At 42.7% G+C, this 230,686-nt stretch carries 229 protein-coding genes and 6 pseudogenes (2 of these 235 cut by a window edge); 63 read left to right on the top strand and 172 right to left on the bottom strand.

Going from position 1 to position 230,686, the window contains the following annotated elements; all coding sequences use genetic code 11:
* Both uvrB and ACQXR1_RS02025 read right to left on the bottom strand, forming a co-directional pair.
* Positions 1-1,116, bottom strand: partial view of an excinuclease ABC subunit UvrB gene (uvrB, locus tag ACQXR1_RS02030; RefSeq protein WP_430771643.1) — the 5' portion only. It extends 870 nt beyond the left edge of the window; 1,116 of the gene's 1,986 nt are visible here — the first part of the coding sequence; the start codon lies at positions 1,114-1,116; its stop codon lies beyond the left edge, outside the window.
* Between the two features lie 185 nt (positions 1,117-1,301).
* On the bottom strand, positions 1,302-1,532 hold the full coding sequence (locus ACQXR1_RS02025) for a CsbA family protein (RefSeq protein ID WP_003228053.1): 231 nt from the start codon (positions 1,530-1,532) through the stop codon (positions 1,302-1,304).
* A 428-nt stretch (positions 1,533-1,960) separates the two neighbouring features.
* Here ACQXR1_RS02025 and ACQXR1_RS02020 point away from each other — a divergent pair, with 428 nt between their 5' ends.
* From ACQXR1_RS02020 to ACQXR1_RS02010, 3 genes are all read left to right on the top strand, one after another.
* On the top strand, positions 1,961-4,456 hold the full coding sequence (locus tag ACQXR1_RS02020) for a PEP/pyruvate-binding domain-containing protein (protein WP_430771642.1): 2,496 nt from the start codon (positions 1,961-1,963) through the stop codon (positions 4,454-4,456).
* Positions 4,457-4,530: 74 nt separating this feature from the next.
* Positions 4,531-5,100 (top strand): TetR/AcrR family transcriptional regulator, encoded by a 570-nt coding sequence (locus ACQXR1_RS02015; RefSeq protein WP_014665534.1) that lies wholly within the window; start codon positions 4,531-4,533, stop codon positions 5,098-5,100.
* Between the two features lie 30 nt (positions 5,101-5,130).
* Entirely contained in the window at positions 5,131-6,465 is a 1,335-nt protein-coding gene (locus ACQXR1_RS02010) for an MFS transporter (RefSeq protein ID WP_227099281.1), read from the top strand.
* A gap of 47 nt (positions 6,466-6,512) precedes the next feature.
* On the opposite strand, the gene minJ is transcribed toward ACQXR1_RS02010, so the two are convergent.
* The 30 genes from minJ to degS form a co-directional block, all read right to left on the bottom strand.
* Positions 6,513-7,706: a cell division topological determinant MinJ gene (gene minJ / locus ACQXR1_RS02005; RefSeq protein ID WP_095431975.1), complete on the bottom strand. Its 1,194-nt coding sequence runs from the start codon at positions 7,704-7,706 to the stop codon at positions 6,513-6,515.
* A gap of 78 nt (positions 7,707-7,784) precedes the next feature.
* Positions 7,785-8,138, bottom strand: a complete 354-nt coding sequence (gene swrA / locus ACQXR1_RS02000) for a swarming motility protein SwrAA (RefSeq protein WP_015251121.1) — start codon at positions 8,136-8,138, stop codon at positions 7,785-7,787.
* 383 nt (positions 8,139-8,521) lie between these two features.
* Positions 8,522-9,964: a carboxy-terminal processing protease CtpB gene (ctpB, locus tag ACQXR1_RS01995; protein WP_071582339.1), complete on the bottom strand. Its 1,443-nt coding sequence runs from the start codon at positions 9,962-9,964 to the stop codon at positions 8,522-8,524.
* 140 nt (positions 9,965-10,104) lie between these two features.
* Entirely contained in the window at positions 10,105-10,995 is an 891-nt protein-coding gene (ftsX, locus tag ACQXR1_RS01990) for a permease-like cell division protein FtsX (RefSeq protein WP_015251119.1), read from the bottom strand.
* Positions 10,988-11,674 carry a cell division ATP-binding protein FtsE gene (gene ftsE, locus ACQXR1_RS01985; protein WP_014665539.1) on the bottom strand — a complete coding sequence of 229 codons (687 nt, stop codon included), beginning with the start codon at positions 11,672-11,674 and terminating at the stop codon, positions 10,988-10,990. Before ftsE ends, ftsX begins: the two co-directional genes overlap by 8 nt.
* Before the next feature lie 233 nt (positions 11,675-11,907).
* A complete protein-coding gene (cccB, locus tag ACQXR1_RS01980; RefSeq protein ID WP_014665540.1) occupies positions 11,908-12,246 on the bottom strand; it encodes a cytochrome c551 in 339 nt (112 codons plus the stop codon).
* A 48-nt stretch (positions 12,247-12,294) separates the two neighbouring features.
* Positions 12,295-13,140: a YitT family protein gene (locus ACQXR1_RS01975; RefSeq protein ID WP_040081675.1), complete on the bottom strand. Its 846-nt coding sequence runs from the start codon at positions 13,138-13,140 to the stop codon at positions 12,295-12,297.
* A gap of 166 nt (positions 13,141-13,306) precedes the next feature.
* A protein-coding gene (prfB, locus tag ACQXR1_RS01970) for a peptide chain release factor 2 (protein WP_101172229.1) occupies positions 13,307-14,408 on the bottom strand; the annotation gives its coding sequence in 2 pieces (ribosomal slippage) (positions 13,307-14,335 and positions 14,337-14,408; 1,101 coding nt in all).
* 69 nt (positions 14,409-14,477) lie between these two features.
* Positions 14,478-17,003 carry a preprotein translocase subunit SecA gene (gene secA / locus ACQXR1_RS01965; RefSeq protein WP_014665544.1) on the bottom strand — a complete coding sequence of 842 codons (2,526 nt, stop codon included), beginning with the start codon at positions 17,001-17,003 and terminating at the stop codon, positions 14,478-14,480.
* A gap of 167 nt (positions 17,004-17,170) precedes the next feature.
* Entirely contained in the window at positions 17,171-17,740 is a 570-nt protein-coding gene (hpf, locus tag ACQXR1_RS01960; protein ID WP_069150409.1) for a ribosome hibernation promotion factor, read from the bottom strand.
* Between the two features lie 188 nt (positions 17,741-17,928).
* Entirely contained in the window at positions 17,929-18,306 is a 378-nt protein-coding gene (locus ACQXR1_RS01955; protein ID WP_014665547.1) for a hypothetical protein, read from the bottom strand.
* A 9-nt stretch (positions 18,307-18,315) separates the two neighbouring features.
* A complete protein-coding gene (fliT, locus tag ACQXR1_RS01950; RefSeq protein WP_003242603.1) occupies positions 18,316-18,657 on the bottom strand; it encodes a flagella biosynthesis regulatory protein FliT in 342 nt (113 codons plus the stop codon).
* Positions 18,654-19,055, bottom strand: a complete 402-nt coding sequence (gene fliS, locus ACQXR1_RS01945; protein ID WP_014481041.1) for a flagellar export chaperone FliS — start codon at positions 19,053-19,055, stop codon at positions 18,654-18,656. The genes fliT and fliS overlap by 4 nt, the downstream gene beginning before the upstream one ends.
* A gap of 21 nt (positions 19,056-19,076) precedes the next feature.
* Positions 19,077-20,573, bottom strand: a complete 1,497-nt coding sequence (locus ACQXR1_RS01940) for a flagellar hook-associated protein 2 (protein WP_430771641.1) — start codon at positions 20,571-20,573, stop codon at positions 19,077-19,079.
* Between the two features lie 17 nt (positions 20,574-20,590).
* Positions 20,591-20,920 (bottom strand): flagellar protein FlaG, encoded by a 330-nt coding sequence (flaG, locus tag ACQXR1_RS01935; RefSeq protein WP_009968250.1) that lies wholly within the window; start codon positions 20,918-20,920, stop codon positions 20,591-20,593.
* 232 nt (positions 20,921-21,152) lie between these two features.
* Positions 21,153-22,067 carry a flagellin Hag gene (hag, locus tag ACQXR1_RS01930; protein WP_003228021.1) on the bottom strand — a complete coding sequence of 305 codons (915 nt, stop codon included), beginning with the start codon at positions 22,065-22,067 and terminating at the stop codon, positions 21,153-21,155.
* Between the two features lie 144 nt (positions 22,068-22,211).
* Positions 22,212-22,436, bottom strand: a complete 225-nt coding sequence (csrA, locus tag ACQXR1_RS01925; RefSeq protein WP_033884178.1) for a carbon storage regulator CsrA — start codon at positions 22,434-22,436, stop codon at positions 22,212-22,214.
* Entirely contained in the window at positions 22,430-22,861 is a 432-nt protein-coding gene (gene fliW, locus ACQXR1_RS01920) for a flagellar assembly protein FliW (protein WP_003228007.1), read from the bottom strand. Before fliW ends, csrA begins: the two co-directional genes overlap by 7 nt.
* 20 nt (positions 22,862-22,881) lie before the next feature.
* A complete protein-coding gene (locus tag ACQXR1_RS01915; protein WP_041850476.1) occupies positions 22,882-23,457 on the bottom strand; it encodes a DUF6470 family protein in 576 nt (191 codons plus the stop codon).
* Positions 23,458-23,503: 46 nt separating this feature from the next.
* Positions 23,504-24,400 carry a flagellar hook-associated protein FlgL gene (gene flgL / locus ACQXR1_RS01910; RefSeq protein WP_015714797.1) on the bottom strand — a complete coding sequence of 299 codons (897 nt, stop codon included), beginning with the start codon at positions 24,398-24,400 and terminating at the stop codon, positions 23,504-23,506.
* 10 nt (positions 24,401-24,410) lie between these two features.
* Entirely contained in the window at positions 24,411-25,934 is a 1,524-nt protein-coding gene (gene flgK, locus ACQXR1_RS01905) for a flagellar hook-associated protein FlgK (RefSeq protein WP_101501516.1), read from the bottom strand.
* 18 nt (positions 25,935-25,952) lie between these two features.
* Positions 25,953-26,435 (bottom strand): flagellar protein FlgN, encoded by a 483-nt coding sequence (flgN, locus tag ACQXR1_RS01900; RefSeq protein WP_172861528.1) that lies wholly within the window; start codon positions 26,433-26,435, stop codon positions 25,953-25,955.
* Positions 26,436-26,450: 15 nt separating this feature from the next.
* Positions 26,451-26,717: a flagellar biosynthesis anti-sigma factor FlgM gene (flgM, locus tag ACQXR1_RS01895; protein ID WP_014478128.1), complete on the bottom strand. Its 267-nt coding sequence runs from the start codon at positions 26,715-26,717 to the stop codon at positions 26,451-26,453.
* 80 nt (positions 26,718-26,797) lie between these two features.
* The gene (locus ACQXR1_RS01890) at positions 26,798-27,217 is read right to left on the bottom strand and encodes a TIGR03826 family flagellar region protein (RefSeq protein WP_014665558.1); all 420 of its coding nucleotides are present in this window, start codon (positions 27,215-27,217) and stop codon (positions 26,798-26,800) included.
* A gap of 73 nt (positions 27,218-27,290) precedes the next feature.
* A complete protein-coding gene (locus ACQXR1_RS01885; protein ID WP_430771640.1) occupies positions 27,291-28,013 on the bottom strand; it encodes a double zinc ribbon domain-containing protein in 723 nt (240 codons plus the stop codon).
* Positions 27,977-28,273 carry a late competence protein ComFB gene (gene comFB / locus ACQXR1_RS01880; RefSeq protein WP_014665560.1) on the bottom strand — a complete coding sequence of 99 codons (297 nt, stop codon included), beginning with the start codon at positions 28,271-28,273 and terminating at the stop codon, positions 27,977-27,979. The genes ACQXR1_RS01885 and comFB overlap by 37 nt, the downstream gene beginning before the upstream one ends.
* Positions 28,274-28,341: 68 nt before the next feature.
* Positions 28,342-29,724, bottom strand: coding sequence for an ATP-dependent helicase ComFA (comFA, locus tag ACQXR1_RS01875; RefSeq protein ID WP_430771639.1), 1,383 nt, complete (start codon positions 29,722-29,724; stop codon positions 28,342-28,344).
* Between the two features lie 106 nt (positions 29,725-29,830).
* Positions 29,831-30,676, bottom strand: coding sequence for a DegV family protein (locus tag ACQXR1_RS01870; RefSeq protein ID WP_014665562.1), 846 nt, complete (start codon positions 30,674-30,676; stop codon positions 29,831-29,833).
* 97 nt (positions 30,677-30,773) lie between these two features.
* Complete coding sequence (gene degU, locus ACQXR1_RS01865; protein ID WP_003219701.1) at positions 30,774-31,463, bottom strand: two-component system response regulator DegU; 690 nt, start codon at positions 31,461-31,463, stop codon at positions 30,774-30,776.
* Positions 31,464-31,545: 82 nt separating this feature from the next.
* Positions 31,546-32,703, bottom strand: coding sequence for a two-component sensor histidine kinase DegS (degS, locus tag ACQXR1_RS01860; protein WP_014665563.1), 1,158 nt, complete (start codon positions 32,701-32,703; stop codon positions 31,546-31,548).
* A gap of 216 nt (positions 32,704-32,919) precedes the next feature.
* Here degS and ACQXR1_RS01855 point away from each other — a divergent pair, with 216 nt between their 5' ends.
* The 9 genes from ACQXR1_RS01855 (at position 32,920) to ACQXR1_RS01815 (ending at position 40,351) form a co-directional block, all read left to right on the top strand.
* Complete coding sequence (locus tag ACQXR1_RS01855) at positions 32,920-33,573, top strand: YigZ family protein (protein WP_168781639.1); 654 nt, start codon at positions 32,920-32,922, stop codon at positions 33,571-33,573.
* The gene (locus ACQXR1_RS01850; RefSeq protein ID WP_430771638.1) at positions 33,573-34,565 is read left to right on the top strand and encodes an LCP family protein; all 993 of its coding nucleotides are present in this window, start codon (positions 33,573-33,575) and stop codon (positions 34,563-34,565) included. Before ACQXR1_RS01855 ends, ACQXR1_RS01850 begins: the two co-directional genes overlap by 1 nt.
* 644 nt (positions 34,566-35,209) lie before the next feature.
* Positions 35,210-35,665 (top strand): hypothetical protein, encoded by a 456-nt coding sequence (locus tag ACQXR1_RS01845; RefSeq protein ID WP_014481057.1) that lies wholly within the window; start codon positions 35,210-35,212, stop codon positions 35,663-35,665.
* Positions 35,666-35,713: 48 nt separating this feature from the next.
* Positions 35,714-36,169, top strand: a complete 456-nt coding sequence (locus ACQXR1_RS01840; RefSeq protein WP_014481057.1) for a hypothetical protein — start codon at positions 35,714-35,716, stop codon at positions 36,167-36,169.
* 49 nt (positions 36,170-36,218) lie between these two features.
* On the top strand, positions 36,219-36,671 hold the full coding sequence (locus ACQXR1_RS01835) for a hypothetical protein (protein WP_095010555.1): 453 nt from the start codon (positions 36,219-36,221) through the stop codon (positions 36,669-36,671).
* A gap of 75 nt (positions 36,672-36,746) precedes the next feature.
* Positions 36,747-37,526 (top strand): membrane-spanning protein, encoded by a 780-nt coding sequence (locus ACQXR1_RS01830; RefSeq protein ID WP_168781635.1) that lies wholly within the window; start codon positions 36,747-36,749, stop codon positions 37,524-37,526.
* The gene (locus ACQXR1_RS01825; protein WP_430771637.1) at positions 37,513-38,304 is read left to right on the top strand and encodes a hypothetical protein; all 792 of its coding nucleotides are present in this window, start codon (positions 37,513-37,515) and stop codon (positions 38,302-38,304) included. The genes ACQXR1_RS01830 and ACQXR1_RS01825 overlap by 14 nt, the downstream gene beginning before the upstream one ends.
* An 844-nt stretch (positions 38,305-39,148) precedes the next feature.
* Positions 39,149-39,808 (top strand): ATP-binding cassette domain-containing protein, encoded by a 660-nt coding sequence (locus ACQXR1_RS01820; RefSeq protein WP_168781633.1) that lies wholly within the window; start codon positions 39,149-39,151, stop codon positions 39,806-39,808.
* Between the two features lie 27 nt (positions 39,809-39,835).
* Positions 39,836-40,351 (top strand): hypothetical protein, encoded by a 516-nt coding sequence (locus tag ACQXR1_RS01815; RefSeq protein ID WP_168781632.1) that lies wholly within the window; start codon positions 39,836-39,838, stop codon positions 40,349-40,351.
* Between the two features lie 72 nt (positions 40,352-40,423).
* Here ACQXR1_RS01815 and ACQXR1_RS01810 read toward each other — a convergent pair whose 3' ends face one another.
* The 13 genes from ACQXR1_RS01810 to ACQXR1_RS01750 form a co-directional block, all read right to left on the bottom strand.
* Positions 40,424-41,500 carry an MraY family glycosyltransferase gene (locus tag ACQXR1_RS01810; protein ID WP_430771636.1) on the bottom strand — a complete coding sequence of 359 codons (1,077 nt, stop codon included), beginning with the start codon at positions 41,498-41,500 and terminating at the stop codon, positions 40,424-40,426.
* A 144-nt stretch (positions 41,501-41,644) separates the two neighbouring features.
* Entirely contained in the window at positions 41,645-42,838 is a 1,194-nt protein-coding gene (gene tuaH, locus ACQXR1_RS01805; RefSeq protein ID WP_430771779.1) for a teichuronic acid biosynthesis protein TuaH, read from the bottom strand.
* A gap of 28 nt (positions 42,839-42,866) precedes the next feature.
* Positions 42,867-43,625 carry a teichuronic acid biosynthesis protein TuaG gene (tuaG, locus tag ACQXR1_RS01800; protein WP_430771635.1) on the bottom strand — a complete coding sequence of 253 codons (759 nt, stop codon included), beginning with the start codon at positions 43,623-43,625 and terminating at the stop codon, positions 42,867-42,869.
* A 29-nt stretch (positions 43,626-43,654) separates the two neighbouring features.
* Positions 43,655-44,329 (bottom strand): teichuronic acid biosynthesis protein TuaF, encoded by a 675-nt coding sequence (locus tag ACQXR1_RS01795; RefSeq protein ID WP_430771634.1) that lies wholly within the window; start codon positions 44,327-44,329, stop codon positions 43,655-43,657.
* 41 nt (positions 44,330-44,370) lie between these two features.
* Positions 44,371-45,825, bottom strand: a complete 1,455-nt coding sequence (tuaE, locus tag ACQXR1_RS01790) for a teichuronic acid biosynthesis protein TuaE (protein ID WP_430771633.1) — start codon at positions 45,823-45,825, stop codon at positions 44,371-44,373.
* A gap of 594 nt (positions 45,826-46,419) precedes the next feature.
* Positions 46,420-46,677, bottom strand: a complete 258-nt coding sequence (locus tag ACQXR1_RS01785; RefSeq protein WP_430771632.1) for an NAD-dependent epimerase/dehydratase family protein — start codon at positions 46,675-46,677, stop codon at positions 46,420-46,422.
* Between the two features lie 42 nt (positions 46,678-46,719).
* On the bottom strand, positions 46,720-48,060 hold the full coding sequence (gene tuaD, locus ACQXR1_RS01780; RefSeq protein ID WP_430771631.1) for a UDP-glucose 6-dehydrogenase TuaD: 1,341 nt from the start codon (positions 48,058-48,060) through the stop codon (positions 46,720-46,722).
* 188 nt (positions 48,061-48,248) lie between these two features.
* A complete protein-coding gene (tuaC, locus tag ACQXR1_RS01775; RefSeq protein WP_430771630.1) occupies positions 48,249-49,424 on the bottom strand; it encodes a teichuronic acid biosynthesis protein TuaC in 1,176 nt (391 codons plus the stop codon).
* Between the two features lie 22 nt (positions 49,425-49,446).
* The gene (tuaB, locus tag ACQXR1_RS01770) at positions 49,447-50,886 is read right to left on the bottom strand and encodes a teichuronic acid biosynthesis protein TuaB (RefSeq protein WP_430771629.1); all 1,440 of its coding nucleotides are present in this window, start codon (positions 50,884-50,886) and stop codon (positions 49,447-49,449) included.
* Positions 50,887-50,909: 23 nt separating this feature from the next.
* The gene (locus ACQXR1_RS01765; protein ID WP_430771778.1) at positions 50,910-51,545 is read right to left on the bottom strand and encodes a sugar transferase; all 636 of its coding nucleotides are present in this window, start codon (positions 51,543-51,545) and stop codon (positions 50,910-50,912) included.
* A gap of 255 nt (positions 51,546-51,800) precedes the next feature.
* The gene (locus tag ACQXR1_RS01760) at positions 51,801-53,288 is read right to left on the bottom strand and encodes an N-acetylmuramoyl-L-alanine amidase (protein WP_168781623.1); all 1,488 of its coding nucleotides are present in this window, start codon (positions 53,286-53,288) and stop codon (positions 51,801-51,803) included.
* Between the two features lie 84 nt (positions 53,289-53,372).
* Positions 53,373-55,517: a SpoIID/LytB domain-containing protein gene (locus tag ACQXR1_RS01755; RefSeq protein WP_430771628.1), complete on the bottom strand. Its 2,145-nt coding sequence runs from the start codon at positions 55,515-55,517 to the stop codon at positions 53,373-53,375.
* A gap of 28 nt (positions 55,518-55,545) precedes the next feature.
* The gene (locus ACQXR1_RS01750; protein WP_430771626.1) at positions 55,546-55,866 is read right to left on the bottom strand and encodes a hypothetical protein; all 321 of its coding nucleotides are present in this window, start codon (positions 55,864-55,866) and stop codon (positions 55,546-55,548) included.
* Positions 55,867-56,058: 192 nt separating this feature from the next.
* Here ACQXR1_RS01750 and ACQXR1_RS01745 point away from each other — a divergent pair.
* Positions 56,059-56,945: pseudogene (locus tag ACQXR1_RS01745) on the top strand (LCP family protein).
* A gap of 26 nt (positions 56,946-56,971) precedes the next feature.
* On the opposite strand, the gene wecB reads toward ACQXR1_RS01745, so the two are convergent.
* Positions 56,972-58,114 carry a non-hydrolyzing UDP-N-acetylglucosamine 2-epimerase gene (wecB, locus tag ACQXR1_RS01740; protein WP_430771624.1) on the bottom strand — a complete coding sequence of 381 codons (1,143 nt, stop codon included), beginning with the start codon at positions 58,112-58,114 and terminating at the stop codon, positions 56,972-56,974.
* A 329-nt stretch (positions 58,115-58,443) separates the two neighbouring features.
* Between wecB and galU the strand changes: the two genes are divergently transcribed.
* Positions 58,444-59,322 (top strand): UTP--glucose-1-phosphate uridylyltransferase GalU, encoded by an 879-nt coding sequence (gene galU, locus ACQXR1_RS01735; RefSeq protein ID WP_014481080.1) that lies wholly within the window; start codon positions 58,444-58,446, stop codon positions 59,320-59,322.
* Positions 59,323-59,427: 105 nt separating this feature from the next.
* On the opposite strand, the pseudogene ACQXR1_RS01730 reads toward galU, so the two are convergent.
* The 3 genes and pseudogenes from ACQXR1_RS01730 to ACQXR1_RS01720 all read right to left on the bottom strand — a co-directional run bounded on the left by ACQXR1_RS01730 (position 59,428) and on the right by ACQXR1_RS01720 (position 62,257).
* Positions 59,428-60,357: pseudogene (locus ACQXR1_RS01730) on the bottom strand (IS3 family transposase).
* Between the two features lie 146 nt (positions 60,358-60,503).
* A pseudogene (gene tagH / locus ACQXR1_RS01725) lies at positions 60,504-61,409 on the bottom strand (teichoic acids export ABC transporter ATP-binding subunit TagH); the annotation flags it as partial.
* 20 nt (positions 61,410-61,429) lie between these two features.
* A complete protein-coding gene (locus ACQXR1_RS01720) occupies positions 61,430-62,257 on the bottom strand; it encodes an ABC transporter permease (protein WP_106295374.1) in 828 nt (275 codons plus the stop codon).
* A gap of 273 nt (positions 62,258-62,530) precedes the next feature.
* On the opposite strand from ACQXR1_RS01720, the gene ACQXR1_RS01715 reads away from it, so the two are divergent.
* Complete coding sequence (locus ACQXR1_RS01715) at positions 62,531-63,847, top strand: glycosyltransferase family 2 protein (protein WP_430771622.1); 1,317 nt, start codon at positions 62,531-62,533, stop codon at positions 63,845-63,847.
* A gap of 344 nt (positions 63,848-64,191) precedes the next feature.
* On the opposite strand, the gene ACQXR1_RS01710 is transcribed toward ACQXR1_RS01715, so the two are convergent.
* The 3 genes from ACQXR1_RS01710 to tagD all read right to left on the bottom strand — a co-directional run bounded on the left by ACQXR1_RS01710 (position 64,192) and on the right by tagD (position 69,742).
* Positions 64,192-66,768, bottom strand: a complete 2,577-nt coding sequence (locus ACQXR1_RS01710; protein ID WP_430771620.1) for a CDP-glycerol glycerophosphotransferase family protein — start codon at positions 66,766-66,768, stop codon at positions 64,192-64,194.
* 307 nt (positions 66,769-67,075) lie between these two features.
* Positions 67,076-69,211 (bottom strand): CDP-glycerol glycerophosphotransferase family protein, encoded by a 2,136-nt coding sequence (locus tag ACQXR1_RS01705; protein ID WP_430771618.1) that lies wholly within the window; start codon positions 69,209-69,211, stop codon positions 67,076-67,078.
* A gap of 141 nt (positions 69,212-69,352) precedes the next feature.
* On the bottom strand, positions 69,353-69,742 hold the full coding sequence (gene tagD, locus ACQXR1_RS01700) for a glycerol-3-phosphate cytidylyltransferase (RefSeq protein ID WP_116315785.1): 390 nt from the start codon (positions 69,740-69,742) through the stop codon (positions 69,353-69,355).
* 363 nt (positions 69,743-70,105) lie between these two features.
* Between tagD and ACQXR1_RS01695 the strand changes: the two genes are divergently transcribed.
* Both ACQXR1_RS01695 and ACQXR1_RS01690 read left to right on the top strand, forming a co-directional pair.
* Complete coding sequence (locus ACQXR1_RS01695) at positions 70,106-70,885, top strand: WecB/TagA/CpsF family glycosyltransferase (RefSeq protein ID WP_430771777.1); 780 nt, start codon at positions 70,106-70,108, stop codon at positions 70,883-70,885.
* Positions 70,886-70,904: 19 nt separating this feature from the next.
* Positions 70,905-72,068, top strand: a complete 1,164-nt coding sequence (locus ACQXR1_RS01690; protein WP_430771616.1) for a CDP-glycerol glycerophosphotransferase family protein — start codon at positions 70,905-70,907, stop codon at positions 72,066-72,068.
* Between the two features lie 28 nt (positions 72,069-72,096).
* Here ACQXR1_RS01690 and lytD read toward each other — a convergent pair whose 3' ends face one another.
* Together lytD and manA are read right to left on the bottom strand one after the other, a co-directional pair.
* Positions 72,097-74,739: a beta-N-acetylglucosaminidase LytD gene (gene lytD, locus ACQXR1_RS01685; protein WP_430771614.1), complete on the bottom strand. Its 2,643-nt coding sequence runs from the start codon at positions 74,737-74,739 to the stop codon at positions 72,097-72,099.
* Between the two features lie 129 nt (positions 74,740-74,868).
* Positions 74,869-75,819 (bottom strand): mannose-6-phosphate isomerase, class I, encoded by a 951-nt coding sequence (gene manA / locus ACQXR1_RS01680; protein WP_040081630.1) that lies wholly within the window; start codon positions 75,817-75,819, stop codon positions 74,869-74,871.
* Positions 75,820-76,083: 264 nt separating this feature from the next.
* On the opposite strand from manA, the gene gerBA reads away from it, so the two are divergent.
* From gerBA to ACQXR1_RS01665, 3 genes are read left to right on the top strand one after another with little or no spacing between them, the layout of a single operon-like run.
* Positions 76,084-77,535, top strand: coding sequence for a spore germination protein GerBA (gene gerBA, locus ACQXR1_RS01675; RefSeq protein ID WP_040081628.1), 1,452 nt, complete (start codon positions 76,084-76,086; stop codon positions 77,533-77,535).
* Positions 77,536-77,540: 5 nt separating this feature from the next.
* Positions 77,541-78,647: a spore germination protein GerBB gene (gene gerBB, locus ACQXR1_RS01670; RefSeq protein WP_430771612.1), complete on the top strand. Its 1,107-nt coding sequence runs from the start codon at positions 77,541-77,543 to the stop codon at positions 78,645-78,647.
* Positions 78,644-79,768: a Ger(x)C family spore germination protein gene (locus ACQXR1_RS01665; RefSeq protein WP_326274643.1), complete on the top strand. Its 1,125-nt coding sequence runs from the start codon at positions 78,644-78,646 to the stop codon at positions 79,766-79,768. The genes gerBB and ACQXR1_RS01665 overlap by 4 nt, the downstream gene beginning before the upstream one ends.
* A 36-nt stretch (positions 79,769-79,804) precedes the next feature.
* Here ACQXR1_RS01665 and ACQXR1_RS01660 read toward each other — a convergent pair whose 3' ends face one another.
* Positions 79,805-81,178, bottom strand: a complete 1,374-nt coding sequence (locus tag ACQXR1_RS01660) for a sugar porter family MFS transporter (RefSeq protein WP_040081624.1) — start codon at positions 81,176-81,178, stop codon at positions 79,805-79,807.
* 333 nt (positions 81,179-81,511) lie between these two features.
* Here ACQXR1_RS01660 and ACQXR1_RS01655 point away from each other — a divergent pair, with 333 nt between their 5' ends.
* The gene (locus ACQXR1_RS01655; RefSeq protein ID WP_168781613.1) at positions 81,512-82,498 is read left to right on the top strand and encodes an LCP family protein; all 987 of its coding nucleotides are present in this window, start codon (positions 81,512-81,514) and stop codon (positions 82,496-82,498) included.
* 148 nt (positions 82,499-82,646) lie between these two features.
* On the top strand, positions 82,647-83,507 hold the full coding sequence (gene ywtE / locus ACQXR1_RS01650; protein WP_243571577.1) for a 5-amino-6-(5-phospho-D-ribitylamino)uracil phosphatase YwtE: 861 nt from the start codon (positions 82,647-82,649) through the stop codon (positions 83,505-83,507).
* A 234-nt stretch (positions 83,508-83,741) separates the two neighbouring features.
* Here the strand turns inward: ywtE and pgdS are convergent, their stop codons facing one another.
* From pgdS to pgsB, 5 genes are all read right to left on the bottom strand, one after another.
* The gene (gene pgdS, locus ACQXR1_RS01645) at positions 83,742-84,983 is read right to left on the bottom strand and encodes a gamma-DL-glutamyl hydrolase (protein WP_430771610.1); all 1,242 of its coding nucleotides are present in this window, start codon (positions 84,981-84,983) and stop codon (positions 83,742-83,744) included.
* Positions 84,984-85,123: 140 nt separating this feature from the next.
* Entirely contained in the window at positions 85,124-85,291 is a 168-nt protein-coding gene (gene edmS / locus ACQXR1_RS01640; RefSeq protein WP_014665607.1) for an extrachromosomal elements maintenance protein EdmS, read from the bottom strand.
* 14 nt (positions 85,292-85,305) lie between these two features.
* On the bottom strand, positions 85,306-86,448 hold the full coding sequence (gene pgsA, locus ACQXR1_RS01635) for a capsular polyglutamate synthetase PgsA (RefSeq protein WP_069150442.1): 1,143 nt from the start codon (positions 86,446-86,448) through the stop codon (positions 85,306-85,308).
* Positions 86,449-86,466: 18 nt separating this feature from the next.
* A complete protein-coding gene (pgsC, locus tag ACQXR1_RS01630) occupies positions 86,467-86,916 on the bottom strand; it encodes a poly-gamma-glutamate biosynthesis protein PgsC (protein WP_003227889.1) in 450 nt (149 codons plus the stop codon).
* Positions 86,917-86,930: 14 nt separating this feature from the next.
* Positions 86,931-88,112, bottom strand: coding sequence for a poly-gamma-glutamate synthase PgsB (pgsB, locus tag ACQXR1_RS01625; RefSeq protein ID WP_003227883.1), 1,182 nt, complete (start codon positions 88,110-88,112; stop codon positions 86,931-86,933).
* Between the two features lie 783 nt (positions 88,113-88,895).
* Here pgsB and ACQXR1_RS01620 point away from each other — a divergent pair.
* The 8 genes from ACQXR1_RS01620 (at position 88,896) to ACQXR1_RS01585 (ending at position 95,618) form a co-directional block, all read left to right on the top strand.
* The gene (locus ACQXR1_RS01620; protein ID WP_430771608.1) at positions 88,896-89,885 is read left to right on the top strand and encodes a LacI family DNA-binding transcriptional regulator; all 990 of its coding nucleotides are present in this window, start codon (positions 88,896-88,898) and stop codon (positions 89,883-89,885) included.
* Positions 89,878-90,759 carry a ribokinase gene (gene rbsK, locus ACQXR1_RS01615; RefSeq protein ID WP_430771606.1) on the top strand — a complete coding sequence of 294 codons (882 nt, stop codon included), beginning with the start codon at positions 89,878-89,880 and terminating at the stop codon, positions 90,757-90,759. The genes ACQXR1_RS01620 and rbsK overlap by 8 nt, the downstream gene beginning before the upstream one ends.
* Positions 90,756-91,151: a D-ribose pyranase gene (gene rbsD, locus ACQXR1_RS01610; RefSeq protein WP_071581663.1), complete on the top strand. Its 396-nt coding sequence runs from the start codon at positions 90,756-90,758 to the stop codon at positions 91,149-91,151. The genes rbsK and rbsD overlap by 4 nt, the downstream gene beginning before the upstream one ends.
* Positions 91,152-91,166: 15 nt before the next feature.
* Complete coding sequence (gene rbsA / locus ACQXR1_RS01605; RefSeq protein ID WP_168781609.1) at positions 91,167-92,648, top strand: ribose ABC transporter ATP-binding protein RbsA; 1,482 nt, start codon at positions 91,167-91,169, stop codon at positions 92,646-92,648.
* 1 nt (position 92,649) lies between these two features.
* Positions 92,650-93,618 (top strand): ribose ABC transporter permease RbsC, encoded by a 969-nt coding sequence (rbsC, locus tag ACQXR1_RS01600; RefSeq protein WP_014665615.1) that lies wholly within the window; start codon positions 92,650-92,652, stop codon positions 93,616-93,618.
* A gap of 12 nt (positions 93,619-93,630) precedes the next feature.
* Complete coding sequence (gene rbsB / locus ACQXR1_RS01595; protein ID WP_430771604.1) at positions 93,631-94,548, top strand: ribose ABC transporter substrate-binding protein RbsB; 918 nt, start codon at positions 93,631-93,633, stop codon at positions 94,546-94,548.
* An 81-nt stretch (positions 94,549-94,629) separates the two neighbouring features.
* Positions 94,630-95,166 carry an SH3 domain-containing protein gene (locus ACQXR1_RS01590; protein ID WP_151257592.1) on the top strand — a complete coding sequence of 179 codons (537 nt, stop codon included), beginning with the start codon at positions 94,630-94,632 and terminating at the stop codon, positions 95,164-95,166.
* 155 nt (positions 95,167-95,321) lie between these two features.
* Positions 95,322-95,618: a DUF3892 domain-containing protein gene (locus tag ACQXR1_RS01585; RefSeq protein WP_014665619.1), complete on the top strand. Its 297-nt coding sequence runs from the start codon at positions 95,322-95,324 to the stop codon at positions 95,616-95,618.
* A gap of 39 nt (positions 95,619-95,657) precedes the next feature.
* Here ACQXR1_RS01585 and ACQXR1_RS01580 read toward each other — a convergent pair whose 3' ends face one another.
* From ACQXR1_RS01580 to alsS, 3 genes are all read right to left on the bottom strand, one after another.
* Complete coding sequence (locus ACQXR1_RS01580) at positions 95,658-96,185, bottom strand: NAD(P)H-dependent oxidoreductase (protein ID WP_069838579.1); 528 nt, start codon at positions 96,183-96,185, stop codon at positions 95,658-95,660.
* Positions 96,186-96,284: 99 nt separating this feature from the next.
* Entirely contained in the window at positions 96,285-97,052 is a 768-nt protein-coding gene (budA, locus tag ACQXR1_RS01575) for an acetolactate decarboxylase (protein WP_014665621.1), read from the bottom strand.
* Between the two features lie 61 nt (positions 97,053-97,113).
* Entirely contained in the window at positions 97,114-98,826 is a 1,713-nt protein-coding gene (gene alsS, locus ACQXR1_RS01570) for an acetolactate synthase AlsS (RefSeq protein ID WP_069838578.1), read from the bottom strand.
* 156 nt (positions 98,827-98,982) lie between these two features.
* Between alsS and alsR the strand changes: the two genes are divergently transcribed.
* Together alsR and ACQXR1_RS01560 are read left to right on the top strand one after the other, a co-directional pair.
* Complete coding sequence (gene alsR / locus ACQXR1_RS01565) at positions 98,983-99,891, top strand: acetoin biosynthesis transcriptional regulator AlsR (protein ID WP_306289417.1); 909 nt, start codon at positions 98,983-98,985, stop codon at positions 99,889-99,891.
* Positions 99,892-100,101: 210 nt separating this feature from the next.
* Positions 100,102-101,430, top strand: a complete 1,329-nt coding sequence (locus ACQXR1_RS01560; RefSeq protein WP_103749284.1) for an arsenic transporter — start codon at positions 100,102-100,104, stop codon at positions 101,428-101,430.
* A 56-nt stretch (positions 101,431-101,486) separates the two neighbouring features.
* On the opposite strand, the gene ACQXR1_RS01555 is transcribed toward ACQXR1_RS01560, so the two are convergent.
* From ACQXR1_RS01555 to cotH, 3 genes are all read right to left on the bottom strand, one after another.
* Complete coding sequence (locus ACQXR1_RS01555) at positions 101,487-102,164, bottom strand: DUF2642 domain-containing protein (protein ID WP_071581654.1); 678 nt, start codon at positions 102,162-102,164, stop codon at positions 101,487-101,489.
* 58 nt (positions 102,165-102,222) lie between these two features.
* A complete protein-coding gene (locus ACQXR1_RS01550; RefSeq protein ID WP_103031128.1) occupies positions 102,223-103,359 on the bottom strand; it encodes a spore coat protein CotH in 1,137 nt (378 codons plus the stop codon).
* A gap of 127 nt (positions 103,360-103,486) precedes the next feature.
* The gene (gene cotH / locus ACQXR1_RS01545) at positions 103,487-104,575 is read right to left on the bottom strand and encodes a spore coat protein CotH (protein WP_069150451.1); all 1,089 of its coding nucleotides are present in this window, start codon (positions 104,573-104,575) and stop codon (positions 103,487-103,489) included.
* A 141-nt stretch (positions 104,576-104,716) separates the two neighbouring features.
* On the opposite strand from cotH, the gene cotG reads away from it, so the two are divergent.
* The 3 genes from cotG to ACQXR1_RS01530 all read left to right on the top strand — a co-directional run bounded on the left by cotG (position 104,717) and on the right by ACQXR1_RS01530 (position 106,551).
* Positions 104,717-105,259, top strand: a complete 543-nt coding sequence (cotG, locus tag ACQXR1_RS01540; RefSeq protein ID WP_430771602.1) for a spore coat protein CotG — start codon at positions 104,717-104,719, stop codon at positions 105,257-105,259.
* Positions 105,260-105,432: 173 nt separating this feature from the next.
* On the top strand, positions 105,433-106,050 hold the full coding sequence (locus ACQXR1_RS01535) for a flavin reductase family protein (RefSeq protein ID WP_326274633.1): 618 nt from the start codon (positions 105,433-105,435) through the stop codon (positions 106,048-106,050).
* 156 nt (positions 106,051-106,206) lie between these two features.
* Positions 106,207-106,551 carry a DUF4181 domain-containing protein gene (locus tag ACQXR1_RS01530; RefSeq protein ID WP_326274632.1) on the top strand — a complete coding sequence of 115 codons (345 nt, stop codon included), beginning with the start codon at positions 106,207-106,209 and terminating at the stop codon, positions 106,549-106,551.
* A gap of 2 nt (positions 106,552-106,553) precedes the next feature.
* Here ACQXR1_RS01530 and ggt read toward each other — a convergent pair whose 3' ends face one another.
* On the bottom strand, positions 106,554-108,131 hold the full coding sequence (ggt, locus tag ACQXR1_RS01525; RefSeq protein ID WP_326274631.1) for a gamma-glutamyltransferase: 1,578 nt from the start codon (positions 108,129-108,131) through the stop codon (positions 106,554-106,556).
* A gap of 213 nt (positions 108,132-108,344) precedes the next feature.
* Between ggt and chrS the strand changes: the two genes are divergently transcribed.
* The 3 genes from chrS to chrA are packed head-to-tail and all read left to right on the top strand — an operon-like array spanning position 108,345 to position 109,956.
* The gene (gene chrS, locus ACQXR1_RS01520; protein WP_326274630.1) at positions 108,345-108,821 is read left to right on the top strand and encodes a chromate efflux transcriptional regulator ChrS; all 477 of its coding nucleotides are present in this window, start codon (positions 108,345-108,347) and stop codon (positions 108,819-108,821) included.
* A 14-nt stretch (positions 108,822-108,835) separates the two neighbouring features.
* Positions 108,836-109,423 (top strand): chromate efflux transporter subunit ChrB, encoded by a 588-nt coding sequence (gene chrB / locus ACQXR1_RS01515; RefSeq protein ID WP_040081602.1) that lies wholly within the window; start codon positions 108,836-108,838, stop codon positions 109,421-109,423.
* Entirely contained in the window at positions 109,420-109,956 is a 537-nt protein-coding gene (chrA, locus tag ACQXR1_RS01510) for a chromate resistance efflux protein ChrA (protein WP_147772623.1), read from the top strand. Before chrB ends, chrA begins: the two co-directional genes overlap by 4 nt.
* Positions 109,957-109,982: 26 nt before the next feature.
* On the opposite strand, the gene ACQXR1_RS01505 is transcribed toward chrA, so the two are convergent.
* Together ACQXR1_RS01505 and ACQXR1_RS01500 are read right to left on the bottom strand one after the other, a co-directional pair.
* Positions 109,983-110,204, bottom strand: a complete 222-nt coding sequence (locus tag ACQXR1_RS01505) for a hypothetical protein (RefSeq protein ID WP_014665635.1) — start codon at positions 110,202-110,204, stop codon at positions 109,983-109,985.
* Positions 110,201-110,746, bottom strand: a pseudogene (locus ACQXR1_RS01500) (flavodoxin family protein). Before ACQXR1_RS01500 ends, ACQXR1_RS01505 begins: the two are co-directional and overlap by 4 nt.
* 122 nt (positions 110,747-110,868) lie before the next feature.
* Between ACQXR1_RS01500 and ACQXR1_RS01495 the strand changes: the two are divergent.
* Positions 110,869-111,750 carry a LysR family transcriptional regulator gene (locus ACQXR1_RS01495; RefSeq protein WP_326274628.1) on the top strand — a complete coding sequence of 294 codons (882 nt, stop codon included), beginning with the start codon at positions 110,869-110,871 and terminating at the stop codon, positions 111,748-111,750.
* An 84-nt stretch (positions 111,751-111,834) separates the two neighbouring features.
* On the opposite strand, the gene ACQXR1_RS01490 is transcribed toward ACQXR1_RS01495, so the two are convergent.
* The 15 genes and pseudogenes from ACQXR1_RS01490 to ACQXR1_RS01420 form a co-directional block, all read right to left on the bottom strand.
* Positions 111,835-112,551: an endonuclease V gene (locus tag ACQXR1_RS01490; protein WP_326274627.1), complete on the bottom strand. Its 717-nt coding sequence runs from the start codon at positions 112,549-112,551 to the stop codon at positions 111,835-111,837.
* Between the two features lie 67 nt (positions 112,552-112,618).
* Complete coding sequence (locus tag ACQXR1_RS01485) at positions 112,619-113,113, bottom strand: hypothetical protein (RefSeq protein WP_134975021.1); 495 nt, start codon at positions 113,111-113,113, stop codon at positions 112,619-112,621.
* A gap of 116 nt (positions 113,114-113,229) precedes the next feature.
* Positions 113,230-113,883, bottom strand: coding sequence for a hypothetical protein (locus ACQXR1_RS01480; RefSeq protein ID WP_430771600.1), 654 nt, complete (start codon positions 113,881-113,883; stop codon positions 113,230-113,232).
* Positions 113,884-113,959: 76 nt separating this feature from the next.
* Positions 113,960-114,511: a hypothetical protein gene (locus ACQXR1_RS01475; RefSeq protein WP_243571592.1), complete on the bottom strand. Its 552-nt coding sequence runs from the start codon at positions 114,509-114,511 to the stop codon at positions 113,960-113,962.
* Positions 114,512-114,624: 113 nt separating this feature from the next.
* Positions 114,625-115,176, bottom strand: coding sequence for an SUKH-4 family immunity protein (locus tag ACQXR1_RS01470; RefSeq protein ID WP_014665641.1), 552 nt, complete (start codon positions 115,174-115,176; stop codon positions 114,625-114,627).
* Between the two features lie 4 nt (positions 115,177-115,180).
* Positions 115,181-117,082 carry a T7SS effector LXG polymorphic toxin gene (locus tag ACQXR1_RS01465; RefSeq protein ID WP_430771598.1) on the bottom strand — a complete coding sequence of 634 codons (1,902 nt, stop codon included), beginning with the start codon at positions 117,080-117,082 and terminating at the stop codon, positions 115,181-115,183.
* A gap of 18 nt (positions 117,083-117,100) precedes the next feature.
* Positions 117,101-117,361: a YwqI/YxiC family protein gene (locus ACQXR1_RS01460; protein ID WP_003227825.1), complete on the bottom strand. Its 261-nt coding sequence runs from the start codon at positions 117,359-117,361 to the stop codon at positions 117,101-117,103.
* Between the two features lie 8 nt (positions 117,362-117,369).
* Positions 117,370-117,792 (bottom strand): YwqH-like family protein, encoded by a 423-nt coding sequence (locus ACQXR1_RS01455; protein ID WP_040081594.1) that lies wholly within the window; start codon positions 117,790-117,792, stop codon positions 117,370-117,372.
* A gap of 219 nt (positions 117,793-118,011) precedes the next feature.
* A pseudogene (locus ACQXR1_RS01450) lies at positions 118,012-118,116 on the bottom strand (hypothetical protein); the annotation flags it as partial.
* A 58-nt stretch (positions 118,117-118,174) separates the two neighbouring features.
* On the bottom strand, positions 118,175-118,960 hold the full coding sequence (locus ACQXR1_RS01445) for a YwqG family protein (protein ID WP_069150460.1): 786 nt from the start codon (positions 118,958-118,960) through the stop codon (positions 118,175-118,177).
* A 213-nt stretch (positions 118,961-119,173) separates the two neighbouring features.
* Entirely contained in the window at positions 119,174-120,496 is a 1,323-nt protein-coding gene (gene uglF / locus ACQXR1_RS01440) for a UDP-glucose 6-dehydrogenase UglF (RefSeq protein ID WP_430771596.1), read from the bottom strand.
* 194 nt (positions 120,497-120,690) lie between these two features.
* The gene (locus ACQXR1_RS01435; RefSeq protein ID WP_069838562.1) at positions 120,691-121,455 is read right to left on the bottom strand and encodes a tyrosine-protein phosphatase; all 765 of its coding nucleotides are present in this window, start codon (positions 121,453-121,455) and stop codon (positions 120,691-120,693) included.
* Between the two features lie 47 nt (positions 121,456-121,502).
* Positions 121,503-122,219 (bottom strand): tyrosine-protein kinase PtkA, encoded by a 717-nt coding sequence (ptkA, locus tag ACQXR1_RS01430; protein WP_430771595.1) that lies wholly within the window; start codon positions 122,217-122,219, stop codon positions 121,503-121,505.
* The gene (tkmA, locus tag ACQXR1_RS01425; protein WP_014665652.1) at positions 122,209-122,955 is read right to left on the bottom strand and encodes a protein-tyrosine kinase activator TkmA; all 747 of its coding nucleotides are present in this window, start codon (positions 122,953-122,955) and stop codon (positions 122,209-122,211) included. Before tkmA ends, ptkA begins: the two co-directional genes overlap by 11 nt.
* 233 nt (positions 122,956-123,188) lie before the next feature.
* Positions 123,189-123,332 (bottom strand): hypothetical protein, encoded by a 144-nt coding sequence (locus tag ACQXR1_RS01420; protein ID WP_003242876.1) that lies wholly within the window; start codon positions 123,330-123,332, stop codon positions 123,189-123,191.
* Between the two features lie 202 nt (positions 123,333-123,534).
* On the opposite strand from ACQXR1_RS01420, the gene ACQXR1_RS01415 reads away from it, so the two are divergent.
* Both ACQXR1_RS01415 and ACQXR1_RS01410 read left to right on the top strand, forming a co-directional pair.
* On the top strand, positions 123,535-125,145 hold the full coding sequence (locus ACQXR1_RS01415; RefSeq protein WP_069838559.1) for an SWIM zinc finger family protein: 1,611 nt from the start codon (positions 123,535-123,537) through the stop codon (positions 125,143-125,145).
* Complete coding sequence (locus tag ACQXR1_RS01410) at positions 125,132-127,900, top strand: DEAD/DEAH box helicase (protein ID WP_430771594.1); 2,769 nt, start codon at positions 125,132-125,134, stop codon at positions 127,898-127,900. The genes ACQXR1_RS01415 and ACQXR1_RS01410 overlap by 14 nt, the downstream gene beginning before the upstream one ends.
* A 124-nt stretch (positions 127,901-128,024) precedes the next feature.
* Here ACQXR1_RS01410 and ywpJ read toward each other — a convergent pair whose 3' ends face one another.
* The 4 genes from ywpJ to ywpG form a co-directional block, all read right to left on the bottom strand.
* A complete protein-coding gene (ywpJ, locus tag ACQXR1_RS01405; RefSeq protein WP_014665655.1) occupies positions 128,025-128,882 on the bottom strand; it encodes a phosphatase YwpJ in 858 nt (285 codons plus the stop codon).
* 5 nt (positions 128,883-128,887) lie between these two features.
* Positions 128,888-129,664 (bottom strand): transcriptional regulator GlcR, encoded by a 777-nt coding sequence (gene glcR / locus ACQXR1_RS01400; protein ID WP_430771593.1) that lies wholly within the window; start codon positions 129,662-129,664, stop codon positions 128,888-128,890.
* Between the two features lie 222 nt (positions 129,665-129,886).
* Positions 129,887-130,228 (bottom strand): single-stranded DNA-binding protein SsbB, encoded by a 342-nt coding sequence (gene ssbB / locus ACQXR1_RS01395; protein ID WP_014665657.1) that lies wholly within the window; start codon positions 130,226-130,228, stop codon positions 129,887-129,889.
* 76 nt (positions 130,229-130,304) lie between these two features.
* Positions 130,305-130,688 (bottom strand): DynA interaction protein YwpG, encoded by a 384-nt coding sequence (ywpG, locus tag ACQXR1_RS01390; protein ID WP_014665658.1) that lies wholly within the window; start codon positions 130,686-130,688, stop codon positions 130,305-130,307.
* 174 nt (positions 130,689-130,862) lie between these two features.
* Between ywpG and ACQXR1_RS01385 the strand changes: the two genes are divergently transcribed.
* A complete protein-coding gene (locus ACQXR1_RS01385) occupies positions 130,863-131,273 on the top strand; it encodes a YwpF-like family protein (protein WP_014665659.1) in 411 nt (136 codons plus the stop codon).
* Positions 131,274-131,330: 57 nt separating this feature from the next.
* Here ACQXR1_RS01385 and ACQXR1_RS01380 read toward each other — a convergent pair whose 3' ends face one another.
* The 3 genes from ACQXR1_RS01380 to ACQXR1_RS01370 form a co-directional block, all read right to left on the bottom strand.
* Positions 131,331-131,969: a class A sortase gene (locus tag ACQXR1_RS01380; RefSeq protein ID WP_040081584.1), complete on the bottom strand. Its 639-nt coding sequence runs from the start codon at positions 131,967-131,969 to the stop codon at positions 131,331-131,333.
* 102 nt (positions 131,970-132,071) lie between these two features.
* Complete coding sequence (locus ACQXR1_RS01375) at positions 132,072-138,035, bottom strand: SpaA isopeptide-forming pilin-related protein (RefSeq protein ID WP_430771592.1); 5,964 nt, start codon at positions 138,033-138,035, stop codon at positions 132,072-132,074.
* A 320-nt stretch (positions 138,036-138,355) separates the two neighbouring features.
* Positions 138,356-139,432 (bottom strand): response regulator, encoded by a 1,077-nt coding sequence (locus ACQXR1_RS01370; protein WP_430771590.1) that lies wholly within the window; start codon positions 139,430-139,432, stop codon positions 138,356-138,358.
* Between the two features lie 187 nt (positions 139,433-139,619).
* Here ACQXR1_RS01370 and ACQXR1_RS01365 point away from each other — a divergent pair.
* Positions 139,620-141,557 (top strand): annotated as a pseudogene (locus ACQXR1_RS01365) (sensor histidine kinase); the annotation flags it as partial.
* 177 nt (positions 141,558-141,734) lie between these two features.
* Positions 141,735-142,697 (top strand): histidine kinase, encoded by a 963-nt coding sequence (locus tag ACQXR1_RS01360; protein WP_326274895.1) that lies wholly within the window; start codon positions 141,735-141,737, stop codon positions 142,695-142,697.
* 46 nt (positions 142,698-142,743) lie between these two features.
* Here the strand turns inward: ACQXR1_RS01360 and mscL are convergent, their stop codons facing one another.
* Both mscL and fabZ read right to left on the bottom strand, forming a co-directional pair.
* Positions 142,744-143,139, bottom strand: coding sequence for a large conductance mechanosensitive channel protein MscL (gene mscL / locus ACQXR1_RS01355; RefSeq protein ID WP_014665664.1), 396 nt, complete (start codon positions 143,137-143,139; stop codon positions 142,744-142,746).
* Between the two features lie 70 nt (positions 143,140-143,209).
* Positions 143,210-143,635 carry a 3-hydroxyacyl-ACP dehydratase FabZ gene (fabZ, locus tag ACQXR1_RS01350; RefSeq protein WP_003221796.1) on the bottom strand — a complete coding sequence of 142 codons (426 nt, stop codon included), beginning with the start codon at positions 143,633-143,635 and terminating at the stop codon, positions 143,210-143,212.
* A 192-nt stretch (positions 143,636-143,827) separates the two neighbouring features.
* Here fabZ and rapD point away from each other — a divergent pair, with 192 nt between their 5' ends.
* On the top strand, positions 143,828-144,892 hold the full coding sequence (rapD, locus tag ACQXR1_RS01345) for an aspartate phosphatase RapD (protein WP_430771588.1): 1,065 nt from the start codon (positions 143,828-143,830) through the stop codon (positions 144,890-144,892).
* Between the two features lie 21 nt (positions 144,893-144,913).
* Here the strand turns inward: rapD and flhP are convergent, their stop codons facing one another.
* The 5 genes from flhP to ACQXR1_RS01320 form a co-directional block, all read right to left on the bottom strand.
* Positions 144,914-145,723, bottom strand: a complete 810-nt coding sequence (gene flhP / locus ACQXR1_RS01340; protein WP_069150466.1) for a flagellar hook-basal body complex protein FlhP — start codon at positions 145,721-145,723, stop codon at positions 144,914-144,916.
* Between the two features lie 33 nt (positions 145,724-145,756).
* Positions 145,757-146,569, bottom strand: coding sequence for a flagellar hook-basal body complex protein FlhO (gene flhO / locus ACQXR1_RS01335; RefSeq protein WP_014665667.1), 813 nt, complete (start codon positions 146,567-146,569; stop codon positions 145,757-145,759).
* Between the two features lie 160 nt (positions 146,570-146,729).
* On the bottom strand, positions 146,730-147,731 hold the full coding sequence (gene mbl / locus ACQXR1_RS01330) for a cell shape-determining protein Mbl (RefSeq protein ID WP_014665668.1): 1,002 nt from the start codon (positions 147,729-147,731) through the stop codon (positions 146,730-146,732).
* Between the two features lie 165 nt (positions 147,732-147,896).
* Entirely contained in the window at positions 147,897-148,178 is a 282-nt protein-coding gene (spoIIID, locus tag ACQXR1_RS01325) for a sporulation transcriptional regulator SpoIIID (protein ID WP_003221804.1), read from the bottom strand.
* A 14-nt stretch (positions 148,179-148,192) separates the two neighbouring features.
* A complete protein-coding gene (locus ACQXR1_RS01320) occupies positions 148,193-148,303 on the bottom strand; it encodes a protein usd (protein WP_080478284.1) in 111 nt (36 codons plus the stop codon).
* Between the two features lie 224 nt (positions 148,304-148,527).
* Here ACQXR1_RS01320 and ACQXR1_RS01315 point away from each other — a divergent pair, with 224 nt between their 5' ends.
* A complete protein-coding gene (locus tag ACQXR1_RS01315) occupies positions 148,528-148,941 on the top strand; it encodes a MarR family winged helix-turn-helix transcriptional regulator (protein WP_003235672.1) in 414 nt (137 codons plus the stop codon).
* A 21-nt stretch (positions 148,942-148,962) separates the two neighbouring features.
* Positions 148,963-150,153, top strand: a complete 1,191-nt coding sequence (locus ACQXR1_RS01310) for an MFS transporter (RefSeq protein WP_206868681.1) — start codon at positions 148,963-148,965, stop codon at positions 150,151-150,153.
* A 92-nt stretch (positions 150,154-150,245) separates the two neighbouring features.
* On the opposite strand, the gene ACQXR1_RS01305 is transcribed toward ACQXR1_RS01310, so the two are convergent.
* From ACQXR1_RS01305 to ACQXR1_RS01285, 5 genes are all read right to left on the bottom strand, one after another.
* The gene (locus ACQXR1_RS01305) at positions 150,246-151,652 is read right to left on the bottom strand and encodes a right-handed parallel beta-helix repeat-containing protein (protein ID WP_326274614.1); all 1,407 of its coding nucleotides are present in this window, start codon (positions 151,650-151,652) and stop codon (positions 150,246-150,248) included.
* Between the two features lie 105 nt (positions 151,653-151,757).
* Positions 151,758-153,230, bottom strand: a complete 1,473-nt coding sequence (gene pucI / locus ACQXR1_RS01300; protein ID WP_430771587.1) for an allantoin permease — start codon at positions 153,228-153,230, stop codon at positions 151,758-151,760.
* A 181-nt stretch (positions 153,231-153,411) separates the two neighbouring features.
* Entirely contained in the window at positions 153,412-154,770 is a 1,359-nt protein-coding gene (locus ACQXR1_RS01295; RefSeq protein WP_430771776.1) for an MFS transporter, read from the bottom strand.
* Positions 154,770-155,339, bottom strand: coding sequence for a hydrolase (locus ACQXR1_RS01290; protein WP_243571607.1), 570 nt, complete (start codon positions 155,337-155,339; stop codon positions 154,770-154,772). Before ACQXR1_RS01290 ends, ACQXR1_RS01295 begins: the two co-directional genes overlap by 1 nt.
* 186 nt (positions 155,340-155,525) lie before the next feature.
* Positions 155,526-155,987, bottom strand: a complete 462-nt coding sequence (locus ACQXR1_RS01285) for a hypothetical protein (RefSeq protein WP_080488050.1) — start codon at positions 155,985-155,987, stop codon at positions 155,526-155,528.
* A 282-nt stretch (positions 155,988-156,269) separates the two neighbouring features.
* Here ACQXR1_RS01285 and amtB point away from each other — a divergent pair, with 282 nt between their 5' ends.
* The 3 genes from amtB to bcrC all read left to right on the top strand — a co-directional run bounded on the left by amtB (position 156,270) and on the right by bcrC (position 158,595).
* Positions 156,270-157,484 (top strand): ammonium transporter AmtB, encoded by a 1,215-nt coding sequence (amtB, locus tag ACQXR1_RS01280; RefSeq protein WP_014665677.1) that lies wholly within the window; start codon positions 156,270-156,272, stop codon positions 157,482-157,484.
* Between the two features lie 11 nt (positions 157,485-157,495).
* Positions 157,496-157,846 carry a P-II family nitrogen regulator gene (locus ACQXR1_RS01275; RefSeq protein WP_014665678.1) on the top strand — a complete coding sequence of 117 codons (351 nt, stop codon included), beginning with the start codon at positions 157,496-157,498 and terminating at the stop codon, positions 157,844-157,846.
* A gap of 167 nt (positions 157,847-158,013) precedes the next feature.
* Positions 158,014-158,595 (top strand): undecaprenyl-diphosphate phosphatase BcrC, encoded by a 582-nt coding sequence (bcrC, locus tag ACQXR1_RS01270; RefSeq protein WP_069838542.1) that lies wholly within the window; start codon positions 158,014-158,016, stop codon positions 158,593-158,595.
* A 39-nt stretch (positions 158,596-158,634) separates the two neighbouring features.
* On the opposite strand, the gene ACQXR1_RS01265 is transcribed toward bcrC, so the two are convergent.
* Together ACQXR1_RS01265 and spoIIQ are read right to left on the bottom strand one after the other, a co-directional pair.
* The gene (locus ACQXR1_RS01265; protein WP_069838541.1) at positions 158,635-159,057 is read right to left on the bottom strand and encodes a VanZ family protein; all 423 of its coding nucleotides are present in this window, start codon (positions 159,055-159,057) and stop codon (positions 158,635-158,637) included.
* Positions 159,058-159,166: 109 nt separating this feature from the next.
* Complete coding sequence (spoIIQ, locus tag ACQXR1_RS01260) at positions 159,167-160,039, bottom strand: stage II sporulation protein spoIIQ (protein WP_014481160.1); 873 nt, start codon at positions 160,037-160,039, stop codon at positions 159,167-159,169.
* Between the two features lie 142 nt (positions 160,040-160,181).
* On the opposite strand from spoIIQ, the gene ACQXR1_RS01255 reads away from it, so the two are divergent.
* From ACQXR1_RS01255 to ACQXR1_RS01245, 3 genes are all read left to right on the top strand, one after another.
* A complete protein-coding gene (locus tag ACQXR1_RS01255; RefSeq protein WP_080488051.1) occupies positions 160,182-160,673 on the top strand; it encodes a GNAT family N-acetyltransferase in 492 nt (163 codons plus the stop codon).
* Complete coding sequence (locus ACQXR1_RS01250; protein WP_430771586.1) at positions 160,670-161,188, top strand: DUF5362 family protein; 519 nt, start codon at positions 160,670-160,672, stop codon at positions 161,186-161,188. The genes ACQXR1_RS01255 and ACQXR1_RS01250 overlap by 4 nt, the downstream gene beginning before the upstream one ends.
* A gap of 206 nt (positions 161,189-161,394) precedes the next feature.
* Positions 161,395-163,182: an N-acetylneuraminate synthase family protein gene (locus tag ACQXR1_RS01245; RefSeq protein WP_430771585.1), complete on the top strand. Its 1,788-nt coding sequence runs from the start codon at positions 161,395-161,397 to the stop codon at positions 163,180-163,182.
* Between the two features lie 77 nt (positions 163,183-163,259).
* Here the strand turns inward: ACQXR1_RS01245 and ACQXR1_RS01240 are convergent, their stop codons facing one another.
* Positions 163,260-163,697, bottom strand: coding sequence for a DUF5392 family protein (locus tag ACQXR1_RS01240; protein ID WP_014665686.1), 438 nt, complete (start codon positions 163,695-163,697; stop codon positions 163,260-163,262).
* Between the two features lie 242 nt (positions 163,698-163,939).
* Between ACQXR1_RS01240 and cls (ACQXR1_RS01235) the strand changes: the two genes are divergently transcribed.
* A complete protein-coding gene (cls, locus tag ACQXR1_RS01235; protein WP_095432220.1) occupies positions 163,940-165,388 on the top strand; it encodes a cardiolipin synthase in 1,449 nt (482 codons plus the stop codon).
* Positions 165,389-165,410: 22 nt separating this feature from the next.
* Here the strand turns inward: cls (ACQXR1_RS01235) and mta are convergent, their stop codons facing one another.
* The gene (gene mta / locus ACQXR1_RS01230) at positions 165,411-166,184 is read right to left on the bottom strand and encodes a transcriptional activator Mta (protein ID WP_430771584.1); all 774 of its coding nucleotides are present in this window, start codon (positions 166,182-166,184) and stop codon (positions 165,411-165,413) included.
* A 144-nt stretch (positions 166,185-166,328) separates the two neighbouring features.
* On the opposite strand from mta, the gene ACQXR1_RS01225 reads away from it, so the two are divergent.
* Positions 166,329-166,712, top strand: coding sequence for a DUF5362 family protein (locus ACQXR1_RS01225; protein WP_040081566.1), 384 nt, complete (start codon positions 166,329-166,331; stop codon positions 166,710-166,712).
* A 34-nt stretch (positions 166,713-166,746) separates the two neighbouring features.
* On the opposite strand, the gene ACQXR1_RS01220 is transcribed toward ACQXR1_RS01225, so the two are convergent.
* The 22 genes from ACQXR1_RS01220 to ACQXR1_RS01115 all read right to left on the bottom strand — a co-directional run bounded on the left by ACQXR1_RS01220 (position 166,747) and on the right by ACQXR1_RS01115 (position 185,549).
* Positions 166,747-167,388 carry an NAD(P)-dependent oxidoreductase gene (locus ACQXR1_RS01220; protein WP_430771583.1) on the bottom strand — a complete coding sequence of 214 codons (642 nt, stop codon included), beginning with the start codon at positions 167,386-167,388 and terminating at the stop codon, positions 166,747-166,749.
* 67 nt (positions 167,389-167,455) lie between these two features.
* Positions 167,456-167,857: an Rrf2 family transcriptional regulator gene (locus ACQXR1_RS01215; RefSeq protein ID WP_014665691.1), complete on the bottom strand. Its 402-nt coding sequence runs from the start codon at positions 167,855-167,857 to the stop codon at positions 167,456-167,458.
* A 134-nt stretch (positions 167,858-167,991) separates the two neighbouring features.
* Entirely contained in the window at positions 167,992-169,701 is a 1,710-nt protein-coding gene (gene ureC / locus ACQXR1_RS01210) for an urease subunit alpha (RefSeq protein ID WP_014665692.1), read from the bottom strand.
* A complete protein-coding gene (ureB, locus tag ACQXR1_RS01205) occupies positions 169,698-170,072 on the bottom strand; it encodes an urease subunit beta (RefSeq protein ID WP_040081563.1) in 375 nt (124 codons plus the stop codon). The genes ureC and ureB overlap by 4 nt, the downstream gene beginning before the upstream one ends.
* Positions 170,069-170,386: an urease subunit gamma gene (gene ureA / locus ACQXR1_RS01200; RefSeq protein WP_003227724.1), complete on the bottom strand. Its 318-nt coding sequence runs from the start codon at positions 170,384-170,386 to the stop codon at positions 170,069-170,071. The genes ureB and ureA overlap by 4 nt, the downstream gene beginning before the upstream one ends.
* A gap of 99 nt (positions 170,387-170,485) precedes the next feature.
* Entirely contained in the window at positions 170,486-171,187 is a 702-nt protein-coding gene (gene urtE / locus ACQXR1_RS01195) for an urea ABC transporter ATP-binding subunit UrtE (protein ID WP_014665694.1), read from the bottom strand.
* Positions 171,184-171,933 carry an urea ABC transporter ATP-binding protein UrtD gene (gene urtD / locus ACQXR1_RS01190; RefSeq protein ID WP_430771582.1) on the bottom strand — a complete coding sequence of 250 codons (750 nt, stop codon included), beginning with the start codon at positions 171,931-171,933 and terminating at the stop codon, positions 171,184-171,186. Before urtD ends, urtE begins: the two co-directional genes overlap by 4 nt.
* Entirely contained in the window at positions 171,908-172,978 is a 1,071-nt protein-coding gene (gene urtC, locus ACQXR1_RS01185; RefSeq protein WP_041055814.1) for an urea ABC transporter permease subunit UrtC, read from the bottom strand. The genes urtD and urtC overlap by 26 nt, the downstream gene beginning before the upstream one ends.
* Before the next feature lie 11 nt (positions 172,979-172,989).
* The gene (gene urtB, locus ACQXR1_RS01180) at positions 172,990-173,892 is read right to left on the bottom strand and encodes an urea ABC transporter permease subunit UrtB (protein WP_430771581.1); all 903 of its coding nucleotides are present in this window, start codon (positions 173,890-173,892) and stop codon (positions 172,990-172,992) included.
* A 32-nt stretch (positions 173,893-173,924) separates the two neighbouring features.
* A complete protein-coding gene (gene urtA, locus ACQXR1_RS01175) occupies positions 173,925-175,181 on the bottom strand; it encodes an urea ABC transporter substrate-binding protein (protein WP_430771580.1) in 1,257 nt (418 codons plus the stop codon).
* A 205-nt stretch (positions 175,182-175,386) separates the two neighbouring features.
* Positions 175,387-175,575 (bottom strand): CsbD family protein, encoded by a 189-nt coding sequence (locus ACQXR1_RS01170; protein WP_014665700.1) that lies wholly within the window; start codon positions 175,573-175,575, stop codon positions 175,387-175,389.
* Between the two features lie 72 nt (positions 175,576-175,647).
* The gene (locus ACQXR1_RS01165) at positions 175,648-176,127 is read right to left on the bottom strand and encodes a hypothetical protein (protein WP_014665701.1); all 480 of its coding nucleotides are present in this window, start codon (positions 176,125-176,127) and stop codon (positions 175,648-175,650) included.
* Positions 176,128-176,289: 162 nt separating this feature from the next.
* On the bottom strand, positions 176,290-177,423 hold the full coding sequence (gene rapB, locus ACQXR1_RS01160; RefSeq protein ID WP_103031154.1) for a response regulator aspartate phosphatase RapB: 1,134 nt from the start codon (positions 177,421-177,423) through the stop codon (positions 176,290-176,292).
* A 191-nt stretch (positions 177,424-177,614) separates the two neighbouring features.
* Positions 177,615-178,640 carry a GTP 3',8-cyclase MoaA gene (gene moaA, locus ACQXR1_RS01155; protein WP_430771579.1) on the bottom strand — a complete coding sequence of 342 codons (1,026 nt, stop codon included), beginning with the start codon at positions 178,638-178,640 and terminating at the stop codon, positions 177,615-177,617.
* Positions 178,641-178,655: 15 nt separating this feature from the next.
* Complete coding sequence (gene fdhD / locus ACQXR1_RS01150) at positions 178,656-179,444, bottom strand: formate dehydrogenase accessory sulfurtransferase FdhD (protein WP_014665706.1); 789 nt, start codon at positions 179,442-179,444, stop codon at positions 178,656-178,658.
* 102 nt (positions 179,445-179,546) lie between these two features.
* Positions 179,547-179,708, bottom strand: coding sequence for a hypothetical protein (locus ACQXR1_RS01145; RefSeq protein WP_014665707.1), 162 nt, complete (start codon positions 179,706-179,708; stop codon positions 179,547-179,549).
* Positions 179,709-179,802: 94 nt separating this feature from the next.
* Entirely contained in the window at positions 179,803-180,480 is a 678-nt protein-coding gene (locus ACQXR1_RS01140; RefSeq protein ID WP_306646987.1) for a vWA domain-containing protein, read from the bottom strand.
* 323 nt (positions 180,481-180,803) lie between these two features.
* A complete protein-coding gene (locus tag ACQXR1_RS01135; protein ID WP_024571497.1) occupies positions 180,804-181,487 on the bottom strand; it encodes a vWA domain-containing protein in 684 nt (227 codons plus the stop codon).
* 384 nt (positions 181,488-181,871) lie between these two features.
* On the bottom strand, positions 181,872-182,903 hold the full coding sequence (spoIID, locus tag ACQXR1_RS01130; RefSeq protein ID WP_430771578.1) for a stage II sporulation protein D: 1,032 nt from the start codon (positions 182,901-182,903) through the stop codon (positions 181,872-181,874).
* Between the two features lie 195 nt (positions 182,904-183,098).
* Positions 183,099-184,409: a UDP-N-acetylglucosamine 1-carboxyvinyltransferase gene (murA, locus tag ACQXR1_RS01125; protein WP_014665712.1), complete on the bottom strand. Its 1,311-nt coding sequence runs from the start codon at positions 184,407-184,409 to the stop codon at positions 183,099-183,101.
* A gap of 33 nt (positions 184,410-184,442) precedes the next feature.
* The gene (locus tag ACQXR1_RS01120) at positions 184,443-185,183 is read right to left on the bottom strand and encodes a YwmB family TATA-box binding protein (RefSeq protein WP_040081554.1); all 741 of its coding nucleotides are present in this window, start codon (positions 185,181-185,183) and stop codon (positions 184,443-184,445) included.
* Positions 185,184-185,318: 135 nt separating this feature from the next.
* A complete protein-coding gene (locus tag ACQXR1_RS01115; protein ID WP_003227691.1) occupies positions 185,319-185,549 on the bottom strand; it encodes a DUF1146 family protein in 231 nt (76 codons plus the stop codon).
* Positions 185,550-185,718: 169 nt separating this feature from the next.
* On the opposite strand from ACQXR1_RS01115, the gene ACQXR1_RS01110 reads away from it, so the two are divergent.
* Complete coding sequence (locus tag ACQXR1_RS01110) at positions 185,719-186,192, top strand: hypothetical protein (protein WP_136653865.1); 474 nt, start codon at positions 185,719-185,721, stop codon at positions 186,190-186,192.
* A gap of 35 nt (positions 186,193-186,227) precedes the next feature.
* Here ACQXR1_RS01110 and ACQXR1_RS01105 read toward each other — a convergent pair whose 3' ends face one another.
* The 18 genes from ACQXR1_RS01105 to spoIIR all read right to left on the bottom strand — a co-directional run bounded on the left by ACQXR1_RS01105 (position 186,228) and on the right by spoIIR (position 200,512).
* Positions 186,228-186,626: a F0F1 ATP synthase subunit epsilon gene (locus tag ACQXR1_RS01105; protein WP_014478254.1), complete on the bottom strand. Its 399-nt coding sequence runs from the start codon at positions 186,624-186,626 to the stop codon at positions 186,228-186,230.
* Positions 186,627-186,649: 23 nt separating this feature from the next.
* Positions 186,650-188,071 (bottom strand): F0F1 ATP synthase subunit beta, encoded by a 1,422-nt coding sequence (gene atpD, locus ACQXR1_RS01100; RefSeq protein ID WP_003235764.1) that lies wholly within the window; start codon positions 188,069-188,071, stop codon positions 186,650-186,652.
* 25 nt (positions 188,072-188,096) lie between these two features.
* Positions 188,097-188,960: an ATP synthase F1 subunit gamma gene (gene atpG / locus ACQXR1_RS01095; protein WP_040081552.1), complete on the bottom strand. Its 864-nt coding sequence runs from the start codon at positions 188,958-188,960 to the stop codon at positions 188,097-188,099.
* Between the two features lie 76 nt (positions 188,961-189,036).
* Positions 189,037-190,545, bottom strand: a complete 1,509-nt coding sequence (atpA, locus tag ACQXR1_RS01090; protein WP_040081551.1) for a F0F1 ATP synthase subunit alpha — start codon at positions 190,543-190,545, stop codon at positions 189,037-189,039.
* 16 nt (positions 190,546-190,561) lie between these two features.
* Positions 190,562-191,107, bottom strand: a complete 546-nt coding sequence (locus ACQXR1_RS01085) for a F0F1 ATP synthase subunit delta (RefSeq protein ID WP_014665718.1) — start codon at positions 191,105-191,107, stop codon at positions 190,562-190,564.
* Positions 191,104-191,616, bottom strand: coding sequence for a F0F1 ATP synthase subunit B (gene atpF, locus ACQXR1_RS01080; protein ID WP_003244051.1), 513 nt, complete (start codon positions 191,614-191,616; stop codon positions 191,104-191,106). Before atpF ends, ACQXR1_RS01085 begins: the two co-directional genes overlap by 4 nt.
* A 162-nt stretch (positions 191,617-191,778) precedes the next feature.
* Complete coding sequence (gene atpE, locus ACQXR1_RS01075; protein WP_003151167.1) at positions 191,779-191,991, bottom strand: F0F1 ATP synthase subunit C; 213 nt, start codon at positions 191,989-191,991, stop codon at positions 191,779-191,781.
* A gap of 45 nt (positions 191,992-192,036) precedes the next feature.
* Positions 192,037-192,771: a F0F1 ATP synthase subunit A gene (atpB, locus tag ACQXR1_RS01070; protein ID WP_014665720.1), complete on the bottom strand. Its 735-nt coding sequence runs from the start codon at positions 192,769-192,771 to the stop codon at positions 192,037-192,039.
* Between the two features lie 7 nt (positions 192,772-192,778).
* Positions 192,779-193,162, bottom strand: a complete 384-nt coding sequence (gene atpI / locus ACQXR1_RS01065; RefSeq protein WP_003243159.1) for an ATP synthase subunit I — start codon at positions 193,160-193,162, stop codon at positions 192,779-192,781.
* Positions 193,163-193,586: 424 nt separating this feature from the next.
* Positions 193,587-194,216, bottom strand: coding sequence for a uracil phosphoribosyltransferase (upp, locus tag ACQXR1_RS01060; protein WP_003227670.1), 630 nt, complete (start codon positions 194,214-194,216; stop codon positions 193,587-193,589).
* Between the two features lie 136 nt (positions 194,217-194,352).
* Positions 194,353-195,600 carry a serine hydroxymethyltransferase gene (glyA, locus tag ACQXR1_RS01055; protein ID WP_014665721.1) on the bottom strand — a complete coding sequence of 416 codons (1,248 nt, stop codon included), beginning with the start codon at positions 195,598-195,600 and terminating at the stop codon, positions 194,353-194,355.
* A gap of 206 nt (positions 195,601-195,806) precedes the next feature.
* Positions 195,807-196,349: a TIGR01440 family protein gene (locus ACQXR1_RS01050; protein ID WP_147772645.1), complete on the bottom strand. Its 543-nt coding sequence runs from the start codon at positions 196,347-196,349 to the stop codon at positions 195,807-195,809.
* 12 nt (positions 196,350-196,361) lie between these two features.
* Positions 196,362-196,811 (bottom strand): ribose 5-phosphate isomerase B, encoded by a 450-nt coding sequence (gene rpiB, locus ACQXR1_RS01045; protein ID WP_416722521.1) that lies wholly within the window; start codon positions 196,809-196,811, stop codon positions 196,362-196,364.
* Between the two features lie 156 nt (positions 196,812-196,967).
* Complete coding sequence (prpB, locus tag ACQXR1_RS01040; RefSeq protein ID WP_040081549.1) at positions 196,968-197,420, bottom strand: protein arginine phosphatase PrpB; 453 nt, start codon at positions 197,418-197,420, stop codon at positions 196,968-196,970.
* A gap of 75 nt (positions 197,421-197,495) precedes the next feature.
* Positions 197,496-198,053 carry a manganese efflux pump MntP gene (locus tag ACQXR1_RS01035; RefSeq protein WP_069150488.1) on the bottom strand — a complete coding sequence of 186 codons (558 nt, stop codon included), beginning with the start codon at positions 198,051-198,053 and terminating at the stop codon, positions 197,496-197,498.
* A gap of 78 nt (positions 198,054-198,131) precedes the next feature.
* Positions 198,132-199,172, bottom strand: coding sequence for an L-threonylcarbamoyladenylate synthase (locus tag ACQXR1_RS01030; protein ID WP_430771577.1), 1,041 nt, complete (start codon positions 199,170-199,172; stop codon positions 198,132-198,134).
* Positions 199,173-199,328: 156 nt separating this feature from the next.
* Positions 199,329-199,772 (bottom strand): GNAT family N-acetyltransferase, encoded by a 444-nt coding sequence (locus ACQXR1_RS01025; protein WP_430771576.1) that lies wholly within the window; start codon positions 199,770-199,772, stop codon positions 199,329-199,331.
* A 65-nt stretch (positions 199,773-199,837) separates the two neighbouring features.
* Positions 199,838-200,512 (bottom strand): stage II sporulation protein R, encoded by a 675-nt coding sequence (gene spoIIR, locus ACQXR1_RS01020; protein WP_040081545.1) that lies wholly within the window; start codon positions 200,510-200,512, stop codon positions 199,838-199,840.
* Positions 200,513-200,652: 140 nt separating this feature from the next.
* On the opposite strand from spoIIR, the gene ACQXR1_RS01015 reads away from it, so the two are divergent.
* Positions 200,653-201,015, top strand: a complete 363-nt coding sequence (locus ACQXR1_RS01015) for a UPF0715 family protein (protein ID WP_014478265.1) — start codon at positions 200,653-200,655, stop codon at positions 201,013-201,015.
* A 16-nt stretch (positions 201,016-201,031) separates the two neighbouring features.
* Here ACQXR1_RS01015 and ACQXR1_RS01010 read toward each other — a convergent pair whose 3' ends face one another.
* Genes ACQXR1_RS01010 through prfA form a run of 3 tightly spaced genes read right to left on the bottom strand, consistent with a single transcriptional unit; the run spans position 201,032 to position 203,317 of the window.
* The gene (locus tag ACQXR1_RS01010; RefSeq protein WP_069150492.1) at positions 201,032-201,319 is read right to left on the bottom strand and encodes a DUF5316 family protein; all 288 of its coding nucleotides are present in this window, start codon (positions 201,317-201,319) and stop codon (positions 201,032-201,034) included.
* Between the two features lie 59 nt (positions 201,320-201,378).
* A complete protein-coding gene (gene prmC, locus ACQXR1_RS01005) occupies positions 201,379-202,245 on the bottom strand; it encodes a peptide chain release factor N(5)-glutamine methyltransferase (RefSeq protein ID WP_430771575.1) in 867 nt (288 codons plus the stop codon).
* Position 202,246: 1 nt separating this feature from the next.
* Positions 202,247-203,317: a peptide chain release factor 1 gene (gene prfA, locus ACQXR1_RS01000; protein ID WP_003227645.1), complete on the bottom strand. Its 1,071-nt coding sequence runs from the start codon at positions 203,315-203,317 to the stop codon at positions 202,247-202,249.
* Between the two features lie 125 nt (positions 203,318-203,442).
* On the opposite strand from prfA, the gene gloA2 reads away from it, so the two are divergent.
* Entirely contained in the window at positions 203,443-203,829 is a 387-nt protein-coding gene (gene gloA2 / locus ACQXR1_RS00995; protein WP_430771574.1) for an SMU1112c/YaeR family gloxylase I-like metalloprotein, read from the top strand.
* Between the two features lie 121 nt (positions 203,830-203,950).
* On the top strand, positions 203,951-204,505 hold the full coding sequence (racA, locus tag ACQXR1_RS00990; protein WP_069150493.1) for a chromosome-anchoring protein RacA: 555 nt from the start codon (positions 203,951-203,953) through the stop codon (positions 204,503-204,505).
* A 34-nt stretch (positions 204,506-204,539) separates the two neighbouring features.
* Here racA and ACQXR1_RS00985 read toward each other — a convergent pair whose 3' ends face one another.
* From ACQXR1_RS00985 to spo0F, 11 genes are all read right to left on the bottom strand, one after another.
* Positions 204,540-205,499, bottom strand: a complete 960-nt coding sequence (locus tag ACQXR1_RS00985) for an AEC family transporter (RefSeq protein ID WP_014478268.1) — start codon at positions 205,497-205,499, stop codon at positions 204,540-204,542.
* 81 nt (positions 205,500-205,580) lie between these two features.
* Positions 205,581-207,278: an oxaloacetate-decarboxylating malate dehydrogenase gene (gene malS, locus ACQXR1_RS00980; protein ID WP_040081540.1), complete on the bottom strand. Its 1,698-nt coding sequence runs from the start codon at positions 207,276-207,278 to the stop codon at positions 205,581-205,583.
* Positions 207,279-207,567: 289 nt separating this feature from the next.
* Entirely contained in the window at positions 207,568-208,155 is a 588-nt protein-coding gene (locus tag ACQXR1_RS00975) for a thymidine kinase (RefSeq protein WP_014478269.1), read from the bottom strand.
* 87 nt (positions 208,156-208,242) lie between these two features.
* The gene (gene rpmE / locus ACQXR1_RS00970) at positions 208,243-208,443 is read right to left on the bottom strand and encodes a 50S ribosomal protein L31 (protein ID WP_003151132.1); all 201 of its coding nucleotides are present in this window, start codon (positions 208,441-208,443) and stop codon (positions 208,243-208,245) included.
* 118 nt (positions 208,444-208,561) lie between these two features.
* Positions 208,562-209,845, bottom strand: a complete 1,284-nt coding sequence (rho, locus tag ACQXR1_RS00965) for a transcription termination factor Rho (RefSeq protein WP_003221939.1) — start codon at positions 209,843-209,845, stop codon at positions 208,562-208,564.
* Between the two features lie 30 nt (positions 209,846-209,875).
* Positions 209,876-210,037 carry a hypothetical protein gene (locus ACQXR1_RS00960; RefSeq protein ID WP_003227632.1) on the bottom strand — a complete coding sequence of 54 codons (162 nt, stop codon included), beginning with the start codon at positions 210,035-210,037 and terminating at the stop codon, positions 209,876-209,878.
* A gap of 214 nt (positions 210,038-210,251) precedes the next feature.
* A complete protein-coding gene (gene glpX / locus ACQXR1_RS00955) occupies positions 210,252-211,217 on the bottom strand; it encodes a class II fructose-bisphosphatase (RefSeq protein ID WP_071577675.1) in 966 nt (321 codons plus the stop codon).
* Between the two features lie 30 nt (positions 211,218-211,247).
* A complete protein-coding gene (locus ACQXR1_RS00950) occupies positions 211,248-212,537 on the bottom strand; it encodes a UDP-N-acetylglucosamine 1-carboxyvinyltransferase (protein WP_014665738.1) in 1,290 nt (429 codons plus the stop codon).
* A 378-nt stretch (positions 212,538-212,915) separates the two neighbouring features.
* Positions 212,916-213,554, bottom strand: coding sequence for a fructose-6-phosphate aldolase (gene fsa / locus ACQXR1_RS00945; protein WP_014665739.1), 639 nt, complete (start codon positions 213,552-213,554; stop codon positions 212,916-212,918).
* A 120-nt stretch (positions 213,555-213,674) separates the two neighbouring features.
* On the bottom strand, positions 213,675-214,532 hold the full coding sequence (locus ACQXR1_RS00940; RefSeq protein ID WP_003243339.1) for a class II fructose-bisphosphate aldolase: 858 nt from the start codon (positions 214,530-214,532) through the stop codon (positions 213,675-213,677).
* 180 nt (positions 214,533-214,712) lie between these two features.
* A complete protein-coding gene (gene spo0F / locus ACQXR1_RS00935; protein ID WP_003227621.1) occupies positions 214,713-215,087 on the bottom strand; it encodes a sporulation initiation phosphotransferase Spo0F in 375 nt (124 codons plus the stop codon).
* A gap of 165 nt (positions 215,088-215,252) precedes the next feature.
* Between spo0F and ACQXR1_RS00930 the strand changes: the two genes are divergently transcribed.
* Positions 215,253-215,774, top strand: coding sequence for a DUF2529 domain-containing protein (locus ACQXR1_RS00930; protein ID WP_024572667.1), 522 nt, complete (start codon positions 215,253-215,255; stop codon positions 215,772-215,774).
* Positions 215,775-215,856: 82 nt separating this feature from the next.
* On the opposite strand, the gene pyrG is transcribed toward ACQXR1_RS00930, so the two are convergent.
* From pyrG to ACQXR1_RS00910, 4 genes are all read right to left on the bottom strand, one after another.
* A complete protein-coding gene (gene pyrG / locus ACQXR1_RS00925; protein WP_014665741.1) occupies positions 215,857-217,464 on the bottom strand; it encodes a glutamine hydrolyzing CTP synthase in 1,608 nt (535 codons plus the stop codon).
* 241 nt (positions 217,465-217,705) lie between these two features.
* Positions 217,706-218,227, bottom strand: a complete 522-nt coding sequence (gene rpoE, locus ACQXR1_RS00920) for a DNA-directed RNA polymerase subunit delta (protein WP_069150494.1) — start codon at positions 218,225-218,227, stop codon at positions 217,706-217,708.
* Between the two features lie 182 nt (positions 218,228-218,409).
* Positions 218,410-219,549 (bottom strand): acyl-CoA dehydrogenase AcdA, encoded by a 1,140-nt coding sequence (acdA, locus tag ACQXR1_RS00915; RefSeq protein ID WP_430771573.1) that lies wholly within the window; start codon positions 219,547-219,549, stop codon positions 218,410-218,412.
* A complete protein-coding gene (locus tag ACQXR1_RS00910; RefSeq protein WP_430771572.1) occupies positions 219,546-221,663 on the bottom strand; it encodes a heterodisulfide reductase-related iron-sulfur binding cluster in 2,118 nt (705 codons plus the stop codon). The genes acdA and ACQXR1_RS00910 overlap by 4 nt, the downstream gene beginning before the upstream one ends.
* A 155-nt stretch (positions 221,664-221,818) precedes the next feature.
* Here ACQXR1_RS00910 and cls (ACQXR1_RS00905) point away from each other — a divergent pair, with 155 nt between their 5' ends.
* The 3 genes from cls (ACQXR1_RS00905) (at position 221,819) to ACQXR1_RS00895 (ending at position 224,343) form a co-directional block, all read left to right on the top strand.
* A complete protein-coding gene (cls, locus tag ACQXR1_RS00905; RefSeq protein WP_069838516.1) occupies positions 221,819-223,015 on the top strand; it encodes a cardiolipin synthase in 1,197 nt (398 codons plus the stop codon).
* A 12-nt stretch (positions 223,016-223,027) separates the two neighbouring features.
* Entirely contained in the window at positions 223,028-223,990 is a 963-nt protein-coding gene (gene uvsE, locus ACQXR1_RS00900; RefSeq protein WP_172640986.1) for a UV DNA damage repair endonuclease UvsE, read from the top strand.
* 80 nt (positions 223,991-224,070) lie between these two features.
* On the top strand, positions 224,071-224,343 hold the full coding sequence (locus ACQXR1_RS00895; RefSeq protein WP_014665748.1) for a hypothetical protein: 273 nt from the start codon (positions 224,071-224,073) through the stop codon (positions 224,341-224,343).
* Positions 224,344-224,385: 42 nt separating this feature from the next.
* Here ACQXR1_RS00895 and ACQXR1_RS00890 read toward each other — a convergent pair whose 3' ends face one another.
* The 7 genes from ACQXR1_RS00890 to narH form a co-directional block, all read right to left on the bottom strand.
* Complete coding sequence (locus ACQXR1_RS00890; RefSeq protein WP_430771571.1) at positions 224,386-224,910, bottom strand: dihydrofolate reductase family protein; 525 nt, start codon at positions 224,908-224,910, stop codon at positions 224,386-224,388.
* Positions 224,911-224,919: 9 nt separating this feature from the next.
* Positions 224,920-226,647 (bottom strand): ABC transporter ATP-binding protein, encoded by a 1,728-nt coding sequence (locus ACQXR1_RS00885; protein WP_040081533.1) that lies wholly within the window; start codon positions 226,645-226,647, stop codon positions 224,920-224,922.
* A gap of 88 nt (positions 226,648-226,735) precedes the next feature.
* Positions 226,736-228,238 carry a cardiolipin synthase gene (gene cls, locus ACQXR1_RS00880; protein WP_430771570.1) on the bottom strand — a complete coding sequence of 501 codons (1,503 nt, stop codon included), beginning with the start codon at positions 228,236-228,238 and terminating at the stop codon, positions 226,736-226,738.
* Positions 228,239-228,340: 102 nt separating this feature from the next.
* Positions 228,341-228,970, bottom strand: coding sequence for a YitT family protein (locus ACQXR1_RS00875; RefSeq protein ID WP_430771569.1), 630 nt, complete (start codon positions 228,968-228,970; stop codon positions 228,341-228,343).
* Positions 228,971-229,098: 128 nt separating this feature from the next.
* Positions 229,099-229,770 carry a respiratory nitrate reductase subunit gamma gene (gene narI / locus ACQXR1_RS00870; RefSeq protein ID WP_014665753.1) on the bottom strand — a complete coding sequence of 224 codons (672 nt, stop codon included), beginning with the start codon at positions 229,768-229,770 and terminating at the stop codon, positions 229,099-229,101.
* Positions 229,767-230,321: a nitrate reductase molybdenum cofactor assembly chaperone gene (narJ, locus tag ACQXR1_RS00865; RefSeq protein ID WP_014665754.1), complete on the bottom strand. Its 555-nt coding sequence runs from the start codon at positions 230,319-230,321 to the stop codon at positions 229,767-229,769. The genes narI and narJ overlap by 4 nt, the downstream gene beginning before the upstream one ends.
* A gap of 25 nt (positions 230,322-230,346) precedes the next feature.
* A protein-coding gene (narH, locus tag ACQXR1_RS00860) for a nitrate reductase subunit beta (protein WP_251198752.1) crosses the window boundary here: on the bottom strand, positions 230,347-230,686 show its end. Its footprint extends 1,124 nt past the window's final position; 340 of the gene's 1,464 nt are visible here — the last part of the coding sequence; its start codon lies off the right edge, out of view; the stop codon is at positions 230,347-230,349.

Raw genomic sequence — 230,686 nt, 5'->3', positions numbered from 1 at the left:
AAGCGCTGATGGAAGCCGGAAGCCGTGATCCACGAGCACCTGTTTCCGCGCCTGGTCTCCGTTAAACATGCCGCGCACCTGAGGAATGGTCACATGCGACTCATCCACTACGATCATAAAATCGTCTGGGAAATAATCAAGCAGCGTATAAGGCGTTGAACCTGGAGGCCGCAGCGTCAAATGTCTTGAATAGTTCTCGATACCCGAGCAGAAACCCATTTCACGCATCATTTCAAGATCATATCTTGTCCGCTGCTCTAAACGCTGCGCTTCAAGCAGCTTGCCGTTTTCGTGCATAACCTTCAGCTGTTCCTCAAGCTCTTTCTCGATATTTTGAATCGCTTTCTCCATTTTCTCGGCCCGCGTTACGAAGTGGGACGCCGGGAAAATCGCAACATGATCACGATCGCCGAGAATTTCTCCTGTCAGCGCATCCACTTCCCGAATCCGTTCAATTTCGTCACCGAAAAATTCAACTCTGATACAATGCTCATCACGGGATGCCGGGAAGATTTCCACTACATCCCCGCGCACACGAAATGTGCCGCGCTGAAAGTCGATATCGTTGCGGGCATATTGGATATCTACAAGTTTTCTGAGCAGCTCGTTGCGCTCAATTTCCATTTCACTCCGCAATGACACGACCATTTCCCGGTATTCCTCAGGCGAACCGAGACCGTATATACAAGATACACTCGCAATAATAATGACATCTCTACGCTCAAACAGAGATGATGTAGCGGAGTGTCTCAGTTTATCAATTTCATCATTAATACTAGCGTCTTTCTCTATAAATGTATCCGTTTGAGGCACATACGCCTCCGGCTGATAATAATCATAGTAACTGACAAAGTACTCGACAGCATTGTTCGGAAAAAATTCCTTGAACTCACTGTAAAGCTGTCCAGCAAGAGTTTTGTTATGGGCAATCACGAGAGTCGGCTTATTGACTTCTTTAATCAAATTGGACACCGTAAATGTTTTCCCAGTTCCTGTCGCACCCAGCAGAGTCTGATGCTTCTTGCCCTCCTGAATTCCTTTTACAAGCTTTTCAATGGCTTTCGGCTGATCTCCCTGGGGCTGATATTTCGAGACTAACTCAAAGCGATCTTTCACAAAAATAAGCCTCCGTTTCTTTAACGAAATCTTCCTATAGATATAGTAACACAATGGAAAGCAAAATCACTAAAAATACGAACTAAAGTTCGGTGGTTTTTTATTTCCATTTGTTTTTGTGTATAAAAAACCTGCTTTTTAAACGTAAAAGCAGGTATTCGGTCTTTATATTCATTATGTCCGATTTATTCTTCTTTTTTCTCTGCAGCTTTTTTGGCCATATACAGTCCGCCAGCCACAAGTGATACAACATCCAATCCTACAATAAAATACGTTTCTGTATAGCCTTTTAAATAAGAGGCAAACAGCAATGCAGCTGTTAGAGCGATCGCCACATAATGATTAAAAGTGACTCTAGTAAATAGAACGACAAGCATAAAAGGGAAAAACAATGCAAAAACGGCTTTTGTAATCAACAAAAACCCTCCTCAGGGATTCTTCATCTGATCTGATTATAGTAAAAAATGAAGAATCGGACAATCATGCATTCGCTCCCTCTCCTACACCATACCCCTTTTCACCCAAAATCAATCACCATATTTGCATTTTGGTGCCGGACATTGTGCTGCTGTTCCACACAGCGGCACTTTTTTTGTTACATCATCAAGTCCGCCGCCAGATTCCTAGAATAAAAGAAAATAGGTATACAGCACCAGTTCATCCGTATATTTCATGATAATATAACTAACTTAACTATTCATTTTATTTAGGACTTTCTGCGTTTGACAGCATTTTCCTGAAAACCTACAATGGAATGATAGTGTTTACTATCATTTTTAAACACAGGCTCCGCCATAAAAAGACTAGAGAGAAAAATAAAATGAAGGAGAGAGGGGTTTCAACTATGTATTCTGTTTTATTTCGCCAGGCAGAAGAGTCCAGCCAGCTGGCTGGAGCAAAAGGAATGAATTTGATTAAATTGACCAAACACGGTCTTCCTGTTCCGGACGGGTTTATTATTCAAACGAACGCGCTCGCACGTTTTATGGAGGACAACCAGCTTCAAGAGACTAGCAAGAGCGTCGAAAGCGGGATCATTTCCGGGACATTTTCGGAAGAGCTGAAAAATGAGCTGACTAGTTCTTTTTATCAGCTTAGAGAATCATATCGATCCGTAGCCGTGCGTTCTTCATCTGCTTCGGAAGATTTAGAAGGCGCCTCATTCGCGGGTCAGTATGAAACCTACTTAAATATCAAAACAGAGGAAGAGTTTCTGGCTAAAGTGAAAGAGTGCTGGGCCTCATTTTTTTCAGGGCGGGTCAGCAGTTATAAGAAAAAAATGAACAATCAAATCACAGAGCCGTTAATGGGAGTGGTCGTTCAGGGGCTGATTGATTCAGAAGTGTCAGGTGTTATTTTCAGCCGTAACCCTGTTACCCATGATGATAGAGAGCTTTTAATCAGCGCCAGCTACGGGCTGGGTGAAGCTGTCGTTTCAGGAAGTGTTACCCCAGACACGTTCATTGTTCATAAATCTTCGTTTAAGATTCAGAAAGAAATAGGGGCAAAGGAAATCTACATGGAGTCTGCGGCAGAAGGAATTGCTGAAAAGGAAACGAGTGAAGACATGCGCAGCCGTTTTTGCCTTACAGATGAACAAGTAATTGAATTGGCTGAAATCACAAAACAAACTGAAGAACTATACGGGTATCCTGTTGATATAGAATTTGGAATTGCTGATCATCAAGTATACCTTCTGCAAGCTCGCCCGATTACAACCATTGAACAGGACAAAAAGGCGGCAGAAGAAAAACGCAGCTTCATGATTACCGACGCTGATATGAATGACTTCTGGCTTAACATGGAGTCTAATATTGAAGGTCCGGTGAGTCCGTTATTTTCATCGTTCATCGTGCCGGCATTGGAATATGGCTTAAAGAAGAGCATGCAAAAGTTCCCGATTGGTGTAGTTGTTGATGAAGTAAAACTTTATCGCGGACATATTTATTCCAAAAATCAAGGAGGGCAGCAGCCTCCTTCTGAAGACTGTGGCAAAGAACTTTTCCCAATTTTATCGGAGCGTATGTATGACATCATCAATCACACCTATCTTCCTTTTTACCGGACACTGGACCAGCTCGCACAAACTGAGCATTCTGCAGAAAGCGCACTGGATGCTTTTCGACAACTAAAGGCCTTTTATCTCAAGGCTTATGAAGAGCACTTCAATATCGTTTTCCCGCAAATCCTTTTAACAAACAAACTGCAAGCGATGTATCAAGACATTCAAGGAGAGTCCGAAAACGCTCATTTTTACGAGATGCTGACAGGAAAAATGAACAAATCACTGGAAACTGACCGTTGCCTATGGCTTTTTTCCGTTGAAGTTCAGGAGAACCCGCACCTTCTGGCCATTTTTGAAAACAACAAACCTGAACAGCTCCAAGAGAAATTGGAACAAACAGATGAGGGAAGACGCTTCCTGAAGAATATCCATGAATTCTTGCATGAATACGGATGGAGATCTGTAAAAAGTCATGATCTGATTGAACAAATCTGGGCGGAAAATCCGTATTTTGCTCTAGCCAATATTCAAAATTATGTCCGTAATGGCTATCACTTTGACAATGAATTTCAGAAAACGAAAGAAAAACGAGAGAAATTATACAATGAATTCTTGGAAAACATAGAAGATCCCGATTTACGCACAGAATTTGACCGCCTTTATCAATGGACGCTGAACTCTGCAAATATAAAAGATGATCACCACTTTTATATTGACGCCATGCTGGATGCCAAGGCGAGAATCTTTCTGCTGAAGGTAGGTGAATTGCTGGCGGAAAACGGTGTTATTCAAGATCGTGAGGATCTTTGGTTCTTATATGACGACGAAGTGGAACACGCGCTTCTTCACCCTGTATCTCTGCAAGAAAAGGCTGAAAAACGCAGGCAGACCTTTCATGAGTATGAGCTGGCCCAAGCCCCTGCCTATCTCGGCACTCCGACAAAAGAACAGCTAAAAGCTGCTGAAGAAATTGTCGGCGCTGTGATAGAGGATGAAAAAAACACAGAGAATCATATTTTTGGCATTGCGGCGTCAAGCGGCATTGCGACAGGTCCGGTGAAGATCATTCGGGACGCCAATGAATTTTCTCAATTCGCGCCTGGGGACGTACTCGTTTGCAAGATGACCACACCGCTATGGACCAGCCTGTTTCAAGACGCCAAAGCGGTTATTACAGACACGGGCGGCATTTTGTCTCACGCTGCGATTATCGCCCGTGAATACGGCATTCCAGCCGTTCTCGGCACACGCACGGCAACAGAAAGACTGCGAGACGGAGACATCATCACGGTTGACGGAAGCAGCGGCAAAATCACAGTTGTCAGCCGGTCCTGATGCGTCCCCTCTTTCTTATACAAGCGGGGCGGGTGTATACTTGTCCTGCCAGTATATTCGTGAGGTGAAACGTATTGAGACCGACAAACAAGAGAATCCTTGACGCTGCCATGCAGCTGCTCGTCCAAAAAGGATATCGCGCAACGACTACAAAAGAAATTGCAGAAAAAGCAAACGTAAGTGAAGCGACGATTTTCAGAAACTTTAAAAACAAACAAGGACTAGTTGAGGCTTTGCTTTCTCAGCATTCTACAAACAGAAGCAGCATTTTGGAACAAACCGAAGGAGATTTGTACAAAGACCTGCTTCATATCGGAACCTGTCTCTTGGAGGAGCTCGAACATAGAAAAGATATCATTAAAATCAGCTTTCGTGAACCGGCCATGTTTCAGGATGTCATTAACCACGTCACTGAATATCCCCAATCTATGAAACAGCTATTGGTTGATTATCTCAAAACGATGGGTGAAAAAGGGGTTATTCAGACAGGAAATGAAGCGGAGCATGCCGACGTGTTCATGTCGATTATCTTCGGTTATTTCATTCACCGTCTCCATTTAGGAAATCGGGTCATATCAATGCCCCAGGAAAAAATGCTGGAGCACAGCACAGCTTTATTTGTCAAAGGAATTTCTGCTGATTAACTCCTTGGCATAATAAAAAGGAGGATCCTAATGAGCTCAAGAAAAGAATGGGCGCTGATCGTCTCGCTATTATTGGGGGCCATTCTGGTTCCCATTAACTCAACGATGATCGCGGTCGCGCTTTCATCTATTTCCCATACGTATAACGAATCCCTCGCAAGCATCACTTGGGTGGTTACCGTTTATTTAATCGTGATGGCAGTCACACAGCCGATTGCAGGAAAGCTCGGTGACATGTACGGCAATAAAACAATGTACTTATGGGGAGTCGGCCTATTTCTATTCGCATCCCTAGGCTGCGCTCTCTCACCAAGTCTGCTCCTGTTAATTGTCTTTCGGGCATTGCAGGCAGTCGGCGGGGCATTGCTTACGCCAAACAGCATTGCCATTATCCGGCATGTGATTTCTGAAAAACGCCTGCCGAAAGTGTTTGGATTTTTCGGACTGGGCGCGGGACTTGGTGCAGCACTCGGGCCTTTTATCGGCTCTATACTGATTGACAGCTTCAGCTGGCATTCGATTTTTTGGGTCAACATTCCGTTCCTCGCCATTGCTTTAATTACGGCATTAACGATGTTTCCTCAATATAAAGAAAATAAATCTGACGCGCCGCTGGATATCATCGGCTCTCTCTTGCTTGCAGGCAGCATCGTTTCCATTATCCTGCTGACGAAAAATGAGGCTTCGTGGGGTTATGCGGTATACAGTGTATTAATACTTCTTTTTGTTCCGCTTTTTTTCAGAAGAGAAAAACGTACACAGCATCCAATCATTGACTTTGCACTGTTTAAAAGCTCAACCTTTACAAATGCCAATCTATCAGTCTTGTTAAGCAATTTAATGATGTATGCCGTCTTATTGATCATGCCGTTGTTCATGACGAACCAATTTGGGCTTACTACGTCTAACAGCGGGATGGCGCTTTCCGTATTTTCGATCTTCATGTCAGCCAGCAACTGGGTGGGCGCACAGTTCCATCATAAGTGGGGAGCAAAAAAAATCATTTTTCTTTCATTTGCTATGATGGCTGGAGCGAATCTATTATTTTTGCTGTTAAGCAGCTCGCATTCCGTCTTGTTTCTCATGCTGTCTCTTATCCTTGGCGGACTTGCTTCCGGAGTCGGTCTGACCAGCATGCAGGTGTCATCCCTTGCCACAGTAGATCCTAGTATGTCAGGAGTGGCATCGGGCATTTTCTCGACCTTCCGTTATTTCGGAAGCATCATTTCATCAGCCTTAATCGGCCTGATTTCGGGATATCATACCCTATTTATGATTCTCTTTGCTGTATCCATTATCGGCGTTTTTGTTTCATTGGGCATCAAATCTGATGAAACGGCACGGATAGAAAAAAACTCAGCGTAATACAAAACAGCCCGGCACCGCATCTTCCTGCGGTGCCGGGCTGCCTTTTATGATCCCGAAGCGGCTGCTTCGTCTTCACGTTCATCCTTTACGAAGAGGATGCCCAATTCATGATGTTCTCCTTCATAAGAAGCTCGCTGGTCAAAACGAATTTCTCCATTCAAACCGATAATTTCAAGCTTCACATATGCACGGTTATGCTGGAGCGCCTCATAGAAATCGGAAACGTTCTTAACCGGTATCCCATTAACTTTTGTAATGATTTCTCCGATTTTCAATTCCAGATCCTCAGCCGGCGTATTGGGGATAATCCCAAGCACCATCAAGCCCTGATCCCGTTTCGAGAAATAAAACGGAGCCGCGTTATCATTCACCCTTTGCTTTATAGACAGAAAAATGCGTCCTAACAAAGCTGTACAGACGGCTGCACCCGCAAGCGGCGTCCAAAGCAAGCTCGCTGCACCAAGAACTGTGACGGCAAGGCCGAGAATACAAACGCGTTTCGCTGTGATCCTTATACTCGTTTCAGGCAGCGATCCCTGTACCCTTTGTCCGAATCCGACAAAGTAAGGAATCCATAGAAAATGGAATGAGCCGCCGGGAACAGTAAACACGGGCCACCAGCTAAGATGCGATTCTAAACCATTACCGGGCACGAGAAGGAACAGCGGCAAAAGCCAAACCCGGTTTGCCAGCTGCTGTCCGATCGGCAAACCGCGGCTGCTTACGACAAGCGCCGGTGATGTTCTCACATGAGCAGAACGATAAGCAACCGCTCCTTCAGTGATAATCAGCAAACCTAGAAACACAGCCACAGCCGGCCAAACAACTGCAAATCCTTGCGGAAATCTCTCCAGAAAGGGCTCAGCCTGATAGACTTGAAGTCCAAAACCTATCAGCATACTCACACTGACGATATATGCAGCAGACATCCAGTTTGCGCGAAGAGTGAACGCTGCCGCTGCAGTGATAACGGCAATAATCGCAAGTAAACCGAGAGGAATCGATATTCCGAGTCCACCTAAAACAACTGACAAAAGAAAACCAGGAATCAGTCCCTTTGTATATGTAAATTTCAGATCATCATAAATATCTGCTATTCTTGTATGAAAGGTTTTGCGTTCCCTTTTGATTCTTACATAGCCGAAAGCCAGAGTTATGATGATAAAAAACCAGAAAAGCGGGTGTAAGAAGAACAGGCCCGCGCTTTTTAACAGTTCAATTCCCCATTGAACAGACACTATCTCTCACCGCCTCAAGCCAAACATGTTACTCATATTCTATCAAATATTAAATGGCTTGGATATCCTCAGAAGAGTTTATCTCTCTTGCGTCATCCACAGCGTGACATTCGATAGTGAAAAATCCTTTAAATAGTGGTTTACGTCCACATCCAATAACCCGCTGATTAGATGCATCGACCTTTTTATATCTGTCAGATTAATTCCTAATCGCTTATGGTTTTTCATTAAGTAGTTAAAATAATGTTTGGCACATTCCTCATTAATGTCATTTACTGATTCGACATTGGTGTAATTGACCAAATATCTGCTGAACAGCATAAGAAGACTTAGTGCTTTTGTAGCTGAAAATGTTACGTCTTGTGTTCTGTCTTTTAATTGTTCCACTAATTCATAATATTTTTTCTCACGCACAATACTTGCCCTCTTCAATTGTGAACCCCCATTTTCTTTATCCAGATAAGCACGGGCCAGTATACGCAGCAGTACTGGAGTGCTAACAAGCATTCTCGCTAACGTTACTCTTTAAATACCTGTCGTTCAGCTGCCATAAACCTGATTACTGTTCTTTTTAGAACCTTCTTATATTGTATGAAGTAAACAAAGACTAGGCAACTTGCAAAAGTTTCATTTTAAATGCATATTAACTCGTTAGAAAGTCTCTCTCATATATTGATATCGGGTAATAACAGTCCTTTATAAATGTTTATTTGTGAAAATTTTTTTAATTTCTTGTCAAAAACTCATTTTTTATGTGACTTATGATCCATAATCTCTTTAAGCATAAAGAAACAGGAGATGGAATACCATCTCCTTTAATTGACAAATAATGATTTCAATGCTGTTTGAAGCTGCAAATCATTTTTTTCATCTGATTTTTTCTTTTCTATCTGCTGATTAAGTGCCTCTGCAGTGCGTGTGTCGATTACACCCGTTTTATTCAGCTTATTTTGATCCTGAAAGGCCATAACCGCTTTTTTCATGTCTTTGCTGAAATAGCCATCCTCACGTCCCGGATCAAAGCTGAGACCTTTTAACAATACCTGCGCATGCTTGACATCTTCATTGTTCATGTCCACTTTAAGCGGCTCTTTCAGCTGCAACGGCCCTGCGGAAAAATAATCGGGCTGCTTAATCGCAATGGTCGGCTCAATTCCTTTCTTATGAATCCAGTTTCCATTTGGCGTCAGCCACTTGTAGAGCGTTAATTTGATGTTGCTGCCGTCCCCCATTGGCACAGCCTGTTGAACCGTTCCCTTGCCAAAAGACGTATCGCCTACAACATCATAATGGCCAGCCTCCTTTAACGCGCCGGCAAGAATTTCTGATGCGGAGGCACTTCCTTTATCCGTAATCACGTTGACAGGGTACGCTTTTTTATGGGCCAATGTTGAGAAATAACGTTTTTTATCACCATTGCGTTCAGCAATCTGTATATACGGCTGATCCTTTGTAACGAAATGCTTAAGTATTTCTTCCACACTTTGAAGATATCCGCCCGGATTGCCGCGTACATCAATGACTAGTCCTTCTATTTCTTTTTTCTCAAGCTCTCTCAATGCTTTTGCAAAATCCTCTGCGGTATGCTCAGAAAAAGTAGAGATCGCGATATATCCGACAGAATGCCCCTGCACTTTTTTCTCTGATGCAAAAACTGTTTCGAGCGGAATCTCAGCTCTTTTGATCCGGAATGACAGTTGTTTCTTCGTTCCGGGCCGCTGAATCTTCATTGAAACACTGGACCCTTTCTTTCCTCTTATTTTTAACACAGCGTGGTTTAAATCCTTGCCGGCCATCGATTCTCCATTGATGCTGATAATTTCATCATTAGGCTTCAACCCGGCTTTTTCCGCTGGCGATTTCTTGAATGGGGAAACAATAATAATTTTGCCGTCTTCCATGCCAACCTCAGCCCCGATGCCTTCAAATGAGGAATCAAGAGAATCAGAAAATTGCTTAGCTGTCTGCTTGTCCATGTAAACAGAATAAGGATCATTTAGCGTAGACAGCATTCCCTGGATGGCTCCCTCGAGCAGCTTTTCTCTATCAACTTTTTCTACGTACTCATTCGAAATTAACTCATACGCTTTTTCGATTTTGTCCATAGCTTTATCCCGTTCAGAGTCAGCTTGTGCCGTCGCGGGAACTGCTGCAGTCTGGGGCTTATCCATCTCAAGCAGGTTGATTCCCGCATATACACCGGCGCCTCCAAACAGCATGCTCCCTGCTGCTATCACAGCCATTATTTTTTGATTCATCCTTTACTCCTCCTGTATGCCAGACTGTCTTTATCAAAACCTAGAGATAGTATATGTAAAGGATGGAGATTTCATGTAATCATAGAAGAAAAAGAAGGCAAATGAAAAAGCCGCCCCGAAAGCGGGACGGCTTTTTCACTTTATACTCGCAGAAACTTGCGGATGGAAGTCAGACTTCCCCATACTCCAATTACTGCACCGATTGCAATCAGCACTAACGAAACTTGGAATACAAATGGATTATAAGGAAGAAGAGAGACAAATGATCCTTGAACCTTTGGAACGACCCATCCGATCACGTATTGGTACGTGCTCAGCACCAATGCAATCGGGATCACAGAACCGAATACGCCTAGCAGCAACCCTTCAAGGAAAAACGGCCAGCGGATAAACCAGTTTGTCGCGCCGACAAGCTTCATGATTTCAATTTCTTTTCTTCTTGCGAAAATTGTAATTTTAATGGTGTTGGAAATTAAGAACATCGCCGTAAATACCAGGCCGATAATTAACGCGATTCCGATGTTGCGGGAAACGCCGACTACTTTAAACAAACGGCTGACCTCTTCTTTTCCGTAAGTGACTTTATAAACATGATCCATTTTCTCGATCTTTTTCGCCACGTTCGGCGTATCATGCGGATCTGTCGTTTTGACGACAAACGCATCATTAAGCGGGTTTTCCTGATCCTTCATCGTCAGGGATTTTCCGCTGTCGCCAAAGCTGTCAACCAGCTGGTCAAGCTCTTTTTCTTTAGATGAAAACGTGACACTCTGAATGCCCTTCAGTTCCTTAATATCGTTCTGAAGCTTGTCCTGCGCCTTCTGATCTGCAGTCAGATCAACCAACACTTTGATTTCGACTTGTTTCTCAGCATTCGTAGCCATGTTATTCAAATTCAGCATAATCACTAAAAACACGCCGACCAAAATCAGCGTAACGGTTACAGCACTAATGGATGCGAATGTCATCCATGTGTTTCTCCCGAGAGATTTAAAACTCTCACGCAAGTGGCGCCCGAGAATTTTAATCATATGAACCATACTCCCCTCTTGACTCATCACGCACAATGATACCATCTTCGATTGCAATGACACGTTTCTTCATGGTGTTTACGATTTCTTTATTATGTGTCGCCATCACGACTGTTGTCCCGCGGTTATTAATTTCCTCCAGCGTCTTCATGACTTCCCAAGACGTATCCGGATCAAGGTTTCCTGTCGGTTCATCAGCAATCACAACATCAGGGTTGTTCACAATTGATCTGGCAATAGATACACGCTGCTGCTCCCCGCCTGAAAGCTGGTCAGGAAATTGTCTCGCTTTATGCTTCAGCTGCACGAGATCAAGCACTTCAAGCACCCGTTTCTTAATGACAGACGGCTGTTCTCCAATTACTTCAAGGGCAAATGCCACATTTTCAAAAACAGTAAGTTTCGGCAAAAGCTTGAAATCCTGAAAGACAACGCCGATTTTACGGCGCACGAAAGGAATCTCTTTTTCTTTAATTGCTGCGAGATCTTTATGATTGATTAAAATTTGTCCTTTTGTCGGTTTTTCTTCTCTGTAAATCATTTTAATAAAAGTAGATTTACCCGCTCCGCTCGGACCGACAACATACACAAACTCGCCGGGATGAATGGCAACAGAAACCCCATTGAGCGCTTTTACGCCGTTCGGATAGGCTTTATATACTTCCTTCATTTCTATCATGAAATCACCTAATCTTTTATATCATTTTATCTATCACACGGTCATACTCTTCGAATGCATTCGACAATTTATGACCCATTCATTTGTAAAAAGATGAAAAATCTGAAAGTTTCCTTTTTCAATACACTTCATTATACGTCAATTTTAGACATAATACTATTACAGTTTCTTTTCATTCATATTGTTATGGTATAAAAAAATCCTTGCCAGCACTCGGCAAGGATTTTCTCATCTTACTTTTTTTCTGACAGCCATTTGGCAATAACAGCGGCTTCGTTATCATTTACAAGCCCCTTTGGCATATTGCCGCGGCCGTTTTTAATAATGCTTTCAATTTTGTGTTCGTCATATTTGCCTCCGACCTCTTGGAGATTAGGTCCTGACACACCTTCTAAATCCTTGCCGTGGCAGCCAACGCAGCTTTGCTGATATAATTCTTCCCCTTCAGATGCAGTGGCTTCCGTCTTGCTGCCGGTGTCTGTCTTCTCTTCTTTTGCATCGTTTGAACCGCAGGCAGCCAACAGAACAGAAAGCGCAAATCCAAGCATTAGTATCGATAACTTTGATTTCATGTTGAGAAGCACAACTCCTTTACGATCTCTTCCATATTATAACCTCGTTTAAGCGCGTTTGAAACCCTCGCCCAGCACCTCGCTCGCGTCTGCTACAATCACAAAAGCAGACTCATCAATCTGTTTGACGATTTGTTTCAATTTGGTGAATTCAGTTTGCCCCACCACGCACATTAAAATCGGACGGTCATCGTCGGTATATCCGCCAACTGCTGAAATTTTCGTCACGCCTCTGTCAATCTTCTGTAAGACAGCCTCCTTGACCGCCTGCTCCTGCTTTGTAATAATGAGCGCCATTTTGGAACGATTAAAGCCGACTTGCACAACATCAATGGTTTTGCTGGACACATAGACGCCAAGCATGGCATATAAGCCTTGCTCAATATTAAATACGATCATAGCGGTAATAACGATCATTCCGTCAATGATAGCAAGACACTTCCCCAATGACAGGCCGGAGTACTTATGAATGATCTGTGCAGCCAAGGCTGTTCCTCCTGTCGAACCTTTCCCTAAGTACACAATGCCAATTCCGACACCTATCCCGACACCGCCAAAAATTGCCGCTAAGAGTTCATGGTGAGTGGCTGGCTGAATATCCCTTGTCAAAAACACTACTAGCGGCAAAAAAACAGAACCTGCAAGCGTCTTTAGCCCAAATTTCCCGCCGAGCAAAATGACACCCGCAATAAATAAAGGAATATTAATAATCCACTGTACATACGCTGCTTCAAAACCGTATGATTGTAAAATCGTACTGATCCCGCTGACACCGCCGGCGGCAATCTTGTTCGGAAGCAAAAATACATTAAAGGACACGGCTGTAATCGCTGCTCCTATCAGTATGTATACATAATCCCGCAAAATCCATAATGTTTTATTCCGTACGTCCATCAAAATATCCTCCGTTTCTTCCAATGCTCTCCGATAGCATTTTAATCCTTCCCTGATTAGATGTAAATAACACCCAAATACAGTGGTAATATGCTAAAGCAGCAGTGAAATCAAGGATATGAGGAATAAAAAAACACACCCGTATGCATCAGGTGTGTTTTTCAGCTTAGGAAAGCTTAGAACGCAGGTAGGCATCAATAAATGTATCAATGTCACCATCCATTACAGCTTGAACGTTCCCCATTTCTGTATTAGTCCGATGGTCTTTTACCATGGAATACGGGTGGAATACATAAGAACGAATTTGGCTTCCCCAGCCGATTTCTTTTTGTTCACCGCGAATTTCATCCAGCTCTGCCTGCTGCTCTTCAATTCTGCGCTGATACAGCTTGGCCTTCAGCATTTTCATGGCTCTTTCACGGTTTTTAATCTGTGAGCGCTCCGTTTGGCATGTCACAACCACATTCGTTGGCAAGTGAGTAATCCGAACGGCTGAATCTGTCGTATTGACGTGCTGTCCGCCCGCTCCGCTAGCACGGTACGTATCAACTTTAATATCCTCCGTACGGATATCAATATCGATCTCATCGTTAAATTCAGGCATGACTTCACAGGACACGAAAGACGTGTGGCGGCGGCCTGATGAATCAAACGGTGAAATCCGCACGAGACGATGGACACCTTTTTCCGCTTTGAGATATCCGTAAGCGTTGTGTCCTTTGATTAGCAATGTCACTGACTTAATTCCCGCCTCGTCACCTGGAAGGTAATCGAGCGTTTCCACTTTAAAGCCGCGGCGCTCTCCCCATCTTGTATACATTCTAAGAAGCATAGAGCCCCAGTCCTGTGACTCTGTACCGCCAGCACCTGGGTGCAATTCTAAAATCGCATTATTTTTATCATACGGCTCGCTGAGAAGAAGCTGAAGCTCAAACTCATTGAACTCTTTTGTTAATGATTTTAGTTCTTTTTCAAGCTCAAGCTGGAGATCTGAGTCCGGCTCTTCTTTCAAAAGATCATGAGTCATTTGTAATTCTTCGTGGGATTCATTCAATTTTTTATACGAATTGACATAATCCTTTAAACCATTTGCTTCATTTATAACCGTTTGAGCTTTTTGCTGATCATTCCAGAATTCCGGGTCAGCCATTTGTTCATCTAGCTCAGCAATGCGGGCCTCCTTTGATTCGAGGTCAAAGAGACCCCCTAAAGTCCGCTAAACGAGAAGCCATATTTTCGAGCTCTGCTCTGATTTCTGATAATTCCATTTCATTCACCTCATTAAAAGATCCGCAGGCGCCTGCAGGCGCCGCGGTCAATAAACGTGCCGGAGCGAACTATTCAGTACGGCCGCAGCAATTTTTGTATTTTTTCCCGCTTCCGCAGTGGCATGGGGCATTTCGGCCGATATCAACCACTTTTCGAACCGGTGCTTTCTTTGCTTTTTTGTTATCGTCGCCTTCTTGCGGCTGATGGGCCGTGGTTTGGCCTTGTACAACCTCTTCACGCTCCAGATTGTTTTCAATCTCAGCTTTCATCACAAATTTTGCGACTTCATCCTCAATTGATTCAATCATATGCTCAAACATCGCAAAGCCTTCCATTTGATACTCACGCAGCGGATTCGTCTGCGCATAAGCACGAAGGTGAATCCCTTGGCGAAGCTGATCCATCGCATCGATATGATCCATCCATTTAGAATCAACGGCACGAAGAACGATAACTTTTTCGAATTCACGCATTTGCTCTGTGCCGAATTGCTCTTCCTTCGCATTATATTTCGTGATGATGCGATCCATAATGAGTTCAAGCATTTCATCCGGCTCTTTGCCGAAGATGTCGCTCTTCTCAAGTGCGCCTTCATCAAGATAAGTCGTGTTGATGAGCTCAACTAGACCGTCAAGCTTCCACTCCTCAGGAAGCTCTTCTCTTGGCGTGTAGGCTGCAATTGCGCGTTCGAGAGAAGACTTAATCATATTTTCAACGATTTCACGCAGGTTTTCAGAGTCAATGACTTCAAAGCGCTGCTTATAAATGACCTCACGCTGCTGGCGCAGAACATCATCATATTGCAGAAGCTGCTTACGCGAATCGAAGTTATTGCCTTCAACTCGTTTTTGAGACGATTCAACCGCGCGAGATACCATTTTGCTTTGAATTGGGGTAGAGTCGTCCATTCCGAAGCGGTCGAGCATTGCCATTGTCCGCTCAGCTCCGAATCTGCGCATCAATTCGTCTTCCATAGAAAGATAAAATTGAGTGATCCCCGGGTCTCCCTGACGTCCGGAACGTCCTCGAAGCTGATTGTCAATCCGGCGTGATTCATGTCGTTCTGTTCCGACAACAGCGAGTCCGCCAAGCTCTTTTACACCTTCGCCAAGCTTAATGTCCGTTCCGCGCCCCGCCATGTTAGTCGCGATCGTAACTGCGCCTTTTTGGCCGGCCTCTTCAATGATCTGCGCTTCACGTTCATGGTTTTTGGCATTTAACACTTGATGCGGGATTCCTTTGTTCTTAAGCAGCTTAGAAATCAACTCAGATGTTTCAACGGCAACCGTACCGACAAGAACTGGCTGTCCCGTCATGTAACGCTGTGCGACATCCTCCGCAACCGCCTTAAACTTTCCTTCCATCGTGCGGTAAATTAAATCCGGGCGGTCATCACGGACAACAGGCCTGTTGGTAGGGATCGTGACAACCTGCATGTTGTAGATATTGCGGAATTCTTCTTCCTCTGTCTTTGCCGTACCGGTCATACCGGCAAGTTTTTCGTACATACGGAAGTAGTTTTGGAACGTTATTGTCGCCAAGGTCATGCTTTCGTTTTGGATTTCAAGCCCTTCCTTCGCTTCAATTGCCTGGTGAAGCCCCTCACTGTAGCGGCGGCCTTTCATCAGACGTCCCGTAAAGGAATCAACAATAACAACCTGTCCGTCTTCCACTACATAGTCAACGTCCTTTTGCATCGCAACGTGAGCTTTTAAGGCCTGGTTGATATGGTGGTTGAGCGCGACATGCTTTACATCAAAGAGGTTATCGATGCCGAACGCTTTTTCCGCCTTCGTCATTCCTTCTTCAGTAAGCTGTACAGCTTTTGTTTTGATATCGTACGTGTAATCCTTCTCCGCTTTTAACGTACGGACAAAAGCATTTGCCTGTACATACAGCTTCGTGGATTTTGCAGCTTGTCCAGAAATGATAAGCGGTGTTCTCGCTTCATCAATTAAAATAGAGTCCACTTCATCTATTACCGCAAAATGAAGCGGGCGCTGAACCATCTGCTCTTTATAAAGAACCATATTGTCACGCAAATAGTCGAAGCCAAGCTCGTTGTTTGTGGAATAAGTGATGTCAGCGGCATAAGCTTCCCGTTTTTCGTCTTTTGACATTGAGTTTAAATTCAAACCGACAGTCAAACCGAGAAACTCGAAAATTTTACCCATCTGCTCAGCATCACGGCTTGCCAGGTATTCGTTGACAGTCACGATGTGTACACCTTTACCTGTTAGCGCATTTAAATAAACAGGCAGAGTTGACGTTAACGTTTTCCCTTCCCCTGTTTTCATTTCCGCGATATTTCCGTCATGAAGCGCAACGCCCCCCATGAGCTGGACTTTGAACGGGAACATGCCTGTTACGCGGCGCGAAGCTTCCCGAACAACAGCGAATGCTTCAACAAGAAGATCATCCGTTGTCGCCCCTTTTTCAAGGCGCTCTTTAAATTCAATCGTTTTATGTTTCAACGCGTCGTCAGAGAGATTTTCATAGTCTCCGCGAATCGCATCAATATCGTTAGCAATTTTTTCGTATCTATTCAGCGTACGTTTTGTTGGATCAAACATTTTATTTAAAATTCCAAGCATTTATAACGCTCCTCTATCATCACATGCCTATTTTAGAGGCATGTATAAATAATTTACTAGTCCATGTATACCTCTCATTATCATATCATACCTTTTGTTATTTCCAAAGAATTTGCAAATAAGAAAAACAAAAACCTTCCGCGGACATCACGGAAGGCTTCTCTTCATTATTCAGTCGGTTCAATTAAGCCATATTTCCCGTCATTTCTGCGGTACACGACATTTGTAAGGTTTGTTTCCGCATTTGTGAAAACAAAGAAATTATGGCCGAGCATATTCATTTGCAAGATCGCTTCTTCACTATCCATCGGCTTTAAATTAAAGCGTTTCTGACGGACGATGTCCAAGCTCTCCTCCTCTTCTATATCATCTTGAACCGCAATATCTGTATCAGAGCCAAGGCCGCTGGCCAATAAATATTTCGGAGAGCCCTGCTCACGGAATTTACGGTTTACTTTCGTTTTATGCTTACGGATTTGACGTTCCAGTTTGTTTGTTGCGAGATCAATTGCGTTGTACATATCCTCGTTATGCACCTCGGATCGAAGCGCCAGATCTGTCATCGGAATCGTAACCTCAACCTTAGACTCCTTGTCATTGTAAAACTTCAAGTTGACGTTCACATCGGCATTCACGCTATGGTCAAAATAACGCTCCAGCTTGCCGATTTTCTTTTCGACATGATCCTTTAACGCAGGTGTCACTTCAATATTTTCTCCTCTGATGTGATAGTTCATCAAAGAACGCCTCCCTTTTATTAAGGATATGTATCTATTTCTCTTTTACCCTTTACAATTCCTGCTGAAACATAAATCTTTTGTGAAAATTCAGTGAACTTTGTCGAATATTGTTTGTATTTGCTGCTAATGGCGGTTCGGAGGTATATGTATATGCTGATTGAACAAAACAAATACCTCACACACGCCTAATTGATTAAAAAGGGTTCCATACATTGATGAATAGACAGCATCCATTTTCTATAGTGAATCAGAAAATGTTCTTTTAAATACTCGCAGAACTCATGAGAGGGAAAAGAGAAAGAGACCAATTGATCAAACTCTGCAAAAATTTGGTCAAATGCTTTCACACAAATTTCAGCACATCGCGTATCCATAATGAAGAGAAGCGTTGAATGTGTTGAATCCAAATAAAAAAAGGCTTGGATCAGATCTTGATAGATCCGATCCCCTTCTGTTTTTGATAAATTCTCTTCAGCCTCTATCAAATAACATAACCCTTCTTCAATGGTAAAAAGAAGATGATAATAAGCTGATAAAAGCGTATAATCTTCAATGCTCTTCAAGGCACTCACCTATTTACGCTTGTCATAATATGTGCCGTCAATCGTAATGTTGTTATATGGATTTAAATACGTCGTATGCATCACACGTTTTCTTTTCATCTGCTGAAGTTCTGTTGCGATTGACTGCTTCAGTCTTTCCATTTCCTTCACAATCAGCTGATCCCATGTCAAGATAAGTTTCATCTGCTTTCGCTCTTCTTCTGAAAGCGGCAGAGATATCTCCTGAATCAGTTCAGACCGTGTAGCCACAAAGTCTTCAATTTGCTTTAAAAGTTCATCGCTTTCCGGCGTATTTTGTATGTGTGACAGCATACTCTTCGTCTCAGTGTATAGTTGATCTATGTTATTCATGCGATCCCGCCTGATCCGTGCCGGTCCTTCCGTTCACTTTGAATGGCTTGTTTCCAAGCATCGCGAAAATCTGTTACATAACCTTCAACCTCAGCCAGCATGCCCGTATCATTTTTGATATTTGCCTGTACCAATCTGCGATACATATAATCGTACATCGCACCCATAGAAGCGGAAAGCTCTATATTACGGTTAAGTGTAAAATTTAATTCCTGAATAATATTTTGCGCTTTAATCAGATTTTCATTTTTACGTTCCATATCATCATTCTCAATGGCCTGAGAGGCAAGTCTTATAAATTTCAAACAGCCATTATACAGCATAAGCGTCAGCTCACCGGGTGTAGCCGTATTCACTGAATTTTGCTGATAGGCTGTATAAGGATTTTGGATCGCCATGTGTCATCCTCCAAATTACATTTATTGTGCAAGAAGCTGTGATAAATAGGACGCTTGTTCGTTCATTTTTTGAATCGCAGAATCCATTGCACTGAATTTTGAATAATAGCGGTTTTCTATGGTATTCAATCTGTCCTGCATATCAGTTATTTCAGTACTTATCGAGTTTAAATTTTTTCCAATGGAATAGCTACTAGCTCCCATTGTCGAGTTCCCAGCTTTTGCTTCAATGCTTTTCACCGTACTTCTAAGTGTATTAGTAATCCGCTTCATAATACCTTTATCGCTATAGTTACTATCATTTGTTCCACTTGTAAAAAGATTAGCAACTCCTTGAGGATCTTCTGCTATTTTTGCTTTCAATTTCTCTTCGTTAATCTCTAAGTGCCCTCGCAGTTGGTAAGCACTTGAAGTTGTGATGCCAAATTCAGTTAATTGATAGGTTTTCCCATCAGCATTAACTTGAGTATAAAAGTCAGTCCGCATTTGGTTCGTGCCGGTGCTGATGCTGGAATCATTTCTAAGCAAACCGCTTTTCGCCTTCTCCTCCCATAGCTCTACCTCTTTATCGGACATGGCTTCTTTTTGTTCACTCGTGAGCGGCGTATAGTCTCGGTATTTTTCTTCTTTCAGCTTTTCATTCAGGCTGTCAACCAGTTCATTGTATTTATCTACAAACTCTTTGATTTGGTTATAAATTCCGTCAACATCAGTAGAAACAGATGTGGTAACAGGGCCTGTGGCTGCAGTTGTATTTTTAATCGAGTAGGTAACACCATTCACCGTGAAATTGTTTGTCAGCTTCTCCATTTCAAAGCCGTTGATTGTGACTTTGGCATTTGTGCCTTCTTTGTAAGCAGTGAGCTTATTATCAGCATCCAAAGAAAAACCAAGCTGACCGGACATAAAGTCCGCTGTAGCAGAGTCTGCCGCCTGTATACTGCCTCCTGCACCCGTTGCTTTAGAAGAAAACGCAATCGTTTCTACGTACTCTGTACCATTCCAAATTTTATCTTTAAATGCTGATACTCCTAGATCTGAGCTGTTAAGTTTAGAAATCACATTATCAATCGTATCGGCACTCGTCACACTAATGTTCACTGTTTTTGCCGTTGTTTCGCCAGGCACAACAACGTTAAATGCCAAATTGTGATCGCCTTGTGTGTATCCCGTATAATTGTTTGCCTTATACGTTGCTGCGGTTGCCAAGCTCGCCACTTCAACAGTAGACGAAGAATTCGGCGCACTTACGCTTCCTGTAGCAGTTAACACAGACTCATTAGAGCTTGTCACAGTTTTGCTCTGATACGTGCTCGGATATGTCAACGTATTTTTAGACATATAATCTTGCAATTCTTTTATTTTTGAGTTTACTTCACGATAGCTGTCACGCTGCCATTCAAGAGTCTGCTTTTTTTGTGTTAGCTTATCAAGCGGCGCTCTTTCTGTCTGCATCAGCTTTGATACGATATCATCTATATCCATTCCTGACGCCAGACCTGTTATTCTCGTGACCATTTCAAACCACTCCTATTCTACTTTTTTTCATCTACAAATAACCCAAGAAATTCAGTCATAGCCGCATAAAAATCAAGCCACCGTTTTGGTGGAATTTCGCGGATCACTTCATTTGTAGAGTCTTCTATTACCTTTACATAGTATTCATTTAACTTGTCATGAAGCTCGAACTTCAGATGAACTTGCGAAGGTTCCAAAAGCTTGTTCATTTCCCCCACCATTTCAGCAAGATTGGTATATGAAACTTGATGAACAGGAACCTCGTTATCATTATCTTTCTGATTATGTATTTGAGTATCATAACGATCCCAAACAGGTTGTAACGTAGTGAGCCTTTCAATGTTCAATTGATCATCCCCTATGCCCCAATCTATCGTTTATATCGACTAAGTCGAGATAAGATTACACATATTTTTGGAAAAAAACTGATCTGTTTTAGATTTCTTGTTCGGAAATATACTTAATAAATTTGCGGAGAATCCGATTATTATACCACGAGTTAGAGACAGCAAGGGGGAAGTATTCGGAGCTAGAAATATTAAATAAAAGACCTTGGCGTTGCCAAGGTCTTTTTTACAATTAACGTAATAATTGAAGTACGTTTTGCGGCTGTTGGTTTGCTTGAGCAAGCATAGCTTGAGAAGCCTGAGAAAGAATGTTGTTCTTTGTGAATTCGCTCATCTCTTTAGCCATGTCAACGTCACGGATACGAGACTCAGCAGCTGTCAAGTTTTCACCAGAAGCGCTTAAGTTGTTAATTGTGTGCTCTAGACGATTTTGTACCGCACCAAGCTTAGCGCGTTGAGAAGAAACTTGGTTGATAGCTTCATCAACAACTTTCAATTGAGCATCGAAACCGATATCAGCTGTATCTGCTGCATTATCTGCGAATTTTGTTACGTCAAGATCATTAACTGAATGAAGAGCTGCAATTGAACCATCAGCTTCTTTAATTCCAAGAGCGTCAGCACCCATATCCTCAATATTTACAGAGATTTGCTGTGTAGCATTTGCTCCGATTTGGAATACCAAGTTCTTTTGATTTGCAGGAGTAGCTGTGTCAACTTTGTAAGTGCCATCGAGCAATTTCTTACCATTGAATTCTGTACGATTTGAAATACCATCGATTTCATCTGTTAAAGCTGAAATTTCATCTTGAATAGATTGCAAATCAGTTGCTTTGTCCTGAGTTCCAGTGTTTCCAGCTTGAACAACTAGCTCACGAACACGTTGAAGGATCGCATGAGTTTCAGTTAATGCACCCTCAGCTGTTTGGATAAGAGAGATTCCGTCTTGAGAGTTTTTAGAAGCCATTTCAAGACCTCTGATTTGTCCTCTCATTTTTTCAGAGATCGCAAGACCAGCTGCGTCATCTCCCGCACGGTTGATACGAAGACCTGAAGAAAGTTTCTCCATGTTCTTTTGGCTCGCACTGTTGTTTGAAGACAAACGGTTTAGTGTGTTAAGTGCTGCGATATTGTGGTTAATTCTCATTGTTTTGTTCCTCCTTGAATATGTTGTTAAGGCACGTCCTTGTGCCCTTATTTTGTAACTGGCGGAGTCTTTTGCGCCTCCTCCCGGCTACATCATTAATATCGGATTGTCTCTGATTTTGTTAATACAAAAATAAAAAAATCCTCACTTTTTTTGTGAGGATAATGCCGAGATCACATCGCTGGATAACGCTGCTGCACGGTTATTTTCTTCCTGAATGGTCAAGTAAATTTCTTTCCTGTGAATATCAATATGCTTTGGGGCGTCAATTCCAAGCTTCACTTGATCCCCCTCAACCGCAATCACTTTTACTTCAATATCAGCACCTATTTGAATCGCTTCGCTTATTTTCCGCGATAAAACTAGCATGATTCTCCTCCAATCGGATGCTTTGTCGTATATGAGGAGTCGTGTAAAACGACTTGCTTAGCCATCATGTTCTTGCGATTCACAATAATGGGAGCCAATAAATTAGCAGTAGATTTTTCGAATGGCTCTGCCATGGTCAATATTGTCATGACTTCTACGTCTTGAATATTATCGATATCCAAAAGTTCAGCAGTTGATTCATCAAGGTCAAATTCATAATTCTTAAAAAAGATAAACGGACTTACAACGATGAACGCAAGATTTTCTGAAGTGACGGACTGCAGTGCCACGAATGGAGAGTCTTCTGAAAGCGGAAGTATGACAAATTGTTTTTCTTCTAAAAAGCCTGGAATCCCGCTTTCAAAAAGAATGATTTGTTCTTCTTTTATGTTCATTTGGCCATGGTACTTCGTATGAATGATCATTGTTCACGATCCTTTTCTTTTTACTTTTCGGGTGATTCTTTCGGGTATTCTACATCTATATTTAAATCAGGGTATTGGAGCATGTCAACCTTAACATTTCCTGGCGTATATTCAACAATTGGCTTATGCGGCTCAGCCTGAATAACAGGCTTTCGCGGCGTAATCTGAACGTCAAGCTGTGACGGAGTATATTGTATTTTCACCCTAGATAGAGAAGGAGCATAATTTTCACCTAATTGAATTTGGTGCATTTCAGAGTTCCTCCTTGCTTGTGAAGCGATTGGGTTCCCTTTAGTTTCAATTCTCATAAGCTCGTCGCCTTCTTCTGCAGTGCGCGCTATTCCCTCCATTACATCCTCATGCCCTTGTTGGGCGGCTTCTTCAATTCTCTTGAAAACATGCTTTCTGTCTAATTCTTCCCATGCTTGTGTCTGGTCAATCGTGAGTTTTCCAGGTGTCACCGATATTTCCATTTCCGCACTCGGCTGTTCGATCTCTAGATCAGCTTGAGGCTGCTCCATTTTTAAGCTGGCAGGCGTCGTTGTTAAACCAATTTTTCCTTGAACACTATGCATAATCAATCTGGGAATCTGCATCACTCTACCTCCTGAACTATAAAAAAAGCGAACTCCTAAGAGCCGCTTACTTTAAAAAGTCAATCAATGTAGGCTGAACAATTTGCGCATTAACGGCCAGAGTAGCCCTGTGCACACTTTGCTGCGCAATAAATTCAGTTATTACTTCTTCCAGTTCTACATCTTCATTGTCTGATAACACTTTGGTAGCTGTTTCTTCTTGCGCTGACAGTCTTGTATTAACCAGTTCAAGACGATTATATCTCGCTCCAAGATCAGATCGTTCAGCACTCATGCCGTCAGAAAAATGATCAATATCATCTAAAACACTGTCCATGCCATCTAGCGAACCAGAATTTAGTGCTTTCTCAAAAGAATCAAGCATTTCAAATACATTCTGCCCGCTTTCAGAAGTGCCTCCAAAAGCTGACTTTGGATCTGAATTCACTTTCAATGACATATTATTTGATATATTGACTACGACATCAGCTGTATCAGAAATTGTATAAGTTCCGTCTCCGTTATCTGTAACCGGAGGCTTATCTGAATTTGTGCCATTAAAGATATATCTGCCGTTCACTTGTGTATTCGCAATATTTAAAAGCTGTTCCTTTAACTGCTTTACCTCTACGCCAATCGCTTGCCGCTCCGACTCGCCGTTTGTATCATTTTGAGCTTCAACCGCTAATTCTCTGACCTTTGACAGGATGTCAATTCCTTCTGTAATGTTTGTTTCTGTGTTTTCGAGCCAGGTAAAGGCTTGAGAAGCATTGCTTTTGTACTGCTGCACTTGAGACAGTTGCGTATTATACTTTAAGCTTTTCATTGCTACTACAGGATCGTCGGAAGCTTTTGAGATTTTTTTCCCTGAAGAAATCTGCGACTGGAGTTTATCCAGCTTCGAGTAGCTCGAACCGATATATCTCAGTGAGTTTTGCTGTATCATGCCTTGTGTTACTCTCATGTGACTCTACCTACCTTCCTCCAACACCCATGCCGTTGATCACTTTATCAAGTAATTCGTCTTGTAAAGTCACCATTCTTGCAGCTGCATTGTATGCGTGTTGGAATTGAATCATATTCGTCATTTCTTCGTCTAAAGAAACTGCGCTCATTTGCTGACGGTTTATGTCAGCATCATTCAGCTGTGTTTCTGTATTAGACGCCAGTCGATTAGCCTCTTGAGCTTCGATCCCTAGCTCGCCAATCAGACCCGCATAATAATCTAAAACACTAGTTTCTTTACCGTTAATGGTTATTTTACCGGTTAAAACATTTGCTAATTTTGTAGCATTTGCGTTATCGTTGGCTGCACCAGTCAGTGAGAAAGCAATGTTTGCGCCTTTTGAATCTATTATGCTGTCAGCCACTTTGATCTTGCCCGCCGCGCCCTTGGCAGGTTCAGTTTCACCGCCAGTAAAATCAAAAAAGTCTCCGCCTTGTTCACCGCTCTTGGTCACACCATTTCTGTGCACTTCATTGAAAGCTTTCGCGAATTCAAGTGCCATATTGTCAAGATCAGAAAGCATTTCCGGGTATACGCCCTTTTCTTGGCCATCTGCTGTTATATACCCATAAGACTCTATAAATCCTAAAAGGGATCCCTTGCTGCTAAAGGACTCCGCCTGCACAGCTGTATCCCCGATTGAAATACTTGATACTAACCCAGTTTCATTATCATAGTTGGCTGCAAGTTCTGAAACCTCGTAATTTTTACCGTCCAAAACAGTTCCTAGCGACTGTTTATTTTTATCAAGGATTTCAATTGATACAGTTCCTTCAGCAGATGCAAGTGCATTCCCGCCTGATTTGTTGTAGCTAACTTTGATATCAACCATTGAGGATAATTTATCGATCAGCAAATCTCGCTGGTCATATAAGCCATTCGGAAGAAGCCCGACCGGCTCTACTTGTGCAATTTGCTTATTTAAACTGTTTAACTGAGAAAGCAGAGAATTGACATCCAACACAGTTGTATCTAGCTCTGCTTTTAAATTCGATTGGACATTTGTAAGTGATTCAGAAATATAATTAAACGTTTCAGCTACAGCTTGTCCTTTTCGAGCAACAACAGAACGTGCACTTTCTTCATTTGTATTATTCGATAATTCCTGCAGGGAATTCCAAAACGAATTGAGCACACTGTTCAAGCCGCTGTCATCCGTTTCATTTAAAACGCCTTCCATTTGGGACAGCGCTTTGGCCTTCGTGTCATAGTATCCGGCACTGTTGTTTTGAAGACGGTATTGGTAGTCAAGAAAGATATCTCTTATTCTCTCAACTGATTTTCCTTGAACGCCCGTACCCATTTGTCCCGCTGTTTTTTCTGCGTTTTTAGATACAGCAGGGAAATAGTCCGTTGCCTCCAATGAGACCCGCTGCCTTGTATAACCATCAGTATTGGCATTTGCCACGTTATTTGCAGTAGTGCTTAAAGCTGCCTGCTGAGCGCTTAACGCCCGCCTTGCAGTTTCAAGCCCCATAAAGGTAGATGTCATTTTCTGAATTCCTTTCTGCTAAGCTTTTGAATCAAACAATTTCATTTGGCTGCTTTTCGGCAGCTCAGCTTTAATTGATTTGCTGTAATTGATGTTATTTTCCTTAGGAACCAGCATATCGTACGAAATAGAGATGAATTGCAGCGCGTCTCTTGTCAGCTGCCTATTCATCTCATTAACTTTTTTCAGACGTCCGAGAACTTGAGAAAGAGATTCGTATAGTTGTTCCAGCTCTTCCTTTTCACTGCCTGAGGTTTTGGCGATACATGCGGAAATAGTATTATTTTCGCTATATCCGAGAAAGGCCGCAGTTGTTTTGATCCGGTCATCTTCTGTCTGCGTGATTGCTTGAATATATTTTTGCTCTTTTGTCAAAATGTTAGAAAGCTCTTTTGTTTTGCCGGCTTTGAGCGCTTCCGTCTTTTCTTCAGACAGCGTGAGCAAGTGCTCATGCAGAACGCAAAGTCGCTTCAATTGTTCAATAATTGCCTTCGCTGACATGGGCTTTCTCCTTTTTTATTGCTTTTTATAAAAATTAATCATATTTTTCGCGATATGATTTGCGTCTACTTTGTATGACCCGTTTTCAATTTGCGCTTTAAGCTGCGCAATTTTTTCCTGTCGTGAACCAGTGACTGCGTCGGATGCATGTTGCATTTCTTTAGCCTGTGATGAAATTTCAATTTTATCTTGAGGCTGTGCAGCAGTTTTTTGCACCGCTTGCTTATCATAATTTTTTTGATATGGATTAACGGATTGTGTTCCAAATTGATTGATTTTCATAGGATTCCTCTCGCTTTCCGTTGCAGTCTTTAAACAATCTTAACCCTTTTATCGACTGCGTTTTCAGTTAGTTTAGGGAATCAGCTGTTTTTGGTATTATAGGCATAGTATGTGTCTTTTTTACTATTTTCTTTCTCGATTTTCAGAGCGTCCTCGTGGTTCAAATGATCCATTTGAGCCTTGATATCGGACTGGCAAGCCTTGCAGAACTTGCCTTCTCGAATCGATGTTCCGCACCTTTCACAAGGGTATGCCAAATTAGGAAGATGAGTGATCTGAATTCGCTTCTGCCTGATGAATTTCAATATCAGCTCTTCTTCCACACCTGTTTCCTCAGTTATCCGGTTCAAAGTTGATTGCCGATTTTCCTGCTTTCTTAAAAACTTATAAACAGTCTCAAATGATTTTTCTTCTTCCTTAATACACGCCTGACATACGGTTTGCAGCTTTGTCTTTAAAAATAAAGTATTACATTTCGGACAATTCGCCAGTTCTCCCATCTTTTTTTCTCCTTATTCGATAATATGCCTGTGTCAATTTCTAGTGATTATATCGGCATAAAAACAGAATCATTTAGCTTCTGATTAAGGTAAAAGATGCCACTGAAGCGGCTTTTCCTTTTTCTATTAAGCAGCGCGCTGCAAAATGCAAAGTGGCGCCTGTTGTATAAAGATCGTCTATTAAAATGATATTCATACCTTCTGCTGAATTGTTTTTCGTATCAAAAATACGCGCGGAAAGCAGGCGTTCTGTTTTCTTTTTCTTAGACTGTTTCTCATTATTCAGGCGGATGAGGGGATGGTGGATGGGCCTGCCTAAACATTCTGCCAGGAGCTGTGACTGATTAAATCCGCGCTCCTCTTCCCGTTCCTTGCTTAGCGGAATAGGAACAAGAACAAAATGCTTATCGGGGTAAACCTTTGAAAAGGTTGAAGAAAAATCGCTTTTAAAAGCATTTATAATTTCTGCATCTCCTCTAAATTTAAAACGGGAGAGCGTTTCTTTCATCATATCATTATATGTGTAAACTGAACGATTTTGGCGGAGCAGCAAGCTGTGACTGATCCTTGATTTCCACGCCTCACAATCCCTGCATACCGCATAAACGGATTGAGGTCTGCCGCATATGGTGCAGATATGTCCTGTGATTTTTTTCAATTTACTTCTGCAGGAATGACAGACCTTTTCGTCAGGCTTTAATAAAAAAAGAGCTCTCCATGTAACAGCTTGAGAAAATTGCGAATCGCATAGCAGACAGATCAGTTTATGAATGCCTCCTCCTGCTTTGTTTGGCATAAATCGCTTGGACTCTCTGATACCACAGCTGCAGATTCAGCCAAAATGACAAGCATAGCCGTATTTTTTTGTTTATCTACCATCTCTGCTTTCGTATATGCGATCTTTTTAAGATCAGTAACGTAGGATGGTCTCACTTTGTTTAAAGAAAGTGCCAGTACATCGTTTTGGCATACTTGGCACGTGCAGGCCATGTGAAGCTGGTCCATATAACGGTCGAGCAGTTCTTTCATTACGATTTCTTTTGAATTGACAAGCATTTTTACAGCTCCTCATCATCGGTTATATGAGTATACTGTACCACGTTTTCAAATAATGGCTAGTCTGTTCATTCATTTTTTGCTGCCAAGCCGTTCATTTCTTTTATATGCTTTTTTGCATCGAGCATACTCTTTGTTTTGCCATAGTGAAAGAAAATGACATCGCCGTCTGCATATTCTTTATGCCGGCCGGTTCTTCCTGCAATTTGAACAAGTGCGCTTTCCGTAAAGATAGGCGATTCCGCTCCCAGTACACCTGTTTGCACCTTGGGAACCGTAACGCCTCTTTCCAGTATTGTTGTTGTGATTAATAGATCGAGCTGACCATCTCTGAATCGCTGCACTTTCTCCTTTCTATGCTTGTCTTCCGCATGCACAGTCGCGGTTCGGCAATTAACATCTTTAAAGCTCGCGGCAACCTTTTCTAGAATAGAAACGGAGGGAACAAATAAAAAAACAGGCCTGCCTTCTTTTATATGAAACTCTATCCATCTTTTCACCGCTGGCGGAATTTTATTTCGGTTTAATTTCTTCTTCCAGTTTCCACACCATACTAAGCGCGGTTCGGGTAAAGGTTTCCGGTGGTGTCTTGCGGGGATGCGAACTGAATGTAACTGTCCGTTCTGCGCTTTTCTTTTTAATTCTTTAGGAGGTGTTGCACTTAAATAAACGAGGGTGCTGTTTGTCTTTCTTGCTTTTTGAACAGCGAATTGAAGGGTTTGATCAGCAGAATACGGAAAAGCGTCAACCTCATCAACGATCATAATATCGAATGCATCTTTATATCGCAAAAGCTGATGCGTGGTGGAAATCATGAGCGGAGATAAACGACCTTTGTCATCGCTTCCTCCGAAAAGCGCGGAAATGTCAGCACCCTGAAAGGCAGCCTTGAGTCTTGGGGCAAGCTCTAATACAACATCGGTGCGAGGAGTTGCAATACATACATGCAGCCCTTGATTTAACGCTGATTCTATACCGGGAAACAGTATTTCTGTTTTACCAGCGCCACAAACCGCCCAGATGAGGAGATCTTCTTTTTTGGAGATTGCCTCCATTAAAACATTGGCGGCTTTTTGCTGTCCGCTTGAAAGCTTGCCATCCCATGTCAGCTTAACAGACTTCCAGTTTGGCTCATCCTCCTCTTTCCATGAATATAAAGGAACCTCCTCACTCACTCTGCCCATCATGATACAGGAACGGCAATACAGCTGATCTTTTCCAAATGAGTGATAAAAAGAATAATACCGCTTATCAGTTTGGCCGCACCTATTACATCTATAGCCCTGTTTATTTATTGATATAGAATTTTCAGCGGTGATATAGCCATTCTTGATATGCCATTCAATCATTTCATCGGAAAATGGGAGTTCAGTCCTGAGCAAATGACGGCTTTGAAGCGTCTGCTGCAATTCTCTAGAAAAGGAAATGTTCTTTTCAGTTGGCACCTTCACATAGCACCGCCTCCTTTCGAGACAGTATGCCTGAATGAATAGTTTCTGTCGAACAATCAAAATAGAAATATAAAAAAATCTCCGTTGCTAAAACGGAGATTTGGCCTTATTTAAAACACCAGCAAATTCCTAGCGCACCTTCACCCAAATGAGTGCCGATTACCGCGCCAAAATAGCTGTTATAAAATTCAACATGAGGATATTTTACAGAAAGCTCTTCAATGATTTTCGCTGCTTCTTCCTCGCGATTAGCATGGATAACAGCAGCGCGCATAGGCAACCCTTTGCTCGCATCTTCATCTAAAAGCTCATAAATTCGCGAAATTGCTTTTTTACGTGTGCGAATCTTCTCAAAAGGCACAATTACCTTATTGTCAAAATGAAGGATAGGCTTTACCTTTAGAAGACTTCCAATGAAGGCTTGGGCGCTGCTTAATCGCCCGCCGCGCTGAAGATGAGCTAAGTCGTCTACCATAAAATATGCTCGAACTGTTTTTTTCATTTCTTCCAGTTCTTTTATAATATCTTCCGGCGATGATGCTCCGTTTTTAATTAATTCAGCGGCTTTAAGAGCATAAAAGCCTTGGGCTAAACAGCTTATCTCTGAATCAAATGGATACACATCAATATTGTCGACCATTGAATCAGCCGTTGCCGCACTGCTGAATGTTCCGCTGATCCCGCTGGAAAGATGGATACTGATGACCGCATCATAAGATTTGCCAAGCTCTTCATACAACGCAATCAGCTCGCCGATTGGCGGCTGAGAAGTCGTCGGGAGCTCATTATGTTTTTTTACTTCTTCGTAAAAGCTTTTCCAGTCCAACTCAATTTCTTCACGGTAAGTCTCCTCCCCAAAAACAACCTGGAGAGGGATCATATGTATCTGATGTTGTTCACGCATTTCTTTCGGAATATATGCCGTGCTGTCTGTTACGACTGCAATATTCATAGCTTCGATACCTGCCTTATTGCTTTATAACTCTATTGTAAGGGAAACGGCAGCCTAAAAAAAGACCTGCCTAGAAAAAGGCAAGTCTCCTAATATACTATCTCATTTCTACCCAGCCATTTTTAATGGCGACCACAACGGCTTGCGTCCGGTCGTTCACATTCATTTTTTGTAAAATATTGCTCACATGGTTTTTAACGGTTTTCTCACTGATAAACAATGATTCACCAATTCCGCGGTTGCTTTTTCCGTCTGCAAGCATCTGCAGCACTTCACATTCCCGCCTAGTTAGAATATGTAATGGTCTGCGGATTTCAGGGTAAACCTCGTGTTGAGGATGTGCAGAAACTCCGCTTGTTGCAAGACGGCGGAATTCGTTAACGAGGTTATGCGTAACCTTCGGATGAAGGTAAGAGCCGCCCTCGGCAACTACTTTAACCGCTTCAATTAATGTATCAGCATCCATCTCTTTCAGCAGATAACCTCTAGCACCTGTTTTCAGGGCATGTGTTACATAATTTTCGTCATCGTGAATTGATAGAATAATTACTTTAGATTCAGGATACAGCTCAACAAGCTGTTTTGTAGCTTCCACACCATTTACGTTTGGCATATTGATATCCATGATCACAACATCAGGATGATAGTGCTCAACAATACGAGCCGCTTCGTCTCCGTCATCACCTTCGGCTACCACTTCAAAGGTAGGTTCAAAATCCAATATCCGTTTAACACCTTCACGAAATAACTGATGGTCGTCGATAATAACAATGTTTACTTTAGTCACAAGCCACGCCTCCTTGTATTATTGTTCTATATACTCTAGCATTCGGTCAATATGCCTTTTGGCTCTATTTTACAAATCATAGTCAAAGAGATAACGGAACCTTAATCATAATAAATGTCCCAAGACCTATTTTCGAATCTATTGTCATCGTTCCTTCCAATAAATCTACTCTTTCTTTCATGCCCAGCAAGCCGAATGATTTGTTTTTCTTCTCTTTCGCTTCCTTCAGGTCGAACCCTTTACCGTTATCTTTTATCATTAAAATCACAAAATCATTTGTGATTTCAACTTTGACTGTAATTTCTTCAGATTCAGAATGCTTTAGCGCATTAGACACAGCTTCCTGTGCGAGCCTGAAGAGCGCAACTTCAAACTGAGGCGCAAGCCGCTGATCCTCTGTTTCTCCAATACACTGAAAATGTATTTTGACCTTCCCGTTATATTCTTCGGTTGTATATAGATATTTTCTTAAAGTTGGAATCAGGCCTAGGTCATCAAGGGCCATCGGTCTTAAATCATATATAATCCTTCTCACTTCGTAAAGGGCATTCCGAACATTTTGGCGGAGATTTTTAATTTCTTGGAATCCGTCCTCTGCACCCCGGTCACGGAAAATCCGCTCGATTAATTCCGATCTCATCATAACATTCGCCAGCATTTGAGCGGGTCCGTCATGGATTTCTCTTGAAACTCTTTTTCGCTCTTCTTCCTGCGCCTCAATAATTCTTAAGCCGAAATCCTGTTTTGCCTGAGCATCTGCAAGAAGCAGTCCGACTTCGCGCAGATCCTGGTTCAAGTAATTAAGCACAACTGTAATTTGGCTTACTAATGATTCTGACCGCTCGATGATTTCCTGAAGCCCTAGCAATCTGCGCTCCAAATCATCCCGCCGTTCGCGCAATTGCTTCTCACGCTGCTGGATCATCGTCAATTCTACCTGCAGCTTATGGGCTTTTTCATAAGCATTGCGGATTTCCTCTTCACTGAATCTATGAAAATTACGGCTGACCTCGGATAAACGGTTTCTCGCATGGCGGGTTTGCACTTCAAGTTTATCGCCAAGCTCAATCACTTCATACACCTGCTGCTTAATTTGTTTCAGTTCTTCAACCAGCTGTTCATACTGCTGGCGTGACTGCTCCCCGATTTGAAAAACCTCGTCCTTGCTCCCGTCAACGGTTTTCAGCATCTTCATCAAAATAGAATCCAACACTTTGGAATCCATCTTTGTTTTATTCATAATTTCCCTCCGTCACGGCGTTGTCATATATTTTTATTATAAATGTAATTGATCTGCAAATTATGTCGAATTATAATGAAAGAATGCGTATATTCTAGAAAAAAACATTTTTATATACTATCTACTCTTTATGATACCAAAATACGCACAAAAATTCTAAAGACTGTACGAATTTGTATAGGCAGTCTTTTATGCTTAGCAGGAGGGTCAGCTAGCATGCTGCACAGCTATTTTACTGTGAAAGAAGCAGGAGAACACGAGATTGTTATAGAAAAATCGCGTTTTATCTGTCATTTAAGCCGTGTTTCTACCGAACAAGAGGCACAGGAATTTATACAGAAAATAAAGAAACAGCACTGGAATGCGACTCATAATTGCTCAGCTTACGTTATCGGCGAGAATGATCATATCCAAAAAGCCAATGATGACGGAGAACCAAGCGGTACAGCGGGAGTGCCGATGCTTGAGGTATTAAAAAAACGCGGACTTAAGGATACTTGCGCCGTCGTTACACGATACTTCGGAGGTATTAAGCTTGGGGCTGGCGGATTAATTCGCGCTTATGGGAAATCAGTGTCTGAAGGATTAAATCATATAGGTGTGGTAGAACGGAAGCTTATGCGTATCATGCATACTTCCGCAGATTACACATGGCTTGGCAAGATTGAAAATGAATTAAGGGAGTCACAATTTCTGTTAAAGGAAATCCATTACGCGGAAAACGTTAAATTTGAAGTATACGTAGATGAGAAAAGAATTTCAGAATACTCTCAATGGATTTTAAATTTAACGAATGGATCATGTTATACTAAAACGGGTAATTTGATATATCTTGAAAAACAAGTTAAAAATCAAAAGGAGAATAAATGATGCCAGAACGAGTAAAGGTTCGTGTAAAGAAAAAGAAAAACAAACGTAAAATTATGTTAAAGCGTATATTATTGCTCTTTTTTCTATTTTCTATAGTATTCGCAGGGGTAATTGGATATAAAGTATATAAAACACTTCAAGCAGCTGATAGTTCCTATAAAGAATTAGATCGTGGTGAAAAGTCAAAATTACGTAAAGAAGTAGTTGATCTTAAGAAAAAACAACCTTTTTCTGTACTTTTGTTAGGAGTCGAAGACTATGCAACAGGCGGAAAAGGAGGAAGAACCGATTCTATTATTGTTGCTACTATAAATCCTAAACAAAAGACCATGAAGTTACTGAGTATTCCTCGTGATACAAGAGTTGAAATATCTGGTGATACTTCTGGGACAAAAACAAGAATTAATTCTGCATATGGGAAAGGCGGGGCTCAAACAACCGTTGAAACAGTTGAAAAACTCTTAAATATACCAATTGATTATTATGCCACTGTGGATTTTAAAGGCTTCAAAAAAACAATTGATGAAGTTGGTGGAGTTGATGTAGACGTCCCCTTTGATTTTAACGAGAAAAGTGATACATCAAAATCTAAAAAATTCTATTTTCAAAAAGGGAACATGCATCTAAATGGGGAAGAAGCTCTTGCCTATGCACGGATGAGAAAACAAGATCCGCGGGGTGACTTCGGACGTAATGATAGACAAAAACAAATTTTGATGGCCATGTTAGATCAAGTCTCAAAACCTTCTAATCTTGCTAAAATTGATACCCTAGCAGATCAAGTAAGTGATAACATAACAACAAATTTAAGAATTACCCAAGTCTTAGCACTTCAACAAATTTTCAGCGGTTTTAAAGGCAGCGATGTTAAAACATTAGCTCTAAAAGGCTCAGATTTATATATCGGAAACAAGTACTTCTTTCAACCTAATGATGAAGAATTAGCAAAAGTTCAAGAAGAACTTTATAACTTTTTGTATCCTGATAAATAATAAATTCACAATATCCGTTCTTTTTTCAGACAAGGTTTTAGACTTTAAAAAAGAGGCTGAGAATTTAATTTCTTAGCCTCTTTTTTTGTTTTTTATATCCTGAGGCCTTGGGTTTTTTATAAAATTAATTTTTATTAAGATGTTATAAAACCATAATGTGCAGAAAGCCCATTACTTGAAATGGATTTAAATCTATATGTTCGCAACATAAAATGCAAACCCGACATTATGATACAATACCCTAAATAAAATTTTTTAACCCATTTTGTTGGTTTCCAAAAGATTAATACCTGACCTCCCATAATTAAACTTTTTCAAGATTACTGTCTCCTCCCAATTAAATCTTAACCCATTTTATGGAAATTCACTCTCTTAACGTGAATACTTAAATACTATTCTTTCTTTTAGATACTCACCTCTACATGTTAAAAGTCAACTCCAATATCCAATAAAGCATTCAGACACCTCCAAAATCAGTATTTAGTATATTAGCACTTTAAATATACAGAGCAGGCACTTAAAATATAAACAAATTATCCTTTAAAATTAGATTAATTTTCTATTTGAACCTTTAATTCCTTATAAACTATGGTATAATTACACAGAAAATCTAATTAAAGGGTTGGTTAAGGAGGTGAAAAAAATTGAAAACTAAATTCAAAAAACTTATTGGGGCAGTAACTATTACGGGCTTAGTATTAACTGGTTTTGCTGCAACTAATGCTCAAGCAAAAGCAAATACGAGTGATTCCAGTTTTAATTTGAAGTTTAATGGTAATAGTACAGCTTATACTCCAGCTAGAACTAAATACAACTCTACAAGTGCTTACATTAATGTCAAAACAATTAGTGACGGCGATCCGTACTATAAAGTATCTCTTGTAAAATCAAACGGGAAAAATTTCTCTAAAACATGGACATATACATTCGGCACATATGATGCTGAAAATCCTAAATTAGCTAAACACTATATCAAGAATTATGCTATGGAAGATAGTAAAGGTTCCCCCGTTAGTGTAAAAATTAAAGCAAAAGGTTATAGAGGAGCCGCTAGCTATAATTGGCACTCCCGTGGTGTATGGAGTCCTGATTCCATCTAAAAAAGTAAGCTCTTTAAAATTTAAAATTGTGTATAAGGAGAATCGTATATGAAAACTAAATTTAAAAAACTTATTGGAGCTGTAACTATTACGGGTTTAGTATTAACTGGTTTTGCTGCAACTAATGCTCAAGCAAAAGCAAATACGAGTGATTCCAGTTTTAATTTGAAGTTTAATGGTAATAGTACAGCTTATACTCCAGCTAGAACTAAATACAACTCTACAAGTGCTTACATTAATGTCAAAACAATTAGTGACGGCGATCCGTACTATAAAGTATCTCTTGTAAAATCAAACGGGAAAAATTTCTCTAAAACATGGACATATACATTCGGCACATATGATGCTGAAAATCCTAAATTAGCTAAACACTATATCAAGAATTATGCTATGGAAGATAGTAAAGGTTCCCCCGTTAGTGTAAAAATTAAAGCAAAAGGTTATAGAGGAGCCGCTAGCTATAATTGGCACTCCCGTGGTGTATGGAGCCCTGATTCCATCTAAAAAAGTGTAACTGGCTTTAATTTTAAATTATGACTAAGGAGAATCATATATGAAGGCTAAATTTAAAAAACTTATTGGAGCAATAGCTATTGTAAGTTTAGTATTTACAGGTTTTGCCGTAAGTAATGTAAGTGCTAAAGGAAATACTAAAGATACCAATTTTTCTTTTCATTTCACCAACAGTACAAGTGGAAAATATGAATATACTGGTTCAAGAGAAAAGCGTGATAATACAAGCGCTTATATGAGCCTTAAAAGCATTAGTATGACAGGTGCCGTTCATTATTATGCAGAACTTGTTACCAGCTCAGGAAAAAGTTTTTCCAAACCGTATCGCTACGCATTTGGAAACAACTTCAGACTTTATCCTAAAACACAATACTTAAAAAACTATGCTCACGAGGATTACAAAAAAACAATTAAAGTAAAAATTGAAGCAACAGGCTATGGAACAGTTAATAGTTGGGGTGCTGCTGGTGTTTGGAGCCCTGACTCCGTTTAAAAGATAAATTAATCTCAGATGATAAGATATGAAAGTTTCTTTCATATCTTATCATTTATGTAAAGGAGATTTGTAATGTTTAAAAGTATAACAACTAGAGGCTTCACTAAAAGTACAACTTTATTCATTTTGATTTTAGGTTCTTTGATTGCTATCTTAGACGTTATAGAAAATAATGTTATTCATTTAAAACCATCTGATTATTGGGATTATCCACTCGGTGTATATAACTGGTGGTTTTTATTTAATCCAGAAATATACCTTTCAATCATTATCACTGTTTTTCCATTGCTAGCATCAGTACCATATGCAGATTCTTATATCGAAGAAAAGAAGAGTGGATTTTTAAAAAATATTCTACTGAGGCAAAACAAAAACAAGTATTTAACAACAAAGTTTTTCATTAACTTTTTAATTGGTGGGATGGCATCGATTACGCCACTTGTATTAAACTTAATCGTTTATTTCTCATTGTTACCAGCTATTAAACCAAACATATACTTTGGTAATATTCCCGTTTTTAGTTTTTTACCTGATCTATATGTAAATCATCCTTTAATATATATAATTTTAAGAATTGGAAACTGTTTTATTTTTGGAGGCATTTTTGCTTCAATTGCTTTGACCTGCAGTCTTTTTGTAGAAAATCGTTATATTGCTATTGGTATACCTTTTTTTATTTACACAATTTTAGACATCATTTTAGATACATTTAACTTTCAAAGCTACTCTCCGCTTAAATTTTTATTTTTAGATGTCCCCTTTACATATGGAATCTACGTCATTGCAACGGTAACAATAATCATACTTTTTGTTATCTTTTGTGTTGGAGGTAAAAAGAGTGAGAACATTTAGACTCTTCATTTATGTATGCAATCACACTAAATATTCAATATTGTTAACAGTTTATCTCGCTGCTTTACTCATGTATTACCAAATAAAAAATAACATTGACTTTGATAAACTTTCGATATTTGATTTTCTGTCTGACTTAAATGGTACCATGGGACTTACTAATAAGATTGTGATGGTATTTATACTTATCCCTTTTATCTGTTTAACAATATTATTAATTATGAAACGAGAAGAAACATATAATAGAATAATTAAATTACCATCTAGAATATCGGTTTGGAATAAAACTGTAATAATCTCTTTGGTTTACACCTTTATATTGACATTTATTTTAGTCTTGGGAGGATATTTAATAGGTGGTTTAATTTTTGGTTACGAAAATAAATGGATAGGAACCAACGGACAAATCACTGTACTCTTAAACAATAACAAGATACCGAATCCAGAACAATACTTAAATAAACTTTCAACATTTAATGTTTTAACAATCATTTTTTTAACTAAATTTTTGTGCTTATCAATAATAGCATTAAGTACGGCCATTATTAAAACCATTATAAAAAATAGCAGTTTGACTCTTTTGTGTATATGCATATACAGTTACATTGATGCTATGTATCTAAATCCTTCTTTATTTATAAATAAATCCATCCTTGATGTAAATAACTGGTTAAATTTAAGGAATGTATTAATTAATAATGTTTATTTCATCATCTTACTATTTGCTCTATATTTCATAGGCCGTGAGTTATACTCGAAAAAGGACTTTAAAAATTAGGAGGAAAAATACTACTTGAATGATATAAATATTGTATCCAAACTGCTAATAAGAGATATACGCAACAATTTTCAAAGGAATAAGTGGAAGTATTTTTTACTTAGTATATTAGTATTTTACATATCAATAATGAATTCTAATCAGTTTGAAGATACATCTATGAGTATAATTGAACTTTTTTATCTGAACTTTAAGGATGTAGGCTTTATTAATAGCTATGAATTAAACAGTGTCCCAACAATTTGGATGATTATAAATATATTCGTGATATTTATTTGTGGCGATGCATTGTACTATGATAGCAAATTAAATGTTTACCTTTTACTAAGAGTTCAGAAAATCCATCTATATTGGATTTCTAAAACCTTGTTTATTATTTTAAATATTATAAGTACCTATCTAGTTTTATTTCTTGTTACTTATATAGTAGGTTTGTTATACAACTTAAACTCTTTGGATTGGAACATGCCTGCTGTCAATATTATAAATGATTTAAGCTTTAAACAGGTTACTGAAGGAAAATTTTTAATTATCATTTTCACACTATATGCTTTAACATCTATATCACTGACTTTAATTCATGTGTTTTTCTCTTTTTATATGAATTTCAACTATAGTTTTTTAATAGTCGCTATCCTAATATGTCTTTCTATATTTATAAATAACCCATTGCTCCCGGCAATACATTCAATGATTCTTAAACATACTATTTTTGAACCCAGTCATCATCTTACGCTTCAATATTCGATATGCTATAACGTCTTGTTAAGCATTTTTTTATTTTTTGCTATTTATATTTCTTTTAAAAAAAAGGATTTAATTTAAATGAAAGCAGAGGATTAACATGTCAAAAAGTGCATATTTAAAAGTAGAACACCTTACAAAAAAAATAAGAAAGCAAGTTCTAATAGACGATATCAGTTTACAGTTAGATCGTGGGAAAATTTATGGATTTACAGGAAAAAATGGATCAGGAAAAACAATGCTGTTTAAGGCTATATGTGGTCTTATTAAACCGTCAAGCGGGTTTATAGAAATTAACGGGAAAAAACTTGGAGGGAAAATCTCTTTCCCAGAAAGCGCTGGAGCCATAATAGAATATCCAGGTTTTTTACCTAACTATACAGGGTTTAAAAACCTTAAAATGATAGCTGATATAAAAGGAATACTCACTGAGGATCAAATAAAAAACACAATAGAATCCGTCGGTTTAAACCCTGATGATAAAAGAAAATTTAAAGATTATTCTTTAGGTATGAAACAAAGACTTGGAATTGCCCAGGCAATTATGGAAGATCCAGAACTAATTATTTTAGATGAACCTACCAATGCTCTTGATAAAGATGGAATATCACTTGTAAAAGATTTATTAATAGAACTAAAAGAGAAAAATAAGTTAATCCTTCTTGCTAGCCATGAATCGGAAAGTTTAGAATTTCTTTCAGATGAAATTTTCATGATCGAGAAAGGAAAAATTATCAATCATACAATACTAAAATCATGAGACATTAAATTCAAGGGAGAATTTAAAATGTTTAAAAAGAAAACATATATTTTATTACTAATAAGTTTTTTAATATTATTTTTTGTTTATCGTGTCTACGTAATAAACAAAAATGTTCCTGCTGAATTTTCAATTGAGTATTTCCCTAAAAAAGAAGTGATAACATGTGATAATATAAATATAAAGATTTTATCTTCTGAAATAGGAGACGAAAAAAACAATATAATCCCTATATCAATTGAAGCAGAAATTCAAAATAAAAGTGATCATGTAACAACTGATGGAGCATTGTTTATAGAAACAATGCTAGGTATAGACACTTATACAAGTCAAACGAATGAAGGCAATTTTGATATGAGTAAATTAAAAAAATTGAAGCCACATCAGTCAACTAAAATCAAACTGGTTTATCAAGTTGATGACTTTGCCCTTCAAAATAAAAGTGAAAATTTAAAACTGTATTTGCCAACTAAAATGTATAATAATGAAGTCCATGATAAATATGATCAAGGGGCTCGTTATGCTAAAGCAATTAAGCTATAAACAATATTAAAAAAAGGATTTCTAAGTTGAATGTACTTTCATCATCTTAGAAATCCTTTTTTCATTTGTTCTTTAATTCCTTTTCAGCAGCCGTTTATAAAATTTCGTAAACGGTTTGAATTTTTCATTCACGAGTCCTGTCACTTCTGCTATGATTTGCATAAAAATGATTAAAATGAAGATAATAAACAAAGAGAGCCAAATTGTGGCACTTTTAAGCACAATCGCACTGATACTGAAAATAAATCCAATCAAATAAATAACTAAGACCGACATCCGATGTGAAAGGCCAAAGGCCATCAGTCTATGGTGGATATGTGACTTATCAGGCGCTGAAATCGGCTGTTTGTTTAAGATTCTCCTGATAATAGCAAATGTTGTATCAAAAATCGGTACGCCTAATATAATAATCGGGATAACGATACTGAACAATGTAACACTTTTATACAGGCCTAATAATGAAAGAATCGAAATACTATACCCTAAAAAAAGTGAGCCCGTATCTCCCATAAAGATTTTTGCCGGATGAAAGTTGTAAAACAAAAATCCAAGCGTGCTGGCAATAACAACTAATGAGAGTGACAGAATGAGCACTTTTCCGCCGGATAGCGCCATGACAGCGATCGTTGACAGGCCAATAACAGAAAGACCGGCAGCAAGGCCATCCAATCCGTCAATCAGGTTAATTGCGTTCGTGATGCCGACAATCCATAATACGGTCAGCGGATAAGCCATCCATCCTAATTCAAATCGTTCTGTTAAAAAAGGTACTGAGAAAAAGTCCATTTTTAAGCCAGTGCTTACAATCATAATGGCTACACCTAATTGAATCAAAAACTTAACTTTTGCACTTAATTGATATTTATCATCAAGAATACCTAACACAATTATGATGAATGCTCCGACTGTAATAGCCGTCATCCTTGTTTCTGTGTATATACCGGATGCAAGCACGCCTGCAACCACCCCGATAAATATGGCTAGCCCGCCCATCCGGGGCATGATTTTGTCATGTACTTTTCGATTGCTGGGCTGGTCAACTGCACCTATTTTAATCGCAATCCTTTTTACGATTGGGGTTATGATTAAAACTGTCAGCAGCGAGACAATAAACGCAACAACAATGCGAATCATGCGTTCGTCAAGCATAAAGAAGTCTCCTTTGGAATTAAATGAAGTCTTTATTTGTATAGAGAACCGTTCCTTCTATTATACCTTCTCCTTACTTATTATAACAAGCTTCATCAAAAAGAAACACGTATAATCAAAAAACGCGCATCCCAATTTATAGGACTACGCATGTTTTTGAATCCCTGTATATTTCATAATTTGTCTAAATAAGCAATCCCAATCTTGTGTGCGGGCGATGTTTCGACGCATTTCTTTATAGGCCTCGTCTCCGTTTTGTCCGAAAACTTTTTCACAAGCGGCTATAAAATCAATCGGATGATCGCCCTCTACATATTCGTATACATACGGCTTTTGCATTTTTGAAGTTGATGGAAGATTAGTGCCTACAACAGGTTTTCCTGCCGCTAAAAATTCAAATAGTTTCAGCGGAAACACAGCTTGATTATACGGTGATTGTTTATATGGCATGATGCCAATGTCGATAAGCTCCATAAAATGAGGCACTTCTTTTGGATCTGCCGGACCGGTCCATATAACATTGGGAAGTCTCAGCAGCTCTTGAAACGAAACATCGCCATTGGTGGCATCCGGGCCAACCCATAAAAATGTCCAATCAGGCTTTTGCAGGGCGGCGGCTTCAATCATTTTAAAATCGAGCTTCGGTTTAATTCCGCCGATAAAACCTAACACTGTTCCTTCTCTCCCCTGCAGTATACTGCGATCGTGAGCTTGTTTGTTTGCAGAAAACAGCTCATACTCCACACCGTTTTCCACAGTATGAACCTTTTCTCGCCTCGAAGTCAGTTTTTTGTCTACTTCCTTGTGAAGATAATCCGATGAACAGGTTATTGAATCTGCTCGTTGTATAATTCTCAGCTCTGCCGATTTTATGACTTTTCGCCGGAATTCAGACAGCAGATTTGAACGCCCGCTGATCGGCGCAGCCCATAGGTCACTGCAGTCATAAATGACCTGATCCCAAGAAAACAGCGAAGACAGCAGCGGGAATCCCGGAAACGTGTACCATAAACAGCAGCGTTCACCGTTTGAAGAAGCAGATGCAAGCTCATCGAGTAATGGGGAGAGCTTATGTCTGTAAAAGACATCTGTATATCGCCCGAAACGAAACATTTTTTTCTGCAACAGGTCTTTGACAGCGAATTGCCTAATACCAGAATGGACTTCTTGAAACTCTTTCCCTTGTGGATGCGGAGCCGGACATACCCAAATGACTTCCTTCGTTTCCTCTTGAGCAGCTAAAAATTCTGCCAGCCGGTGCCTTCTGTATCTCAATTGGTCTTTTCCCCATTCAGCAGTGGCAACGATGACATGAATGATTGCTTCTTTTGTTTCCACCTTCATCACCTTTTCTCTCTGTTTGCGGCTATAATCTTTTTTTCACCGCGTTTTTTGCATATTGAACAAAACACCATGTCGCTTTCATGAAGTGAAGCCGTTCGATTTCCCTGTAGACAAACCACGTTTTTTTCGCAGCCTTCCATTTATTACTGGAGATCGATGTTTCAACGATGCGGTATTCGGCGAGTGGTTCGTTTAGTCCATATGCCTTGAACCCCCGCTTTAATATGGACAGCCATGTCGCCAAATCCTGACGGGTTCTAATATTCGGCATCCGGATATCACCCGTTTGCTCTCTGTCAATCATCACCGTCAAACAGCCGATGATCGTATTTTTTAATACATCATCATATGTAAGGCTCACGGGTGCATGAACGGTTTTATGAAGCGGTTCGCCGTCTTGGCTGATCAGCTCGTATGCCGTAAATGTAAAAGCGTGCTGATGCTTCCTCATGAAGGCAAGCTGCTTATCCAGCTTTTCTGCTTTCCATACATCATCGCTGTCCAAAAAGGCGACATAGCGCCCTTCGGCTTTGCTGAGCGCCGCATTTCGCGCCGCTGCAGCGCCTTGATTTTCTTTCAGAAAAATGGCATGGATCCGCTCATCATCTTCTTCATAGCGCTTCAAAATGTCTCTTGTCCCATCTGTTGAGCAATCATCGGCAATGATCATTTCCCAGTCGGAAAACGTCTGATTTAAGACGGACTGAATGGTTTTTTCGATAAATTCCTCCGCGTTATAGGAAGGCGTAATGACAGAGATTAAAGGTTTTTGCCTCGTCATGGTCCTGATCCACATCCCCAATTATAAATTTAACGTTCTCTGAAAACTTCCGGAACAACAATAATAAAAAATGACAGCGCCAAACCAATCAATACGCCCAATACCGCTCTTTTTTTAGGCGATATGCCGACAACCTGGTTATCAAGTACGTTCAAGGGCTCAATTTCTTCAGCAGCCTTCATATCAAGCTTGCTTGTTTCAAGTTCATACAAAAACCGCTGTTTGTCAACTTTTGAATCAGCGCTGACTGTTTCGCCTTCAAGCGCCTTGATATTATTTTCAATGACTTCTTCCCTTTTTGAAAAAAGCTCCTTATCGCCTTTCATATAGGCGTCTTTGATTTTTTCTAAAGTATCCGATGTTTTCTGTTTGTCAGGCCCTGTGTAGCTTAAATTAAAAAGCGAGTCCGTTCTGATTTCAATCACCAGATCATCTTTCAACTGCGCCAAATCTTCTTCCGACATCCCCGGGAAAATATCCTTTAAAAAAGCTCCGTTTTTCAACAGCAGCGGCACTTGTTTTGCATTGTTGTACTTAGCTTCTCCATAGTTTCCGGTTGATATCATTACAGTAGCCGTGTAATCAGACGGAGCAACACTCCCCTTCGGTATAAAATAGCCCACAAGACCAAGGATAAGAGGAAGCACAATTATCGCCACAATAAACTTTTTCACTCTACCAGCAATACGTTTGATTAAATTCATCACATGAATTTCTCCCTATTTTTATATTAGCTTTTCAAAAATTATCTATACTGTTCGGTTTCATCTGTTCCGCTGATTCTAAAAGTGTTAATTGCCGCTATTACAAGGGCGAGGAACACCCAATGGAAGTATAAATTCGAAACGGAACTCGGGCTGATACTTGACACAAGGAAGGCTACAAGCGCTGCTGTCAAACCTTCAATGAGAAGCTTTGGCCGCCTTCCAAGCGATCTTTTATAATACCGGTAAAGCACAGTTATTAAATAAATGTACATTGTTAAATAACCAAGCATCATCACAACTCCAAAGTTCGTCATGATCTCAACGAGCCAGTTATGAACCTCGACGACCTGATCCGTATCGAACAGTGCATGATGTTCCAAATAATAAGGCACATTGCCTGCGCCGACGCCAAATCCGTAAGTATCCAGCACATAATGGCCGGCGTTTTTCAACAAGTTTGCCCTCCCTACATTGGATGGCAGCGGCTCGCTGAAATCGTGTGTTGTTTGCGGAGCTAAAAAGTATGTATAAAAAGCTCCAGTAATCTTTCCTGCAAACAGGGTGACAAAAGCGATACATCCTGCAGCTGCGGCGATGAGCGCCCATTTTTTAAGCATCTTCGGCAGCAAAATGAACGTATAAACGGCAAGTCCCGCTATAACTCCCAGGATACTGGCTCTTGATCCAGTCAGAAAAATCAAGTAGGCCGAACAGAACGCAAGGATCAATCCTGCTATTTTTAAATAGCTGTTTTTAATGTTTTTGAAAAAAGATAAATAAAAACAAAAGCTGATGGACAGAAATGTCGCAAAGTCATTTTGATTGAAAAAAACGGATGTCGGATAGTGCTGTTTATAGTGCGGCCCGTTGTAAAGGGTCGAGCTCGGCAGGTGGTTGAATGTAAAGTGGTTGTAAAACCCTATACCCATTACAAATACGGTCATGACCAGCCATATGTAATAAAATGCGAGAATGCGATCCATTTTTTGAAAAAACATAACAATTAGAAAAACGAAAAACATTCCCATTGCCAATAGGAACATATATTTTATGCCATCAGTAACAGATTTGACCCAAAGCAGTGAAATCATTCCATAACAGAACCAAAATGCGAAAAACATTAGTATACCTTTGACACGCACCTGATTCCATTTTTCAAGGTGTCGGCTGCTTTTCAACATTTCTGCTATGAATAAGAATCCTGCCAGAATCAGAAGAATTCGATATGGAAACAGGCTGAAAAAGCCCAATTTAATCGCAAAAAAAGCATTGTTGGCAAAGGTTGCAGCGATCAGCAAATATAATACCGGCATTAGCAATTGCTCAGATGACATATACTTCCTGAGCACAATGATCGAAGCCAGTGCAATCATAATTAGACATGCTAGCAAGATTTTTTTTGCATTGGATTCGGCCAATACAATGCATGCTAACCCTGCGGTCAATGCGGCGAGCCAAACCAGAACATTGACCGCGGAACGTTTGAGACTCATTTTTCCCCCTCCTTCCGCTTCTTTCTGGAAAAGGGCTGCCGATATCAGACAGCAGCCAGTAATTTTCATATTCATTTCTCTTTATGATTTGATACGGTCTTTTCCAGTCCTTAAGCGATTGGCATTTTGGTTCCCAGTTTTAGATATTCTATGTTTCGTCATAGCACAGTGTGATGTGGCGGATATTCTCCCATTTGATTAGGCTTTGAGCGCCTTGACGTTGGCAGAAGCCACAACATTTACAATAAAATCCATGTCTCCAAATAGCACCGGAGCCTTACCGCTGGGTCTACAAATTGGAGAAAGTTGATACAAGGTCACAAGGTCGCCTCTCCTATCCCATTCTGGCGTGGCCCATATACGTTGCTATACCGTAAAATGCAATACTTGGTTCCATACAGATCATAGGCTGGCTTTAAATAGCTCATCTACCGTAAGTTTCGCCCCGTATGGTGAGTCTGGATTTGTTTCTATTTTATGACAGATGTCGACAGGCGGATATAACCGGATATCCATAAACAGCCGCTGATGATACAAAGACGATCTTTTTTACATTGCATTCACCAACTGCTATCATAATATGGAGCTAGTCCCTCATATTGATGTTTTCATCATTTGAAAAACGCTGACAGATTCTGCTATGCTCATTTGTGCAGCTAAAAGAATAATATAATCGGGATCAATGCTTTTGATGACGTCGAGGGCTTTCGGCTTCGTAATATCCTGCTCATGAAAGTCGAACGGGAGACCGTCAATGTTGATTTGGTGTCCCGTAGTTAACTTAACAAGAATTGCTACCCGGTAATTCTCTTTCAGAAGATGTTCAGCAATATGCAAGCCGATAAAGCGCACTCAACTGTCACTAGTACTTTTCCCATTGTTATCTCCCATCATTTATACGTTGGTCAGAATTCCTTCTACCTGTACTTCCGGCCGTCCGATTGAATGATAGATCATTCCTTCGTTTCTCATTTTTTCAACTTCAAATATATTACGTCCATCGATTAAGACGGGATTTTTCAAAGCGGCCTTGAGTTTGGTAATATCCATGTTCTGTACTTCCTGCCACTCTGTTAATATGACGCAGGCATCCGCATCTTGAATCGTCTCATACAGATCTTCGCTGTAAACAGCTTGATCGCCGAGAATTTTTTCTGCTTCAGGAACCGCAATCGGATCAAACGCTTTGACTTTAGCACCGAGACTTCTCAGCATCGGAATGACATCCAGAGACGGAGCCGAGCGCATATCGTTTGTATTAGGCTTGAATGCCAAACCAAGAATCGAAATGGTCTTGCCGTTTAAATCGCCGAACACATCAAGGAGCTTCTGCACAATGTGGACACGCTGCTTTTGGTTCGTCTCGATGACGGCTTCAATCATTTTAAAAGGGTAGCCAACTGACTTCGCGATATGCAATAAAGCCATTGTATCTTTAGGGAAGCAGGAGCCGCCAAAGCCGATGCCGGCTTTTAAAAATTTATTACCGATTCTGCTGTCGAGTCCGACACCTTCAGACACCTTTGATACGTCAGCTCCGACTCTTTCGCAAATATTCGCGATATCATTAATGAACGAAATCTTTGTAGCCAAAAATGCATTTGCAGCATATTTAATCATTTCTGCACTTTCAAGGTTAGACTTGACAATTTTCGTTTGAAAAGGCTTATGAAGTTCTTCAATTATCGCAGCAGCCCTTTCGCTTGTCGCGCCGATGACGGCTCTTTCCATATTCATCGTATCGTAAATAGCTGTTCCTTCACGAAGGAATTCGGGATTCGAAACGACATCGAAAGGAGCTTCTCCTTTTGAAATGCGTTGTATAATACTTTGTACGAGCTTTCCAGTGCCAACAGGGACAGTGCTTTTGTTGACGATGACTTTATAGCCATTCAGATGCTTTCCGATCATTTCGGCAACAGATTTAACAAATGTCAGATCTGCTTCCCCTGTTTCCGACATCGGTGTTCCAACTGCAATATAAATAATCTCAGCTTCTTCAATCGCTTTTGGAATATCAGTAGAGAAAAATAAGCGATTTTCGTTTACGTTTTTATCCACAAGCTCTTTTAGGCCGTTCTCATAAATCGGCATTACTCCGGCTAAGAGTCCTCTTATTTTTTCAGCGTCAATATCGCAGCAGACAACTGAGTTTCCCACTTCAGCAAAACAAGTTCCAGACACCAGCCCGACATATCCCGTCCCAATGACAGCGATTCTTTTCAACATTATCATTCCCTTCTTTCAGCTGACCCTTCAAATCCAATAGCTTGATTTAGGTAATGACTTTATCTCTTTCTATTGAAAAAATCTGGGTTTTCTGTTTTCTCAATCATTATTTTTATTAGCTTAGACGCAAATAAATGGATTTAGACAGTATTATATTCCACATTCATATACCATATTAACCGACAGATCCTAACTTAATTGTTCTTGACAACATCCTTATACACATCCAGCAACTTGCCGGCATTTTGAAAGGCGTCATAATCATCGAGCACCGTTTGATACAATTCTTCAGCAATGACTTCTTGCCAAGTGCCGACTTCCAAATATCCCTTGACAGCTTCTGTAATACTTGAAGGCGAGCGGGGCTCGATCAGCAGATGTTCATGCTTTCCGAATAAAGACGGGACCCCTCCGACCGACGTACAAAGCACCGGAACCTTGAGGGCTAGCGCTTCAATGACAACAGTCGGCATCCCTTCTGAATACGAAGGGAGCACAAACAGATCAGAGGCAGCCAGGTATTCAGATATTTCAAGGTTTGCGACCTGCCCCTTTAATATTGCTTTTTCACCAGCGATTTGACGGATATGCTGCTTCTCCGGTCCGTCGCCGATGAATACAGCTCTGTAGCTGTCATCAAGCGACCTGACCGCTTCAGCCAGCTCGGCTACACCCTTTCCTTTCACCAACCGACCGACGAACGTCAGCAATTTTTTGTCTTTCGGCAAGCCGAGTTTCTCCCTCAATTCAAGTGTTGAAGCGGAATTTTTCCGAAAATTATCCAGATTGACGCCGATAGGAAGCACCGAGCATTCAGCACCGGTCATTTCTTTTGTTTTGGCTTTCAAAGCATCACTGACAGCCAAAACTTTAGCTGAGGCATGCACAGCCATATCAAATGCTCGAAAAGCGCCTTTGCTGTAATGAGGATAAATATTGACATCACTTCCGTGCAAAGTTAGAACATAAGGAACCTTTAGCCTCTGTGCAATAACGGCTGCGGCACCCCCGGATGGCATCGCGAAATGGGCATGGATAAGATTCGGCGCAAGGCTGTACTTCTCGATCGTACTCAATACTGACTTTGCGATCCGACGATGCGGCTGTGCCCATTTTAGCTGTCCAGGCAGAGCCCTATATGGTGGTCTGTAAACCGGGATACCTTTTCTTTCTTCATATTCCGGGACTGTTCGTGCTTGGCGGTATTTTTTTTTCAACAGCCTCAGAGGAGCAGGGTTCACAGGCAATGGACATATGACCGTCACATCAACGCCCTGCATATACAACGCCTGAACCTGTGTTTCATGAAAAACACCTTCTCCCGGTTTTTGACTACTTGGATAAACACTGGTAATCCAAAGAACCTTCAATGATGAACCGCCCTTTCTGCTGTCATCTTCCTAATTGGGCCCTCATAGCCCGCCGATATAATTTGCTGACCAAAAAAACGTAAAAAATCCCGCTTATCCCGACTGAAACTGTCAGCTGAAGCATGGCGCCGTGAAGCAGATGCCTGCTGCCAACGCTCAAAACAAGCGCCAGCAATGCCATAAGCAGCGTCAAGGCCAGCGGTTTTCCAACTGTTCGAAAATATACGCCCAGCTTCAGCTGGATGACATATTTGAGCAGCCATCTGCCAATAAAGAAATTAATCAGGCTGATCGCTGCATATGTCCAAGCGGTGATCGTCAAGTCATTCGTTAATACCGCCGCGTAAAGAGACAGCCCATAAAGGAGCATGATCCCACTGTCCCAATAAAATGCCAGGTCTGCTCTGCCCTTCGCCAGCAAAACCGATCCATTCGGATTCATCAGAACCCTGAGCAGTCCGACAATCGCGAGAATGTTTAGAACCGGTACAGCCTGCAGCCATTTTTCTCCGAAGGCGACTTCAATAAATAAATCTGAAACAGTCATCAGTCCGATCAGAAGCGGGAATGAAATCAGTGCGAGGAGCTTTGTCATATTTAAAAAACCTTCGCGCAGCGTTTGGTTGTCTCCCTTATTTTTTGAGAAGACAGGAAACGCTACCCGTGTCACGATCGGGTTGATTTTTAATACGGGAATCGTAATAATCTGATAAGCTAGGTTATAGATTCCCAAAGCTTCCGCACCGAGAAACCGTCCGATCAAAATCATGTCGATATTGGCGCCAAGTCTGTTTACAAGCCTGGAAGCAAGCTGAAACGCGCCGAAAGAGAAAAATTCTTTCACTTCCCCAAATGCAAAGACAAAAGAAGGACGCCATTTTTTAAAATATGCAGCAAAAAACATGATGCCTTTAACCGAATTAAGAAAAACTTGTGAAAATGCATAGGCCACAATTGGATCCATCAGAAAAACCAAAACGAGCAGGAGCACAAATGACAAAACGGTGACCCCGGCTTCTATTTTGCTCAACACATTGAACTTCAGTTCTTTTTGCAACAAATATTGATACTGCTGCCCGACCGGGGCGATTAAAAACATGCCGGCCAAGATCCGCACAAGAAAAACCAGTTCGTCCCGCTGATAAAAGTCTGCGATGAACGGACTCAGGCAAAACAGGCCGATAAACAAAAGGATGCCCGTTAAGATATTCAGCCAATACAAAGTAGATAATTGGCGTTCACTGATATTCTCCTTTTGAATTAATGCGGCTCCAAATCCCATATCGAGTACAATTTGTGTGAAAATAGTAACAGTGGTCAGCATCCCGACCAAACCGAATTCGGCAATTGTCATGATATTGCCGAGCAGTGCAAACTGTATAATTTGAATGACCGTGACGATCAAGGTTGAAACACTTGTCCATTTTGCACCGCTTAATATTTGTTTCGTAATGGTAGACATAGCACATTCCTAACTTCCTCGTATTATCTAGCTCCTTCGCCAGTCAGTACAACTTTAATCGTTTTCAGTATAACCTTTAAATCGAGAAGAAACGTTAAATTCCGAATGTAATACAGATCGTGCACCAATTTTTCTCTCGGACTGATATCATAGCCTCCGTTTACCTGAGCAAGTCCCGTTAACCCCGGTTTAACAATTAAGCGGTTTTTAAATCCCGGAATTTCGTTGTGAAACTGAGCGGTAAACATTGGTCTTTCAGGCCTTGGCCCCACAAGGCTCATGTCACCAGCCAGCACATTGATTAACTGCGGAAGTTCATCGATTCTGGTTCTTCTTATAAAAGACCCGACTGCAGTAACGCGCGGATCATCCTTCTGCGCCCATTTTGCACCGGATTTTTCTGCGTCAATTCTCATAGAACGCAATTTGATCACCTTAAAATGCTTCCCGTCTTTTCCGACGCGTTCCTGGCGGTATAAAGGGGAACCCGGTGTTTCAATACAGATTAATATACAAAACAGCAGAATAAACGGTAGTGTAAGAGCGAGCCCAATCAAGGAAAGGACGATGTCCATTATCCGTTTCATATATAAATATCGTACTGCTTTTTTAGATAGAGCACAGGAATATGTTTGCTGGCTTGAATATTCATTGTACATTCTTAAACTTTTGTCGATACTCACTAGCATACACCTCGATTAGTATGTTACTGTTAGATCTTTTCGTCAGTGTAGCATACGGACGTAAACATAATGTAAAAAAGTTATTAAAATTAGTAAATTCGTTGATCTTTTGTTAAAAGTGCATGCCTCCGTTTTGTCTTTAAATTCACCAAAAATATCATACTATATTATAAAGACAAAACAAAGGCAGCATAGGCAGTTTTTCCAAAAAACGAATTTTCTGTTTATATATTAATAGTAAGCAACGATTCCGTCGTAAATCGCTTTAGCGCCTTTTTCTTTGTAGATTGAGCTTTTGAGCTTAGCCGCATCGTTGACATTGGTGATAAACGCAAGTTCAACAAGGCAGCTTGGCATTTTGGATTCCCTGATGACATGGAAGTTGCCGATTTTCACACTGCGGTTTGTTGTATTCAGCGCTACATAGAGACGATTTTGAATCTCGGTTGCCAACCTTTTACTGTTGGCTGATTCATACGTCGTATAATAGTAGGTTTCTGTTCCGGAAGCAGCAGGCGTTGCCGAGTTTGCATGGATGCTGACAAACAAATCTGCTTTATTTGTCTGCGCTTTTGACACGCGCTGTGCGAGCGTCAGGTAAGTGTCGTTCGTTCTCGCCATTATTGGCAGAGCACCACCGTTTGATAATTTCGTATTAATTAATTTCGCAACATCAAGGTTCACACTTTTTTCATATAGACTGTTGCCGATAGCACCGCTGTCTGTACCTCCGTGCCCTGCATCAATGAAGATTTTTTTTCCTACGATCGGATTTTTCAGCTGTGACACGACATTTGATTGAAGAGAAACCGTTCCGCCAAGCACGGTAAACGTCGTCATGTTTTTGGAACCGATCACTTCTCTTGTCGGTGTCGGTAAAGACGATGCATTCGTGAACATCATCGGACGGTTTTGCTTAGCCGCCAGAACAGATCCTGTTAATCCATCGGCATACGCATAGCCGTTGCTGATAATTGCATTTTTCGCAGATGAATAATATTTCTTGACGACATTTGTCGCTACTTCATAGCGGTTGCTGCCGCCGATCCGCGTCGGAGAAGCAAGTTGTTTGTATACGCTGCTGGAGATGCTGACTTCACCGCCTATGACAATGGTCGATGTTGTTCCTTTGCTCTTCATCGCATTTTTTGTCGCTGTCGGTATGGAATTTGAAGATGTTAAAAGAATCGGAATGCCGTTTCTTGCGGCATATGCGCCGATCGCAAGGCTGTCAGCATACGCCGTTCCGTTTGCGATGACTGCTTTTGAATTTTTCGGCAGCTTATTCGCAATATTCGCCGCAACCTCGTAGCGATTCGCTCCACCGATGCGTTCGACAGATGACACACCAAGCTTTTTAATCTCGTTTACGACGCCGTTTTGAACGCTGACGGTTCCGCCGATTACGATCACTTTGCTAGGTTTTAACTGACTAATTCGGTTTTTTGTCGCCGTTGGTAATTTAGACGCTTCAGTTAATAAAACAGGCGCGTTGTTTCGATAGGCAAACGGAGTCGCTGAAAGGACGTCTGCATATGCCTTTCCATTTGCAACAATGATAGTGCTTGCACTTGACCATCCCTGCTTGGAAACATTCACCGCGACCTCAAAACGGTTTGCACCGTCTAATCTTGTGACAGAGTTGGCTGCAAATACATTAGGCGCAAACAAAAAGAATCCCAACAACAAAATAGGTACAGCTTTAAGAAAAACCCTCAAAAAAATAACCTCCAAAAATGTAAATGTTATATTTTCCCCTGAACATGAACAGAGGAGGCACTGCTGCCTCCTGTTCTAACTCTATTAATAGCTTGATAGAGTCGTATTTGGATAATAAAAACTTAAGATTTTCTTGTAATCGTGCCCGGCAGCAGCTCTGGCATTTGCTCCGTACTGACTCATGCCGATGCCATGGCCGAATCCTTTACCGCTGAGAGTAAAAGCGTTCGTATTGTTGGATACAGAAGCATACGTGCTCTTCATATTCATGCCGCCCAGCATCGATCTTAATTGAGTCGTCGTCACGGAAATCGTCGCTGTTTTTTCCGAGAGATTTCCGTTTGACAGAACATAGCCGTTTGATTTTTCTTTGACAAAGTAAGAAAACTTCACCTCTGCTGTTTTCGGCCGCTGACCGGCAGTTTTCGCGCTGCTCAAGGTCACGCTTGAGATTTTCGTGATCTTAATGGATTCTGCACTAGGATATTTATTGGTAATAAACCAGCTTTTCAATCCGGACAAATAGGCGGAGTTCGTTTCATTTGTCGTATTCCACCATGTGCTAGGGCTCTTTAGGTTTAAGCCGCTGGTATTGATCTGCGTTTTATTCAAGGATATCGACCAGCTGTTTTTCGGATCGTATGTATCCGCTTTGGCGATTAAATATGGAACATTGCCGCCCCATACCTCTGCGCTTGCTTCCGTATATCCCCCATTACTCGATGAGTAAACAGCCGAAATCAAGTTGCCGTTATATTTTAAAACTTGTCCTTTTGTTGTATTTACAACGCTGGATGTCTTCGAATTCCAGTCATATCCACCGTAAACTTGAAACGCTTGTGTATCAGCCACTACTTTTCCTGCGGAACCAACCGAATATGTTCTAGCTGCCACCGCTTGGGCTTTTAACGCTTCTGTCTGCCAGCTTGCCGGCATTTCGTGCGGTACAACACCTTTTAAATAATCTTCGAACGGAATGTTTTCGTTTATCGGCCGAACATATTTGCTTGATTCAATCGTAAACTTCATATTGCCTAAATAAGGCCTTCCGTTGATGCTGATGGAATTTGATGTCGAATATTTTTTAGGTGACGCCGTAAATGTCGTTCCAAGCGTTTTGACAGCATTATTATTTTTGTAGAGCACAAGCTTTCCGCTCGATAGATTAACAGAGTATCCGTCTCCGGTAAGCATGTCTGCCAGACTATTTTTCAATGAATCCGTAATTGAGGTGGTCCCCCCAAGCAAAGCAAAAGACTGGGTTCCTTTTTTCGCGACTACATCTGCAACAGGAGTCGGCAGGCTGCCCGATTGGACAAGCAGCAAAGGATGCTTTTGTTTGGCTGCAAGGACGGAACCGGCCAGTGCATCCGCAAAAGTCGTTCCGTTAGACATGAAAACCTTTGATGCGTTCATGTTAAGCGCGTTAACAATATTCGCTGACACTTCATACCTGTTCGCACCGCCGATGCGGGTAACAGCCGCTTTTTTCTTTAATGTGTTTTCAACACTTGTGCTGACACTCAACGGACCGCCGACGATTGTAACTTTGCTCGGAATATTGTAATCGCTACGGATCGTATTATTCCCTGAGAGCAGTATCGGATAACCGTTCATTGCCGCATAAGGCGCGATCGACAGAGCGTCGGAGAAGACCAGACCGGTGGCAACAATCGCCTGGCTGTAGGACCCCATCCGGCTCGCAATATTTTTAGACACGTCATAGCGGTTAGCGCCGCCGATACGGACAATTGCCCCATACTTTTTCAGTGTGTTTTCAACATTTTTGGAAACGCTCGTTGTTCCACCGATAATTAAGATGTTATCAGGCTTCATCTTGGCAATTTGAGTTTCGGTTTTCGCCGTCAGCGTTCCCGCATCTGTTAATAGAATCGGCGCATCGTACTTCTTTGCAAGCGGAGCTGCAGAGAGCGCGTCCGCAAAAGCGTCCCGATTGACAATCACGACTGTGCTCGGGTTCGTCCATCCGGCAGATGCGACATTGTTTGCCACATCGAAGCGGGTCGCCCCGCCGTACCGCTCTGTCGCGGAGATTCCCGAGCCTGGAATTTCGTATGAGCCGGTAATGTCGATATCAACACTTGATTTATTGCCCAAATAATTACTTAACTTTACCGAAATTGTTTTGTCGGCAGCCTGGGCAGATTGCGTAAACATCAGAGCTGCAGCAGTTACTGACGACAGAACCAGAAGCTTCATCTTTTTCAAAACGTTATGCCTCCCTTGATTCAGCTCTTTATTTGATTTCGATGCTTTTCAACTCCAAAACGCCATTCTCGACTTTTGTATATTGGACTTCGACTTTTTTGCCCTCTTCAATGGAATTGACTTTTTCCTGAAGATCTTCATCAATTTGAAGCGTTGTTTCTTTGCCATCGATGTTCACCGCAATTGTGTGGCTGTCAGCCAACCCCGCGAATGAACCTTCTTTAGTGATGGTTTCTTCAGATGCCGCATTTTTATTGCCTGAGCTAGACTTGTCCTCCGATTGGCTCGAAGTGCCGCAGGCTGACAACAAAAGCAGCATTGATAATGTCAGAACTATGAGTTTTTTCATCTTCTTCACCTCTCCCTTTTTATCGACAAATTCCAACAGATTCTTTAATTTTAGCGAAAAATTTTGCAGATTGATTGTTTTTTTTGAAACATTTTTCTAAGAATTTCGTCTATCCAAAAGGACACATATATTTTTTTATTTTTGAATTTTTAAAAAATTTAATCAAAGTAGCTATTAAAAGTTGAGGGCTATATGAGAGCTGAAAAGAGAAATAAATAGAAAAAAAGCCCCTTATAATTATTGCTTGATTGGAATTTTTTGTTCTCAGCACAGAAGGCTACTCCTATTACTTATGGAATAAAACGGCATCTACTGTGGCAAACATTCATGAAAATATTAACAAATCAAAACACGATTCAGCTGTTGATATTGATAAACATGATCCGTTTTCCGTGCTTCTCAAGGGTGTCGATGAACGGGATGGTGATAAGGAACCTGATCTATATGACGGTGAATCCGAAAACGAAAACGACTGAAATTGTTAGCATTCCGAGGGATACTGAAATTATCAGCATAGGTAAGATGGATAAGATCAACCATTTATACGCATTCGGTGGTGTTCAGATTCAGAAACGGTTGATAATTTTCTAGACGTTTTGGTCGATTATTTGGTTAAAGTGAACATGGAAAGTTTCAGAGAAGTCGTAGATATGCTTTGGCCGGGCATTACCGTGAACAGTACGTTCGCTTTCGCTATGACGGCTATTCATTCGGCAAAGGTGAGATTACGCTGAATGAAAAAGAAGCGCTCGCTGATACGAGAATGAGGAAAGAGGATCGGAAATGCGATTTCGGGCATCGGAATAGACAGCGTCAAGTTCTCGAAGGAATCATTAATAAAGGCGCCAATATATCACGAAATTGGAGATATGTTCAAAGTGATCGAAAACAACGTTAAAACAAATCTCACGTTTGACTATAATTGGGATATCCATCCGGCTTTAAAGAAGCACGCTCAAAAGTCATTCAGTATGAGCTGAAAGGCGACAGCACAAAAATAAACGGAATCTATTACTGCAAGCCGACAAAGCTCTCTGTCTAACATTACAGACGAACTGAAAGAGAGCCTTAATAAATAAAAAAGCTTCCTGTAAAGGAAGCTTTTTTATTTATCTTTAAACACATCAGGCCGTACTCTTCGGTATCCGTAACTATAAAGCAGCGCCTCCGCAATTCGCCGCGAAGCCCGTCCGTCCCCGTATGGGTTTGAAGCCTGGGACATTTTGCGATATTCATCTTGATCGGTCAACAGCTGTTTACTCAGTTCATAGATCTTATCTTCATCCGTTCCTGCCAGTTTAAGCGTACCAGCCCGAACGCCTTCTGGCCGTTCCGTAGTATCGCGAAGCACGAGGACCGGCTTTCCAAGCGACGGCGCTTCTTCCTGCACCCCACCCGAGTCGGTGAGGATGAAGTGAGCTTCAGCAGCGAAGTTGTGAAAATCGATGACTTCGAGCGGCTCTAACAGATGGACTTTATCCAAATCGCCGAAGTGCTTTGCAGCCGCTTCACGGACAGCGGGATTGAGATGAACGGGATAAACGACCTGTACGCCGTCAAATTCTTCGACGATTCGCCTGATCGCTTTAAACATGTTTTCCATCGGCTTCCCTAAATTTTCACGCCGATGTGCGGTAAGTAAAATCATCTTGTCACTTCCGATTTTTTCAAGGACGGGATGTGAATAGCCGTCCCTTACTGTTGTGCGAAGTGCATCAATTGCGGTATTTCCGGTGATGAAAATCGTCTCCGGATCTTTATTTTCGCGGAGTAAATTCTTTTCGGCCTGCTCTGTCGGCGCAAAATGAAAATCGGCAATCGATCCCGTCAGAAGCCTGTTCAGCTCTTCAGGAAACGGCGAGTATTTGTTTCCGGTTCTAAGCCCCGCCTCTACATGGCCGACGGAAATTTGGTGATAATAAGCAGCAAGACTCCCCGCAAATGTTGTTGTCGTATCACCGTGAACAAGCACAATGTCCGGTTTGATGGACTGAAACAGCTCGTCTAGCTTCACAAGCGCATTAGACGTAATTTCAGCCAGCGTTTGCCTTTCTTTCATGATATTCAAATCAAAATCAGGCTTTAAGTCAAAAGCTTCAAGTACCTGATCAAGCATTTGCCTATGCTGGGCTGTAACCGTCACATAAGACTCAATTTGAGGATATTTTCTTAATTCAAGCACGAGCGGCGCCATTTTTATTGCTTCAGGGCGCGTGCCGAATACTGTCATGACTTTTAGTTTCTTCATTTTTCTATCACCTGTTTTCTATATGAGTAGCTTTTTTCCTAAGTTTTCTGGTTGGAAATATATCGTACCTTTGGATTTCTCAAGACGATATACTCATCATAAAACATCCAGAGATCAAACCGCAAACCTTCCTGTTGAAGAATGAAATTTCCTTTCATTATATAACACCTTTACGCTTTATACCTGTTTACACTTGTTTAAGAATTGTTTTTCTTATATGATGTGTTTGTAATTGTAATTTTTCGGGGTATAGCATACATATATTCTCTGCTTGCCAAGCGTTTTTTTCTAGCTGACTAGAAAACATAGTTTAAGGAAGGTGTATTGAATTGAAAAAAGTTCGTAAAGCGATAATTCCCGCCGCAGGTCTTGGAACACGTTTCCTCCCTGCAACGAAAGCGATGCCTAAAGAAATGCTTCCAATCGTAGATAAGCCAACCATTCAATATATTATTGAAGAAGCCGTTGAAGCCGGCATTGAAGATATTATCATCGTAACAGGTAAGAGCAAACGAGCCATTGAAGACCATTTCGATTTCTCGCCGGAACTCGAAAGAAACCTTGAGGAAAAGGGTAAAACTGAACTGCTTGAAAAAGTAAAAAAAGCATCAAACCTCGCTGATATCCACTATATTCGCCAAAAAGAACCAAAAGGACTTGGGCATGCCGTTTGGTGCGCACGCAACTTTATCGGAGACGAGCCATTCGCAGTTCTCCTTGGAGACGACATTGTCCAAGGAGAAAAACCTGGTCTTCGCCAGCTGATGGACGAGTACGAAAAGACTCTCTCTTCCGTTATTGGCGTTCAGCAAGTACCTGAAGACCAAACGCACCGCTACGGGATCATTGATCCTCTAACAAACGAAGGGCGCCTATATCAGGTCAAAAACTTTGTTGAAAAACCAAAACCGGGCACGGCACCATCTAACCTTGCGATTTTGGGACGGTATGTCTTTACTCCTGAAATTTTCATGTACTTAGATAAACAGCAAATAGGTGCAGGCGGAGAGATCCAGCTGACCGATGCCATTCAGCAGTTAAACGAAATCCAGCGCGTATTTGCTTATGACTTTGAAGGCAAACGCTATGATGTTGGAGAAAAACTCGGTTTTATCCAGACAACTCTCGAATTTGCCATGCAGGACAGCGAACTGAAGGATTCACTGATTCCATTTATGCAGGACCTTCTGTCAAAAGAAGAATTTTAATAAAAAAGTATTGGATAGACATGGGGACTGCCCCCGTTTTTGAGACAGAGATCAAAACACAGTTTATACAGCCAATTGCCGATCGTTTATCGGTGATTGGTTGTTTTATTTCGTTTGAATACGAATGTTGTTATAAATAAATGTATTCTTTGGCAGTGCGTTCTAAAATGGCAAACGTGGTTTGATCAATGCTGTTAAGATACAATAAAACGTACCATAATTTAGTGAGGAATGAAACGATTCGATGAAAGCATTATCAGCGGCGTCCCTTTGCGGGATATGCTCATGGTGTTTTAACAGCTTTCTGATACTAGTAAGATGTATATGATTACTATGTAACACGCAATTCTCAGGCATGCTGGCAGCTTGATCAAGTGTGTATAAAACAAAGTTTCTGTCCTGCTTATCTCCAAGCGTAAAAGCAATAACATCTCCATTGGATACATACAATATATTGGAAAGGTGCAATTTATTCTGTCCATAAAGCAAAAAAACATGATGTACGTTACTAGTTTTTCAAAAATATGATCAGACTGAAAGTTCCGACTAATATATTATCGAACACGCATATGACTGTCCATTCTTCTTACGCTTTTTCATCTTAGCCCAGCACTGCCATTTAATATGGCTGTGATTTTCTGATATACATATCGATACTTGTGCTGTCCACAGCGTGCCGATTTGTTTTCCAAAATTGCGTTTGAGGTGATTTCTTCTTCCAACGAAAATAAGACGTTCATGAGATACTAAAATGAACGTAGATATCCTGCACGATCATTGTGCTGTGCAATACCTCTGCAAGTTTGACTGTTTTAACACTTCATTCTGTTATCTCAGGTAATTATTCTCTGCCTGCAGCTTCTCTAATTTCGGAAGCATACTCCGGCCCTTTTTCGAAAGTGTATTGCTTCCAACAGGCTGTTCGAATTGATGTTACCTCCAGCCTTGTGCCTCTAACCGATGTCTGAACCTGCTTCTTATTCTAAATATTCAATTCCTTAATGATTTCTTTCATAGGCACGCCTACAGTCTCATTTCTACAGCCTTCTGTTTAACTTCAACCGGATCACTCACTTTTGTCCCATAGAAAAAACACCTCCTAGTCTTATTTCGGATAACAACTATCCGTTTCCAAACTAGAAGGTGTTTCATTTTATATCCAATAGCTTTTTCTTTTAAACAAACATCGCTCCGGCGGCCAATACGAGCAGGATGGACAAACCTGCAATCGGAATGATATTTGCCAAAGATTTTTGTTTTTTCTTTTCTTTTTCAGGATGAGCTAGATCTTCTTCAGACAAAACCTTTTTGCGACTTGCTAATTGCTCTTTTTTATATTTGTCTTTCTCTTTTTTGGAAAGCTTTTTAAACCAGCTGATAAATTCTTTATATTCCTTTACGACCGTCTTTGTGTCATCAAACATGCGAAGCTCGCCATTATCGATCCAGGCAACCCGATCGCAAATTTTCTCGATTTGACCGATTGAATGGCTGACAAAGAAAATGGTTTTCCCTTGATTTTTAAACTCGGTAATTCTGTCGACACATTTATCATAGAAGGTTTGATCACCTACTGATAACGCTTCGTCAATAATTAAAATATCGGGATCAATATGCACTGAGATCGCAAAGCCAAGCCGGGACTTCATTCCGCTGGAATAGCTTTTAACCGGCTGATTGATAAACTCGCCGATTTCTGCAAATTCAACGATGCTGTCATACATCTCATCAATTTCTTTATTTGTGAGACCCATCATTAAACACTTGAGACGAATGTTGTCTCTGCCCGTCAGCGCATTGTTTAATCCTGCGGAAATTGCAATCAGGGAAGGTTGCCCGTTCATTTCAATTTCACCACTTGTCGGCGGAATGATTTTTGCCAGCAGGTTGGACATCGTCGATTTTCCCGATCCATTAATCCCTACAAATCCGATAGTCTCCCCTTCGTACACGTCAAAGGAGACATTCCGAACAGCAAAAAAACTTTTATCCTTATTCGGAAAAAACAGCCCTTTAATTTTATCCGATTGTTTTTCATAAAGCTGATACTGTTTTGAAACATTTCGAAACGAAACTTTTAGTTTCATCTTTAAAATCTCCTTACGTATTAAAGAAAGTCAACAAACCTATCTCTGAATTTCATATGCAGGACAGATCCTACGGTCAAGAGCAATAATGTGAAAGCCCAGAAATACAACGTGTATGTTATATCTTCGAAGAACCAGCTTCCGTCGAAAAAGCTGCTTCTAAATCCATCTAAAATATAAAAAAGTGGATTCAGTTTAATAGCTGTTAGTAAAACGGGATGCTCTTTCCCTAACTGATGTGCTATATCCCAAAAGATAGGCAACAAAAAAAACAGTAGCCTTGTCACAGATTGGAGCAAAAACTGATAGTCCCTAACAAGCACACTAATGGTTGAATTAAACAAACTAAAGGCAAACATAAATATAACCATACAGATAAAATAGTAAATGTATTCAACCCAATGAAGACTTGGATAAATACCAGACGCTGTTAATGCAACGATATAAATCACCATCATCACAAAATAGCTGAACAGGTTTGCCACAATCGCTACTGAAGGAAGCGAGCTAATTGGAAAATTCATTTTGGCCACCATGTTGATTCGCTTATATACACTGTTTGAACCATCTAGAATCGTCGGGCTGATAAAAAACCACGGAATCAAACCGGCTAGCATCCAAATGATAAAGGGCACTTCACCAATACCCGTAACCACATCAGTGCTTTTTCTAATCCCGATCCCAAAAACAAACCAGTAGGCCAACATTTGAATGAGTGGATTTAACAACTGCCACAGCACACCCAAATAGTTCATTTGGTATTTTGATTTTGTTTCGTAAGCTGCCAAGCGTAATATTAAAGAAAATGACGTTGCTTGCTCTTTCAGTATTCTCACTAATGCATTCATTCTAATCTTCCTTAAAATATTAGTTTTGGTTCACAAAAAGTCTAAATTAACACTGCTCTCTATTGTAACAGATAATGATTAATTTTTCACTTTTGGACTTAACCAAAGCACGATACCAAAATTCCCAATGTTTCCCTGTTAATTATTAAAGGTTACTCTGAGCTGATCTGTAGAATATTTGACACTAAGTACAATATGGAACCTTTTCATATTACAATTCAATATATCTAAAACTTGTTATTATCTTTTTTTGTATAGAATAAAAAGAAGGCGATGGTAGAAAGAAAACAAATTTTAATTAAAAGAACTATTGTTCCCTTTACAAGGGTAAAGAATGAAGCTGATATTATAGAAGTTTTCGTTAGATACAATTTAAAATTTCTTGATCATATGTTTATTTCAATTAACCGTCCAAATGATGAAACTAGAACAATATTAAAAAATTTATTGAAAGAAGGATTACCTTTAACTCTATGGGAGGACGACGATCCTTCATTTGAACAAAATAAAAAAACCACTGAAGCTTATCATAGAATTTCCAAGGAACTTAATTTTGACGCAATTGTTTTTTTGGATGCTGACGAGTTTATTTATGGAGATATAACTGAAATCAAAGAAAACATTAAGCCAGGAAATGTCTATCAAATGGATAGGCTTGAGTACGTTTACTTAGAAAACGTTTCGTTTAACGAAAACGTTTTAGAAAAGATAAGGTATAGAAGAAAAAAGTATCAATCGGCAAAATCTTTAATTTGTCAAGACAAAAAGGATTATACAAATTATAAAATAGGGAATGGGAACCATTACGTTTATTATAAAGGAAAACAAAAAATAGACGGCAAGTTGAATCTGAAATTAGCTCATTTCCCTTATAGATCAACCAATCAATTCACCAACAAAAATATATTGAATTGGCTCTCTCTAATGTTTAACAATCCTGCCTTATTACATGCTGAAAACACTATTGGTGTACATTGGAGAAATTCTTATAAATATCTATTAGACAGGAATTTAAAATTGTCACCCAATGATCTATTCTCATATCTTTATAAATGCACTGATAAAGAAAGCTTTAAAGAAGAACTAATATTTGAGCCCTTGAATACAAAAGATATTGATTTAAGATACACTAACCTAGAGAATGAAAAGTCATTACAATATATGCTAGTAAAAGATTTTGAGTCAGCTTTAAATAAAATAGAGGAATTGAAAAATACCCAGCCCAATACCTTAACTAACTCGATTTACCCTTCCAAGTATGATAGTGGTTTTATTTATAATGAGGTCAAGTTATTAAATAATGCAAAAGTTTATGCACAAGATACCCTTCCTCGAATTAGAAAAATAGGAAATGAAGTGGAATTATCTGGAGCTGTTAAAGGGATTTCTAAAGGGAAGTCAGAAGAATATATTGAATTTCCAAAAGAAATGGCACCGGATCGAAACTTTCAATATACCAATGTTTCTTCTCATGGCAGTTTAGCATATTGGCAAGTACAACCCAATGGACGGTTGAAATTATTAAGAGTCACTAATCAAAATGCTGATAATTTATCCTGGTATCCTTTTCATATTCGTTGGTTTGTTTGAATTTAATCAAAAAATAGAATCCTCCTTTAAAACACTGAGAGTGTACCTTATAGGGGGATTTTTATCTATTATATGGGAATATAACGTGTTTAACGGGGGGAATTTAAGCTTAAAAGATGGAAGTAATGTTACCCTCTAGTTTTCAAATAGACATACATAAAGCAACACGAACTTATATGTCAACACGCTACACGCTGTTCTTTAAATTATTACTTTCCATAATTTAATTTAACATGAAGTCATAAATAAACGACCTTAACTCGAAATAGAAAAACGAGTTAAGGCCGTAACAAGAAAAGTTATAACTGGACTGGCTTAAAGTCCAAAAATTAATCAAGCATTACTTAAACTTCCTCGGAACAAACTTCCCTATAAAACATTTTCATTGCTTGATGATTGTAATTTTCGTAGTCAAATCTCTTGAATCTTCTATTATAATTTAAATCCTTATTTAATGCCCTACCCCTGTCTTCCGAGTTATCTAACACGAATTTTTCCATTTCAGAAAAAAGTCCATCTACATCATTCGGAGCAAGCGTACCATACCCATCTTCTAAAATGCTTCGAGATCCTGCAATGTCAGTAGCAATTATTGGTTTATTTAGTACCAGCGTTTCTAACAACACCATTGGCTGGCCTTCATGATTAGAAGATAAAACGAAACAATCAGCTTTATTAATCAAGAAAAATGGATTTTTCATTTGTCCAGTGAATATAACACTTTCTTCTAGTCCCAATGTTTCAACCAAATCATTTAAAGTTTCCTTTAAGATACCGTCACCAATAATATAAAGCTTCATTTTTAAATTTTCATATTTGTTAATCAGTTGAGAGAATGCTTTAATTAATTTTTCTTGATCTTTTTCTGGTGATAACCTTCCCATGTTTACAAAGTTGATTTCGTTATGTTTAGGCAGCCTAATGCCTTTAATACTAAATGCTCCTGGCTTTTCTTCCTTTTGAATAATATAGTCTTGTCCCTCATAGCTCTCAATTAAAAAACCATGATTTTCCACAGAATCTTTAATTTTGTCTACATTTAATGAGTTATGAACATAAACCATCTTATTTGTATCAACATACTGTGCTAAATTTTCAGCATTTAGATCCCTAGTATGTTTTGCAACAGACACGATTTTATTAAAGCATTTATATAGAGAAAAGACTATGCCTAATTTACGTTTATGCTTATACTTACCATTTATGATTTTATTGGTCTCAGCAAGCATATCATTATGTTGATATATGCTTTTTTGGGGAAATTCTCCCAAAGACATGACCATCGTCCAGAAAGGTACGTATCCACTAAAATCGACCGCTATATCAATTCTCGCGTTTCCCAACATACGATTTATTTCTCTTTTAAAAATCTCTTCAGGCTTCCTTTTCGCTAATTCCTCGGTGTAACCCCTTTTATTCATCAATCCATGTAGATACCAGTCTTTTATGGTTAAGTTCATGCTTCCTACTCGATAGACCCGCTTTGCTTTTTCATTTATCCTGCTTATATTGTAAGAAGATTCTTTATCGTAGTTTCCTTTATCAATCACAATAACATTATACTTTTCGTAATCGATATTGTTTAATAAATTTATAGCTGAAGATGTAATACCATTATTCAAGAAACCGCCACAATAAATCAAAATGTTTTTTTTGTGAGGTTCTTTAACATCAAAGACACAGTCAGACTGTTCCTGTTTGCCTTTAAATATAATATCAACTATTTTTTGAGTAGAATCTCCAACTCTTTTGATATAGACCTCATTCATTTCTTGATATACAGACTGATATCGGTCTTGTACAGACTCAATTTCTTTGATATATTTTGCAAGCTCATCTGTTGTTTTACATATTGGACCCGCTAGTGTGTTAACATCCAAGTACATGCCTCTTTTTTTCAGATACTGCTCTTTATCATACATAAAATACAGAATTGGTTTGTTGGTTGCCATATAATCAAAGAAAATACTTGAATAATCCGTTATCAGGATATCTACAAGCGATAGTAACTCATTTGTATCTATACAATCCGGAATACACTTACTCATTAATTGTTCATCGTGTTTAATGTATTTAAATAAAAGAGTATGGACCTTTAATATAAGCTGATAATCATCCGGAATCTTTTCATTCAATGCCGAAATATGATTAAATAGCTCTTCATTAATGTTGGAGACACTTCCTACTTCTCCTCTCCATGTAGGTGCATACAGAATAATTTTTTTATGAGGATCAAGTTCTATAATGTTTTCTAACGTTTTTCTAAGTTCTTCTTTATCTGTATTAAAGGTTAAATCCATCCTTGGATAACCCTCTTCGATGATTTCCCCATTGTAAAGGCCTTCTAAATCATGAGAATCAATTAATTTCTCTGAAGTGAATTTATTTGGAGATAAGATATAGTCACTATGCAAAAAGTTTCTTTGGATATTTTTATGCTGACCAATAGGCCCCTCCATATCTTTTCCAAGAGTTTTAAGAGGAGTTCCATGCCAAGTATTAATATAAATTTGTTCATCCTTCTTTTGAAAGTAGGTAGGAAAAGTAACATTATTAATTAAATATTTTGCCTTTGTCAAATATTTAATATATTCCTCACTATGAACTTTAACAAATCTTACATTTTTCAAGCCTTTATACTTATTGGCATAAGGATTGTCCTGATCATTTAACGCCCATACGTGTGTAAAATTTTTGTATTCTTCATTGTTAACTAGATGCTTAAATATTGCATATGGATTGTCATTCATCGCTTTTCCATGATAAGATTCATAGAAAATAATATGAGGATCGATTTTATTTTTCTTGAAATTTCTCGTGTATTCAACAGTGCGTTTAAAATTTTTGTTGTTAGTGTATGTTTTAAATGGTTCTAATAAAAACTTCGCTCTTCTTTTTGCTATTTTTAATTTCTTATTCATTCCAATCTCCTCTATTTTCCTACTTATTTTAAAGGTAAATTTATTAGTTCATTATTCATATACAAGAAAAAAATTCTTCAGTTACTTCTATGTTTTGGTTGATTAAACTTAAACTTAATCACCTAAAGAATAAGGAGTAAGTATCTTACTATTTGCTCTCTAGTTCTATACATGAGAACCATAATAGCATAAGTTTCTCTAAAAGTTAAGAACACATTTAGCCAATAGCATTGCAATACACTAACCAATTTTAAGAAAGCCATTGCAATAATACAATGGCTTTGAAATAGTCATTAATGGAGATTTTTTACTCAAAAATTCTATTCACTACTTTTTCCGAAGAGTTGCCCGTCTCCAGGTAACAAAACCTTTCATAAAAAGGTTCAAAAATGTCAGGCAGGCGATAATCAGATGTCTCTGTTTCCTTAATTTTCTCAATTACTCCCTCAGTCGTTTTGACTAACGGACCTGGTGCTTCTTGTTCAAAGTCAAAATAAAAGCCGCGCAGCTTGTCACGATAGGTTTCAATGTCTGGAACGAAGAAAATCATTGGACGTTTCAAATTTGCGAAATCAAAGAATACTGAAGAGTAATCTGTAATTAACAAATCAGATACCATATAAAGTTCGCGAATATCTTCATATGCTGAGAAATCATATGCGAATCCTTTGTACGGTGAAAGGTCAAAGTTTTCCGCGATTAAATAGTGCATTCTTAAAACGATGACGTAATTATGGCCGATCTCCTCTCGCAGCTTTTCCATATTCAAATCAAGGTCAAATTTGTATTTTCCTTTTTTATAGAACTGATCGTCCCGCCATGTCGGTGCATATAAGATGACCTTTTTATCTTCAGGGATATTCATTTTTTTCTTTATGGCCTTCATCGTTTCCGGGCGGTTGTCTGTATACAGAAAGTCATTCCTCGGGTATCCGGACTCAATCATTGTTTTGTTAAATTGAAAAGCGCGGGCAAAAATCTCGGTTGAATAACGATTCGGGGATATTAAATAGTCCCACTTCGATGCTTCTTTAGTGAAATTTTGCTTGTACTTCTCAGTGTTGGTGCCCGGCATGTGCACTTCTTCCATATCGACGGCAAGCCTTTTCAGCGGAGTCCCGTGCCATGTCTGCACATATGTCGTGTGCTTTGGTTTGGGTATCCACAAAGGGAGCCGGCTGTTTACAACCCAATATTCCGCCCTTGCCATGGCGAACAGCCACTTCAGCGTGAATCGGTTAATATAAGGGACTTTTTTTTCTTCGAAAATTTCTGTATAACTCGGATTTACACTCCATATTAAGTTGTATTCCGGGTGATGTTCCTTCATATATTCATAAATTGCTCTTGGATTGCAGCTGTACTGCTTACCGGCAAAGCTTTCAAAAATGACGGTTTTCTTTTTAACAGGCAGTTTGCCGGCCAATCCAAAAGTAGAATAGTATGCCCTCTTCACCATGCCCGAAATTTTTTTCTTTACTTTATTCTTGCCTTTGCGGATGACTGACATCAGCCTTTTACCTTTTCCTTTGGCAAAATAAACCGCACGGGTTCTGATCGTGTAATCATTCATTCTTAGACACATGCTCCGTTTTCGCTTCTGCGGATAAATGTGAAAACGAGCTGGTCCTTTTTTTGTGTCAACAATTGAAAAACTGTCTATATCATCAATCAGCCTGAATGCCCTGCTTTTTATAGTGATTTCCTCCCCTGTTGCAGCATCTTCACCTACGTATTCTATATAAAACAGAAAGAAAGCAGGCATCCTGTTTTCTTCATATAGCTTTTTCAGATCAATTTCCGCCTCAAATCCTACGGTATGATCTGAAGCATCAGCTGACAGATCGCCGCGCTGAACGTCTTTTAAAGGAAAATCAAAAACCCTCTCCTTATCGTTTTGGCTAATTTCCTTTAAAATTAGCTTTCTGCTTTTTACTATTAAACGTTCTTCAGCATCTAGCAGAAAAGTATAGCCTCCGATCATTAATTTTCCGTCGGAGCATAATTTCATACTGTCCGGTTCAGCCACTGCTTTACTTCGTAAAATATCAAGAGCGAAGTGGCCTTTTAGGGTCTTATACGGTAAATAAATGAACTGATTGGCTCGATCCTTATGCCAAGACAGCTCAATCGGTTTTGATGCTGTGTAAATCCTCTTTTTACATTGATGTTTTTTATTATTTTTATAAAGTACATAAAAATCGATGACCGCTTTATCTATCATCAGGTTAGATAGGCCATCTAAAGATACTTTCGCTGCTTTTAACTGCTCTGAATCGCTTATTTTGTTACATGTTACACGCATGTCTTTTTTCGTATTGCGGTTAACTGCCAAAACATCGACATGATCAAGAGGAACAGAACTTTCGAACACAAAATAGAGACCAGTATCATTAATTTTTATTTCCAACAGCTGAAATTTTATCGGAATTGCACTATCCATAAAGTCTGTCTACTCCTCTTTTTTTATTCAAACAAAGCTGTTCATACTTATTATATTAAAATGACTCGTATACGAAACAAAAAGCACTTCTTATCTTTTTTAAGAAGTACTTTTTTGAATTTTTATTATGTTGAGCCGACATTAAAGATTCGCGATTTCCTCTTTGATCTTCGTCGTGGAAATCCCTTCGGTTCTCGGGAGGTAAACAACCTTGCAGTGGTCCTTCAGGAAGTCGAATTTCCCTTCCCAGTCATCCCCCATGACAAATACATCGATATCATGATTGATCACATCTTGTACCTTTTGATCCCAGTTTTTTTCCGGGATAACTTCGTCTACGTAGCGGATCGTTTCAAGAATCAGCTTGCGGTGCTCATAGCTGTGATATGCTTTTTTCTGCTTTTGAAGATTGAATTCGTCAGTCGAAATCGCTACGACTAGATAATCCCCCAATTGTTTTGCCCGTTCCAATAACTTGATATGTCCCCAATGTAATAAATCAAACGTTCCGTATGTGATGACTTTCTTCATTGTCATGCGCTCTCCTTTCTAATCTTAAGGCGAAAAGCTATATTAATATATTAAAAACACTCGATAAGTTACATTTATTTCACAGGTCTTTACTGATCATTCATTATAGCACATCGCCTATCAAACGTTAAGTATTGTTTAGTGTAAATGAAATTCCAAATTTTATCTAAAAAATTTGAACCTCTTCTGAATAAGACGTGAAAATCTAAAACTAATGTAAATATATTGTTAAACTTTTATGAATGATCTATGCTAAAATATACGTTAGACTTCCTGAATTTATGGGCTGGTCTCTTAATCTTTGACTTTCATACATTCGTATATAATTACACTTCTTAAACCGGAAGGAGGAAAAAAACTATGCTGCAAACGGAAACGGTTCATCATCTTGCATATGTTAACGGGGATTTGCCCGGATTTTTGAGTCATCTTGAAGAATCCTTTATCGACCGCAATGAGGGGGCATTTATCGCAACGGTAAACCCTGAGATCGGGTATGCGGCTGCAAAAGACAAGGATTATTTTAAAACAGTTTCATCTGCTGACTTTATCCTGCCTGACGGAATCGGCATCGTCCTGACGTCAAGGCTGATCAACAGCAGATTAAAATCGAGGATCGCGGGGTACGATGTATTTATCAACCTTCTCGGCCTGGCTGACCGCAAAAAGAAAAGGGTGTTTTTATACGGGGCCAAACAAGAGATTATTCAAGCTGTTGCAAATCGGCTATCAACCGAATATCCAGGAATTGAGCTAGCCGGATACTCGCACGGCTATGTCAAAGACAAAGACGAAGTTGCGAAGCAAATCGCGGCTGCCAAGCCTGACATGGTTTTTGTGGCTCTCGGATATCCTCATCAGGAAAAGTTTATTTATGAACATAAGCATCTATTTCCTCAGGCGATCGCGATCGGCATCGGCGGGAGCTTCGACGTTTTCAGCGGAAAAGTGAAAAGAGCGCCGAAAATATTCATTAAGCTTAATCTTGAATGGATGTACCGCCTGCTGACCAATCCGACAAGGTGGAAGCGGATGCTGAACATCCCGAAATATGTCTTTTCCGTTCTGAAAGAGGAAAGAGTTCAAAAACAGCGGCACTATTATCCGGAGCAGATCAAAGAACAATCTAAAATTGATGTGTAGAAAAGAGTTTGAGTAACGAATGAATATACGTTCTTTATTGGTTATGATTTACTCGGCCGGTCTCGCTTTGACCGGTTTTATTTTCAGAAGGGTAAAAGCTCGCGATAGAGCTGTATTGCTTGCTTCCTTTCCGGATAATGCGCGCGAGCTGCTTGATGAGTATGTCAGCAGCAACTGGCCGTTTGAAATGGAAGTCCTTTTAACAAGGCACGCCGTTTCCCTTGCAGATGAATATCCTTCTGTTCGATCGCAAATAATCAACGAGAAAAATCCGATTCATCTCATTAAAGCCGTATACCGGATGTTTAGTTGTAAATTTGTGTTAACGGATAATTATTTTCTGCTGACAAGTGTTTTGAATAAACGTCCTCAGACGACATGCATTCAAATTTGGCATGCGTCCGGCGCTTTGAAGAAGTTTGGACTCGAAGATATCGGAAACCGCTATCGATCCGCCGGAGATATCAAACGGTTTAAAAAGGTGTATCGTTCATTTGATCATATCGTTGTCGGCTCTGAAAAAATGGTGGATATTTTCAAGCGGTCATTCGGAGTGAAAGATGACCGTTTTTTGCGGACGGGTGTTCCTTTAACTGACGAATACTTTCATGTCAAAAGAAAAACAGCTGACTGCCCGAACCAAAAGCTTATTCTGTATGCGCCGACATACAGGGACTATTGTTTGACGTCCATTCGTCTCCCTTTCTCTAAGGAGCAGCTCTCCGGAGAACTGAAGGGAGAATTTTTGCTACTGGTCAAACTACATCCGGCCGTGCGGAAACAGATTACTTTTAGAGAGCACGAAGGGCTGATCAAAGATGTATCAGACGTTCCGTTAAAAGATTTGCTGATGGAAAGCGACATCCTGATTTCAGACTACTCGTCAGTCGCCTTTGAGTATGCTTTGTTAAATAAACCGATTTTGTTTTTCACGTATGATATGGCAGAGTATAATAAAAAACGCGGACTGATCGATGATTTTGAAGCAGTCATCCCCGGCAGAGCCTGCATGGACACCGAGATGCTGTTGAAAGAAATCAAAGAAATGTCCGATACAAAGGAAAACTTCAAGAGGTTTGCGAAAGAGTGGCACCAATATTCAACAGGTGATGCCAGCATGCGCCTGTTGAACTTTATGAGCGAGCATATGACGACAAATAAAAAAAGACCGGCTGGTTCCTAATGGAACATAGCCGGTCTTTTTATGATCATTATTGATATTCCGGAACATCAAAGTAAAGTGTGTAACCGTCCAGCAATGAATACAGGCTGTACATGCGGTTTACTTGTTTGTACGCCCAGCCGATGTCTGTTGCGTATTGGTGTGCCGCTGTAGCTGACCATCTCATTTTGTACAGTGTGTCCTGATTGTATGCTGTGTTGTGAATATACGATGAGCCTATGAATTTGGCTCCGCCGATAATGGCCGCGTCTGGTGTGAACCAGCCTTGCTCGTACGCGTATTTAGCGCCGTAGTAATTTGGGTTGCTGTCGTAGGCGCCAATTCCGTACATGTTATATACGGTTTTTCCGTTATAGGTTAAGCCATTGGCTAAATCAGATGTTCCATTGCCTGTTTCAAGGAGAGCGTGTGAGATTAAGTACAGCTCGTTGATGCCGTATTTATTGGCGGCATCGATAAATGCTTTTGCTTTCCCTGTCAGGATGCCTTTACCCGCAAGCACTTTCTGATTGACTTCAGTAGCGTTTAGTCCGGCCGTCTGTGACAGCTTGAGAAATTGGAAGTAGTATTTGCTGTCTCTGGAAAAGTTATTCGGATCCACGTATTGAACCACTTCATCACTGCTTGCGTTTCGCCAGCCTAAATTAATTTTGGCCCAGCCGTTTGCCTGGCCGATGATTTTTACCTTATCGCCTTTTTTAAATTGCCCGATCACGTTCGTCGGGCTGACTTCCGGCGTTGACCGGATATTTAGTGCATCAGCCGTAACGGTTGATGTTGCTGTATTAATGTACGTGAGCGATACGTAAGCCGCCCCGTCTGTTTGCGGACTTACTGTCATTTGTTTTTGGACCATATCACGAAGCGAGAGATTGTAATTTGTTTTCATGATTTGCGGGCCGTTTTTGACTTTCACGATAGATGATGCCCATCCGTATAATTGTTTTAGCTTCGATGATGCCGCAGCAGCTGTATCATTGCCTGTGAACTGTTCGTTTACGCTGATTTTATAAAGCGTATTGCTTTTCGTTGTGTAGCTCGGAGTTAAACCTTGCGATTTAAGATAGGTTAACCCATTGTTCAATGCAGTTTTGCTGCTGAGCTGGGCTGTCACGATTTTGTATTGTGTATATGCCGTTTCACTTGTTTTTGCCGTTGTGCCGGAGATATTGTTTTGTTTAAAAAATGCTAAAACGCGGTCAATGTCTTCTTGGCTGATGATGGCTTCAGTTGTGATTTGATAGCTGCTTGCTGCCGACTGGCCGGTTTTCTGGCTTGCTGCTGATATATGATTCGACTTGAAAAACGTGAGCGCCTGATTGACTTTCGTTTGATCAAGCAGAGATTCAGTTGTGATCTTGAATGTGTCAGCTATTTGTTTTTTGACTGATTTCGCAGAAGCACTCAGCTGATTTTGCTTTAATATGTTCAATCCTTTTGTGACTTTTGATTGGTCTGATGTTTCTTCTGAGATGAGTTGATATTGATTTTCTGCTGTAGTTCCAGCTGTTGTTTTTGTGGCTTTTACTTTTTTCTGAGCAAAGAAGGCTGCTGCTTTGTTTGCTTGCTGCTCGCCTAACATCTTTGCTGTCGTGATTTGGTAAGCCGCAGACGTTGTTGTTTTTTTGACGCTGGATGACGTATAATGCCATTTTTTCTTTTTAAAGAAAGTATCTACTTTTTGGAGCTGCTGTTTTGTTATCCCCTTCATATTCACGGTATATGATGTGCTTTTTCCAACCTGTTGGTAACTGCCGGATACGCCGGTGTTTTTCTTGATCTGGCTGATGGCGTCCTTTACTGTATTCAGGCCTTTGAAATAAGCTGATTGGACATTGTATGACTCAACGGTTGTTTTTTGATTGATTGACTTGTAGCTGCCTGTGATGCCAGTGCTCTGTTTCAGCTGCTGCAATAGAGTTTTGGCATTCGCTTCACCTGAAATGGCGGCAGTTGTAAACGTATAATAGGCTTGTCCTTTCACCGTTTCCTTTAATGATGCCTGCAGCCCGGATTCCTTTTGGAAGGCGCTTTTGATCTGCGCTGCTCTGCTGTCTCCGACGATTGTGCCTGACTGGATGGTTGTGACAGACACCGAGTGTGTGATGGGCTGATACGAGCTTTTAATCCCCGTTTGCTTAGCCAGGCTCTGGATAAGCCCCTTGACTTTTGTCTCATCAGCAATGTCCGATGTCATGACATTCATATAGGGCTGAGGTGCTCCGTACGCTTTTACAGCGCCAGCCACTCCCGTCTCCTGCTTCAGCTTTGCCAAGATTGTGTTGGCCTGTTTTTCTCCGGAAATGGCACCTGACGAGATGGTGACATATGGCTGTTTGCTTCCGACAGGACTTGACGTTCCGGTAATCGATGTTTGTTTGGTGAGTCCGCTCAGTATTGATTTCGCTTCTGATTCGCTATGAATGCCTGAGGCGGAAATTTGGTAGGTCGTTGTTGTGCCTGAAGCCTGATAGGATGCATCCCAGCCAGTATCTTTTTTCAGTTTGGCGACAGCTTGTGAGGCTTGGCTTTCTGTACTGAACGTATTCGACGGCTCTACCTTATATATGGAGTAGTCGGTATACGCGGCGGCCTGGGCAGAACCAGACATGGCAAAAAAGGCAAGGGACGCGGCGGATAGAAGCATAGGTGCGATTAATCTCTTTTTCATTCCTTCTCCTCTTTCTTCTTCTATGAGTATATAAAACTAGTTTATTTATCGGCACGCGCATGCTTCATTTATAGGTGAATCACTTCCATTTTCTAATAAAAAAAACTTAATCTCGAAGTGAGATTAAGTTTAAATATGAGATACGATCAGTGTACAAGTTCCTTTCATCGTAAAATCGGGCATTTGAGCCGGCAAAATAAAGTGATCGCCTTTTTTGAGCGGACATGTTTCGCCCTCATACATCAGCAAACCGCTTCCTTCTGTCACGCTGCAAATCAGAAAGGATTCATCCTGAGCCATTTCAGCTTCGCCATTGATGTCCCATTTATATACCGAAAAATATTCCCCTTGAACAAACGTTTTAATGGTTATTCCTTTTCTTGATTCGGTCGATTCATCTATATACCCATCCACATGGGGAACTGTGGCGGCATTGACCGCTTTGGCAAAATGAAGCTCTCTCGGATTCCCGTTGCTATCAAGACGGTCATAATCGTACACCCGGTATGTGGCATCTGAATTTTGCTGAGTCTCTAAAACTAGTGCTCCCTTGCACAATGCGTGCAGCGTTCCGCTTGGCACATAATAAAAATCACCCGGTTTAATTTTGATCCTTCGCAGCAGGCCCTCCCAGTCACCACTGTTGATCATTGTGACAAGTTCGGTTTTTGAGCGGGCCGTATGACCGTAAATGATTTCCGCGTTTTCCTTACAGTCGATAATGTACCAGCATTCCGTCTTGCCGAGTTCTCCCTCTTCGTATTCTCCGGCATAGTAATCATCAGGGTGAACTTTAATTGACGTATCTTCTTTCACATCCAGCAGCTTTGTCAGAAGCGGAAACCGGTCCCCCTCTACGCCGCCGAATAGTTCACGGTGCTCTTCCCAAAGCTCGATCAATGTCTTTCCTTTATACGGGCCATTAGCAACAGTGCTCGGTCCTTTTGGATGAGCGGAAATGGCCCAGCATTCCCCCGTTGATTCTGAAGGAATACCGTATCCAAATCTATCTCGTAAAGCGGTTCCGCCCCAGATTTTTTCTTTACACACAGGCGTTAGAAAAATTGGTGATTGCGTCATGATCCGTACCCCTCCCCTGTAAATAACTGATCATCATTTTCCCGGTGCGCCCCTCTTACAAACGCCCGTATAAGCTGCTTTTTTCATATGACAACATATGTACAAAGCATCATCTTTTCATGACCCCTTCAAAGAAAACGCTTCCTTTCTATTATATCACGTTGAAAAGAAGCTTTGTTTCAGCCTTTTCCTCGATAAGAATAATTCTCCTTTTTTGATACAAATTAATAAAAACCGTCAATCTGTTTATGAAGGAGAGAAACTATGCAAATCGACTCTGATCTCCAGAACAATTTAGACACACTGAAAAAAACATTGGGACAAAACGACGATATGATGTTTTATACATTTGCTTTCGGAGATAGCAGACGAAAGGCGTGTTTACTGTATATTGACGGTCTGACAGAGAATAAAATGCTGGCGCAATATGTCATTTCTCCTTTACAAAAAGAGGCTTTAGCCCATAAGGAATGCTCAATTGAAGACTTATCTGCCTTTTTTTTCGGCTTTCATCATAGCGTTGTTTCAACAATGAAAGAAATAGAGCAACTCGTTTTTACAGGGCAAGCCATTTTGCTAGCTGATGGCTATCGCGGAGGATTAGCTTTTGACACAAAGTCAGTTAAAACACGCAGTCTTGAAGAACCCTCCTCCGAAGTTGTGGAACGCGGTCCTAAAGTAGGGTTTATTGAAAACCTGCGGACAAACACGGCGCTTTTGCGGGAAAGGACGAGTGATCCTAACCTTATCATCAAGGAAATGACACTCGGAAAAAGGACGAAAAAGAAAGTCGCTGTCGCTTATATTCAGGATATCGCCCCAGATTATGTCACCAAGGAAGTGTTTAAAAGGCTGAAATCAGTCAATATAGACGATTTGCCAGAATCGGGGACGCTTGAACAGCTGATTGAAGATGAACCATTTTCAATTTTCCCTACGATTTTAAGCACAGAACGGCCAGATCGTGTAGAGGCTGCACTGTTAGAAGGACGAGTGTCCATATTAGTGGATGGTACGCCGTTTGCTTTGATTGTGCCGGCTACGGTTGACGAATTTATTCATTCTCCCGATGATTACAGTCAGCGCTGGCTTCCAATGTCAGTTGTACGCCTTCTTCGTTATTCCAGCGTTCTGATCACCATTTATTTGCCCGGCCTGTATATATCTCTCGTTTCTTTTCACACCGGGCTATTGCCGACTAGAATGGCCATTTCCATTGCAGGCAGCAGGCTTAACGTACCATTCCCGCCTTTTGTAGAGGCCTTTATCATGATCTTTACGATCGAATTGATTCGAGAAGCCGGATTAAGGCTTCCTAAACCGATTGGACAGACGATTGGCCTTATCGGCGGCGTTGTCATTGGGCAGGCAGCTGTTCAGGCGCAAATCGTCAGTGCCCTTATGGTCATTGTCGTTTCTGTCACTGCACTGGCATCCTTTACTGTTCCTTCATACGCTTATAACTTTCCGCTGCGGCTGATACGCATAGCTGCAATGATCAGCGCAGCAGTACTTGGCATGTATGGCGTCATTATGGTCTTTCTGTTTGTAATCGGTCACTTAATGCGCCTGAAAAGCTTTGGCGAGGATTACATTATCCCGATCATGGCGCAGCCTGGACAGGATTTGAAAGACACGGTCATCCGTATTCCTACGATGTTTTTAAAAAGAAGACCGACACGAAACGATCCCGAAGATAACATCAGACAAAGGTGATGGCTATGAGGAAATCAGAGCATAAACTGACATTTATGCAGACGCTCATTATGATCAGCAGCACATTGATCGGTGCCGGGGTGCTGACCCTTCCCCGCTCAGCCGCCGAAACCGACAGTCCGAGCGGATGGCTAATGATACTGATCCAGGGCGTTATTTTTATTATCATCGTTCTGCTTTTTTTGCCTTTTCTTCAAAAAAACAGCAAAAAAACCCTTTTTAAGCTCAACAGCATTGTAGCTGGAAAATTCATCGGCTTTTTATTGAATTTATATATCTGTCTATATTTCATTGGGATTGTTTGCTTTCAAGCTCGGATTTTGGGAGAGGTTGTCGGATTCTTTTTGTTGAAAAATACGCCAATGGCAGTGGTGGTGTTTCTATTTCTTGCAGTTGCCATCTATCATGTGGGCGGAGGCGTTTATTCCATTGGAAAGGTATACGCTTATATTTTTCCCATTACCCTTATTATTTTTATGATGCTTCTAATGTTCAGCTTTCGCTTGTTCCAGCTTGATTTTATCCGGCCGGTTTTTGAAGGAGGCTATCAAAGCTTTTTCTCTTTATTCCCAAAAACACTATTATATTTCTCAGGATTTGAAATCATTTTTTACCTGGTCCCTTTTATGAGAGATCCGAAGCAAGTGAAAAAGGCTGTTGCTCTGGGCATCGCGATTTCCACAGTGTTCTACAGCATTACTTTGCTCATTGTGATTGGCTGTATGACTGTGGCTGAGGCAAAAACGGTGACATGGCCGACCATTTCCCTTATTCACGCATTAGAGGTTCCGGGTATTTTTATTGAACGATTTGATTTGTTCTTACAGCTGACTTGGACAGCCCAGCAATTTGCCTGTATGCTCGGATCCTTCAAAGGCGCCCATATCGGGTTAACGGAAATCTTTCATCTGAAAAATAAAAACAATGCATGGCTGCTGACTGCAATGCTGGCTGCGACGTTTTTCATAACGATGTATCCTAAGGACTTGAATGACGTGTTTTATTACGGGACACTTCTTGGATATGCTTTCTTAATTGTGATTACAATTCCATTCTTCGTCTGGTTTTTAAGCTGGATACAGAAAAAATTAGGGAGGGGGCAGCTGCAATGAAAACAGCAACAAAATTCTCCGTCATGTTTTTTATGCTGCTGGCCCTCTGCGGGTGCTGGGATGTCAAAAATATCGAGAAACTATCCTTTGCCAGAGGGCTGGCAATCGATGAGACAGATGATCACCAGTACAAACTGACGTATCAAAACCTGCTTCCCCAAAGCGAAGACAGCCAATCATCCGGAAAACCCGAATTCGTTAATGTGACGTCCCACGGGAAGACGATCCTGGAAGCAGTCAGTGATGTAGCCATCAAGGACCCTCCTGTTTACAGCGATCATTTAAAAGTGATTCTTCTGGGAGAAAAACTGATGAGGAATCAAAATGTTGACCAAGTCTTCAACCACTTTATCCGGGATGATGAGCTGCGGCGAAGCAGCTATTTGATGGCGGCCAGAGGGAAGGCGGCTGATATCTTTACAAAAGGAAAAACCAATCAGCAGCAGCCAATGCCTTCAGAAAAACTGATTGATTTGACAACTCACAGCGGGTATAACGGTAAGATTATGATACCGCTGCGCATCGGAAGAGCTTCTGTCTACTCTCAGAACGGGTACAGTTATCTTATTCAAGCCGTGAAAAACGAAAAGGGAAAAGCCAAGTATGACGGAGCAGGCATTATCAAAAGAGGCAGCAATAAACTCGTTGGATTTCTTTCAGCTGATGAAACCCAGACACTGACATGGGTCATGGGGACGATCCAAGGCGGTGTCATGCCGACGACAGATAAAGGGCATCCGATTACGTTTGAAATCAAAAAGTCGAAAACGAAAATTAAACCAGTCATTAAAAACGGAAAGCCTGTCTTTCAGATTACTGTTAAAACGAAAGGCATCCTGACAGAAGACCAAAACCCGAATGAAAATTCCTTCAGCAAAAGATATTTGCACAGGCTGGAAAAGATTTTTGAGAAAAAGCTTGAACGAGATGTAAAGCAGGTGATGGAAAAACTGCAGCACGAGTATAAAACCGACCCAGTCTTTTTCTCAGATCATATAAGGATTCAATATCCTGACTACTGGAATAAAGTAAAAGGGCATTGGGATGAAATATTTACTGAAGCTGATTTTAGGTACAATATTTCTTTTAAAATCATTAACTTTGGCTCGGTTGGAAAATGAGCAATCAAAAAGGTGCGCGTGATCGCGCACCTTTTTTTATGTTCCGACCGTTTGCTGTTTTCCGGCCTGTCCTCCTTGTCCGTTTTTGTCCCGTAAATCCTGCTCAATTTCTTCAAGGCTTTTTCCCTTTGTCTCTGTCACTTTAAATCGGACAAATAAGAAGGCCATGATACCGATTGCGGCATAAATCAGGAATAAATAACTGATTCCGATCGCTTCCATTAACATTGGATAGGTTAGTGAAACAATGAGTGTCCCAACGTGCAGCATTAAGGTCGAAACACCCGTCCCGATTCCTCTGACGTGAAGCGGGAACAATTCAGGAAGCATCACCCAGACAACCGGCCCCCAGCTGACCGCAAAGACAACGATAAACACACCTAAACAAATGACGGTCGTCCATGAGGCAGCCGGAGTGTCACCGAAAAAGAGATTTACTAAAGCGAGAACGATCAAGCTGATCACCATCCCCGCATTCCCGAATAGCAATAACGGCTTTCTTCCGATCTTGTCGATGACTTTAATCGCTACTAATGTCATGAGAACATTGACTGTGCCGATTCCGACCGTTCCTAAAATTGAAGCGGAGTTTCCGAATCCGACGTTTGTAAAGGTTTTTGGCGCATAGTAGATGATCGTATTCGTTCCGATAAATTGCTGCAAAAATGCCAATCCCAAACCGGCAATCAGGGCTGGGCGCACCCATGGATCGAACAGCTCCTTCAGGCCGCCTTCATCCTGCTTTTCCGCTTCTTTTATATCATGTATTTCCTGATCAATATCTGTTGTGCCACGCAACTTTTCAAGAATTTTCTTCGCTTTGTTTTCTTCGCCATTCGTGAACAGCCACCGCGGGCTCTCCGGCATAAATAAAATGCCAATGAGCAGGAGCAGTGACGGCACAGCAGCCAATCCAAGCATCCAGCGCCACGCTTCAGCATCGGCAAATATGTAATTGACAATATAAGAAAGAAGGATGCCGACCGTGATCATCAGCTGATTCAGTGATGACAGCGCCCCGCGCTTATGCTTTGGCGCCAGTTCAGATAAATAAAGCGGCACGATTGTTGTCGATGTTCCGACTGCAAGTCCCAAAATGATGCGAAACAGCACCATGACTCCCGTATTTGGGGCCAGTGCCACACCAAGACCGCCTATACAAAACAACAGCGCGGCCGCCATAATTGCTTTTTTTCTTCCGAAACGGTCAGTCAGCTTGCCGGCCGCTCCCGAGCCTAGTATCGCCCCAACCAGTAAGGAGCTGACAACAAGACCTTCTGTAAACGCATTCAATCCTAACTCCTTTTTCATAAATAAAATAGCTCCGGAAATCACTCCGGTATCATAGCCATATAACGCGCCACCAAGAGCTCCGAAAAAATAAAGCCATATATTTGACTGCTTTTTCATAAAAATGACTCCCTTTCTCCATCAGCTGCAATGACATTGTCTGTGGGATTTTTTTAGAAATCTTTTAGCCTCTTTTTCCGGTCATTAAACCTTTTTATTCTGTTGATCATGAGTTTTCCAATCATTTACTTGTATTTTTTTCAATGTCACCGAAACATTTTACCTGTTGCAGCGTCCAATATAGGTAGTTCTGTTCTACACAACCGTAATCTTATTTTGTCTAATACTAATATATAAATATAGTTATTTTTTTCTAATATTGTCTTTTTCTAAGTTGCCCTATGGCAAAAAAAGTGGTACGCTTCAAATATTAAGGAAATGTGAGGTATTGATATGGAGGAACGATTACAACACAAGAAGAAAAAGAGACGTCTGAAAAAATGGGTGAAATTCACAATCGGTTTGTTTGCTATTCTAATTATCGTAACTGGTTCAATTGGTACCTATGCTTATATAAAGTTGAATAATGCGTCAAAACAAGCACATATTGATCTAAATGAAAATGGTCAATCCGTTAAACGTATCAAAGAATTTGATCCAAAAAAAGACTCATTTACTGTATTACTTTTAGGAATTGATTCAAGAAATTCCAAAGGTGAGACGGTTGACGATGCTCGAAGTGACGCTAATGTCTTAGTTACCTTTAATCGAAAAAACAAATCAGCAACAATGTTAAGTATACCGAGAGATTCTTATGTTAACATCCCTGGTTATGGATATGATAAATTTACACATGCTCATGCATATGGAGGAGTAAAACTCTCAGCCAAAACAGTTGAAAATCTTCTAGATATTCCAGTAGATTATGTAATAGAAAGTAATTTTGACGCTTTTAAAGATGTTGTGGATGAATTAAATGGAGTTAGTATAAATGTAAAAAATGAAAAAATAGTTAATCAAGTTAAAAAAGATACAAAAGGAAAAGTCATATTAAAAACTGGCGTTCAAACACTAAACGGTGAAGAGGCACTAGCTTATGTAAGGACACGTAAAGCTGATACCGATTTTCAACGCGGTCAAAGACAGATGGAAGTCCTAAATGCCATCATAAAAAAATCTAAATCATTAAGCTCAATACCAGCATATGATGATATCGTTGATAGTTTAGGGGAAAATTTAAAGATGAATTTATCTTTAAATGATGCAATCGGTTTATTTCCTTTTATAACTTCTTTAAAATCAGTTGATACTGAACAACTTACCGGTTCTGACATGTATCTCTACAGCTCTCGTGAGCGAAAAAAACTATATTATTTGAAACTTGATAGTGAAAAGCTAGAAGAAGTCAAAACCGAACTAAAAAATGACATTGATAACTAATTTTATCGGAATGGTCTATTACCATTCCGTTTTTTTCTTGAAAATTTTCAAAGTAACGTTTAGCCTTGGTTTATATGGATTATGTTTCGCAGACAAGCTGAACATACTACACGAAGCAGCTTCATTTTTAAGGAGGTTCCCCCTACATATGAAATGTATTGCGATTGATTTAGATGGAACATTGTTAAATAAAGAAAGCGTCATTTCTGCGGAAAACAGAGCGGCGATCAAGCGGGCCGTCGATGCCGGCATCCTCGTCACCATTTGCACGGGAAGAGCAACATTTGATGTAAAAGCGCTGTTGGATGACTTGGACATCCCTATCATTGCGGCTAATGGCGGCACGATCCACGACACGGGTTACCGTTTGATCAGCCGGACATTAATGGATCAGGAAGCCGGCAAAGCGATTGCTGATTACTTACTGTCAAAAAACATTTACTTTGAGGTATATACAGATGACCATCTGCTTTCTCCTTTTGACGGCGAAGCTAAGCTGCACGCGGAGCTAGACATTCTAAAGAGCGCAAATCCAAACGAACAGACAGATGAATTGTGGCAAGGGGCCATGACTCAATTCAAGCAGTTTGGCATTAAACCAATCCCTCATATCGAATCTGTTTTTGAGGGCGGTGAAAACATTTATAAGCTTCTTTGCTTCTCCTTTGATATGGACAAGCTGAAACAAGCGAAGGAAGAGCTGAAGCATCATAAAAAACTGGCGCAAACCTCTTCCGGAAAACATATTATTGAAATCCTGCCGGCCTCTTCAGGAAAAGGACGCGCGTTAACAAAGCTGGCTGACATATACGGAATTGAAACACAGGATATCTATGCGATCGGCGACAGTCCGAACGATTTGTCCATGTTTGAAGTCGCCGGACACCGTATCGCCATGGAAAATGCGATTGATGAATTAAAAGAAAAAAGCACCTTTGTCACAAAAAGCAATGACGAAAATGGTGTGGCCTACTTTATAGACCGGCTGCTTTCCGGCCAATATGCATAAAGAAAAGACTCCAGAGATTCTGGAGTCTTTAAATTGTTGACAAAATCCTAAAACGACTTTAGTTTTAGGATTTTGTCATCTTTTCAGCGTGATTGAAAACCTTTGAAGTCTAGGAAAGGCGAGCGTTGGAGCGGAGCGAATATTCTAATTCGTGAGCACCGACGCGCAGGCTTGACAACGAATGCGAGGGTTTGTCAACACGCTGAAGACTCCAAGGATTGGAGTCTTTTTCTTTTATTGCACCCGTATACTTCCTGCGTATTTATCCTTCCAATACGTGCTCGTGTTCATATTGGTGATGGTCACGCCGTTTGATAATGTGACATGAACAACTTGTCCGTTTCCGATATAGATGGCGGGATTTAAGCTTGTTGATTGGAAGAACACAATGTCTCCCGGCTTCAGGTCCGCCTTCTCAATCTTAGTGCCGGCTGTGTACTGGCTTGTTGCGTATCGAGGCAGGGAAATACCCGCTGCTTTCTGGTATACATACTGGACAAATCCAGCTGTATCAAATCCTGTCTCTGGAGACACTCCGCCCTGTTTGTAAGGTACTTCTCCGACATAAAGCGTAGCTTCGGATACAATCGGATTTTCTTTCGGGATTGTCAGGTTGTCAAATCGGCGGATGCCCGTCATTTTCGATTTCCAGTAATCCTCTGATAAATAGGAAATAGTTACTTTTTCTGATCGGCTTGCCTGGATAAATCTTCCCGCGCCCGCATAAATGCCTGCATGTGAAATTCCTGTTTTATACGTGTTGCTGAAATAGACGACATCACCGGGCTTGATGTTCTGAGGGGCTACCTTCTCGCCCACTGCCCACTGCTGTTCGGCTGATCGCGGCAGATAAATGCCGAGTGCCTGTTGAAACACATATTGCACAAGCCCCGAGCAATCAAAGCCCTCTGACGGTGTGCTGCCGCCAAACACATATGGAATGCCGATATATTTTTCAGCCTCCTGAACGACAGGAACATCAGCCGTTGCCGGATCGGCAGCGATTCGTCTCGCCCCGATATAAGACCCGCTCCAATAGCTGCTTTTTTTGTAATTGGTGATGATAACCCCTTTTGACTGTGTACTGTGAATCATTTGGCCGTCTCCGATATAGAGAGCGTTGTGTGTCGGAACAGTGCCGCTGCTTCCCTCTTTCTTGAAAAACAAAATATCACCCGGCTTCAGGTCTTCCGGTTTTACAGCTGTTCCGATTTTATACTGGTCGTTTACAAATCTCGGCAGATGAATATCAGCCTTACTGAAAACATATTGTATTAATCCTGAAGGGTCGAAGCCCTCTTTCGGCGATTCACCGCCGTATTTATACTGATAACCAAGCAGGCTTTTTGCTTCGCTGATGATCAATTCAGATGATGTATCAGCCTCCGCAATCTCCGCTTTTGTCATAATGGGAACCAAAAAACAAATGATAACCGCCACAAGCAAAAACTTCTTCCAGTTTGCCAGTGAGTTCACTTTTCGTATCTCCTCCTCTTTTTGCAGTTTTAACATCGGTATTTTTTTGAATATGTTAAGTAACTTTTTGAAATTTTTACAGAATGAGTATGCCGGGCAAATAAAAAGAGAGTGTCTCATCAGACACTCTCTTTTTTGAATTATTTATTGGTGCTAGCCGTTTCTTCCTGCTGTTGGATTTTATGCATCTCTGTATCAATCTTCTGTTTTTCCTGATCTGTCAGCTGATCATTGAATTTAAAAGCTGACATAAACATGAACACGATGGCTACGGCAACAAACGGCCAGATGGCTTTGACAAATTTCATCTTTATCACTCCGATTATTTAGATTTTAGTTTGTCACTATGATCAACATCAAACGTCAGTTTTCCGTCTTCTACTTTCCAAGCGAAATTAGAGTCTTTCGTCAGTTCGCGAATAATTGTTTTCTGTTTAAGGCTGTCTTTTTTCACAGGTGCAGGTGTCGCTTCATGGATATCGATCGGTGTCACTTCAAAGCGGCCTGTTCCATTTTTCTTCAGGTGATACTGAACAAGTGCACTGTCTCTCGTTCTCGTCCAGCCCTGGTCAAAGACAAAGTTTCCGAGACTGTAGAAAATAACGGTTCCGTTATATACTTCAATCGGCTCTAAGACGTGCGGGTGATGGCCGACGATGATGTCAGCTCCCGCATCGGACATGGCTCTTGCAAGTTGGCGCTGGCGGTCGTTTGGATCATTGTCATACTCTTGGCCCCAGTGTGACTGCACAACCACGATGTCCGCATATTTTTTCGCTTCTGAAATCATAGGGATGAAGATTTCAGGATCTGCGGGAAGCACGCCAGGTGTATTCTTTTTAGCTGCGAAGCCTTTTCCAGACACATCGGTAAAGCCAAGCGTCGCAATCGTTATCCCATTGACTTTCTGGTACGAAATTTTCTTTTTCGCATCACTTAAGCTGTACCCCGCTCCAACGATATCAAGGTTTTGCTTCGCAAATTCTCCAAGTGTATCTTTCATCCCCTGAACGCCGTAATCCATGGCGTGGTTGTTTGCGCTGTTGAGAACCGTGAAATTCATATCTTTCAATACTTTCACCGATTCTTTATTCGTCTGCAGATGAATCTCTTTATCTGCTTGTTTATAATTCTTTTGATAGGTTACCGGGTTTTCAAAGTTTCCTGCTACATAATCCGAGGATTTAAAGATCGGTTCAACATATTGAAAAATACTGTCTGCCCCTTTTTGCTCCGTTACTTTTTCAACATAGCGGCCCATCATAATATCGCCGACAAATGAGGCGGAGAGTACGTCGTCAGAATATGTTTTGACCTTCGGTGTTTCTGCTTTTCCCGCCCACATGAAAGCGAACATGAGGACAAAAACGATCGGAATGGCAATAAATACGTGCTTATTGGTTTTCTTTTTTTGCTGTTTTGTCAGCTTTAGCAGCTTTTCATGAAAGCTCAGTTCTTTTTTCATCGTTTGACACACCTTACATTAAATTAAGTAGTAAACAAACATGATAGCAAAGGTCGCTCCGCTCAATAGCAGCGTGCTTCCGAACGTAATCGTTAAACCTTGTTTCTGAATGGTATTGGCAATTAAACCTGGCACGATGATGCCGATTCCTCGAAATTCTGCGATTTCAAATGGTACAATCGGGTATAGAAAATCAAATGCGATTTTCAGTACGATCCCTGTTATCAGCATGGCAGCGAATTTTCTGCGTCCGTACAAAATCATAAATTTGGATAAACCGTATTTCACAATGACATACGTGAGCAAGCTCACTAGCAAAACAAGTAAAATAAAGACCGGCTGATTAAACACAAGTCCTAAATATCCCGGTACAACCAGTCCTGCCGGCACGATCCCTGTTTTTTCCGCGAAAATTAAACTAAGTAGTACACCTAAAATAAGTGCGATGTATAAATCTGATCCGAACATGTCTGCATTTCCCCCTAGCTTACGAGCTGCTTAACCTTGTATTCGTGGATTTTTTCAATTAAAGGCTCTGCGGCACCATGAATATTGCCGACGCCATATATGACACGATTGTGCATTCTTTTCTTTAACAATTCCATAATTTCATCTGTTGACTTATACTCTAGATCATGCAGTTTGTCTGCAGGAATTTTGCCTTCTTCATAGGCTTTTACGATCGGTTCTGTTGTTTCACCGATTAAGATCAGTTCACTTGCTTCAATATAAGGCAATACGTCATTTGCGAATTGCTGTGTCCGATCGACACGGTCTGCGCGGCAGTTCATGATGATGATCGGATCATCGGTCGGGTAACCGATTTCTTTTACACGTTTCCATATATTCAAAGTAGAAGAAGCGTCGTTTGCGGCAAACCCATTAACAAAGTGCCCAGGCTCGCTCGGACTGATCAGCGGAAGAATTCTCATTGCTCCCGGATCTGGCGGCGCATTCAGCATTCCCTTAAATGCTGTTTCTTCGTCAATGCCGAGTGCTTGAGCCACACCCAGCGCCAGAGAAGCGTTATCAGGGAATACCATGTATTCAAATTTACGTAAATACTCATCTGTAATTTTTGAGTTATCAGCAATGATGACTTTTGTGTTTCGTTCTTTTGCTTTTTGTTTAAAGAACTCGGTATATTCACTATCTGTAATGACAAGATGGCCATTATAAGGAATAGTAGCGGTAAACGCTTCCGCAATTTCATCCAGCGTCGGCCCCATGACATCCATATGATCCTCTAAAACGTTAACAATGACGCCGATATTGGCCTGCAGAAGTTCTTCCTGAAAGATGATTTGATAATCCGGGTTAACAGCCATGCACTCACTGACAATCGCGTTAGCCCCTCTTTCTACAGTTTCTCTCATGACTTCTTTTTGCTCTCCGATATTCGGCCCCTGTGGTTTCCGTTTAATCGGCTTTTCCTCCGGTGTGTCCCAGTAAATCATTCTTGCATCTGTACCTGTTGTTTTTCCAACAGTCTTGTAACCGGCTTCTATTAATATTCCGGTTGTCAGCCTTGTCACAGTCGATTTTCCTCGGATGCCGTTAATATTCACCCGAACAGGGAGGGCATCAATGTTTTTCTGATGTCGTCGTTTTTCTAATATTCCGATGACCAGTATGACAGCACAGGCTATAATGAGTAACCACATTGCTTTTCGACATCTCCTTCTATATTGTTGTAAATTCATTCATCAGTATATAGAATCACTATGAATTCTCAATCGGCATTATGTAACATAATCTCCCCTCATCGACTATGCCAAAATTCTCTTTTGAAAGAGATTTTATACCTACAAACTGTTTTCTATTTTTGGTAAACAGCAGGACTTACACCTTATCTCTTTTTTAAAAAATCAAAAGGAATGCGCTTTCATTTTGCTTCTGATATCCTTCTGTACGTATAGTCACACCCTGCTGTTTAAATTTAATATGCATTTCAAATCAATCTTTTTTTCAGCCTGTATTATCAAACTTCTCCCGCTCTCATGCATGTTTCCGGTTCTTATGAACACAAAATAGTTTGATCCTGTTTCTTAAGGATAAGGTCATAATGTCATCCTTTCTGCATGGAATAAGCAATATGAGGCCCATTCCAAAATGACTAAGGAGTTCCAAGATGAAAACGCTAAATTTACGAGTCCGAATTCTCTAACATAATTAAACATTTTCTGGGCTGATAGTCTTTCCTGTTTCTTTTCATTTACAGGTCTAAACTCATGACATTGAAACAATTTTAATAAAACTTAATATTTGTTCAAGAAATCTTCATCCATATTTGTGAAGACTTTGTCAAAAAAAGAGTGAAAACCTTAAATTTTTCAATTATATATACAATTTACAAATAGATTTCTTTTGATATTTTTATTGCCAACTTCGGATCACCCATGATAATCTATCTATGTAAACGGTTACATAAACGAGGAGGAGCTGTTTTGGCTACAATTAAAGATGTCGCCGGAGCGGCGGGCGTTTCAGTTGCGACGGTTTCCCGCGTCCTGAATGATAACGGCTATGTACACGAAGAAACGCGAACCCGTGTCATAGCGGCGATGGAGAAGCTGAACTATTACCCGAATGAAGTCGCCAGATCTCTATATAAAAGAGAATCCCGGCTGATCGGACTTTTGCTTCCGGATATCACAAACCCTTTCTTCCCCCAGCTTGCCCGCGGTGCGGAGGATGAATTGAACCAGGAGGGCTATCGCCTTATTTTCGGCAACAGTGACGAGGAATTGAAAAAAGAACTTGAATACCTTCAAACCTTTAAGCAAAATCATGTCGCAGGCATTATTGCCGCAACAAATTACCCGGATCTTGAAGAATACAGCGGCATGAATTATCCGGTCGTTTTTCTGGACAGAACACTTGAAGGGGCCCCTTCTGTGTCCAGTGATGGCTATACAGGAGGAAAGTTAGCCGCCGAAGCTATTATTCACGGAAAAAGCCGGCGCATTACGCTCTTGAGAGGCCCCGCTCACCTGCCGACCGCTCAAGACCGCTTTAACGGCGCTTTGGAAATTTTACAGCAGGCTGAAGTTGATTTTCAGGTGATTGAAACTGCTTCATTTTCTATTAAAGATGCACAATCAATGGCGAAGAAGCTGTTTGCCGCTTATCCAGCGACAGACGGTGTGATCGCGAGTAACGATATTCAAGCCGCTGCAGTTTTACATGAAGCATTGCGGCGCGGAAAAAACGTGCCGGAGGACATTCAAATTATCGGCTATGATGACATTCCGCAAAGCGAGCTGCTGTTCCCGCCACTGTCTACAATTAAACAGCCATCATATGATATGGGAAAAGAAGCAGCCAGACTGCTTTTGCGTATCATCAAAAAACAGCCGCTGGCAGAAACGGCAATTCAAATGCCTGTCATCTATATAGGAAGAAAGACGACAAGAAAGGAAGATGATGATGCGTAATATTTGTGTGATTGGAAGTTGTTCTATGGATTTAGTGGTCACCTCGGACAAACGCCCAAAAGCCGGTGAAACGGTTCTTGGCACGTCGTTTCAAACTGTGCCGGGCGGCAAAGGAGCAAATCAGGCGGTTGCCGCAGCAAGACTTGGGGCTCAAGTATTTATGGTCGGGAAGGTTGGAGACGATCATTATGGAACAGCTATTTTGAATAACTTAAAAGCAAACGGTGTTTGCATTGACTATATGGAACCGGTTACACACAAAGTAAGCGGAACCGCCCACATTGTGCTTGCTGAAGGTGATAACAGCATTGTCGTTGTCAAAGGCGCGAACGATGACATCACTCCAGCGTATGCGATACATGCGCTTGAACAGATTGAAAAGGTCGATATGGTTCTGATTCAGCAGGAAATTCCAGAGGAAACGGTTGATGAGGTATGCAAATACTGCCATTCCCACGATATCCCGATCATGCTAAACCCGGCACCGGCCCGCCCGCTGAAGCAGGAAACAATTGATCACGCCACCTATCTCACGCCGAATGAACACGAGGCTTCGCTCTTATTCCCTGAGCTTACCATTTCTGAAGCTCTGGCGCTTTATCCGGCAAAGCTCTTTATTACGGAAGGAAAACAAGGCGTCCGCTATTCAGCTGGCAGCAAAGAGGTGCTCATCCCGTCCTTCCCTGTTGAGCCCGTTGATACAACCGGAGCCGGTGATACGTTTAACGCAGCGTTTGCCGTGGCTCTGGCTGAAGGAAAAGACATTGAAGCTGCATTGCGGTTTGCCAATCGTGCCGCTTCCCTTTCTGTCTGTTCCTTCGGTGCCCAAGGCGGAATGCCGACAAGAAATGAAGTAGAGGAGCTGCTGTCATGAAAAAACACGGTATACTGAACAGCCATCTTGCCAAGCTTTTAGCTGACCTTGGCCACACTGATAAAATTGTCATCGCGGATGCCGGATTGCCGGTCCCTGACGGCGTTTTGAAAATTGATCTTTCATTGAAGCCGGGTCTCCCGGCTTTCCAAGATACAGCGGCAGTGCTCGCTGACGAGATGGTCGTCGAAAAAGTCATTGCTGCAGCTGAAATAAAAGCATCTAATCAGGAGAATGCGAGATTTCTAGAAAATCTTTTCTCTAAACAAAAGATTGAATACCTTTCTCACGAGGAGTTTAAGCTGCTGACAAAAGAAGCAAAAGCCATCATTAGAACGGGTGAATTCACACCATATGCCAACTGCATCCTGCAGGCGGGTGTGCTTTTCTAGAAAGGAGGAGAAAACATGCAGATTGAAATGAAAGACATTCATAAAGCATTTGGAAAAAACCAGGTGCTATCAGGCGTTTCCTTTCAGCTCTTACCTGGCGAGGTTCACGCGTTAATGGGAGAAAACGGCGCTGGCAAGTCCACGCTTATGAACATTCTGACAGGCCTGCACAAATCGGATCAAGGTCAAATCAGCATAAATGGAAACGAAACGTATTTTTCCAATCCAAAAGAAGCGGAACAGCATGGGATAGCCTTTATCCATCAGGAATTGAATATCTGGCCGGAAATGACTGTTCTGGAGAATCTATTTATCGGTAAGGAGATATCCTCCAAGCTGGGCATTTTACAAACAAGAAAAATGAAAGCGCTAGCAAAAGAGCAATTTGATAAACTCTCTGTCTCTCTTTCTCTCGATCAAGAAGCTGGTGAATGTTCTGTTGGACAGCAGCAAATGATTGAAATCGCAAAAGCGCTTATGACAAATGCCGAAGTGATCATTATGGATGAGCCGACCGCTGCTTTGACCGAACGAGAAATCAGCAAGCTCTTTGAGGTCATTACAGCATTAAAAAAGAACGGCGTCTCCATTGTCTATATTTCTCATCGCATGGAAGAAATTTTTGCGATTTGCGACAGAATTACCATCATGCGTGACGGAAAAACGGTGGATACAACAAACATCTCAGAAACTGATTTTGATGACGTCGTCAAAAAAATGGTCGGACGGGAGCTGACTGAACGATATCCAAAACGCACTCCTTCTCTCGGTGACAAAGTATTCGAGGTGAAAAATGCCTCCGTAAAAGGGCGTTTTGAAGACGTCAGCTTTTATGTTCGTTCCGGTGAGATCGTCGGTGTATCAGGATTAATGGGAGCCGGCCGGACAGAAATGATGAGAGCGCTGTTCGGCGTTGACAGGCTGGACACGGGCGAGATATGGATCGCAGGGAAAAAAACGGCTATTAAGAACCCGCAGGAAGCCGTGAAAAAAGGACTCTGCTTCATTACAGAGAACCGCAAGGATGAAGGGCTCCTGCTCGACACCTCGATCCGCGAAAATATTGCCCTGCCTAATCTGTCCAGCTTTTCACCAAAGGGTCTCATTGATCACAAGCGGGAGGCTGAATTTGTCGATCTGTTAATCAAACGCCTGACTATCAAAACAGCATCACCGGAAACGCACGCACGGCATTTGTCAGGTGGAAACCAGCAAAAAGTGGTGATAGCCAAGTGGATCGGCATCGGACCGAAAGTGCTTATCTTGGATGAGCCAACCAGAGGTGTGGATGTTGGAGCCAAACGAGAGATTTATACGCTGATGAATGAGCTGACCGAACGCGGCGTCGCTATCATCATGGTGTCATCAGAGCTGCCGGAAATTCTCGGAATGAGCGATCGGATTATCGTGATCCATGAAGGCAGAATCAGCGGAGAAATCGATGCGCGAGAAGCAACACAAGAACGAATTATGACACTTGCCACGGGAGGGCGGTAATATGAAAACGGAACAACTGCAAACAGAACACAAACGGATTCACTTCGACGGAGTCATGCAAAAACTCGGCCCGTTTCTTGGTTTATTTATTCTCGTAATCATTGTATCTATTTTAAATCCCAGCTTTCTTGAACCGCTGAATATTTTAAACCTGCTTCGCCAGGTCGCCATTAACGGATTAATCGCGTTCGGCATGACGTTTGTGATTTTGACAGGCGGCATTGACCTTTCTGTCGGCGCTATTCTTGCTCTGTCCAGCGCTTTAGTTGCGGGAATGATTGTATCCGGTGTTGATCCGGTTCTCGCGATCATCCTTGGCTGTATCATTGGTGCCATGCTCGGCATGATCAACGGATTATTGATCACAAAAGGAAAAATGGCGCCCTTTATCGCCACACTTGCGACTATGACTGTGTTTCGCGGACTGACGCTTGTGTATACTGACGGAAATCCAATTACCGGACTTGGCACAAACTACGCTTTTCAGATGTTCGGACGCGGTTACTTTTTAGGCATTCCTGTACCGGCCATTACGATGGTTCTTGCCTTTGTCATCCTTTGGGTGCTTCTTCATAAAACACCATTCGGACGCCGAACGTACGCAATCGGCGGCAACGAGAAAGCCGCTCTCATTTCAGGCATCAAAGTGACGCGCGTGAAAGTGATGATCTATTCTTTAGCCGGGCTTTTATCCGCTCTTGCAGGTGCCATATTGACTTCCCGCCTGCATTCGGCCCAGCCGACTGCGGGGGAATCGTACGAACTTGATGCTATCGCGGCAGTCGTCTTAGGCGGAACAAGTCTTTCTGGCGGCCGAGGACGCATTGTCGGCACGTTAATCGGGGTGCTGATCATCGGCACACTTAATAACGGGCTTAATCTGCTTGGCGTCTCATCATTTTATCAGCTGGTTGTCAAAGGGATTGTTATCTTAATTGCGGTATTATTAGACCGCAAGAAGTCAGCTTAGGAGGGTTTTCACATGAAAAAGGCTGTATCCGTCATTTTAACGTTATCATTATTTTTGTTAACCGCCTGTTCGCTTGAGCCTCCCCAATGGGCAAAGCCGTCAAACTCGGGGAACAAAAAGGAATTCACCATTGGCTTGTCCGTCTCAACGCTTAATAATCCTTTTTTTGTCTCATTAAAAAAGGGTATCGAAAAAGAAGCTAAAAAACGGGGAATGAAAGTCATCATTGTTGATGCACAAAATGATTCATCGAAACAGACGAGTGACGTGGAAGATTTAATTCAGCAAGGTGTTGATGCATTATTAATCAACCCGACTGATTCTTCGGCGATCTCAACGGCAGTAGAATCTGCAAACGCAGTCGGTGTGCCCGTCGTAACAATCGATCGATCTGCCGAACAAGGAAAAGTTGAAACCCTCGTTGCTTCCGATAATGTAAAAGGCGGTGAAATGGCCGCGGCGTTTATTGCCGACAAACTTGGAAAAGGAGCAAAGGTGGCAGAGCTTGAAGGCGTCCCCGGCGCATCTGCCACACGGGAACGCGGCTCAGGATTCCATCACATCGCAGACAAAAAGCTCAATGTCGTCACAAAACAATCAGCTGACTTTGACCGCACCAAAGGCCTGACAGTCATGGAAAATCTGCTGCAGGGCCATCCTGATATCCAAGCTGTTTTTGCTCACAACGATGAAATGGCGCTCGGTGCTCTCGAGGCAATTAACAGTTCGGGGAAAGACATATTGGTGATCGGTTTTGACGGCAATAAAGATGCGCTCGCTTCCATTAAAGACGGAAAGCTATCAGCCACCGTAGCTCAGCAGCCTGAATTAATCGGTAAATTGGCTACAGAAGCAGCAGATGATATTTTGCACGGAAAAAAAGTGCAAAAAACAATATCCGCGCCTCTCAAACTAGAAACACAAAAATAATTGTCTGATGTTTAGGAACCTGTGATAACGTGAATAGGGATATAGAGTGAATTATTTCTCTTACGTGAGGAGAGGAACGACATGAACAAACCAATAAAATTATTTTCAACTTTAGCACTTGCGGCTGGAATGACTGCGGCGGCTGCAGGCGGCGCTGACACGATCCATGCCCAACAGCCAGAAACAACTGTAAGCATTGACGATTTATACAGTTATCCGATTGATTCTTATTTGGTGTCAGCAGAGGCTCTAAATGTCAGAACGAAGGCTTCCGCATCAAGCCAGAAAGCCGATACACTGCACTTAGGCGATAGCTTAAAGCTGATTTCCTTCTCAAATGCTGACTGGGCAAAGGTTCATTATAAAAACGGAAAAACAGGCTTTGTCTCCACTCATTACATTGTAAAAGCAGCAACAACAGTAAAAACCAAAACAAAAACGAAAGTATACACATCCGCTGACGGAAAGAGCATCAAGACTCTCCCAGCAAACACAAGCGTTTCTTTTTTAGGCTGGAGTAAAACGAATAAAGGCGGTTTTGATTTTGATTGGGTATTCGTTGATTACGGCGGTGCGACAGGTTATATGAAAACACAGGATTTACGCATGACAAAATAACTGAGAGGGATTCCGTATTTGTGCGGAATCCCTTTTATTATGAATGGATTTGTCACATTCCCAAGATATTTCTCAGGAAATATTGTCGTATGCTGTGTCAAAACCTTACATGATCATCGACATTTTTGTTCACGCTAAAAAGCGGAGGTGTAAATATGGATCAATTTGAAGCAGCATACGAATCGTATAAAGCCCGGCAAACAACTGCCGATCAGGAAAATGTTCCATCTGGAAAAGAAGAAATTATTGCGGTTAGAAGAAATGAGGAAGACAATATTATCGCAGTGAAAACCAATACAGGAAGAGAGCTCGATTACCCTACTGCGCTGTCAGAAGCAAAAGCAGGAAAGCTCGCTCATGTTGATGTCTTTCATAAATACGGGCGTGACATTTTGCGAAGTGAACCGGACGGCACGAAGGAAAATAACCTGTCTGAACTGCCGGATTTTTAATCACAAACAGCCCTGCCGTATGTCGGGCAGGGCTTTCTTTTAAACAAAAGGCTGCTGGATGTATTCGGCTAATCGTTTTGCACTGAGAGAAATATCCTCTGCAGTTGCATAATTCACGCCATAGAACACATATGGAGGCAGATACTTCATACCGATCAGATTACTCGTGGCCTGAAATGGTTTCAATAGCTCACTGATCGAGTAATGATTTGCTCCGCCCGCTTGATATTTTTCCGCTTCGCTCCCTGTTGATACAGCCAGCATCAGCTCCTTGCCATGCAAGGCATTTCCTTCTGAACCAAAAGCCCAGCCGTAAGTCAGCACAAGATCCTGCCATTTTTTCAAGAGCGGCGGAGAGCTGTACCAATATAGCGGGAATTGAAAGACAATCCGATCGTATTGCTCGCACAACTGCTGTTCCTTCGCAACATCTATCGCTTCGTCCGGGTATTCCTTATAAAGATCCCGTACTGTGATATTGTCATGTTTGCTCAATTCTTCAGCCCACGCCTTATTAACAACTGAGGTCTCCATATGAGGATGAACTGCCAAAACCAATATTTTCATCAGACCACACCCTTACTGTTTTGATGTTATTTTATCTAAAATCAGGAAAAGAGCCAAATAAAAAGAAAGCCCTGCAAAAAGGGGCTTTCTTTTTTTCTTTTATTCAGGGCTTCCTTCAGTTGTTTCGATATCTTTCGCAAAATCAGGGTTATCCAGATTCGCATTAAAGAAATCCGCTGTGTTCGGAAGTCTGAGATTCATGTTCATTTTTTGAGAAATCGTAACCGTGCAATCCTCTAGCACATAGTCAAAAACGTGTCCGCCTGAATTGCGTCCTTCGTCAATGAAGTGCAGGTGATAGCCAGAAACGGCGATTCCGTTTGCATAAGCTGGCGTCAAGAAACCTACGATCGTTCCTCGCACGTTGTCAAAGTTGAAGATCGGCTGTGTTTTGACCGCTTCAACCATTGGCACGTAAGGTTTTTCTTGCAATTCTACCGTCCTTGTCTGCACCTTTTTAAACAATCCGTCAATGCGGATAGCGTAAAATAAGTTTTTGCTTGGCAGAATGCTGTTGATCTCTTTTTCAAATTCTTCACGTGTCATTTTCGCATCAATTTTGTGCGTCATGTCCGGTGTAAAGAACGTAAATGAACAGAACGGTGAACGGTCCCCTTTTTGGACCGGTGTCGCGGTTCCGTCTGAGCGGAGACGGTAAAATTCGCCGTCAAACCCAATCAGCTCTCCGTCAAGCTTGTTAAAGGTTCCGATACCGAAGTCCCCATATTTCGGAATCTCTGACAGTTCAAAATCCCCGTCATATACTCCGTCTAAAAGAGAAGTCATTGTTGATACTTGATAAATCTGGCTCACAGGCTGATCTTTTTGGCCGCGGTGGAGCACTTGAATGTTGCTTTCGCGTTTCATATTTCCCTTCACTCCTTTTAATTAGTGCTGTTCATAAAACAGTGTCGTGATGCGCAGAGTGCTAGAGAGCTTTCGTTTTCATGAGTTCCCCGAATTCTTTCGGAAGCTTGTCACTTGCTAAATTAATGTTATCACTATAGTCAACCGGGACATCAATGATAACAGGACCTTCAGCGTTCATGCCTTGACGCAGAACATCTGCCAGCTGGTCTGGTGATTCTACGCGCAAGCCAGTTGCCCCGAAGCTTTCCGCATATTTCACGATATCGATATTTCCGAAATCGACCGCAGATGTACGGTTATATTTTTTCAATTGCTGGAATGCAACCATGTCATATGTGCTGTCGTTCCATACAATGTGTACAATTGGTGCTTTTAGTCGAACTGCTGTCTCTAACTCCATTGCTGAGAATAAGAAACCGCCGTCACCAGAGACAGAAACCACTTTTTCTCCCGGTTTCACCAATGAAGCGCCGATTGCCCAAGGAAGCGCAACGCCGAGTGTCTGCATACCATTACTGATCATTAATGTTAACGGCTCGTAGCTGCGGAAATAACGTGACATCCAAATCGCGTGTGAACCGATGTCACAGGTCACTGTAACATGATCATCGACTGCATTACGCAATTCTTTAACGATTTCAAGAGGATGCACTCTGTCTGATTTCCAATCTGCAGGCACCTGCTCACCCTCATGCATATATTGTTTTAAATCAGAAAGGATTTTCTGCTCACGTTCTGCAAAGTCCACTTTTACAGCATCGTGTTCGATATGATTGATCGTGGACGGAATGTCACCAATCAATTCAAGTTCCGGCTGGTAAGCATGGTCAATGTCAGCAATAATCTCGTCTAAATGGATAATTGTCCGGTCTCCATTGACATTCCAGAATTTCGGATCATATTCAATTGGGTCATAGCCGATAGTCAGAACGACATCCGCCTGCTCAAGCAGCAAATCGCCAGGCTGGTTGCGGAATAAACCGATCCGGCCGAAGTACTGATCCTCTAAATCTCTTGAAAGGGTACCGGCAGCCTGATATGTTTCAACAAATGGAAGCTGAACCTTTTTCAAAAGCTTGCGAACCGCTTTAATCGCTTCCGGTCTGCCGCCTTTCATGCCGACTAAAACGACAGGAAGTTTTGCTGTTTGGATTTTTGCGATGGCCGCACTGATTGCATCATCTGCTGCAGGACCGAGTTTTGGCGCTGCAACAGCACGCACGTTTTTCGTATTTGTGACTTCATTCACAACATCTTGCGGAAAGCTCACAAAAGCGGCCCCAGCCTGCCCTGCTGACGCTATCCTAAATGCATTTGTAACAGCTTCCGGTATATTTTTTACATCTTGAACCTCTACACTGTATTTTGTAATCGGCTGAAATAGCGCCGCATTATCTAAAGATTGATGTGTCCGTTTTAAACGATCTGAACGGATCACGTTTCCAGCAAGCGCAACGACAGGGTCTCCTTCAGTGTTCGCTGTCAGCAAACCTGTTGCCAAGTTAGATGCTCCCGGCCCTGATGTGACTAACACGACTCCCGGTTTTCCAGTTAAACGGCCGACTGCTTGCGCCATAAATGCTGCATTTTGTTCGTGCCGGGCAACGATAATTTCAGGTCCTCTATCTTGTAAAGCATCGAATACCGCATCAATTTTTGCACCCGGAATGCCAAATACATGTGTGACACCTTGCTCCACTAAGCAATCAACAACAAGCTCCGCCCCTCTGTTTTTCACAAGGGATTTTTGTTCTTTTGTTGCTTTTGTCAACACCCTCACTCCTTATTATGCATTTTAACGTAAAATTTTAAATGACTTGTGATACGTTTCACTATACACTCTTTGGAAATTGACCTCCAATATCGATTCGCCTTATGATTAATATGTAATACGAATTATTAACCTATGGAAAGGAATGCATATTTAATGGAGCTTCGCCATCTTCAATACTTTATCGCGGTAGCCGAAGAGCTTCATTTCGGAAAGGCTGCCCGACGGCTGAACATGACGCAGCCTCCTCTCAGCCAGCAGATCAAACAGTTGGAGGAAGAAGTCGGGGTGACGCTTCTGAAAAGGACAAAACGATTTGTCGAGCTTACCGCAGCAGGAGAAATCTTTTTAAATCATTGCCGCATGGCATTGATGCAAATCGGACAAGGAATTGAATTGGCACGGCGGACGGCCCGAGGCGAGCACGGCCATCTCGTAATCGGTTTTGTCGGATCAGCTACATATGAATTTCTGCCGCCGATTGTCCGGGAATATCGCAAAAAATTCCCATCTGTAAAAATAGAGTTACGTGAAATATCCTCGTCTAGGCAGCAGGAGGAGCTACTAAAGGGCAACATTGATATTGGTATACTTCATCCTCCCTTACAGCATACAGCTTTGCATATCGAAACCGCCCAAAGCAGCCCTTGTGTTTTAGCTTTGCCTAAGCAACACCCATTGGCTTCTAAGGAATCAATTACGATTGAGGATTTAAGAGATGAACCAATTATTACTGTAGCTAAAGAAGCATGGCCTACTCTATATATGGATTTTATTCAGTTCTGTGAGCAAGCGGGCTTCAAACCCAACATCGTCCAGGAAGCTACAGAATATCAAATGGTGATTGGTTTAGTCAGTGCTGGAATTGGTATTACATTTGTTCCTTCCTCAGCCAAAAAATTATTTAATCTGGATGTTACTTATCGAAATATGGACCAAATACAGCTTAATGCAGAATGGGTTATCGCTTACCGCAAAGACAATCATAATCCGCTTTTAAAGCACTTTATTCATATTTCAAATTGTCAACAGACAAGAACTAAAGAGAGTGATGCAGGTACATGAACGATACTTGCAATCTCTTTTTTCTTTTGGGATTCTTATGGAATTTTTATTAATTTAATATAATCGCTTAGTACAACTTCATATCAGTATACGTATACATACAGTACAAATAGTTGGCAAGGACATTAGTAAGCGCATGACAATCGTCTGATTTTAATAATGAAAGATAGAGAGGTGAAGTAAATTATTGAGTTCACCAGCATATTAACATTGCTCGCTTTTTTTGCAACACTGATTTTTATTTATTGGAGGCCAAAAGGACTAAATGAAGCTATCCCCGCAACATTAGGCGCTTTAATGGTTTTATTGTGCGGAAGTGTGTCATTGGCAGACTTAGGGGAAATCGGAACAAAAGTCACGGGTGCATCGGTTACAATCCTTGCCACTATGATTATGGCCATTGCACTGGAAAGCTTTGGTTTCTTTTATTGGGTGGCTGCAAAACTGCTCCAACAATCCAGGGGTTCTGGCATCAAGCTTTTTTGGCTAACCAATTTGCTCTGCTTTCTCATGACCATTTTCCTAAATAATGATGGGAGCGTTTTGATTACAACCCCAATCCTTTTGCTTGTACTAAAATATTTAGGTTTAAAAAAACATCAAAAAACCCCATATTTATTAAGCGGTGTTTTAATAGCCACAGCCTCTAGCGCACCGATTGGCGTAAGTAATATTGTGAATTTAATTTCTCTCAAAATCATTGGAATGGATCTTTATCTTCATACCGCCATGATGTTTGTCCCTAGTATGATGGGACTCATTTTTATGACTTGTCTACTGTTTATGTTCTTTTATAAACGTCTTCCCAAAAGCCTGCCAGATATACCGGGACATTTTCAGTCTCTGCAGCATAGAAGGTACCATCCCCTTCATTCGCCATCAGCTCCTTTACGAGAACGAAATCAAACAAAAATCATGCTGTTTGTGCTTGCATTTGTTTTTCTCGTCAGAATGAGTCTATTTGCAGCATCATATACCGGTATTTCTGTTCCTCTTGTCGCTGTCATCGGATCTGTTATTCTTTTGGGCTGGAGATGGATTTATTTCAAAACCTCCCCGAAAGACTTGTTATACAAATCTCCTTGGCACATTTTTATATTCGCTTTTACTATGTATGTCTTAATTTATGGCCTGCATAATATCGGATTCACTGAGTTGCTTGTGAGCTATTTTGAACCAGTGGTTTCTGGAAGCCTCGCCCATGCAACTTTCGCATCGGGTATCTCTACTTCAGTCTTTTCTAATCTATTTAACAACCATCCAGCTTTAATGATCAGTACTTTTACCTTAACTGAAATGCCACTGAATCCTTCAACAACAAAAATCATCTACTTGGCAAATATTATCGGCAGTGATATCGGTTCATTATTATTGCCTATAGGAACCTTAGCAACGCTTATTTGGATGCATATACTAAAACAGCATGATGAAAGTATTTCATGGGGCGAATATATCAAAACGACCATTATCATCATTCCGCTGACTGTTCTTTTTACGTTGGCATGTTTATATGTTTGGATCAGTTGGTTATTTCTTTAGCACAGGATGAAACAAAAAACTGCCTTCTGTTTTTCGAGAGGGCAGTTTTGCATACACTAGGGAAGATGCATTGTCTTTAGATGATTCAACTTCCAAATGACCGGCTCTCCACTTGCGTTAATCAGCTCAATTATATTATTGGAAACATCTTTTAATAGTCCGACTTTTTCTGGCACCTCTCCCATATCGAATATGACCAATTCACCAATATATTTTTTGATCTGCTCCTCAAAATTACGGACAAGAGGAACATTGGAAGGCACGACAGGCAATTGTGAGTTATCAAGAGTATACGGTGTTTGTTCAGTTGAATAAGGGGTAAACCACTTTAAATGATGCATAGATATAAAAAGGATTTTAAATACGGGTGAGAAAAATACAATATAATCGTTTAAAACGTTTGTAACATACCCATGTATCGAACGACCCCCAGTTACATAAACTTCAATAAACTGGCCTTTGACCTTGTTTAATGTATTTCTATATGAAAAAGCTTGAGTTTCTGCCTCCGTCATAGAATCTTCCGGATTGATCAAAATTGATTTCTCAGTGCTGGTCATTATTTTCGCCTTGTTCATTTGATGAAGATGCAGCAATGGAATATAAAGATAATTGCAGCCATCAAAAATAACAAAAATATCCTGTCCGATATCTATGAGGGTGCCAACAAACCTTGTATCTCCTGAAATGACAACCTCAACATCTGTGTCAAGTAATTGATTCAAACCTTTCACTATTCTCCTCCTTTAACTGAAAAAGGGCATCACTCAATCTGATGCTCCCCGTTATCAATTAAAATTTGCGTTTCCAGTGATAGTCTATCGTTCTGACAATCGTTTCATAGCTATAATCTTCTTTTTGTCTTCCTGAACTTTTGAAGGAACTTGAATAATCTGATGATCTTGGTGATCGTTTAGATGATTTTGATGAACTTCTTGAACCTGATGAGCTGTAAGACTTTGATGATTGATAATCTGAAGATTTTGATGATCGTTTAGATGATTTTGATGAACTTTTTGAACGTGACGAACGATAAGATTTTGATGATTGATCATCCGAAGATTTTAGTGATCGTTTAGATGATTTTGATGAACTTTTTGAACGTGACGAACGACCAGATTTGGATGATTGATAATCTGAAGATTTTAGTGATCGTTTAGATGATTTTGATGAAATGAACGAACTGCTGTCTTTATCATGATTGTCTTCTTGGTTTTGCTCATTCTTTTGATCCTCTTTTTTGTGCGACCCTTTTGGACCTAAGCTGATGCTTTTTATGTGAAAAGGATAGATGCGGAGCACCTCTTGATTTTTCACTAAAGTATAATGGCCGTCAGCATTATCTACAAGGATACCCTCAATTGCTTCCGGACCTCCACGATTAATGGAAACCCATTTATGAGTTAGGCTCTTAAAAACCTCGCTTAATTCATCAGCTTCCAGGACACCCGCTGGCGTCTGTTCTTCTGTTTTCAAATCGGGCTCATGTTTACTTATGCTTTTGATGTGATGGATAGCAAAATACACTACCCCATCCTCATTTGTGTGTAACGCAGCGTAATCATCACCCAGCCAGACTAATCTTCCTTTTTTAGATTCCGGACCCCCTTGATTAAATTGAACTGATTGGTTCATTAATTGTCCGATTAAGCTATGAAAATCATCAGCGTCGGGCATTTCCTCAGTCTCAATTGTTGTGGTGCTATTATTGGTATCCTCAGTAATGCTTTTCACATGATCCAACTGATAATAAATTATTTTCTTTTCAGCTTGTAAAGCAATATAATCTGATTTTACAGCTGCTAATTTTCCTTTTTTAGATTCCGGACCTCCACGATATACAGTAACAATTTTATCTTTCATTGAGTGCAAAAAGTTATAATAAGATATTTCATTATTTGAATGATATTTCATTCTCCTCTTGCTCATTCAAATTCCTCCTAGTCACTTATACATAGATGATAAACATACTGCATATATACGTGTCACATTTATTTGTTGAACTAATTCAATAGCCTAATTGTCGCTTTTTCAGCGAATACCCATTTTCACACATTTATAAAATACTTAAATGATTATTGAGGTATTGTGAACGGTTTATAATATACTCGCAGATCACATCCGGCTCACGATCAAAACGCTCAATATCATTCTTTTTATACGGGTCCATCAGAACAAACGGCCTAATCCGTTCATACATCGCCATGATTTTCGGTTTCATATATTCTATTGTAAAAAGAGATTGGAGCGTTTTTTCTAACAGGCGCTTGTAAGACCTGCGAAAATCGGGTTCATCCAATATCCGGGCGGTTAGTGTATTAAACCCTTGAATCCTTACATAATCGGCAGCCATCCGCTCTCCATGGATATCCCTGCCCCAGGTCGCGTCATAATCCCAAGGAATCACCTCAAATAATCCGGTTTCCCCGCTTCTGTATAATGCGTAGTTGTGGACAAACCCATCATAGTTTGAGGTGAATACAATACCGGCAAGCCATCGCAAATACTTATCGACATCCACATGCTTTGTCACTTCTGATTTAAACTGAGCTTTAGGGACCGTATTAATTTTAAAAATCATATCCTGTAAATAAAAATCATCCTCCTCAGTCCCTGTCTTCTTTTCATATCCAAGCTCCAGCGAGGTCTTCGTTTCTCTTTCCAAATCGCTCATCAGAGAAAAGTTAGCATCATCATCCACCGCGTAAAAAATCGCACCGTCCGCCAGCTTCCTTTTTGCTAAGTAATATTCATCAACGGATTCTAGTTCAAGATAAACCCCTTCATTCTTCCCATTCAGCTTTACAAACACAAACTCTGCCTTTGGAGACAGCGTCCCTAGCTCTGAGAAAAAATCCAGAGACAATTTGTTTCTCATCAAAGAAGGATCTTTATACTCCGCATTTAAGTGAATCTCTCGTGCGCCGCGGAATAACTTAGGCTGATAAAAGGAAATATGGTATGACTTCTTTTTGAAGTCTCTGATATGTGATCCCCGATACGCAATATCAATATCCAGCCTTTTTTGGTTTACCTTCATCACAGCCGGCACCGGATCATCGTCCCATATATCCTTTTTTAATTCACGCAAATCTTTTGGATGAACAAACAGCTGATAAAGCGGTAAATTGGATTGATTCTTCATCCATAATCCCCCTTACAAATTTTAGGCGTTTATTTTTATGCGATCTCAGCGGAACACTTATACACTTTTTAAAACCGCGCGTACTATGAGGGTAGTAAGGAGCTTCATCCTTAACATATTTTTAAAAAGGAGGATTTCAAATTGGGCCACTATTCCCATTCTGACATCAAAGAAGCGGTGAAATCCGCTAAAAAAGAAGGTTTAAAGGATTATTTATACCAAGAGCCTCATGGAAAAAAACGCAGTCATAAAAAGTCGCACAAAAAATCTCGCAGCCATAAAAAATCATACTGCTCTCACAAGAAATCTCGCAGCCACAAAAAATCATACTGCTCTCACAAAAAATCTCGCAGCCGCAAAAAATATTACTGTTCTCACAAAAAGTCTCGCAGCTACAAAAAATCTTACCGTTCTCACAAAAAATCTCGCAGCCACAAAAAATCTTACCGTTCTCACAGAAAATCTCGCAGCCACAAAAAATCTCGCAGCTATAAAAAATCTCGCAGCTATAAAAAATCTTGCCGTTCCTACAAAAAATCCCGAAGCTATAAGAAGTCATGCCGCACACACAAAAAATCTTACCGTTCCCATAAGAAACACTGCAAAAAGCACGATGATTATGACAGCAAAAAAGAATACTGGAAAGACGGCAATTGCTGGGTAGTCAAAAAGAAATACAAATAATTTAAGTTTCCATTGTTTCAATAGGCTGCCGGCTGAGGTACGGAAGCCTATTTTTTCATTTCCCCTGTATTAGATATATGTCATGACATAACATATGCAACCCGCATCATATGGTTTCCTCGAAACCATTTCGTTATAATCAAGATATCCTAACGATAAAGGCGGTTGTTGCCATGTACATATTTCAAGCTGACCAGCTTAGTGCCAAAGACACATACAAGCTATTGTCAGGTACCGTTATTCCCCGCCCCATTGCATTTGTGACAACACTTTCTTCAGGAGGAGCGGTAAATGCCGCGCCTTTCAGCTTTTATAACGTCGTCAGCTCAGATCCTCCGCTCCTCAGTATTTCTGTGAACAGGGCGGGAGGACGCCAAAAAGATACAGCGCGAAACGCAGTGGAAAACGGAGAATTTGTCGTTCATGTCAGTGATGAAGCCATCATTGAAGATATCAATAAAACGGCTGCAAACTTAGGGCCGGATGAAAGCGAGCTTACGCGCACCTCGCTTCACCCTGTTGAAAGCAACGCTGTTTCGGTTCCCGGCATTCAGGAAGCCCGAGTTCGCTTTGAGTGCACATTAGAGCGGCATATTACCTTTGACAATGATCAAGGAGTCACTACAGCAGATCTGCTCATCGGAAGAGTTGTCTGCTTCCACCTAGACGAAAAGGTGTATGATGCAGAAAAGGGATATATTTTGACAGATGAATTAAAGCCAGCCTCACGATTGGCGGGAAACCATTATGCCAAGCTCGGGGAAGAATTCACACTGATTCGTCCCAGCTGAACAGAAGGACTATTTAAATAGAAGGAACTAGTCAAAAAGACCTTGTGATTACATAATGTTACCTATAAAAAAGAACACCCGGGGAAAGTTTCGGGTGTTCTTTTATGAAACGTTTTTCCTTTTTCTTCGTATAAAAGATAAAGAGGGGGGATTAGAATGGAAGGCACTCATTTTTTGATTGTGATACTGGTCATGTTATTTACCAATATTGCTTTTTATACCTATGCCCGAAAAAAACTTGGAATCCCTAAACCACCTCGGTGGTATAAACCTGTAAATAGCACACAAGGATTGCTGGACATCATCTTGCTCATTTTATTAGGTTTTTCTTTGTTTCACTTTCCTCCCGGGAAGATGCTTATTTTATTTCTACTCTTGTCGAATTGTTTGCGTACATTTATGGAATGGAAATATAGGCAGGAAGAAAAACAATATATACACTATTTATTTGGTGCCGCCCTACTTCTAGTTATTCTTATTTATATTTGTATTTTCTTCTAATCTCAAACCCCCACAGCCGCTCCGTCTCCCCGGGGATCAGCTCCGCCTTGGAGAAACCCTTCTTCATCAACTTTGATAGCTGCCGCATGTCCCATCAGCGGATCATAGTCACTGACAACCTCCACGAGATGTCCGCTGTCTTTCAGTTTTTGGATTGTTTTCTCTGTGAATCTGCCCTCGACTCTGAGGCCTTCGTATTCCTCTCCCCACGTTCTGCCCCATACCCAGCGCGGTTCGCTGATTGCCTGCTGTGGATCCATTCCGTAATCCAGCATTCGGGTAATGATGGCCGTCTGGGTCTGCGGCTGGCCTTCGCCGCCTTGTGTGCCGTACAGGATTTTCGGCTTTCCGCCTTTACAGACCATAGCCGGCATAAGCGTATGGAAGGTGCGCTTTTTCGGTTCAAGTGTGTTGACATGATGTTCATCCAATGAGAAAAATGACCCGCGATTTTGCAGCAAAATGCCTGTATCACCGGCAGTGACTGCAGAGCCAAATTCAAAGTACAAGCTTTGAATGAATGACACTGCGTTGCCATCCGCATCGATTACGGCCGCATATGCCGTATCACTTCCCACCGGCCTGCTTTCAGCCGGTACTGCGAGATGGCCGATTTCTTCTGCCAATCGTTTTGCATAACGTTTGTCCAATAGCCTTTCAAGCGGGATGTCTGCAAACGCCGGATCAGTCAGGACGGCATTCCGATCTAGAAAACTCTTTTTCAATGCCTCCACAAGCACATGATAATACGTAAAAGATCCATGTTCGATTTTGGTGAAATCATAGTTTTCCAAAATGTTCAGTGTTAATAAACCGGTAAATCCCTGAGAATTCGGCGGCGCCTGATACACACTGTATCCTCGATAATCACTTGATACAGGCTCCGTCCACTCGCCCCGGTGCGCTTTAAAATCATCGAGTGTCATGTAACTGCCGTTATTTTGTAAATACGAGACAATCCGCTGAGCGATATCTCCTTCATAAAATGCGCTTCTTCCTTTTTTGGCAATCATGTTCAAGCTCTCTGCAAGCTCTTTTTGCACAAACCGCTCTCCCGGAATAGGTGCTTTGCCTCTTCTTGTAAAAATGTCAGCTGTGTAAGGCGTGGAGACGAGCAGTTCAAGATTCGTTTCTGTGTGACGGCACTGATCGGCTGATACAGGAAACCCATTTTGGGCATAATCGTGTGCTGGCTCCAACACGTCCTCAAGAGACATGCGACCATACTCCTTCAGTACCGCATCCCAGCTATCAACCATCCCGGGCACAGTAATGGCACTGTCAATTCCCCGCAGCGGAATCACGCTTTTTCCCTTATATACATCTCTCGTTACGTTTTTTCCTGAACGTCCGGTGCCATTGTAGACTTTTACTGATTTTGTTTTCTGATGAAAGGTCAGCCAAAAGGCATCCCCGCCAAGTCCGGTCATATGCGGATACACAACCGCCAGGCAAGCACTCACCGCAACGGCGGCGTCAAATGCGTTACCTCCCTTGTCCAGTATGCGGTTTCCGGCATGAGAAGCAAGATAATGCGGACTAACGACCATTTGCTTTGTACCGATGACAGATTTGTTCATCACAAGTCCCCTTTTTAAGAGATTTTCTTCAGTATAGGGAGCCTGATTTTTCACATCTACTGATCCGGCAGAAAAACTGACGAACTTTCTTCCTTTCGCAAACAATAAGATATTTATCCATTCATTTCGAAAACAAATAAAATTTTTTTCGTTCGAAACGTAACTTTTTATGATAAAATGATGGCTAAAAGGCTACGAAAGCAGGTGGAGCAATTGAGTCATGAATATCAAATCCCCAACCTTGTACTTGATGAGACTGATAAACAAATTCTCACGATTTTGCATGAAGAAGGAAGAATTTCTTATACGGATCTTGGCAAAAGAGTCGATTTGTCCCGGGTCGCCGTCCAGGCTCGTATCAACCAATTAATTGAAGCCGGCATTATTGAAAAATTCACCGCGGTCATCAATCCCTCTAAAATCGGCATCCATGTATCCGTGTTTTTCAATGTCGAGGTAGAACCGCAGTTTTTAGAAGAGGTCGCTCTTAAGCTTGAGGAAGAGCCTGCGGTCACCAGCCTTTATCACATGACAGGTCCGAGCAAGCTGCATATGCATGGGATCTTTGCCAACGATCAAGAAATGGAAGAGTTTTTAACAAAACGGCTGTATCCATTGCGAGGCGTCGTCAGTGTTGATTGCCAGATGCTGATCAAACGATACAAAAGCCGTATGGGAATGAAGCTGTAAAGGAGAGAAACAAAATGAAAAACCATCCTTATCGGGATATGACGGCCGCGATGGTGCGCACCGGCATATTAGGATTCGGCGGCGGACCTTCCGTGATTCCGCTGATCCGCCATGAAGCGGTCAATAAATATAAATGGATTGACGATGATGAATTCGGAGAAATATTAGCAATCGCTAATGCGCTTCCCGGGCCGATTGCCACAAAAATGGCTGCGTATCTGGGCTTTAAGCTTAAAGGCACATTAGGTGCCATTGTGGCGACACTCACCCACATTCTGCCTACATGTCTTGCGATGGTGGGCTTGTTTGCGGCAGTAAATGTGTTAAGCCATTCAGCAGTTGTTGCCGGCATGATAGGCGCCGTCACGCCGGTGATTGCAGTAATGCTCGGAATTATGGCGTACGAGTTTGGCCAAAAAGCGCTTAAAGGTTTCGGCTGGGTCACCGGAATCCTGTTTTTTATCATCGCTTTTATCGGCCTGCAAACGTTTCAGATCAATCCCGGCCTTGTCATTATCATTTTCTTAGCGTACGGGGCATTTCATTTTAAACTGAAAGACAAAGTCACAAATAAACATGATAAAGGAATGTCGGCCTCATGATATCGATCTATTTATTTATGGCGTTTTTTATCGCAAACCTACTGGGATATGGCGGCGGACCTGCATCTATCCCGCTAATGTTTGAAGAAGTCGTAAACAGATACAGCTGGCTTTCAAACGATCAATTCTCAAATATGCTCGCACTTGCGAACGCATTGCCGGGCCCCATCGCCACCAAAATCGCCGCGTATGTCGGCTACAGCGCAGGCGGTTGGCCCGGCTTCCTGATTGCCCTGATCGCAACCATCGTACCGTCGGCGCTCGCATTGATCGTCCTGCTGCGCATCATCCAGCGCTTCCGTCAATCCCCTGTTATCAAAGGCATGACACTGTCCGTTCAGCCTGTCATTGCGGTCATGATGCTCATTCTTACCTGGCAAATCGGCGCAGACGGCATCAAAGCGATCGGATGGATCCAATCTATTGTAATTGCGGGGATCTCCCTCCTTGCCATGACAAAATTCAAAATGCATCCGGCATTTTTGATTATTGCGGCGTTTTTATATGGAGGCCTTGTAATTCCTCATTTGTAGAAAAAAGCACCCTGAAAGGTGCTTTTTTATTTTGGACCAGAAATGCCGTTCGATATGACAGCTGTTTCTTCTCCTGCGTCACTCTTGATGATGTGCTTGACTTGCAGCGTGGTTCCTGCCATTCTCACAGATTTCTTCAACTGGGGTGAATCGGTTTCAACATGTATCCAAACAGGAGGCTGGACCTTCCAAAATAAAAAGAATGCAAGAATCAGCATGCCAGCAATGACCGACAGCAAAAACTTCATATCGCATCGCTTCTTTTCAGTAAGCTGCTCGCAACGGACAGCGCCTGATGATCACGAAGAATATCGCCTGGACGATTGCCTTCTCCCAGCACATAACCTTTAAAGGGCATTCCCATAAAATGAAAAATATGTTCAAATTGCTGAATCAGCGGCAGCCCTTTTATTTTTGGGTTGTCTCAGCCCACTGCTGTTACATATGCCTGTTTCGCTGACATTTGCTGTTTAAAATCAGGAAATCTCGGATCTCTCAACGTCTGTGACCAGTGATCAATAAACAGCTTTAATGTCCCTGACATGCCAAACCAATAAATTGGGGTGGCGAATACAAGAATATCGCACGGCAATATCCGCTCAATGATAGAATCGTAGTCATCTTGAACAGGTCGAAAGCCGTCTTGGTCGTGGCGCAGATCTTCAATTGGCTGGATTCGATATTTCCGCAAATGAATGTGCTCTGCATCAAATCCTTGAACAGCCTTCTCCGCAAGAATATCCGTATTTCCGCCAGACCGAGTTCCGCCGTTAATAACCGCAATTTTCATGATGCATCTGCTCCTTTGTTTACGAATGATTTTCTTCATTTTATAATGGATTCATCAATCAATACAGATGATTATTTCGATTAATCCAATCGCTAAAACCGATTTAGAAAGGAAGAGAACAAGTGGAATTGAAGCAGCTGATCACCTTTATTACGGCGGCAGAACATGTAAACTTCACCCTAACCGCCAAAATGCTTAATTATGCACAATCAAGCGTTACTTCTCAGATCAAATCACTTGAAGAAGAAATCGGGACGCCTTTATTTGAACGGCTCGGCAAGCGGCTTATCTTGACAGAAGCAGGAAAAACGTTCAAATCTTATGCACAGAAGATTATTGCGTTAACAGAAGAAGCGAAAATGGCCGCAAATCAAGTAAAAGAAACAACCGGAACCCTAAAAATCGGGGCGACGGAAAGCCAGTGCACATACCGCCTGCCGCCTATCATAAAAGAATTTAAACAGGCATTTCCCCAAGTAAAGCTCATATTCAAACCATATATCTCCAATGAACAAGCGAAAGAACAGCTCTTACAGGGCCAGCTTGATATCACCTTCATCTTGGATGTAAACCGGACGGAAGACGTACTGCACGTTGAATCTTTGATTCAGGATGAGATCAAAATGGTGGCTGCTAATGACCATCCTTTTCCTGCGGATTTACCAGTAACATTGAAGGATCTTCAAAACGAAACTCTTCTGCTGACAGAGGACGGCTGTTCGTACCGCACGCTCTTTGAGAACAATTTGCATGACTCCGGTGTCTATCCTAACAAATTGGAATTCGTCAGCATAGAAGCCATCAAACAATGCGTAATGGCCGGACTTGGGATTGGAATCTTGCCTGAAATGACAGTAAAAGATGATATTGCAGCAGGCCGAATGAAAGAACTCAATTGGCAGAGCGATTGCCCCGTTTTCACTCAATTAGCATGGCATAAGGACAAGTGGATGTCTGCGCCATTAAAGGCTTTTATCGATTTGACGCGGAAAACATTCAAATAAAATCTTTCCACAAGGACAAGGTTTTTGAGATCAGGAAAGCACACAGCATACAAAAAAACACTTGATGGCTTAGAGCCCCAAGTGTTACCCATGATTTTTCTGATAAAACGTTCGCAAGACATGTGTTTCAAGGTCAGCCAGGCGGACAGGGATCGGCAGCCTGCTTTCTTGATTGATTAAGCTCATTATGATCTGATAGCTGCTTTCTAAATCAATATAATTACCGCAAGACAAGAAAATAGGCTTCACGTCCCGCCGCGTCCGCAGCGCCCGGCCATATACCTCGCTGTCAATGAGAATATTGGTGTATGCGCCTACTTCATTTTCAGGCATCACGAAATCACAGCCTTTGATTTTGAGATAGGTTTTCGCAATCCCAATCGTCGGCTTATCCAGAAAAAAAGCCGCATGGGTGGCAACGCCCATATGATTGTAATGCAGATATCCGTTGCCATCAAACAAGAAGACATCCGGCTCCGTCTCCAGCTTTTTGGCCGCTTCAATGATCAAAGGCAGCTCACGAAATGCAAGAAAACCCGAAACGTACGGTACGCTGATTTTCCCCATGCTATGCACTTTTTCAATGACTTCTTTTGTATCAGCGTCAACCACGATAATACTGCACACCCCGTATGGTTCTCCGTTCTGCTCCCAATAGGCGAGATCGACACCTGCGCAGGTGTTAATGGAGTCTGGATGGATCGTGGGGGATAGGTTGATACGATTTTTAAGGAATTGTTGTGTTTGAACAAAATCCGATTCATCTTTTAGATGAAAATCGTGAATTTGATGTATTTCCATTTTACTTTTTTTCCCCTCTTAAAATAGTCTTCTCACTATCTTCCTGCATTTCGATAGACTGATTTCTTTATTGCCTATAACCTTTTTTCAAGGCGATAAAATTCCCATTAGGATAATCTCCATCCCAACCACATGGAAAATAACCCGCTTTATAAATTTTAAAAAGCTTTTCAAAAAAATTGTCTGTTATCCCGTTTACTGCTCTATTTATGGCACAATTATTTAGGTCTGCTACGATCTCTTCAAAAAAAGTATTTAATTCAGTCATAGCGCTTCTGACGTTTACAGAAAAAACATCTAGTAATATGTCTAAATTTTGTGGCTTTTGATCATCGATTAGTTGGTAATATTTGTCCCACACTTCACTCATTTCATTTTCTCTTAGATCATTCCACGTATATTCGTCTTCACCAAATTCAGCTTCATAAGCATAGTATTTAGCTTTTTCTTTATCTTTAATAATTTTAGTAAAATAAGAAATATCTTCTGATGTAACTACTTTAAAGGTTTTGGAAAAGTCAATAACTTCTTTTACCTGATTATGATAATGTCCGTATTTCATTACTTATTATACCACCTTACCTAAAGAACAACTGTAGCGTTACCACTTCTCCCCAGTGTCTTTTTCCGTTCTTACTATTACGTTAAATTGAAAGCAGATAGTGCAACCTGCTTTTATTAATATTCATATTTCATTTCTTTCATAAAAATATAATCCAATTGTTTAATTAATTCTTTAAGTTCAGTACACATAATATCCTCTAAAGGATTTTCCCAATCTTCGTTTTTTATTAGTTCAATCCCGTAGCTTCCGGCTTGATCACCTTCTGGGTACCACCCTACGTCAAGCAGCAATTTTTTTGTCTTATGAGAAATCTGTAGGAGATCTTGATTAAAGTCAAATAACCAAGCATCGTCATTTGCCTCTAGAGTCTTAGGATCAGTATCTTTTAAAGTAATATAATCAACGGTCCAACCAGCCGGTATCTTTAGCCTTAAGAAATTGGGAATCTGTTGGGTTAGCGGGTGCAAATTTTCTAAAACCCCGCTTCCCACATTCCAGATTTGATATTCTAACTCAACTAATAATTGTTCTATCTCATTAAAAGACTTATCTTCATAAATCTTATCTGTATGTAAGCCAGCTACTTTGATATAGTATTGATTATTTTCATAACTTACCTTAATAAAGGCCTTACGTTTTTCATTTTGCAGTATTAGTAATTCACATTTTTCTTGCATTCTTTTTTCTGAACATAAATTGTTCAGTACTACAGACCAGCCATTACAGATTTTTAATGGCTGCAATTGAGAAATATGGTCTCTTTTCATCCCGCTTCTCCTTGCACTCTACATTGTTATACTTTCTATAAAAAAACTTGCCGATGACAACACGGCAAGTTTTTAACTATAGCAATTCTAATACATCAGTAAACAAGGCATCTCCTAATGTTAATCTCCTGTTGAAAGGCTGTATATGCGGCAATTCACTCCACTCATACACAGTATCGTAGTAATCATACAAATAACTGAGTTCAATAAACCCTTTCTCTTGCATTATTTTATTAATATAGTTCGTTCCCTGAATGAATTCTAAAGATTCAGCGGTTCCTACAATGTCATAAGCGCCATCGATTAAATCGTGTCTTAGGGAATAACTATAATCTAATACATAAACAGGAACCAATTTAGATACTTTCATATTGATTTGCTGTTCTAAATGAAAACCATTTTCCCCAGAAAGACCTTGCAAATGGATATCAATTTCTCCTGAAGGATTGTTTAAATCTCTAACTTCAATTTTTTTCAAACCTTTTATTTGATTAAATTCATCAGGTACTTTTATTTTCTCTGCGCATTTGCTCTTGTACCATTCGTCTAATTCCCTATTTACAAATAGACGATGAAAAAGTTTACCAATTTCTGGGTATTCGTTAATAAATCTGATTCCGTGTTCCATAGTTTTAACCATTCCAACTAATAAACTTAATTATTTAAACAATCTAAACGTTTATACGAAGTTCATTATTTTAGGGACTTCCATATCCCATTTTAGGCTGTTAGCTCTCTTCATTATTCATATAAATTTTCTATTTCAGTACCCCAAAAACTTCCTTCTCTTGTACAATTAGAGTCTACTCTTTTGAGTTCTTCTTTTAACCATTCGATTACATCTTCCGGAATATCATTATCAATAAATGCATCCTCACCATTTATGTGTATAGCCTTATCAATCATTTCTGAGAAAAGTAATATACATTCAGCAAATTGATTTATTGAAGAGTTAATAAATACTTCTTTATATTCATTACCATTATCTAAATAAACGATTCTCTCGTTACTTTCAACGATACACACTGGATCTCCTGAACCAGTGGATCCCAACAACCAATATTTTTGAAATGCTTCAGACATATCAAAAATACTAGTTATTGGTTTAAATGATGTTTGAGAGGAAGTAAAATCCAAATAAGGTGGAGGTGTTTCAGGTAAGCCTCCTATAGATAAAAATTGCTTAAAATCCTCTGAAAAAGGAACCTCTATTAGATCATCATATGGAAACTTTAATAACGGACCATTTTTATTAACATCCCAGTTTCTATTAAATTCTTCTGGTAATAACATCTTGTCACCTTCCCCATTCTTTTCTGAATGTTTCTAGTCTATTTGCAATTTGATCATCTACTCCGGTAATTCCCCATTCTTTTTCGACATTATGAATACCGCCATATCCAGGGTGCAAGCTTTTAGGTAAAGCTGCTGCTTGACCTCCTTCTCCAATATGATGATGCCTCATAGGGTCTTTTAAATAATCTGCATACTGTGGAAAATGTTTTATAAATTGCTCATCAACTACTGGAACTCTTCCTCTTTTAATCTTAGCAGTATTTTCAGCACTCCAAAACTCAGGATTATTTTTAAGTAACGTGTTGAAGAATTTTTTCGCATTTCTTTCCCAGCCAGCTGCATTTGTTCCAGATTTGCCTTTCCCCTTAAAATTCATCTCTACTACAAGCCTAGGATCAATTAAATACTTATCATCGTATTTTGAAAGATCTCTGCCTTTATATCCTCTAATCCCATCATATTCACCATCATTACTCCATCTACTCGCCATCTTCACAATCCCAAGATCCTTAACAGCCGTCTTTTCCACATCGACACGGACTGTCGGGATTCCGAATGTGAAGCCATCCGGAGTTACAGGGCGTTCTGCGTACACGCGGACGTTTGTTGGGACTTTGAATTGTTTTACTTTTTCTAATGTCTTGTTAGCTGTTTGAACTTTTGAATGGGTTGAAAGCGGGATGCCTTTATCAATGTGTTTCGCCAATGCACCGGCTCCAACCAAACTCAATGCCGCTTCGAGCGCCCCCTGTTTCCGCTTCTCCTCAGACACTTTGTTTCCGAACATATCCCGGCCTGTGACGGCTTCTGAGAATCCGTTTGACGCAACAAGGCCGTACGCACCCATTTCTGTCATTTTGAGAATGTCTAAGGATTTGCCTGTTTTGTAGGCGTCTAAAGCGTGTTCAGCAGCGATAGCTGCTTTTCCGGTTTTGTAGATGGCTTTTCCGCCTTTGAAGGCCCTGCCTGCCCAGCCGACGACCGGTATGAATCCGGCAGCGGCCATAGCTCCTGCTGTCACACGTTCTGCGGTGGAGAGTTTTTCTCCGGTAACCGGATCAACGCCTTCGGTTGCTCTTTTATAATCATAATAGCCAGTGACTTCTCCAGTAAAGTTGCAAACTCCATCCCATGTTTTTTCGTACCATGGTTTGTTTGCTTCTTCCTCGGCTTTTTCCTGGAGACGTCTTGCTTCTGCTTGCTGGGCTTTTGCATCGATATAGGTTGTTCCTTGATTTTCTACTTCAATGACGCTTTTGTAGACTTCATTGCTGTGGAAGGCTTTTTTGTCATAGTACATAGGGGATGCGCTCTTCCCATTGCTGGTGGCCTGCATGAGAACAGAATATTTGGTGAGCACTGCGTTGTCTAGGGATTCTAAATTTTGATATTCAGTGGTCAGGGATTCATCAAGCTTATCGACAGCTGTGATCGTGTCACGTCTGATTTTTTGGGCATCACCCATCTTATCTGCATAGTCGTCAAGCGTGTACATGTCGAGATCAATAATATCGCTGATGCCTGACAAAATAGAATCGATTTCTTCTTTATGAGCGGAGACAATCTCTGAGGCTTTCAGGTCTCCATTGGGCAGCTCATGATCCAAAAATGAAGTTTCCACATATGAATCATTCAGTTCTTGATCTTTAATATCGCCTGAAATGCCATTTAAAAATGCAATTTGAGCAGAGACAAGCGTCAGCCAGCTTTCGACGATTTCGGCCTGCCCCTGAAAGAAATCTTTAATATTGTCCGCGCCTTTTCCTTTAAAATTATCGCCTAAATCTGCAACTCCCTGAAACGCTTTTTTCAGCGTGTTCAGCTGCTCTTCAAGCGTCTCATATTGCTTTTTTCTGCTCTTCGCTTCTTCGATTAAAGATTTTGATTCAAATACTTTACTCATCGCACTGCCCTTTCTGTTCTATTTTACCGCTATCGCCTCGTCCTGCTCTTTGAGTGAATCTACGTTATCCTTTGTATCCTCAATATTTTTCTGTACCGCTTTTTTGTAATCTCCGAGCATGGTTTTGATGTTCTCCTCACGCTCATGATATTTTTTCGTATAATCGAGTTTGTTTTTTCCATTGGACCCCGCGGCGCCGATTGATACGTCAGCAAGCGCATCTTTGACAGAATCTAATGTTTTGATTACAGTATCGTATTTCAATTTAATTTCTGACATAAAAAAGATCACCACAATTTAATAGATTTAATTTGATTAACAGCATCCTCCAAGAATTCTTCACCCTTAGCAAGAGTATGACCAGCAAAATTCGCTAGCTTTAATTCTTTGTCATAGAGAAATTTCTTAGATTCCAAATGAATAATCTCCATCTGAATCGAAGCCATATACTCGTTATATTTATCATTCACAATCTTGGATGCTTCCGATTTCGCCTCTTCTCTTCCCTTGTCGAAATCATCCGCTTTTGTTCCCGTCCAGTGCTTGCCCAATTCTGGTTTTACAATTTCTTTGATTTCAGTGATTGCCTCTTCTTGCAGTGTGTCTATGTCCTTTTTTGCTTTTTTCAGCTTTTCGATCTTGTCTTCCACGTCGGAAATTTTTCCGTTAAGCGAACTTTTGATATCCGCCAGCATACTTTCATAACCCATCTGAATCACCTCTTAATACTCAAAAAGTCGTATGGAGGGGCTGATGAAGATAGACTTTTCCATACTTTATTTCCATATATTATATTTTAAAATAGCCAGAAGGCGGCTTAAATAGGGTAAACGGCTTAATTTAGGCTTATAACACTCTTAAAACATAGGTATATGATCTTGTTTTTGTTCGTTATACAGCTAATAAAAGCGTTTTACGGAATGGAAATACCTAAAGTCATAGTAATAAAGGCACTTGAAAGAGGCAGATGTTGTTGATCTGCCTCTGTTCATGTTTATGTTCTTCATCGGTTCGGCCACGTCTGATTTTGTCATTTGGCTTATATTATTTCCGCTTCTGATCAGGTATGACCCTTTGGATCAAAAGCTTGTATTAGCTGCAGTCCCAGTTGTACAGAACGTTTGAAAAGTCTTTTTTTCTTAAATCGTCAGGTGTGATGAAAAAATTGGCGATGCCGACGTCTCCCCACATTGAATCGATATCATCGTCTGAATCAATTTGCAAAAGCATGATGGTGTGTTCTTTATATGCGTATTCCCGCGGATCATGCTGGGTAAAAGAAGCGTATCCGCCAATTTTATGGCCAAATCCGTTTTCAGCCAGTTCATTATAAACGTCTTCTTCATCCTCGTCGAACTGGCCAAAGAACTCCATTGTTTCCATGCCCGTATACTGCTCAAATTGAAAATCTGTCGGCAGGACCCATTCCGAAGATTTCACAGGCTCAACTGCTGCTTCTGATAAAATCGGAAAATCACATTCGCCTGTGCCAATAAATGAAAAATCAGAAACAAGCTCGTCTTCGTTTTCTATGATATTTTCAAAATAGATCACTCTGAAATCCTTTTGTTCACATCGATCGTCAAAATTCAATCCATAGACATCATCATGAACAGAAATGTAGAACTGCAGGATACCCGAAGAAGGATAGCCGTCAAGCTGGGGAATGTGCGAGAAATTAATCTGCGCCAGAAGCTTCATCGGCTGTCCATTTTCATCAGTCGGGTATGTTTCATGCTTGGGGAAATAGGGATCACCGGCAATTTTACTGTCATATCGTCCTGTTTTCCCTTTTCGGACATTCAATTTTACGTATTCTTTCGCTGATTTCTCCAGCAATTCGCGGTACGGTCTCATTTTTTCAGGCAGATGATTCATCAGATGACTCTCCTTTTCCGGCATCTCCAATTATTTTTGAAAGATTTTATTTTCTGGTTTTCTTCGTTTCTTCTAATGTTTTATCAAACGATTGTGTAAAGAAGCCCTAATTCTGCATACTTTTCCAAACAATAGTTAAATAGTAGCAAATGTATTCAGCACCCCGCAATAGACGAAAAAAAGACTGGTGCGCAACCAGCCTTTCTTTTTCAATTATTGAATTAAACCTGACGGCACAACCGCCTTTCGTCCGACAGAATAATACTCCACTCCTGCAGCCAAAGCTTCATCCAATGTGTAGCAGTTTCTGCCGTCAAAAATGAGCGGCGTTTCCATCAAATCCTGATAAGCCTCTAACGGGAATTGTTTAATGTCAGACCAGTCGGTTAAAATCATGACGGCGTCGGACCCTTTGACAGCTTCCTCGATCGTCTCTTTATATTCAACAGCTTGCGGGAGAACATGCTTTGCATGGCTAACTGCAATGGGATCGTAAGCTCTAATACGGGCGTCGAGCGCAGCGAGACGGTCTGCAATGACAATTGACGGCGCTTCCCTCATATCGTCCGTATTCGGTTTAAATGACAGGCCTAAAAGGGCAATCGTTTTTCCCGTCACCCCGCCAAGCCTGTTCAGCGCTTTATCAACCAGCATCGCCTGCTGATTGTTGTTGACTTTGATAACCGATTTCAGCAGTTCAAAATCATGCTCGACATTGCCGGCAATTTGCACGAGGGCGTTTGTGTCCTTTGGAAAACAAGAACCGCCGTAGCCAATGCCCGCTTTTAAAAACTGGCTCCCGATCCGCTTATCCTGTCCCATCCCGTAGGCGACCGCTTCGATATCGGCGCCGACCTTTTCACATATATTCGAAATTTCGTTTATAAAACTGATCTTAGTGGCCAGAAAAGCATTTGAGGCATATTTGATCATCTCAGCGCTTCTGATATCCGTTTTGTAAATCGGGATTTGAAACGGACGGAAGAGCTCCTCAAGCGTATCGGCTGTTTTCTTATCGGCTGTTCCGATCACGATCCTGTCTCCATGAAACGTGTCAAAGATCGCCGACCCCTCACGCAAAAATTCCGGATTGGATGCGACCGATATACTGATAGGCTCAGCTAGATGTTCAGCGATCAGTCCATTAATCAAATCGTTTGTCCCGACGGGCACTGTGCTTTTCGTTACCACAATGGCATCTCGTTTGACATGCTGTGCGATGCGTTTGGCCGCATCTGTAATTTGCTCCAGATTGGCGTGTCCGTCGCTTTTCTGCGGAGTGCCGACCGCTATAAAAATGATATCTGCCTGTGCCAAGCCTTTCTCATTACTCGTTTCAAAGTTCAGCCGCCCATCAGCTGTATTTTTTCTCATCAGCTCTTCAAGACCAGGTTCAAATATGGGGGAAATGCCCTTTCTCATTTCATCAATCTTGTGAGCGTCAATATCAATGCAGGTTACATGATGTCCAATCTCAGAAAGAGAAACACCTGTCACAAGACCGACATAGCCTGTTCCGATGACTGTAATATTCATTGTTTCCCTCCAACAGTTAAATTGCTGCTTTGCAGCTTCCGTAATATCGTATGAGAACATCCTATCATGAATGCGAATGATCTCCCGCATAGCCTGTCGGGTACAGCCTGTACAGATTTCTGAAATGTGATTCAATCATACAATACACTATTATATCGCTCTCAAAAAGAAAGTGGTGAAATGAGAATCAGCTGTTAAAAGAGACCAAACAATTTTCTTCTTTTGACCGGTTGCGGAGGCTGTCTGAAGATGGTCTGGTTCCGCAGGAGAAGCTCCGCATTTTCCGTCAGCATGTAAGGAAGGTCCGGGCCGAATTCTTTCTGTAAAACATAAAGGGCCTCTTGAGTGTGAAAATTTCTCGTTTTCACATTATGGGCATCTGAGGCTACGAAATGGATCAAATTGGCTTCAACTAGCCGGAGAGAAAATGCTTTCAGCTGCTTGCCGAAGGTCCCCGCAAGACTTCCTGAAGTCATCTGAGATGCTGCTCCTTTTTCCACAAGATGATACAGCAAGGAGGGGTTTTCGCGAATTTCCCTGTTGCGTTCAGGATGGGCGATAACCGGAATATATCCTTTCAGCTGCAAATCATAAAAAAGCTGCTCCGCATATCGGGGAACGTGATCAAACGGAAACTCAATCAAGATGTATTTTGTGTCATTCAGCGAAAGAAGCTGCCGTTTCGCAAGGTCTTGTTCCACATCGCCGTAGATTCTGATTTCCTGTCCCGGAAGCACATGTAAAGGGATGTCTTCTTTGATTAAACGTTTGTTTAACTGATCTGCCGCTTCTTTGACTGCGGCCGGCTCGTTTTCATACACACCGTTTTTATGATGAGGTGTCGCAATGATCGTCCGGATTCCCTGACGAACAGCGGCCTTTGCCATTTCTATGCTGTCAGCTGAATCACCTGCCCCGTCATCCATTGCCGAAAGAATGTGACAGTGAATATCGATCATGTCCTAGCCCCCTTTTTCACAAAAATAAATAACGGGCACGATGCACGTTATTTATTTTGCATGAAATTGTCTTTGTTTCCGTAATAACCGTATTCAGAGTGCTTTGAAAGCTTTTTGCCGTTCATGATCGCTCCAAGGAGCTTGCTATTGCACGATTCAAGCGCTTCTTTCGCTTTTGCGGCTTGTTCTTTTTCTGTTTTTCCGCTTGAAATAACCAGAACAGAACCGTCTGCCACGTTGCCTAAAATCTGTGCGTCTGCTACGGCAAGAATAGGCGGCGTATCAAAAATCACCATATCATATGCCGCACTCGCTTCGTCAGCAAGCTCCTTCATCCACTTCGAGGAGAGAAGCTCGGCCGGGTTTGGCGGGATCGGTCCGCTCGTCAGCACGTCAAGATGTTTTTCATTTGAGGCTTGCACAGCTTGCTCCATTGAGCTTTTCTTTAATAAAACAGATGTTAAGCCAACCGTGTTTTCAAGAAAAAAGGCCGTATGTACTGTTGGTTTCCGCAAATCAGCATCAATCAGGAGCACTTTTTTTCCCTGTTGGGCAAATACGACAGCCAAATTGGCGGCCGTTGTTGATTTCCCTTCCCCCGGACAAGCCGATGTGATCATAACTGATTTCATTTGCCGGTCCACTGAAGCAAATTCGATATTCGTGCGAATCGTCCGATATTGTTCAGAGTTCAAGGATTTCGGTTCTGTCATTGCAATGACATTCCTGCGCATCCAAGAGCCTCTGCTTTTTCTAAGCGCCAAAATGTCCACTCCCCGCTTTTTCAGATTGGAAACCCTGTATGGCTTTTGCTGTTTTCTGCTCATTCGCAATGGTGGAAACCGTCCCTAAAACAGGTATGTCCAGCAGGGATTCGAGCTGCTCTTCCGATTTGATCGTATTATCCAAATGCTCAAGCAGGAAGGCCAGTCCGATGCTTCCCGCCAATCCGGCCGCAAACGCGATGGCGATGTTTAAAAGCGGCTTTGGCGATACAGGGGACGGATGTTCTGAAACCTCGGCTTTTGACAAAATGCTGACATTGTCAACATTCATAATGGATGTGATTTTGTCTTGAAAAACAGATGCTATAGTATTGGCAATATGTGCCGCTGTTTCCGCGTTTTCATCCCTGACTGATATGTTGACCACTTGGGAGTCCTGTTCGCTGGATACGGTAATTTTGTCATTCAGTTCTTGGGATGTCATCGACAGGCCCATTTCTTTAATGACTTCATCTAAGATGGCAGGGCTCTTAATGATGACATTGTACGTATTGATTAACTGAAGGTTGGTTTGAACATCGTTAAATTGGACTTCTTTTCGGTCGTTTTTCGATTGATTGACCAGAATCTGAGTTGAATTTTCATAGATGGGTGTAAGTGCGAAGAAACTAATGAGTCCGCCTGCAGCAGTGGCAGCTGCGGTTACAATCATAATCAAAAGTATGCGTTTTGTTAACGTTGATAATATCTCTTTTAAGCTAGTAGATTCTCCCATGATACCTCCAAATCTCTTATAACATCCTTTTCCATCTACGATTATACAACGTTGAAACCGCATTTCTAAAGCTTTTCACGTGACATAATTCGACATTTTTTTACAAAACGTTATGTTCCTTCATTTTATGTAAGCGCTTTACCAACCGTCTTGACACTGCTGCCTCTTTTTCTCTTATTCAGGCAGTCACATCATCTCGCATAAAAAAATCCCGCTAAAAGCGTGCGGGATTTTTATGTTGCATATCCATTTTTAATATGAGAAATCAAATTTTCAAGCATTTCCTTCGTCGTCATTTCAGATGACTGCTCACCAATTTCATGTGCATGCATCAAAATTTTCAGAAATTCTTCTTGATTCAATTTCTTTTCACTCATCTTTTTTTTCCTTTCAGCTTCCATAAGTTGAAAACACGATTATTATATGATGCCGGTTATCAATTTGCAATCTCTAATACATCATTCGACACATCCCATTTTTTATGTCCTTTTTTAGGAAAAACTTTTTAAGGCCGATGTGTTGCGATATAATAGAGAAATTGGATCTTTTTATTACGTGACTCGGTTAGGAGCGATAATCATGCTTCAGAATATGATTTCCAAAGACGATGTGCTGGCATCTGCTGAACAGTTAAAGGAACTTCTTCCTTACAATGAGGAAAATGTTCAGCTGATCAAAAAAGCCCTTATTTTATATCGGCAGGATTCAGTCTATCGTTTACAAGCAGTGAGTCCGACGGAAATTACGGCTTACGTGCAGGATGTTGTGCCTGTGCGGGTCACATTGAACTTGTTTGTCATAGTCAAAAGCGGCTGTTCATGTCCGTCCGGAAGAATCTGCCGCCATATGCTGGCTGTGTTTTTATATGTATATGCAATGTTCGAGCGAGTGGGTACTTTTACAGAGTATTGGCTGGAGAGGGAAAAGCTTGAGGAAAGCAAGGAGCTCGTCCGCCGCCAGTTTCAGGAAAAGGTGCTGCCGAATGAAGAATCGCTTTCAAGCTGGCTCACTTTTTTTGATTCAGAGTTTTCTCTCTGGCAGGCACGCACGCCAGAAGGCAGCCAAAACATGCAGGGCCTCTATTACGGCTACCTGTCCGCATTAAAAAAACATGCGCCGAACAAACCGGAGCTGAAAAGCCTGTATCAGATTCATTCTGCGATTGCGGTTTGGCTTCGCATGTTCACATTGATCGAAGCAGGCAAGCTGAACCCCGAACAAGATTTTTATTCCCTCAATCCGTACGTTGAACAGCTGATGGATACAATCTACAGCTCTATTGATAAATTAAAAACGTACGCACTGTCTTTTGCGCTCGATCCATTTTTGGATAAAACACCGGATGTTATCCGGCATTTGTTGTTGAAAGAAGAAATTTTCCAATATGAACGCATCCGTGTCTTTGGTGAAATTTGGAGTGCGCTGCTTTCGCGTCCAAAATGGGTGACACGCGAACAGGAGATATTGAAAAAAGAAGCAGGACGGCGTTTTTCTCCTGAATTGCAATTCGGGCGCCTGCATTTGGAGTTCCTGCAAAAGAATGATGACGTTATTTTTGCGGAAGTTGATCAATTCCCGCCGGAAGCGCTCCCTTATACGTTCCAATGGCTGAGTGAAATGACTGCCAAGAAGGACTGGAAACGGCTTAAAACATGGTACCAGCAAATTGAACCGATTGCGATGGGTTATACGAAGCTGGATAAGCCGTTTAAAGAGATTCGCGATGTGATCGGCGAGCTGTTCCTTCTGCTGAATGCCTATGTGAAGCAAACCAATGATCAAGCGCTTTTTGAACGCTATGCCGCGGGCTGTCTGCCGTATACGTTCACAGAATACAGCCATCATTTATATGAAAAAAAACGCTATGCCGAGTGGATTGAAATTCACAGCCTTGTCGGCTTTTCCATCAATGAAATGGATAAAATCATGCTGAAGGAAATTGGAGCGAGCGACCCAGAGGCGCTTATACCCGCTTACCATAGAGAAGTGTCCTTTTTTATCGATCAGAAGAACCGCAGCTCGTACAAGGAAGCCGCCCGGTATTTGAAAAAACTGCGCACCCTGTACAGAAAAGCGAAGAAGCTGAAGGTGTGGGAGCGGTATATTCAGCAGCTGAGCTCACATTACAAGCGCCTGCGCGCGCTTCAAGAAGAACTGCAGAAAGGAAAGTTGATTGATGGCGAGTCTTAAAGAAATTCTCATCCACGTCGAACAAATGGAAGATGGATCATTTACGCTCTCGGCCTTTGATGAGAATGAGCAACCTCTTCCCTACAGCCATATGAAAAAGCATTTATTTCAATGGCACGAATCCTCATTTTACGGAACCTTTCTTGAGGATGTCAGCTTCATCGGGACAACCGCTGTTTTGCTTTCTCCATGGATGACTGTAGAGCTTCTCGGCAAAAACTCGTTCAACTCATTCAGCTCCGTGCAGCTTACAAAAGAAACGGAGCCGCTGATCGAGGCGGCATCGACCATCTATGAATTTATCGCAGACGGCGATTTTATGCCTGACTATGAAGCATGGACAAACGGTGTTTTTCGCTGGAAGGACCGCGACAATATATTGGAAGGATTTACTGCGGAATGGTTTTCCGCTGCCGTTCAGGATTACATCCAATATGACGATGACCTGCGGGAGAAATGGGAACACATCAAGGAGAAATCGCCTGCGGTTACGACATTCCGCGGCCATTTTCTTGATGAAGAGGATTTTTTGGAGGGGATTGGCTGGATTGACGATCAATCTCCATTTACAGTCGGCTTGCGCTTAAATGAACCGGACTTTGACGGAGACGATTGGAAAATCGAAATGTTTTTACGTGATAAAAAGAGCGGTGCTGTAGAATTTTTTGACGGGCTGAAGAGCCTCAAAAAATCGTGGCAGGCGTACAGCGATAAAATTGCGCGTGAGCAGGACCGCTTTCACAGAACGGTTCCGTGGCTGTCATTTGATTCCGGGACAACACTGATCTCTGAGGAAGAAGCCTGGATCTTCCTATCAGAAGCAAGTGAGACGCTTGTCGATATGGGCGTTGAAATTCTGCTCCCATCCTGGTGGCAGATCGTCAGAGACAGCAACATGATGCTGAAGGCAAAAGTGTCGTCCGCCCCGCGCGGCGAGTCATTTGTCGGCATGAATGCGCTGCTTGACTTCAACTGGCGGTTTGCGACAAATGGAATTGAGCTGACCGAGGCTGAATTTAATGAGCTCGTCGCCAGCAACAGGCGCCTCGTTAATATACGGGGGCAATGGGTAAAAATCGATCCGCAGTTCATCAAACAGATGAAACGCCTGATGGAAAAAGCGGAATCGGAAGGACTCCACATGTCCGATATTCTGGCGCGTGAACTAATGGATCAGGGGGAAGGCGGGCTTGAGGATTCAGATTTGATTGATACATCCGCTTTTGCCGGTATTCAATTTGATCTGTCCAAACAGCTCAGGTCACTGATTCGAAAGCTCACTGCCGCAGAAAACCTGCCGGAACACGAAGTCAGCCCTTCTTTCCAAGGGACACTCCGCCCTTATCAGAAATACGGCATGAACTGGCTGCTGTTTCTGCGGGAAAGCGGTTTTGGCGCCTGTCTGGCTGACGATATGGGGCTTGGGAAAACGATTCAAATGATCGCCTATTTTCTGCACGTGAAGGAAAGCGGCCGGCAAAAAACGCCTCATTTGATTATCGCGCCGACATCCGTACTCGGCAACTGGCAGCGGGAGCTTCAAACCTTTGCCCCTGATCTGTCTGTCGCGCTCCATTATGGGCCGCGCCGTATAAAGGGTGATGATTTCGCCGCTCATTACGAAAACGCAGACGTGGTGCTCACTTCATACGGATTGTCTCATGCCGATTCGGAAGAGCTGTCTTCTGTGACATGGAGCACGATTTGCCTTGATGAAGCGCAAAATATTAAAAACGCGCATACGAAGCAATCACGTGCAATCAGAAAGCTGAAGGGGCTTCATCATATCGCGCTGAGCGGCACGCCGATGGAAAACCGTCTGACTGAGCTGTGGTCCATTTTTGACTTCATGAATAAAGGCTACCTCGGCAGTTTGACAGGCTTCCATAAACGCTATGTGCTGCCGATTGAAAAAGACCGGGACGAAAAGAGAATTGGACAGCTTCAGCAGTTAATCCGGCCATTCCTTCTCCGACGGACCAAACGTGATGAAGAGGTCGCGCTTAATCTTCCTGAAAAGCTGGAAGAAAAAGAGTTTATTCCGCTGTCAGCCGAACAGGCATCACTTTATGAGCAGCTTGTCAAAGACACGTTTGACCATATGACATCACTGACCGGCATGCAGCGAAAAGCGCTGATCCTCAGCATGCTCGGACGGCTTAAGCAAATATGCGATCATCCCGCGCTCTATTTAAAGGAAGAGCAAACCGAGCTGCTGGCTGGCAGATCAGTCAAGCTCGAAAAATTGCTGGAACTGATGACAGCGATCCGCGCCCAAAACGAAAGCTGCCTGATTTTCACGCAATACATTCAGATGGGGAACATGATGAAGCGGCTGCTTGAAAAAACGTTCGGGGAACCTGTGCAATTTTTAAACGGGAGTCTCTCCAAGCAGGAGCGGGATACACTCGTTGAGAAATTCCAGAGGAAAGAATATCCGACACTGATTCTTTCACTCAAAGCTGGAGGTACGGGACTTAATTTGACCGCCGCTAATCACGTCATCCATTATGACAGGTGGTGGAACCCAGCGGTTGAAAATCAAGCGACTGACCGTGCATACCGCATAGGCCAAGAGCGCTTTGTCCACGTTCATAAAATGATTACGACTGGAACAATCGAAGAAAAAATTGATGCCATGCTCGAATCGAAGCAAACCCTGAACGATCAAATTATCCAAAGTGAAAACTGGATTACCGAGCTTTCCACACAGGAGCTCGAAGAACTGTTTACATTAAGCGCAACAGCGCAATGATCATGACTAAAAAAGCTGGCTCTATAGAGCCAGCTTTTTTCCGTTCATAGCCGTCACGCCGAATTTCCAAAGAATCCGTTACGCCGGTTATCAACAGGATGTACTTTTGGTGCAGCACCTATACCTACAGCAAATGCTTAATCATATGTGCAACACCATGTTCGTCATTGGTCAAGGTGACAGCGTCGGCTATCGCTTTAATATCTTTCCGGGCATTGCCCATCGCTACCCCTTTTCCCGCAGCCTCAAGCATCGATTTGTCATTTAAACTGTCACCTACAGCCGCGGTTTCCTCGAGCGGAATGCTCAGCCGTTCCGCAAGCCTCTTCAGCGCCTGCCCCTTGGAAGCTTTGCGGGAAGAAAGCTCAAAGTTGTGCTCAGCCGAACTGACAAGCGTCAAATCTTCAGCGTGCTCATATCTTTTCCAGCCTGCCTCAAGCTTTTCTTTAAAGAAAGAAAAGCCGAGAATATTATAAAAATCGATTGGCTGATCCGCTTCAAACAGCTCTTGAAAGGAATTAATATAAGCAAAGCCCGATTGGCTGTATTGCACCTCGGCCGCCTGCATAAGGACAGAAAGATCTGCTTCCGGATTTGCGCTTCTGAATCGGTCCAGTTCAACGTCTAGAAGTTCTCTGCCGTTTTGCGGTGTATAAATGGCTGAACCTGAGAATACCTCGTAATAATAGTTCTCTGATTCAAGCCATGAGAGAATGTCATACGCCCTTTGCTTATCAATGGTTTCGTGATGATAAAGCCTGCCGTCGGGATCGTGAATGACGGCGCCGTTTGCGCTGATGACCCACGTTTTGATCCCCAGCGGTTCAAAAATTGACCTGACATCAAAATGAGCGCGCCCAGTTGACACCACCACTTCAATGCCGTCCCGCTGCGCCTGCCGCAGTGCGTTTTCATTTTCCAAGCTCACCTGATGCTTGCTGTTGAGTAAGGTTCCATCTAAGTCAATCGCAATTAATTTCATGTTTGTCAGCCCTTTCCTTCATCCTGCTCTGTCACGAGAAGCTCCACGCCGTTGCGGTCAAGCAAGTCACAAAATGCCTGATTCGGCAGCCTGTCTGTGATCAAGAGATCGATTTCATTCAGCTCTGCATACTGATAAAAACTGGTGCTGCCCAGCTTCGAATGGTCTGCAAGCGCGATTACCTGCTTTGCCTGCTGAATCATTTTCCGCTTCACCATGCCATCTTCTTCATGCGCAATGGTAATGCCGTATTCGGAAATACCGACCACACCGATCACCGCTTTATCGACGTGGTAGCTTGAGAGCTTTTCAATCACAGAGGCGCCGTACAGAAAGCGGTGCTCCTTTTCCAGCTTGCCTCCCAGCAGATAAATTTCAATTCCTTCTTTATCGGACAGCACATCCGCAAGATTAATTGAGTTGGTGATTACGGTACAATCAACCGCTTGCAAATGCTTTGCACAGGCCTGAACGGTTGTCGAAGCATCTAAAATCACCCGGTCACCATCATGAATAAGCGATGCTGCAAGCCTGCCGATCTTGTTTTTTTCCTCTGATACTGTTTTCAAGCGGCCGGAATAGCTTTGAATTTTCTGATGAACAGTCGGCAAAATGGCGCCGCCTCTAGTGCGGATGATGATATTCTGTTCCTCCAGCTTTACTAGATCGCGTCTCGCTGTATCCCTTGACACTTTCAAGAGCGTACAGATTTGCTCTGTTGTAATTCGGTTATGCTGTTTTAAAAAATCCAAAATCGCTACTAATCTTTCTTCTTGGTACACGCCCTCATTCCTTTTCTTAGCAATCATCTTTAAGTAATTATAAGTTTTTTATTAATTTTATTCAACATTATTAAGTGTTTTTAAGCAAAAATGCATCATAGGAACCAATTTTTCCTAAGTAAACAAAAAGAAAGAACCAGTCTGGTCGACTGGTCATTTTTGAGGGGATGATGCGGAGATCCGAATGAGTGAATGGATAGAAAACGGGAGGAGCGGGGGTTGTCAATCAGCAGCTTTTTCCCGGGGTTTAGGGTCCATAAAACGAACAGTGTCAGCCAATACTTCTGTTACATACACGTTAACCCCTTCTGCGTTTTCATAGCTTCTTGTCTGAATCCGTCCGCTTACGCCGACAAGAGAACCTTTTTGGCAATACAACGCGGTGTTTTCAGCTGTCTTTCTCCAAAGTGTGCAATTGACGTAATCAGCTTCGATTTCACCTGAAGCATTTTTGAAGCTGCGGTTCACCGCGAGCGTAACGTGGGCGACTGCCGCACCGGCGGAAGTGTAGCGAAGCTCGGGATCTTTTGTAAGACGTCCGACAAGCATGACCTGATTGAACATGCGATTCCTCCTCTCCTTGCGGTTGTATGTATTGTAAATGATGCAACAAGAAAAGAAAAACGCTTAAAAATGGCTTTCAGCCTCTGTTTTTATCTTTCGTTTTCATTTTCCCTTCAGCTAAAAACATCTTTTGCTTTTTCCCTTTAAAGAAATATGTACTTTTTAAAAAACGGAAAAAGATTTGCTTCGTCAGCCAATTTTGCGTATTCATGCGCACATAGGAAGAACCATCCCACGCAAACCACTGAAAGCTCAACTTTTTTTCCGGCATTGACAGCTTGATTTTATACTGCTCCATGCCATCTTGTGTTTCGTATAAAAAACTTATCCTTCCTTTTTTGTTCAGATGGACCTCAAACACTTCCTTACGGCTTAACATATATGTTACTTCCTTTTGAATCAAATGGTTTTCAGAAGGAGCGCCGTCAATATAAATTTCCTTTAAACGAAATTGATTCATACCACATCTCTCCGTAATCCATAGTCAGTTACAGTATAATGAAAAAATAGAAATTATTAAATGTTTCACTCATACAAAATTCTTTAGCCCCAGCATTGCAGCATTTTTTCCTCGAAAACGTTTATGTTATAATGGAAGGCAAGAAATCTTTGGAAGTAATCGGGGTGAGAAGAAATGAAAACCTTTAAACTGGTTGACCTGAATGTGGAACGAGTGGACAAGGAAGAACAATCAATTGAACAGTTTCCTCTTATTGACGGACTGATTATCAATAAAGAAGACGGTGAAAATCACTGGCTGATTGAAGCGCTTGTACAGAAAGAACATCTATCTTTTTTTGAACAGCTTCAAAACAGCCAATCTGAAGCCAAAGTATTTGTAACGATTACGAAAAAAAGCAATCGCCCCGCCCAGCTGACAGCAGCAGTGAAAAATATCGTCAAGCTGGAAGAAAGCATACAGGTTTTACTCTACGGACAAATGGTCACAAGAAAACAGCAGGGCACTGAGACCATACTCGAATCCCTTGTAAAAGAGGGCTATACAGGAACAAAACTTATTGAGGCATTTAAGCAAAAAATATAAAAAAGAAGCGAAAAAGCCGCCGTTCTAAAACGGCAGCTTTTTTTCACTCTTGCATAATTAATTGGTATGGCCAAAAGAATCAACCAATTCCCCTTTCACAACGAGGCGCCCTTCGGTTTTGACCGCCTTGTCACATGTGATTAACGTAATCTCCTTTTTGTTTGTCTCCTCAATTACATCTGCATCCATTTCCGATATGATGTCTTTAGATGTCACAGAATAGATATAATCTTTTTTAAAATCCGTGATAACAATTTGGGCACCTGTTTTTACGTTTTCCAGAGGCCCGAACAGAAGACTCTTTTGCTTCAAATGATGGCCTGCCAACGGATAATTTCCCTCGCCCATTTTTTGATCCGGGCGCATTGTTGCCGCCCCTATCAATAGATTTTCGTTGGTTGTTCCTTTTACGATCGGAAGCTCCAGATCGACGCTTTTAATCGTTATCCGTCCAATAACCGCTTTTTGATCGTGTTCAAAGCCGGCCTTTATGGCATCCATCAACTCAGGCGGTTCGATTGAATCAAATTCAAATTCCGCTTCTCTCTCATTATTTTTTTTCAGCTGCTCCACAGTTAAGGCCGACTCACTTTGGCTTTTGCTAAGATAGGCTATGATTCCTCCTTTGATATAAGGAGAAGAGATCAGCAGCAGTCCTAAAAGAATGAACACCGTAATGATCATTTTTTTGTACATGCAAAAAACCCTTTCTTATGCTTCCTTCTAAAAATGCGCCGTGTCAGTTTCACTTTTAAAAAAGCACCTGATCGGTTCTTCAATGATCAGGTGCCTTCCTATTTATCCTTTTCTTTGTTTCTTTCTTGAGGCAACAGCTAAGCCTCCGCCTGCCATAAGCAGCAGGATGCCAATCATGGCCGTCAGCATGCTGTCTGTATCTCCGGTTTTTGGAAGAGTGTTGTCTGTGTTCGTCTGACCATCCGAGCTGCCAGCTGTACCATTGGTTTTCGAATGATCTCCATCATCTTTACCATTTCCGCCCGGTGTAGGTTTATCAGGATGATCATGTTTATCTGGCGTTGGTGTTTTCACTTTTTGATTAGAAACAACGATCTCAACAGCTTTTGACTGTCCTTTTTCAATTGTGAATTCAATCGGTGTTTCATCAAGTTTGTAACCTTCGGGAGCCTTTGTTTCAATCAACTGATAGCTTCCAGGCGCAAGGCCTTTTACAGTGAACTGTCCATCGTGATCCGTTTTCCAGAGTTCAGAAAGCTCTTTTCCATATCCGTCAGTTTTTACAGGCTTGCCGCTTTCATCCAATAACTTGAATTCAGCGCCTTCCAAAACGGTATTTTTATCATCTTGATCCACTTTTTTCACATTTACGTCACCTAGTGCCAATATGTTTTCCGCGGTGATTTCGACTGTTTTCGTGTCTGTGTTTGTGATCTTGAACGATATAGGAGTTTGGTTCAACTCATAATCTTTAGGCGCTTTTGTTTCAACAAACTGATATTCGCCAGCTTTAAGGCCGTGCACCGTGATTTGTCCTTTGTCATCGGTAACCAAACCGGACTTCAGCACTTTGCCGTTGGCATCTGCCAAATTGAACTCCGCGCCTTGCAGAACTTTATTTTTATCATGCTGATCCACTTTGGTGAGAACGACAAGGTTCTTTGTATTAACCGCTGTCACTTTCACTTGCTCAGGTTTGCCGCCATATTCTGCTTTAATGGTGAATGACACTGGTTTTTCGGATAAAAGATATCCATCTGGCGCCTGTTTTTCAACAAATTGATAGCTTCCCGGCGCAAACCCGTCAACTTCAATTTTACCGCCTTCTTTTGAGACTAGATCGTCTCTCACAGTGTTCCCATCGCTGTCCGTGATTTTGAATACCGCACCTGCTAAGCCTTTTCCATCTTGGTCTTCCTTCGTCAGCTGAACCGATCCTTGATAGTTCACGACGATTCCGGCATCTGCGGATTTTGGCTTTCCTGCGGCTGATTCAGAAATGATAAACTCTTTTTTCTCCGTGTTCAGCACATAACCGGCTGGCGCTTTCGTTTCCACAAAGGCATAGCGTCCCGGCGCAAGACCCGTAGCCTTCACTTTTCCGTCTTTATCGGAAGTCAGCTCTTCTTGAACCGTATTTCCTTTTTCGTCGACAATGTTGAAAACTGCACCTTCAAGCTTCTTGCCTTCAGCATTTTCCTTCGTCAACTCAACGGAGCCTTTATGGTTAATGGCGATTCCGGCATCTGTAGCTTCAGGCTTTCCTTCAGAGGAATCAGAGATCTCAAACTCCATTTTCTCTGTATTCAGCACATAGCCCGCTGGCGCTTTCGTTTCAACAAAAGCGTAGCGTCCCGGTGCAAGGCCTGAAGCTGCGACTTTCCCGTTTTTATCCGAGGTCAGTCCTTCTTGAACCGTATTGCCTTCCTTATCGATAATTTTAAAGACGGCTCCTTCAAGCTTCTTGCCATCGGCATCTTCCTTCGTCAGCTCAACAGAGCCTTTATCGTTAACGACGATTCCGGCATCTGCGGCTTCAGGTTTTCCTGCTGCAGATTCTGAGATGGTAAATTCTTTTTTCTTTGTATTCAGCACATAACCCGCTGGCGCTTTTGTTTCCACAAAGGCGTAGCGTCCCGGCGCAAGGCCCGAAGCCTCAATTTTTCCTTCCTTATCTGAAGTCAGCTTCTCTTGAACGACCTTTCCATCTTGATCGACAATGTTGAATACTGCGCCTTCAAGTTTCTGGCCTTCAGCATTTTCCTTCGTCAATGAGACTTTCCCTTGGTAGTTGGTCATTTTCCCCAAGTTAACGTCAGACACTTGATTCTTTTCATTCTTTGCGATTGAGAAGTGAATCGCTTTTGTATTTACGATAAAGCCTGCAGGAGCTTGTGTTTCTGTCAAGCGATAGTAGCCCGCCGGCAAACCGTTCATTTCTACTTTTCCGTTTTTATCCGATTTGATATCTGTTCGTATGAGAGTATAGGTGCCGTCATTTGACTTTTTCTCCAGCTTGAAAACAGCACCTGCCAAAGGATTGTTTTGTTCGTCTTGTTTGATAAGCGTCACCTTGTTCTGTTGATTTACGACTTTGTACAGCACTCCATTCTTGGAGGAGTTGCTGTCTATTTTCACAGAGACTCCTTTTGCATAAGCATCACTGATGGTATATCCGTCAGGCGCTTTTACTTCTTTTAATACATAGGAACCATAGCGAATATTTCCAAATGCAAGCTTCCCGCCGGCATCCGTCGTGCCAGTGCGGAGGAGCTGTTTGGAGTCCTCAGACCATAACTGGAATTCTGCTCCTTCTAGAGCTTTATCGTCCTCTCCAGTCTTAAAAATCGTCAGGCTTCCTTTTTCTCCAGATCCGGAACCGTCACCGCTTGAAATAGCAACAAAGATCGAGCTGCTGTTTTCTTGAGTCTGCTCCTTCACATTAGTTCCTGAAATGGACACCTTATTTTTAACATGGCCGCTCGTGCCGGCTATGTTAATCAGAGACCGGTATTTGATCACATAGGCACGGTCAATTTGTTTATAGCCGCCTATAAATGTCAGGACAAATGATTGTTCACCTGTTGTATTGTCCGTTTTGATGTCTAACGTGTAATCCTTGTCTTTTTGAAGCTCAAGATCGCCCGCGGTCAGATTTCCGCTGCTGTCTTTGACCACTCCGTTTTCATCATATTTTGCTTGATATACTTTAAAAGAATCTGCATCTAAAATTTGATTTTCATCCGGCGTGTCTGTGACTTTTACATCATCCAGCGTTGATTGGCTGGAGTTGACATTGATGTTCCAATCGATGTAGTTTCCATTTTGTTTGCCGCCTTTGAAAACCAGGCTTCCTCCGTTCGTAACTGAAACAGAGCCCGTCAACGTACGGTCTGCATAGCCGTCATTATAGTAGGTTGCCTTGTTTGTGTACTGATTCTGATCAATGACCTGTCCTTTGAGTGATGTCTTAAACTCAATCAGATATGGTACAGAATCGCCTGTTTTAAGATGTACCGTCAGAGTGCGTTCATTATTCGCAGCAGGCTCTTCGACATCATACTTGGAAGGATCAAGCGCATCTCCTTCTGTGATCGAGCCGTTTTTATTGATCGTATAACTCTTAACGACAACGGAACCCGGCACAAATTGCTGAGGATCTGTTATAGCATCTTTGATATAAGGATTTTTCGTCGGCTCGCCGTTATAGTTGACGCCGATTTTCCACGTGATTTCCTTTGAAACCGCGTTGTATGAACCGTTTTTAAACCCATTATTTGAAGTCTGGTGATTCGGCGTAAAACCGCTTGATACTTTATTCGTGCGCTCATTGCCGTTTTGATCAGTCCATGTCGACTGAGCTGTATTCTTAACGCTTTCGTTAGAATAATCGGCATTGAATGTTGTCGTATAAGTGATCTTAAATTGACTGTCTGTTTTTGCATAATCCCCGATCAATGCCAAAGTAAAGCCTTTATGATCCGGTTTTTTTGTTAACGTGTAGTCTTTGTCTTTCTGCAATGTTTTGTTGTTCGTTATGTCTTGAAGCTTGAGCGATTCATCAAGCAGAACCATTCCGCCGCTTTCAAATTGATCATCCAAAGTCCAATTGTTCATCAAGTATTTATTTTTATTAACGGTAATCGTCCAATCAACCGTCTTCTTTTCATAATCTACGTTTGAATATCCTTTGATGAGATTCTGCTGAATGGCTATTCCGGAAGCTTCTTTTGAATCCCCTGTTCCGGTCACCACGCTATTGGTGTATGTTGTAGATTTATCAATGATCACTCCGCTGTTGACCTTTGTTTGATATGTGATTTTGTAAGCGCTGGTAATGGTTTTATTAAATTTGATTTCAAATCCGTTTCCATTATCGATCAGCGTGTAGTCTGCGCCTTCCTTTAAAGGCGTTCCCGCTTGCTCGCTGCCATTCTGTCCAAAGGTAATAGGAACAACCTTCAAGGAATCTTTTACAAGATGCAAATCGCCAGTTCCAAAAGAATCTTTAATGCTGGCCTTGGATTGGTCGATCTGTTTCTCACCGTAGTTATATGCAAGAGCCCAGCTGAATGTTTGAGATTCTCCATCATAGCCTGTTGATGATTTCGCAATCATTTTTCCATATTTGGCTGCAACAGTGGCTTCTGCAGAAATAGGCTCCAGTTGATCTCCGCTGAATGCTGCCTTGTTCGTCAGCGTTATATTTCCGCCTTCACTCGGCTTCGCACTATTGTCAATGTCGGTTTCGTATACAAGGCGGTAGGCTGAATCAATTGTCCCGTCAAATGTGACATTTCCTTTTGAATCAACACTGTAGCCGGAAGAAACTTCATTTCCTCTGCTGACAGAACCATCAATGTTCACATTGAGTTCATACACTTTAACTGAACGGTAGATTACGCCATCTGGAAGGCTTTCCGTGAGTTTGGCATTTTTGACTTGATCCAACTTTTTATTGACATCGACCGTCCATGTTACTTTACCAGGGTTGATGCCTTTATCCAGCACACCAGATTTATCAACGGTTTTACTCACATTGGGTTTAAAATAAACTGTTGTTTCAGGCGTATCGGCATTCACAGGGAATGGAATCTTTTGTGTTGTCGAACCCGTAATTTTTTTCTCGTTGAACTGCGTATTGATAACCAGAGTACCTTTGACATGAGAACTTTCTTTTATCTCGCCGTTAAATGTCATCACCACATGTCCGTTCGTATCAATAGAAAATGTCCCGTAGGTGGTGTCTCCGGCACTTAAAGGCAGGTTCACAAGGTCATTATGCATAATAAATTCTTTAGGCAAATCAAATTCATATTTATCGCCGGCATTGATTGTTTTTCCTAAATCGTCGGGAATAGCCCAATCAATTGAAATTTTCACCGGAGAATTCGTATTGGCGCGATTGCCCTTGTCATATGGCTCTCCGTTTGCATCCGTCAATGTCACGCCGGTTAAAATATTTTGCGTGATTTGTTTTTCTTCAGTTTGCAAGCTTTTGAAAGCTGTTTGACTTGAGGTTGACACTTTTTTTGAGTCATCACTCTTAGAGGATTCGCCTCTCTTAGAATCCGCTGATGGCTGCTGTTCTTCCTCTTTTTGCTCCTTGCTGACTGAAGGTGCAGATTTGTCATCTTTCCCTTCCTGATCACCCGCAGTATCAGAAGAGTCGTTTTTTGGCTCTTCCGCCTCGCCATCTGGTGTCTCCTCTTTCTTAACAGGGATGATCACCTGCTGGGTTATGCCTCCTCCTAACTGAAAAAGGGCTGCTGCTGTATGTTCATCGTCTTTTACATCTGCAGTAAACTTAGCTGGCAGTGTAATGGTCCCCTTGGCATCAAGAGAATCCCCGGCTGCAGTTGTTAATTTTACCGTCATGGTGCTGCTGCCCGCCGGCACTTGATAGCTGCCGATGACCTGATCAGCAGATTTGATCTCACCTTCTGCACTTTTATCAAATGTAAAGCTTTTAGGTATCTCCACATTGATATCCTGTTCGCTATCTGCTTTTTTGTCTTTTTTCAATGACCATTCATATGTCAGTGTCACGTCGTCCCCCGGTGTTAGTGCCGGTTCGCTTCCTTTTGATCCGTCAACAATCCGGCCCTTGGCGTCCTTAACTGTTACCGAATCGAAGAATTGACTGTCACTTGGCGTTACGTCTACAGCCTGTGCTGTAAGAGTATAGCTGGCGATCTGGCTGAAGAAGAAAAAGATGGCAAGGCTTATGATCATAACGATCCGCCCGCTTTTTTTCAGCCCTAAGGGAAAACTCCTCGTTCTCAACTTTTCATTCCTCCCTCTCCTATCTATTTTTCACTTGCCGATTGATCCGCGAGACCATAAAATCATGTCTCATCCCCCACAATGAACTGCTAATACCGAATGTGCTCCAAAACTAAGATTTGCCATCCGAACCAAACTACATTGTATGAAATGGAACTATACAATTTCTGTACAACTCAAAAATCATGTATGATTGAAGTGAATTGGAGAGTTGAAGATTCAACCAGGAGACATATGGCGAGGGCCTTCCCTTTAGCTGACATGCACAAAAAAACCAGTGTGCATCGAAAGGCAATCGACACATACTGGTTTGGAGTTCTTTAATTAATTTGATCCTTCATTTGTTTGTAACGCTGATATTCTTTTATCGCCTCTTCTACCTTCCCGTTTTTGTTGAATAGCTGCAGCTTGTATTGCATAATTTTATGATCGCAAGGCTCAATTTTCTCAGCTTGCAGGCAAACGTCCATCGCTTGATGATCGTTCATTTCCTGAATATGATAATCGATCAGTTCATAGGCCTTTCCAAGCCAAAGCTGGGAAAGACGCGCCTTTTCCGGTTCTGCCCAAAGATAGCCGTGCTCCATTAGATAATGATTTTGATAGGACATGAAAATATCCATGTGCAGATGTAATGTAGCTTCATTGAGCGGAGGCGCCCCTTTTAGTGATTTTTCCCATTCCACAACATCGATTTTTGCGCCTGAAAGCCGAAGAATATATCCAGTATCAGTCTTCTCGATTGTTTGGCTGAAAGGGATCTGGCTGAATAATTTTCGTATTTGATAAATGGTCGAGTAAAGCTGGGTGCTTGCTTTTGAAATATCATAATGAGGCCAAAAAAGATCGATCAGCATGTCTTTACTGACCACACGGCCATGATTGTGAAGTAAAAATAAGTATATTTCACGTGCTTTCGACGTTCTCCACTTGACTGGAATGTTTGTTTTGGCACCCTTTAAGATTTGATGAAACTGCAGGCTTCCAAAGCATTGGATCGAAAAATGCGCCTCGGTATTTTCTGCATTTTGTCTGAGCATATGATTCGTTTTGATTCGTTCAACAGTAGTCTCAAGCCGCTTGTATACGACAGGCTTCAGCAAATAATCAATGGCATTCAGCTCAAACGCTTTGATAGCAAACTCATTATAAGCCGTGATGAAAACGACTTGGATGTTTTCATTCATCGATTGAATGGCCTCAGCAAGCTCAATGCCATTTACCCCCGGCATTTCTATATCAAGAAACACCGCATCTACAGCAGGAGTCTCAGGATGCTCCAAGGCTTCAACCGGATCTTGATACGCCATAATAGATTGAAAGGCGTTTGTTCGTTCAAGCATTTTCTTAAAATGAAGCAATGCCAAGTGCTCATCATCAACAATTAACGCCTTCACAAAACATCCCACCCTATATGTAAAATCGAGATATCAGTAAATAACTTCTATTATATCATGACAAATAACCCCTTTATCTGGATTCTTTTTCTTTCTATTGTAGTTTTTGAAATTTTGCACTTACAATATTTATAAAAAAATAGGAATTTAGAATGATCTGATCCTATTTGAATAAAGGAGCCATGATATGAAAGAGAAATTCATCTTTACTGCGATTATTTTCGGTTACGCTGCATTCTTTATGGTTTTCATTGCCATTGACTATTCTTCCGGGTCAACGCTTCCTGAGGCAAGGCATGGGGTCATGAACTTAGAGAATTGGGATTTTCAGAAGGATGGGAATGTACAGCTGAACGGAAAATGGGCATTGTATCCAAATCAGTTTCTGTCACCAAAAGAGATCGCTACAGCAAAAGGAAAAGATCCTCTCTTCGTTGATGTTCCCAGCAATGTAAAGCTGTCCAAACAAGGTATGAATGTAGATTACGGAACATATAAGCTAACCATAAGATCAAAGCAAGACCATCAGGTATTTGGGATCAGCACGTCGTTTATTTACAGCGCCAATCGCATCTATTTTAATGGACAACGCATTGGCCAAAGCGGAAGTCCTTCAGATAATCCTGATTTCGCGGCACAAAACCGCCCATATACGAGCTTTTTTACGCTTCACAAGGGTGACAATGAACTTGTCGTACAATTTTCGAACTTCGGAAAAACGCCGGGATGGGGAATCGCAAAGCCAATTACTTTTGGCACTCAGGACCAAATAGTGCGGGAAAACAAAATTTCCTTTCTTAATGATACGATCATGATTACAGCTTTTTTCATTACCGGATTATATTTTCTAGGCTTTTTCCTGCAAAGAAAAAGAGATAAACATTTGTTGTTTTTTTCTGTTATGTGTCTTCTGTTTTCGTTCATTATTCTGATGATCGGAAAAGAGCGGATTATATTTCTCCTTTATCCGTCAATCTCATTTTCATTGCTAAATTCATTGAGGGCCATCTCTACAGTGTTTGTCAGCATTGCGGTTTTTCTTTATCTCTATTTTGCTTACAGAGAGATTGTTTCAAAGCGTTTTATTCGCATAGCCACCGTTTCTTCCGGACTGGTCTTAGTCACAGATTTTTTAACCGTCGGTTTTATCGGCCATACCTCGTACATCTTACATTCTGTGCTAGCCGTCTCGACTCTGGTTTATATTACATATATTTTTACGATTGCTGCGATCCGCAAAATGGAAGGAAGCCTGTATCTGACCATCGCCTCTATATCAATGAGTGCTTTTGTCATTTTAACCACCATATCAGCTTATAGCGGCAAAACAGCCTTTTCCTTTAATTCGATTTATTCATTGCCAACAGTTATCGCTTTGCTGGCGATCGTTCTGCTAATGGCACAGCAATTCGCCGGGGCATTCCGTGAAAATGAAGTGCTATCGTGGAAATTGCTCAAAAGTGACCGTTTAAAAGATGAATTTATCGCCAAAACATCACATGAATTCAAAACACCGCTGAACAGCATCATTAATATATGCCAGACCCTGCTGGCCGGCAAAAGAAAAAGAACAATAGAAGAAGAGAAGGAAAATATGCAGCTCGTCATCCGCATGGGCTACAGGCTGTCCAATCTCGTAAATGACATCTTGGATTTAGAAAAAATAAAGCAGGGCATGCTTCAAATCCACCCGGTTCCTGTTGATATTTATACTTTAGTTTGTTCGGAAATGAATTTCTACAATCTTTTATCTAGACATAAAAACTTGAATATGGTGAATCATATCCCGGACGATCTTCCTTTAGTGCTCGCGGATGAAAACCGCTTCCGCCAAATATTAACCAATTTAGTCGATAATGCAATCAAATATACAACAGAGGGCCAAATCACACTTTCTGCTTCAAGACTGAACGACAGCATGATCAAAGTGACAGTAATGGATACGGGAACCGGCATTTCAGAAGCTGATCGCCAAACCATCTTTGAGTCTTTTCAGCAAGCCGAAGCGAATAAAGACGATGGTGCCGGTCTTGGCCTGAGCATTGTCAAACAGCTGGTTCAGCTCCAAAACGGAGACATTTGGGTCGAATCGAAAGAGGGAAAAGGTTCGGCATTCCATTTCACATTGCCAATCGCCCAAAATGAATCTGTATCTGAAACAAAGAAACGTCTTCCTGAATTGCATTCCAGGAAAGATCTGTCGGATATCTCATTTAGCACACCTTATTACTCTGAGCGTATTGACGCTCCAACCATTCTGATAGTCGATGATAATATTGACAGTTTAAAAATTTTGAGTGATATGCTTGAAGGTGTGCCCTACAATGTGATTGCTGCGAAGAATGGAAAGGAAGCATTAGAAATCATCTCTTGCACGAAGCTTGATTTGGTTATTTTGGACTTGATGATGCCAGATATGACTGGTTTTGAAGTCTGTATGAAAATTCGCGAACGATTCAGCATGGTCGATCTCCCGGTTCTGATGATTACAGCAGCCATTATCGGCCATGACAAATACAAGGCGTTTCATGCCGGAGCGAATGATATTTTGCAAAAACCTTATCATTACTCTGAATTTATGGCGCGTATTCAAAACCTGATCATGATGAAATATACAGCAAATCAAGCGACAAGAATGGAAATGGCATTTCTCCAATCGCAAATCAAGCCTCATTTTCTTTATAATGTCTTAAACACGATTATTTCTCTCACTCATTTGGATATTGAAAAGGCCCGGGAGGTAACAGAGGAATTTACCAACTATTTGAGAATGAGTTTTGACTTTCAAAATACATCTGCCATCAGTTCCTTCAGACATGAGCTTTCGATTATCAATTCCTATCTTTCTATAGAAAAGACGCGATTCGGCAATCGGCTTGAGGTTCTTTTCGATATAGATGAAGACATTGACTTTATCCTTCCGCCTTTAATGATTCAGCCCTTGGTGGAAAATGCCGTTCTTCACGGTGTCAGCAAGAAAAGAGGCGGAGGATGGATCAAACTGACAGCTAAAAAACAAAGCAAAAATGAGTATTACATTAAAGTAGAGGATAACGGTGCGGGGATGCATCCGGAAAAACAAAAAGATCTCTTATCTGCGGATTTTGATCGCAGCGTCGGATTAAAGAATATCAATCAGCGGCTGAAACATTTTTGCGGAAGCGAGTTGATGATCAGCAGCAATCCGGATGCAGGCACCTCAGTCTCAATGCTCATTCATCTCGCTGAAACAACGGAAAGCCCCCCGGGACTGAGGAGCACCTAAATGAAAATAGAGATAAAAAAAGACGCCGTTTCTAACGGCATCTTTTTTATTCCGGCGACTTCGTTTGCTGCTTCAGCAGGTCTCTGATTTCTTTCAGCAGCTCCTCCTGCGCATCCGCAGCTTCCTCCGCTGCCTCTTCTTCTGCTGCTTCTTTTTTGCGCCTTAACCCATTCAAAGTCCGAATGACGATAAAAATGGAGAAGGATATAATTAAGAAGTTCACAATCGTCTGTATAAAGCTGCCATACTTCACTACAGCGTCGCCAAACGTAAACGACAGGCCTGAGAAGTCAAGCCCTCCCAGCAGCAAACCGACCAAAGGCATAATGATATCATTTACTAGAGATGTGACAATCTTGCCGAAAGCGCCGCCTATCACAACACCAATCGCTAGGTCTACGATATTTCCCCGCATGGCAAAGGCTTTAAATTCATTCCACATACAATCACCTGCTTTTCTATTTTTGTAAAGAAAAAGGCAAATGTGCCGCTGGCCATCTGCCTTTTTTCATTTATTCTCCGAGGGCAAAAGTCAGTTCAACTTCGCAAACGACCTCGCCATCAACTGTGGCAACGCCTTTTCCGCGCCCGATTGTGCCGCGGGCACGAATGATTTCAACCTCAAGGTGAAGCTGGTCACCAGGCTTGACTTGTTTTTTAAAGCGGCAGTTATCGATGCCTGCAAAAAAAGCCAGTCTGCCGCGGTTTTCTTCTTTAATCAGCATCGCAACAGCTCCGACTTGAGCAAGCGCTTCTACGATTAATACGCCGGGCATAACCGGATACTGAGGAAAATGTCCGTTAAAGAACTCTTCATTTGCGGTTACATTTTTATAGCCTTTCGCCCGTTTACCCTCTTCAACTTCCGTAATCCGATCCACAAGCAAAAACGGATAACGGTGAGGAATTATTTCTTTAATTTGCTGAGTATCAAGCATTGTCTTGACATCTCCTTCATCTGCATTAGTATGTATAGCAATCATCAAAGATCCAATCTGTACATCTGAAAAGTATATTATGAATTAATCTCTTTTTCAACTGCGCTAACTATGTAACCAACTGTCAATGAGAGCCGTCAAAAGTTATGATATGATAATTATAGATTTTACCAATAGCAAAGAGGTAGGAAAATGATTTCGAAGTTTATTGAAAAAAGAATGCTAAACATGTTAGACGAGTGGTATTCCGCAATGAGCAAACGCAAAATGAATCACGTTTGCACACTGAAAGAGAAAATTGACCAGCACCTTCCGAAGATCAAAAAGAACACAAAGCTTTGGATGCGTTATCAATTGTTTCAGGCCCGCCATCAGCTGCTTTTTGAAAACCAGAACGGACTCGATTCATTGTTCGATGACCTATATGGCTTGGAAGACAAAATGGATGATGAATTGAAGTACTATCTGTATTTTTTCTCTGGATTATATGAAATGGTAAAAACAGCTCCGAAACATGCAGTACATCATTTTAAAAAAGCTGAACAGTACCTGGCCGCCATTCAAAATACGTTTGAAGCCGCTGATTTATATTATCAAACCGCAGGCGCCTATTACTTGATGAAATCACCGCCGCTTTCCATCCAATACGTCAAAAAAGCATTACACATCTATTTGCACCAATTCGGCTATATCAAAAAGGTAATCACCTGTAAACTTTTGCTTGCCGTGAATTATATTGATCAAGAACGCTATGAAAAAGCTGAACAGCTTTTCAAAGAAATCATTAACAAAACCCAGCAACTACATGACGAAAACCTGCTATGCCACGCTTATTATAACCTTGGCTTTTTAAAAGCAACCGAAAAAAAAGACCAGGAAGCGCTTCAATACTTTAAAAAAGTATTAAGGAATCGAGAATTTGAAACGAATTCTCCCGTCTCGTATCTGCACTGTGTGTACGAGTCTGTCAGAGCGCTGTTTAAAACAGGTAACATCACAGAAGCTAAAGCCGTCCTTCAAAAAGGAAAAGAATTATCTGAAAAGGTAGACATTCAAACCATTTATTTAAAATTAAAAACGCTTGAAGCCCTCTACACATCAGCGGAAGATCCCTATGAGCAGCTGCTCGAATATGTGATTGAATTAGAAAAAATCGAGGCCTGGGTGGATTTAGAAGTCCTGCTAGAAGATATTACGGAATACTACAAAAAAAAGGACGATTTCGAAAAAGCCGCTTTTTTTATCATGCGCGGCTGAGTGAAAACGCCCATTTTCTTATTATCTGACTGAATTGATTAAACCCAGCATTTGATCTCCCATTGTGATCGTTCTGCTGTTCAGCTGATATGAACGCTGGGACGTAATCAAATCTGTCATTTGTTCTGAAATATCGACATTGGACATCTCAAGTGAGCCCTGCTGCATGCCAATGTTTTGTCTATTTGCGCCATTCAGCTCTTCAAAAGCTGCCGCATTATCAATAGAGAAAAGGTTATTCCCTTCCGATTTCAGCTCTTGAGGGTTATTCACTTGGACAACCCCAAGGTTAAACCGCTGGACCGCATTTCCGTTAGAGGCGGTTAACGTGCCGTTCTTATTGATGGTGATATTCTTCATTGAACTGTCGATGTTCACTGTATTACCGTTTTCATCAAGAACCGGATACCCGTTTCCAGTAACGAGCTGAAGCTGGTTGGCATTATTGGCTGAAGGCGTTAAATATAATGCTCCGTCTCTCGTATACTGGCGGTTTCCATTTACATTCACCTGAAGATATTGGTATGGTGACGTAAACGCGATATCAAGATCACGATCCGTCTTCTGAACGCTTCCTTGATCAGAGACAAGGCGTGAATTCATCATCGCTCCGACGCCAAGGCGCAAGCCGGGCGGCGTTTTTCGGGCTTTTGCCACTTCCTCGTTTTTTTCATCAACCTGATCGAATTGCTGTCTGACAAGCTCAGAAAAATTCGTATCTTTTGCCTTATAGCCGGTTGTGTTGCTGTTTGAAAGGTTGCTGCTGATGGTGTCAATCTGCTGCTGCAGCTGGTTTAAGGTTGTTGATGCTGTTAGCATTGACCTGAGCATGGTTCATGTCCCCCGTTTTTTTCTTCCGTTATCTTAAATTTTTCCGATTTCATTCGCTGCTTTATCCATACTTTTATCGTAAGCCTGAATAACCTTCTGATTCGCCTCAAACGATCTGTACGCTTCAGTCATTTCTGTATAGGCGCTCGTCACATCCACGTTTGAAAGCTCTGAGATGCCTTGTTTTAATGAATAGGATACTTGATTATTTCCAGCTGCGCTTGGCAGATCATTGCCGTCCGCCGTGCTGTACAAATCGTTTCCGTCCCTTTTCAGATTGCGGACATCTTCCGCCATTCTGACATCAATCTGGCCGGCTGTCCGTCCGTTTGTTGTCACAGTACCGTTTTCAGACACAGTGAAATTCTCATTATCAACAGTAATTGGCTGGCCATCCGTCGATAAAACAGGGCGTCCGTTGATCGTCAGCTGATTATTCTCATTTAGTGAAAATGTGCTGCTTTTTGAATAACGGATTCCATCCGCTGTTTGAACCGGATAAAAAAGAGCCGCGTTTTCATTGGTTTCCGCATTGATCGGAACTTGATTTTCGACCAATGCAATGTCTGTAGGCTGTTCTGTAGACTTCAGGCTCCCCTGTGTAAGGAGTGGCTTGAGCTCCTGCATGTACACTCCCGTATTCACGGAACCGATTTCCGTCCTCGATGTTCCGGCCGGAGATTTTGATTCAATTCTGCTGAGCAGCATCTCAGGGAACGCTCGCATCGAGCCTTGATCAGCTTTATATCCTGATGTATTTGCGTTTGCAATGTTATTTGAAAGCATTTCCGTTCTTCTTTGCTGGGCAATCATTGCGGATGTTGCTGTATATAATCCTTTTAACAAATTTCCCACCTCTAAAAATGGCATTTTTTCCAGTTGTCATATAGGAACGTTTGTTCTATAATGGAAATCAGTATTTTATCCTATTATCGTCATTTAATATCTTTTCGTGAAGGCTTTTCATAAAAAAACCTCATTCTTTTTCAGAATGAGGTTTGTGAAATCAGCTTAGTTTGCGTTTAGGAAGCTTGTCCATATTATCAAGCATGACACCTGTGCCGATGGCTACGCAATCCATAGGATTTTCAGCAACGAGGACCGGTACCCTCAGCTCTTCGGCAAGCAGCTGGTCAAGGCCGTTTAAGAGCGCGCCTCCGCCGGTAATAATCACGCCGCGGTCGATAATATCAGCAGAAAGTTCAGGCGGTGTTCTTTCAAGCACTTGTTTCGCAGCCTGAACAATAACAGCGACAGATTCACGAAGGGCTTCTTCAACTTCTTTACTGTTGACTGTAATTGTTCTTGGAAGACCGGAAACCATGTCCCGTCCGCGAATGGAAATTTCCTCGTGACGTGCGTCTGGGAAAACCGTTGCGACTTTAATCTTAATATCCTCCGCAGTACGTTCACCGATCAGCAGCTTGTACTCGCGTTTGATATAATTTAAGATTTCCATGTCAAACTTGTCCCCAGCCATTTTAATAGAAGAGGAGGTGACAATATCGCCCATTGAAATAACCGCGATATCCGTCGTACCGCCTCCGATGTCTACAACCATGTTACCGCTTGGCTGGAATATTTCCATACCCGCGCCGATAGCGGCAACTTTAGGTTCTTCTTCAAGGTATACATGTTTCCCGCCGCTTTTTTCTGCAGCTTCTTTGATTGCTTTTTGCTCAACAGATGTAATATTCGTCGGGCAGCAAATGAGCATGCGCGGCTTTGAAAACAGGCCTTTTACATTTAGCTTGTTAATAAAATGTTTCAGCATTGCTTCTGTTACTTCAAAGTCAGCAATAACTCCGTCTTTCAGCGGGCGAATCGCAACAATATTCCCAGGTGTACGTCCAACCATTCGTCTTGCCTCTTCGCCAACCGCCAGCACTTTGCCGCTGTTTTTATCAAGTGCAACTACGGAAGGTTCATTCAGAACAATTCCTTTACCTTTAACATGGATCAGTACATTTGCAGTACCGAGGTCAATACCAATATCCCTTGCAAACATCTATTTATATCCTCCTTGAAAATCTGTTTCACAGTAAATATCCACATTGTGCCCTAATTATATATATTATCATAAAATATAGAAAAAAAGTTGGAAGCACATTAAGTTCTTTACAAATTTTTGCGGATGTTTTATGAACGATTTCAAGAAGACAACGTCAGGCGATTACGATTGCTGAACAGGCTCTCCCTCGAGTATTTCATCTTTTTTATATTTGAGTTTTGTCGCTTCTCCTCCTCTTAAATGCCTGATGGATTTATGATAATCGAGTATTTCTTTCACTTCGTTTGCCAAGTCGGGGTTAATTTCAGGCAGACGCTCTGTTAAATCCTTGTGTACTGTACTTTTGGAAACACCAAATTCCTTCGCAATGACACGAACGGTTTTCTTTGTCTCCACGATGTACTTCCCTATCTTGATTGTTCGCTCTTTGATGTAATCGTGCACACCACTCGACCTCCCTAAAATGGATGTGAGAAGTGTGAAATGAGATCCGTATTCTGTAAAGAGTCATTCATTATGCCGCTTCTTTGTTGTATGGTTTTAAAAGTAAGTTTGTGAAATATGCCCACGATCCCTCACCTCAAACACTCTCTTTGTTAGGTTTGTAACAGTGTATTAGCATTCTTTTGGGAATATGCTAAAAACTCAATAAGGACAAGGGGTGAAACGAACTTTTTCAGCATCAGCAAACTATTTCGCGTCACTAAATTTTCATCTTTACATCTATTCATCGCTCCTGTAGAATGAAATAAGCAATTAGTTACTTAGGTAAGTTTTTTAGAAGGAGACAGACATGACCTACGTCAACAGACACCTCATTCATCAAATCAACCAAAGCGCCCGCCTGATTGCCAAGAAAGCCAATGAACAGCTGGAGCCATTCGGCCTTTATTCATCTCAATGGTCAGTTTTATATTGTTTGCGTACGATCGGACCAATGACTCAAAAAGAGATTTGGTCCTATTTAAATGTGGAAGCGCCGACTGTCACACGGACGATCAAACGCCTGGAGGAGAACGGCTGGGTCCAGAGACGGCAAGGTGAAGACAAACGGGAAAAACTTGTTGTCCTCACCAAAGAAGCCGAGAAAAAATACGAAGAAATCAATGTGAAAATGCTGAAATTCGAGGAAGAGCTGCTTGCAGATTTCCGGGATGAAGATAAAGAAGCCTTTTCTCATTTATTCCGCATGTTTTTACAACAATGATAATAAGGAAGTGACATACATTTGAAAAAAGCGGATGCGATATGGACCAAGGATTTTATTATGGTCCTGCTTGTCAATTTATTTGTGTTTGTGTTCTTTTATACATTTTTAACTGTATTGCCGATCTATACGCTTCAAGAGCTTGGCGGCACAGAATCACAAGGCGGGCTTTTAATCAGCCTGTTCCTTCTGTCTGCGATCATTACTCGGCCATTCTCCGGGGCCATTATTGAGCGTTTCGGAAAGAAAAGAATGGCGATTGTATCGATGGCGTTATTCGCCCTATCATCTTTTCTGTATATGCCGATTCATAACTTTTCCCTGCTGCTCGGATTACGGTTCTTCCAAGGGATTTGGTTCAGCATTTTAACGACTGTCACAGGTGCAATTGCTGCTGATATTATTCCAGCCAAACGGCGCGGTGAAGGGCTTGGATACTTTGCCATGTCTATGAACCTCGCTATGGCGATCGGGCCTTTCCTTGGCCTGAATTTGATGAGGGTGGTCAGCTTCCCTGTATTCTTTACAGCCTTTGCGCTGTTTATGGTCGCGGGCTTACTTGTTTCGTTCTTAATAAAAGTGCCGCAAAGTAAAGACAGCGGCACGACTGTATTCCGTTTTGCGTTCTCGGATATGTTTGAAAAAGGCGCACTCAAAATTGCGACGGTCGGTTTGTTTATTTCTTTCTGTTATTCAACTGTTACATCATATCTGTCTGTATTCGCCAAATCAGTTGATCTTTCGGATATCAGCGGATATTTCTTTGTTTGCTTTGCGGTGACAATGATGATTGCACGTCCGTTCACAGGGAAACTGTTCGACAAAGTCGGACCTGGCATTGTCATTTACCCATCAATCCTGATTTTCTCTGTGGGACTCTGCATGCTGTCCTTCACACACAGCGGCTTGATGCTTCTGCTTTCAGGAGCGGTTATCGGGCTTGGATACGGATCAATCGTTCCATGTATGCAAACATTGGCGATCCAGAAATCTCCGGCTCACCGCTCAGGTTTTGCAACAGCAACGTTCTTTACCTTCTTTGACAGCGGAATTGCTGTAGGATCGTATGTATTCGGATTGTTTGTAGCATCTGCCGGCTTCTCTGCCATTTATTTATCAGCGGGTCTGTTCGTTTTAATTGCTCTGCTTCTCTACACGTGGAGCCAGAGAAAACCTGTTGAGGCTGAAGGAAAAGTGTCTATCGCAGAATAACTTGTCAGACTGCCGGGAAATCCCGGCAGTCTTTTTTGCATATAAAAAAAGGCGTTCCGCTCGATTGAACGAGAGAACGCCGCTTATAGCAATTATTCAATGACTTTCCGCGCAGGTGAATCAGGATCTAGCGTAAAGTCATACGACTCTTCATCACGATACATCGGATCGGCATAAATGGATTGCGAATCGTTATTTGTTGCTTTTCGATACGACGAAAACGAATCATATTCTTTCTTTTTCCACATCCATATGCCGTCTTGATCCGCTTCCTTGTGGTACACGTTATGATTGACCGTATTTCCTTCATTTTCAGTAAAATCGTTTCCGATAAATAATCTGGAATCACCGGCCGTCAAAATATTCTTTTCAATAGTGTTGTTTTTCGTATCGTACTGCAGCAGCAGCTGTCCGCCGTACAGTCCCTTTGTGTCATTCCGGTACATAATATTGCGGGCAATCAGAGAATTGCTGGTGCCGCCCCGCTTTTTGTCATATCCTCCGATTGAAATACCGGTGTACGCATTGTTGTACACTTTGTTATTTGTGATCTGAATGGCATTTGCATACTTTCCTTTGTGTTCAGATGTTGCTTCAATCCCAATATCGTTATCGTAAACTGTGTTGTTCTTAATCTCGATACCGTGTCCGCCATCGACATAAATCCCGCCCGCTGAGTAGTCGTCCCCATAGGCAGGATTGCCGTAAGTCGAGTTTTGATAAACCGTATTGTTTTCCACGACACCGTTTCGCACGTAATCGTTTTTATCTGCGGTTCCCTCATAACCAATTAGGTCAATCCCGATGTTGTTATTATTGCGGACCACATTGCCTGCAACAGTGAAGCCATCGATATTACCGTTCAGCACAACTGCTTCACTCGCTCCAAGCGTCAGTTTCTCAACTGTATTGTCCTCGATTCGGATGTCCTTCATGCTGCCAGTCCCATAAACTGCGATTCCGTGGGCATTTCCTTCATCCGCTGTTGTTTTAATCCCCTGGATATGATTATCCTTGATGGCGATATGACTGCTGGACCCTGACACATAAATCCCCATAGCAGTTGCTTCCTCAGATGAAACAGAAAGATCTTGAATCGTTAAACCGCTGATGGCAATGTCATGTTTATCGTGAATGCGAATCAGCGGTGTTTCATATTCAGCGTTCGCAACGGATTCACCGGTAATCACGACGTTTTCATTTTCATAGTTTCGGAACGTGATAGGCTTTCCGTCCGTACCGCTGTGCTTCACATCAAGGATTTCATGATACGTGCCCTCTCGAATCATGACGGTTGTGCCGGGAGCAGCCTTCTCAGATGCGTGTGCCAATGTACGAAACGGTTTTTCTTTTGTTCCTTCATTTTGATCACTGCCATTTGGCGAAACATATAGGCAGTCTTCATCTCTTTCCTCATTCGCTTTTGTCTCATCAAAAACGAAAGCGAAGATGCCCAACGCTAAAACACCTGCCAAAAGAATAAAATATCTTTTTCTCATTTTCGATTCCCATTTCGTTTTAGAATAGATTTCTAAAACCATTATAAATGCTCTATTTATGGAAAACCATTTCAAAAATATGAAAATATACCGTTTATATAGATTTTATTCAGCCTGGCGGACCTGTGCAGGTTCAACCGTTTCAATCGCCGACGATGCAGGCGGGTGAACACGCATCAGAACAATGTAGAAAAGAAAGGAGATCAGCACACCTACAAACCAAGAAATATCGTATAAGCTCTTTAATGCAGGAACATACATGCCAATCAGCGAAATCAGCGCCCCTAACATTGTGGCTGCGAACGCACGGTAATTGTAGCCCTTCCAATACACATACCGTCCTGTTTCGGAATACAAGTCATCTACCGAGAGCTCACGTTTGCGAATGATAAAATAATCGGCCATCATCACGCCTGCCACCGGTCCAAGCATGCCGCCTATTAAGCCGAGAAACGCATACACGCTTGTCGCACTCTCCATCAGCTTCCACGGAACCGTAAATAAAGCGAGCAACGCAGTGATAAAGCTGCCGCGTTTGAAATTGATATATTTCGGCAGGGCATTCGCTATATCATAAGCGGGCGATACGATGTTCGCCGCGACATTTACAGAGATCGTGGCGATGCAGAGCGTGATCACGGACAAGGCGATGACATAAGGGTTATCAAACTGCGCCAAAATATCGACAACATCCCAAATCGGCTCTCCGAACGCGACCTGCGAGCCGGAGGTCACCGTAATACTGGCGAAAGCAAACAGCGCGAATGTTCCCGGCAAACCGTAAAATTGCCCTTTGATTTGCTCCTTTTGTGTTTCAGCAAACCGTGTAAAATCAGGTATATTTAAAATTAATGTCGCCCAGATGCCGATGATGCCGGTCACTCCGGCAGCAAACGGCCAGAATGTTTCTGAGAACGTATGGAACTTTCCTGGCTGAGAGTATATCGGCCCCAATCCTCCGGCAATATCGACTGCCCACCATACCATGCCGCCAAATACCAGATACACTAAAGGCCCTGCCCATACCTCAAAACGTTTAATTGACTCCATGCCGTGATGCAATACGAGTAAATGAACGGCCCAAAAGAATACAAAAGAAAGCAAACCAGACAAGTGAAGGCCGAGAATGTTCCACTCGCCGCCAATTTCTCCCCAGCCCGGCCACATATTCAAAAGCAAAATGTTCAGTGCCGTGCTGCCCGCAAAGGTCTGGATACCAAGCCACATGATGGCTGTAAACGCCCTCAGAAGCGCGGGGATATTTGCGCCGTATATCCCGTAAGAAGCCCGGATGATCACTGGAAACGGCAGCCCGTATTTTGTCCCCGCATGGCCGTTTAAGGCAAGAGCGCCAAATAAGATAAGCGATGCCGTAATAATGATCGCCAGCACCTGCCAAGGCGAAAGGCCGATCGCAATTAATCCTCCCACCGTCGCGTATGTCGGTATATTATGTATACATCCCATCCAAATGGACGCAAAGTTCATTGCTCTCCATGTCCGTTTTTCCTGCCCCAAAGGCACCAAGTCTTCATTGCTCAGCCTGTTGGATTGCTGCTGACTCTCTTTTAATTTCATAGCCGGCTCCCCTTTCGGTATTGTCTGCTTTCCATTTCATGTATCGTTTTCTGACATTCGATGTCACTTAATATAACTGAAGAATCAGACAATAACATTGGCTATGATGTACAATTTTCTTATTTGTATTTGAACAGCCTAAACAAGAAAAAGAGACAGACCCTCAGAGCCCGTCTCTTTCTCAAGATGCAGTTTTCATTAATGCAGCAAATCTCACAGCCATTAACAGGCTTGCTCCTCCCGTGATGATCATAATGATTCCCATCATATCAAAATGGGCTGCCGTGATTTCTTTACCAAAAAGAATGCCAAGAATCACCGAAGACAAAATCGATCCTAGGTAACGGCAGGTTTGAAACAGGCCGGAAGTCGTTCCTACCATGTTGGAAGGACTCGTTTTCAGCATTGCTGCCTGAAGCGCGACATTTCCCAGTCCGTAGCCTATACCCAAGAGCGATAGAATGAGGCCTTTCCCGATGGTCTCGACATTGATAAAAAAGATGGTTAAGAGCACGGCTCCAGCCGTCATCAAAAGCGCTCCAGCAAAGATTGGCTTTACAACACCTGATCGGTCGATCCATTTGCCCGTAACAGGTGACACAATGATGCTCATTCCAGACATAAACAGCATAAACAGGCCGCTCGTTTGAACAGAAAGATGCATTTCATCCTGAAAATAACTTGGCAGGCCAAAAAATAAACAATAGAAGAAAACATTCAGCAAAATAAACTGAACATATACAGCTGACAGATTTCGCTGTGTTTTAAACAGACGGACATCAATGAAGGGCTTATCCGTTTTCAGCTCACGCCAGACAAACGCACAGAGCAGAAGCAAGCCAAGCACACCTTCAACCGCATGCGGCGACGTGCTGAACGACAGCAGGAAGGATAGGAGAAAAATGATTCCCCCGGCAAATAAAACAATTCCAAGAATGTCGAGCTGCCGAATAATCGTTTTGATTCCCGTCCCTTTTTTCTGATCTTTCGGGAACATATACAGGCCCAAAAAGAAGCTGAGGATAATAAACGGCAAATTAACGATAAAGATCGCCGGCCAGCCGCCCCACACAATTAAAACCCCGCCGACTGTCGGCCCCAGCGCTGTCATGGCGGATGCAAAAATAGAAAGTACAGCCAAGGCTGAAGCTTGGCGCTCATGAATATGATTCCGAATCAATCCGACACCTGACGGATAAATCGCACTGCTCCCCACCGATTGAAACAGCCGCATGACCAATAATGTCATAAATGTTGGCGCAAACGGTGCTCCGATGGCTGAAACCGCTACAAGAATAAGCCCGAATAAAAACAAGCGTTTCCGCCCAATTAAATCACCGAGCTTTCCCGTTACAGGCTGCGCTACGGCACTCGCCAGGTAAAACGAGGAAATCAGCCAAGAAACCGTTGTAAACGAGAGGCGAAACTCATGCTGGATGCTATGGAGCGCGAGAGAAATCATAGACGAGTTCAGCGGATTCAGCATCGTTCCCGAAGCCACCGCTGTTAAAAAAACAGCCCGGCTTTTTTTCGATAACATCATTTCACTTGTTCCAGAAATTCTTCCGTTGTCCTCGATTTACCGATTCTCGGGAAAATAAAGCGCAGTGTGGCTTCATGCTCTTCATCGCTAAACGTGGACATAGCATCTGTAATAAAAATCTGCTGATAGCCAAGCTGAAAGGCCTCGCGCGCTGTACTTTCCACCCCGATGTTCGTTGCAATGCCGCACAGTACAATCGTATCAATGCCGCGGCGTCTCAGCTGCAAGTCTAAATCTGTGCCAAAAAACGCACCCCACTGCCGTTTTGTCACCGTGTAATCTCCATCCTGCACACCAATTTCCGGAACAAATTCGGCCCAGTCCGCCGGCATCTCCCTTGAACCTTCCTGCGCGGGCTCATCCGTTTGCGGCTTTAGAGCGTCGGCTCCATCGTGAAAGGCTACATTTACAAAGCTGATGAACCCGTTCTGTTTCCGAAATTCATCTACAAGCTTTTTCGCATTCGGGACAACCTGGCCGCTTTGATCAATCGGCACAATTCCCTTTTGTAAATCAATGATCACCAATGCTGTTTTTTGAAAATCAATGTTGAGTGTATTCATCATACGTCTCCTCCTGATACTGTTAGTGTTTCTCACATCGCATATTTTACTCTTCACACTGCCTAAGTTCTTTTTTGACGCTTGTGAAATTCTCAGAAGGAGCGTTTTCTCATGATTTTTCTTTTATGTAATAGTAACAGGTTGTGCATACGAACAAACCGGCAAGCACTGTAATCATAAAGGGCGTCATCACTTCATCACCTGCCTGCCGTCTATCGGTTCCTGCCTGAAAATGCCTATGAATTTGCGGCGATCCACCCAAAGCAGGATGAGACACATAACCATTAATATCGTGCTAAGATCCTGCACGCCAATATCAAAACAATAGTTAATCAAGACGATGTTCACTATGATGGGCATAAAAATAACTGCCCCTAATGCAGCCGTTCGCGGAATCAGTAATAAAACAGCTGCTAGGATTTCACCAAAACCTATAAACAGTTCATAGACATGAGAATAACCGAAAAATGCCCACGCGATGGTAAACCCCTTCCCGGCAGCCGCCTCGATTTCAGGCGTCACCTCGCCAAACTGGCCAATCACCACTTTCGCCAAACCATACACGAAAAAATTAAAGGCTAAAAACAATCGGAACGTCGCGGGAATCGACTTACATACCGCTCTCCTCAACCTGCCGCCTTTATTCATCATACATCCCCCTCAGTGTATTATTTGATATAGTACACTTAATACAGTATAGAGCTTTCTATTCAATGTCAATTCCCTTTTCCGCTCATATGAACAGCTTCTTTTATAGATATAAAGTCTTGTATCATAAAAAATGCTGTTCTTCTTTCTTTCCATCCCTCGATAACATTCCCTGAAAAACCATGTCAGGAAATCTTACATGAAAATGTTTTATCGTTCTTTTTTCTCTATAATGAAGAACTATAATAATTGCTTTTTATTCTGAAAGATACGGAGGAATGAGACATGCAAATGGGCGATACAGTTTTTATGTTCTTTTGCGCTTTACTCGTGTGGCTGATGACCCCGGGATTAGCGTTATTTTATGGAGGGATGGTAAAAAGCAAAAATGTGCTGAGCACTGCCATGCACAGTTTCTCTTCCATTGCCATCGTTTCCATCGTTTGGGTGCTGTTCGGATATACACTTGCCTTCGCACCAGGCAATTCCATTATTGGCGGACTGGAGTGGGCAGGCCTCAAAGGGGTCGGATTTGATCCGGGAGATTACAGCGATACCATTCCCCACTCGTTATTCATGATGTTCCAAATGACGTTCGCTGTCCTGACTACAGCGATTATTTCCGGGGCTTTCGCAGAGCGGATGCGATTCGGCGCTTTTCTTTTATTCTCGGTTTTATGGTCCTCCTTGGTTTACACACCCGTAGCGCATTGGGTATGGGGCGGCGGCTGGATCGGCCAGCTTGGGGCGCTCGATTTCGCCGGCGGCAATGTTGTTCATATTTCCTCCGGTGTGGCAGGACTTGTTCTTGCTATTGTGCTTGGCAAACGGAAAGATGGCACAGCGTCTTCTCCGCATAACCTTATTTACACCTTCTTAGGAGGAGCCTTGATTTGGTTCGGCTGGTTCGGCTTTAACGTCGGCAGCGCTTTGACCTTAGATGGCGTGGCCATGTATGCCTTCATCAACACAAACACCGCGGCAGCAGCCGGGATTGCCGGCTGGATCTTAGTCGAGTGGATCATTAATAAAAAACCGACAATGCTCGGAGCGGTATCCGGCGCGATTGCCGGGCTTGTCGCCATTACGCCGGCAGCTGGATTTGTCACACCGTTTTCTTCCATTATTATTGGCATCATCGGCGGGGCCGTCTGTTTCTGGGGTGTATTCTCGCTGAAAAAGAAATTCGGATACGATGACGCGCTTGACGCCTTTGGCCTGCATGGGATCGGCGGGACATGGGGCGGAATCGCGACAGGATTATTCGCCACAACCTCTGTTAACTCAGCGGGAGCAAATGGGTTATTCTACGGTGACGCAAGCTTAATCTGGAAACAAATTCTCGCGATAGCCGCCACTTATGTTTTTGTATTTATTGTCACTTTCGTTATTATTAAATTTGTAAGCCTCTTCCTTCCCCTTCGTGCAACCGAAGAAGAAGAATCACTTGGGCTTGACTTAACGATGCACGGGGAAAAAGCATATCAAGATTCTATGTGAGGAGTGACGTTATGAGCGGTCAAATGTTCAAGGTAGAGATTGTAACGCGTCCGGCAAATTTTGAAAAGCTGAAGCAGGAACTCGGAAAAATCGGTGTCACCTCTCTCACCTTCTCCAATGTTCACGGCTGCGGCCTTCAAAAAGCACATACGGAGCTCTATCGAGGGGTAAAAATAGAAAGCAATGTATACGAGCGTCTAAAAATTGAAATCGTGGTCAGCAAGGTGCCTGTTGATCAAGTGACTGAGATCGCTAAAAGGGTGCTGAAAACAGGATCGCCGGGTGACGGTAAAATATTTGTCTATGAAATCAGCAATACGATCAACATCCGCACAGGCGAAGAAGGACCTGAAGCACTTTAATGGTTTAGAAGAGATCCGAAATTCCGGGTCTCTTTTTTTGCCCCCCATAAACACCGCTCCCTCTTCGAATTCTCTTCAAGCGTCATTCTTTCTGACAAACTCTTTTTTGATTTGAAACTTTTTATGAGTATAATGAGTCTATTATTAAAAATGTAAAAGGTGATTATTTGAACTACGAAATTTTTAAAGCCATCCATGGTCTATCTCATCACAATTCCGTTCTCGATTCTATTATGGTCTTCATCACGGAATATGCCATTGTCGCCTATGCCCTTATCCTATTGGCGATCTGGCTGTTCGGGAACACACAAAGCAGAAAAAATGTACTTTACGCAGGCATCACAGGAATTGCAGGTCTTGTGATCAACTATTTGATTACACTTGTTTATTTCGAACCGCGCCCGTTCGTTGCGCATACTGTGCATACATTGATACCGCATGCTGCGGATGCTTCATTTCCAAGTGACCACACGACAGGTGCATTAGCGATTTCTATTGCGATGCTTTTCAGAAACCGCAAAATCGGCTGGCCGCTTGTCATTTTCGGGCTTTTGACAGGCTTTTCGAGAATTTGGGTGGGACATCACTATCCGGTAGATGTATTAGGCAGCCTCGTTGTCGGCATCATTATCGGGTTCCTATTCTTTAGATTTTCAGAACTGCTTCGCCCATTCGTCGATTTGGTCGTGAGGATCTATGAAGCCATGATCAATAAACTGACGAAAAAACCAACCGATCAAAATTTCTAAAAAGACAAAAGCTGGCGTCTTTAACCAAGACAGCCGGCTTTAATATTTTTCATACATCTCTTGTTTTCTCCGCTTCGCCAACACATATAATCCATAAAACAATCCAATTCCAACAGCATCGATGAGCACATCTCGAATGCACCCGTTCCTGCTGAAGAAAAGCTGGAGAACTTCTGTGAAAAAAGCAAACGCGAATGAGCCGGCTGCAGCTGATCTTATGCTGCCCCACTGTTTCCACAGCAAATAAGTCAGCACAAAGAAGGAAAACGCGTGCCCGATTTTTTGAATACACGCTTCAGGTACAGTAAGCTCAGTAAAATCCATAACGAAAAATTGAGACAGATCAGGGTGCGGCTGAAAATGAAAAGCCACCGTTTGCGATACGACCATGCCGCTGAAGCTTTCCGTACAAACAGAAAGCAGGATAAAAAAGATCCAGCCTGCAAGCAATAGGCGGTTCATGACATAACCTCCTTTATAGACTACGTGCCTATGTGTAACTACATAGACGATTAAATAAAGCAGAAAGTAACAAAAAAAACGCCCATCACACGGATAGACGTTTTCTAGATTAAGACTGTTCAGTGTCTTCTGTTGTGCTGCTTTCTTTAGAACCAGATTTGTCAGTTGAATCGTCCTTTTTCTCACCGGACTTTTCTTCTGTTCCTTTTTCAGTTGATCCGTCCTTTTTTTCGGAAGATTGCTGAATGGATTCTTCTGTTTCTTGTGTGGCAGCTTTTTCTTCAGCGGCTGCTGCTTTTTCAATAGAAGAAACCGGCTTGTCCATAAAGTTTAACGGATTCATTGCGACTCCATCTTTACGGATTTCAAAGTGCACGTGGTTTCCGCTGTCTTCACTGTAAAGGTTCTTGCCAGATTTTCCGATCACTTGGTTTTGTTTTACTTTGTCACCTTGCTCAACACTTACTTCAGAAAGGGATTGATACACAGTCGACAAACCGTCGGCATGTTCAACTTCCACAACATATCCCAGCACTGGATCTTTTTCAGCTTTGACAACCGTACCGCTCAGAGAAGCAGAAACATCGAAATCTTTTCCGTCTTTCTCAGCTAAGTCAATTCCTTTGCTTAGGCTGTACGTGTTATTATAGGTAACGAGTGCTGCTTCTTTCTCTTCTTTTGCGGCATCGGTTTCATAGAACTTTTTCACAACAGAAACGTTTTCAGAATCAACAACCGGCATTGCGACATTTTCCATTGACTTTCCTACTTCAACTGCATCGTCGTTGTTGTCATATGCAGAGTTTCCGCCGTTATCAGCTAACTGATCCTTTACCTCATCATTTGATACTGATTGATACCAAAGGACAGCTGTTAAAATGACGGCCGCACTGACTAAGTAAATTGCAGGGAACACCCAGCGTTTACGAAAAAACTGCTGAAGTTTTTTGACTTGAGAAGTTTTCTTTTCTTCCTCTCTCATTGTTTCATCACCTCAGCAACATTCTGAACACTTTTCTGAAAATATATACACCTATCCAAAAAAACTTTTTTTAGATGTAGTTTGCGCAGACTAATACGAAAATATGTCATTTTTTTGAGAGGAGTGCCAAATACGCATGAACATGACATTGCGTCTTGCTGAACATAAAGATCTGGAGGCTGTTGTTGCGATTTATAATTCAACGATCGCTTCTCGAATGGTAACAGCTGATACCGAACCGGTAACTCCTGAAGATCGGATGGAATGGTTTTTGGGACATACAGAGTCACGTCCGCTCTATGTTGCCGAGGACGAAAACGGAAACGTCGCTGCCTGGATCAGTTTTGAAACATTTTATGGAAGGCCGGCCTATAATAAAACTGCGGAGGTCAGCATATACATTGACGAAGCATGCCGCGGCAAAGGTGTTGGATCATTTTTGCTTCAGGAAGCGCTCCGCATTGCGCCGGATCTTGGCATCCGCTCACTTATGGCCTTCATTTTCGGACATAATAAACCAAGCCTGAAGCTGTTTGAGAAGCACGGGTTTGCAGAATGGGGACTATTCCCCGGCATTGCCGAAATGGACGGGAAAAGATACGATTTAAAAATTTTAGGGAGAGAGCTGTCATGATTAGTTTGGATAAAGGTGAAAACGAAATGGAAAATCATAATGAAGAAAACAGCCCCGTTGAGCAGGAGACTGCGCCTGCGGAAAATGAGAGCCGCCAGCTGAGCGCCTCTGCTGTCAAGTCGCTATCCACCATTGCCAAGTGGGGCAAAATTTCCGGCATCTTGTTCATTATTATGGGATCGCTTGTTACTCTGTCTGCTTTAATGACAGTGATTGGCGCCATTCCGGGCGTACTGCTCATTATTTCAGGCGTATTTTTAATGCGCTCGGCCAAAGCAGCCGCTGAAGCCGAAGGAAATCTAGCCGGCAGCGCTGGCGAAAGCATGCTTGAAAATTACGCGACATTTATTAAAATGCAGCTGTTTTACGCAGCATCCAGTATCGTCACCTGCCTGATCGGAATCATTGTAGTCATTTTCGTGCTGGTGATAATCGGCATTGCTGCTTTTGAAAATACCCCTTCGTATGATGATCCGGATTCTTACTATTATGAGGACGATCCGGTGTTTGAATAATGATGAAACAGGACAGGGCATGAGTTCCGGATCAAACGGAACCATGCCTTTTTATTTGTCGATTTTCCGCAAAATTGCCAATCAAAGCAGGCTGGCGTAAACACCAAGTCTTGAAGCAAGCATACAATCTATTAAAATGACTCGGTCTTTCAACTCGAAAGCGGCATCAGCAGGTTTGTGTCAATAAACATAAAGGAGTGGGACATTTGGAAAATAACAGCCCTTCGGAAAAAGTAAAAGTGATAGCTGAAATCGCAAACGCCCATCAAGGAAAAGAGGAGAACCTCAGAGCACTCATCAAGGCTGCAGCTGAAAGCGGAGCAGATGGTGTGAAATTTCAGTGGTTCAAATATGACTGTATTGCAACACCTTGTTTTTTTGCTTACGAGTCGTATATCGAGCTGTTTTTGAATGAAGACGTATGGAAAAATTGTGTCGCATATGGAAAAAGGCTTGGATTAGAAATATGGGTGGATATTTTCGATTCATGGGGAGCAGAGCTTTTTAAGCACCTGCAGCGTGACATTGATGGCATTAAGCTTCCAACAACCATCCTTCAATCCACGGAGATCATGAAAACGATAGGTATGACTGAGAAGCCTGTGCTCATCGGAGTTGGGGGATGGTATGAAGAAGAGATCGATCAGTTGATGCCGCTTGTAAAACAACATATGGACAATCAGCTCATACTCATGCACGGATTCCAAGGATATCCGACAACATTAGAGGATATTAACCTAAAACGGGTTCAATATCTAAAAGAAAGATACCAGGTTCAAATTGGATTTGCAGATCACATTGACGCAGATCATCCGCTTGCAGCCGACCTTCCTGTCTATGCGTTTTTCTCAGGGGCCTCTGTTATTGAAAAACATATAACCCTAAACCGGTCAGCTAAAGGGTTTGATTATTATTCTTCACTAGAGCCAAACGAATTCAAACTAATGACGGAAAAGCTCAAGCAGGCCCAAATTGCAGCGGGGTCAACTGAAGTAAATGAATCTGAAAGAAAGTATTTGCATGATTCCACATTACGTGTGATTGCCAATCGGGATATAAAAAAAGGAGAAATAATAACACTGGAAAAAACGAGTTACAAAAGATGCGGAAATGAGAATGCACTGATGCCTTTACAAGCCGAAGACACTTTCCCTCAAGTCGCAACTGCTGATTTAGCGTTAAACCAGCCAATTACACCCAACGATATTAAACATCCAAGAATTACGATTGCGGTAATATGCCGGTTAAAATCGACCCGTTTGCCAAAAAAAGCACTGCTCCCGATTTATGGAATTCCATCTGTCGAGCGCTGTTTAATCAATTGTCTGGCTGTCCCTTCTGTTGACGAAGTTGTGTTGGCAACGTCTAATCTTCCTGATGACGATCCACTTGAAGCTTTTACTCTAAATGAAAAGGTCAGAATCGTAAGAGGCTCCCCCGAAAATGTGGCAGAAAGAATGCTTGAAGCCGCGGCGTTAACAAAAGCCGATATCATTATCCGGGTGACCGGCGATTGTCCAGCGGTTTCACCTGAAGTGCTTCAATATTTAATTGAACAACACTTGCAAAAAGGAGCAGATTATACACAGGAACTTTCAAGTTCAGCAGGAATTTCCGGGAATATTATTACAGTTGAAGCTCTTCAGCGGCTTGTGCAGCAGCCAAAACCGTTAACCCATACAGAATATCTTTCCTTTTATTTTGTAAACAATCCTTCCCTATTTAACATCAATCAAGTAAGCCTGCCGAAAGAACTCCATTATCCATCTTGGCGTTTAACCCTAGATGAACCTAAAGACTTAGAATTGTTCGAACAAATATACCAAAATCTGGATGTTAAAAACGAACCGCTCTATTTCAGCCGAATAAGAGATTATTTAACAGAAAACCGGCACATTTCAAAGATAAATCAAGATGTGTCGACCAAATGGATCGATCAGGCATCACTGGTAGAGGAAATCAATAAAGCAACGCTGTTACCCAAAAATAAATAACAACTCTTGTCCGTATTCCAAGTCATACAAAAAACACACCCGGATGTCTGGAAAATCCAACAATCCGGGTGCAGCTTTTATTCATACATTTTCTTGCGTCTGTCTTCCTCAGTCAAAAATTCAACAAAACTCCGCATCGCAAACGGTTCTTCCTTTATCTGTCGTGCGTAGGAGTTTTTCCGTTCTTCTGAAAGGATGTCGCTCTTTTTGATCCTGTTCAGCATATAGATGTGAACCGTTTTTTGAATTTGTTTGTGCTGATAGCCTGCCTCTTTAAAAAACGCCAGCCCGAGCGCCGCCAAAAGAGCGAATATGCCCGCACTGATCAGGGATCCCCTGTCAGCTGAAGCGTGAAATAGAAAAGCAGCTAAATTAAAGAGAGAGAATGCAGCAAGCGGAATAGCAAGAAAACGGTAAATGACGGTTTTTTTCATGAAAGGCTGTACAGCCTTTTGAATTTTTTGCATTTCTGTTTTGATGAACCCCGGCATTTGTTCGACTCTGTAAAAGTTCATGTAATCCTCCCCCTTTATTTGATGTTTCAAGCTTCACGAACGTTATCATATGTGTTTATTTTAACGCAGGTGCAAGCCGGTTTTAAAGAAATCTGCCCGTATTTTTCACGAAGAATCTGGATCGCCGCTCTTTATTCTTTTAAAATGTGAGTGTTATAATTTGTAATGGGAATCAGATCACTGTTATTCATGGAATACTAATGGCAATCTTCTTGATAAATATGAATGAGCGGGGTTACAAAGTGAGTATTTCTTCCATCCTTTTATCACTTTTTTTCATTTTAAATATTCTTTTGGCCATCATTGTCATCTTCAAAGAACGGCGCGATGCCAGCGCATCTTGGGCGTGGCTGCTTGTTCTTTTCTTTATTCCCGTTTTAGGCTTTATTTTATACCTATTATTCGGCCATAATCTTAGACGCAAGCATTTGTTTCAATGGGAAGACCGAAAAAAGATTGGAATCGAAAGGCTGCTGAAGCATCAGCTTGAAGATTTAGAAACCAAGCAATTCCAGTTCAACAACCGGGCAACCTTTGATAACAAGGATTTAATTTATATGCTGATCATGAATAACCATGCTGTGTTTACAGAGGATAATTCAGTTGACGTCATTACAGACGGACGGGATAAATTTCAGCGGCTGCTGAATGACATTTCAAAGGCTAAGGATCATATCCACTTACAGTATTATATTTATAAAGGTGATGAATTAGGCAAAAAATTGCGGGACGCTCTCATCCAAAAAGCGAAAGAAGGTGTTCAGGTCAGAGTGCTTTATGATGAACTCGGGTCCAGAACGCTGAGAAAAAAGTTTTTTAAAGAGCTTCGCGAGGCTGGTGGGCATGTGGAGGTCTTTTTTCCTTCAAAGCTCAGGCCGATTAACCTGCGGCTGAATTACCGGAACCATCGAAAGCTTGTGATCATAGACGGCATGACCGGTTATGTCGGTGGTTTTAATGTCGGAGATGAGTATCTGGGGCTTAATCCGAAATTCGGTTATTGGCGGGATACGCATATCAGGCTGCAAGGGACGGCCGTGCACGCCATCCAAACACGGTTCATCCTTGACTGGAACCAAGCTTCACATCACCATACGCTGACATATATTCCGAATCACTTTCCTGATTACGGCCCAAAAGGCAACGTCGGGATGCAGATTGTCACAAGCGGCCCTGATTCGGAATGGGAACAAATTAAAAATGGCTACATCAAAATGATATCGAACGCCAAGCGTTCCATTTTGATTCAAACGCCTTATTTTATCCCGGACGCAAGCCTGCTGGATGCTTTGAGGATCGCGTGCCTATCGGGTGTTGACGTCAATATTATGATCCCGAACAAGCCTGATCATGCCTTCGTATACTGGGCCACGCTTTCATACATCGGCGATCTGCTGAAGGCCGGAGCGACTGTCTATATTTATGATAACGGCTTTATTCACGCGAAAACAATCGTGGTGGATGACGAAATCGCTTCAGTCGGCACAGCGAACATTGATGTCCGAAGCTTCAGGCTGAATTTTGAGGTTAATGCATTTATTTACGATATCACCATTGCTAAAAAACTGGTTTCAACTTTTAAAGAAGATTTGCTAGTATCCAGAAAATTCACCTATGAGGAGTACCTGCAGCGCCCGTTGTGGATTCGAATAAAAGAATCCGTCTCGCGGCTGTTGTCGCCGATCTTATAAGATGCGCCAAAAAAACCGGCCTTTACGGCCGGGTTTTTTCTTGATGGTTACAGTAAATAATGATCGCCTCACGCAAAAAAGCGGCAAGACCTTCTCCATATTGATTGATCGAATCAGTAAATCGCTCGTCAGTGATATACACTTCTCCAAGTCCCCTGAAAATGTCGAGTGTGCAATCGTAATGATATTGGCAAATATGATCGCGAAATGCCCCCACTGCGGCCTGAACCTCTGCATCATCGGGCCCATGTTTCATTCGTGCCGCAATTCGTCTGTAAATCGAATCGAATTCAGACATGATCGAGCGCCAATCATCTGCCGAGTAAGAAGACGTCCTTTTCTCTGTTTCTTCTGCGATTTCCTTTCCATACAGCTTTCTGACTTCATCAGCGTATGTCTGCTGGTGCTCTTCAATGTCTTTCATGCTTAATCCGGCAAATAAATCCCGCTTATTCATCGTTTCCCCTCCATCAACGGACAAAAGCGTCCTGTCTATTGTTTGAATCATTTCTTCCATTCTTTGTTTTTTCTTCATCAATATTTCCTTTTGCGACTGAAGCGCCGCTTTCCGGTCAAAATTCGGATGATCCAGCATCTCTTTAATTTCATCCAGACGAAACCCAATTTCCTTGAAAAATAAAATCTGCTGCAGTCGTTCCAGATCTGCGTCACTGTACAATCGATACCCAGCATCAGTAAGCGCTGAAGGAATCAGAAGCTCAATATGGTCATAGTGATGAAGCGTCCGAATGCTGACGCCCGATATTTCCGCCACTTGTTTGACTTGATATTTCATACATAACACCTCCTCTTTTTTATCGTAAACAATCACACAGCGTTAGGGTCAATCCCAAAAATGTTGTTTTCTATATACAAAACTTCTCACAAATAGTGTATAAAAGAAAAGTGAGTATTTTTTTGTAAAGGGGAGCTACTATACATGAATCCTGAAACAATGAACAAAACCCTCATCAGCATTTCAAAATGGGGAAAAGCTACAGGCATTTTATTTATTATTATGGGCGCAATTACCGCGCTTTCAGGCGCGTTCTTTTTTCTAATCGGTGCCGTGCCGGGCGTGCTTCAAATTATTTCCGGCATCTTTTTGATGAGGTCAGCTAGGGAAGCAGGCCAAATGGCTGAACACAATAGCGGACAGTCTGAAGACTTAATGCTGGAGAATTACGCGAAATTCGTAAAGATGCAAGGGATTTATTTGATCGTAAGCATTGCTGTATCCATTCTTGCGATCATCGCCTTCTTTATCTTTTTCATGCTTGGGATTGCTGACGGCATATTCAGCGATACGTACAGCACTTATTAATGAGAAAAACCCGGAGCTGGCTCCGGGTTTTTTATTATTCCGCTTCGCTTACTACTGTGAAGCGGTCATTTTTGTGTTCGGGATTTTCAAGCTCATCCAACACGGCAATCGCGTAATCTGCATAGCTGATATAGCTGTCGCCTTTGGCATTTACGATGACATTGTCTTTCCCTTTTTGGTAAGAGCCAGTCCGTTTTCCTGCCGGATCAAAAAATGCCGCAGGACTGAGGAATGTCCAGGAAATAGAGTCTGTCTGCTGCAAGTCTTTCAGATTCTCGCCTTGATTTGATGCAGTTGGCAAATATTCTTTCGGAAATTCCGGCGTATCCATTAAACGGGTTGTTTTGGCTTCATCAACAAACAGGCTTCCCGCTCCGCCAACAACAAGCAATCTTGTGTGCTTCGCGTCTTTTAAGATGCTGATGAGTGCTCTGCCTGCTTCTACATGAAGATGTTCCTGGCCAGGCGCTGCCCCAAAAGCATTTACGACCGCGTCAAAAGGCTTGATGTCTTCTGCAGTCAGTTCAAACACATCTTTCCCCAAAACCGCTACGTCCTGTTCCTGCACTTTTGAAGCATTTCGGACGATGGCAGTCACTTCATGGCCTCTTGTTTTCGCTTCTTTCAAAATCTCATTTCCTGCTTTTCCGCTTGCCCCGATAATTCCAATTTTCATTTTTCATTTCCTCCTTGTTTGTAACAATTTTAGTTACATGTTGGCGGTGAGAAGTCATCCCTTTTGTCTAAAAGAGATGATTCATAACATCTTTTAATGACTTGCTTGCCAGTTCATTTTCCATCGCTCTTTGGACACTTTCAAACGTTTCATCCAAGGCGTTCTGAATTTTTTTCCCTACCGGACATTTCGGGTTTGGGTTTTCATGAACCGCAAAGAGTTCTTCTTGCTTTTGGACAGCCCGGTACACTTCTAAAAGAGAAATATCCGCCGGATCTTTTCTGAGGCTTGCACCAGGCACACCTGCGCGTGAGGTGAGAATATCAGCTTTTTTCAGCAGGCTGATCATTCTTCGGACCACTACCGGATTCGTGTTGACACTGTCAGCAATGATTTCTGAAGATGTTTTTTCATCCATCGAGATGAGGGATAAAATATGAATGGCAACAGCAAGACGGCTGTTAATCATGTTTTTTCACCACCGTTGTAACTATAATAGTTACATTTAGTTCGTTTGTCAACATCTAATATACACTAAATACACGTGTTTTGTGCACCGTTTTTAGTCAATAGAACGGCCGGATGCACTCCGGCCGCGTCTTATCAGAATAAAAAATATCTTTGTCCAAGCGGAACATAATCGACAGGCTGGCAAGACAATTCCTCCCCATCAGCGAAGACCTGATAGGTTTTTGGATCAACCTCGATTTTCGGCAAAGCTGAGTTCAATTTCATATCCAGCTTGCTCAGCTTTCTGATATTTTTGACAGGAGAAATTCTTTTTTGCAACCCTAACCTTTCCGCCACACCCCGCTCTATGCTTGCCTGTGACATGAATGTAATCGAGGTTGAGTTGTTGGCTTTTCCGTAAGACGCATACATTTGGCGCATGAAAACCGGTTCAGGAGTCGGGATGGAAGCGTTTGGATCTCCCATTTGCGCACGTGCAATCATGCCGCCCTTTAAGACCAATTCCGGTTTTACACCGAAAAATACCGGGTCCCACAGAACGAGATCGGCAAGCTTCCCTTTCTCCACCGAGCCGACTTCATGGCTGAGCCCGTGCGTAATTGCCGGATTTATCGTGTATTTGGCAATGTACCGTTTTGCGCGCACATTGTCGTTCCCATTTTCGCCGGCAAGAGCGCCTCGCTGCTTTTTCATTTTATCGGCTACCTGCCACGTTCGGATGATCACTTCACCGACCCGTCCCATCGCTTGGGAATCCGATGATGTCATGCTGATCGCACCGATATCATGGAGAATATCCTCCGCGGCAATCGTCGCAGCCCTGATTCTGGAATGGCTGAACGCCACATCTTCAGGCACTTTCGCATCTAAATGGTGACAGACCATCATCATATCAAGATGCTCATCCATCGTATTAACGGTATAAGGAATGGTTGGCGTTGTAGATGACGGCAGAATGTTCGCGTAAGAGGCGAGCTTCATAATATCCGGGGCGTGGCCGCCGCCTGCACCTTCAATGTGATAGGTATGAATGACCCGGTCCCCAATCGCGTCGAGCGTGTTTTCCAAAAACCCCGCTTCGTTAATCGTATCTGTATGGATGGCAACTTGAATATCAGCCTCATCCACGACTTCCATACACGTTTTTATGGCGCTTGGCGTCGTGCCCCAGTCTTCATGAAGCTTAAGGCCGATGGCGCCGGCTTCCACCTGCTCGATCAGCGGCGCTTTATCGGATGCATTCCCTTTCCCTAAGAAACCGACATTGATTGGAAACGCTTCGGCCGCTTCCAGCATTCTCGCCATATACCATGCGCCGGATGTACAAGTGGTCGCTTTGCTGCCGGTTGCGGGTCCTGTTCCGCCTCCCAAAAGGGTCGTCACACCTGAAGAAAGCGCAACTTCCATCTGCTGTGGACAAATAAAATGAATGTGTGTGTCCACTCCCCCGGCTGTTAAAATTTTGCCTTCACCGGAAATCACCTCCGTACCCGCTCCGATGACCATATGCGGATCGACACCATCCATGATATCAGGATTTCCGCTTTTTCCGACGCCGACAATCCGGCCATCCTTCACACCGACATCAGCTTTGACAATGCCTGTGTAATCCAATAGCACGACGTTGGTGATAACCAAATCCAAAGCGCCGTCCTTCCCTGTAATTCTGCCGTTTTGGCCCATGCCATCGCGGATCGTTTTTCCGCCGCCAAAGATCATTTCTTCACCGTAGACTGTGAAATCCTTTTCGACTTCGATCCATAAATCCGTGTCGCCCAATCTGATTTTATCGCCCGTTGTCGGGCCAAACAGCTCCGCATATTCCTTCCGTGACATTTTCATCGGATTACACCCTCCATCCAGCCGGCTTGTTTTAAGTTGGCCAACGTTTTTTCTTTGCCGCGTTCATCGATAAACGTGTCAGCCATTCCGTTCAGGCCTCTAATTGTCTTGCGTCCCCCGATTTCCACAAGTGTGACCGTTTTCTGCTCTCCAGGCTCAAAACGGACCGACGTGCCCGATGGAACATCAAGGCGCATGCCGATCGCCAGCTCACGGTCAAATAATAAAGACCCGTTTGCTTCCGCAAAATGAAAATGCGAGCCGACTTGAATGGAGCGTGATCCGGTGTTTTTTACCGTAATCTCCCGTGTCTCACGGCCTTCATTAATCGTTATCGTTCCCTCAGCAATTTGAAATGCCCCCGGCTTCATGACTTCACCTCCGCAGAAATTGGCTGATGTACCGTAACAAGCTTTACTCCATCCGGGAATGTGGCCTCTACCTGAATGCTGTCCAGCATCTCAGGCACACCCTCCATCACATCTTTTTCCGTTAACACATGGCGGCCGGCTTCCATCAGCTCTGCTACTCCCTTCCCATCACGCGCGCCTTCCATAATAAAGCAGGTGATATAAGCGGCAGCCTCAGGATAGTTCAGCAGAACGCCCCGCGCCTTTCGCTGTTTGGCTAATTCCCCCGCTGCAAAAATGAGCAATTTTTCTTGTTCAACCGGTGTCAGTTTCATCTGTAATCCTCCTTCTTTTGTCATATAAAGCGGATGCGGTTACTACGAATTTTTGGAGCATGCAGGCGGGACATCACCTCCCTTTCTTCAAGTACCGGGTCATACGGTAAGATGCCTTTCAAAGCGGCGTGCCGTTTCTTCATCGGCCTTTCCATGGTCGACAACCGTTCCCCTGTCGATCACATAAAGGTAGTCAGCACATGTTAACGCGTTTTCCAGACTGTGCTCGACTAAAACAATGGAAATGTCTTTTTTTCTGGAAATTTCTACGATAACTTGTCTGATTAGTTCGATAATTGATGGCTGAATTCCTTCCATTGGTTCATCAAGTAAAATAATTTTTGGATTTCCCATCAGCGCTCTGGCAATTGCAAGCTGCTGCTGCTGGCCTCCGCTTAAATCGCCGCCTTTACGGTCAAGCATCTCCTTTAAAACAGGAAACCATTGAAAAATCTCTTCCTTGACCTGCCCCGTTCGCTCCTTCTTCGGAAGCGGCTCTTCCCCAAGCAGCAGGTTGTCACGAACGGTTAAGGAGGAAAAGATGTCTCTTCCCTGCGGAACGTACGCAATTCCCGTTCTTGCCCGTGTTTCCGCCTTTTCGTTTTGAACAAACGTTTGATTAAAACAAATATCCCCCTGTTTTGCCGGAAGCAGGCCTATGATTGTTTTCAGCAAGGTGGATTTGCCGACTCCGTTTCGGCCTAATACAGCGACAATCTGCCCCTCGCGAACCTCCATGCTGAGGCTGTGCAAAACCATCGATTGATCGTAACCGGACGTTACATTCCTGACGGCAATCATGACACACCGCTCCTTCCTAAATACACCTCTGCCACCTCTTCATTGCTTGTGATGTCATCCATCGACCCTTCACAAAGCACTTTGCCTTCATGCATGACCGTGACTTTTCTGGAAAACGAGCGCACAAAATCCATATCGTGCTCGACAATCAGAACAGAGCACGTTTTTGCAATTTTTTCAAGCAGGGCTCCGGTTTTTTCCCGCTCCTTTCCTGTCATGCCGGCAATCGGTTCATCCAGCAGCAAAAGCTTCGGCTCCATGGCGAGCTGCATGCCGATCTCAAGCCATTGCTTCTGTCCGTGTGACAGGCTGCCAGCTGTTAGATCCCATTTGTCATCTAACCCAATCAGCCGCAGGATGTCTATGATCCTGTCACTTTGCTCTTTTGTCATACGAGCTGTCAGCAGTGAAAGGATCGTTTTTTTCTGTTTCATGGCAAGTTCGAGGTTCTCAAACACAGTCAGCTGCATAAAAACACTCGGAGCCTGAAACTTTCTGGCGACCCCCAGTTTGGCGATCTGATATTCCCGCGCTTTTGTCAGTTCATTCGTTTCTTGAAATAGCACTTCGCCTGAATGCGGCTTCGTTTTTCCGCAAATGATGTCCAGCAAAGTCGTTTTTCCGGCGCCGTTCGGCCCAATTAAAAAATGGATATCACGTTCCTGCACGCTGATATCAGCGCCCTGCAAGGCCCAAAATCCGTCAAACTCAACCTTCACGTCACGGCAGGTAAGTATCGGTTTCATAAGTAGCCGCTCCTTTCTTTTTCGAGGAAGAAAGCTGGGTTCTAATCTTCTCGAACAGCCCGACAATCCCTTTTGGCATATAGAGCACCACAATGATAAACAGCGCGCCGAGGAAGTACAGCCAAATGTCAGGGTAATATTCGCTTAAATAGCTTTTCATGCAGTTCGTTAACAGCGCGCCAAGCACCGCCCCGAAAATGGAATGCCTGCCGCCGATTGCGACCCACAGCACCATTTCCACCGAAGGGATGATGCCCATCATTTCCGGCGAGATCATCCCATCCTGAAGCACAAACAGCATCCCGGCAATCCCCGCCATCGCAGCAGATACACAGTAAATAAACACTTTAAAAACGGTGGAGTGATATCCGAAAAAACGGACTCTGCTTTCTCCGTCACGCACCGCCTGCAATAGCCGCCCAAAACGGCTTCTCGTCAGAAACAAAGCAAACATGACAGAAACACCGAGGAAAAAGACTGTCGTAAAATACAAAATCTGCTTTATTGCAGGATCGGCCAGAGCATATTGAAAAACGGTAAAGAAATTCGTGAGGCCATTCGTGCCGCCGGTGATGTCCTGGCTGCCGATGAACAGTGTGACAACAACAACCACAACAGCCTGAGAGATCAACGAAAAATAAACACCCTTTATGTTGTTGCGGAAGGTAAAGTAACCGAGTAAAAAGGCCAAAAAAACAGGAACAATAACGGCTGCAGCAATCGCAGCAAAAGGATGCCTGAACATTGCCCATATCCACGGCAGTTCACTGACGCCGGTCCACTCCATAAAATCAGGAATGCCTGACGGTGAGGCTTCTATTTTTAAGTACATGGCCATACAGTAAGCGCCCAACCCGAAAAAGACGCCATGCCCCAAACTCAAAATGCCTGTATATCCCCAAATCAGGCAAATGCCGACCGCCACAATCGCGAAGCATAAAAACTTCGCCAACAGCCCTAATCGAAACTCCTGCAGAAAGAACGGAGCGGCGATAAAAAGGGCAAACATCACCAGATACGGACTGAATTGTGAAAACCGCTTCATCCGGTTCCCTCCTAATCAAGTAATCTCGTTCTGACACTCGCAAGACCTGAAGGCCGCCATTGCAGAAAGAGAATAATAAATGCAAACACGACTACCTTTGCAATCGTAGCGCTTGTGGAATACTCAACGAATGTGCTCAGCAAACCGATCGTCACCGCGCCGATAATGGTGCCTTTTAATTTTCCAATTCCGCCTAATATGACGATCATGAAGGCATCGACGAGGTATGAGGAACCGAGAGTAGGCCCGATCGAACCAAGCAATGTGAGTGAGCTCCCAGCGATACCGGCCAGTCCGCTTCCGAGCGCGAAAGCCAATGTATCTGTTTTTCTCACAGATACGCCGAGACACGATGCCATGCTCCGATTCAGCGTAACTGCCTGCATCCGCCGCCCCGCAGAGGTTTTAAATAAATAGAAACCGAGCAGTATCAGCGTAAAAAGAACGAGCGCCAAAATAAACAGCCTTTTATACGGAAAGGTAACCGAAAACAGCGTCACCCCTCCCGTCAGCCACTCAGGTGATTTGACGGCCACATTCGGCGCGCCAAAAATTGATCTTGCTGCCTGCTGCAGTATCAAGCTCACCCCCCACGTCGCCAAAAGGCTGTCGAGCGGACGGTCATATAATCGCCTGACAATCACTTTTTCAATGACAATCCCAATAAGCGCCGCAACCGCAAACGCCATGATGATCGCGATTAAAAAATAGTAAGAAAACAGAGAAGCCGGCAAATAACTTAAAAACAGCTGCTGAACGACATATGTCGTGTAGGCTCCTGCCATAATCAGCTCACCGTGCGCCATATTAATAATGTTCATCAAACCGAATGTAACGGCCAATCCAATCGCAATGAGAATTAAAATAGAACCGAGACTGATCCCGTTAAATAATTGAGTAACGACGACAGACATGCTCCGCCTCCTCCCCCGCAAACGGCTTTGATTTATTTAGATAACCCCTTTGCCCAGTCGTACGTTTTTAAATATGGATCAGGTTTTACCGGTTCACCTGAGTTCCATACTTCTTTAAACTGTCCATTCCCCGTGATTTGCCCGATTCTGACCGTTTTGTAGAGATGCTGTGTATCCCCGTCAATTTTCACTGTGCCGCCCGGGGCCTTGAATGAAATCCCGTCAGCCGCTTTCTTCACCTTATCGACATCAAAGGACTTGGCTTTTTCAACTGCCGCTGCCCAGAGATAGACCGCATTATAGCCGGCTTCAATCGGATCGCTCGTCACCCGGCTATCGCCGTTCATTTTTTTATAGTTCTTCACGAATGTTTGATTTTCGTTCGTATTGGTTGTCTGGAAGTAATTCCACACCGCATAATGTCCTTTTAGCACATCAGGACCGATCCCCCTAATTTCTTCCTCAGCGACACTTGCCGACATGACAGGCATATCATCAGCCGATATCCCCGCATCTTTCAGCTGTTTGAAAAACGCCACGTTGCTGTCGCCGTTTAATGTGTTAAAAATGACATCGGGTTGTTTTTCTTTGATTTTGCTGACGAGCGTACTGTAATTGGTGTGGCCTAGCGGCGTATACTCTTCACCGGCAATTTCTCCTCCGTCCGCTTTTACTTGTGCTTTAATGATTTTATTGGCTGTTCTCGGGAACACGTAATCTGATCCGATCAGAAAGAACTTTTTACCTTTATTTTTGAGCAGCCAATCGACAGCCGGCACAATTTGCTGATTCGTCGTTGCTCCGGTATAAAAAATATTAGGTGATGTCTCCATTCCTTCGTACTGCACCGGATAGAACAGCAGCCCATTGTTTTGCTCCACAACCGGAAGCATGGCTTTTCGGCTAGCAGATGTCCATCCGCCAAAAACAGCAGCCACTTTGTCTTGCTGAAGCAGCTTTCTCATTTTTTCCGCATATGTAGGCCAGTCTGAAGCGCCGTCTTCCACGACGGGTTCAAGCTTTTTACCGAGAACTCCGCCTTTTTGGTTGATTTCTTGAATCGCGATTAACTCTGCATCATGGACGGACACTTCGCTGATCGCCATTGTCCCGCTTAGTGAGTGAAGAATCCCGACCTTCACTGAATCCCCGCTTGTGTCGATATCAACTGTTTTTTTCGCACTTCCGCTGGCTTCTGACACTTTCTTCGGCGTAGCACACCCTGCCATCAACACCATGATCAGACACAACAGAAAAACAGCCTGTATTCCAACCCCTTTGTTTTTCATTCAGAACCTCCCTTTGTCATGTGATGTTACAAAAGTTAACAACTCATGTCATTATTATATAGAAGAGATTCATCAATTCAAATAATATTCTAAAAATTTAGATATTTTGACCAAATCGGCTGCTTTTTTTGTTATATTTATTCACATCAGAAAAAGTGAACAAAAAAAGACAAGAAACATATCGTTTCCTGCCTCTTCCGTATGATTAATCTTTATCTGAGAATTTATCCTTCGCTTCCCCGATATCCTTTTGGATTTCGCCTTTCGCCTTATCTTTTTTGCCTTCAGCCTTCATGTCCGTTCTGTCAGTCATATCTCCGGCTTTATCCTTCACTTCTCCTTTGGCTTTATTAAAGCCGCCTTTCATTTTGTCTTTTACACTATCGTTACCCATGTTGATTCTCTCCCCTCATTTATGTGTGTACTTGTTACCTTCCCGATCTGAGAGGCAATAAACATTCCAATGTTATTTATCGATTTCGTAGCGCTCTCCGTAACGGAGCACTTTGTATATCGCCAGCCCGTCTGATGACTTCTTCTCTGAATACCGAACCGGCAGAAGGGCAAAAAACACGTAATACGTAGAAAAATAGACAAACTGATAGAAAAACACATTCGGCTTTAATACACTGTGTATAATCAGCAGATTGACTGCAAAAATCGTAATCAGATTAAACAAGCAGCCTCCGGCATACACGAGTGCATTTGAGAATCGATTGTCAATCTTCAAATCCCCGTATCGGCAAAAAGAATCGATAAAATAAATCGTTCTGAACCGTATTGGCCCAATCTTAAGCAGTGTTTTTCCCATTCCAATATCCAATGAGCCTTTTCCGCCAAAAATAAAGGCCATAAAGCTGTGCCCCGAAACATGTATGATCTGTACAAGCGGCAGAACAATGAGGAAAGACCATAGAAACTTCACCATATCATTGAAACCAAACATCGAATTCCCCCTCAATCAATCATGTATATCTGCATCCCAAAACGGCTTTTGTACAAAAAACAGTGCTGTAGCGATTTTTCCTGTTCTCCCCGGAAATAAACGTTCCGATGCTCCCCTTTTTTTTGCATATAAAAAAACCATCTGCCGGCAGATGGTTTTGTTTCATACTTTATATAAACAATCGTTCCTTTGAATCATCTCTCTCATGCTGACCGCTTTTTCATAAAAATACACCGCTTCTTTATATTGCTCACGATGACTGAAATGGGAGGCAGCATCTAAAGCAAATTCTTCAATATATACGTACAGGCCTTTTTCTTCCATATAATCAAATACTTCTTGAATCATATCCAAATTGACAGATTCCACATATAAGGCCTGCAGAAATTTATATTTTGCCAGACTGAAGAAGTCGTTACGCTTTTTGGCGATGGCAATTCCCTTTTCATAGTAGTGCATGGCAGCCTCGGCATCTTGTTTTTTGAAAAGAACGCGGGTCAGGCTGAAGAGCGTTTTTGGAAGCTGTTCCAGCTGATAATCCTCGAAGACAGGAAGCGCTTTTTCAAAGTATTCGGCGGCTTGATCCAGCTCCCCCTTGTCATCATAGCAATTTCCGATATTATAAAGAGCTGATCCGATCAAACGGGGCTGTCCCTCCAATAAAGCAAGACGATATGCGTCATCCAAATGCTCAAGCGCTTTTTCATAATTTCTGTAGTCTATGTAATTTCCTGATATGACGAAATGGCATTGAATTCTTCTGACTCTGTAAAAATCATTAGCCTTATACGTCTCCAGCGCCTGTACGGCGTGATTCATGGAAAAGTGCGTCTGCTTCATAATATAAAAGACTTCCGCCACCTTAAAATGAAATTCCGCTCTTTCAATTTCATCTTCTACAAACGCAAGCATCTTCTCAGCTTTCCGGTAAAAGGATATAGCGGAGATGTAATTGTTCTGTTCAAATTCGTACATTCCTCTAAACAAGTGAAAATAATACTCAGATAATCCGGAGATGCTGTCCTGATTGCTTTCCAGCCTTTTGATCAATTCACGATATTGAAGCTGAGATTCCTCGTGCAGGTCGGGCTTTACATAATCCAGCATAATCTGGTGCCTGTAGCTGATCAGCTGATAATATAAGAGAAGCAGCTGATCCTCTTCCATCTGTTCTATGTCTTGATCAATTTCTTTCTTCAGCTTTACGGCATCAGCCACTTGAAATGCTAAAATGTGCTTATACCACTTATTGATTTTCACTCCTACTTGAGATGACGGGATCTCGTACGCGGCCATGCCCTCCAACCCTTTCTATTTTCTAATTGGTTATATTTTATCATAATGTATGGCTTTGGAATTAATTTTTCTTACAATGAATCCTTCTTTATGCCTATCCTTATATATTTCGGTTTTTATACGAATTTTTTGCACTCAGATTTTGATAAAAAAAGCTTACCGGACAGCGCCGATAAGCTTTTGACTTCATATTAACCGCCAATATAAGACATTTCCACTTTCTTTTTGCCTGATGCTTTTGATAGCGTACGATCGACTGAATACTGATCGATCCGGTTTTTCCAGACTGTGCCGATCATTTCTGACAGTTCGTCATCACTTAATTCCTGCCGAACCGGAGCTCTGAGGTCAAATCCGCTTGAAGCAAATAAACAGGTGAACAGCTCACCCCTCGCAGAAAGACGGGCCCTGTTGCAAGATCCGCAGAACGCATCAGATACAGATGAGATGACGCCGATTTCTCCGGAGCCGTCCAAGTAGCGGAATCTGGAAGCCACTTCGCCTGTATAATTAGGCGCTATCGGCTCAACCGGCATGTGTTCATTGATCAAATCTATGATTTCCGCCTTCGTCATAACGTCTTTCTTTTCCCATTGGTTGGTATTGCCTACGTCCATAAATTCAATGAATCTCAGGATATGGCCTTTTTCTTTAAAATAACGGGCCATTGGCAGTATATCTTTTTCATTGACGCCCTTTTGGACGACCATATTGATTTTAACACCGAGCCCCGCTTGCTTCGCCGCTTCAATGCCTTCCAGCACCTTGCTGACAGAAATGCCGCGCCCGTTTATCTTTTTAAAACGCTCATCCTCTAAAGAATCAAGGCTGATCGTAACCCGTTTCAGCCCGGCTTCCTTGAGTCTCTCCGCATAAACAGGCAGCAGTGAACCGTTTGTCGTCATCGCAATATCACGGACACCCGGAATGAGGGCCAGTTTTTTGATTAGTTCCGGCATATCCTTTCTCATGAGGGGCTCTCCGCCGGTCAAGCGGATTTTTTCAACGCCAAATCTTGTGACAAAAAGTGTCGCAAGCCGTTCCAGCTCCTCAAATGAAAGCAGCTCCTCTTTCTTTAAAAAAGGATAGTCCGGACCGAATAATTCGGCGGGCATACAGTACGTGCATCGGAAGTTGCAGCGGTCTGTAACAGAAATGCGAAGGTCTCTCAGCGGTCTGCTTCTCTTATCCAACATCTGACGCGACTCTGTAATCATAGCTACAGCCCCTTCCTACCCCCCGATTCTCTCAGGGTGTGTATATACATTAAATGATTCGTTTCTGACAAATCCGATCGCTGTGATATTCAATTCTTCCGCCATTTGAATCGCAAGCTCCGTCGGGGCCGATTTGGAAATGACAATCGACACGCCGATTTTTGCCGCCTTTAACAGAACTTCTGATGAGATTCTGCCGCTGAACACAATCAGTTTGTCACGGACGGACATCCCATTTAGAAGGCAATGTCCGTATAATTTATCAAGTGCGTTGTGCCGGCCGATATCTGTGCGCATCAACAGCAGTTTCTCTGTGTCGCATAGCGCCGCATTATGGACGCCTCCCGTCTCCTGAAACGTCCCGCTCCTTTGCTGCATGTCTTTCATAAGCGCCAGACATGCATCAGGCGATATCTTGATTTGGCTGACAGCCGTCTTGGCTGTTTTGACATCCTGCTGAAAATAAAAATGACGGCCCTTTCCGCAGCATGAGCCGATCACCCGTTTCGTATAATCCTTTTGATCCAATGTCTCAGGATGAACGAGGTCGACATAAACAAAACCGAGACTTTCATCTATTGTAAACCTTTTAATCTCTTTTTGAAATCGTATTACACCCTCTGATGCGAGAAATCCGATGACAAGCTCTTTGATATGCTCAGGCGTGCAAACGAGCGTCACAAATTCACTGCCATTCAGTATCACTGTCAAAGGGTATTCCGTCACCATCCGGTCTTTTATTTTGCTTATTTCCCCTTGTTCATAGCGCCATACATCCCTGACCGCAGTTGCTTTATCGTTCAATGTCTCTTCCCCTCCGCAATGTTCCTGCCTTTATATTTTTTCACACTCCTCGGATTTTGTCGAATTCTGAGACATAAAAAAGAGCCCTCTGTACAAAGGACTCTATGTTTGATTATGCTGATTCTTTCTCAGGACCGTAAACAGCACGATAGCTGCGATTAAGGTGAGAATGCTGACAAAAAAGAAGGCTGCCAGTTTTAGAAGAACACCAATCAGTATGAATGCCACGGTGGCTATAAGAAAAATCATTCCTAATAACTTCATATGTTCAACCCCTTTTAAGGGTATCATTCCCGCCCAAGCTGTTTTTAAACCAATAAAAAAAGGCGCCTGGGGGAGCGCCTGATCATTAGATTCCTTACTCAGTAAATTTTTGTGCTTCTTTTTCCCAAGCCTGTTCAAACTCATCCGCACTGTTCGCTGAAATGTATTCTCCGCCTCCAGCTACAGCCGCTTGTTTCATCTCTTCATTGCCTTTAACATCAAAGTTGAAGCCAATAATATTTACGATCGTGTCCACATTCGATGCACGAAGCTTTTCGATTTCCGCCGCAGGATCTCCGCCGCACGTTTCTTCACCGTCAGTGATTAAGTACACCACATTTTTTCCGTCAGCGTCAAAAGCTTCAAATTCTTTTCTTGTATCTGAAAGTGCTTTGGCAATCGGTGTCCAGCCAGTCGGCTTGATCTCACTCAATGAATTGTCAAACAGAGACCCTTCATATGGATGAAGGCCGTAAATGGTTTCCGTTGTGCTGCATGAGAGAGCTTTGCCGGACAATTTATTGTTTCCAGCATGTCCGAAAACGCGAAGCATAAGATTTGTATCCTTCGGAAGCAGCTCGGCAAAAGACTTTACTGATTTTTTGGCAATGTCTATTTTGCGCTCTCCCCCTGTTTTTTGAATCATGCTTCCGCTTCCATCAAACAAAACAGCTACATTTGTGTCAGTCTGTTTCTCAGCTGCAAAAGACGGGGAGGCAAAGGAGACAGTCAGCAATCCAATGATGCCGGCAGCCAGCAGTTTTTTTTTCATGTTTTTCTTCCTTTCTTTATCATATTTTCCAACTATAGTTGGATTCTTCTTTATGCTAGAATATGAAAATGCAAAAAGATATAGGGCAAGCTGCCTTTTGTGCTGCTTTCACTTTCTGTTCAAAATCACTTGAAATGCCGTTGATATGTAGCCTTTTTCGCCCAAAAAGCATATACAGATTGTGACATGATTCATTCTTTTTTCGCCTTGATCATCACAGAAAAACGGAAATCTGCTACTATGCTACAGGCTGATACCTGATTACTTTTGAACATTATGTTACATACCAAAAAGAGGCTGACCGCTATCAGCCTCTTTTTTTCTTATTTAGATAACATCAATGATTGCTGAGTGAAAATTTTCTCAACATCTTTTTGGGTATAAGCCGGGAAGTATTCACCGCCGCCTACTTTCGCAATTGCGTTCAGCTGGCCTTTGTATCCCTCTTTATAATCAAAACCGATCACATTCACAGTGATATTGTCTTTTTGCAGTTCCTTTGCTGTTTTAATCGGATTTCCTCCGCACGTTTCCTCACCGTCTGTCAACAGATACACCACTTTTTCCCCTTTTGCGTCAAGCTGGTCAAAAGAAGATTTCGCCTCATTCAGTGCTTTGGCAATTGGCGTCCAGCCAGTCGGTCCAATTGTATTAAGAGAATTGAGGAAGCTTTGCTCGTTAAAGCTTTGGAAGCCGTATACGTTGCGAATGGCTTCACATGATTGAACTTTTCCGGAATTTTTATTGTTTCCTTCAGAGCCAAACACACTCATTTTCACCTGAGTTCCTTCTGGCAGTGAGCTTGCAAACTTTGAAATTTCTTTTTTGGCTGAATTAAATTTAGAGACACCGTCTATTCTTTTCGCCATACTTCCGCTGGCATCAAGCAAGACTGCCACGTTCGCAGGAGCTTTAGCCTCCGTTTCTTTCTTTTCAGCTGCAAAAGCAGGTGAAGTTAATCCAAATAACAATCCCGTCATCATGATCAGTGAAAATCTTTTCTTCATGTTCGTACCCCTTTACCAATTTGTTTCTGCGTGCAGATGTTCAACGCTGAACATAACCTATCGTAATCGACAAAAACCGAGAAATAAATAGGGCGGGCTTCCCCATTGCTGTTGTTTACTTTTGCATAGAAACCTATGTTTTTATTAGTGATTTCCACCTAACGCTCCTATGAAAAAAGAAGATTGTCCGCCTTTCGGCTTTCGTTATATGAGTCTGTCGAAGTCTGTCGACAAATGTGGATGACTTTACCACAATCTTAAAACCTGCAATCAGGAAAAAAGGACTGGTCCTTAAAGACTGTCAGAAGCTCCTCTAAACCGTTTCAACCGCCCTTAGATAAAAGACATTCAGGAATAGAAAAAGACGCTCAATGAGCGTCTTTTTTACTTTTTCGCCATATATTTATTCAAAAACGAATCGGCCTCAGAAATTTGTGTGCCCTGATAATAGTACTTCACGATGTCATCAACCGTTTTTCCTTCTTTCGCCATAAAATTCGCTCCATATTGGCTCATTCCTACACCGTGGCCAAATCCTCTCGTCGTAACTGTAATTGTGTCTCCATTTCGCTTCCAATCAAAATCGGCGGAGTTGAGACCCAGCTTTTCACGTATGTCTCTTCCTTTCAGCGTCTTGCCGTTAATGACGGCTGTTGCGACCTGGTGGCCCGGTGTCTCTCCGGTAATCCTTCCTACTGCGCTAGACCCATCCAGCTTGACGCCGAGCTTTTGCTCAAACTCTGCTGCTGTAAAGATTTTTGTTGACTTATATTTCGGAGACTTTTTATCCCATGGGCTTTTGACGCTTTTTAAATATGGGATAGCACTTGTCCAATAAGCTTCTGCATTCTCTGTGTAGCCATTGCTTGTGGAGAAAAAGGAGGCTTCAATCGGCTGGTTGTTGTACGTTAGGATTTTGCCTTGCGTACTGGCAACCGCATCTGTGATTTTCTTCAGTTTTGCTTCATAGCTTGTGCCCCACTGCTTTTTTAGCTCCGCTTTGTTTTTATACACCTGGAACATCTGTGTATCATCCACCAGTGAACCTTTAGGGGCCTCAACCGCTGAATTTGACACCATCAGTCTGACAATAAATGTTCTGGCGGCGAGGGCCTGGGCTTTCAGCGCTTCAGGTTTAAAGGTTGCCGGCATTTCGGAGGCGACGACTCCAATCACATACTCTTCAAGCGGAATGTTTTCTACGGATTGATTTGCGGTTCGATAGACGGGAATAGAAACAGGTGATGCTTTCAATGTTTCTGCTCCTTTCGATGCTGGTTTCGTGCTGACTGCTGTCTTTTCTGATTCTACACTGGCCCCCGCTTCCTTATTATGCTGGAACGGTATAACCAAAAGGGTGGGAACCAAGAGAATCAATGCACATAGTACGGATAGTGTGATTGCGAATTGTTTCATATTCAGCTGCCTCCTGCTCGGGATTCGACTCTAGTCTAGTCTATGGGCAGGGACAAGCTAATATGACTCTCGTTTTGGACAGAAACTTTATTTGTCATTTACGTATTCTTTTTTGCTATTTTGCGCATAATGATGATAATACACAAAAAATAAAAAACCAGTATGCCAGAGTGACATACTGATTTTCAAGTAAGTTTATGCATTTAAGTCAGAAACGACTTCTTTATTCTCTTGCTCAGAAGCAGACTCATCATTTACACGTTCGATGTCTGCGCCCAGACCAGCAAGCTTCTTATGGAAATCAACGTAACCGCGGTCTAAGTGCTTCAGTTCAGTAACACGTGTGTGACCTTCAGCCACTAACCCCGCAAGAATCAGCGCTGCACCTGCACGCAAATCAGTCGCTGCAACTTCAGCTCCCTGAAGCTGTACAGGACCGTTAATGATGACAGAACGTCCTTCAATCTTGATATCACCATTCATACGGCGGAATTCTTCCGCATGCATAAAACGGTTTTCAAAAACGGTTTCTGTAATCATGCTTGTGCCGCTTGCACGAAGCAGAAGCGCCATCATTTGTGACTGCATATCAGTCGGGAAGCCTGGGTGAGGCATTGTTTTGATGTCAATCGGTTTAAGTTCTTTCGGGCCGATGACACGCAGGCCTTCACCTTCATCCTTAATTGTTACACCCATCTCTTCCATTTTTGCGATTAAAGAGGTGAGGTGCTCAGGAACCGCTCCTTTTACTAATACGTTTCCTTCAGTGATTGCAGCAGCAACCATAAATGTGCCCGCTTCAATACGGTCAGGAATAATATGGTGTTTTACGCCGTGAAGCTTTTCGACTCCTTCAATTTTGATGGTGCCGGTGCCAGCTCCGCGGATTTTTCCGCCCATGCCGTTGATATAGTTTGCTAAATCAACGATTTCGGGTTCTTTTGCCACGTTTTCCAGCGTTGTTGTTCCTTCAGCTAAAGCAGCTGCCATAATCAGGTTCTCTGTAGCTCCTACACTTGGGAAGTCCAGATAAATTTTTGCGCCTTGCAGTCGGCCTTTTACTTCAGCTTCAATGAAGCCATTACCGACTTTGATTTCTGCGCCCATTGCTTCAAAACCTTTTAAATGCTGATCAATCGGTCTGGAACCAATTGCGCATCCACCCGGAAGCGCAACTCTTGCATGACCTGTACGCGCAAGAAGCGGCCCCATGACAAGCACAGACGCACGCATTTTACGAACATATTCAAAAGGTGCTTCAGTTTGCAAAGCGTATGAAGCATTCACAGTCACTTCATTATTCTCAAAATGCACATCTGCTCCTAAATGACGCAACACTTCGTTAATTGTATATACATCGGAGAGCGTAGGTACATCACAAATTACGCTTTTTTCTTCACTTGCTAATAAAGATGCAGCGATAACAGGTAAAACGGCATTTTTAGCGCCTTCAACTTTGACTGTGCCGTTTAACTTCTGACCGCCGCGGACGATGATTTTTTCCAAGGTATTCCCCTCCGCGTCCCTAAATTCTCTATATTAATATTCAGTCGTAACGATTGGTGTGCCAACCGTAACGGTATGTTTTCCGCCCATTCCTGCACTTCTAAGTGCAATTTGCAAATTCATCTTATGTTTCGAGGTCATAATGTACTCTTCCCACTCATCTGTAAACGCAGAAATAGAAACGAAATTTGGCTCAACTACATGTTCTACTGATCTTGCTTGAAATTCATTTAATAACTGATTTGCTTTTTTTTGCAAAACAATATTCATATTATCATCTAAATGACCATTTAGACAAGTAAAAATAACTACTTTTTCTTGGAATATCCCAAGTGTCTCCCGTTCAAACTGTTCATATGTATCATTCCAGCTATCCGGTGTCTCAAGACTCATTTGCTCATATAATAAATACGAAGTTGGGTTGTGTTTTTTGAGGGTTGTGACAAGCTGCAGTCTAAAAGAAGTGCGATTTTTTTTGTCAGTATATGTGCCAATTGCCTTTACGACTTTATCTTCCTGTGCAATCGTCCAATCATATTGACGATACTCTGATTTTAAACGTTGCACTTTTTGATCAAATTCTTTTTCGGTCAGTGACATGTTTTGTTTTGCATGCAATGTCCACTTATCTATTGACACATCTTGGCGTTCCATCCCCTCTGCTATTTGTGCCAACGGCGTTAATTCACTCGCATGAATGGTATGGAAAACAGCAATGACGAAGCTTAACATGACGGAAATCATAATGGCGTGGCTTACTTGTTTTTTCTTCATGTTTATCTCTCCCCCTTATCCCCAGTTTTACCGGAGGCAAGAGGCGCCATACGTAAAAATCTTCGTCAAAACTCGAGCTATAGCTTCAACCCCGCTTCCTCCAACCATTCCCATGATGACGATAGTCAAAACCTATTAAAATAGATAGGGAAGCTGCTGTGAATAATTGAGGTAATCTAAAAAGAAATTCGCAACCGCCGTTCCAATAGCGATTGTCAGCAAAATCATCAGGAGTCTTGCCTGCACGACTTTGCCTTTTTTGATTAACGGATCTATATTGACGGCTTGCAGCGCCCACCAAGTCACTGCTATAAAAATCAGGTGAACGACAATGCCGATTGCAGCCTGCTGTCCCAATACACTCATCTATTACACTCCTTTCTCTGCGCTCATACCCTTTCTTATTATATAAGAAGCGCAGATAAAGATGATACATTTTATACAGAACGGAATAATCAGCCAAATCTAGGGCTAACCCCCACTTAAAGTGTGATTCTTTTACATGATATACTTTATTGGAAAGGAGCTGGCAAATGTGAATCATTCTTTTTTTCAGCCTGAAAAGCAATATGGTGAGGACCTGCCAATTTTTGAACAGGAATGGGAAGCAATTGCATTCTATTATGATTATAGACAGTCACAGATTGAAGAACTGAATGAATTGTGTCAGTTTTTTAACATTTCTCTTACCTATACGAGAGAAAGCCTTGAAGAGCTGGAAAACCTCTATTTTCAAAGTATACAAGAGCTTTTGCTTGCTGATTGGAATCTTCCTATTGAAGAATTCGAGAAAATGATCAGTGTTTATCTTATAGATTGCGTGATTGCCCACCATGAAGATGCTGAATGGGTTGTAAAACCTTATCCGTATAAAGACGGCGCTTATACACTGGGCTTTAGAAGACATCGCAAATCGTGGAATACCATGAATACCTGTGATGGTTTATACTTGCGCCAAAAAGAGAATCGCCCGCTGCTGTCGCTGTTTGATTCTCTAGTGCGTTCATAAAAAAAATCCTTCTCATAAAGAGAAGGATTTTTTTCTTATTTCCCTGCTACATCCAATCTGTTCAAAGCCCGCTGTAACGCAAGCTCAGCCCGACGAATGTCAGTATCATCTGATTGAGAATTCAAACGCTCCTGCGCCCGCTGGCGTGCAGCTTCAGCGCGCTCTTTATCGATGCCTTCCGCTGTCTCGGCAGCCTGGGCTAGGATGGTGACCTGATCAGGACGGACTTCTACAAATCCGCCGCTGACGGCAACCATTTCAGTCTGTCCGTCTTTTTTCAGACGGACAGCGCCGATTTTAAGAGGAGCCACGGTTGGAATATGACCTGGCAAAATACCGAGATCGCCGCTTTCGGCTCTCACACTCACCATTTCGATATCCGCATCGTATACTGGGCCGTCGGGAGTAACGATATTGACTTTAACGGTCTTCATGCTTTTACCCTCCTAGGACCAGATTAAACTTCTACACCCATTTCTTTTGCTTTCTCAACAACTTCTTCGATACGGCCTACAAGACGGAACGCATCTTCTGGAAGATGGTCGTATTTACCGGCTAAGATTTCTTTGAAGCCTTGTACCGTCTCTTTTACAGGCACGTAAGAACCTTTTTGTCCAGTGAACTGTTCAGCCACGTGGAAGTTTTGAGAAAGGAAGAACTGGATACGGCGTGCGCGTTGAACGACAAGCTTGTCTTCATCACTTAATTCATCCATACCGAGAATCGCAATGATATCTTGAAGCTCTTTGTAACGCTGAAGCGTTGACTGTACTTCACGTGCAACAGCATAATGCTCTTCTCCAACAATTTCAGGAGCAAGGGCGCGTGATGTAGATGCCAACGGATCAACCGCAGGGTAAATACCCATTTCAGTTAATTTACGCTCAAGGTTTGTTGTCGCATCCAAGTGAGCGAACGTTGTCGCCGGCGCTGGGTCAGTGTAGTCATCGGCAGGCACGTAGATCGCCTGGATAGATGTAACTGATCCAACGTTCGTAGACGTGATACGCTCTTGGAGCTGACCCATTTCAGTTGCAAGCGTCGGCTGATAACCAACCGCTGAAGGCATACGGCCAAGAAGGGCTGAAACCTCAGAACCCGCTTGTGTGAAACGGAAAATGTTATCGATGAAGAACAGTACGTCCTGTCCTTGTACATCACGGAAGTGCTCAGCCATTGTTAGGCCTGTCAAAGCAACACGCATACGTGCGCCCGGCGGCTCGTTCATTTGTCCGAATACCATGGCTGTTTTGTTGATTACGCCAGAGTCACTCATTTCATAGAAAAGGTCGTTCCCTTCACGAGTACGCTCTCCTACGCCGGCGAATACAGAGATACCGCCATGCTCTTGCGCGATGTTGTTGATTAATTCCTGGATTAATACGGTTTTACCTACACCGGCACCGCCGAACAATCCGATTTTACCGCCCTTAATATAAGGAGCAAGCAAGTCAACAACTTTTATACCTGTTTCAAGAATTTCAACTTCTGTTGAAAGCTGATCGAATGATGGCGCCTGTCTGTGAATCGGATCCTTTTTCGCATCCGCAGGAACCGGCTCATTCAAATCAATATTTTCTCCAAGAACGTTAAATACACGTCCGAGTGTTACATCACCAACCGGTACTGAGATTGGCGCTCCTGTATCTACAGCTTCCATACCGCGCTGAACACCATCCGTAGATGCCATTGCGATTGTACGTACTGTATCATCGCCTAAATGAAGAGCGACCTCAAGCGTTAAATCAATACCTACTTCGTTTTCACTTGCAGCTGGCTGTGAAATTTTAATCGCATTATAAATTTCAGGCAAGTGACCGTCTTCAAAACGCACGTCGACGACCGGTCCTAATACCTGGCTAACGCGTCCTTTTTTCATCGCTATCCCTCCTGACAAAATCTTTCTATTCTAAAGCGGCTGCTCCGCCGACAATTTCCGTAATTTCTTGTGTGATGGCTGCTTGGCGAGCGCGGTTGTATGAAAGCGAAAGTGAATCGATAAGTTCCTTCGCGTTGTCCGTCGCATTTTTCATCGCCGTCATTCTTGCAGCGTGCTCACTTGCTTTACTGTCAAGAAGCGCACCGAAGATTAAGCTTTCTGCATATTGAGGAAGCAAAACCTCCAGAACCTCCTCTTCAGATGGTTCAAATTCATAAGACGCCGTTCTTTTTCCGCCGCTGCTGCCCAAATCAGATAACGGCAGAAGTTTTTTCTCCGTTACTTCTTGAGAAATGGCGCTGACAAAATGGTTATAAACAAGGTGCAGTTCATCAAACGCACCGTCTATAAACATTTGGATCGTTTGACGGGCAAGATCCTTAATTTCTGTAAACGTTACTTCATCTCCAAGCCCTGTTAACTCGGAAATGATCGGAATCTCACGTTTCCTAAAGAAATCACGGCCCACTCTTCCGATGGCAATCACCGCATACTCATCCTTAGACTGATGACGTTCCTGCATGGCCTGATAAGCACTTCGTAAAACCGAACTGTTAAAAGCGCCGGCAAGACCGCGGTCAGACGTAATGACAAGGTATGCCGTTTTTTTCACTTCTCTGCTGAGAAGCATCGGATGCTTCACGTTGCCGGAAACTCTCCCGACGTTTGACACAACCTCTTGGATTTTATCCATATATGGCACAAATGATTTTGCATTGTTTTCAGCACGATTCAGCTTAGCCGCAGATACCATCTGCATGGCTTTTGTAATCTGGCTCGTTTTTTTCGTTGACGTGATCCTTGACTTAATATCGCGTAATGAGGCCAAAGATTTCACCACCTTTTCTCTTCATCTGCGTAAAAAGAGAGAAAAAGAGAACCTTTTTCTCTCATCAGCATTCGAGTTAGTTGCTTGGTGCAAATGTACGTTTGAAGCCTTCGATTGCAGCTTTGAAGTCTTCATCAGCAGGAAGGTTTCCTGTTTTCGCAATTCCGTCAAGCAGGTCTCTATGGTTTTGGTCAAGGTACATGTAGTACTCTTCTTCAAAACGTCTGATATCCGCCACAGGAATATCATCAAGATATCCTTTTGTCAGCGCATAAAGAATGGCTACTTGGTTTTCAACCGGAAGCGGCTTGTTCAGATCCTGCTTCAGCACTTCAACTGTACGCGCACCGCGGTTCAGTTTTGCCTGAGTCGCTTGGTCGAGGTCAGAACCGAATTGAGCGAATGCTTCCAGCTCACGGTATGACGCAAGGTCAAGACGCAGAGTACCTGATACTTTTTTCATCGCTTTGATTTGCGCTGAGCCGCCGACACGGGATACAGACAATCCGGCGTTGATCGCTGGACGTACGCCTGAGAAGAACAAATCAGATTGCAGGAAGATCTGTCCGTCGGTGATGGAAATGACGTTCGTCGGAATATAAGCAGAGATATCTCCGGCTTGTGTTTCTACGAACGGCAGAGCTGTAATTGATCCTGCGCCTTTCGCGTCGCTAAGCTTTGCTGCACGCTCAAGCAGACGGGAATGAAGATAGAATACATCCCCAGGGAACGCTTCACGGCCTGGCGGACGGCGAAGAAGCAAGGACAGCTCACGGTAAGCAGCTGCTTGTTTAGAAAGATCATCATATACAACAAGAACATGCTTGCCGCTGTACATAAATTCTTCTGCCATTGTAACCCCAGCATACGGTGCCAGGTACAGAAGCGGTGCCGGCTGTGACGCAGACGCCGTTACAACAATTGTATAATCAAGCGCGCCGTGTTTACGCAATGTTTCTACTACGCCGCGGACTGTTGATTCTTTTTGACCGATCGCAACATATACGCAGATCATGTCTTGGTCTTTTTGGTTCAGGATCGCATCGATCGCAACAGATGTTTTACCTGTTTGACGGTCACCGATGATCAGCTCACGCTGGCCGCGGCCGATTGGAATCAGTGCATCGATCGCTTTGATACCGGTTTGAAGCGGTTCATGAACGGATTTACGGTCCATAACGCCTGGTGCAGGGCTTTCGATCGGACGAGTTTTGCTTGTCAGGATCGGGCCAAGTCCGTCTACCGGCTGGCCTAGCGGATTTACGATACGGCCGATTAACTCTTCACCAACAGGGACCTCCATGATGCGGCCTGTTCTTTTTACTTCGTCTCCCTCACGGATCTCACTGAAAGGTCCTAAGATGACGATACCTACGTTTGATTCTTCAAGGTTTTGAGCCATACCCAAAACACCGTTTGAAAATTCGACAAGTTCACCGGCCATACAGTTGTCAAGGCCGTGCACACGAGCAATACCGTCACCGACTTGGATGACTGTACCTACGTCTTGAACTTCAATATCAGATTGATAATTTTGTATTTGCTGTTTTATCAGTGTGCTAATCTCTTCAGCTTTGATGCTCACTTAGGTTTCACCCCTTCTATCGATTTTCCCCGGCTAATTGACGTTCGATGCGCTGAAGCTTCCCGCTTACGCTGCCGTCATAAATCCGGTTTCCAATGCGGACTTTAATGCCGCCTATTAAATCCGTCTGCACTTCATTTCTGATTCTCAGTGAAGCGACTCCGGCTTTTTTTGCAAACACTTGTGATAATGGTAACATTTCTGCATCCGTCAGCGGTTTCACTGAATATACGATAGCGTCTTCTGTTTGACGGGCCACATTTGCGAGTTTGATAAACTCATCTGTGAGCTCAGGGACAATCGCGGCACGATGGCGGTCAATCAAAAGAAAAATCGTATTGAGTACGGACTGTGACAAAGAGCCAAATGCATGTTGAATCAGCTCTTTTTTCTTCGCAGCCGGCACCTTCGGATGGTTTAACACATCATTCAGCGCTTTTTCATTTTGAAATACTTGTTTTACAACAATTAGCTCTTCTTCTACTTGATTCAGCTGAGCGGACTCATTGGCTATATCAAAAAGAGCTGATGCATATCGTTTAGAGACAGCTGATCCACTCATCGGCTTTCTCCTACCTCTTTAAGATAGTCCTGGATTAATTTCTCTTGAGCTTGTTCATCCAGTTCTTTTTCGATCACTTTCGACGCAATCATGACAGAAAGAGACGCTACTTGCTCACGGAGAGCAGAAACCGCCTGTTCTTTTTCCTTCACGATTTCAGTTCTTGCTGCTTCTTTCAGACGTTCAGATTCTGCACGTGCAGCCTGAATAATCTCTTCTTTTTGCTTCTCTCCCAGTTTCTTTGCGTTTTCGATAAGAGTTTGGGATTCCTGTCTTGCTTCTTTTAAAAGAACGCGCTGCTCTTCAATCAGCTGCTGCGCTTCTTTATTTTTTTCTTCAGCAGACGTAATTTCTCCAGCGATGTGGTCTTCACGCTGTTTCATTATGTTTAATAGCGGCCCTAAAGCGTATTTCTTCAGAAGCGCTAATAAGATTAACATAGCTAACAGTTGGAACAGGATATCTCCGCCGTTAAACGACAATCCTAGTTCAAGTGGTAATTGAGACATCTACTACGGCAACTCCCTTCTGCAGGTTTTTCTTTGCTGATCCAGCAGCCGCACTTGTCTCTTTTCAGCCGGCAAGGCGGGATGCTTATCAGACATAAAGCAATGGCGAAGGTTCTCTTGGAATGATCTTCGCCATTTTTAGTTCATATAAGGCTTTTATGCTTAGCCAAAGAACGCTAAGAATGCGATAACGACAGCGATAATAGGAAGGGCTTCAACTAATGCGATACCCATGAACATAAGAGTTCTTAGTTCTTTACCTGCTTCCGGTTGACGGGCAATCCCCTCTACCGTACGTGAAACAATCAAACCGTTACCAATACCTGCACCAAGTGCGCCTAAACCAATTGCGATCGCAGCTGCTATTAAATTCATGAAAAAGTTCCTCCTTTAAAATGTTATCCGTTTGGATATAATGTTTTAATGATCATGACTGATTTTATGAGACATGTACACCATCGTCAGCATCGTAAAGATAAATGCCTGGATGGCACCAATAAATAAACTGAATGCTTGCCATGCCAGCATCGGCAGAATCGCGCCGACTGTACCGACAAGACCGAGAGCCACGCTTTGCGAATAGTGGCTTGTCGCTAATCCTGCAAGCAGGCCGAGAAGAATCTCTCCGGCGAAGATGTTACCATAAAGCCGCAAACCGAGAGTCAGCGTATTCGCAAACTCTTCGATGATTTTCATCGGGAGCATGAATGGCACAGGTCTCAAATAATCTTTGGAATATTCCTTGAGCCCTTTCATCTTCACACCATAGTAGTGGGTTAAAGCAACAACCATCACGGCTAGCGTTAATGTAATGGCAGGATCCGCTGTCGGAGACTTCCACCAGAGCTCATGTCCGATTGTAATAGAAAACGGCAGCCCCAGCATATTCGACACAAATATGTACATCAGCAATGTGACACCAAGTGCCAAGAAGTTAGCCCCTGTTTTTAAATCCATTGTACTGCCAATAATATTGCGGACGAAATCAACAATCCATTCCATAAAGTTCTGGGCTTTTCCAGGACGGATCGAAAGCGTTCTTGTCGTTAATATAGCAATCAATAAAACAATCACACTCGCCACAGTAATCATCAGAATGTTTGTCAGATTAAAAGTAAGACCTAGAAATTCTATAGTTCTGTAACCATGATTCAAAGGGTTTTCACCTCTCTTCCATTGATGAACGTTTAAGCTGGATAAAGGAATCTATCATAATGACAGGGTATATTGTCATTAATCCAATAACTGTACTTGCCATATGAAAATATTCGGGATTTTTATAGGCGACAGCCACAGCAAGAATCGCATTGCACCACCGCGCTGCGCTCCCGAGAGATCGTATGGACTTTCCTTTCTCAACAGCTCTGTCAAAAGCATTCATTCTCCTGACGAGCAGTAAAAAATTAAACAAACTGAAAACAGTTCCCAGAATAAGGCCTAAAAAAACGGTTTTATACGCTGTTAAACCATAACCCAGTACATACACTGCCAAAATGAACAATAAATATTTGCGTTGTCTGCTAAATGTAAGCTTGGGATCGTCCATCAATTATCTGTCTCCTGATGAAAAAATAATGTATAGCTTGGATACGGCAAAAATCAGCGGTTAACCCTTAGTAGAAGACCTTTTTTGACCGGCAAAAAACGGGCCTGTTCGAAAAAATCATTCATCCGCAAGCCTTGCAGGGATGCTGTTTCATTCGCTTAAATAAATCCTCATAATACGGGTTTGCTGAGAGGATTTACATTGGGGATGAGGACTATAATGAAAGCTATGAAAACCTTCTCATAATACCCTCGTTTAGCATACAATAGCCCCTAACATGTGTCAATCTGTTTAAAGTTAAAAAACTTTTTATACTTTACGTCTCCACAGAATGTTCACATTTTCACCTATAATTGTATACAAATTGACCGAATATCAAAAAACTGGATAAAAAAAGAACCCCTTTATTTTGGGGTTTTCTTTTTTATTTTGTTCCAAACATGCGGTCTCCCGCGTCTCCGAGACCTGGAACAATATAGCCTTTTTCGTTTAATTTTTCATCAAGCGCCGCGATGTAAATATCAACGTCCGAATGATGCTTCTGCAATTCTTCCACACCCTCCGGCGCTGCTACAAGACACATGAAACGGATATTTTTCGCACCGCGTTTTTTGAGGCTGTGAATGGCTTCAACTGCGGAACCGCCTGTAGCGAGCATCGGGTCAACCACGATGAATTCACGCTCTTCCACATCAGAAGGAAGCTTGACATAGTATTCCACGGGTTTTAAGGTTTCAGGATCACGGTAAAGGCCGACATGCCCCACTTTTGCAGCGGGAATCAGCTTTAAAATGCCGTCAACCATTCCCAATCCTGCTCTTAGGATAGGAACCACTCCGAGTTTTTTCCCTGAGATGACTTTCGATTTTGCAGCCTGAACCGGTGTATTGATGTCCACTTCTTCCAAAGGAAGATCGCGGGTAATTTCAAATGCCATAAGTGTGGCTACTTCATCTACTAACTCTCTAAAATCCTTCGTACCTGTATTTTCATTCCGTATATATGTCAGCTTGTGCTGAATTAAAGGATGATCAAATACATAAACCTTTCCCATACTGTGTTTCAGCTCCTTTTTTATTGTCCCATCAACAATTACACACTTCTATTGATTCTACAAAAAAAGACATTGAGTTTCAAGAACATCGTCAAAAAACCCGCCGGGCATAAGCGCCATGCGGGTTTTTTGGATCTTAATAATCTAATTCTTTATATAAAGGAAATTTATCAGTCAGAGCAGCTACACGCTGTCTTGCTTCTTCAAGTTTCCCTTCATCTTCGTGGTTTTTCAATGCAAGCGCAATGATAGCGCCGACTTCTTCCAATGCGTCTCCGTCAAAACCGCGGCTGGTTACAGCAGCTGTACCAAGACGGATGCCGCTTGTAACGAAAGGTTTTTCAGGATCGTATGGAATCGCGTTTTTGTTAGATGTAATACCGATTTCATCAAGTACGTGCTCTGCAACCTTACCAGTCAGTCCGAGAGAACGAAGGTCAACAAGGATAAGGTGGTTGTCAGTTCCGCCTGAAACAAGCTGGATGCCCTCTTTCGTTAACGCTTCAGCCAAACGTTTCGCGTTTGAAATGACGTTTTGTGCATATGTTTTGAAATCGTCCTGCAATACTTCGCCGAATGAAACAGCTTTTGCGGCAATAACGTGCATCAGCGGGCCGCCTTGAATGCCAGGGAAGATTGATTTATCAATTTTCTTGCCAAACTCTTCACGGCAAAGGATCATACCGCCGCGAGGACCGCGAAGTGTTTTATGGGTTGTTGTTGTAACGAAATCAGCATAAGGAACCGGGTTTGGATGAAGGCCTGCCGCAACAAGTCCTGCGATATGCGCCATATCCACCATGAAGTAAGCGCCGACTTCATCAGCAATTTCACGGAATTTCTTAAAGTCGATTGTACGAGGATACGCACTTGCTCCTGCTACGATAAGCTTCGGTTTATGAGCGAGGGCTTTTTCACGCACGTCATCGTAATCAATATATTGAGTTTCTTTATCTACGCCGTACTCAACAAAGTTATATTGAACACCGCTGAAGTTGACTGGGCTTCCGTGTGTTAAATGGCCGCCGTGGGAGAGGTTCATCCCAAGTACAGTATCGCCTTGCTCCAAAATCGTGAAGTACACTGCCATATTTGCTTGTGCGCCTGAATGCGGCTGAACGTTTACATGCTCCGCTCCAAAGATTTCCTTCGCGCGGTCACGAGCGATATCTTCAGCGACATCGACGTGCTCGCATCCGCCGTAGTAGCGTTTGCCCGGATATCCTTCTGCGTATTTATTTGTCAAAACAGATCCTTGTGCTTCCATAACCGCTTCACTTACAAAGTTCTCAGAAGCAATCAATTCGATCTTAGTCTGTTGGCGTTCACGCTCATTTTTAATGGCGTTAAACACTTGTTCGTCTTGCGCAGGTAAATGTTTCATCAGCGAGATCCTCTCCTATCCGTATCCTGTTCTTTGTTTTTACCATCACTATTGTACATGGTTTTTAAGGCCGATGTAAAAGATTATTTTTAAAAAATCTAAATTTTTATTGGTAAAAACGAATAATGATAACTTAAATTTAATTTAAAGTTCGGAATTTATATCACTGTCTTAAAATAAAAGAAAAGACTGGCCATGCAGTCCTTTCATTCGCAATCATAAACCGCCCGCACCCCGCCGATTAGTTTCGGCCGTGTACGCGCGAATGTCACATGGGCTGAACCGAGGCTGTTTTGAGAGACACGCACAGGGACAGCCACCGGCTTCAGATGCATGCCAATAAACGTATCGCCTATATCGATTCCTGCGTCAGCCTGAATGGTTTCAACAAGAACGGGAGACTTCATCTGTTTAAACGCATAAGACGCCATCGCGCCTCCCGCTTTTGGAACGGGCACGGCAGAAACGGTTGGAAGCCTGAACAGCCGGGCCGTGTCTGCTTCGACAACAAGCGCTCTGTTCAAATGCTCGCAGCATTGAAACGCGAGATGGATTCCCGTTTTTTCCCGAAGCTCGGCAAGTCCGCTGAAGATGCTTTCTGCAATGTCTACACTCCCCGATGTGCCGATCCGGCTGCCGGCCACTTCACTCGTGCTGCATCCAAGGACGAAAAGCTGATCTTGTTTCAATTCAGCTTGTTCCTGAAACTCAGACAGCATCGCCTTCCACGTTTGTTTCATCTCATTCATTAAACAGCACCCCTACAGGTTCTTCTCTTCATAATCTGAGATTTTTCCAATACGCGTTTGGTGTCTTCCCCCGGTAAACTTAGTGGTCAGCCAGATTTTTGCGATTTCCCGAGCCAAACCAGGGCCGATCACCCGTTCACCCATCGCAAGGATGTTTGTGTCATTATGCTCCCTCGTCGCCTTCGCGCTGAAGGTATCGTGCGCCAGCGCGCAGCGAATCCCTTTTACTTTATTTGCGGAAATGCTCATGCCGATGCCTGTCCCGCAAATTAAAATTCCTCTGTCAACTTCGCCGCTAACCACTTTTTCGGCCACCGGAAAAGCATAATCCGGATAATCGACAGAGCCGCTGCCGCAGTCGCAGCCCATATCAATATATTCAATTTGCAATTCGTCCATTAAATCTTTGATTTCATTTCGAATGTGAACGCCGCCATGATCCGATGCAATGGCTACTTTCATCTGCTTTTCCTCCCAGCGTGTGTGATGCGGCCCGCCCGCTTTATTGACCGCGCAGCCTGTCCGCTCTTTGATTCACACCATATGATGTGCTTTTCACTATATTCTACTCCTTCACGCAGGATTTGCAAATGACCTGTTTGCAGATATTCTGGCAACTTACCTGCCTTCTTTTTTCAGCTGTTTTGCCAGCTGCCGAAGAAGTTCTTCAAGCTCATCTCGCGTTTGTTTATAGATGTCAATTGAGCCGCCGAACGGATCGATAACATCCCCATGGCTGCCTGTGACATATTCTTTTAATGTAAACACTTTATCACGATAACGTCCAAATTGGCTGGCAATGATCTGTTTGTGCTGATGGGTCATAGCCAGAACCAAATCTGCCGATTCCATATGTTCTTCAGTTAATGGAGAAGACACATGATTAAGGGCAATGTGTTTTTCAAACAGCGCTTCGACTGCATGAGGCGTCGCTCTCCCATTAGGCGAAGCAAACACGCCTGCCGAGCGGACACTGACATTCAGCCCTTCCGTTTCTGCAATTGATTTAAAAAGCGCCTCAGCCATTGGGCTGCGGCACGTATTTCCAGTACAGACAAAAATAATATCCATGTCAGTCACCCCTTATTTTTCTCTATTATATATGAAGAAAAAAGAAACGGCGACTTCGTTTCTTTTATTGGTATATTAAATTGGCAATAGCAGCTTTAGGCCGAATACGATTAATATGATGCCCCCGAGCGCTTCGCTGTATGTGCCAAGCCATGACTGCACTTGTTTTCCGACCAAAAGGCCAAGCCATGTCAGCATCATGCTGAACAGCCCAAAAAGGGTGATTGTGAGGAGCGGATGCGAGCCGTATATCCCCAAGCTCAAGCCGACGGAAAAGCTGTCAAGGCTGACGCCGACGGCAAACAGCAATAAGCCCGGCCCTGCCGGCGACATCAATCGTTCTTCTGACTGTTTAAAAGAAGCCATAAGCATTTGAACCCCAAGAACAAAAAGCAGCGCCCCTCCGATATAAACCGCTAACACGCCGAGGAGCCCTGACAGCATGTTGCCGGCCGCCATCCCCGCGAGAGGCATGATAACGTGAAAAAGGCCAATGATGAAACCGATATAGAATATCTGCTTCTTTCTGAGTTTGACCATGCCCATTCCAAGGCCGACAGAAAAAGCATCCATCCCTAAAGCAAACGCCATGATGCTTAATGTCATCAGTTCGCCTATAAACAAATCCGACATACATAAATAACCCCCTTGGACACGCCCCGCTTTTTTAGCCTATGCGTGTCCAAAAAGGGTTAGAACATCCGACTGCTTTCAGCAAATCACTCTTCCTCCGGCGGCTTTCATCAGCCTGTTCATAATGGCGAGACCGACACCTGTGTCCGGAAAGGATTCCGAGATAATAACATCCACATCATTCTCATCAAAGCTGCGTAAAGCATCATACAGCCCTGCCGCAACAGTCTCAAGCTGAGCACGTCTTCCGCAGCTCTTTACATAATCAGCGGAATAAACGCCCGCGTTTTCTTCTGTTGTCAGGACACCGACCCGTTTTCCGCCCTGTTGATATTCTTGAATGAGGTGCTGCATGCGCTCTGGGCTGCCTTCGCAAATCGCAAGCGGCGCTGTCGGCGCATAATGTGTATATTTCATCCCTGGAGAAATCGGCTTCTCATTTTGGTCGCTGAGCCCTTTATCCACATGGATCGGTCCGATCACCGCTTCAATTTGTTCCTTCGTAATGCCGCCCGGGCGCAGGAGAACAGGGACGTCGCCCTCACATGAAAGCACGGTTGATTCGACTCCGATTCCGGTAGGGCCTCCATCCATAATACCGGCTATGCGGCCATCCAAGTCGTGAGCCACATGCTCCGCTTTTGTAGGACTTGGCTTGCCTGATAGATTGGCGCTCGGTGCTGCAATCGGCAGTCCCGATTCACGAATCAATGCAAGGGCAAGCGGATGATCCGGCATTCTAATAGCAACTGTTTCAAGACCTGCCGTTACACGAGGTGAAAGCGCACCGGGTTTGCAAGGCAAAATGAGCGTAAGTGCTCCCGGCCAAAACCGCTTCATCAATGTTTTCGCCTTTTCCGGCGCTGGGCCCGTTAAATCCTCAAGCTGGCTGATATCCGCGATGTGGACAATCAAGGGATTATCGCTCGGCCGCCCTTTTGCCTCATATATTTTTTGGACGGCATCCGTATTTTTCGCGTTTGCGCCTAGGCCATATACCGTTTCTGTCGGAAAGGCAACGACCTCATTTTCTCGGAGCAAAGCGGCTGCTTGTGCAATTTGTGGATCATTTGTGGATAACTCGTCAGTTACATCCACAAACCATCTTTTCGTTTTCATTTCTGACCAAACTCCTTATTCACAACAATAAAACGATTGTTTTACGCGTGTAATCCTTTTGAAAGTATAAAAGATGTCCTGTAATAAAACAAGCGTTATCCACAAATTGTGGACAACGCTAATAAAGAAGTGGATAAGTATGTGTATAAACTGCATTTATCCAGACGTTTTTTTCATCAAAACGCCCCCTTCTGTTTGCCGCGATTCACAGAAATGATCAGAAGAGAACAGTTCTTCCGGTACACTTTCAGCTCTTTCAAATCCCATGGCCGTCAGAAAGTCCGCAGAGGAATGCTGATTCGCTACTAGATATACGGTTTTGATTTGATGCTTTTCGCACAGCACCTCCATGCTTTGAAAAAGCGTGACAATATGGCCTTGGTGAAGCTTGTCCGATATGACCAGCGACCGTAGCAGCCCTTGGTCACAGCTTATTTTTTCAATACCGAGGCAGCCGGCAATGTTTTTCTCATTGTCCTCCAGCATAAGAAATTGAGTGAAACCTTCTTTCACGCCTTCATAGCTGGTTTTCGCCTGTTTTAAAAATTCCTCAAGCACCTCTCCGTCTTTTTCCCTTGCCACCCGCAGTTGATAAAACATCCGTTCACCCCGTTTTTCGTTCTTTCTTCAAATCTATGAGGCAAATCTATTTTTAGACCAGATGATTAGGAAAAAAGGTCGGAAATCCATTCGACTAAGAAGAATTTCACTTCTGTGCCGTCTTCCTTCTCTTCTTTCTCTTCTTTTTTTGCTTTCTCTGCTTTAGCGGTTACGTCCTCAAGCACTTTTTCAGTCTGCTTTTTTGAGGCTTCTTTATCTTCTTGTTCTTTGACGGCTTCCCCGTTAGAAAAATCGAGAAAGCAGAGGGGCGGGAACAGCACACACCACCAGTTGGCGCCGTCGCCGTTTCCAAGCGTGATCAAAATCGCTTCATACTCACCGGCTGGATAAACCATGTTGCCGTAAAGCTTTGTCGGAAATGAGATTTTGTCAAAATCAACGGATATCGACTGATTCGCTCCTTCTTTCTCCATCGTTTCCTTTGCAATCGCTTTGATTTCAGGCAGCTTTGAGCGAATCACACGACGCGCTTCTTCAATAGAAGTAATATCCTTTACCCAAGTTGTGATTTCTTTATTCACCGCGTCTCTGATATGACGTTTTAATTGCTGGTCTTGATCACTATCGCTGTTTGCCAATATTCTCAAACGAATCGCCTGATCCGGTATGACCACCGGCTGATTTTCTGATTGCTGTGCCGTCTCTTCTTTCGCAAGCCCTACGAGCGCTCCGGATAATAAAAGAAAGATATATATACAAATGATTACTGTTTTTTTCATCGGTCCCCACCGTTCCTCTCCGTGCTTTGTTTCTAGCCCTATTATGGACAAGGAGAACCTGGGGTAAACGTGCAGGGTGAAAAAAATCTAGCAAGCTGTTAATCTTATTTATGGTACGATAGTGTTTTAGGAGGTTTAAGATGAAATACAATTATACAGTGCTCTTATCAGCATTCACGATGTCGGTTCTTTATTCGGTTATTTATATTCATTCATTTATTATTGCCGCTCTCATCACAATGGCATTTTATTTTCTGTTTCCTTATTTGATCTTCGCACTGCCGCTTCAAATCATGATGAATAAAAAGCCGAAACGGTTCAGCCCTTTGTACCTGCTGTATTACCTTGCCGCTGCTTTTATTGCCAACGCGATCATTTTCGGCGTGCTTCAGCCTTCGGGACAATCTCTGTTTCAAAATACAGCCTTCTATCTTTTCGCTGTATTAACAGCTCTTATCTATTGGATATGGGACTCTGTTTTACTGCAAAAAAAGGAAGCCTAAAAGGCTTCCTTTTTTATTAAATCAAAACCGTCAGCAAATAACATAGAATGGAAGGTATCGCCGCAACAAAAAAAGCGGCTGCCATTTTTAGACGTGATGTACGGCCTTCTTTGGTTTCTGAATGGTAGTTTGCCCGCTGATCGCTTCCGCTTACAGCCAAACCCGATGTGATGATCGCGAGCCCGACTAAAACGAGAGACGCAACGCCAAAAATCGCTTCATATGAAGGAGCCTGTGAAAAAATGGTGCCAATCATGCTCTCAATCGCGATGAGCAGGATTCCTGCTGTCAGGGCCTTTTTCATGTTTACATCCCCTTTGCTGGTGTTCAACAGCTTGATCCATTCACTCGCCGGCAAGCTGCTTATTTATTTTTATGAATCAGAGCGCATATGGTTCTGTCTTTTCCATTAATATCTTTCAGCACTTCCACTTCCGCATCCTTAAACGCCTTGAGGATCAAGTCTTTGACCGCCGCCCCCTGTTTCCAGCCGATTTCAAAAACGACAAATACTTTCTCCTTCATGACAAGCGGGATGTCTTCCATAAACCGCTTATAAAATTTCAGCCCGTCTCCACCATCGGTGAGCGCGTGCAGCGGCTCATGAAAACGGACAATTTCTGATAGTTCAGCCATTTCTTCCTCTGAAATATATGGCGGGTTCGAGACAATGATATCTGCTTTTTTTCCCGCCTTAATAAAAGGCTCAAGCAGATCGCCCTGATAAAAGCGCACATTCGCTCCAAGTTTTTCTGCATTGGCAGAGGCGACTTGCAGCGCCTCTTTCGAAATATCGACTGCTGACACAGAAAAGCTTTGGTTTTCAAGCGCAAGCGTGACGGCTATCGCGCCGCTCCCTGTACCAACGTCAACGACTTCGAGCCGGTCTTCTTCAGAAAAGACATTACGATATTTTTCAAGCAAATGAAGGACAACCTCTTCTGTTTCCGGCCGCGGGATCAGCACATCATCATTCACCATAAATTCCCGCCCGTAAAAAAACTCTTTTCCGATAATGTATTGAACCGGCACGCCCTCTTTATGCATCTCGACGTGACGCGTAAAGCGATACAGTTCGTCGTCACCAATCGGTTCCTGCAAGCTGGCGAGCAGCCTGCTTCTCTCCATTCCGGTATCATAAAGCAATAGCAGCTCGGCAGCATTTTCTTCTCTTCCCGCTTCGGTTAAATAAGAAGAAGCCCATTTCAGGGCTTCGAATATCGTCTTCATCTTAACCTTCCGACTGCTGAAGCTTGCTCGCCTGATCTTCTACGATCAGCGCTTCAACCACTTCGTCAAGTTTGCCTTCAAGAATCTGATCAAGCTTTTGAATCGTCAAACCGATTCTGTGATCCGTCACACGGTTTTGCGGGAAGTTGTATGTGCGGATACGTTCAGAACGGTCACCAGATCCGACTGCTGATTTCCGTGTTTGATCATATTCAGCCTGGGCTTCCTGCTGAAATTTATCATAGATTCTGGCACGAAGAACCTTCATTGCTTTTTCTTTGTTCTTGATTTGAGATTTTTCATCCTGGCATGATACAACAACACCTGTCGGCAAGTGCGTCAGACGAACGGCAGACATTGTTGTGTTGACGCTTTGTCCGCCCGGTCCGCTTGAAGCAAACGTATCGACGCGGATATCCTTCTCATGGATGTCAACCTCTACCTCTTCCGCCTCAGGAAGACAAGCTACCGTTGCAGTGGATGTATGGATACGTCCGCCCGATTCTGTTTCCGGAACACGCTGTACGCGGTGGGCGCCGTTTTCATATTTGAGTTTAGAATATGCGCCGCTTCCCGTAATCATAAAGATGATCTCTTTGTAGCCGCCTGTTCCGGTTACATTCGCTTCCATGACCTCTGTTTTCCAGCCTTGAAGCTCAGCGTAACGGGAATACATTCTGTACAGGTTGCCAGCGAATAAAGCGGCTTCCTCGCCTCCCGCAGCTCCGCGAATCTCCATGATAACGTTTTTGTCGTCATTAGGATCTTTCGGGATCAAGAGCACTTTCAAGCGTTCTGACAGTGTTTCCGTTTCCTTCTGAAGTTCAGAAATCTCTTCCTTCACCATGTCGCGCATCTCAGCGTCCAGCTTCTCTTCAAGCATTGCTTTTGCATCAGCCAGCTGTTCTGACGCATCTCTGTATTGTCTATATACGTCAACTGTTTCTTGTATATCAGATTGCTCTTTTGAATATTCTCTCAGCTTTTTCGGATCGTTGACTACTTCTGGATCGCTTAAAAGCTCATTTAATTTTTCGTATCGTTCTTCGATTGATTTTAAACGGTCTAACACGGTCTTCACCTCTGTTTTCCTGTGCGTAACATTCTCATTATAGTATAGTGATTAACCCCAGTCAAAAGCATTTCAATCCCAGCTTTAAAAGCCTCCTCTGCTATACTGGGAATCGAGGAGGGATATTGTTGCTGAAATCCATACATCATATTGCAATCATATGTTCAGATTACGAAAAGTCGAAAGCTTTCTACGTACATAAGCTTGGTTTTCAGGTGATTCAAGAAACGTACCGCGAAGAGCGCGGCTCCTATAAGCTTGATTTGTCGCTTAACGGCTCGTATGCCATTGAACTGTTCTCGTTTCCCGACCCGCCCGAACGCCAAACCCAGCCTGAAGCTGCAGGCCTGCGTCACCTCGCCTTTACAGTCAGCAGCTTGGATGAGGCGGTTCAGGCGCTTCATGAAAAAGGAATCGAAACAGAGCCGATCAGAACAGATCCGCTGACCGGAAAGCGTTTCACCTTCTTTTTTGATCCTGACCAGCTTCCTTTAGAACTGTATGAACAATAATATTTTTTGAAGAAAAAAAGGAGATACCCACTTTCTTTGCCGAATCTTTTCTTGTTTTGTCTAACGGGAAGGGAACCGCATTCTATGGTCGAATACCTAGCTAAAAAGGAGGTATGGGATCATGAATACAAATATGGTAGCAAGTGAACTCGGCGTCTCCGCAAAAACGGTGCAGCGGTGGGTGAAGCAGCTGAATCTCCCGGCCGAACGCAATGAGCTCGGACATTATTCGTTCACGGCAGAAGACGTGAAGGTTCTAAAATCTGTTCAAAAACAAATCTCTGAAGGCACGGCGATTCAAGATATTCATCTGCCGAAAAGCGCTAAAAAGCGCACAGGCTTCCTTGTCCAAAAAACAAATGGCGACACAGAACGAAGAATCGAGCAGCTTGAACAAAAGCTGGACACCCTTTTACAGCAAAGGCAGGACGAAAACGAACTGATAGCAAGGATTTCGGAGCTGGAACGCCAGCTGAAACAAAAAGCCGATGAAGGTGTATCTTACCAGCTGCTTCAGCACCGCAGAGAAATTGATGATATTCTTGCAGACCTGCAATCACTGACCTCACAAATGAAAGAATTCACCGCTCAGCCGATCCCCGAGACTGCTGCTGCTTCTGAAAAAACCAAAACAAGAAAAAAACCGCTGCTGTCACTGTTCAAATTTCAAACCTAAAGCAAAAAGCTCCCCGTAAAGGGAGCTTTTTTTGTTACGCAGTAAGCGCGATAATGATTGGAAGTGAAATCAAAGACAGAATCGCACTGACCACAAACGCAGTCGCAGTTTCTTCTTCTTGTTTCTCGAAACGAGTCGCAATCATGGCTGCAACGGCAGAACCAGGGAATGCAACAAGAAGGATCGCTTTTGTCATTTGGTCAGCTGGAAGTCCGACTGCAAGAGCAATCAGGAACATTAACGCAGGCTGAACCGCAACTTTTAGTAACGCAATACCGATAGCCGGCATACTGAGTTTAATTTTACGAATACCAACGGTAACACCGACAGCAAAGAGAGCAACACCAGATGTTGTGCTTCCAAGCTGATCGAGCATTTTAACACCCAGCTCAGGAAGAGTGAAGTTGAACACCAACACTAAGATCATACTGATTAACGGAGCAGCTGCAAGCGGCTCACAAAGACCATGCAGGATTGATTTTCCTGTCATCTTCCAGAAGCTGTCGCCGCCCTCTTCGTTTTTCTTAGAAGTCTCACCTACAGTAGCAACAATGATCGCGAGCGGATCAAGAATCGCGTTTACCACGATACCTGTGACCGCGATCGGAATCGCAACTTCATTCGCTCCGAATAAGCTTCCCAATACAGGAATACCCATAAACGCGAATGTCGGCTGTGCAGAGTTCAAAGAAAATACAGATGAGTTCGTTAAATCATACTTGAAAATAAATCTGCAAACCAAAAGAATGATGATATAGAAACCAACAATCCCAATAATTAAAGAAATCATTAAAGGAACTTGTGATAAAAATTCACTTCTGGAAGTTGTCAAAATACCAGCGATAAAGTGAGCTGGAAGTGCGTATTTCGTTACTAACGTACTTACCCCTTTTGCCGACTTGGCATCATAACTTCCAAAATGTCCTGCAAACCAACCCAGCACGATAACAAAGAAGATCGGCGCCAGGAGGATTAAGATATCTAAGATGCTCAAAATATTCTCCTCCAAATCCTATGTCCGTATACTTTAGCTTTACAAAAAGCTTTCCCTCGGACAGAAAAATTTACTCGCTAATTATTTCGCGATGATTTTTTTGTATTCCGGTGTCCACATTGCATCAAGAACCGCTTGTTTCACATCTTCAGGCTGACGATTTGCCACGCCATCTTTAATTGCTGCTTCAGCAACGGCAATCGCAACTTGAATAGAAACCTCTTGAAGCTTATCAATGCTTGGCAGCAGCCCTGCTCCAGGTGTTTCAAGATCAACCATTTCAGCAATCGCATCAGCAGTTGCAGCAAACATAGCAGGTGTAATGATACGCGCTTCAGCTACAATTGAACCAAGTCCAAGACCAGGGAACGCGAATGCGTTGTTAGATTGTCCGATTTCATAAGAAACACCGTTGTATTCTACATTGTCAAATGGGCTTCCTGTTGCAATAAGCACTTTTCCGTCAGTCCATTTGAACAGGTCTTCAGGAACTGCTTCAGCAAGGTGAGTCGGGTTAGACATCGGCATGATAACCGGACGGTCTACGTGAGATGCCATTTCTTTTACAATTTCCTCTGTGAACGCACCTGAAACCCCTGAAGTGCCAATCAAGATCGTTGGTTTCGCTTGGCGAACCACTTCATCGAATGGAATTTGACCTTTTTCATCGCGCTTCCAGTCTTTCACTTCATCCGCATTGCGAAGGTAAGGTTTTTGGAAATCAAGGATGCCTTCGATGTCTTCAGTCAGCAAACCTCTGTAATCAAGTGTGTAGAAACGTTTGTTAGCTTCTTCTTCAGACAATCCGGCAAGCACCATTGTGTCACGGATTTGGTCAGCAATACCGATACCGGCAGAACCAGCACCGAAAATAACAACACGCTGATCTTTAATAGAAGCGCCTGTTTTCTTCATAGCGGCAAGCACACCAGCAAGTGTAATCGCGCCAGTACCTTGAATATCATCATTAAATGTCAGGATTTCATGATTGTATTTCTTCATGATATTGCGTGCATTTTTGTTACCAAGGTCTTCCCAGTGAAGAAGCGCTTTAGGGAAGAATTTCAATGCAGCTTTTACATAAGCGTCAATGAAAGCTTCATAGCGTTCACCTTGAACACGTTCATGCTTGTTCCCAATATATAAAGGATCGTTTAGAAGCTTTTCGTTGTTCGTACCGACATCAAGCACAACCGGGATAACACGGCTAGGGTCTATACCAGCTGCAGCAGTGTAAACAGCTAATTTACCGATTGCGATGTTAATACCGCCTACACCCCAGTCACCGATACCGAGAATGCTTTCAGAGTCAGTAGCAACGATAAGATCAATATCGCCTGCTGTCGCATGAAGGTTTTCAAACGCTTTTTCAATACCGTCAATGTTGTCGATTGACAAGTAGATTCCTTGAGGTCTTCTATATTCATGGCTGTACTCCTGAATCGCTTCACCAACTGTTGGTGTGTACACAACAGGAAGCATTTCGCGAAGATGGTTTTGCAGCAATTTATAGAAAAGAACTTCATTGCGGTTTGCAAGATCACTTAAGTAAACATTTTGACGAAGGCGGTCAGGCTGCGCTTGGAACTGCTCGTACGCGCGTTGTGCTTGTTGATCAAGAGAAAGTACAGTTGGCGGAAGAAGCCCTTCTAAGCCAAGTTCTTGTCTTTCTTCTAGTGAAAAAGCAACGCCTTTATTTAAAGTAGGAATAGATAAAACTTCTTTTCCTCTAAGAGTTGTTTCTAAGTGCCCTTCTTTGGTTTTTTTTATGTTATTCAAGCAAATCTCCTTCTTTCTTGAAATAGTTAACCAAGTTAAGTAATAACCCATCTAAAATATGACCGATCATGATCTTTATGCGACTTTGTGACAATTATTCGAACAATGTCTCAAAACTATTTACATTACGTAAGCTATTGTATGCCTGTCAAAATCAAAATTCAAGGGAAGAAAATTACTTAATTTTTTAATATACTTAATTAAATTTTTTAATTGAATATTATCAGAATATAAAAAAAACACCGGTGTTTTCAGCCGGTGCTTTCTATCTTTATACCCATGTTTTGGACTATTTTTTAGATTTTCCTGGGACTTCATGATGATGTCTGCATCTGGCTTCATACGATTCAGAGGCACCAACCAAAATGACCGGATCATCGTAAGAAGCAGGTTTGCCGTCAATGAGGCGCTGTGTTCTGCTCGCCGGTGATCCGCAGACAGAACAAACGGCTTGCAGCTTTGTCACACTTTCTGCAATCGCCATAATATTCGGCACGACGCCGAACGGCTCTCCCCTAAAATCCATATCGAGGCCCGCTGCTATCACACGGTAGCCTTTATCGGCAAGAGATGATAAAACCTCAACAATTTCCTGATCAAAAAACTGCACTTCATCAACCGCAATCACATCTGTACTTTCACTGATGTGATCCCAAATGTCAGCAGCAGACGAAATGGCGTAGCTCGTCATTGATGTTCCATTATGGGAGACAACAGCAGCTTCGCTGTATCGATTATCAATCACAGGCTTAAATACCCTGACTTCCTGCTTGGCGTAAGTCGCTCTCTTCACTCTTCTGATCAGCTCTTCAGATTTACCCGAGAACATGCTGCCGCAAATCAGCTCAAGCCACCCGCTTTGTTTCATTATGTACATAGGCTTCGCTCCCCTCTCTCTGCAGCTGTGCTTTAGACAATATAAAAAACAGGCAAGATTGCTTCTTGCCTGTTGAGAAATCTATTATTACTTAAGACCGTATTTTTTGTTAAAGCGATCAACACGACCATCAGCAGAAGCGAATTTTTGACGACCAGTGTAGAATGGGTGGCATTCAGAGCAAATCTCAACGCGTACCTCTTCTTTTACTGAGCCTGTTTCAAATTCATTTCCGCAAGCGCATTTAACTGTTGCTTTTTTGAAATTAGGATGAATTCCTGCTTTCATTGTATCCATCTCCTTCCGCCCTGAATCCCGTGTGGAAACAGAGTTATTATTTCGGAGCGTTGTCCGAAACGCATATGAGAAAATTATATCAGTGATTTACTTCTTTTGCAAATACAATTTATCTTCTTGCAGATGATAGATTTGCCTGTTTCCATTCTTGATTGAGAATATCGAAAAATTCCTGGTTTGTTTTGGTTTTTTTCATTTTTCTCATGAACTTTTCTGCGAAATCAGGTGAATCAGACATCGTTTTGCGGATCGACCATAGACGATCAAGATGCTCTTTAGGCACAAGCAGCTCTTCTTTGCGCGTTCCAGAACGGCGGATATCAATGGCAGGGAAGATGCGGCGCTCTGCCAGAGAGCGGTCAAGGTGAAGCTCCATGTTGCCTGTTCCCTTGAATTCTTCGTAAATAACATCATCCATACGTGATCCTGTATCAACCAGAGCCGTAGCAAGGATGGTTAAGCTGCCGCCTTCTTCGATATTTCTCGCAGCCCCGAAGAAGCGTTTCGGACGGTGGAACGCCGCTGGGTCAATCCCTCCGGAGAGCGTTCTTCCGCTTGGCGGAATCACTAAGTTGTAGGCGCGGGCAAGCCGAGTGATACTATCCATCAGGATGATGACGTCTTTTTTATGTTCCACGAGACGCATCGCGCGTTCAAGCACAAGCTCGGCCACTTTGATATGGTTTTCCGGCACTTCATCAAACGTTGAGCTGACGACATCCCCAGCTACAGAACGCTCGATATCGGTTACTTCCTCAGGTCTTTCATCAATTAAAAGCACGATTAGCTCTGCTTCAGGCTGGTTCGCTGTAATGCTGTTGGCAATTTCCTTCAGCAGCATCGTTTTTCCGGCTTTCGGCGGCGCCACAATCAATCCGCGCTGTCCAAATCCGACCGGCGCCATCATGTCCATAATTCTTGTAGACAAGAAGTTCGGCTTTGTTTCAAGCACCATTTGGCGATCTGGATAAAGTGGCGTAAGAGCAGGGAAATGCACACGCTCTTTTGCTGATTCGGGATCATCCCCGTTCACTGCTTCAACGTGCAAAAGTCCATAGTAACGCTCATTTTCTTTTGGCGGGCGAACCTTGCCGGATACTTTGTCTCCGTTCCGCAAATCGAAACGGCGGATTTGTGAAGCTGAGATGTAAATATCTTCTGAGCTTGGAGAGTAGTTGATCGGTCTCAGGAAGCCGAAACCTTCAGACTGGATGATCTCAAGAACGCCTTCCATAAACAACAGGTCTTCCTGTTCTGCATTCGCTTTCAGAATGGCGAAAATGAGTTCTTTTTTTGTCAGTTTACTGTAATAGGAGATTTTATAATGTCTCGCAAGTTCATAAAGCTCTTTCAATTTCATATTTTCCAATGAGGAAATAGATACGTCTTTCATAAAAACACCACGCTTTTCATAGTCAATATCTTACTCTGAACATGTCATCTGCTGCTTTTGCACAACATCCGCCAAAGCACATTCTTTTTTTAACATAAAGGAACTTCTATCGGTAACACTTCCACCCATGATCGGCGCTTTTGTTAAAAGGATTGTCTTAATGAGTTTTGAAGGAAGCGAGGACAAAAACATGAGAAGATCAATACTTATATCGTCTGTATGCGGTAGAAATTGAAACTTTCCTAGTGCTTAAAAGAAGGTATTACGCAGTAAAATTCGCAGCACTCTTTATTTTTACCTTATTTCAAAAAATTATTCAACTGAAATAAGGTTTTGACATGGAATTGATAGAGTTGACGCTTTTCTGCAAAAGTTAAAGCGGGCTCTCACCCGCTTTTTCTGTTTGTTATGGACGGATTACAAGATTTGGTTTCTTTTTCAAGCTGTGTCTGCCGTCAACGAAACGGACAGTGCCTGATTTTGCACGGATAACTAAGCTTTCAGTTGTTCCGACAGAGCCTTTAAATTGAACTCCTTTTAACAGCTCGCCGTCAGTAACCCCTGTAGCTGCAAAAATCGCGTCATCACCCTTCACAAGGTCTTCCATGCGAAGGACTTTGCTTAAATCAAGGCCCATTTTGTGACAGCGTGTGATTTCTTCTTCGTTTTGCGGAAGAAGTTTACCAATGATTTCTCCGCCGAGCGCTTTTAGCGCGACAGCGGATAGCACACCCTCAGGAGCGCCGCCTGATCCGAACAGGATGTCAACGCCCGTGTGGTCGAAAGCCGTGTTGATGGCGCCTGCGACATCGCCGTCATTGATCAATTTGATTCTGGCGCCGGCCTCACGAAGCTCGGAGATGATTTTTGCGTGTCTTTCACGGTTTAAAATGGTGGCAACGACGTCCTCAACGTCCTTGTTTTTCGCTTTTGCCACCGCTTTAAGGTTGTCAATGACAGGTGCTTCAATATCTATGCAGCCCACCGCCTCCGGACCGACTGCAATTTTTTGCATATACATGTCAGGAGCATTCAGCAGCGTGCCATGGTCTGCGACCGCGATCACCGTCAGCGCGTTCCAGCCGCCGCTTGCTAAGATGTTTGTGCCTTCAAGAGGGTCAACTGCGACATCAACGCGCGGGCCGTACCCGTTTCCGAGTTTTTCCCCGATATACAGCATTGGCGCTTCGTCCATTTCTCCCTCACCGATTACAACGGTCCCTTTCATCGGCACTGTATCAAAAACGTCTCTCATTGCACTTGTTGCCGCTTCATCAGCCTCGTCCTTTTTTCCCCGGCCCATCCATCTCGCCGATGCTAATGCCGCAGCTTCGGTTACACGTACCAATTCCATTGATAAACTTCTTTCCATTTCAACACGATCTCCTCTCACAAGAAACCATTATGAATTTTGAAGCTGTTCTATTTCTTCGTCTGTCATTCTTTCACGCCAAATTGTAGCTCCAAGCCCCTCAAGCTTCTTCTCAAGGCTGCTGTAGCCGCGGTCAATATGCTCCAGTCCTGTAATTTCCGTGACGCCGTCAGCCATCAGTCCGGCTACCACCAAGCAGGCACCGGCACGAAGATCGCTCGCCTTCACTTTTGCGCCTTGAAGCTCGACAGGACCTGTGATGATGGCGGATCTGCCTTCCACTTTCATATTGGCACCCATCCGTCTCAGCTCATCAATGTGCTTGAATCTTGCCGAGTAGATGGTGTCTGTAACGACGCTTGTCCCTTTTGCCCTTGTCAGAAGCGCCGTCATCGGCTGCTGTAAATCCGTCGGAAACCCTGGATATACGAGGGTTTTGACGTCAACCGGCTTTAAGTTCTTCTGCCCGCCGACAATAAGAAGCTGATCGTCGCTTGTTTCGATATGATAGCCCATTTCTCTCAGCTTTGCCGTTAACGACTCAAGATGAGTGGGAATAACGTTATCGATAATGACTTCCTTGCCCATTGCAGCGCCCGCAATCATAAATGTCCCGGCCTCAATTCTGTCCGGTATGATCGTATGCTTGCAGCCGTGCAGTTCCTGAACGCCGTCGATTCGGATCACATTGGTGCCCGCGCCTTTGATTTTGGCGCCCATGCTTGTAAGCAATGTCGCGACGTCAATAATCTCAGGCTCTTTGGCAGCGTTTTCGATAATCGTTTTCCCTTCTGCCAAAACAGCGGCGAGCATAATGTTAATCGTTGCTCCTACGCTTACGACATCTAAATAAATCCGTGCGCCTCTCAGCCTTTCAGCTCGCAAATAAATGGCGCCTTGTTCATTGGTTACTTCAGCTCCGAGCGCCTCAAAGCCTTTGATATGCTGATCAATCGGGCGGGGCCCTAAGTGACAGCCGCCAGGCAATCCAATGACTGCTTGCTTGAAGCGGCCTAGCATCGCCCCCATTAAATAATACGACGCGCGAAGCTTTTTTACTTTCCCGTTAGGAAGCGGCATGCTGATCATCGACGTAGGGTCAACAACCATTTCCCCATTCTCAAAATGCACGTTGCCGCCGATTTCCTTTAACAGGTCACGCAGCGTTTCAATATCTGAAATCTCTGGAAGCCCTTCAATTGTCACCTCGGAATTTGCCAAAATGGTTGCAGGTATTAACGCAACAGCGCTGTTTTTAGCGCCACTGATATGTACTGTACCGTTTAACGAGTCACCGCCGGCAATATTCAACTTTTCCATGATAGTCTCCTTCCATAAGAAGATAGCTGCGGAGCTAAATAAAATGTCATTTTATTCTGTCTCTGCAAATAAAGCTCATGTCCAAAATCTAGCCAATTCGAAGAGAAAGAATACAACACATTGTAAAATATCAGGAAGAAAATAGCGAAGCTTTGCGGGGCACAGGTTTCAAAAGTTGCACAGAGACCCGCCGGCTCAAGAGACATCGTCTTCATCCGGCAAAAGCAATACGCAAACCCTTCATTCCGATATCAGCTTCTGCAGCCCAATGATTCCTTCTCTGTAAAGCGGCGTCAGCATCTGAAGGTCCGCTGTATCAGGTCGGTGAAAAACAAAGGCCGCGGCAAACAGGCATAAAGCTGTTTGCCGCCCCTTTCATTATTTGTTCCAGTCTGCCAGGAATTGTTCAATTCCTTTGTCTGTTAACGGGTGTTTAGTGAGCGCATGAATGACTTTCAGCGGCATTGTGCCGATGTGAGCCCCTCTTAAAGCGGCTTCTGTCACGTGCTGCGGGTGGCGGATAGACGCTGCAATGATTTGCGTGTCAAGTCCGTGAATATCAAAAATCTGTTTAACTTCTGAAATCAGGTCAAGTCCATTGTGGCCGATGTCATCTAAACGTCCCAGGAATGGGGATACATACGTTGCCCCCGCTCTGGCAGCAAGAAGCGCCTGGTTGGCATTGAAGATCAATGTAACGTTTGTTTTGATGCCTAAGTCAGTAAGTGCTCTCACCGCTTTTAAACCGTCAGACGTCATTGGAATTTTGACCGTAATGTTCGGAGCGATTTTCGCCAGTTCTTTTCCTTCCTCGATCATTTCCTCAGCTTTCAAAGAAATAACCTCTGCGCTTACAGACCCTTTCACGACGTCTGTAATCTCGCGAAGACGGTCGTGGAATGATACGTTAGCTTCCTTTGCTACTAAACTAGGGTTCGTCGTAACACCGGCGAGAATTCCTAATTCATTCGCTTCTTTAATTTCATCGATATTCGCTGTATCAACAAAGAATAACATTTTCAAAAAGCCTCCCTGATTAAGAAATTTTCTGAACTGTGAATTATGATTGCGCTTTCTATAGATAGACGGAAAACCGCCTGTCAAGCTGTCAGGCGGCTATAAAAAGTTCCAATTGAATTAAGCTTGGTTTGAAGAACCAAATTCACGCATTTTACCGATAACTGTTTCTTTGATCGCTTCACGAGCTGGTCCAAGATATTTACGTGGATCGTACTCGTCAGGCTTAGCTGCCAATGTTTCACGAACAGCTTTTGCAGAAGAAATTTGGTTTTCAGTATTCACGTTGATTTTAGCTGTACCAAGTGAAATTGATTTTTTGATGTCAGCAGTCGGAATTCCAGTACCGCCGTGAAGAACTAGCGGAAGACCAGTTGATTTTCCGATTTCTTCCATTTCTTTGAAGCCAAGGTTTGGTTCGCCTTTGTAAGGGCCGTGAACAGAACCTAATGCAGGTGCAAGGCAGTCGATGCCAGTGCGCTCAACAAGCTCTTGGCACTCTTTAGGGTCAGCGTAGATTACGCCTTCAGCGATAACGTCATCTTCTTGTCCGCCGACTGTTCCAAGCTCAGCTTCTACAGATACTCCGTGGAAATGAGCAAGCTCAACAACTTTAGCAGTTGTTGCTACGTTTTCTTCAAATGGATGGTGAGAAGCGTCGATCATTACAGATGTGAAACCTGCATGAATCGCTTTCGCACAAGATTCAAAGCTTGAACCGTGGTCTAAGTGAATCGCAACAGGAACTGTCACTTTGTACTCTTCCATAAGTGCTTTTACCATAGCAACGACTGTTTTGAAGCCGCCCATGTAGCGTCCCGCACCTTCGGAAACACCAAGGATCACTGGAGATTTTTCTTCTTCAGCTGCTTGTAAAATCGCTTGAGTAAACTCAAGGTTGTTTAAGTTAAATTGTCCTACAGCGTACCCTTTTTCTTTAGCTGTATTCAACATTTCCGTCATAGAAACTAAAGGCATGTCGAATGTCCTCCTTATGTAGCCTGATTGTCTTCTAGCGAAAAAAGCTTTCCACCCTAGCATGACCCATATATTGCTGTCATATGTAAATACTCAGATCGCTTTTTCTCCATAACTAGGATACCAACTTTTCGACAAATCGGCAACATAATGACATCATTCATTTGTTTCTTCTTTTTGTCAGTTAGACTTCAGGGGCAGATATTTTTTGACGGCGTCTCTGATTTCGTCGATGTCAAACGGCTTGGCAAAGTGCGTCAGAGCGCCCAATTCCTTCGATTCCTGGATCATGTCGAGCTCTCCGTATGCCGTCATGATAATGACCCGGATGTTTTCGTCAATGACCTTCATCCGTTTTAAGATTTCGATTCCGTCCATGCCGGGAATTTTCATGTCCAAAAGCACAAGGTCGGGCCGTTCTTTTGTCACAATGTCAAGCGCCTGCAGGCCGTTCGCAGCCTGAAACGTTTGGTAGCCTTCTTTATTGAACACTTCATTTAGCAAAATACGAATGCCGTATTGATCATCAACGATTAAAATTTTTTCATTCATCATTTTACACCCCAATATTATGATTTTCGTCAAAAGTAAGCAGTATTGTATGTATTCTGTTTGATTTTCCTATTTCCTTTAATTATAATAGTCTACTTTACGACATTTTCTGAGCATTTTCTCTTTTGTTGTATACTGATATTGTACGTTATAAAGGAGGATTCACTTATGTTGAAAATATTCACGACGCAGTTAACAGGTATTTTTTCCCGCATTCAGGATAAGGAATCTGACGCGATTGAAGATGGGGCGCGGCTGCTTGCTCAAGCGGTGATCAGCGGGCATTCCATTTATTTATACGGAGCGAATGAGCTTCAGGGCGTCTTTTATGAGGCCACCGAAAGCAAAGAACCCTTCCCATCTGTCAAAGCCTTTCCGGAAAGCGCTGAAGAAGTGACAGAAAGCGACAGGGTGCTGATGTTTTGCTCAGGGACGGGCACAGCCGAAGAGCAGGCGCTCGCAAAAGAGCTGTATGAAAAAGGCGCGGGAGTCGTATGCGTATCGCCCGCAGCCAAAGATAGCGCGGGAATAGAACAGTATTGTGATGTGCATATTGATTCTAAATTAAAAATGCCGCTTGTTCCCGATGAAGACGGCACCCGTTACGGATTTCCCTCTTTAATGACGGCACTGTATGTCTATCACGCTTTATCGTTTACCCTAAAAGAAATTCTGCAAGAGTATGCATAATATCTTATTGTACATGCTTGATCTTGCCGGAAACAAATAAAAAAGACTTGCCCGCTTTTGACAAACGGCAAGTCTTTTTTTGTTACTTCTGATTCGCAGCTTCGACAGACGCTCCGATAAAGCCTTTGAATAGAGGCTGAGGTCTTGTCGGTCTTGACTTGAACTCTGGGTGGAACTGGGAAGCCACGAACCAAGGGTGGTCTTTCAGCTCGATGATTTCAACAAGGCGTCCGTCAGGGCTTGTGCCTGAGAATACGAAGCCTTGCTCTTCCATTTGCTGTCTGAATTCATTGTTAAACTCATAGCGATGGCGGTGGCGCTCGTACACCACTTCATCCTGATACACTTCAAAGGCTTTCGTGCCTTCTTCAAGCTTACAAGGGTAAAGGCCGAGACGAAGCGTTCCTCCGAGATCCTCAACATCCTTCTGTTCAGGAAGAAGGTCAATGATCGGATATTGGGTTGACGGATCAATTTCCGCTGAGTGAGCGCCTTTTAAGCCCAATACGTTTCGTGCGTATTCAATAGACGCAACCTGCATGCCCAGGCAAATGCCCAAGAACGGAATGTTGTTTTCACGCGCGTATTTTGTTGCGACGATTTTGCCTTCAACACCGCGGTCTCCGAATCCGCCCGGCACAATAATGCCGTCTGTTCCGCTTGTGAGTTCTGCGATATTGTTTTCTGTCACTTCTTCCGCGTTGATCCATTTCACTTTTACATCTGTGTCAAACGCATAGCCCGCATGGCGGAGGGACTCGACAACAGAAATGTATGCGTCAGGAAGCTCAACATATTTGCCGACAAGGCCGATTGTAATCGTTTGAGACAGGTTGCTGACCTTGTTAACAAGCTCTTTCCACTCGGACATTTCCGCTTCTTCGCATGCCAATTTCATGTGCTCGCAAACAAGCTTATCAAGCCCTTGTTTTTGAAGCTCAAGCGGAATGGAGTAGAGGTTGTCCGCATCTTCACATTCAATAACCGCTTTTGTATCGATGTCGCAGAATAGCGCGATTTTATCTTTCATATCTTGAGAAATCGGCATTTCTGTGCGAACGACGATAATGTTTGGCTGAATGCCCAAGCTGCGCAATTCTTTTACGCTGTGCTGTGTCGGTTTTGTTTTTAATTCCCCAGCAGCTTTAATGTAAGGGACAAGCGTACAGTGGATGTACATTACGTTTTCACGGCCGATGTCGCTCTTCATTTGGCGGATTGCTTCAAGGAATGGCAATGATTCGATGTCTCCGACAGTACCGCCGATTTCTGTAATAACGACATCTGCGTTTGTCTCTTTCCCTGCGCGGTAAACACGGTCTTTCAATTCGTTTGTGATGTGCGGGATGACCTGCACGGTTCCGCCAAGGTAATCTCCGCGGCGTTCTTTTTTAAGAACTGTTGAATAGATTTTACCTGTTGTCACGTTGCTGAATTTATTCAGATTAATGTCGATAAAACGCTCATAGTGACCAAGGTCCAAGTCTGTTTCAGCGCCGTCATCCGTTACGAATACTTCACCGTGCTGGTACGGGCTCATTGTTCCCGGGTCAACATTGATGTATGGATCGAATTTTTGAATCGTCACGTTCAGTCCGCGGTTTTTCAGCAAACGTCCTAATGAAGCTGCTACAATACCCTTTCCAAGTGAGGATACAACTCCCCCGGTTACAAAAATATATTTCGTCATTTCGTTTGCTCCTCTCTTCGCTCTTAGCTACATTTTTAAAATGTACTATTTTATAAAAAATCATTTAGCCTTTTAAATGATTTATAAGAAAAATGAGGGGTGAAAATAAGAAAGCTCCCTTTCAATTTCTTGAAAGGGAGCATAACGTACTATGTTCTCTCTTCGTTTTTGAAGAGCCCAAAATACATACTACATAGTTCGACTATGAAAGTCAAGATCGTTTTGAAGATGAAATCTTATACTATTTAACTTCCTCTTCTTCATCGTCATAGTCTTCATCATCTTCATCAATAATATCTTCTTCAATCTCAAGATCGTCATCGTCTTCATCAATATCTTCATCATCAAAATCGTCGGTCTCAAGATCAAGTTCTTCCTCAACTTCATCCAAATCAAGGTCGTCCTCGTCGATCTCTTCAAACTCGTCAAGATCAAGATCTTCCTCGACTGCTTTCTTCGCTTTTTTCTTTTTCGCCTTGACTGTCGGCTGTGTTTCTTCGTCAAGCTGATCATATGGATACCAGCTGCGAAGCCCCCACGTCTGGTCAGAAAGCGCCAGGAAGCGGCCGTCAATGTTTAAATCTGTATAAAATTGAGCGATGCGGTCTCCAAGCTCTTCTTTTTTCACGCCGAGCAAAGATGCAATTTCATTTAAAAGCTCCTGAAAAGGAACTGGTTTTTTATGTTCTTCAAATAATTCGTGAGCGATTTCAACTAAAGCCATTTCCTTTAGCTCTTCCTGTGAATATTGTTTGATACCCAAGGTCGGACACTCCCTTTCTATTACTTATATGTATCTGTTTTATCAATAATGAAAGCGATTTTGTATCGTTCTTATACAAACCATACCTCTCATTATAAACAAAATAAAACAGAATATGCTACCCTTAACAGCGTTAATTTAAATAATTTTACAAGAGTGATCCGACTGAAAGATGTTTTGCGTTAATCAGAGAGCATTCTGGAGATGACCAGTCTTTGAATTTCTTGGGTGCCTTCATAGATTTGCGTGATTTTCGCATCACGCATATAACGTTCTACTGGGTAATCTTTTGTATAGCCGTAGCCGCCGAAAATCTGCACGGCTTCAGTCGTCACCTTCATCGCCGTATCTCCAGCCATCAGTTTGGACATGGCGGAAGCTTTTCCATATGGAAGGCCTGATGATTCTAACCATGCAGCCTGATAGGTCAGTAGCCTTGAAGCTTCTATCATTGTTGCCATATCCGCGAGTTTAAAAGCGATGCCCTGCTGCTCAGCGATCGCTTTTCCGAATTGCTTTCGCTCTTTTGCATATTGAAGCGCCGCATCAAGCGCCCCTTGAGCGATGCCTACGGCTTGTGCGGCAATGCCGTTTCTGCCTCCGTCAAGCGTCTTCATCGCGATTTTGAAGCCTTCTCCTTCTGCTCCGAGACGGTTTGATGCAGGGACTACACAATCTTCGAACATGATTTCCGTTGTCGGTGAAGAACGGATGCCCAGCTTCTTTTCTTTCTTGCCTGTAAAAAATCCTTCAAAATCCTTTTCTACTATAAAAGCGGTAATGCCTTTTTTCTTTTTCTTGGGATCGGTGACTGCAAAAACAATATAAATATCAGCAACACCGCCGTTTGTGATAAACACTTTTGAACCATTTAACACATAGTCATCGCCGATTCGTTCAGCAGTTGTTTTCATGCCGCCGGCGTCAGAACCTGACCCTGCTTCGGTCAAAGCGAATGCGCCGATTTTCTCTCCTAGGGCCAGCTGTGTTAAGTACTCTGTCTTCTGTTCCTCCGTCCCAAAGGCAAACAGCGGCCAGCTGCAAAGAGAGATATGGGCGGAAAGCGTCACACCGGTGGAGGCGCACACTTTTGACAGCTCCTCCACAGCGATGACGTAGGCCAAATCGTCACTCCCGATTCCACCGTAATCTTCAGGCCACGGAATACCCGTCAGCCCCAGATTTGCCATTTCCCGAAACAGCTCGCGATCGAAGCGTTCTTGTTCGTCTCGTTCTGCCGCTGTCGGAGCCACCTCATGCTTCGCAAAATCGCGCACCAATTTTCGTATCATCTCGTGTTCTTCTGATAATGAAAAATTCATTCCTTCTCCCCCATTTTCAGGTCAGCGCCTAAAACGGATTGAGCCAGAAGCTCGACGACGTCGTATGTTTTGACTTGGTCTTCGGCTTCCTTCGCCTTTGTGCCGTCCCCAAGCATCGTGAGACAGTACGGACAGCCGGAACTGATCACCGATGGGTTGACTGCGAGCGCTTGCTCAGTCCTGGCGACGTTAATCCTGTTGCCCGTTTCCTCCTCCATCCACATTAATCCCCCGCCGGCTCCGCAGCACATGCCGGTTTCCCGGTTCCTCTCCATTTCAATCAGCTGCACGCCCGGAATGGCTTTCAAAATCTCTCTCGGCGGATCATAGACTTCATTGTACCGGCCCAAATAACACGAATCATGGAAGGTAATCGTCTCATGAAGCGGGTGCTGCGGCTTTAATTTTCCGTTTTTCACAAGTTCGGCCAGCACCTCTGTATGATGATAAACCTCGCCTTCAAATCCGAAATCCGGATATTCGTTTTTAAATAAATTGTATGCATGGGGATCGATCGTAACGATTTTTTTGACATCATTTTTTTCAAATTCAGAAATATTCTTCTCAGCCAGCTCTTGGAACAAAAATTCATTTCCGAGGCGGCGCGGCGTGTCTCCTGAATTTTTTTCTTTATTGCCGAGGATCGCGAAGGACACGCCTGCGTGATTGAGCAGCTTGGCAAAGGAAATCGCGATTTTCTGGCTTCTGTTGTCGTAGGACCCCATGGAACCAACCCAGAAAAGGTACTCAAATTCTTTTCCCTCTTTTTTCATTTCTTTTACGGTCGGAATCTCAGCATCCGGCGCCGCGTCACGCCAGTTTTCGCGTTCCTTGCGGTTGAGTCCCCACGGATTTCCCTGCCGCTCGATACTAGTCATCGCGCGCTGGGCGTCACTGTCCATTTTTCCTTCAGTCAGTACGAGGTAACGGCGGAGGTCGATGATTTTATCCACGTGCTCATTCATGACCGGGCATTGATCCTCACAGTTTCGGCAAGTGGTGCATGCCCAAATTTCTTCCTCTGTGATGACGTCGCCGATCAAGCTTGGATTGTAATCCAGCGCCGCTGCGGCTTCCTGCGATCCGCTGCCCGCTGACGCTGCGGCCAGCTGATTGCCTCTCGTATGTTGGAACGCTGCCGCGGGCACCCATGGCGAGCGCGAGGTGACGGCGGCGCCTTTTTCCGTGAGATGGTCTCTGAGACGCAAAATCAAGTCCATCGGAGACAGCATTTTTCCGGTGCCTGTTGCAGGGCACATATTGGTGCAGCGGCCGCACTCGACACATGCGTACAAATCAAGCAGCTGGGACTGCCTGAAATCTTCAATTTTACCCGCTCCGTAGCTTTCTTTCGTTTCGTCGGTAAAATCTATTTTTTCAAGTTTTCCGGCAGATTCCATTCGATTGAAAAAGACATTTGCCGGGCCGGCGATTAAATGGGCATGCTTCGACTGAGGCACGTACACTAAAAAGCTAAGCAAGAACAAAAGATGGATCCACCATGCGATATAGAAAATCACTGCCGCACCTGTTTTCCCGACTCCGCTAAGCATAAACGCAATACCTGAAGCAATTGGCTCGCTCCAAGAAAGCCCATGCTCATGCCAGATCAGATTCATCCCGTTCCCTAGCAGAACGGTCAGCATTAAACCTCCGATGAAAATCAGAACGAGTCCGGCTTTGAAATTGCGTTTCAGCCTCACGAGCTTTTCGATATAACGTCTGTAGAATGCCCATCCCACAGCAATTAAAATGAGAAACGTAACGATTTCCTGAAAAAAGGTGAAAGCGGGATAGACCGGTCCAAGCGGCAGATTACGGCCGGGAGCCAGTCCTTTGATGATAAAGTCAATCGCTCCGAACTGAACCAAAATAAATCCATAGAAAAACATGACGTGAATAATACCGCTTTTCTTGTCCTTAAGCAGTTTTTTCTGTCCGAATACATTCACCCATATGGCGCGAAGCCGTTCCTTGAACCGTTGATCAAATTGTTCTTTCTGGCCGAGCTTGATGTAGGCCAGTCTCGTTTTGACCAAGTACACAAACAAATAGACAGCGTAAGCGGTTACAACCAAAAATAATAATGCATTTGCGATGAGAAAGCCGCTCATTCCAATTCCCCCTTTTTACTGGATAAAGACCGCGATCCCCTACCCCCGAATCTGTATAAGATTACCTTTATGATAAATAATGAATGAGTGTTCAGTCAATAATTAAATTCCCGCTGTTCGGGCACACTACCTTTACTACGGAAAGGAGTGCCGGTATGAAGGTATTTATCGTGATTATGATCATTGTCGTTATTTTTTTTGCTTTGATTCTGCTTGATATCTTCATGGGCCGTGCCGGATACAGAAAGAAGGCGTACGAGCCTGTTTTTTCAAAAAAGAAGAGTGACATCGAATTGATCCACTGCGGATCTGATCTCGTTGAGCGGATGATGAAGGATATTCGCCAGGCCGCCTCTTCTGTTCACATGATGTTTTTTATTATGAAAAATGATGAGGTCAGCCACAATATGTATACCCTGCTGAAAACAAAAGCCCAGGCTGGCGTCTCCGTTTATTTGCTTCTGGATTGGGCGGGCTGCCGGGCAATTAAAAAAACGGCGCTGCAGACGATGAAAAATGCCGGCGTCCATGTCCATGTGATGAATCGTCCCCGTTTTCCTTTTTTCTTTTTTCACATGCAAAAGCGGAATCACCGGAAGATTACGGTGATAGACGGAAAAATCGGTTATATCGGCGGGTTTAACATCGCCGAAGAATATCTTGGAAAGAAGGCGAAGTTCGGCAATTGGGAGGATTATCATCTGCGTATAAAGGGAGAAGGCGTACATGATCTTCAAACGCTTTTTGCTTCCGATCTAAAACGAAATACCGAAATCACATTGGGTTCGGATGTTTGGCCAAAGCTTCAGCAAGGGAATATTTCTCACAAGATCTATGCGACCGACGGTTATTCCCTTGAAAACATATACTTGGCCAATATCGCCCAAGCGAAGAATCGCCTTACGGTTTGCACGCCTTATTACATTCCATCAAAACCGCTCCAAGAGGCCCTCCTCAATGCAAGAAAAAACGGCGTATCCGTGAGAATCATTGTACCGATGAAATCAGACCATCCGCTAGTGAGAGAAGCGGCTTTTACGTATTATTCGGAGCTCTTGGATGCCGGCTGTCTTATTTATCGTTATTATCAAGGGTTTTATCATGTAAAAGCTGTCATTATAGACGACCATCTCAGCATAATCGGAACAGCCAACTTCGATAAACGAAGCCTGTTTTTAAATGAAGAGGTGAATGTCGAAATTGATGACGAAGCGTTTACAAGTGAAGTCTATGCCACGATTGAGGAGGATATGAAAAAGTCGGAGCTGCTGACGATGGAGGATTTCAGCAAGCGCACATTCAGGCAGCGACCGGCGGAATGGCTCGGCAAGGCGTTATCTTATTTCTTATAAAGGAGAGTTCCTATGATTTTCAGATTCGGGTTCGTTTCAAATGCGATGAGCCTTTGGGATGCGTCTCCCGCTAAAACATTGACATTCGCGCGTTATTCAAAGCTTTCAAAGACTGAAAGAAAAGAAGCGCTTCTGACTGTGACAAAAGCCAATTTACGCAATACGATGAGAACCCTTCACTATATCATCGGACACGGCATTCCTTTGTACCGTTTTTCCAGTTCGATTGTGCCGCTGGCTACGCACCCCGAGGTGATGTGGGATTTTGTAACACCATTTCAAAAAGAGTTTCGGGAGATTGGAGAGCTTGTGAAAACACATCAACTGCGAACAAGCTTTCATCCAAACCAATTCACTCTGTTTACGAGCCCGAAGGAATCTGTCACAAACAATGCGGTAACCGATATGGCGTATCATTACCGTATGCTTGAAGCCATGGGCATTGCTGATCGCTCCGTGATCAATATTCATATTGGCGGCGCTTACGGCAATAAAGACACCGCGACCGCACAATTTCATCACAATATAAAACAGCTGCCACAGGAGATCAAGCAGCGGATGACACTTGAAAATGATGATAAAACATATACGACGGAAGAAACGCTTCAGGTCTGTGAGCAGGAGAATGTTCCGTTCGTCTTTGACTTTCATCATTTTTACGCCAATCCAGATGATCACGCCGACCTGAATGAAGCGCTGCCCCGGATGATCAAAACGTGGGAGCGGATCGGCCTTCAGCCAAAGGTTCACTTGTCTTCCCCAAAATCGGAGCAAGCCATGCGCAGCCATGCCGATTATGTTGACGCCAACTTTTTGCTGCCGCTGTTGGAACGCTTTAGGCAATGGGGAACAAATATAGATTTCATGATCGAAGCAAAGCAGAAAGACAAGGCGCTTCTCCGCTTGATGGATGAATTAAGCTCCATCCGCGGTGTCAAACGCATTGGCGGCGGCGCGCTGCAATGGAAGTCATAAATGTGCAAAAACAGGTTTACGGCTTGCTCGCTCTGGGAACATAGGCTATATAAGACAACAATCGATGGAGGAGAAAGATCATGAAAAACATCAAGTCTCTGAAAGTAGCCGCACAGGCATTTACTTTAAGAAATTTGATTCATCTTTATAAAATGTGCCATTCCGGAAGTCACGAGGTTTATATTTACTCAAAGAAAACGATGTGCAAAATCAAAAGCTTAATTGAGCTTGAAACATTCCGCATGGCTCATAACGAAAAGGAATATCTGATCGTAGTGGAAGGAACAAAAGCGCCACAGCTGATTGAGAAATTCCAAAATCTCATCGAGCCTGCTGAAAGAGAAGCGCTTTAAATTTACATATAAAAAGGATAGACATCTTGTCTATCCTTTTTCTTATGATCTTACATAATGGAGCTGAACCGCTTGTCCAAATTGTTTCATCCCTTTTAGCCGCAGCTTTGTTTCGTTCGTTAGCTCTTGAAACAGCGGGATGCCGCTTCCTAACACAACCGGAATAACGGTGATGATGAATTCGTCGATGGCATCTTCTTTCATAAAGGCATTCACCAGCTCTGCCCCGCCAGCTATCCAGATGTTTAAGCCTTTTTCCTGTTTCAAACGGTCAGTGAAGGCTCTGGCTCCCTCATTGATAAACGTCACATGTTCATCCTGATAACTATCGGGCGATCCTGTAAAAACATAGCAGGTTTTATCCTGATACGGGAAAACGGGGGTTAGCACTTTAACGTGCTCATATGTGCTCCGCCCTAAAATGACTGTATCAACAGTCTGATAAAAATCACTGTAGCCGTTGTCGCCTTCACCTTCAAATTCCTCCAGCCAATCGATGCTTCCATCTTCTCTTGCGATCATTCCGTCCAATGAAACAGCAATGTACAGCACATTTTTTCTGTCCATGTTCTCCCCCTATCGCTGCACCATTTGCCCGAATTGCGCTTGATGCAGCCTGCTGTATAGGCCTCCGGCTTCGATCAAATCTTGATGACGGCCTTGTTCTTCAATCCCATTGTTTGTAACGACTACAATTCTGTCCGCGTCTTTGATTGTCGCCAGCCTGTGGGCGATGACAAGCGTCGTGCGCCCCTCGGACAACTCTTGAAGCGCCTTTTGGATCGCCGCTTCCGTTTCCGTATCAAGGGCTGAGGTGGCTTCGTCGAGAATCAGGATCGACGGATTTTTCAAGAACATCCGCGCAATTGACAAACGCTGTTTTTGCCCGCCGGAAAGCTTCACGCCGCGTTCGCCAATCATAGTATCCAATCCATCCGGCATGCTATGGACGAGATCTTCCAGATGCGCCTGCTTCACAGCCTGCCAAATGTCTTCTTCTGATGCGCCTAATCGGCCGTAGGCGATATTTTCTCTAAGCGTACCCGCGAATAAGAAAACGTCTTGCTGTACGACGCCAATTTGCCCGCGCAATGAAGAAAGCGTCATGTCTTTTATGCTGATGCCGTCAATTGTAATGTCGCCCTCCGATGCTTCATAAAAGCGCGGAAGCAGGCTGCAAAGCGTTGATTTTCCCGCACCTGACGGACCAACGAACGCAACCGTTTCCCCCGCTTGAATGGATAGGTTAATGTCATTGAGGACGTTGTGATGGTCATCATAGCCAAACGAAACATGTTCATAGCGGATATTGCCCTTCAGGCCGGAAACATCTCTCGCATCAGGTAAATCCTGAATATCCGGCTCGGTCTCCATGAGTTCCATATAGCTTTTGAAACCGGCGATCCCCCTCGGATACATTTCAATAATGGCATTAATTTTGTCAATAGGCCTGAACAGCACATTCGTCAGGAGCACAAACGCCACAAATTCCCCGTACGATAAGGAGCCGCGAATAACAAACCACGTCCCGCACAAAAGGACAAACAGCGTGACAAACCTGGTCAGCATATAGCTGATTGAACCGTTTTTCGCCATGATTTTGTAGGAAGAAAGCTTTGTGACACGAAAACGCTGGTTGTTGACGGCGAAGCGTTCTTTTTCAAACGCTTCATTGCCGAACGCCTGCACAAGCCGGATGCCGCCGATATTATTTTCTACCCGCGCGCTGAAGTCCCCGATATCTTTGTTCAGTGTGGTAAATGCTTTGGTCATCTTTTTGTTGAAATAAAGCGCCAGCCAAATGACGATCGGCATAATGATAAACGTTAATAATGCCAGCTGCCAGTTAATAAACAGCATCACTCCGAACGCACCGAGAATGGTCATGACGGCAATGAATAAGTCTTCCGGACCGTGATGGGCAACTTCACCGATATACATTAAATCGTTCGTCAGCTTTGACATCAGTGTTCCCGTCTTGTTGTTGTCGTAAAATTTAAACGGGAGCTTTTGCAAATGGTCAAAAAGCGACTTTCTCATATCCGTCTCGATATTAATTCCGAGCATGTGCCCCCAGTAGGTCACAATATACTGAAGAGCCGAGCTGAGCGCGTACACCGCAAATAAGCCGATTGAGGTCGCGATGATCAGCCCCCAGTCCCTGCCCGGCAGCAAGGTATCAATAAAATAATTGACGATCAAAGGAAAGCTAAGCTCCATTAAACCTCCCGCGATCGCTGAGAAAAAGTCGAGAAAGAACAACGTTTTATATGGTTTATAATATGAAAAAAATTGCCGCAGCACCCTATCTTCCCCCAATGTATAAATAACTGATAATATTTCTCAATTATACTATACACAGGCCGTTTTGAAAGATCAGATTTCTTTTTTCTTACAGAACCCCTGAAAACAAACGGGCAAATGACTCTTTTGTCCGGTCAGCCACGCCTCTTTTATAAAAGCCGACAGGGCTGAGCTTTTCACTTTCCTGCATATCCTCTTCAAAATGGGCCTCAAGGGTGCGGATCGCTTCGGCATCCGTGAAGAACACATTCACTTCAAAGTTGAGCTGAAAGCTGCGCATGTCCATATTCGCCGTGCCGACGGAGGCAAGATCGCCATCAATGATCATGACTTTTTGATGCATGAAGCCTTTTTGGTAGGAGTACACTTCAATCCCCTCAAGAAGCAGCTCCGGAAAATAGGATCTCGACGCGTATTGGGTCAAAAAGCTGTCGTTCCTCTCCGGCACCATAACCCTTACCTCCACGCCTTTTGTCGCTGCTGCTTTCAGCGCTGTGCGAATGGATTCATTGGGGACAAAATAGGGCGTGGCAATCCAGATTGACTTCTGTGCGGAAGAAATCATTTCATAGTATAGGTCGCTCATGCTTTCCATCATGTCAGGACCTGTCGCGACAATTTGATAAATGCCCCCTCCCTCCACGGGCACAGGGGTATTGTACTCTTCTTGATCAATTAACACTTCATTGGAGACGTATTCCCAATCCAGCATAAAGATAGCGTGAAGCGTTTGCACAATCTCACCTTCCAGCCGCAGGTGCGTGTCTCTCCAAAACCCGATGTGCGGATCCCGGCTGATATATTCCTTCCCGACATTTAAGCCGCCCACGAAGCCGGTTTTTCCATCGATGATCACAATTTTCCGGTGATTTCTGAAATTCAGCTTCTGGTTGAAGAACCCGTATTTCAGCGGAGAGAACGGAACGATATTCACACCCGCTTGTTTCATTCTCATAATATCTCTTCTTGCCAGCTTCATGCTCCCTGCCGCATCGTATAAAAACCTCACCTCGATACCCTGGCGCGCTTTTTCCATCATAATGTCCATCATGCCGCGCCCAAGCATGTCTGATTTAAACATGTAGTATTCAATATGTATGTAAGACTCCGCTTTTCTCATCGCTTTGAAAAGTTCAGGGAAGGTTTCTTCGCCGTTTTTCAGCACTTTGATCTTGCTTTTCGTATTGATATTCATATGGGCAGCCCTGATGGAATATGTAAAGAACCTCTCTTGATTGTCCTTCAGCCCTGTCACTTCGGGCGTTTCCTCCTTGTCAAACAGCTTCCTGAGCTTCTCCCTGTTGTACATTCGTTTTGTCTTAAACAGCTTTCCCTTTACATAAAGCTGTCCGGAAAAGAGATAAAACACGTAGCCGACGATTGGAAAAAAGACAAGAATGTGGATCCATAACAGCGTGTGCTGCGAGGTGCGATTTTCAAGAATTAATGAATAGATGCTGAACAAAATAATGCTTATATAGCAAAGCAATCCTCCGTAAAACTCAAGTCTGGAAACCGGAAAAAACCATATGACATATGCCCCGATGAGCATCATATATAAAAAGAAAAATTCCAGTCTCCTTTTCAGCATCCTAATTCTCTCCTATCTGATTCGATTACCTCTGTATTACCTCTTTTTTCTAGTCTGTAAACCTTCTATGCAAAAAGCCTCACCGCAAAAAAGCGGAAAGGCTTATGATGAGGCTTCCGGTGATTGGCCGGGTGTCATGTTCTTGAGCATAACCGGCTTGAGGGAGTAGCTGCTTTTGATTTTATTTTTGAAGAAGCCGACGATCAGGCCTGTGACCGCGATGGACACTAAGGAGCAGAGCCCTTTCAGCAAGCCGACTGAGAAAATGCCGGCCAGCACTGCGGCAAAATCGAAGAGAAAATTAACTGTCCCTAGGTTCCATCCATAACGTTTTTGCAGAAATAAAGCAAGAATATTGGCACCGCCGAGTGAAGCCTGATGATAAAACATGAGCGACAGGCCGAATCCGATCATCGCCCCGCCGCAAATCGCCCCGGCAAGCGGTGAAAAAGAGGCAGACGGCAGCCAGTGATCCGCGCTTGTGAACAGAGTCAGCGCTGTGACTGCAAATGCGGTGGATAGCGTGAATTTGATGCCCATTCTGATGAGAGAAAACACATAAAACGGGATATTGATCAGAAAGAAGGTGATGGCAAACGAGGAGTGAAACAAGTATGTCAGGCTTAGTGACAGTCCAGCCGTGCCGCCGGTTAATACATGAGAATGTCTGAGTGTCAGGATTCCGGCGCTTGTCATAACACAAGCCATTAAAATGAGTAAAATCCGCTTCATTCTTCACTCTCCTTTTCAGATGATGCATTACAAACATAACAAGACTGCCGGCCGCCCAGCCATTATCTTGGCAGAAAATATCTTATGTTTTCATCAAGATAAAAAATCCCCCTCTTGAAGGGGGATTTTTACGAGCGTTTCCGATACACGACATAGCTTCGAGTCAGATACTTGAGCGGCAGACTGAACACATGAACCAATCTTGTAAACGGCCACAAGATAAAAACAACGTAGCCTATCACAATATGAAACTTAAACCATAGCGGGACACTCTCCATCAACGAGGGGTCAGGCCGGAACAAAACGATTTCCCTGAACCACGGCCCGACTGTTGTCCGGTAATCAAAGCCTTTTGAATCAATGTTGAGAAACGTGGCCGCAACACCCGACAGCATCATGAAAAGCAGCAGGATGAGCGTAAGGATATCCGATGGCGAGCTGGTTTTGCGGATTCTTTTGTCAAACAGCCGTCTGTACGTCAGGATGACAAGTCCGGTACATGCCGCAATCCCCGCCGGCAGGCCTGCACCAATCGCCATTTTGTGATACATGTGCTCTGAAATGCCAATTGCACCATACACGCCTTCCGGGATCAGAATTCCCATGACATGCCCGCCGACAACGCACAGCAGTCCCCAATGAAAAAGAGTGCTGCCCGCCGCAAGTTTTTTCTTTTCTAACATCTCGCTTGATTTCGCCGTCCAGCCAAATTGGTCATGCTGGTATCGGTAAATATGGCCGCCGATAAAGATCGTCAATACAATGTATGGCATCACGCCCCAGAGGATCTGTCCGTTCATGCCTGAACAGTCCCTTCAATGCTTTCACGAACGCCGAGGTTTTCCAGCGCGGCCAGCAGCACGTGCAGCAGCTCAGCGTATATGCTGTCATTTTTTTCGAGGCGGGATGCCAGCTCCCTTACATTTGACAAATACTTCTCAAACACACTTCTCGCTGCTTCAATTTCTGCAACTGCGGCAAATTCCAGCATCAGCGGCAGGTAATCTGGCAGTTCCTTCTCTGTCGGCAGGAAACCGGATTGCTGATAGGTGTTTTTTAAATGCAGCAATTCGATGCCGCGTTCCCTTTGCTCGCCTGAGTTAAAGTAGGTGACATACATATTTGTTTTTTTTCCGAAGTCGAATGTATAGACATAGTGTTCAATCAGCGCTTCCGGAGAAAAGCTGGCTGACGTCTCGAAAAAGTGCAGCAGCTTCTCCCGGATTTGCCGGTTGCCGATTTCATGGATAAGAGCCTTCCAATCGGGAAGCTCGGCTCTCCACTCTTCATCCGGATAAGAGAGAAGACAGGAAAGAGCAGAGAACGTGATTTGCCGATCTGTGGTGTTCATCTTGTTACACCTCATTTATCAAAAGTTAGAAACAGGAGCCGGGGCCGCCTGAAAATGATAAGCCGCAGCTTCCTTGTTCAGCGTATAAATCTGATACTTCTTCTCGATGGCTGCTCGGAATCACAAAGCGGTCATCATATTTGGCAATCGCAAGCAGCCGATACATGTCTTCAATTTGCTGTTCTGTTAAGCCGACACTGGAGATCAGTTCCGGATCGATTGATTTATTCGTCTGGACCGCTCTCATATACTGGCGCATGACAGACATTTTCTTTAATGTTGACCGAATATGATCCGTATCACCGGCTGTTAACAGCTGCGCCAAGTAATCTATCGGGATTCTCATTTGGTCGATAGCCGGAAAA

Origin of the sequence: Bacillus sp. ATD (assembly GCF_050585765.1) — a bacterium.
GTDB classification, from domain to species: Bacteria; Bacillota; Bacilli; order Bacillales; family Bacillaceae; genus Bacillus; species Bacillus stercoris.
The sequence above is the reverse complement of the archived record's forward strand: the minus strand, read 5'-3'. Positions and strand labels throughout refer to the sequence as shown.

Bases quoted from the DNA above. Each gene is read 5' to 3' on its own strand.
- rpiB (WP_416722521.1), bottom strand. From the start codon at position 196,811: ATGAAAGTAGCCATTGCATCGGATCATGGCGGCGTTCACATTCGAAAT.
- ACQXR1_RS01035 (WP_069150488.1), bottom strand. From the start codon at position 198,053: ATGTCGGATTTGTTTATAGGCGAACTGATGACATTAAGCATCATGGCG.
- gerBB (WP_430771612.1), top strand. From the start codon at position 77,541: ATGAGGAAATCAGAGCATAAACTGACATTTATGCAGACGCTCATTATG.
- csrA (WP_033884178.1), bottom strand. From the start codon at position 22,436: ATGCTAGTTTTATCGCGGAAAATAAGCGAAGCGATTCAAATAGGTGCT.
- ACQXR1_RS01360 (WP_326274895.1), top strand. From the start codon at position 141,735: ATGCTTGAAGGTGTGCCCTACAATGTGATTGCTGCGAAGAATGGAAAG.
- ACQXR1_RS02020 (WP_430771642.1), top strand. From the start codon at position 1,961: ATGTATTCTGTTTTATTTCGCCAGGCAGAAGAGTCCAGCCAGCTGGCT.
- ACQXR1_RS01530 (WP_326274632.1), top strand. From the start codon at position 106,207: ATGGAAGGCACTCATTTTTTGATTGTGATACTGGTCATGTTATTTACC.
- ACQXR1_RS00895 (WP_014665748.1), top strand. From the start codon at position 224,071: ATGAAAAACATCAAGTCTCTGAAAGTAGCCGCACAGGCATTTACTTTA.
- rbsB (WP_430771604.1), top strand. From the start codon at position 93,631: ATGAAAAAGGCTGTATCCGTCATTTTAACGTTATCATTATTTTTGTTA.
- ACQXR1_RS01255 (WP_080488051.1), top strand. From the start codon at position 160,182: ATGACATTGCGTCTTGCTGAACATAAAGATCTGGAGGCTGTTGTTGCG.
- rbsD (WP_071581663.1), top strand. From the start codon at position 90,756: ATGAAAAAACACGGTATACTGAACAGCCATCTTGCCAAGCTTTTAGCT.
- mta (WP_430771584.1), bottom strand. From the start codon at position 166,184: ATGAAATATCAAGTCAAACAAGTGGCGGAAATATCGGGCGTCAGCATT.
- ACQXR1_RS01030 (WP_430771577.1), bottom strand. From the start codon at position 199,172: ATGAAAACGAAAAGATGGTTTGTGGATGTAACTGACGAGTTATCCACA.
- ACQXR1_RS01590 (WP_151257592.1), top strand. From the start codon at position 94,630: ATGAACAAACCAATAAAATTATTTTCAACTTTAGCACTTGCGGCTGGA.
- ACQXR1_RS00960 (WP_003227632.1), bottom strand. From the start codon at position 210,037: ATGTTTTTGTCCTCGCTTCCTTCAAAACTCATTAAGACAATCCTTTTA.
- tuaG (WP_430771635.1), bottom strand. From the start codon at position 43,625: ATGACGAGGCAAAAACCTTTAATCTCTGTCATTACGCCTTCCTATAAC.
- ureC (WP_014665692.1), bottom strand. From the start codon at position 169,701: ATGAAAATGTCACGGAAGGAATATGCGGAGCTGTTTGGCCCGACAACG.
- racA (WP_069150493.1), top strand. From the start codon at position 203,951: ATGAATACAAATATGGTAGCAAGTGAACTCGGCGTCTCCGCAAAAACG.
- ACQXR1_RS01015 (WP_014478265.1), top strand. From the start codon at position 200,653: ATGAAATACAATTATACAGTGCTCTTATCAGCATTCACGATGTCGGTT.
- ACQXR1_RS01720 (WP_106295374.1), bottom strand. From the start codon at position 62,257: ATGAATGCATTAGTGAGAATACTGAAAGAGCAAGCAACGTCATTTTCT.
- ACQXR1_RS01170 (WP_014665700.1), bottom strand. From the start codon at position 175,575: ATGGGTAACGATAGTGTAAAAGACAAAATGAAAGGCGGCTTTAATAAA.
- ACQXR1_RS01410 (WP_430771594.1), top strand. From the start codon at position 125,132: ATGGCGAGTCTTAAAGAAATTCTCATCCACGTCGAACAAATGGAAGAT.
- ACQXR1_RS01795 (WP_430771634.1), bottom strand. From the start codon at position 44,329: ATGAATTTAATCAAACGTATTGCTGGTAGAGTGAAAAAGTTTATTGTG.
- hpf (WP_069150409.1), bottom strand. From the start codon at position 17,740: ATGAACTATCACATCAGAGGAGAAAATATTGAAGTGACACCTGCGTTA.
- cls (WP_069838516.1), top strand. From the start codon at position 221,819: ATGAAGGTATTTATCGTGATTATGATCATTGTCGTTATTTTTTTTGCT.
- ACQXR1_RS01455 (WP_040081594.1), bottom strand. From the start codon at position 117,792: ATGGGTTATGAAAGTATGCTGGCGGATATCAAAAGTTCGCTTAACGGA.
- tkmA (WP_014665652.1), bottom strand. From the start codon at position 122,955: ATGGGAGAATCTACTAGCTTAAAAGAGATATTATCAACGTTAACAAAA.
- fliS (WP_014481041.1), bottom strand. From the start codon at position 19,055: ATGGCGATCCAAAATCCTTATACAGCCTATCAGCAAAATTCAGTGAAT.
- ACQXR1_RS01470 (WP_014665641.1), bottom strand. From the start codon at position 115,176: ATGTTATTACCAGAAGAATTTAATAGAAACTGGGATGTTAATAAAAAT.
- ACQXR1_RS01120 (WP_040081554.1), bottom strand. From the start codon at position 185,183: ATGAAGAAAAAACAAGTAAGCCACGCCATTATGATTTCCGTCATGTTA.
- ACQXR1_RS01810 (WP_430771636.1), bottom strand. From the start codon at position 41,500: ATGCTTGACGAACGCATGATTCGCATTGTTGTTGCGTTTATTGTCTCG.
- glyA (WP_014665721.1), bottom strand. From the start codon at position 195,600: ATGAAACATTTACCTGCGCAAGACGAACAAGTGTTTAACGCCATTAAA.
- ACQXR1_RS01690 (WP_430771616.1), top strand. From the start codon at position 70,905: ATGAATATACGTTCTTTATTGGTTATGATTTACTCGGCCGGTCTCGCT.
- ACQXR1_RS01490 (WP_326274627.1), bottom strand. From the start codon at position 112,551: ATGGAAATACATCAAATTCACGATTTTCATCTAAAAGATGAATCGGAT.
- urtE (WP_014665694.1), bottom strand. From the start codon at position 171,187: ATGATTGCCGTCAGGAATGTAACGTCCGGTTACGATCAATCGATGGTT.
- prmC (WP_430771575.1), bottom strand. From the start codon at position 202,245: ATGAAGACGATATTCGAAGCCCTGAAATGGGCTTCTTCTTATTTAACC.
- ureB (WP_040081563.1), bottom strand. From the start codon at position 170,072: ATGAAGCCGGGGGCATTTCAAATTGCTGAGGGAACGATAACGATTAAT.
- atpD (WP_003235764.1), bottom strand. From the start codon at position 188,071: ATGAAAAAAGGACGCGTTAGCCAGGTATTAGGACCGGTCGTCGACGTG.
- ACQXR1_RS00975 (WP_014478269.1), bottom strand. From the start codon at position 208,155: ATGTACATAATGAAACAAAGCGGGTGGCTTGAGCTGATTTGCGGCAGC.
- cccB (WP_014665540.1), bottom strand. From the start codon at position 12,246: ATGAAATCAAAGTTATCGATACTAATGCTTGGATTTGCGCTTTCTGTT.
- ACQXR1_RS01420 (WP_003242876.1), bottom strand. From the start codon at position 123,332: ATGAGTGAAAAGAAATTGAATCAAGAAGAATTTCTGAAAATTTTGATG.
- ACQXR1_RS00930 (WP_024572667.1), top strand. From the start codon at position 215,253: ATGTTGAAAATATTCACGACGCAGTTAACAGGTATTTTTTCCCGCATT.
- ACQXR1_RS01550 (WP_103031128.1), bottom strand. From the start codon at position 103,359: ATGAGCAAGAGGAGAATGAAATATCATTCAAATAATGAAATATCTTAT.
- flgN (WP_172861528.1), bottom strand. From the start codon at position 26,435: ATGTCAGCGAAGGCAATTATTGAACAATTGAAGCGACTTTGCGTTCTG.
- alsR (WP_306289417.1), top strand. From the start codon at position 98,983: ATGGAGCTTCGCCATCTTCAATACTTTATCGCGGTAGCCGAAGAGCTT.
- glpX (WP_071577675.1), bottom strand. From the start codon at position 211,217: ATGGAAAGAAGTTTATCAATGGAATTGGTACGTGTAACCGAAGCTGCG.
- ftsX (WP_015251119.1), bottom strand. From the start codon at position 10,995: ATGATTAAAATTCTCGGGCGCCACTTGCGTGAGAGTTTTAAATCTCTC.
- ssbB (WP_014665657.1), bottom strand. From the start codon at position 130,228: ATGTTCAATCAGGTCATGCTTGTCGGACGTCTTACAAAAGATCCCGAG.
- ACQXR1_RS01475 (WP_243571592.1), bottom strand. From the start codon at position 114,511: ATGGAACACGGAATCAGATTTATTAACGAATACCCAGAAATTGGTAAA.
- ACQXR1_RS01940 (WP_430771641.1), bottom strand. From the start codon at position 20,573: ATGGTCACGAGAATAACAGGTCTGGCGTCAGGAATGGATATAGATGAT.
- ACQXR1_RS00910 (WP_430771572.1), bottom strand. From the start codon at position 221,663: ATGAGCGGCTTTCTCATCGCAAATGCATTATTATTTTTGGTTGTAACC.
- upp (WP_003227670.1), bottom strand. From the start codon at position 194,216: ATGGGAAAGGTTTATGTATTTGATCATCCTTTAATTCAGCACAAGCTG.
- ACQXR1_RS01140 (WP_306646987.1), bottom strand. From the start codon at position 180,480: ATGAAAAAAAAACTGCTGGCTGCCGGCATCATTGGATTGCTGACTGTC.
- ACQXR1_RS01820 (WP_168781633.1), top strand. From the start codon at position 39,149: ATGTCAAAAAGTGCATATTTAAAAGTAGAACACCTTACAAAAAAAATA.
- ywpG (WP_014665658.1), bottom strand. From the start codon at position 130,688: ATGAATCAATTTCGTTTAAAGGAAATTTATATTGACGGCGCTCCTTCT.
- ACQXR1_RS01135 (WP_024571497.1), bottom strand. From the start codon at position 181,487: ATGAAGAAAAGATTTTCACTGATCATGATGACGGGATTGTTATTTGGA.
- ywtE (WP_243571577.1), top strand. From the start codon at position 82,647: ATGAAATGTATTGCGATTGATTTAGATGGAACATTGTTAAATAAAGAA.
- ACQXR1_RS01505 (WP_014665635.1), bottom strand. From the start codon at position 110,204: ATGAAGTTTTTGCTGTCGGTCATTGCTGGCATGCTGATTCTTGCATTC.
- ACQXR1_RS01010 (WP_069150492.1), bottom strand. From the start codon at position 201,319: ATGAAAAAGGCCCTGACAGCAGGAATCCTGCTCATCGCGATTGAGAGC.
- manA (WP_040081630.1), bottom strand. From the start codon at position 75,819: ATGACGCAATCACCAATTTTTCTAACGCCTGTGTGTAAAGAAAAAATC.
- ureA (WP_003227724.1), bottom strand. From the start codon at position 170,386: ATGAAACTGACACCGGTTGAACAAGAAAAATTGCTCATTTTTGCAGCG.
- ACQXR1_RS01765 (WP_430771778.1), bottom strand. From the start codon at position 51,545: ATGTACAATGAATATTCAAGCCAGCAAACATATTCCTGTGCTCTATCT.
- ACQXR1_RS01085 (WP_014665718.1), bottom strand. From the start codon at position 191,107: ATGAGTGGATCAGCTGTCTCTAAACGATATGCATCAGCTCTTTTTGAT.
- degS (WP_014665563.1), bottom strand. From the start codon at position 32,703: ATGAATAAAACAAAGATGGATTCCAAAGTGTTGGATTCTATTTTGATG.
- ACQXR1_RS01285 (WP_080488050.1), bottom strand. From the start codon at position 155,987: ATGATGAATAAAGGCGGCAGGTTGAGGAGAGCGGTATGTAAGTCGATT.
- ACQXR1_RS00875 (WP_430771569.1), bottom strand. From the start codon at position 228,970: ATGAAGCGGATTTTACTCATTTTAATGGCTTGTGTTATGACAAGCGCC.
- tuaB (WP_430771629.1), bottom strand. From the start codon at position 50,886: ATGTCTACCATTACGAAACAAATATTAAGCGGTGCAAAATGGACAAGT.
- ACQXR1_RS01705 (WP_430771618.1), bottom strand. From the start codon at position 69,211: ATGGATAGTGCAATTCCGATAAAATTTCAGCTGTTGGAAATAAAAATT.
- ACQXR1_RS01885 (WP_430771640.1), bottom strand. From the start codon at position 28,013: ATGCCAAACAAAGCAGGAGGAGGCATTCATAAACTGATCTGTCTGCTA.
- urtA (WP_430771580.1), bottom strand. From the start codon at position 175,181: ATGAAAAACAAAGGGGTTGGAATACAGGCTGTTTTTCTGTTGTGTCTG.
- pyrG (WP_014665741.1), bottom strand. From the start codon at position 217,464: ATGACGAAATATATTTTTGTAACCGGGGGAGTTGTATCCTCACTTGGA.
- urtD (WP_430771582.1), bottom strand. From the start codon at position 171,933: ATGAAACCGATACTTACCTGCCGTGACGTGAAGGTTGAGTTTGACGGA.
- ACQXR1_RS01025 (WP_430771576.1), bottom strand. From the start codon at position 199,772: ATGTTTTATCAACTGCGGGTGGCAAGGGAAAAAGACGGAGAGGTGCTT.
- rbsK (WP_430771606.1), top strand. From the start codon at position 89,878: ATGCGTAATATTTGTGTGATTGGAAGTTGTTCTATGGATTTAGTGGTC.
- rbsA (WP_168781609.1), top strand. From the start codon at position 91,167: ATGCAGATTGAAATGAAAGACATTCATAAAGCATTTGGAAAAAACCAG.
- ACQXR1_RS01315 (WP_003235672.1), top strand. From the start codon at position 148,528: ATGACCTACGTCAACAGACACCTCATTCATCAAATCAACCAAAGCGCC.
- ACQXR1_RS01710 (WP_430771620.1), bottom strand. From the start codon at position 66,768: ATGAATAAGAAATTAAAAATAGCAAAAAGAAGAGCGAAGTTTTTATTA.
- ACQXR1_RS01265 (WP_069838541.1), bottom strand. From the start codon at position 159,057: ATGAACCGCCTATTGCTTGCAGGCTGGATCTTTTTTATCCTGCTTTCT.
- ACQXR1_RS01465 (WP_430771598.1), bottom strand. From the start codon at position 117,082: ATGAGTAAAGTATTTGAATCAAAATCTTTAATCGAAGAAGCGAAGAGC.
- cls (WP_430771570.1), bottom strand. From the start codon at position 228,238: ATGCTGAAAAGGAGACTGGAATTTTTCTTTTTATATATGATGCTCATC.
- ACQXR1_RS01850 (WP_430771638.1), top strand. From the start codon at position 33,573: ATGCCAGAACGAGTAAAGGTTCGTGTAAAGAAAAAGAAAAACAAACGT.
- secA (WP_014665544.1), bottom strand. From the start codon at position 17,003: ATGCTTGGAATTTTAAATAAAATGTTTGATCCAACAAAACGTACGCTG.
- wecB (WP_430771624.1), bottom strand. From the start codon at position 58,114: ATGAAGAAACTAAAAGTCATGACAGTATTCGGCACGCGCCCTGAAGCA.
- rapB (WP_103031154.1), bottom strand. From the start codon at position 177,423: ATGGCCGCGTACGAGATCCCGTCATCTCAAGTAGGAGTGAAAATCAAT.
- ACQXR1_RS01165 (WP_014665701.1), bottom strand. From the start codon at position 176,127: ATGTTTGGTTTCAATGATATGGTGAAGTTTCTATGGTCTTTCCTCATT.
- ggt (WP_326274631.1), bottom strand. From the start codon at position 108,131: ATGAACAAATCTGTCATCGGTACAAAGCAAATGGTCGTTAGTCCGCAT.
- flhP (WP_069150466.1), bottom strand. From the start codon at position 145,723: ATGCTCAGGTCAATGCTAACAGCATCAACAACCTTAAACCAGCTGCAG.
- gerBA (WP_040081628.1), top strand. From the start codon at position 76,084: ATGCAAATCGACTCTGATCTCCAGAACAATTTAGACACACTGAAAAAA.
- comFB (WP_014665560.1), bottom strand. From the start codon at position 28,273: ATGCTTGTCAATTCAAAAGAAATCGTAATGAAAGAACTGCTCGACCGT.
- ACQXR1_RS01385 (WP_014665659.1), top strand. From the start codon at position 130,863: ATGAAAACCTTTAAACTGGTTGACCTGAATGTGGAACGAGTGGACAAG.
- ACQXR1_RS01250 (WP_430771586.1), top strand. From the start codon at position 160,670: ATGATTAGTTTGGATAAAGGTGAAAACGAAATGGAAAATCATAATGAA.
- cotH (WP_069150451.1), bottom strand. From the start codon at position 104,575: ATGAAGAATCAATCCAATTTACCGCTTTATCAGCTGTTTGTTCATCCA.
- ywpJ (WP_014665655.1), bottom strand. From the start codon at position 128,882: ATGAAATTAATTGCGATTGACTTAGATGGAACCTTACTCAACAGCAAG.
- lytD (WP_430771614.1), bottom strand. From the start codon at position 74,739: ATGAAAAAGAGATTAATCGCACCTATGCTTCTATCCGCCGCGTCCCTT.
- rho (WP_003221939.1), bottom strand. From the start codon at position 209,845: ATGAAAGACGTATCTATTTCCTCATTGGAAAATATGAAATTGAAAGAG.
- tuaD (WP_430771631.1), bottom strand. From the start codon at position 48,060: ATGATAATGTTGAAAAGAATCGCTGTCATTGGGACGGGATATGTCGGG.
- ACQXR1_RS01655 (WP_168781613.1), top strand. From the start codon at position 81,512: ATGGAGGAACGATTACAACACAAGAAGAAAAAGAGACGTCTGAAAAAA.
- narJ (WP_014665754.1), bottom strand. From the start codon at position 230,321: ATGAACACCACAGATCGGCAAATCACGTTCTCTGCTCTTTCCTGTCTT.
- mscL (WP_014665664.1), bottom strand. From the start codon at position 143,139: ATGTGGAATGAATTTAAAGCCTTTGCCATGCGGGGAAATATCGTAGAC.
- fabZ (WP_003221796.1), bottom strand. From the start codon at position 143,635: ATGCTTGATACTCAGCAAATTAAAGAAATAATTCCTCACCGTTATCCG.
- ACQXR1_RS01580 (WP_069838579.1), bottom strand. From the start codon at position 96,185: ATGAAAATATTGGTTTTGGCAGTTCATCCTCATATGGAGACCTCAGTT.
- spo0F (WP_003227621.1), bottom strand. From the start codon at position 215,087: ATGATGAATGAAAAAATTTTAATCGTTGATGATCAATACGGCATTCGT.
- spoIIR (WP_040081545.1), bottom strand. From the start codon at position 200,512: ATGAAAAAAACAGTAATCATTTGTATATATATCTTTCTTTTATTATCC.
- ACQXR1_RS01660 (WP_040081624.1), bottom strand. From the start codon at position 81,178: ATGAAAAAGCAGTCAAATATATGGCTTTATTTTTTCGGAGCTCTTGGT.
- flgM (WP_014478128.1), bottom strand. From the start codon at position 26,717: ATGAAAATCAATCAATTTGGAACACAATCCGTTAATCCATATCAAAAA.
- ACQXR1_RS01750 (WP_430771626.1), bottom strand. From the start codon at position 55,866: ATGAAAAAACTCATAGTTCTGACATTATCAATGCTGCTTTTGTTGTCA.
- ACQXR1_RS01835 (WP_095010555.1), top strand. From the start codon at position 36,219: ATGAAGGCTAAATTTAAAAAACTTATTGGAGCAATAGCTATTGTAAGT.
- ACQXR1_RS01145 (WP_014665707.1), bottom strand. From the start codon at position 179,708: ATGAAGTTATTAGGAATGATTTTTCTTATAGCCACCGTGGCATTCATA.
- fliW (WP_003228007.1), bottom strand. From the start codon at position 22,861: ATGATCATTCATACGAAGTACCATGGCCAAATGAACATAAAAGAAGAA.
- pgsA (WP_069150442.1), bottom strand. From the start codon at position 86,448: ATGAAAAAAGAACTGAGCTTTCATGAAAAGCTGCTAAAGCTGACAAAA.
- ACQXR1_RS01915 (WP_041850476.1), bottom strand. From the start codon at position 23,457: ATGCAGATTCCCAGATTGATTATGCATAGTGTTCAAGGAAAAATTGGT.
- budA (WP_014665621.1), bottom strand. From the start codon at position 97,052: ATGAAACGCGAAAGCAACATTCAAGTGCTCCACCGCGGCCAAAAAGAT.
- ACQXR1_RS00940 (WP_003243339.1), bottom strand. From the start codon at position 214,532: ATGCCTTTAGTTTCTATGACGGAAATGTTGAATACAGCTAAAGAAAAA.
- urtC (WP_041055814.1), bottom strand. From the start codon at position 172,978: ATGAAGCGGTTTTCACAATTCAGTCCGTATCTGGTGATGTTTGCCCTT.
- ACQXR1_RS01830 (WP_168781635.1), top strand. From the start codon at position 36,747: ATGTTTAAAAGTATAACAACTAGAGGCTTCACTAAAAGTACAACTTTA.
- uvsE (WP_172640986.1), top strand. From the start codon at position 223,028: ATGATTTTCAGATTCGGGTTCGTTTCAAATGCGATGAGCCTTTGGGAT.
- atpF (WP_003244051.1), bottom strand. From the start codon at position 191,616: ATGTCTCAATTACCACTTGAACTAGGATTGTCGTTTAACGGCGGAGAT.
- ACQXR1_RS01715 (WP_430771622.1), top strand. From the start codon at position 62,531: ATGGTAGAAAGAAAACAAATTTTAATTAAAAGAACTATTGTTCCCTTT.
- ACQXR1_RS01305 (WP_326274614.1), bottom strand. From the start codon at position 151,652: ATGAGAAAAAGATATTTTATTCTTTTGGCAGGTGTTTTAGCGTTGGGC.
- ACQXR1_RS01815 (WP_168781632.1), top strand. From the start codon at position 39,836: ATGTTTAAAAAGAAAACATATATTTTATTACTAATAAGTTTTTTAATA.
- ACQXR1_RS01225 (WP_040081566.1), top strand. From the start codon at position 166,329: ATGAATCCTGAAACAATGAACAAAACCCTCATCAGCATTTCAAAATGG.
- flgL (WP_015714797.1), bottom strand. From the start codon at position 24,400: ATGAGAGTAACACAAGGCATGATACAGCAAAACTCACTGAGATATATC.
- pucI (WP_430771587.1), bottom strand. From the start codon at position 153,230: ATGAAATTAAAAGAGAGTCAGCAGCAATCCAACAGGCTGAGCAATGAA.
- prpB (WP_040081549.1), bottom strand. From the start codon at position 197,420: ATGGATATTATTTTTGTCTGTACTGGAAATACGTGCCGCAGCCCAATG.
- ACQXR1_RS00890 (WP_430771571.1), bottom strand. From the start codon at position 224,910: ATGGACAGAAAAAATGTGCTGTACATTGCTGTTTCATTGGACGGAATG.
- flgK (WP_101501516.1), bottom strand. From the start codon at position 25,934: ATGACATCTACCTTTATGGGGCTTGAAACTGCAAGGCGGGCGTTAAGC.
- ACQXR1_RS00950 (WP_014665738.1), bottom strand. From the start codon at position 212,537: ATGGAAAAGTTGAATATTGCCGGCGGTGACTCGTTAAACGGTACAGTA.
- ACQXR1_RS01435 (WP_069838562.1), bottom strand. From the start codon at position 121,455: ATGATCGATATTCACTGTCACATTCTTTCGGCAATGGATGACGGGGCA.
- amtB (WP_014665677.1), top strand. From the start codon at position 156,270: ATGCAAATGGGCGATACAGTTTTTATGTTCTTTTGCGCTTTACTCGTG.
- ACQXR1_RS01890 (WP_014665558.1), bottom strand. From the start codon at position 27,217: ATGGGAGAACTGGCGAATTGTCCGAAATGTAATACTTTATTTTTAAAG.
- urtB (WP_430771581.1), bottom strand. From the start codon at position 173,892: ATGTCTGTCGTCGTTACTCAATTATTTAACGGGATCAGTCTCGGTTCT.
- atpE (WP_003151167.1), bottom strand. From the start codon at position 191,991: ATGAATTTAATAGCAGCTGCGATCGCAATTGGTTTAGGCGCACTTGGT.
- atpI (WP_003243159.1), bottom strand. From the start codon at position 193,162: ATGGACGATCCCAAGCTTACATTTAGCAGACAACGCAAATATTTATTG.
- ACQXR1_RS01380 (WP_040081584.1), bottom strand. From the start codon at position 131,969: ATGTACAAAAAAATGATCATTACGGTGTTCATTCTTTTAGGACTGCTG.
- tagD (WP_116315785.1), bottom strand. From the start codon at position 69,742: ATGAAGAAAGTCATCACATACGGAACGTTTGATTTATTACATTGGGGA.
- ACQXR1_RS01870 (WP_014665562.1), bottom strand. From the start codon at position 30,676: ATGAATATTGCAGTCGTAACAGACAGCACGGCATATATTCCGAAAGAA.
- ACQXR1_RS01585 (WP_014665619.1), top strand. From the start codon at position 95,322: ATGGATCAATTTGAAGCAGCATACGAATCGTATAAAGCCCGGCAAACA.
- ACQXR1_RS01050 (WP_147772645.1), bottom strand. From the start codon at position 196,349: ATGAATGAGATGAAACAAACGTGGAAGGCGATGCTGTCTGAGTTTCAG.
- fsa (WP_014665739.1), bottom strand. From the start codon at position 213,554: ATGTTATTCTTTGTTGATACAGCGAATATCGATGAAATTAAAGAAGCG.
- ACQXR1_RS01290 (WP_243571607.1), bottom strand. From the start codon at position 155,339: ATGATGAATACACTCAACATTGATTTTCAAAAAACAGCATTGGTGATC.
- tuaE (WP_430771633.1), bottom strand. From the start codon at position 45,825: ATGAGTCTCAAACGTTCCGCGGTCAATGTTCTGGTTTGGCTCGCCGCA.
- mbl (WP_014665668.1), bottom strand. From the start codon at position 147,731: ATGTTTGCAAGGGATATTGGTATTGACCTCGGTACTGCAAATGTACTG.
- ACQXR1_RS01975 (WP_040081675.1), bottom strand. From the start codon at position 13,140: ATGGACGTACGGAATAAAACATTATGGATTTTGCGGGATTATGTATAC.
- ACQXR1_RS01415 (WP_069838559.1), top strand. From the start codon at position 123,535: ATGCTTCAGAATATGATTTCCAAAGACGATGTGCTGGCATCTGCTGAA.
- ACQXR1_RS01445 (WP_069150460.1), bottom strand. From the start codon at position 118,960: ATGAATCATCTGCCTGAAAAAATGAGACCGTACCGCGAATTGCTGGAG.
- ACQXR1_RS01105 (WP_014478254.1), bottom strand. From the start codon at position 186,626: ATGAAGACCGTTAAAGTCAATATCGTTACTCCCGACGGCCCAGTATAC.
- ctpB (WP_071582339.1), bottom strand. From the start codon at position 9,964: ATGAATCAAAAAATAATGGCTGTGATAGCAGCAGGGAGCATGCTGTTT.
- ACQXR1_RS01275 (WP_014665678.1), top strand. From the start codon at position 157,496: ATGAGCGGTCAAATGTTCAAGGTAGAGATTGTAACGCGTCCGGCAAAT.
- rbsC (WP_014665615.1), top strand. From the start codon at position 92,650: ATGAAAACGGAACAACTGCAAACAGAACACAAACGGATTCACTTCGAC.
- ACQXR1_RS02010 (WP_227099281.1), top strand. From the start codon at position 5,131: ATGAGCTCAAGAAAAGAATGGGCGCTGATCGTCTCGCTATTATTGGGG.
- ACQXR1_RS01665 (WP_326274643.1), top strand. From the start codon at position 78,644: ATGAAAACAGCAACAAAATTCTCCGTCATGTTTTTTATGCTGCTGGCC.
- spoIIQ (WP_014481160.1), bottom strand. From the start codon at position 160,039: ATGAGAGAGGAAGAAAAGAAAACTTCTCAAGTCAAAAAACTTCAGCAG.
- pgsC (WP_003227889.1), bottom strand. From the start codon at position 86,916: ATGTTCGGATCAGATTTATACATCGCACTTATTTTAGGTGTACTACTT.
- fliT (WP_003242603.1), bottom strand. From the start codon at position 18,657: ATGAATAACATAGATCAACTATACACTGAGACGAAGAGTATGCTGTCA.
- ACQXR1_RS01220 (WP_430771583.1), bottom strand. From the start codon at position 167,388: ATGAAAATTGGAATTATCGGGGCAAGCGGAAAAGCAGGAAATGAGATT.
- ACQXR1_RS01295 (WP_430771776.1), bottom strand. From the start codon at position 154,770: ATGTTATCGAAAAAAAGCCGGGCTGTTTTTTTAACAGCGGTGGCTTCG.
- ACQXR1_RS01215 (WP_014665691.1), bottom strand. From the start codon at position 167,857: ATGATTAACAGCCGTCTTGCTGTTGCCATTCATATTTTATCCCTCATC.
- ACQXR1_RS01855 (WP_168781639.1), top strand. From the start codon at position 32,920: ATGCTGCACAGCTATTTTACTGTGAAAGAAGCAGGAGAACACGAGATT.
- pgsB (WP_003227883.1), bottom strand. From the start codon at position 88,112: ATGTGGTTACTCATTATAGCCTGTGCTGTCATACTGGTCATCGGAATA.
- rpmE (WP_003151132.1), bottom strand. From the start codon at position 208,443: ATGAAAGCAGGAATTCATCCTAATTTCAAAAAAGCAACAGTTAAATGC.
- narI (WP_014665753.1), bottom strand. From the start codon at position 229,770: ATGAACGGACAGATCCTCTGGGGCGTGATGCCATACATTGTATTGACG.
- edmS (WP_014665607.1), bottom strand. From the start codon at position 85,291: ATGAAATTTGTCAAAGCCATCTGGCCGTTTGTTGCCGTAGCCATCGTG.
- ACQXR1_RS01480 (WP_430771600.1), bottom strand. From the start codon at position 113,883: ATGAAAAGAGACCATATTTCTCAATTGCAGCCATTAAAAATCTGTAAT.
- ACQXR1_RS01115 (WP_003227691.1), bottom strand. From the start codon at position 185,549: ATGAGTGTATTGGGACAGCAGGCTGCAATCGGCATTGTCGTTCACCTG.
- ACQXR1_RS01840 (WP_014481057.1), top strand. From the start codon at position 35,714: ATGAAAACTAAATTTAAAAAACTTATTGGAGCTGTAACTATTACGGGT.
- uglF (WP_430771596.1), bottom strand. From the start codon at position 120,496: ATGAATATTACAGTCATCGGAACAGGCTATGTCGGTCTTGTGACAGGT.
- hag (WP_003228021.1), bottom strand. From the start codon at position 22,067: ATGAGAATTAACCACAATATCGCAGCACTTAACACACTAAACCGTTTG.
- rapD (WP_430771588.1), top strand. From the start codon at position 143,828: ATGATTTCGAAGTTTATTGAAAAAAGAATGCTAAACATGTTAGACGAG.
- ftsE (WP_014665539.1), bottom strand. From the start codon at position 11,674: ATGATAGAAATGAAGGAAGTATATAAAGCCTATCCGAACGGCGTAAAA.
- ACQXR1_RS01485 (WP_134975021.1), bottom strand. From the start codon at position 113,113: ATGAAATACGGACATTATCATAATCAGGTAAAAGAAGTTATTGACTTT.
- acdA (WP_430771573.1), bottom strand. From the start codon at position 219,549: ATGAATTTTTCATTATCAGAAGAACACGAGATGATACGAAAATTGGTG.
- ACQXR1_RS01535 (WP_326274633.1), top strand. From the start codon at position 105,433: ATGTACATATTTCAAGCTGACCAGCTTAGTGCCAAAGACACATACAAG.
- spoIID (WP_430771578.1), bottom strand. From the start codon at position 182,903: ATGAAACAATTCGCAATCACACTATCCGTACTATGTGCATTGATTCTC.
- chrA (WP_147772623.1), top strand. From the start codon at position 109,420: ATGATATCGATCTATTTATTTATGGCGTTTTTTATCGCAAACCTACTG.
- moaA (WP_430771579.1), bottom strand. From the start codon at position 178,640: ATGATTACAGAGTCGCGTCAGATGTTGGATAAGAGAAGCAGACCGCTG.
- ACQXR1_RS01460 (WP_003227825.1), bottom strand. From the start codon at position 117,361: ATGTCAGAAATTAAATTGAAATACGATACTGTAATCAAAACATTAGAT.
- chrB (WP_040081602.1), top strand. From the start codon at position 108,836: ATGAAAAACCATCCTTATCGGGATATGACGGCCGCGATGGTGCGCACC.
- ACQXR1_RS01240 (WP_014665686.1), bottom strand. From the start codon at position 163,697: ATGAACTTTTACAGAGTCGAACAAATGCCGGGGTTCATCAAAACAGAA.